This is a genomic window from Pseudorhodoferax soli, from assembly GCF_003337555.1.
In the GTDB taxonomy this organism is placed as follows: domain Bacteria; phylum Pseudomonadota; class Gammaproteobacteria; order Burkholderiales; family Burkholderiaceae_C; genus Pseudorhodoferax; species Pseudorhodoferax soli.
The window spans coordinates 1,235,143-1,449,740 of record NZ_QPJK01000001.1 but is presented as its reverse complement, the minus strand read 5'-3'; the positions used below and the strand labels follow the sequence as shown (position 1 = coordinate 1,449,740).

Here is a 214,598-nt window from a genome sequence, read left to right as displayed (position 1 = left end):
GCAGCAACAAGTTATGCCTGATGACCATAGCAAGTTGGTACCACTCCTTCCCATCCCGAACAGGACAGTGAAACGACTTTGCGCCGATGATAGTGTGGGTTCCCGTGTGAAAGTAGGTCATCGTCAGGCTCCTACAGCCGAAAACGCCCCAACCTCCAAGAGGTTGGGGCGTTTTTACTTGGACCTTCGATTCGTGAGTGTTGTCAGGCATTCTTGAATTGACGCGCCACCAGACTGCAGGTGGTCACCAATTGCTGGGCGCATGAGAGCACGCTGTCCTGCATGCGGTGTTTGGGGCCTGCCAAGCCAATGGCGAGGGTTTCTCGGCCAGCGGTGAAGAATGCGGCGACGGCCCAGACATCCTCTACGTTCTCGCCGCGTGTTTGAAAAAACCCGGCTTGCCGGCTTTGCAGCACGTCGGCCACCAGGCGGTCGGGATCGCAGATCGTGGCGGCCGTCACGCGATGCAGGCTCTGGTCTGCAGCCCACCTGCGCAGGGCCGCTTCCTTTTGTGCGCCCAGCAAGGCTTTGCCGATCGCACTGGAATGCAGCGGCTTGAGGTCGCCTGGGTTGGCCGAGTAGCGGATGGGGTGCAGTCCCTCCAGCACCTGCAAATACACCACGCGTCCACCTTGGCGTTTGCCGAGGATGACCGTCTCCGTCGAAGCATCCCGCAGCTCCTCCAGCCGTGGCAGCACATGCTCGAGGAACGGGTCACCGGCCACGATGTCGTGTGCCACGTCCAGCAAGCGCTGCGTCGGATAGAGCGCACGCGGATGTTCCAGCGTGTAGAGATAACCGCGGGCGATCAGTGTGCCGACGATGGCGTGGCAACTGCTCTTGGGCATGCGTGCGGCGGCAGCGAGTTCGGTCAGCGATAGTGGCCGTTGGCCCTGCCGGAATACCTCGAAGATGTCGATGACGCGATCGACCGCACCCCTGCCTTCTGCCATGCACGCTCCTGGGAAGATCGAAAAATGATCGCACGATCTTCCATGCTGGATGCTCTCAGACAGGCTTGTCGCCCTGCAGCGTGATGCGGTGCATTACGCGGCGGTGCCCGTGGTAGTCGTTGACGGGGTTGTGCTGCACGCAGCGGTTGTCCCAGAACGCAATGGCGTTGGCCTCCCAGTTGAAGCGACAGGTGAATTCGGGTCGGATCTGGTGCTCGAACAAAAAGCGGAGTAGCGGTGCACTCTCCTCCTCCGTCATGCCCACGATGCCCGCCGTGTGCGCGACGTTCACGAACAAGGCCTTGCGCCCGGTTTCCGGGTGCGTGCGCACGACGGGATGCTCGGCGCGGTATTCCTTGGGCGCTTCTTGCCTGCCGTCGGTCTTGATCCGGTCTTCGCGCGTCTTGCTCACGTCAGCCTTGGCTGAGCTGCTGATGCCCACCAGCGGCGCCAGCAGTTTCTGCATGGTCGGCGACAGTGCCTCGTAGGCCGCGTACTGGCTTGCAAACAAGGTGTCGCCGCCGTAGGGCGGCACCTGGCGCGACAGCAACATGGAGCCCATCGGCGGCTCTTCGAGATAGGTGGTGTCCGAATGCCAGACGCCGCCGAAGTTGTGCTTCTCGTGCTCGAGCTTCTTGACCTCGATGATGGTCGGGAAGCCCTCCAGGCCCTTGACGAACGGGTACTCCACGGGCTGGCCCATGGCTTGCGCAAACCTCAAGAACTGGGCCGGCGTCAGCTCCTGGTTCTTGATGAAGATGACCTGGTGTGCCAGCAGCGCCTGGCGGACTTCGGACGCCACTGCCGGCGTGAGGTCGGCGGCCAGGTTCAGGCCCTGGAGTTCTGCGCCCAGGGCGCCGGCGGTTCTCTTGATCTGCATGGTGGTCTCGGGCGGTTTGCGGTGCCTCCGCACTCTAGCGGCAGCGGCGGCCCGGATGTTCGACCGGCGGAACACTGGCGCCTGCGTGGCACCGCGGTTCACGCGATATCTGCGGGTTGTTCGGCCGGCTGAACAGGGCGGGCCAGGATTTCCCGCTTGAAGGGCCACCGGCGCCCTGTTGTACTGCGTCGCTTGTCGACTGCGGAGTGCGCATGCACAAGAAGATGTTCCTGAAATCGCTGGCCGCCGTTGCGCTGCTGGCCCTGTTCACCCAGCCCGCGCCCACGCTGGCCCAGACCTACCCCGCGCGGCCCGTGAAGATCGTGGTACCGCAAACGCCCGGCGGTGCGTCGGATGCGCTGGCGCGCATCGTGGGCCAGAAGCTGTCGGAGAAGTGGGGCCAGCCCGTGGTGGTCGAGAACCGGGCCGGCGCTGGCGGCAATGTGGGCATGGAAGCCGTACTGGCCGCGCCCGCCGACGGCTACACGCTGCTCATGACCTATGTGGGCACACAGGCCATCAACGGCGCGCTGTACAAAAACCTGCCGTTCGATCCCGGGCGCGACTTCGTGCCGGTGGCCACGCTGGCCACGGTGCCCTTCGTGGTCGTGGCCAAGGCGGGCACGCCCTTCAAGACGGCCGGTGCGCTGGCCGACGCCGCCCGCGCCGGCCGCGTGACCTACGGTTCAGCCGGCAATGGCTCGGTCAACCACCTGTTGGGTGAGATGTTCGCGCGCGCCGCCAAGGTCGAACTTGTCCACGTGCCCTACCGCGGCGCGGCGCCGGCGCTGCAGGACCTGCTGGGCGGCCAGATCGACGTGGTCTTCACGAGCCTGCCCTCGGTGGCGGGCCAGATCAAGACCGCGGCCCTGCAACCCATTGCGGTCACCAGCGCCAAGCGCGCCCCGGCGTTCGCCAGCATTCCCACGGTGGCCGAGAGCGGCCTGCCGGGCTTCGACGTGAACCCCTGGTTTGGCCTGATGGCTCACAGGAACATGCCGCGCGAGCTCGTGGAGCGCATCAACAGCGACGTCAATGCGCTGCTGCGCCAGCCCGAGATGGCGGAGCGCTTTGCAGCCCAGGGTGCCGAGCCCTACGCGACCTCGCAGGCCGAGTTCACTGCCATCCTCGCGGCCGATATCGAGAAGTGGGGTGCCGTGGTGCGCGCCTCTGGTGCCAAGGTCGATTGACACTGCCCAAAGAACAGGCAGCGCAGCGCGGGCCCGCATGGGCGCTCGCGATGGCGCAGCCGTTCAGCGGCTGTCCCCAGGGATGTCCACAGATGGCAGGGACAAGCCGGGCCGCCTCAGGCCGCCGCGAGCCAGGCGTCGACCGGCTGGGCGTTCTGGATCGCCAGACGCCAGGTCTTGCCGTCCTGCGGCGCGGGCAGCTCCAGCCGCAGGCGCAGCAGGCGCCTGTCGCGTGCCACCAGCGCCGTGACGTTGCGCGTGCGGCCTGTGTAGAGCGCCAGGTCGTCCAGGCGGCTCAGGCGCCAGCCTTCGTTCTCGGTCTCCACGCCCAGCCACTCGTCGTCGGCCGCCAGGCCCGCCTGTTCGGCAGCGCCACCGCGCAGCACCACCTTGACCTGCACGCCGTTCTGCTCGCTCACGCGCAGGCCCAGGCGCTGGGCCAGCTGCGCCGGGTCGTCGTGCACGGCCACGCCGTGGCGTTCCAGCAGCTCGCGCAAAGGAAGGTCGTCGCGACCATGGACCCAGGCCGCAATCTCCGCGTCGAAAGGGCGGCCCCCGACTTCGGCCAGCGCCGCGGCGAAGTCCGCCTCCGACATGGGGCCGGCCGCGCAGTGCGTCCACAGGCGTTGCATCACATCGTCCAGCGTGCCGTGGCCCTCGGCGCGCAGTGTGAGGTCGAAGCACAGTGCCACCAGGGCGCCCTTGGCGTAGTAGCTCACGGTGGCGTTGGGCGTGTTGGCGTCGGTGCGGTAGTACTTGACCCAGGCGTCCATGCTGGCCTCGGCCACCGATTGCACCAGCCGGCCCGGCGTCTGCATGACCTGGTTGATGGTCTTGTTGAGCAGCTTCACGTAGCCGGCGTTGTCCAGCAGGCCGCAGCGGCGCAGCATCAGGTCGTCGTAGTAGCTCGTGAAGCCCTCGAAGAACCACAGCAGCTGCGTGTACTGCTCGGCGTCATAGTGGTACTGCGCAAACTCCGCGGGGCGCAGCCGCTTGACGTTCCAGGTGTGGAAGTACTCGTGGCTGATCAGCCCCAGGAGCGTGGTGTAGCCCTCGGCCTGGCGTGCGGACTCGCCACCCGCCTCGTCGCGGCGCGGCAGGTCGCGGCGGCTGCAGACCAGCGCTGTGGAATTGCGGTGCTCCAGCCCGCCATAGCTGTCGTCCATGGCATTGAGCAGGAACACATAGCGCTTGTGCGGTGGCTTGCTGGCGCCTTGCGCATGCCAGAAGCGGATCTGCTCCTCGCAGATCTTCTGTGCGTCCTGCAGCAAGCGGTTGCCATCGAAGGAGGGCGGGGCGCCGGCCACGACGAAGCGGTGGGCGATGCCGCCGGCCTTGAAGTCGCCATGCCAGAAGGCGCCGAGCTCGAACGGGCAGTCGGCCAGTTCGTCGTAGTCCGCCGCCAGGTAGTGGCCGAAGCCGGCCGCGTCGACCTGGCTGGGCGTGAGGCCCGTGGCCACGGACCAGCCTGCGGCCTGGCGCGAAGCCACCAGTTCCAGGCCGTGCGGCTGGGCCTCCTGGCTATGCACGCGCAGGCACAGGCTGGTGGCATTGAAGAAGCCCCGCGCGGCGTCCAGGAAGGCCGTGCGCACCGAGGTGTCGTGCGCGTGCACCAGGTAGCGCAGCACCAGCGGCTTGCCCGGCTCGGCCGTGAGGTCCCAGCTGTTCTTGTCGAGCTGCCGGCAATCCACCACGCGGCGGCCCTGGTGGGCCTCGAGCTGCTGCAAGTGCTTGGAGAACTCGCGCACCATGTAGCTGCCCGGAATCCACACCGGCAGCGAGACGCGCTGCTGCGCCAGTGGCGCCTGCACCGTCAGCGTGACGCGGTACAGGTGGGCATGCAGGTCGGCCAGTTCGACCCGGTAGGCGATCGCCGGCGTGTCGTGGTGGAGGTCTGCGGAGGCGGCTTTGCGCGCCGGCGCAGGAGAGGGGGAAGTCGTCGGCATAAGCCGAGAATACAGGACGCCCGAGGCGCCCTGCGGCTTCAGGACTTGCGCGAAGACGCCGCGGCCAGCAGCTTCTCGACTTCGTCCAGCGGCATCGCGCCCGGCACGCGCGTGCCATCGGTGAACAACAGCGTGGGCGTGCCCGTGATCTTGTGCTTGCGGCCCAGCGCCACGTTGCGCGCCACCGGCGCGGCATCGCACTCGGCCGACGGAATCGCCTGGTTGCGCACCATCCAGTCCGACCAGGTCTTGGCCTGGTCCTTGGCGCACCAGATGTGCTGCGCCTTGGCGACCGAGTCCGCGCCCAGGATGGGGTAGAGATACAGGTAGATCGTCACGTTGTCGATCTTTTCCATGTCCCGCTCGAAGCGCTTGCAGTAGCCGCAGTTCGGGTCCACGAACACCGCCATCTTGCGCTTGCCGTCGCCGCGCACCAGCTTGAACGCGTCCTTGAGCGGCAGCTCCTTGAAGTCCAGCGCCGTGAGCTTGTTGATGCGGTCTTCGGTCAGGTTGCGGCGCTGCTGCGTGTCGAAAATCTGGCCTTGCAGCAGGAAGTTGCCCTGCGCATCGGCATAGACGATCTCGGCACCGGCCAGCCGCACTTCGTACAGGCCAGGCAGCGGGCTGGCCGTGACTTCCTCGATGGCAGGCAGCTGCGGCAGCCGTTGCGCCAGCACCTGGCGGATGTTGGCCTCCGCGTTGGCCGGCGCTGCGGGGGCGGCCGCCGCCGCCACGACCGGTGCAGCTTGCGTCGCGGCAGCGGCCGGGGCGTCGCTCTTGCCGCAAGCCGGCAGCAGCACGGCCATGGCCAGGGCGGCGAGGGCGGCCTGGGGCCGCAGGAATCGGTTTGTCACGTGGAAGTCCTTCTGCAATGTCGGCGTGTTCAGCCGTTCACACCCATAGCCTGGCGCGCGATCCAGCGCTTGAGCGGGCCGCTGCGTTCGAAGCCGTTCATGCCCCAGTTGCGCAGGCCCTGCCAGGCCGGTGCATTGTGCGCGAACAGCTGCTGCAGCCCGTCGGTGGCCAGGCGCATGCTGGCCAGCGCCGTCTTGCGCGCGCGCTCGTAGCGGCGCAGCACGCGCAGATCGCCCACGCTGCGCCAGCCCTCGCGTGCGCGCAGCTGGGCCACCAGTTCGGCTGCGTCGCCCAGGCCCAGGTTCAGGCCCTGGCCGGCCAAGGGGTGCACGGTGTGCGCGGCGTCGCCGGCCAGCACCCAGGCGCCGGCCAGGCCCTCGGCCGCGCCCTGCGTACCGACGAAATGCCGGGCCTGCGCCAACTGCAGCGGCCACGCTGCGCGCTCGCCGGCCACCTGCAGTGCGCCCAGCGCGCCGTTGCTGATCTGTTCCAAGGCCTGCGCGAAGGCCGCGTCGTCCAGCGCCAGCGTGGCGGCGGCGCGTTCCTGCGGCACCGACCAGACCACGGCCACTTGGTGGCCCTCGGCGCCGGCCATGGGCAGCAGGGCCATCACCTCGCCCTGCAGCAGCCACTGCCGCGCCACCTGGCCGTGCGGGCGCTCGCACTGCAGCCGCGTGGCGATGGCGGTCTGGCCGTAGACATGGGTGTCGTAGGCCACGCCGAGCTCGGCGCGCGTGCTGCTCGCCCGGCCTTCGCAGACCACGGTCAGCGCGGCCGATGCCGGCGGGTGCTCCAGCACCTCGATCTGCGGCTGGTAGCGCACCGCCTCGGCCAGCCTCGTCTCCAGCGCGGCCACGTCGACGATCCAGGCCAGCGGCATGCCGCGGCCCTGGCGTGCGGCGTCGAAGTTCACCTCACCGCCGTCGTCGCCGAAGACCTGCATGGCCTGCACGGCCGTGGCCTGCGCCGGATCGGGCCAGCAGCGCAGGCCTTCGAGCAGCTGGCGCGAAGCCGCGTTGAGCGCATAGGCCCGCACGTCGGACGATTCGCCCTGGCGGGGCGTGGCCGGCTGCACCAGCGCCACGTGCAGCCGCTCGCGGGCCAGCAGCAGGGCCAGCGTGCGGCCGACGATGCCGCCGCCGCGCACGCAGATGTCGAAAGCTTGAGGGGAGGGCATCGCGGGATTGTAGGAGTCGCCCTTGGGCACAATGCGCGCTCCACCGCTCAGCCCTCTCCCTGCCATGTCTTCCGCCATGTCTTCCGATTTCGCTGCCGACCTGTCTGCCCGCGACGTGCAAGCCCGCGTCGCGCGGCTGTTCGTCTACCCGGTGAAATCCTGCGCCGGCGTCGAAGTGGACGAGGTGCTGCTGACCGAGACCGGCCTCGAATTCGACCGCGCCTGGATGGTCGTCGACGCCGAGGGCCGCTTCCTCACGCAGCGCGAGCTGCCGCGCATGGCGCTGATCCAGCCTAGGCTCAAGCACTCGGAGATGGTGCTGCGCGCCCCGGGCATGCTGGCCCTGCACATTGCGCTCGGTGCCGTGGAGGAGCCCTGCGAGGTCACCGTCTGGAAAGACCGCGTGAAGGCCTACGACATGGGCGATGTGGCGGCCCAGTGGTTCAGCGATTTCCTGAACAGCGAGCGTCCGGCCGGCGCGCCCGCCCAAAAGCTGCGCCTGGTGCGGTTCGACCCCGAGCACCAGCGCCTGTCCAACAAGCGCTGGACCGGCGAGGTCGATGCGCAGAACCAGTTCTCCGACGGATTTCCCGTGCTGGTGCTGAGCCAGTCCGCGCTGGACGGCCTCAACGCACGCCTGGGGGCTGCTGGCCACGCGGCCGTGGGCATCGAGCGCTTCCGCCCCAACATCGTGCTGGACGGCGTGGACGCGCACGACGAGGACAACTTCGGCGAGCTGCTGATCGCCACGAGCGAAGGCGCGGCGCGGCTGCGCCTGGTCAAGCCCTGCCCGCGCTGCCCGATCCCCAACATCGACCCGGCCACGGCCCTTTCCAGCCCCGAGGTCGGCGACACCATGCAGGCCTACCGCGCCCACCCCGCCGTGGACGGTGCCATCGCCTTCGGCATGAACGCCATCCTGCTGGACGGCATCGACTTCGCGCTGCGCCCGGGCCAGCCGGCCGCGGCCGACTACCGCTTCGACTGAGCCCACCAGGCTGCGGCCCATGCAGCTGCGCACCAAGATCGTCACGCTGGCCGCCTTGCCGCTGCTGGTGGCCCTGGTGCTGGTCACGCTCGCGGTGCGCTACCAGGAGCGCGACCTCGCGCTGCGCGAGCGCACGCTGATCGAGCAAAGCCACATGGCGCAGCGCCGCAGCGAGTTGCGCAGCTACGTGGCGCTGGCGCTCAGCACCGTGCAGCCGCTCTACGACAGCAGCCGCCAGGACGAGGCCACCCGCGCCGAAGCGCTGCGCCGCCTGGCGGCGCTGGACTACGGCAGCGACGGCTACTTCTTCGTCTACGACCTGGAGGGGCGCTCGCTCATGCATTCGCGCCAGCCCGAACTGGTCGGCCGCTCGCTCTGGGATCTGCGCGACTCCGCGGGCCGCTACACCATCCAGGATCTGCTGCGTGGCGCGCAGCAGCCCGGCGGCGGCCTAGTCGAGTACGAATGGCGCAAGCCTTCCAGCGAGCAGCTCGCGCCCAAGCTCGGCTACGTGACGCTGCTGCCGCGCTGGGGCTGGATGGTCGGCACCGGCCTGTACCTGGACGACATCCAGGCCACCCTGTCGGCCATGGACCGGCAGATGAACGCCAACGTGGCCGCTACGCTGCTGTGGATCGCGGGCATCGCCGCGCTGTGCCTGGCTGCCGTCAGCGCAGCCGGCCTGCTGCTCAACCTCAGCGAGCACCGCACGGCCGAGGCCAAGCTGCGCCTGCTCGCGCGCCGCGTCGTGCAGTCGCAGGAGGACGAGCGCGGCCACCTCGCGCGCGAACTGCACGACGGCACCGGCCAGGCGCTCGTCGCCGTCAAGCTGCAGATCGAGTCCTATGTCGACGCGCTCGCTGCGCCCGTGCCGCCGCCCGCCCTGGCCAAGGCCTTGCAGCGCCTGAACGCCGCACTGCACGAGGTGCGCGGCCTGTCGCACCGGCTGCGGCCTGCGTTGCTGGACCAACTGGGCCTGCCGGCCGCACTGGAGCGGCTGGCGCAGGAGTTCGACGACCAGGGCGGCATCCAGGCCGAGGCGCTGGTCGAAGGCACGCCGCGCGAGCTGCCGGCCGAGGCCAAGACGGCCCTGTTCCGCGTCGCGCAGGAGGCGCTGACCAATGTGCACAAGCATGCGGCCGGCGCGCACCGTGTGACGCTGGCGCTGCGCTTCGACGCCGCCAGCGTGCGCCTGCAAGTGCACGACGACGGGCAGGGCTTCGATGTGCTGGCCGTGCAGGACGACGCGCGCCGCGGCATCGGCCTGCGCAACATGCGCGAGCGCATGGCCGCCGTGGGCGGCCGGCTGCACCTGCATTCCGAACCCGGCGCGACCACCATCGACGCCGAACTGCCAACGTCCGTATGAGCGCAGCGCCGGGCCGCCCCAAGCAAGCGCGCTCCCGCTCGGCGGGACAGGCCGCAGGCCGAAGGGTGTCGTAGTGCACCAGCCTGTGCGCCTGTTCCTCGTCGACGACCACCCTTTGGTGCGCGACGGCCTGCGTGCGCGGCTCGCGTCCGTGCCCTGGATCACGGTGGTCGGAGAGGCCGGCAGCGCGGCCGAGGCGCTGGCGCAGCTCGACGCCGCCGCGCCCGACCTCTTGCTCATGGACGTGGGCATGAAGGACATGAACGGCCTGGAGCTGGCCGCGCGCGTGCTGCAGCGCGCACAGCCGCCCCACATCGTCATGCTGAGCATGTACGACAACCCCGAGTACGTGCAGCAGGCGCTGCAACTGGGCGCACGCGGCTATGTGCTCAAGGACGCGCCGGCGGCCGAGATCGTGGCCGCCATCGAGGCCGCGGCCGCCGGCGGCACCTTCCTCTCGCCGGCCGTCTCGCGCAAGCTGTTCCGGCGTGCCGAGCCGCGCCCGCTGCTGACGCCGCGCGAGTCCGAGATCCTGGCCGCGCTGGGCCGTGGCGAGCCGAGCAAGCAGATCGCCCGCACGCTGGGCCTCAGCGTGCGCACGGTCGAGGCGCACCGCCAGAGCATCAAGCGGCGCCTGGGCATCGACAGCCTGGCCGAGCTGATCCGCTACGCCGTGGAGCACACTGGCCCGAAATAAGGGTTTGTGCTTAGGTGGCCGCGCGTAGGCCACCTCCGCGCTGCGACGGATGCGGCGTACGTGTCCCTGCGGAACACTGCGGGCCTTCATCTTCGAGGAGACATCCGCATGGACACCATCCGTCGCCACCTGGTGTGGCTGGCCGTGGCCGTGGTCGGCGCATTCGCGCTTGGCACCGTGGCCCTTTCGCGCGGCGAGAGCATCAACGCACTGTGGATCGTCACTGCGGCGATCTGCACCTACCTGATCGCCTACCGCTACTACAGCCTGTTCATCGCCGACAAGGTGCTGGGCCTGGACGGCAACCGCAAGACCCCCGCGCACCGCCACAACGACGGCCTGGACTACGTGCCGACCGACAAGAACGTGCTATTCGGCCACCACTTCGCCGCCATCGCCGGCGCCGGCCCGCTGGTCGGCCCCGTGCTGGCCGCGCAGATGGGCTACCTGCCTGGGATGCTGTGGATCCTGGCCGGCGTGGTCTTCGCCGGCGCCGTGCAGGACTTCATCATCCTGTTCATCTCCACGCGCCGCGACGGCCGCTCGCTGGGCGATCTGGTCAAGCAGGAGATGGGCACGGTGCCCGGCATGATCGCGCTGTTCGGCACCTTCATGATCATGGTCATCATCCTCGCGGTGCTGGCGCTGATCGTGGTCAAGGCACTGGCCGAATCGCCGTGGGGCACCTTCACGGTGGCGGCCACGATTCCGGTGGCGCTGTTCATGGGCGTGTACCTGCGCTACATCCGGCCCGGCCGCATCGGCGAGGTCTCCGTCATCGGCTTCGTGCTGCTGATGGCCGCCATCTTCGGCGGCCAGGCCGTCAGCGCCGACCCGGTCTGGGGCCCGCTGTTCACCTTCGACGGCAAGGCGCTCACCTGGATGCTGATCGGCTACGGCTTCGTCGCCGCCAGCCTGCCCGTGTGGCTGCTGCTGGCGCCGCGCGACTACCTCTCCACCTTCCTCAAGATCGGCACCATCATCGCGCTGGCCATCGGCATCGTGTGGGTCAGCCCGCAGCTGCAGATGCCCGCGCTCACGCAGTTCGCGCAGGGCAACGGCCCGGTCTGGTCGGGCAACATGTTCCCGTTCCTGTTCATCACCATCGCCTGCGGCGCGGTGTCGGGCTTCCACGCGCTGATCTCCTCGGGCACCACGCCCAAGATGCTGGACAACGAACGCCATGCGCGCTACATCGGCTATGGCGGCATGCTGGCCGAATCCTTCGTCGCCATCATGGCGCTGGTGGCGGCCTCGTGCATCGAGCCCGGCATCTACTTCGCGATGAACAGCCCGGCCGCGCTGGTCGGCAGCACGCCCGAGGCCGTGGCCCAGGTGATCTCCAGCTGGGGCTTCGCCGTCACGCCCGAGATGCTGGTGCAGACCGCCAAGGACGTGGGCGAGACCACCATCCTCGGCCGTGCCGGCGGCGCGCCCACGCTGGCCGTGGGCATGGCGCACATCCTGCACCAGGTCATCGGCGGCCAGGCCATGATGGCCTTCTGGTACCACTTCGCCATCCTGTTCGAGGCGCTGTTCATCCTGACGGCCGTGGACGCCGGCACCCGCGCCGGCCGCTTCATGCTGCAAGACCTCCTGGGCAGCTTCGTGCCTGCTCTCAAGCGCACCGATTCATTGCCGGCCAACCTCTTGGCCACGGCGCTGTGCGTGGCGGCCTGGGGCTACTTCCTCTACCAGGGCGTGGTCGATCCGCTGGGCGGCATCAACACGCTGTGGCCGCTGTTCGGCATCTCCAACCAGATGCTCGCGGCGGTGGCGCTGATGCTGGGCGTGGTCGTGCTGTTCCGCATGAAGCGCGAGCGCTACGCCTGGGTCGCCATCGCGCCGGCCGCCTGGCTGCTGGCCTGCACGCTGACCGCCGGCTGGCAGAAGATCTTCTCGGCCGACCCCAAGATCGGCTTCCTGGCGCACGCGGCCAAGTACTCCGAAGGCCTGGCCAACGGCGTGCTGGTGGCACCCGCCAAGACGCCCGAGGCCATGGCCCGCATCGTCTTCAACGACCGGCTGGACGCCGCGCTCTGCGCGCTGTTCATCTTCGTGGTGCTGAGCGTGCTGGTCTACAGCGTGAAGGCCTGCCTGGCGGCGCGCGCGAACAACCGGCCGACGACACACGAGACGCCGTACGAAGCGCTGGCGGCGCGATGAGCGCCGCGCCGGGCCGCCCCAAGCAAGCTCGCTCCCCCACGGGGGGACGGGCCGCAGGCCGAAGGGGGAACCAATGAACCTGCAAGAGACGCTGCCGCAGGCCGGGCGCTACCTCGCGCGCTCGGCCCGCGCGGTGGGGCAATCGCTGCGGCTCATGGTCGGCCTGCCCGACTACGACACCTATCTCACGCACATGGCAGCGACCCACCCGGACCGGGCGCCCATGGACTACGAGGCCTTCTTCCGGGAGCGCCTGGAGGCGCGCTACGGCGCGGGTAAGGGCCGTTGCTGCTGACCGCCTAAAATCGCGGGTTCTCCCGAATCCAGCTGAAAGCCCTGCCATGAGCCTCCAATGCGGCATCGTGGGCCTGCCCAACGTGGGCAAGTCCACCCTCTTCAACGCGCTGACCAAGGCCGGCATCGCGGCTGAGAACTACCCGTTCTGCACCATCGAGCCCAACACCGGCGTGGTCGAGGTGCCCGATCCGCGCCTGGCGCAGCTGGCCGAGATCGTCCAGCCCGAGCGCATCGTGCCGGCCATCGTCGAGTTCGTCGACATCGCCGGCCTGGTGGCCGGTGCCAGCACGGGCGAAGGCCTGGGCAACAAGTTCCTGGCCCACATCCGCGAGACGGACGCCACCGTCAACGTGGTGCGCTGCTTCGAAGACCCGAACGTGATCCACGTGGCCGGCAAGGTCGACCCGATCTCCGACATCGAGGTCATCCAGACCGAGCTGTGCCTGGCCGACCTCGCCACGGTCGAGAAGGCACTGCACCGCCACACCAAGGTGGCCCGCTCGGGCGACAAGGACGCGCAGAAGCTGGTGGCCCTGCTGGAACGCTGCCAGGCCGCGCTGAACGAGAACACGCCCGTGCGCGCACTCGACTTCAGCAAGGAAGAGCGCCCGCTGGTCAAGACCTTCAGCCTGATCACGGCCAAGCCCGCCATGTTCGTGGCCAACGTGGCCGAGGACGGTTTCGAGAACAACCCCTTCCTCGACCGCCTGACCGAGTACGCCAACAAGCAGGGCGCGCCGGTCGTCGCCATCTGCGCCAAGATCGAGGCCGAGTTGTCCGAGATGGACGACGAGGACAAGAAGATGTTCCTGGCCGAGATCGGCCAGGACGAGCCCGGCCTGAACCGCCTCATCCGCGCCGCCTACAAGCTCCTGGGCCTGCAGACCTACTTCACGGCCGGCGTGAAGGAAGTGCGCGCCTGGACCATCCACATCGGCGACACCGGCCCGCAGGCTGCCGGCGTGATCCACGGCGATTTCGAGAAGGGCTACATCCGCGCCCAGACCATCGCCTTCGACGACTACATCGCCTTCAAGGGCGAGCAGGGCGCGAAGGACGCGGGCAAGATGCGCGCCGAAGGCAAGGAGTACGTCGTGAAGGATGGCGACGTGATGAACTTCCTGTTCAGCAGCTGAGCCCTGGGTGGCAGTCGCCACCGGGACTGCGCACCTGCCTGGACCGTGGACGGCCGTTGTACGCTCTTGAACGCAAGGGATTCTCAACACCGACGTCCACACCAGGAGCTGGAGACATGCGCGACTATCTGAAGTTCTACATCGGCGGTCAGTGGGTCGACCCCGCGACGCCCAAGAGCATCGACGTGATCGACCCGGCCACGGAGCGCCCGGCGGGCCGCATCTCCATGGGCAGCGCGGCCGACGTGGACCGCGCCGTCCAGGCCGCGCGCACGGCCTTCGCCAGCTATTCCCGCAGCAGCGTCGACGAGCGCGTCGCGCTGCTCGAGCGTGTGGTCGGCGAGTACAAGAAGCGCTATGACGACGTCGCCGCAGCCATCACCGAGGAGATGGGCGCCCCCGTGGCACTGGCGCGCGATGCCCAGGCCGCCATGGGCCTCGCGCACCTGAAGACCGCACTGCAGGTGCTCAAGGGCTACGCGTTCAAGGAGCAGCGTGGCAGCACGCTGCTGGTCAAGGAGCCCATCGGCGTGTGCGGCTTCATCACGCCCTGGAACTGGCCCGTCAACCAGATCGCCTGCAAGGTCGCGCCCGCGCTGGCCGTGGGCTGCACCATGGTGCTCAAGCCCTCGGAGATCGCACCGTTCTCGGGGCAGATCTGGACCGAGGTCATGGACGCTGCCGGCGTACCGGCCGGGGTGTTCAACCTCGTCAACGGCGACGGGCCCACGGTGGGCGCGGCGCTGTCCTCGCACCCGGAGGTGGACATGGTCTCGTTCACGGGCTCCACGCGCGCCGGTGTCGAGGTGGCCCGCAATGCGGCGCCCACCGTCAAGCGCGTGCACCAGGAGCTTGGCGGCAAGTCGCCCAACGTGATCCTGCCGGATGCAGACTTCAAGCGCGCCATCACGTCTGGCGTGCGCAGCGTGATGAACAACTCCGGCCAGTCCTGCAACGCGCCCACCCGCATGCTGGTGCCGAACGCGCGCATGGCCGAGGCGCTGGCCATCGCCAGGCAGGTCGCCGAGGCCACCACGGTGGGCGCGCCCGACAGCGGCGCACACCTCGGCCCGGTGATCTCGGCCACGCAATGGGACAAGATCCAGACGCTGATCCACCAGGGCATCGCCGAAGGCGCGACCGTGGTCGCCGGCGGCCCGGGCAAGCCGGCGGGACTGGAGGTGGGGTACTACGTCAAGCCCACGGTACTGGCTGGCGTCAACAACCAGATGACGGTGGCGCGCGAGGAGATCTTCGGCCCGGTGCTGACCATCCTGGGCTACGACACGGTGGACGAGGCCGTGGAGATCGGCAACGACACGCCCTATGGCCTGGCGGCCTACGTGTCGGGAACCGATCCCGAGGCCACGCGCGATGTCGCATCGCGCCTGCGCGCCGGCCAGGTCAACATCAACAGCGCCGCGATCGACCTGACGGCGCCGTTCGGCGGCTTCAAGCAGTCCGGCAACGGGCGCGAGTGGGGCGACCACGCCCTCGGCGAGTTCCTGGAGGTCAAGGCCATGCTGGGGTTCGCGCCCAAGGCGCCCGCTTGAACAAGGATGGAGAAGCCATGCTGAGTTACCAGATCGACACCTTCGGCAAGCCGCTGGCCCAGGTCATCCGCGAGACGCCGCAGCCCCAGGGCAGCGAGGTGCTGCTGCGGGTCGGTAGCTGCGGCGTGTGCCACAGCGACGTGCACCTGCAGGACGGCTACTTCGACATGGGCGGCGGCAATCGGCTGGACATGGCGCGTGCCATGCAACCGCCGCGCACGCTGGGCCACGAGATCGCCGGCACCGTGGTGGCCGTGGGCCCCGAAGCCCGTGGCGTGGCCGTGGGCGACCGGCGCGTGGTCTACCCCTGGATCGGCTGCGGCCGCTGCACGCTGTGCACCACGGGCGACGAGCAGCTGTGCAATGCCCCGCAGGCGCTGGGCGTGCACCGCGACGGCGGCTTCGCCGACCACGTCATGGTGCCGCACCCGCGCGTGCTGCTCGACTACGACCCGCTGCCCGAGGACCAGGCCGCCACGCTGGCCTGCTCGGGCCTCACGGCCTACGGCGCTTTGAAGAAGATCGACGCACCGGGCGCCGGCGACGCCGTGATGATCATCGGCGCGGGCGGCGTCGGCCTGTCCGGCATCCGGCTCGCGCGCGAAATGTTCCAGCGCCCGCCCATCGTGGTCGAGCTCGACCGCAGCAAATGGGATGTTGCGCGCGAGGCGGGGGCCGGCGAACTGATCGACCCGAGCGCCGATGGCGCGCTCAAGGCACTCGTCAAGGCCACGGGTGGCGGTGTCGCGGCCGCGGTGGACTTCGTCGGCGCGCCGGCCTCGTTCGATTTCGGCTTCGGCGCGCTGCGCAAGGGCGGCAAGCTGGTCTGCGTGGGCCTGTTCGGCGGCGCCACCAGCATCGTGCCGGCCATGGTCACGATGAAGGCCGTCAGCGTGGTCGGCTCCTACGTCGGCAGCCTGGCCGAGATGCAGGAGCTGCTGGCCATCGCGCGCGCCGGGCGCCTGCCGGCCATGCCGCTCACGGCCCAGCCGCTGGCGCAGGCCTCCCAGGCGCTGGACGACCTGCGCGCGGGCCGCATCCGCGGCCGGACCATCCTGCATCCCTAGGCACGGCCGCGCCGAGAGCAGCGGCATGGCCGCTGCCGCTTCTGCCGTGGCGCGAAGTTGCGAGCGCCACGGGGGCCGGCTTCACCTCTTGAGGCTGAAGACCCAGTCGCGTGCGGCGGCATCGGCATAGCCTGCGATCCACACGAAGTGGGCGGTCGGCGAGAAGAAGGTGCCGGTGGGGTACAGCTTGTTCTGGAAGCCGATGCCGTGGTCCGTGAGCTGCTTCACCAGGTTCAGATAGGCAGGATGCCTGACATCGGGATCGTCCTCGGCAGCGACGATGCGAATGCGTCCGTCAAGGTGCTGCTTGATGCCCGCCCAGTCGTAGTCTGCGCCGGTCACGGTGGCGCTGTTGGGTTGTCCTGCCCACGCGGCATGGAGAAACACCGCGGCGAAGGTGGCGGGGTAGCTCTCGGCCATCAGGAGCGCCCCGTTGCCGCCCATCGACAGTCCGGTGAGGTAGATGCGCGATGCATCGGCTTTTTCCGTCGCGATGACGCTCTGCAGCAGCTCGTAGGCAGCCTGCCCATCGGCCGACAAGCCCCCCGCGGGATCGCTCGAGGCCCAGGCGGTATTCGCCTGCGGGGCGATGACGATCGCCTCCTTGGCCGGGTTGGCCTCGGAGTCCTGCGCCCAGATGGTGGCCTGCTTGGTGCGCTTGAGCACCATGTCGGCGGGCTGGCCGCCGGCGGCCCGTTGGCCGACACCGTGCATCGCAAGCACCACTGGGTAGGTCTTGCTGCTGGCGGCGTAGTTCGGCGGGTAGTAGATGTGGTACTTGATGGCGGTGCCGTCTGCGCCGGTGAACACCTTCTCGGCCCCGAACCTGGCGCGGACGGCCGTGTCGTTGTCGCGCACGATCCTGACCGTGTAGTTGACGGCTTCCCCCGACGCCGGGTCGGCCACCGTCACCGTCGCGGTCTGCACATACTCCACGTCGAAGGCCGCGTAGCTCTGCGACAGCTTGACCATGTAGCCGGTGTTGCCCAGGGTCTGCGCCAGGGGAACGGCCTCGGGTGCGGCGACATCGGTGTTGGCGTTGGTGGTGCTGTATGCGCCGGCGGTGGTGGCTGCGGTCACCGAAGTCTGCACCGCCGCTCCATTGGCCACAGGCTGCAGCAGCACGCCGAAGATGTCGCTTTGCACCCGCAGCGTGTAGTTCCGCACCGACGGGTCGAATGCCGGTTCCAGCTGTTCACCGCTGTGCGCGCTGGTTGTCACTGCGAGGTCGGTCAGGCGCGGACCACCGTCGTCGTCGTCACCACCGCCACACGCAGTCAGCGCCGCCAGGGCCAGCATGCACAAGGCATGAGAAGGTTTCATCGTTGTCTCCCATCGGCTCGGTGTTGAAGGCGTCGCCGGTGAGCCACGCCAGCAACACGCTTGCCCTTCGCGAGGGCGCGTCGATCCCGGACCATGCGCGGCACGGCCCAGGTGTCTGCACGACGGAAAGGGGTGCGCGCCTGGCGCGCGCACCGGGTCCGCGTCCTCAGCCGAGCCAGGAGCGCACGCGCGCTCCCAGCACTTCACGGCTGATGCCGTAGCGGTCGTGCAGCGTCGGCAAGGCGCCGGCATCCAGGAAGGCGTCTGGCAAGCCTGCCAGCTGGAAGCCGGCCGGGTGTGCCCCATGCCGCAGCAGCGCGCTGGCCACCGCCTCGCCCAGGCCGCCGATGACCGAATGGTTCTCGGCCACCACCACCAGGCGCGGCCTGGCACGCACGGCCGCCACGATGGTGGCCTCGTCCAGCGGCTTGATCGTGGGGCAGTGCAGCACGGCCACGCCCACGTTGTCCGCCTGCAGGTCCTGCGCGACTTCCAGCGCGCGCATGGTCAAGAGGCCGCTGGAGATGACCAGCACATCGTTGCCTTCGCGCAGCATCTTGGCCTTGCCGAGCTCGAAGCGGTAGCCGTAGTCGTCCAGCACCAGCGGCACGTTGCCGCGCAGCAGCCGCATGTAGACCGGGCCGGGGTGCGCGGCGATCTGCGGCACGGCCTGCTCGATGTCCAGCGCGTCGCAGGGGTCGACGATGGTGAGGTTGGGGATGCCGCGCATCATCGCGACGTCCTCGGTCGCCTGGTGGCTGGGGCCGTAGCCGGTCGTGAGGCCTGGCAGCGCACAGCAGATCTTCACGTTCAGGTTCTCTTCGGCGATCACCTGGTGGATGAAGTCGTAGGCCCGGCGCGTGCCGAACACGGCGTAGGTGGTGGCGAAGGGCACCAGGCCCTCCTTGGCCATGCCACCGGCCGCACCCATCAGGAGTTGCTCGGCCATGCCCATCTGGTGGAAGCGCTCGGGGTAGGCCTGGGCGAACAGGTGCAGGTCGGTGTACTTGGCCAGGTCCGCCGTGAGGCCCACGACCTCGGGCCGCGTGGCGGCGTATTCCACCAGCGCCTTGCCGAAGGGCGCGGCCTTCACGCGCTGCCCCTCGCTGGCGATCGAGGCGATCATGGCCGAGGTGGTGAGCCTGGGTTTCTTCTCTGCAACGGCGGTGTTCATGCGGCGGCTCCTTCGGGCTGCGATTGGTCGAGGACGGCGAGGGCCTGCTGCCACTCCGGTGGGTCGACGCGGATGAAGTGGTTCTTCTCGCGCTGCTCCAGGAAGGGCACGCCCTTGCCCATCAGCGTGTCGAACAGGATCACGCGCGGCTTGGCCTCCTGCAGTGCGCGGGCAGCGTCGAACGCGGCCAGCACGGCCGGCAGGTCGTTGCCGTTCACGCGCTGCACATGCCAGCCGAAGGCGGCCCACTTGTCGGCCAGCGGCTCGAAGCCCAGCACCTTGCCCGAGGGGCCGTCCGCCTGCTGGTTGTTGATGTCGATGAGGCAGACCAGGTTGTCCAGCCGGTGGTGCGCGGCGGACATGGCGGCTTCCCAGGTGGAGCCTTCGTCCAGTTCGCCGTCGCTCATGGAGTTGTAGACGAAGGCCGGGTTCTTCTTGTGCTTGAGCCCCAGCGCCATGCCCACGCCGATGACCAGGCCCTGGCCCAGAGAGCCGCCGGAGATCTCCATGCCGGGCGTGTAGCTGGCCATGCCCGACATGGGCAGGCGGCTGTCGTCGCTGCCGTAGCTGTCCAGCTCGGCCTCGGCGATGACGCCGGCCTCGATCAGCGCCGCGTAGTGCGCGATGGCGTAGTGGCCGTGCGACAGCAGGAAGCGGTCGCGGCCTTCCCAGTGCGGGTCCTCGGGTTTCAGGTTCAGCGCATGGCCGTAGGCCACGGCCAGCACGTCGGCCCAGCCCAGGGCCTGGCCGATGTAGCCCTGGCCCTGGACTTGGCCCATGCGCAGCGCATAGCGGCGGATGCGCCAGGCTGCCTGCGCCAGGCGGGCGCGGGTGTCGGTGGATGCGTTCACGAAGGCATTCCTTGGAAAAAGTGGAGAGGGGGATTCAGCGCAGGATGAAGGCCGGCGTGTAGGAGACGAGGCCCAGCACACCGAATGCGACGACATAGAAGGGCGCCAGTTCGCGCACGGTCTGGCCCACCTTGACCTTGGCCAGCGCACTGGTGATGAACAGCGTGGTGCCCACCGGCGGCGTGTACAGGCCGATGGCCAGGTTCACGACCATCATGATGCCCAGCTGGGTCATGTCCATGCCGATGCTGTCGGCCAGCGGCACGAACACCGGCGTCAGCAGCAGCACGGCGGCCGGCAGGTCGATGAACATGCCGATGAACAGCATCAGCAGGTTCATCAGCAGGATGACCATCCACTTCGCCTCGACGTTGCCCTTGACCCAGTCGACGACGCCGTTGGGCATCTGGTCGAAGGTCAGCAGCCAGCCGATGGCGGCCGACGCCATGATCACCAGCAGCACCACGCCCGTCGCCAGCCCGGAGTGCACGACGGCCGCGTGCAGTCGCCGCCAGCCCAGGTCGCGGTACACCAGGGCCGACACGGCGCCCGCGTACAGCGTGGACAGCACCGCCACCTCGGTCGGGGTCGCGATGCCGAAGCGCAGGAACACGATGATCAGCACCGGCAGCACCAGCGCCGGCGAAGCGTAGAACAGGTGGCGGCGGAAGGCGCGCCCGTCGAAGCGGCCGGTCTCGCGCGGGAAGTTGCGCCGTTTGCCCACCCACCAGCACACGGCCATGAAGCCGCCGCACATGAGCAGGCCGGGCAGCACACCGGCCACGAACAGCGAGGCGATCGACGCGTTGGCACTCAGCGCGAACAGGATCATCGGGATCGACGGCGGGATCAGGATGTCGATGGTTGCGGCCGATGCCAGCGTGGCCGCGGAGAACGCCGCCGGATAGCCCAGCCGCTTGTGCCAGGGAATCATCAGCGAGCCGATGGCCGAGGCGTCGGCCACCGCCGAGCCGGACACCCCGCCGAACAGCGTGGACGACAGCACGCCCACCTGGGCCGGGCCGCCGTGGAAGCGGCCGATCAGCGCCGAGAGCACGCCCACCAGCGCTTCGCCCAGCTTGCCGCCCATCATGAGCGAGCCCGTCAGCATGAAGAACGGAATGGCGATCAGCGGGAAGCTCTGCACCTGCGCCACCATCTGCTGCACCAGCAGGTCCAGCGGGATGCGATCGGAGGTGGCGGCCGCGGCCATGGCGCCGACCAGCAGCGCGTGCGCGATCGGCATGGCGATCACCGCGCTGCCCAGGAACGTGAGAAGGATCAATGCGGACATGGAGGTTCTCCTGCCTTCACCAGTGCGCCGCGGGAACGCGCGGCTCGGCCGCGGCGGCATCGCTCGCCGGCGATGGGTCGGTGGGGCGGCACGCCTGCTGCAGCGCGTTCCACATCGACTGCAGCGCCAGGGCCGCCAGCATCGCCATGCCCGCCATCACGCAGGCGTAGGTGATCGAGCCCGGCACCTGCAGGATCTGGCTGCGCTCGTCGTGCACGATCTCCAGCATCTGCAGCGTGGACCAGGCCAGCATGGCGTACAGCGCCGTCACCGTGGCCCAGCTGAACACGGCCAGCCAGCGCTGCCAGCGTGGCGGCAGGGCCTCGACCAGGAAGGTGGTGGCGATGTGGGCGCCCTGCGCGGCGGCCAGCACCACCCCCGACATCACGAGCCAGGGGAACAGCAGCTCGGGCACCTCGTTGGCCCACTGCAGGCTCTTGCCGCTGGCGTAGCGCAGCACCGTGTTGCCGACGAGGATCAGGAAGATGATGGTGGTGCTGACCCACAGCATCAGCTTGCAGGTGCTCACCACGGCGCGTTCGACGATGTTCATCGCGTGGCTTCCACGACCTTCTTGACGTACGGGCCGATCGGGCCCGCCAGCCACTTCTCCTGCACCTTCACGGTGGCCCGGGCGAACTCGACCTTGTCGACATTGCTGACCTGCACGCCCTTGGCCTTCAGGTCGTCGAGCAGGCGCGCATCGGCCTCGCTGGAGAGCTTGCGCTGCAGCGCCGTGGCCTCGGCCGCGGCCTCGGTCAGGGCCTTGCGGTCGGCCTCGCCCAGCCGGTCCCAGCTGCGCTTGCTGATGAGCAGCGGCGTCATCTGGAACATGTGGCTGGTCAGCGTCAGGTGCTTCTGCACCTCGTACAGCTTGCTCGCGTGGAAGTTGACCAGCGGGTTCTCCTGGCCGTCCACCACTCCTTGCTGCAGGGCGACGTAGAGCTCGGCGAACTTGATCTGCTGGGCCTCGGCACCCAGCGCCTGCATGATGTCGACCAGCACCGCGTCGGGCGGCGTGCGCATCTTCAGGCCCTTCATGTCGGCCACCTTGGCGATCGCGTGCTTGCTGTTGGTCATGTGGCGGATGCCGTTGTCCCAGTAGCCCAGCACCACCATGCCCTTGGCCGCCGATTTGTCGGCCAGCTCCTTGCCCAGCGGGCCGTCGAGCAGCTGGAAGGCCTGCTCGGGCGTGGAGAACAGGAAGGGCATGCCGTAGGCCGCGTACTCCGGCACGGCCGAGGACACCGCGCCCTGCGAGTTGGCCGACATGTCCAGTGCGCCGGTGCGCAGTGCCGTGACCATGGCCGCGTCGTCGCCCAGCTGGGCCGATGGCGCCACCTGCACGTCGATGCGCCCGCCGCTCCTGGCCTTGGCCACTTCGGCGAACTTCAGCGCTGCCACGTGCCGTGGGTTGTCGGGTGCCGAGCCGTGGCCCAGCGTCAGCTTGACGGCCTGGGCCTGCACGAGCAGGGGCGCCATCAGCGTGGCGGCGACGAGGGCCAGGGTGCTCCGGATGAAGGTCTTGCGTTGCATGGTGTGGGTGTCTCCTGATGTGAAAAGGGGGGGGCGGTCGGCGCGGGTGCCTCAATGGATCAACATGCCGCCGTTCACGTCCAGCGTGATGCCGGTGCAGTAGCCCGAGAGGTCGCTGGCCAGGAACACGCAGGCGCCCGCCACGTCCTGGGCGCGGCCCAGGCGCGCCAGCGGGATCGTGTCTTCGATCTCCTTCTTGCGCTCCGGGCTCAGCTTGCCCTGCGTGATGTCGGTCTCGATCAGGCCCGGCGTGATGCAGTTGACGCGGATGCCCTGGCCGCCGAACTCGCGTGCCATGGCACGGGCCAGGCCCAGCACGCCGGCCTTGGCCGCCGAGTAGTGCGGCCCGCCGAAGATGCCGCCGCCACGCTGGGCGGACACCGAGGAGATGCAGACGATGGAGCCCGACTGCTGCGACTGCATGCCGGGCAGCACGGCCTGCGACATGTACAGCGTGCCGCGCAGGCTGACGTCCAGGACGCGGTCGTAGTCGGCGCCCGTGATCTCCAGTGTCTTGACCGGCTGGGTGATGCCTGCGTTGTTGACCAGCGTGTCGATGCGCCCGAAGCGTTCCAGCACGGCCCGGGCTGCGGCCTCGCAGGAGGACTTGTCGGTCACATCGGCAACGAGGCCGAGGTGCCCGCTGCCCAGTTGCGCGGCGGCGGCCGCGGGGCTGGCCCGCTCCAGGTCGAGCAGCGCGACGCGCGCCCCCAGGCTGGCCATCAGCCTGGCCGTTGCGAATCCCAGGCCGTTGAGGCCGGCGCCGCCGGTGATGACGGCGACCTTGTCTTTGAGCAGCATGTGCTTCGTTCCTTGTCGTGGTGCGGAGTGGATGGGCCGTATGTTCGGAAAATGGTCGGGTGACGACAAGCGATGAATCGTCAGCCTATGATGACGATCCATCATCTGAAGGCAGGGTTCACCCGATGTCTCTTCCACCCACTGCGCAGCTGCTGGCCTTCGATGCCGTGGCCCGGCGCAGCAGCTTTGCGCTGGCCGCCACGGAGCTGCACCTCACGCCCTCGGCCGTCAGCCACCAGGTGGCCAAGCTGGAGACGCATCTGGGCATGCGGCTGTTCGAGCGCAACGCGCACGGGGTGTGGCTCAGCGCGGCCGGCGAGAACTACCTGGCGCGTGTCTCTGGCGCGCTGGCGGCCATCGTCGCGGCGACGCAGGACCTGCGGCATGGCGTGGGCAACAGCCTGTACGTGCACTCGGCGCCGAGCATTGCGAGCCTGTGGCTGATGCCGCGGTTGCGGGGATTCGCCCAGGCCCATCCGGAGATCGCGCTGAACCTCTCCGCCGCGCACACGCCCAGCGATTTCGCGCTGGGCCAGGCCGACATCGACATCCGCTACGGCATCCCGCAGTGGCCGTCCGACCTGGAGGTGGAACCCTTGTTCGAAGAGCGGATCGTGCCGCTGGCCAGCCCCGGTTTCGTGCAGGAGCATGGCCTCAAGCGCATCGCGCAGTTGCTGGAGTTGCCGCTCATCCAGAGCAATGTCAGCGTGATCCAGTGGGCCGACTGGTTCCGCGAGTTCTCCAGAACGCGCGCGCCGGACCGCTTCGCGGTGCGCTTCGACCGCGCGCAGATGTCACTGGACGCGGCCACGCAAGGCCTGGGTGTGGCCCTGGAAAGCGCGGTCAACGCCGGCGGGCACCTGGCCGAAGGCAGGCTGGTGGCGCCCTTCGGCATGGCCAAGGCCGTGAAGGTGAAGGCGCATTTCGCGGTCTACCCGTCGCGCAATGCGCGCCGCGCGCCGCTGCAGGCGTTCCTGACCTGGCTGCACCGCGAGGCGGCGCGCACCAAGCAGTAGGTGCCGGGCAGCTGGGGCGCGGGCGACCGCGCCGTCACGGCACCAGTGCGTCCCGGATCGTCTGGGACGTGGCCGGTTCCACGCGCGCGGCAAAGCCGCGCGGCAGACCGTCGCCGGCCGGCACCCAGCGCACGCTGTAGCGGCCCAGTTCGAGTACGCCCAGCACCACGCCGCCCTCGTGCAGCAGCGCGATCCGCGCCAGCACCGGATCGTCCGCCGGCACGGCGGTGGCGCCCGAGCGCAGCAGGCCGTCGATGGCCTGCTGCACGTCGGCGGGCAGGCTGCTGCGCGCGCGGGCCGCGGCGCCGGCGGGCTGCAAGCGCAGCGCGCTCCAGGCGTGGGCATCGGGGGGCGCGGCGGGCGCTGCCATCGGCGCCGGGGCCGCTGCGGCGCCGGGCCGCGGCGCCTCGGCGGCGAGCGGCCGGGCAGCCCTGTGCACGGTGAGGCCTGCGGGGTCGTGCGCGGGCGGCGCGGCCGGTGCCGGCGCGGGCTGTGCGGCGTCGGACTCGGCGCGGAGCGGGGGCACTTGCGACGGGGTCTGCGACTGCGACTGCGACTGCGACTGCGACTGCGACTGCGACTGTGCCCGCTCCTGCCCCTCCGACCGCGCCCGCGACGGGGCAGAGAGCTTTGCCGACGGTGCGGGGCTCGGCGGCGCGGCGCCGGCATCGGCACCAGGTTCCCGCGCTGGCGCCGTGCTGTCCGTCCGTTCCGGCGCTTCCCGCAGGACAGGCGCAGGCGCCGGCATGGCCGGGGCGGGGCTGGGTGCGTCCGGCGCGGGCCCCGGCACATCGCGCTCCCACCACAGTCCGGCGACCGCGCAGGCCAGCAGCACGGTGGCGAAGCCGGCGTTCCAGGGCCGGCCTGCGCCGGCCAGCGCCCGTGCGAGCCGCACCCACCAGGGCACGCCTGCGGCAGCGGCGGGCGGTGCCGCCACTGCCACCGCCGCGTGGGCATGGCGCAGGATGGCCGCGCGGGTGGCCTCGGCGGGCGCTGCCTGCGCATCGGGCGCATGCTCCAGCGCATGGCGCAGGCGCGCATCGCGCAGGTGGGTGGGTGGGGGCCGGTTCACCGGGCCGCTCCGTTCGGCGTCAGGTAGTGCTGCATGCAGCCACGCAGCTTGGCAAGGGCGTAGCGCAGGCGGCTCTTGGCGGTCTCGAAGCCCAGGCCCAGGCGCGCGGCCAGGTCTTCCACGCTGGCGCCGTCTTCGTGGTGGAGCAGGAAGGCGGCGCGCTGGGCATCCGGCAGCGCGTCCAGGCAATGCAGCAACTGGCGGCCGGCGGCGCGCCAGTGGGCCAGGTCGTCGGCTGGCGGATGGGCCAGGTCGAGCGCCTCCTGCAGCCAGTCCAGGGGATCGTCGCCCTCGGGCGCTGCCTGGTCCAGGCTTTGCTCGCGCCCGCTCGTGCGCAGCCTGTCCATGGCCAGGTTGTGGGCGATCGTGAAGGCCCAGGTGCGCCAGCCGGCGCGCCCGGCGTCGAAGCTGGCGCGGGCCCCGATGATGCGCATCCAGGTGTCCTGGAACACCTCGTCCGCCTGCGCGGCGAGCCGCGTGCCGAGCAGGCGGCGGACGAAGCGCAGCAAGGCGGCCTCGTGGCGCGCGTAGAGCAGGTCGAAGGCGGCGCTGTCGCCCGCTGCGTAGGCCTGCATCAGCGCCTCGTCGGGCATGTCGTGGTGGCTGCGCTGAAGCATCGGTGGATTCTCACACCACGTTCTACGGCGCAGCCGCGCGCATGGGGTTAGCGCGGGGGCGCCAACGCAACCCCGCCGCGCCCGGCCGGCCGTACACAGGGCATCGCAACCACCGGAGCCACCGATGCCCGCACCATTCGTCCCCCGCCCGCAACGCCTGCTCGCGGCACTGCTGAGCGTCCACCTGGCCCTGTCGGCCTGCGCTGCCCAGGCGCCCGGCAGCGCGCTGTGGCCGCAGCCGGCGGAGTTGCCGCCCGACCGCGCCGCAGGCACCGCGCCGGTCCCGCCGCAAGACTTCGCGCCCCTGCAGGTGCGCCCGAACTTCCGCGCGCCGAGCGCCGCCCATTGCGCGCGGCCGCCGCAGATGCGCGAGGTGCTGGGCCGCGGCGACGGCCAGGAAGTGGCCGCGCACCGCGCACCGTCGCGGCCCAGGCTGGCGGCGGCCCCGGCGCCTGCTGCGGCGCTGTCCAAGACCGCGCCGGCCGCTGCAGCCGAGTCCGCTCTGGCCGACGCGGTGGAGGCCGCGCCCGCCGCGCCGCCGCAAGGCGCGGGTGCCACGGAAGCGGCGGCGCTGCCAGCCCGGCGCGCTGCGGGCCCGGTGACAGCCGGCGTCGTCGACGACAACGCCGACTTCGCCGAGTACCTGGCCTTTCGCGCGCGCACCCAGGTGGCGCACCGCGCCCTGGACATCCGCGAGCGCTACCTGCTACAGGTGCGCGACGGACAGGGCCGCGCGGTGGCCGATGCCGAGGTGCTGGTGCGCTCGCCGCAAGGCCAGGCGGCCTGGGCGCGCACCGACACCGCCGGCAAGCTCTGGCTGCACCCGGACGCCTTCGACGCCCGGCACGCGCACGTCTACGAGGTGACGGCCCGCCGCAGCGGCGTCGAGAGCCGGGGCTACCTGCAGCGCGGCCAGAAGAGCGCGCTGGAGTTGCGGCTGGACGCCGGCGCGCCGCAAGCCCGTGCGCGGCTGGACCTGGTCTTCCTCGTCGATGCCACGGGCTCCATGGACGACGAGATCGGCAAGCTCAAGGCCAGCCTGCGCAGCATCGCCGACGAGGTGGCGGGCCTGCCGAGCCGGCCCGACCTGTGCTTCGCGCTGGTGGCCTACCGCGACAAGGGCGACGCCTTCGTGCTGCGCAGCCACGACTTCACGAACGACCTGGGCGCGTTCCAACGCGTGCTCGACCAGTTGCGGGCCGCCGGTGGCGGCGACTACCCCGAGGCCATGAACGAGGCGCTGCACGAGACCGTGCACAGCCTCGCCTGGCGCGGCGACGGCGCCACGCGCATGGTGCTGCTGCTGGCCGACGCGCCGCCGCACCTGGACCAGGGCGGCCCGCAGTACGACGAAGACCTGAAGGCGGCCCTGGGCAAGGGCATCAAGATCTTCAGCGTGGGCGCCAGCGGCCTGGACCGGCAGGGCGAGTACATCCAGCGCCAGATCGCGCAGTACACCGGCGGCCGCTTCGTGTTCCTGACCTATGCCGATGCGCAGCGGCCCGCCAGCGGCCCGGGCCGCGAGACCGTGCACGACGTGCGCAACTACTCGGTGCAGACACTGGACCGCCTGATCGTGCGGCTGGTGCGCGAGGAGCTGGGGGCGCTGTAGGCGGCCGCGCGTGCACCAGGGTCTGCGCGCTCAGTCCGTGGAAGGCCGGGCCAGGATCCATTCGGCCAGCGCCCTGGCCTCGGCCGCGCTGACCTGTGGCTGGCGGGGCATGATGACATTGCCCCAGGTCCCCACGCTGCCCTGCACGATCTTCGCGCTGAGCCGCGCGGCGGCCGTGGCATCGCCGCGGTAGCGGTCGGCCACCTGCTGGAAGCCCGGCCCGACGAACTTCGTCACCATGCCATGGCAGCGCATGCAGCCGCGGTCCTGGGCCAGTTGCGCCGCGCCGCCGGCCTCGTTGCCGCAACCGCCCAGCACGAGCGCGGCGGCGCCAAGGAAAAGCGCCGAAGCGCGGCGGAGGGTCGGCATCTGGAGGCCTCAACGGGGTGGCGGACGGTGTGCGGCGCCCGTCGCGGCGCGCGCGACCGGATTCTCGCCCGGGGCCAGGTGGCGCGTGCCAGGCGCGCCACCACGGGCCGTGCGCGCCGCACGGCCGCGGTTCAGCCCGGGGCTGCGGCGCCCTGGCCTGCTGCGGGTGCGATGCCGAACTCCGCCAGCACCGCCTGTGTGTGCTGGCCCAGCAGCGGCGCATCGCCATGCGGCGCACGCCCGGCCTGGCCCGGCATGTTGGGCCAGTCCAGCGTGCCCAGCCCCGGCACCTCGAGCGGCGCGAACACGCCGGCATGGCGCGCCTGCGGGCTCTGCGGCAGGTCTTGCGGGCGCGCGGCGCGTGCGTGCAGCACGTCGTGGCGGCGCAGCAGGGCCTCCCAATCGGCCACCGTCTGCGTGGCGAGCTGGTTGGCCAGTGCCCCGTTGAGCTCCAACGCGCGCGGGATGCGGCCCGCGCTCGTGGCCAGGGCCGGATCGGCCAGCCAGTCGTGGCGGTCCAGCGCCTCGGCCAGGCGGCGGAACATGGCGTCGTCGAGCATGCTCACGTAGAGGTGGCCGTCGCTGGCGCGGAACAGCCCGGTCGGCACGTTGAAGGCCGCGGCCTCGGCCTGCGGGAACATCGCGGCGTCCAGCACCACGTAGCTCTGCAGCGCGGCGGCCGTCTCCAGCATCGAGACCTGCACATGGCGGCCCTGGCCGGTGCGCGCAGCGCGCACGAGCGCGGCCATGGCGTTCTGCGCGGCCTGCAGCCCGGTCGCGATGTCGACCAGGAACAGGCCGATGCGGCGCGGCGTGCCCGTGGCGTCGCGGTTCAGGTGCATGAGGCCGGTGGCGGCCTGCATGGTGGTGTCCAGGGCCGGCAGCTGCGCGTCGGGGCCGGTCGCGCCATGGCCGGAGATCGACACGTAGACCAGGCCCGGCCGCAGCGCCGCCAATTCGGCATGGCCCACGCCCATGCGCTCGACCACGCCGGGGCGGTAGTTCTGCACCACCACGTCGGCCTGCGTGGCGAGGCGGCGCAACGCGGCGCGGCCGGGCTCGGTGCGCGTGTCCAGCACCACGCTTTCCTTGCCGAGGTTGTAGGCGACCGAGATGGCCGTGTGGCCGGCGCGCGCGCGGCCCATCTGGCGGCTCCAGTCGCCGTGCGGCGGCTCCACCTTGATCACGCGCGCGCCCTGCTGGCGCAGCAGCAGGCCGCAGTGCGGGCCGGCGATGCCCTGGGAGAGATCGAGCACGGTCAGGCCGTGCAGCGGCAGGTCTTCGTCGTTGTGGTGCATCAGATGTCGAGGATGACCTTGCCGATGGCGCGGCGCGACAGCGTGGTGTCCAGCGCCGCATGCCAGTCGGCCAGTGGGAAATGCTGGGTCTGCGGCAGCGCCATGCGGCCCTCGGCCACGGCCGCCAGCAGGTCTGCGACCAGCGGCTGCACCTTGGGCGCGTAGCGGCGGCGCTCGTCGGTCAGGCCCCAGCCGATGTAGTAGCCGTAGTTGAAGCCGATCACGCTCAAGTTCTTGACCAGCAGCAGGTTGGCCGGTGCGCTCGGAATGGTGCCGCTGGCGTAGCCGATGCTGAGGATGCGCGCCTCGGGCGCGGTGCAGCGCAGCGAGGCGTCGAACAGCGCGCCGCCCACGGGGTCGAACACCACGTCGGCGCCACGCGGGCAGACCGCCTTGACGGCGGCCGCCAGGGTCTCGGCATCGCCGGCCAGCGCATGGTGCGCGCCCAGCGCCAGCGCGGCCGCGCGCTTGGCGGGCGTGCTGGCCGTCGCGATGACCTGCGCACCCATCAGGCGGCCGATCTGCACGGCCGCCATGCCCAGCGCGCCGGCGGCGCCGTGCACGAGCAGGGTCTCGCCCGGTTGCAGCGCGGCGCGCCATTGCAGTGCTGCCCAGGTCGTGCCGTAGGTGATCGGCAGCGCCGCGGCTTTGGCCAGCGGCACGGCGTCGGGCAACGGGTAGACCGTGTCGGCCGCGATCACCACCTCTTCGGCGAACGCGCCCCAGTCCAGCGCCGCGATCACGCGCTGGCCGGGCTGCAGCCGGGCCACGTCGGGCGCCACCTCCAGCACCTCGCCCGCGGCCTCGGTGCCGGGCGTGAACGGCAGCGGCGGCTTGCGCTGGTACTTGCCCGCCACGAACAGGCTGACGGCAAAGCCCACGCCAGCATGGCGCACGCGCAGCCGCACCTGGCCCGCGGCCAACGGCGGGCGCGGCAGCTGGGTGAGGGCGAGTTCGCTCCATTGGCCGAAGCGCGTGCAGAGCAGGCCCGTGTAGGTCGAGGAGGTCGAGGAGGTCGAGGAGGTCATTCGATCTTGATGTCGAGCTCGCGCACGAAGCGCGACCATTTGTCCAAGTCGCCGCGCAGCACGGCGTCGAACTCCTGCGGCGTGTTGCCGATGGGCACCAGGTTCAGCTCGCGCATGCGCTTGTCGATCTCGGGCAGCCGCACGATGCGCGCCACCTCCTTCGACAGCGCGGCCGCGCGCTCCGGCGGCACACCGGCCGGCATCAAGAGGCCCATCCAGGCGTCGGGTTCGAAGCCCTTGTAGCCGCTTTCCAGGAAGGTCGGCACGTCCGGCAGCAGTGCCGAGCGCTGCGCCCCGGCCATGGCCACCGGGATCAGCTTGCCGCTTTGCAGCAGCGGCTTGGCCGTGCCCACGGCGATCAGGCCGATCTTCACATGGCCGGCGGCCAGGTCGGTGGCCAGCGGCGCGCCGCCCTTGTAGGGCACGTGCTGCATCTCCAGCCCGGCCTCGCGCTTGAAGAGTTCGCCCAGGATGTGGCCGGTCGTGCCCATGCCGTAGGAGCCGTACGGGTACTTGCCCGGGTTGGCCTTCACGAGTTTGACGAGTTCGGGCAGCGTGCGCGCCGGGAAGTCGGGCGACACCGCCAGGATGGTCGACGAGGCCGCCACTTCGCTGACGGCCGTGAAGTCCTTCACCGGGTCGTAGCCGATGTTGGGGAACAGCGGCGGGTTCTGCACATGGGCCGTGAAGGTCAGCAGCGCGGTGTAGCCGTCCTTGGGCGCCTGGGCCACGAAGCGGGTGCCCGTGGTGGTGCCGGCACCGGGTTTGTTGTCGACGATGACGGGCTGGCCCCAGGCGCGGGTCAGCTCCTGCCCCAGCAGCCGGGCCACGGCGTCGTTGACGTTGCCGGCCACCGAGGGCACGACGATGGTCAGCGGCTTGCTGGGGTAGCGCTCGGCTTCCTGCGCGTGCGCGGCCGGCAGCGCCAGCAGCACGGTGGCGTGCATCGCGCAAAGCAAGAAACAGGTGCGGCGGCGCCGCAGGGCGATGGTTGGCATGTCGTTGTCTCCTTGGTGTCTGTGCGGCGGCCGTTGCCCGGGCTGCGCGCTTGCGGGGCAGTTTAGGATCGCGCCCCGGTCCGGCGGGATTCCTGCCGGGCCCATTCCGATGCCCGCCGGGAATCTGCGGCTGGCCCCACGCGCGAAGGATGCGGATGCGGCTGGAAGACCTGCAGGCGTTCCTGACGCTGGCCGCGCACGGCAACCTGCACCGTGCGGCGGATGCCTGCGGTGTCACGCAGTCGGCGCTGTCCAAGACGCTGGCGCGGCTCGAAGCCGCATCCGGCCTGCGCCTGGTGGAGCGCAGCGGCCACGGCGTGGCGCTGACGCAGGCCGGCATCAGTTTGCAGTCGCATGCGCAGCGCGTGCTGCTGGCCATGGGCGATTTGCAAGGCGACCTGGCCGAGCAGCGCCAGGCGCGTGCCGGCGCGGTGCGCGTGGGCGTGCTGCCCTACCTGATGTCCACGCTGCTGTCGCCGCTGCTGGCGCGCTTCGTCGCGCAGCGGCCGCTGGCGCACTTCAGCATCGAGACGCACCTGAGCGCGCGGCTGCTGGCGCTGCTGCAGCGCGCCGAGGTCGACCTGGTGCTGGCCGCGCGGCCCGACCGCGTGCCGCGCGACCTGGCGTGGCACCCGCTCGGCCCGCTGGACCTGCGCGTCACGCTGCGTGCCAAGCACCCGCGCCGCGCCAGCCTGCACACGCTGGAAGACCTGACCGCCGAACGCTGGGCGCTGCCGGCCAGTTCGCTCTACCTGCGCCAGTGGCTGGACGAGCGCTTCACCGAGGCCGGCCTGCCGCCACCGCGCGTGGCCGTGGAGAGCACGGCCTCGCCTTCGGCCTTCGCCGATCTACTGCGCCAGTCGGATCTGCTGGGCATCATGCCGGCGCAGCTGCTGCTGCAGCCCGAAGGCCACGGCCTGGTGGCGCTGCCGGGCGACGCGCTGCTGTGGCGGCGTGAACTGGGCGTGTTCTGGCGCGCGGCAGGCTACCTGTCGCCGGTGTGCACCGACTTCCGCGACGCGGTGGTGCAGGGCAGCTGAGCCCGCCTCGGGCCCGCGCGATGGCAGGGCCGCGGCCTGGCCGTCGCGCGCAGCCGCGGGGCGGCCTCAGCCGCGGGGCGGCCTCAGCCACGCAGGCTGGCGACGAGGGCGCGCGTGGCGTCCAGCCCCTGCGGCGTCCAGTGCGCGCCCGGCGCCAACAGGGTTGGCGCTGCGTCCTGCGGCTGCGGAACGTCCGCACCGGCCTTGGCGCGCAGGCGTTGCGCCGCGCGGAAGCTCGGTGCGCGTGCCGGGCCGTGCGCCGGCGTGTCATAGCGCCGGCCGTCCGCGGCGGCGGGCCCGCGCATCCAGTCGAACAGGGCCTGCAATTCATAGTCGCTGAACACGCCGAACATCTCGGCACGTTCGCCCACCAGCAGCTGCCAGAAGCGGCTTTGCGCCGGGTCTGCACCCGGCACGATCCAGCCCTTGCGCACCAGGGCCTGCAGGAACTCGCCGACCTGCTCTGGATCGCTGAGCCAGGCGTTGACGGTGCGGCCCTCGATCCGGCAGTAGTCCGAATGCGCGCCGGCCCCCGCCACGCTCTTGGCCATGAAGATGCGCAGCACCTCGGCATCGAGGTCGAAGCCGGAGATGACGCTGGCCGTGCCCAGGCCCAGGTCGTTGAGCCGGTAGCCCTGGCGCACGCGTTCCCAGTAGCGCGGGGCGTCCGCGAAGCGCGCGGCGTTCAGCGCCACCGCGTCGATGGCCTTGCGCGCGTGGCCGCTGTCGGCGTTGTCCACCGTGACATGCAGCGTGAAATAGTAAGGGTCCAGCCCGAGTTCGTTGAGCTCATAGGCGGTGACCAGCAGATGCAACGGCAGCTGCTCGTAGCCCAGGTTGAAGCCGATCACCTCGGGCAGCAGCTGCTCGGTCGTGTGTCCCAGTGCCAGCTGGATGGTGCCTTGCTCGAAGTGCTCGTCGCCAAGGTGCGTGCCTTCGTTCAGCCCGTGCGCGCGCAGCAGTTCGCGGTACAGCAGCACGTGGTTTTTGCCCGGGTCCCCGTTGCCGAGCTCTTCGAGGTAGGTCTGCGCGAGGCCCGCCATGCGCGGGTCCCGCGCATGGCGCATGCAGCCGAACAGCCAGGAGCCGTCGACCAGCTTGGTCGGGGCCACGGCCTGCAGGAAGTACAGCGCGTGCGTGCGGCTGGAGAAAAAGCGGCGCGGTGCGCCGGCGCGCCGTTGGTCCAGGTAGTCCTGGTAGGCATCGGTGGCCTTCCTGGCCGAAGCCGTCATCCAGTCGACCAGGCCCTCGGGCGAGGCCGGCAGGTCGTCCGCCTGGCTTGCCACGGCGTCCAGCGCGTCGCGCAGCAGCGCCAGAGAGCGACGCTGTGCCACCAGCCGCTCGGTGGCCGGGTTGACGAGCTCCTCGTAGAGCGCCCGGTACGAGCTGGCACGCGGCGGTGCCATGGCAAGGCCGATGCTGGCGGGGTAGCGGTCGTCCGAGCACGGGTAGGCCTGGCGTGGCGTTGCGGCTGGAGTGGTTGCAGTGGCTGCGCTGGCGCTGGTCGGCGCGGGCAGGGCGGATGTAGGGGTGGAATGCATGGCTCCACCTTGCCCAATGCCGCAAGCGATAGACCGCAGGCGTTGCCACGTGTGGACGTGGGACGGCATCCGGTGCGCCGGCGTCTCGTGTCCGACGCAGGCTTGATGGCGGTTGCCGCGTGCCGGCCATGCACGCAGGCCGGGACGGCATGTTCTCCGACGGCTCGACGGCCGCCTGGCGGCCTGTTGGCGCGCGTGCGGGCGCCCACAGTGGTGGCCAACCGGGAGACCACCACATGCCAGACACGTTCGACCACGCCACCGGCTCGGCCACGGGCTTGAAGCAGCACGTCCGCGACATCATCGATTACGACGACGCACGCGAGAGCGCGCCGCAGGAGCACGCGGCCACGCTGCTCGGCGCAGGCGCCTTCGCGCTGTGCGCCTTGCGCGCGCAGACGCGGGTGGGTGCCGTGCTGCACGCCATGGTGGCCGGTGCCTTGCTGTTCCGTGCTGCATCGGGCCGCGATGGCCTGCGCCGCTGGGCGGGGGCGCCGTCGGCCCGCCCGGCAGAGCCGGCCCACCGGGACGCCGCGGCGCAGGCAAGCGACTGGCGCACATCCGCACCCTTGTCGTCCGACCCAGACCCCGCGGGCATCGGCGCGCCTTGATGCAGCGCCTGCGGCCTGCCGGGCGCAGAACCGCGTTGACGCGGCTGTACGGCTGCGGCTGACGCGCATGCCGGCCGGCCGTGCTTAGCATGCCTGCATGGTTGCTCCTGCCGCTCTCGATTTCCAGGGCTCGTCCGTCGATCTGGCCCGCGCCTTGATCGGTGCGGTGCTGCTCGTCGACGGTGTCGGCGGCCGCATCGTGGAGACCGAGGCCTACGACGCAGAGGATCCGGCCTCGCACAGCCACCGCGGGCCCGATGCACGCAACGCCAGCATGTTCGGCCCGCCCGGCCATGCCTATGTGTACCGCTCCTACGGCATCCACTGGTGCCTGAACCTGGTCTGCCGCGAGGCGGGCCACGGCGCCGGCGTGCTGATCCGCGCGCTGGAACCCACCGAAGGCCTGGACCGCATGCGCACGCGCCGCGGGCCGGTCGTCGACCTGCTGCTGTGCGCCGGTCCGGGCCGCGTGGGCCAGGCACTGGGCATCACGCCGGCGCACGACGGCCTGCCGCTGGACCGGGCGCCGTTCGAACTGCGGCCGGCGGCCCTGCGCGCGGACGTGGTGGTGGGCCCGCGCATCGGCATCTCCAAGGCGCAGGAGATGCCCTGGCGCTTCGGGCTGCGGGGTTCGCGCTTCGTCAGCCGGCGGTTTCCATGAGCCGCCCGGCGCTGCGCGTCGGCACGGCGGGCTGGAGCATCCCGCGCGCGGTGGCCGAACGCTTTGCCGGGGAGGGCAGCCACCTGGCGCGCTATGCCCGGGTGCTGCACTGTGCGGAGATCAACACCTCGTTCTACCGCAGCCACCGGCCCGAGGTCTACGCGCGCTGGGCCGCGCAGACGCCGCCGGGCTTTCGCTTCGCGGTGAAGCTGCCGCGCAGCATCACGCACGAACTGCGCCTGCGCGCCGCACGGGCGCCGCTGGAACGCTTCATCGACGAGGTGGCGGGTTTGGGGGACCGCCTCGGCGTGCTGCTGGTCCAGCTGCCGCCCTCGCTGGCCTTCGAAGCCCGGCCGGTGGGCACGTTCTTTCGGCTGCTGGCGGGGCTGTTCGACGGTGCGGTCGTCTGCGAGCCGCGCCATGCGAGCTGGTTCGAGGCCGCGGCCGACCGCTCGCTGGTGCGCTGGCGCGTCGGCCGTGTCGCGGCCGATCCGGCACGCTGGCCGGCGGCGGCGGTCCCTGGCGGCTGGCTGGGGCCGGCCGGGGATGGTGCCGGTGCCGTGGTCTACCACCGCTGGCACGGCTCGCCGCGCACCTACTGGTCAGCCTATGGCGACGACTGGCTGCAGGCGCGGGCGGCCGAACTCGCGCGCTGGCCGGCCGGTGCCGAGCCCTGGTGCATCTTCGACAACACCGCATCGGGCGCCGCGGCACCCGATGCACTGCGGCTGCAGGCGCTGGCAGGCGGGGCATGACAGACGCCGCCATCGAAGGCTGCATCGCCGCGCTGCTGGGCGCGCGCCGGCCCGGCGCCACCGTCTGCCCGTCCGAAGTGGCACGCACGCTGCTGCCCGAAGGCGGGCGCTGGCGCAGCCTGATGCCGCAGGTGCGCCAGGTGGCGCAGCACCTGGCCCAGGCCGGGCGGCTGCGGGTGACGCGCGGCGGTGTGCCGGTGGACGCCACGGCGCCGGGCGGGCCGATCCGCCTGGGCCTGCCATCTGGACTCGGCATGGCCGCTGACGGCAAGCGGCGGTGATGCCCCGCTGCCGCCAGCCCGGCCCCGGCCTCCAATGGGCCGGGTGCGGTGGCGGCCCGCCGGGCCGGACTGCACCACCACGGAGAACCCCATGGATCCCCATGCCGATACCCACACCGCAGCGCCTGCCGGTGCGCCGCCACAACCGGAAAAGATGGTGGCCGTGCGGCTGGAACTCTCGCAGGCCGAAGCGGAACAGTTGCGTGCGCTGGGCGGCAGCGCCTGGGTGCGTGCGCGGCTGGCGCAGGCCGACGGGAAGCCGGCCGATGCCAGCGAACAGTCGGACCGGGATTACCTGGTCGGCCTGGCCAGGGCGCTGTTTCCCTTGCCGGTGTCCGGCAGCGCCGTGCGCCTCGTCGATGTGCTGCGCAGGCAGGGCATGGTGGAGGCGGCGGTGACCTACGACGACCGGGAGGACGGCGATGGCGACCGCGCCATCGTCATCGACATCACCTCGCTGGGCCGCGCCGAGATCGAGCGGCTGCGCCGCATCGCGCTGGGCGCGTGAGCCGCGGGCTCAGCTGCCTGCGATGCCCTTGTCCTTGATGAGCTTGCCCCACTGCTGGTCGTCGCTGCGGATGCGGGCGGCCGTGTCGGCTGGCGACTGCCAGGCGGCGAAGGTGCCGGCGTTCTTCAGCTTGTCCTGTACCGTGGCATCGGCCAGGGCTTGCTTGAGTGCGTCGTTGAGTGTCTTGACCACCGCTGCCGGCGTGCCGGCCGGTGCCAGCAGGCCGCCCCAGGAGACGGCCGAGAAGCCCGGGAAGCCCTGCTCGGCCACCGTCTTCACGTCGGGCAGGAAGGGCAGGCGCTGCGGCGAGCCGACCGCGATGGCGCGCAGCTTGCCGGCCTGGATGTGCGGCAGCGCGGCGACCATGTCGGCGTACATCACGGGCACCTGGCCGCCCAGCAGGTCGGTGATGGCCGGCACGCCGCCCTTGTAGGGCACGTGCGTCATGTCGAAGCCGCCCTGGATCTTGAGCAGCTCCATGGTGAGGTGGCCGAAGCTGCCCTGGCCCGAGCTGGTGTAGTTCAGCGGCGTCTTGCTGGCCTTGGCCTTGGCGATCAGTTCGGGCAGCGTGCGCACGTCGGGCAGCTGCGTGGGGTTGACCACCACCACGATGGGCAGGTCGTAGGTCGTGCCCACGGCCGTGAAGTCCTTGTTGATGTCGAACTTGACGGCCGGGTACAGGTGCGGCGCCAGCAGCGTGGGCGTGGCCAGCATCATGAGGCTGTGGCCGTCGGCCGGCATGCGCGCCAGGGCGGCGGCCGCGATGGAGCCCGAGGCGCCGGGCCGGTTTTCCACGATGACGGTCTGCTTCAGGATCTCGCCCATCTTCTGGCCCACGATGCGCGAGGCCGTGTCGGTCGGCCCGCCGGGCGGGAAGGGCACGTAGAGCGTGATGAGCTTGCTCGGAAAGCCCTGGGCCCAGCCGGCCAGCGGCGCCAGTGCGGTGCCGAGGGCCAGCGCCGTGAGGCTGCGGCGGGTGAGGGTGGAAGCGGGACGGTGCAAATCGGTCATGCGGAAAAACGGGTCGTGAAAAGAAGGGTGGCTCAGCCGAGCCAGTCGCGCAGCACGGTGTCGCGGTCGGCGCCGAGTTGCGGCGGCGGCAGGCGCACCGGCAGGCGCTCGCCGTCCATGCGGTAGGGGGGCGCCAGCACCTGGGTGGTGCCGGCCACGGGATGGGGCTGCTCGGTGACCAGGCCGCCTTCCACCGTGCGCTGCGAGGTCAGCGCCTCGTGCAGGCCCAGCACTTCGCCGCAGGGAATGCCGGCCTTGGTCATGGCGGCGATGAGCTGGTCGCGTGGGCGGCTGCCGATCTCCTTGTAGAGCTCGGGCAGCAGCGCGGCGCGGTTCTGGCCGCGCCCCAGGTTGGTCTTGAAGCGCTCGTCGGCGGCCAGGTCGGGGCGCTGCAGCGCGTCGATGCACAGGCGCTCGAACTGCGCGTTGTTGCCCACGCTGATGATGACCGGGCCGTCGGCCGCGTCGAACACGCCGTAGGGCACGATGGACGGGTGCGCGTTGCCGTACTTGGGCGGGTCTTCGCCCAGGTGCAGCGCCTCCAGGCCGCTGTAGGCGGTGATCATGAGCCCGCAGTCGTACAGCGCCATTTCCACATGGCGGCCGGTGCCGGTCTTCTCGCGCTGGTAGAGCGCGGCCAGGACGGCCTGGGCACTGGCCATGCCGGTCATGAGGTCGACCGCGGCGATGCCGAACTTGAGCGGGCCCTGGCCCTCCTCGCCGTTCATGGCCATGATGCCGGCCTGGCCCTGGATCACCAGGTCGTAGCCCGGGCGCTTGGCCTCGGGGCCACCGCGGTTGTAGCCCGTCACCGAGACATAGACCAGGCGCGGGTTGATGGCGCGCAACTGCTCGTAGCCCAGGCCCATCTTCTCCATGCCGCCGGTCTTGAAGTTCTGCACCAGCACGTCGGCCTTGGCCACCAGCTGGCGGGCCAGCTGCTGGCCTTCTTCGGTCGCCAGGTCGAGCGCGATGGACCGCTTGTTGCGGTTCATGCTGTTGAAGTAGGTGGTCTCGGTCTTGCCGACGCGGATGCCCCAGTCGCGCGTGTCGTCGCCGCGCTGGGGGTGCTCGATCTTGACGACATCGGCGCCGAAATCGCCGAGCACCTGGGCGCACAGCGGCCCGGCCAGCACGCGCGAAAAATCGAGCACGCGCACGCCGGCCAGCGGCAGTCCAGGGGAAGTTGCGGTCATGGAAACGGTCTCCGTTCGTTGTGAATGCGCGATTGTCAACGCCGGCGCAGTGCCGCGAAGTCCGCTTTGCGCTTGCCAAGGAAGGCGCCGATGCCCTCTTGCGCCTCGTCGTCACCCTGGCTTTCGACCATGGACGCGGCTTCCAGTTCCAGCTGCTCGTCCAGCGAGCGTGCGTGCGCGCCGCGGCACAATGCCTTGATGCGCGCGCTGGCGCGGGCCGGGCCCTCGGCCAATTGCGCTCCGAGCGCGATGGCCGCGGCCTCGGCCTGGCCGGCATCGACCAGGCGGTTGACCGCGCCCAGCGCATGCAGGCGCTCGGCCGTGACGCGCTCGCCCGTCAGGCACAGCTCGGTCAGCAGCTGGCGCGAGACGAACTCCGCGAGGAAGGAGGTCAGCCCGCCGTCGGGCGTGAGGCCGACCTTGATGTAGGTGGCACTGAAGAAGGCTTCGCGCGAGGACACCAACAGGTCGCAGGCCAGCGCCACCGACAGGCCGGCACCAGCGGCGCCGCCCTCCACGGCTGCGATCACAGGCTTGCTGCTGTCGCGCAGCCGGCGCACGAAGCCGTGCAGCAGCTCCAGCCGCTCGCGGCGGTCGGCCGGGGCCATGGCGCGCCGCGTGATCAGCTGGTTCAGGTTGCCGCCGGCGCAGAAGAAGTTGCCCGCGCCGGTCAGCACCACGGCGCCGATGGTGGGGTCGGCTTCCGCATCCGCCAGGGCCTGGGTGGCGGCCGTGTAGAACTCGGCCGACAGCGCGTTGCGCGCGGCGGGGTTGTTGTTGACGAGGACCAGCACGGCGCCCTCGCGGCGCGTGAGCAGGGCGTCGGTCGTCATGCGGCCTCCCTGCCCAGATCGATGTAGCGCTGCAAGTGGAAGTCCTCGTCCCCCAGCTGGTGGTCGACCATCACGAGCCGCTTGGCGTAGTGCGCCAGCGGCAGTTCCCAGGTCATGCCGATGCCGCCGTGCAGCTGGATGGCTTCCTCGGCCACGCGGGCGCCGATCTTGCCCACGCTGAACTTGGCGGCCGACAGCGCACGCTCGCGCGCGATGCGGTCGTCGCCGTCGATGGCCGCGGCCGCGTTGATCACGGCCGAGCGTGCCTGCTCGACCTCGATCAGCAGGTCGGCCATGCGGTGCTGCAGCGCCTGGAAGCTGCCGATCGGCACGCCGAACTGCTTGCGCGTGCGCAGGTACTCCAGCGTGTCGCGCTTGGCCACTTCCATCGCGCCGAGCGACTCGGCCGCCAGCGCCAAGAGGCCCCAGCCGGTGGCGTGTTCCAGCACGTCGGCGCCGGCGCCCTCGCTGCCCAGCAGCGCGTCGGCGCCGACCTGCACACCTTCCAGCGTGAGTTCGGCCGCGCGGCCACCGTCGATCTTGGAATAGCCGCGCCAGCCGATGCCCTTGGCATCGCCGGGCACCAGGAACAGCGAGATGCCTTGCGCGTCCCCCACCGCACCCGCGGTGCGCGCGGAGACCAGCAGCAGCCCGGCGCGCTGGCCCTGCTGCACCACGGCTTTGGCGCCGTTCAGCACCCAGCCGCTGCCATGCTTCTCGGCGCGCGTGGCGACCTGCGTAGGCTCGTAGTGGCTGCCGGGTTCGTCGTGCGCCAGCGCTGCCACGGTGCTGCCGTCCACGAGGCCGGCGATGCGTTCCTGCTGTGCGGCGTTGCCGGCCTGCGCGATGGCCCGGCCCACCACCAGCGCGCCCAGGAAGGGCTCGACCACGAGGGCCTTGCCCAGGCTTTCGAAGACCACGGCCACGTCGAAGCCGGCGCCGCCGAAGCCGCCCACGGATTCGGGGAACAGCGCGCCCAGCGCGCCGATCTCGGCCAGCTGGTTCCAGTGCTTGTCGCTCGTGCCTTGCTCGCTCCAGGCGATGTGGTCGCGCTCGACGAAGCCGTACTGCTCGGCCAGGTAGCGGTCCAGCGAGTCCGCCAGCATGCGGCGGTCTTCGGTGTGTGTGAAGTTCATGGTGTCGCTCTCCTGCTCACAGGCCCAGGATCATCTTGGAGATGATGTTCTTCTGGATCTCGTTGGAGCCGCCGAAGATCGACAGCTTGCGGTAATTGAAGTAGCTGGCCGCGGCCGTGGCGGCGGCGTCCGGGCCGAGCGGTTCGCCGTTGTAGCCCTCGTACTGCGCGGCCTCGATGTAGGGCGCGGCATACGGGCCCATGGCGCGGCGGATCAGCGAGAGCATCTCCTGGCGCAGCTCGGTGCCGCGGATCTTGAGCATGGAGCTTTCCGCGCCCGGCACGCCGCCGTGGGCCACCGATGACAGCACGCGCAGGTTGGTGGTCTTCATGTTCTCCAGGTCGATCTCGACCCGGGCCATGCGCGCGGCGAACAGCGGGTCCTGGTCCAGCGGCTTGCCGTTCTTGAGCACCTTGGCGGCGATGACCTTGAGCTTCTCCATCGTGGCCACGCAATAGCCCACGCCGGCGATGCCGGTGCGCTCGTAGGTCAGCAGGTACTTGGCGTAGGTCCAGCCCTTGTTCTCTTCGCCGACCAGGTTCTCCACGGGCACCTTCACGTCGGTGAAGAACACCTCGTTGACCTCGCGGTCGCCGTCCAGCGTGCGGATGGGGCGCAGCTCCACGCCGGGCGCCTTCATGTCCATGAGCAGGAAGCTGATGCCCGACTGGGCCTTGGCCTCGCGGTCGGTGCGCACCAGGCTGAAGATCATGTCGGCGTGCTGGCCCTGGGTCGTCCAGGTCTTCTGGCCGTTCACGATGTAGTGGTCACCCTGGCGCACAGCCGTGGTCTTGACCGAGGCCAGGTCCGAACCCGCGCCGGGCTCGCTGTAGCCCTGGCACCACCAGTCCTCACCGGAGAGGATGCGCGGCAGGTAGTGGTCCTTGTGCGCCTGGCTGCCGTACTTGATGAGCACGGGGCCCAGCATGCTCACGCCGAAGGGCACGATGCGCGGGCCGCCGGCCAGGCAGCACTCGGTGTCGAAGATGAACTTCTCGACGGCAGTGAAGCCCGGGCCGCCATACTGCTTGGGCCAGTGGTAGGCCAGCCAGCCGCGCGATTGCAGGATGGCGTGCCACTCCTCCTGGTCCTGCTTGGTCAGGCGCTGGCCGGCCTTGACCTTGTCGGCGATGCGCTCGGGCAGCTTGTCTTTCAGGAAGCTGCGCACATCGTCGCGGAACGCGAGTTCCTCGGGCGTGAAGTTCAGGTCCATCGCGGACTCCTCAATAGATTTCGAACAGACCGGCGGCGCCCATGCCACCGGCGATGCACATGGAGACCACGGCGTACTTGGCCTTGCGGCGGCGGCCTTCCAGCAGCACATGGCCGGCCAGGCGCGCGCCCGTCATGCCGAAGGGGTGGCCGATGGAGATCGCGCCGCCGTTCACGTTGAGCTTCTCGTGCGGGATGCCGAGCTGCTGCTGGCAGTACAGGGCCTGCGAGGCGAAGGCTTCGTTGAGTTCCCACAGGTCGATGTCGTTGACCGTGAGGCCATGGCGCTTCAGGAGCTTGGGGATGGCGTAGACCGGGCCGATGCCCATCTCGTCGGGCTCGCAGCCGGCCACCGCGAAGCCGCGGAAGGCGCCCAGGGGCTTCAAGCCCAGGCGCTCGGCTTCCTTGGCCTCGACCATCACGCAGGCCGATGCGCCGTCGGACAGCTGCGACGCGTTGCCGGCGGTGACAAACTGGTCGGGCGCGCGCACGGGCTGCAGCTTGGCCAGGGCCTCGTAGGTGGTGCCGGGGCGGTTGCAGTTGTCCACGGTGGCCGTCACCTCGCGGTGCGTCACGGCCTTGGTTTCCTTGTCGGTCACTGCCATGGTGGTGGTGCAGGGCACGATCTCGTCGGCGTAGACGCCGGTCTTCTGCGCCACCTCGGTGCGGCGCTGGCTTTCGGCCGAGAAGCGGTCTTGCGCCTCGCGGCTGATGTTGTAGCGCGCAGCCACGATGTCGGCGGTCTCGATCATGGCCATGTACAGCGCGGGCTTGTGTTCCACCAGCCACGGGTCCATGCCCGAATCGCCGGCATCGGTGGCGCTGCGCGTGCGGATCTGCGAGATGCTTTCCACGCCGCCCGCCACCATGGCCGGGGCGCCGGCCACGATGGCGCCGGCTGCGCTGGCGATGGCCTGCAGGCCCGAGGCGCAAAAGCGGCTGACCGTGAGGCCGGCCACTTCGAGCGGCAGGCCGGCGCGCAGCGCGACCTGGCGGCCGATGTTGCGGCCGGTGGTGCCCTCGGGGTAGCCCGTGCCCATGATCAGGTCCTCGATCAGCGCCGGGTCGAGCCCGGAGCGCTCGACGGCGGCCTTGACGGCGAAGGCCGCCAGCGTGGGGCCGGGCGTGATGTTGAATTCGCCGCGGTGCGACTTGGTCAGTGGCGTGCGGGCGGTAGAAACGATGACGGCTTCGCGCATGGGAGAGTCTCCGGTTGTGGTGTCGGTTGTCGGTACGGGATCAGGACTTGTTGAGGCTGGCGAAATTCTTGCCTTCTTCGACTAGCTGCACCAGCAGCGGCGCGGGCTGCCAGAAAAGCGGGTCTTCCTTGGCGAATGCCCGGATGTCGTCCAGGATCTTCGGCAGGCCCACGGTGTCGGCATAGTGCATCGGGCCACCGCGGAAGCGCGGGAAGCCGTAGCCGTAGAGGAAGGTCACGTCCACGTCGAGCGGGCGCAGCGCGATGCCCTCGGCCACGACCTTGGCGCCCTCGTTGACCATGGCGGCCATGTAGCGGCGCATGATGTCTTCTTCGGTGAAGGCGCGCGGCGTGATGCCGGCGCGCTGGCGTTCGGCATCCACGATGGCCAGCACTTCCGGGTCTTCCACGCCGGTGCGTGCGCCCTGAGGGTACTGGTACCAGCCGCGGCTGGTCTTCTGGCCGAACCAGCCGCGTTCGCAGATGCGGTCGGCCACCTGCACGTAGCGGGCCTGGGGGTCGCGCGTGGCCGATTTGCGCTTGCGCGTGGCCCAGCCGATGTCGCCGCCGGCCAGGTCGGACACCTGGAACGGGCCCATCGGGTAGCCGAAGTTGCGCACCGCCGCGTCGATGGCGTAGGGGCTGGCGCCGTCTTCCATCATGTGGTCGGCGGCCTGGCGGTACACGGCCAGGATGCGGTTGCCGATGAAGCCGTCGCACACGCCGGCGCGCACCGGCACCTTCTTGAGCTTCTTGGCCAGCGCGAAGGCCGTGGCCACCACGTCGGCGCTGACCTTGGCCGGCACCACGATCTCCAGCAGCTTCATGATGTTGGCCGGCGAGAAGAAGTGCAGGCCGATCACGTCCTGCGGCCGGGCGATGCTGGCGGCGATGGCGTCGATGTCCAGGTACGAGGTGTTGGTGGCCAGCACGGCACCGGCCTTGCAGACGCGGTCGAGTTCCTTGAACACGGCCTTCTTGACCTCGATGTCTTCGAACACGGCCTCGATCACCATGTCCACCTCGGCGAAGGCCGCGTAGTCGGTCGAGCCCGTGAAGCGCGCCATGACCTTGGCCTTGGCTTCGGCGGTCATGCGGCCCTTGGCGACGAGCCCGTCGTAGACCTTCTCGACATTGGCGCGGCCACGGGCGATGGAGGCCTCGTCGCGCTCCACCATGGTCACGGGCAGGCCGGCATCGAGCGCGGACACGGCGATGCCGGCGCCCATCGTGCCGCCGCCGACCACGCCGATGCTCTTCAGCACACGCGGCTCGGCGGCTGCGGCCTCGGGCACCTTGGCCACGTCGCGTTCGGAGAAGAAGGCGTGGATCAGGCCGGCGCGCTGCGGGCTTTCCAGGCACTGCATGAACAGCGTGCGCTCGAACTTGAGGGCCTCGTCGAAGGGCTTGTCGAGCGCGGCTTCCACCGCGTCGACGATGCGGTGGGGCGAGAACAGGTTCTTCGCCTTCTTGCCTTGTTCTGCGCGCGCGGCGGCGATGGCGGCACGGCTGGCCTCCACGTCGGCCAGGCCCGTGGCATCGCGCGAGCGGCGCGGGCCGGCGTTGGCGGCCAGCAATTCCTGCGCGTAGGCCAGGCCCTCGGCCAGCGTGTCGTCGCTCTGGGCCAGCCGGTCGATGAGGCCGAGCTTGAGCGCCTCGGCGGCGCCGACGTGGCGGCCGCTCAGCATGATGTCGAGCGCGGCGGCAGCGCCCACCAGGCGCGGCGCGCGCTGCGTGCCGCCGGCGCCGGGCAGCAGGCCCAGCAGCACTTCGGGCAGGCCGAGCTTGGCGTTGGCGACGGCGATGCGGTAGTGCGCGGCGATGGCCACTTCCAGCCCGCCGCCCAGCGCGGCGCCGTGGATGGCGGCGACCACGGGCTTCTTCGAGGCCTCGATGCGCTTGCAGACATCGGTCAGCAGCGGTGGCTGCGGCGGCAGGCCGAATTCGCGGATGTCGGCCCCGGCGATGAAACTCTTGCCGGCGCCCACGATCAGCACGGCGGCGACGGCCGCGTCGGTCTCGGCGCGCTCCATGGCGTCGGCCAGGCCGCGGCGCACGGCAGCGCCCAGGGCGTTCACGGGAGGGTTGTCCACGGTGACCAGCAGCACCTTGCCGTGCAGTTGGGTGCGCACCACTTGTTCGTCCGGCGTGTTTGCCATGGCGTTGTCTCTTCGTGTTGGGGAGCGGGCATTGTTCGTTCGCGATTCCGGTTTGACAATGGCATAGACTTCAAACACACCGTCAAGCCGATTTGAACAATGAGCCTGGATGTCCAATCTCTGACGCTGCTCGTCCAGATCCTGGATGCCGGCAACCTGGCCGAAGCCGCGCGCCGCATGAAGATGAGCCGCGCCAACGTGAGCTACCACCTGAACCAGGTGGAGCGCGCCATCGGCCAGCAGCTGATCCGCCGCACCACGCGCCGGCTGGAGGCCACCGAGATCGGGCTCAAGCTCTACGAACACGGCCGCGTGATCCAGAACGAGCTGCTGGCTGCGCGCGAGTCCATCGCCACGCTGGGGCAGGAGCTGAGCGGCCGCGTGCGCCTGTCGGTGCCCAGCGGTTATGGGCAGTTGGCCATGTCGCCCTGGCTGCTGGAGTTCAAGCGCCTGCACCCGGCCATCGTGCTCGACGTGCTGTTCGAGAACCGCGTGGAAGACCTGATGCGCGACGAGGTCGACGTGGCCGTGCGCGTGCTCTCCGAACCGCCGCAGAACCTCGTGGCGCGCGACCTGGGGCCGGTGCGCTTCGTGGCCTGCGCCTCACGCGCCTATGCCGAGCAGGCCGGCCTGCCGCAGCGGCTGGAAGACCTGCAGCACACACCGCTGCTGACGGCCGCCGTGATCGGCAAGCAGCTGCGCTTGGCCGCCTACCAGGACGAGGAGCGGCACGAGGTGCTGATCGAGCCCACGCTGATCTCGGAGAACTTCATGTTCCTGCGCGAGGCCGTGCTCGCCGGCCTGGGCGTGGGCCTGGTGCCCGACTACACGGTGCGCGACCTGCTGGAGGCCGGCACGGTGGTGACCGCGCTGGACGCCTGGCGGCTGTCGATCTTCGGCACGCGCATGCACCTGCTGTACATGCCGAACCGCCACCACACGCGGGCGATGGCGACGTTCATCGAGTACGTGCTGCGGCGCGCGCAGGCGCGCGCCTGAGCGATCAGAACGAGACCGTGGCCGACAACCTCGCCGTGCGCGGTGCGCCGGCCATCACGAAGCCGTCGCCGAACATCCCGATCCAGTAGTTCTTGTCGGTCACGTTCTCCACGCTGGCGTTGAAGCGCACGGGCGTGCTGCCGAAGCGGGTGGCGTAGCTGGCGTTGAGGTCGAGCCGGTTCCAGGAGGGCACCTTCAGCCGGTTGCCTGAGTCGGCCCATTGCGAGCCGGTGTAGACGATGCGGCCGCCGACCTTGAGGTCGGCGACCGGGGTCTGCCAGTCCGCGCCGATGCGGGCACGCCATTCGGGCACGCCGTAGGTGTCGCGGCCGGTGTTGCGCTGCTCGGACTTGATGTGGGTGACGCCGCCCAGCAGCGAGACGGTTTGCAGCACCTGGCCGTACATGCTCCATTCGAGACCGCGCAGGCGCTGCTCGCCGCCTTCGACCAGGGCGGCAGGCGCGGTGCCGGTGAAGGACGGGCGCTTGATCTGGAAGGCACTGACGGTGTGGGTCATGGCGCCGGCCTGCAGCTTGGCGCCCAGTTCCATCTGTTTGGTCTGCTTGGGAGGCAGGGACGCGCCCACGTTGGCATAGCCCACACCCACGACCTGGCCAGGCTCCAGCCCTTCGGTGTAGTTGCCGAACAGCGAGAGCCAATCGCCCCACGGACGCACCACGGCCGCGACCATGGGCGAGAAGCGGCTTTCGCTGTAGTCGGTGCGCGGTGCGTTTGCAGTGGCGGCGTTGGTCTGCTTCACGGTCTGGTAGCGCCCGCCCACGGTGAGCAGCAGCTTCTCGCCGGCGAAGCCCATGGTGTCTGCGATGGCCAGCGAGCGGAAATCGTTCTCGACGGTGTAGCCGCCCCAGACCGGTGCCGCCGGGAAGGCGGGAGCCACCGGGTCGTACATGTTGGTCGTGTAGCAGTAGGCGCAGGCGGTGTTGACCGTGCCCTCCTTGTGCTTGAGCACATTGGCCGACAGCTGCAGCCGGTGCTGCACGCTGCCCGTGGCGAACTTGCCGATCACGCCGGTCTCGGCCGTGCGGCGCTCGGACTCGGTGTGCACGTTGTAGATGGCGCCGCGCGTGGTGCCGTCCGCTCCCGTGACGATGGCACGGGTGCCGAACAGCAGGCCCGTGCCCTTGGCTTCGGAGCCGCCCAGCGCGAGGTAACCCTGCCAGTCGGCGTTGAAGTCGACCTCGGCGCGCGCCAGCAGGCCGCTGTTGTCGTAGCGGCCGTGCGTGCCGCGGAACATGTTGGTGTCGCCATCGGGCGGAGACAGCAGGTAGCCCACGCCGGGGATCACCGTCGCGGAGTTCACCCTGACGCTCTGAAAGTTGAACATGCCCGGGCTGCCGTTCTCGATCTTGTTCACGCTGTCGTACAGGTCCAGCGAGAAGCGCGCGCGGTCGCCCTGGTAGTCCAGCGCCAGCGCGCCGACGCGGCGGGTCTGGCTTTCGTCCTTGGCGCCCATCTCGCCGTCGCCGTAGACGCCGTTGAAGCGCAGGCCCAGCCGCTTCTCGTCGCCAAAGCGCTTGCCCACGTCGGCATGGGCCTGGAAGTACGCATGCGTGCCGTAGGTCAGCGTGAGGTCGGCGATGGGCTGCGCCAGCGCGCGCTTGGTGACCATGTTCACGGTGCCGGCCACGCTGGAGCCCGGGGGCATGCCGGAGAGCAGCACGTTGGGGCCGCGCAGCACCTCGATGCGCTCGAACATCTCGATCGGCACGGCGTTGGCCGGCGCGATGCCGTACAGGCCGTTGGTGGCGATGTCCATGGCGCCCATGTCCAGGCCGCGCAGGTTGAAGTTCTGCAGCAGATGGTTCTTGTTGGTGGTGAAGACGACGGCGGGGTCGTTCTCCAGCACGTCCTGCAGCGTCAGCGCCGACCAGTCTTCGGCCAGTTCGCGCGTGTAGGCGTTGACGTGGACGGGCGCGTCCATGATGGACGTGGCGCCCAGGATGCCCAGGCGCGCGCCCGAGGCAGCCTTGTTGCCCGCGGCGCGGACGGGCAGGTCCTCGCGCTCATACTTGCTGCGCACGTTGACCTGGTCCAGCGTGCCTGCCGCGGTGGCCGCAGTGGCGGCCGTCTGCGCTGCCGCACAGGTGCTGAAGGCGAGCAGTGCGAGGGCGATGGGGGTTGGTCGGAGAAGGTGGCGTGCGTGCATCGGTCTGGCCTCGGGTGGCGTTATCAAATGAAAAGCGTTCTCATTTGAATGGTAGCAAACCGAGGCTGCCCAGCGCGTGCGCGGCTACCATGCGCCGCAAAGGAGACCCCCGCATGCCCATGTTCGTCGACCACTCGCCGCCCGGCCAGTGCATCTTCTGCCGCCTCGTGGCCGGCGAGATCCCGTCCGCCAAGGTCTACGAGGATGCGCTGACCATCGCCTTCATGGACATCGGCCAGGTCAACCCCGGCCATGTGCTGGTGGCGACCAAGCGCCATGCCGTCACGCTGCTGGACATCACGCCCGAAGAGGCGGGCGCCGTGCTGCAGACCGCGCAGCGCATGGCGCGCGCTGTGCAGGCCGCGTTCGATCCGCCCGGCATGACGCTGTTCCAGGCGAATGGCCCGGTCGGCGGGCAGACGGTGTTCCACTTCCACCTGCACGTGCTGCCGCGCCACGAGGACGACGGCATGGCGCTGGCCTGGCCGCGCAAGGAGCCTGGCGCGGCGGTGTTGCAGGACCACGCGGCGCGGCTGCGGGCTGCGCTGCCGGCGGATTGAGCCGTGCCCACGTTTGCACGCCTGGCCCTCGCCTTGCTGGCCTGCATGGCCATCGGCCGGCAACTGGTGTTGCACGTGCAGGGCGCGTACAGCGTGTTGAACTTCTTCAGTTACTTCACGAACCTGTCCAACATCGCCGCCGTCCTCGTGCTGCTGTTGAGCGTGCTGGCGCGTGGGGGCGGCTGGCTCGACCGGGCGCGCTACCTTTCCGCCGTCAACATGGCGGTCGTCGGCCTGGTCTTCGCCGTGCTGCTGCGCAACACCGACCTGGGCGGGCTGCTGCCCTGGGTCAATGTCGTCCTGCACTACGTGATGCCGGTGGCGATCGTGCTCGACTGGGTGTTGCGTCCGCCGTCAACTCCGTTGGGGCCGAGGCTGGTGGGGGTGGCCCTGGTGTTTCCCACGGTCTACCTCGTCTACTGTGTCGTGCGCGGTGCCAGCATCGGTTGGTACCCGTATCCGTTTCTCGATCCCGCCAGGGCCGGTGGCCAGGGCGCGGTGGCGGCGTATGCCGTGGGCATTGCAGCGACGTTCCTGGCCGTGGGCTGGGCGTTGCACAGGGCGGGCCAGCGCGTTGCGAGGCCGGGTGCGTGACGGCCCAACTGCGCAACCGCGCTGCCGACCACCTGCGTGGCCGGGCGCGGGGGAACGGTCCTGGACGAAGCTGCTTGTGCAAAGGCACTCAGCGGTGTGTGAGGCGCTGCGCGTGGCGGTGCGCAGCACCTGCGCGCAGGCGGAGCCGACGCCGCTGAGCGGCGCGCACCATCCGTTAGACTTTCCGCCGCATTGGCGAACTGGCCGCCACGCACCGGCGTGTTGCCGGCGCAGCGCAGGGCGTCTGGCAACGTGTTTCCCATGATTGGTTGGCCTGCCGGGCTTGGCACGGTGGGCTGGAAGGCAAACAGACCGAAAGCTGAAGATGGCCAAGGAAGACCTGATCGAAATGAGCGGCGTGGTCGAGGAAGTGCTGCCCGACTCGCGCTACCGCGTCGTACTCGAAAACGGCCACAGCCTGGTGGCGTACAGCGCCGGCAAGATGCGCAAACACCACATCCGCATCCTGGCAGGCGACCGCGTGACGCTGGAACTCTCGCCCTACGACCTGAGCAAGGGCCGCATCAAGTTCCGCCACCTGGAGACGCGCGGCCCGCGCTGAGCTTCAGGCCGGCCTGCTGCGCAGCGTGCGGCTCAGCAGCACCACGGGCAGCAGGCCCACCACCACCAGCGCCAGCGAGGGCAGGGCGGCTTCGCCCAGGCGCTCGTCGCGCGCCAGCTGGTAGGCCACCACGGCCAGCGTGTCGGTGTTGAACGGCCGCAGCACCATGGTGGCGGGCAACTCCTTCATCACGTCCACGAACACCAGCAGCGCGGCCGCAGCTGCCGAGCGGTGCAACAGCGGCCAGTGCACGCGCGCCATCAGGCCGAAGCTGCCCGTGCCCATGGTGCGTGCCGAATCGTCGAAGCTCTGCGGAATGCGCGCATAGCCGCTCTGCATAGACTGCAGCGCCACGGCACAGAAGCGCACCAGGTAGGCCCACACGATGCCCAGCGCGGTGGCCGTGACCCAGTAGGCCGCGCCCAGCTGCGGCATGGTCTGCTGCAGCCAGCCCACCGGCAGCAGCAGCCCCACCACGATGACCGCGCCCGGCACCGCATAGCCCAGCCCCACGAGCTGCACGGCAGCGCGCTGCAGCGTGCGTGGCGTGTGCCGCACGCAGAACGCTAGGAAGAGCGCCAGCGCCACGGCGATGGCCGAGGTCAGCGCGCCCAGCCAGATGCTGTTGGTGGCCCACTGCACGAAACGGTCCCAGGGCAGCACCGACCAGTCGGCCGCCAGCGGCCGCAGCATGAAGGCCACGGGCAGCACGAAGCCCATCAGCACGGGGAACACGCACAGCGCCTGCGCCAGCAGCTGGCGCCAGCCGCGCAGCGCCAGGGGCCGGCCGTCGTGGCTGCCGGCGCGCCCGCGCGTGCTGGCAAAGCGCATGCGCGCCTGTGCGCGTTGCTCGAGCGCGAGCAGCACGACCACGAACACCAGCAGCATGGTTGCCAGCTGGGCCGCGGCGATGCGGTTGTCCATCGCCAGCCAGGCCTTGTAGATGCCGGCCGTGAAGGTCTGGATGCCGAAGTAGCTGGACACGCCGAAGTCCGCCAGCGTCTCCATCAATGCCAGCGCCGTGCCGGCCGCGATGGCCGGCCGCGCCATCGGCAGCGCAACCTGGCGGATGCGCCGGGCCAGCGGCGCGCCGAGCAGGCGGGCGGCTTCCATCAGGTGGGCAGCGCGCTCGGCCAGCGCGGTGCGGGCCAGCAGGTAGACATAGGGGTACAGCGCGAACGTGAACACGATGGCCGCGCCGCCCAGGCTGCGCACCTCGGGCAGCACGCGCCCGCGCAGCCCGAAGCTCTCGCGCAGCCAGGTCTGGGCCGGGCCGCCGAACTGCAGGAAGTCGGTGTAGGCGTAGGCCACCACATAGGCGGGCATGGCCAGTGGCAGCAGCAGCGCCCATTCGAGCGTGCGCCGGCCGCGGAAGTCGAACAGCGTCACGCAGGCCGCCGCGCCCGTGCCGATCAGCACCACACCCACGCCAACCATGGCGGCCAGGCCCAAGGTGGTGGCGATGTAGCCCGGCAGCACGGTCTGGCCCAGCTCCCGCAGGATCTGCGCTGTCTGCGCATCCCACTGCGCCCAGGACGCCAGCACCGCTAGCACGGGCAGCGTGAGCAAGGTCGCGACCAGCAGCATGCAGGGCAGAGACAGCCAGCGACGGGGCATCCGGGAGGGGGTGGAGAGAGACGGAGAGAGGGGCGGCAGGCGCCCCGGAGAGATGAGAATTGTACGCATCGCGCTGCCTACAATCGCGGCCATGTTCCTGGATGTCTCCCACCTGGTCGTGCAATACGCCGGCCGCGCGCGCCCGGCCGTGGCCGATGTGAGCTTCGGCCTTGCCGCAGGCGAGATCGGCGTGCTCATCGGCCCTTCGGGTTGCGGCAAGACCACCTTGCTGCGCACCGTGGCCGGGCTGGAGCCGGCCCAGGGCGGCGAGATCCGGCTGTCGGGCCAGCCGGTCAGCGCGCCGGGCCTGCAGTTGCCGGCCGAGCAGCGCCGCATCGGCATGGTGTTCCAGGACTACGCGCTGTTTCCCCACCTGGACGTGGGCCGCAACGTGGGCTTTGGCCTGTCGGCCCTGCCCAAGGCCGAACGCGCCGCGCGCGTGGCCGAGGTGCTGGAGCTCGTGGGCCTGGGCGGCGCCGAGCGGCGTGCACCGCACGAGCTCTCGGGCGGGCAGCAGCAGCGCGTGGCGCTGGCCCGTGCGCTGGCGCCGCGGCCGCAGCTCATGCTGCTGGACGAACCCTTCTCCAACCTCGATGTGGAGCTGCGCGAGCGGCTGGCGCACGAGGTGCGCGCCATCCTCAAGGCGGCCAAGACCACGGCCCTGTTCGTCACCCACGACCAGCTGGAGGCCTTCGCCATCGGCGACGCCATCGGCGTCATGCACGAAGGCCAGTTGCACCAGTGGGCCGATGCGTACACGCTGTACCACCGGCCGGCCACGCGCTTCGTGGCCGACTTCATCGGCCATGGCGTGTTTGCGCCGGCCACCGTCTCCACGGTGGATGGCCATGTGGTGCTGCAGACGCCGCTGGGCCCGGTCAACGGCGCGGCCGCGGCGCAGGCCGCTGCCAGCCTCGCCCAAGGCGGCCCGCAAGACCTGCTGCTGCGCGCCGACGACGTGGTGCACGACGACGAGGCGCCCGTCAAGGCCGAGGTGATGCGCAAGGCCTTCCGCGGCTCGGAGTTTCTCTACACGCTCAGGCTGGCCTCGGGCGAGACCGTCCTGGCCCATGTGCCCAGCCACCACGACCACCGCATCGGCGAGTGGATCGGGGTGCGGGCGGATTTGGACCATGTGGTGATGTTTCCGCGGGGTGGGTAGGCCTGCGCCAGGTGGTGGGCGTTCCCTACGATGTGCGGACGGTCTCGATTGCCAGCATGACCCTGCGCACCGTTGGACTCAAACAGGAGCGCAGTACTTGCCCGACCGGGCCTCGCGCGCACATGCCGGCGAGCCCAGCCTGTGGACGCGCTACGGCAAACCTTACCCCGCCATCGTGCCGCCCGAGATGCTGGCGCAGGCGCGGCCGCGTGCGCGCTTCCTCGCGCTGCGCGGCACGGGGCGGGGTTTGTGGGGCGCTTCGCCGGCGGAGGCTGTGGCGGAACTGTGCCACTAGGGGACCTGATGACGGTTGCGCGCACGCCAGTCCACAAAAAACACTTGTGGCAGCGGCGGGACATCTGGGGCGGCTTCCCGCAGGAGACCTCGTCACGGTGGATGCGCCGCATCCGCCCTACCTGCGGGCGGTCATCCGGCATTCGCCCCTCGAAAGTTCGTTCGAGGCTCAGGAGCGTGGTGCCGCACGGCTCGCTCTGTCCATCTCTGACGTGGCCGAGGTACTGGCCTGCCTTTTCAAGCACTGATGGGAAGCGCTGGCCAAGTACTCCGATAGGTGCTCGCGGACTGCTTGCTCGTGCCACTGTCGCAGGACATCGCAGTGATCCCACACGCCTGCGTGCCGCACACATATTGGTCCGTGCCTCACGTCCTGCTGGCGTCCACCGCGCCTGAGATCGGTTCGGTTGCCTCGGTCAAACACGACGTGATTTCCCGGCTCACGGGACTGCCCGTGACCGTTAGGACCGTCGCTTAGTTGTGGTATTCAGCCACGCGCGCTGCGCCCGCATTGCGCTCGCCATAGTCGTGAGCATCTCCAGATTTGCTGGCGACCCAGCTCGATCAGCCATGGAGCGTTAAGGAAGGTCTGCACAAAGCGCGCCGCGATGTGCTGAGCCGCAGCCGAGTTGCGCAGAAAATCTGAGTCATGAAGCAAGCCGACCTGGGCCTGAACCTGACGACCAAGCGCACGCGCAAGCGCGAGTTCCTCGCGGAGGTGGAACGCGTGGTGCCTTGGGCGGCGCTCGTTGCCTTCACGCCGTACGCCCCTGAAGGCAAACGCGGTCGGCCGCCCTTTGCCGTTGAGACGATGATGCGCATCGACTTCATGCAGCAATGGTTCACGCTGAGCGATCCGGCCATGGAAGAGGCGCTGCACGACGTGCCGCTGTTCCGCGAATTCGCTGGCCTGAACTAGGACACAGCGCTGCCCGACGAGACGACGATCCTGCGCTTTCGCCGGCTGCTGGAAGAACACAAGCTGGCCCCGCAGATCCTGCGCTCATCAACGAACTGCTCAGCGCCAAGGGGTTGCTGCTGCGCGCCGGCACGGTGGTGGATGCCACGCTGATCGCCGCCCCGAGTTCGACCAAGAACGCCTCGGGCGAGCGCGACCCACAGATGAAGCAGAGTAAGAAGGGCAACCAGTGGTACTTCGGCATGAAGGCCCACATCGGCGTGGATGCCGACTTCGGTCTGGTGCACACCGTGCGCGGCACCGCCGCCAGCGTGGGCGATGTGGTCGAAGCCAATACCTTGCTGCACGGCGAGGAAACCGAAGCCTGGGGAGATGCCGGCTACCAGGGCGCCAACAAGCGCCCCGACGCCAAGGAAGGCGTGCGCTGGAACATCGCGATGCGGTCAGGCAAACGCAAGCTGCTGGACAAGAACAAGCCGGTCGAGGATCTGAGCGACCGCCTCGAACGCATCAAGGCCAGCATTCGGGCCAAGGTCGAGCATCCGTTCCGGGTGATCAAGCGCCAGTTCGGCCACGTCAAGGTGCGCTACCGCGGGCTGAAGAAGAACACCGCGCAGTTGCACACGCTGTTTGCGCTGTCCAACCTGTGGAGGGCGCGGCGAACTTTGATGGGAGCGCAGGCATGAGTGCGCCTGTGATTGGCCAAAAGGCCTGTCAGGGCGCCGAAAGCGGCCTAGAGGCGGCCGCGGAGCAGTGCGAAATTCCGAATCGACGTGAGTGGGTGCCATCAGCACATCGCAAAGCAGTTAAAGCAGAGCTTCCTTAACGCCGGCCATCGTGGCGCGGGTAGGCGGGCGCACCTACTTAGGATCGGCCCGCATTTCGATTGATCAACCTTTTGGCGTGGGGCGCCCCGTGGAAATGTTTCCTTGTCGATCTACAAACAACGGCCAATTTCCGATGAGCGATTTCGAAAAATCACCGGATTTTAGGAAGTCGAGAGACTGGTATGGAAAATACCATCCATTTGGTGTTTCTCGAATTTTCTCTTCAATGAGAACATATGGGACTCCGTTTGCATTGGATTCCATGGTTTTGAGGTGCTCGATAGCCTTACTCTTTGCTTCTGAAAAATCAATTGTCATGGCAAGATTCCAAACCGGAAGTAATTAAAGTCTGTGAAATTTACGAGCCCGCTTCCTTGTAGTTGTCCATCAATATAGTTTACTCTTCCTTTTTGAACAACTGCGTTCCATACATGGCCTGTTACTCCGTCGGTTCCATAAACCACGGCGCGAGAACCTTCTCCTTTTGCTAGCAAGCTGCTTTCGATTGCACGGCGAGTTGCCCAGCCGCTCATCCGTATATTGTAAATTGATTCTAGTGCCTCATACGGTAGCGGGTTCTCAAGGGGCAGCGCACTTGCGGGATTGCCAGTTCTAAGGAGGTTGTCCACGACTGCAACACAGTTTGTACAATTTTGGGTCGAGCCTGTGGGATTTATTTGCTTCACTGAACCGGCATCAGCTATATCGACGAGTTGCGGTGTCTGCCCTAGTCTGCTTTGTGTGCCTAATTTCTCAAGGATTTGTGCTTCTGAAATGTTCGGATACAGGCGTGGTGCGAATGCGGTGATTAGCGGTTTAACCGCCCCGATCGCCTTGGTCAGACCTATTAAATCTGCCGCTATAAGCGCTAGCTCTGCTGCATCAGCGAGAACTGGCGACTTTTCAATGGAGGAGACTATAGTGTTTAGTTCACGAATGCTTGTCTGCGTTTGCTGGCGAGTTTCACTATCAACAGATGCACTTTCAAGCGACCGTTCAAGCGCTGTGCGAATAACTTCAAGCGAGGACTTGGTGAGAACAGAATTTCGGTCAATCAAGGCGGAGTTAACGGCGCTCTTAAGTTCGTACTCACGCAGCGCCTGCACCTCACACATGGAGTCACCGGCATCCTGACAAGCTTTGAGGCGCTGATGGCGGTTGCGCAGGTCGGCTGAAGTCAAATAGTTATTCGCCGTTTCGTTCATTCCCGCCGTTGCGCCCACGGTACCGCCAGCGAGTGCGCCAACGGCAGTGCCAACCGCGAGGACTACCACCTCCTTGAGCGGCGCCGGAAGCTCCAGGTTGGCAATGTTCTCTCCGAGGCGAGGCACTAAGGACGCACTGGCTGCTGCTCCAATCGCGCCCCCTGTACCCGTGGCCAACCCAGCAACCGCCGCATGCGCAGCCACGCGATAGACGCCACCCTCGGCCCACTTCGCCGCTTCGGCGGGATCGGAGTTCACAAGTTCGGTGTGCTTCTGCTGTGCATAGTCACCCACAGCTCTGCTGGCGTGCTGCCCAAATTCTTGCGTGATCCGAGCCTGGGCTTGCACATCCTGGAGCAGCGCCTGTGCATTCCAGTCCTTGACCAGTGCGCCGGTGCTGCTGGCGTCCCCGGTCCGCACCTTGGTGTCCCCAGCAATGCCACTGATGCCTGATGCGGTCGTGCTGGCTTCGCTGACGTTGATCCGACCAGCCCCAGCGCTGCCACCCGGTGTTGTCTTGGCTGCACTTGCGGCCGCACGCTGCTGCTCCTCCGTCTTGGCTGACTCCTTCTTGCCCATTCCCGCCGAGAGGCTGGCGCTCACCGCATAGCTGCTGGCCTTGTAGACGTTGTGGTTCTGGATGTCGCTGCTGGTCAGGCTCGCTGTGTTGAACTCGTTCAACTTCGCATCGATCGCCGCCTGCGTGCTGCTGACCACGCCGCCCTTCAGATCGGTGCTGCCTTGTACTTGCACCTGGAACCCACCATCACCGGCCTTGATGCCGCTTTTCTCCACCACGCTGGCATAGCTGCCATTCGCTTTGGCGGCCGCGGCGCTGCCGCTCACGGTCGAGGTGCCATAGCAGATCGGCGGGATACACAAGCTCAGGTTCAGGCCCGAACTGCTTTGCCGCGCGATCTGCTCGCTTGTGTCCTGCAGGCTCTCGATGCGCAGGTCGCCACCGACATCGGCCCTGATTTGTGGAGCGTCGACCACCGCGCCTTTGAGCGTCAGGTTGCTGCCGCTGACGATGTGAACGGCCTCGCCGCCTGTGACGTGCGTGTTGGTGTGCAGCACTTCGCTGCCGTTCTGGATTCCCTTGCCTTTGCTGACGCCCAACTCGATGGTGAAGCCGTTCTGCGCGCCGGCGCCAAAGCTGACACCTACGCTGGCACCACTGCTGCGGTTGCTGCCTTGTTGCTCCGAGCTGCTCTGGCTGGCTTCCAAGCCAATGGTGTTGTCGGCCTGCAGATGGGCTGTGCTGCCCGCGCCGATGGTGGAGCCGACCACCCGGATGTTGGAGTCGGCTGCGCCGCCGGTGGCTACGATGCTGACCCGGTCGGCCCCCACGATGCTGGAACCGACTGCTGCGCGGCTGCTTGCGGTGCTTTGACTTTCGCTCTTGCTGTGACTGATGCTGGCGCTGACCTTGTAGCCCACCGCGCCCTTGGCAATCGACATGGCCGCGTCGTAGGCCTGCTTTCCCTGCAGAGCCAGGTTGACCGCGCCCAACGCCTGCATGCGGCCATCGCTGGTGTTGCTCATGGCCTCCAAGGTGCCGCCCGCGTTTCGCAGCGTGTCGATGCTGATGCCGGCCACGCTGGCACTGCCGCCCAACACCGTGCTGCTGGACCGGCTATGGCTGCTGGACTCGCTGGTGTTGAAGGCTTCGCCGATGACCACGTCTCGGGCCTGGATGTGCACGTCGCCACCCACAAGGGTGCCACCCTGGCCGGCCGCCAGCACGCTGCTCGCGGTTTGCGCATAGCGCCCCCCCGCAATCAGAGTCACATCGCCCTGCAGGCTGGCGACGCTGCTGGCAGACTGGGTGACACCGCTGCCTTGGCTGCTCTGGCTTTGTTTGATGTTTCCCAAAGCCGGATTGGTGAACGTGCCGACCGAGCCGCTCCGGCTGGTCGCGACACGGCTGCCGGTGCGATAGCTGTTCTGTGCGCTTTCGATGGTGAGGTTGCGCCCCGCCACGGCAGTGATGTCGTGATCAGCCACCATGGTGGCGCCTTGCACGGTGATGTCACGGCCGCTCGCCATCTGCAGGCTGCCGGCCGAGACGGTGGTGCCGATGGCAGCTGTGCGCGTCTCGGTGGCGTCGTTCAGCGCCGCGTTGCTGCTGATGAATTTGCCGCCGACGATGGCCGTCTGCCCCAGCGAGCCGCCGCCCAAAGCCAGGCCGGTGATCTTGCCCAGGGCGGTAGCGCTCTTGCGCACGTCCTTGAAGTGGGTTTCGGTGACCGTCTGGTCCGCTGTGGTCAGGGCAATGTCGCGTGTGGCAGCCAGGTGCATGGCGCCTTCGGACTGCAAGAGCGCTGCTTGCGCCACGATGTCGCGGCTTGCGTTGATTGCCACAGTGTTGCCGCTGACGCTGCTGCCCTTCACGCCCGAGACGCTGACGACATCCCGTTCCGTGGTGGAGCTCTTGGAGAACAGGCCGCTGCTTTTGCTGTGCGTGTAGTGGTCCGTGAGGCTGCTGGTCTGTGCGGAGGCCAACACCACGTCACGGCTGGCACCCAGTTGCACGTCGCCTTTGGCGCTCACCGTGCTGCCGGTGACCTTGAGGTCACCCGACTCCAAGGCGCCCGCACGCATGGACAGATCATGGCCGGCCTGCACGCTGGCGCCTTGCACCGTGGTCTGGCTGTGGGTCTGGCGGTAGCGCGAGCCGGCAGGATCGTTGCGCAGGTCGCTGCTGGAGGTGCTGGCGACGGCCTGCAGGTTCAGCTCCCGTCCGGCGATGACCAGCGCGTCGCCGCCGGCGCGGGCCTGGGTGCCGTTCAGTTGCAGGTCGCGCCCGGCGGACAACACCAGGTCGTCGCCGGCTCCGATCTGGGCCGCATGGGCTTGGCGGCTGTTGCTGGCGGCGCTGGCGAGCCCCATCTGCATGCGGTAGTCGTGTCCGATGTCCACCGTGCCGAACGCAATGTCGCGGCCGGCTTGCACGTTGGCCGTGCCACCGGCAGCGATGTGCCCGGCGGTGTCCTGCACGTCCTGTCCCGCCTGGATCTGCAATGTGCGGCCGGCCTCGATGCGCGCGGTGTTCGACAAGCTGGTGTGGCTGCCGGTGACGCTGGCCCGCGCGTTCGACGCGCTCCAGTCCTGCGTGATCGCCAGGCTCTCGTTGCGCACGTCCCGCGCGGCCACCAGGGCCACGTCGCGCCCTTGCACGGTGCCGCCCTGGTTGATGATGTCGCGGCTGGCCACGAGCACCGTACGGCCCGTGGACGCCTGCCCGATGACGCCGCCGCGGTTCAGGATGTCCTGGCCTTGCAATCGCACGTCGTCGCCGGTCACCAGTGCGCCATGCGGGCGCACCGTGGCTTCTCCCAGATGGGCGAGGTACAGACGCGGGGCCAACACCTCCTGCGTACTGCCGTCCGGCAGGGTGACGCGTTGGCGCTCGAGCCACACGATGTCGCTGGTGAGCTGGGCCATCTGCGCGGCGGTCAGCGCCACGCCCACACGCAGATCCAGGGCTTGCGCCGACGATGCGCCTGCGTTCAGCAGGGCGGCGTATTGGGCGTCGTCGTCGCTGTAGCCGGCCAGATGGTGCCGGCCGGTCTGCGCGGTGATCTGCTCGCGGATGCGCTGTTGCTCCATGAAGCCGTCGCCCAGGCGCTTCAGCACCAGTGCCGGGTCCAGTCCAAGGGTCTGCAGCATGCTGTCGCTGGAGACCCAGGGCTTGGCATTGGCAAAGCGCGGGTGCGTGGCGTAAAGGGTCCGGCCTTCCGCCGCGGGCTGCTGCTGAAACAGGCCGCTGCCGCCCGTGCTGGCCTGCGCACGTATGGCGATGTCGGTGCCGTTTGTCGCGGTGGCGCTGGCGCCCTGTGCAGCCCCTCCGTGCCCCGCGCCTTCCGCGCTGCCCAGCGCAATGTCTGCTGCGGGTCGGTCTGCCGCCTGTGCATGTACGCTGACGCCGCCGCCGGCCTGCGCGGCCAACATGCCGTTCTGAATGCGCCGCGTGGTGCCGGCCTGCGGCGTGACACCGGAACTCAAGCGCAGATCCGCGGTGAGGTTGGCATGGCTGCCGGCGGAGGTGTCGACGTTGCGGATGCTGCCGGCCTGGATGTCGACCTGCTGGCCCGACACAGCTGCGCCGATGCTGCCGATGATCTCCGTCTTGTCCGGCTGACGGTAGGCAGCCGACGTGCCGTTGGCATAGTGGCGCGTGCCGTCGAAGCGCCAGGTGCGCAGCAGCGTCGTGGCCCGGTTCTCGAAGGCCGCGCCGTCGGCGCCGTGCAGGGCGAGTGCACCACCCGCCACGATGTCACTGTGGTCGTTGAGCATCCAGTCGGAGAAGTTGACGCGGATGTCGCCGCCGGCGGCGATGCGTCCAGCGGTGCCGGCACCGGGAGCGAGGCGATCCTCGGTGGCGATGACATGGGCATCGCGTTGCAACTCAGACAGGGAGGTGTTGGGCCCCAGCACGCTCTGTGTGTCGCGGATGATGGTCGTGTTCGGGTCCGTGTAGTCCAGCGGCGCGACGAAGCGCACGCAGTTGGTGGTGCAACTGCCATAGGCGGGACTGAACGCCACGCGTGAGGAGTCCATCGTGTGCACCTGTGCGTTTTCCCAGACGCCGCTGGTCACGCCGGGAACCTGGTCCGGGTTGGGCACGCCGTCCTGGCGCGCCGTGTAGTACAGCACGCGCGTTCCGTCCGCGCCGGTCATGCGTTCGGCCTGGCCCCAGTGCTTGCCGTCGGCCGATGCGCGACCGGCGCGCCCGCTGAAAAACACGCTGTCGTTGGCATGGGTGCGGACCACCACGCGGCCGATCGCATAGCCGTCGGGGGTGTAGACGGTGCTTTGCTCCAGGATGTCCGCAGGGTTGATGTAGGACACCTGGTAGGCGGAGTAGTTGGTTCCTTCCGGTGTGTAGCCATTGCCGTTCCGGTCGCGGTTCTGCCACCATGACGGCATGCGCATCGTGTGGTTCTCTTCCAGCGTGACGACACGCGCCACGGCGACGCCAGGCCGTTCGTTCAACACCGTGGCCGCGTCGATGGCGATGTGGCGCCCGGCCTCGATGGTGGCGCTGCGGTTCAGCAGCGCGCCTGTGGTGATGCGGATGTCGCGGCCCGCATAGACGCTGGCGCCATCCGTGTTCGACAGGGCCTGTGTGGCCTGCAGCTCCAGGTCGTCGGTGGCACCGAGCAGGGCCTGCGGCCCGATGTTGTCAAGCGTGCGCGCCGTGATGGACAGTGCACCCGCTGTGATTGCGCCGTGGTTGGTCAGCGCGTCGGCATGCAGCGCTGCGCTGCTCCCTCCAATCTCGCCGCCGTTGTGCAATGCGCCAGCGGCGCGCAGGACCACGTGCCCCGCCTCGATGCTGGCGCCCGCCATGTTGTTCATGTCCTGTGCGTCGGCGGTGAGGGTGCCGCTGGCGCGCAAGACGCCGTCGTTGCGCAGCGCGCCGCCAGCTTTCAATGCGAGGTCGCGCGCTGCATGGGCCAGGCCGGCATGGGTGTGATCGCCCTCGACCTGGACGCTCAGATCGCGGTCGCTGGACAAGATGCCCTCCCCGTTGGACAGGCTGCCCGCCACCAGCACCAGGTCGGCCTGGGATCCTGTCGCCGTGGCAATGCGGCCGCCATCGTTCTGCAGCTGCGCGACAGCGATGCGGCTCGATCCCGCCGCAACGATGCTGCCGCCGCTGTTGTCCAACCGGGCGCTCGCCTGTTCCAGGTTGACGCCGCCACCGCTGGCGATGCTGCTGCGGTTGCGCACCTGTTCCGTGACGGCCAGATCCAGCGTCTGGCCGGACGAGAGCTCTGCACCGGCCAGGTTGTCCAATGTGGCGGCTGACAGTTGCAGCGCACCGTTGGTGCCAATCAGGCCGGCAGCGCCGGCATTGACAATGCTGGCGGCCGCGATGCGGCTGGCGCCGGTGCCGGTGTTGACGATGCGCCCGTCCTGGTTGTCGATGGCAGCAGCCTGCAGTGCCAGGGACGCACCGGGGCCGGTCGCCTCCAGCGCGCCGCCGGCATTGCGCAGTTGTCCACCCAACTCGACGTCCAGCGCGTTGCCGCCGCGCAGCAGACCACCGGTGTTGTGCAGGTCGATGCCAGCGCGCAGGGCGAGCGTCCCGTCGGCCTGCAGCCGCCCGTTCTGGTTCAGCACCTGCCCGGCGGACAGTGCCAGGTCGGCGTTGCTGCCGGCCGCCGTGCCAATCAGCCCTGCGCGGTTGTCCAGCGTCGCGCCAACCGACACGCGCGCCTGGCCTGCTCCTGTCTGCAGGATCTCTCCGCTGTTGGCGAGGTCGGTGGCGTCGATGGCGATGCGGGCCGCGTGCAGGCGACCTGCGTTGCGCACCTCCACGGCCTGCAATGCCAACGTGCCGTTGCCGATGACCTCGCCGTCGCCGCCGTCGAACCGTACGGCCGTCAGCGAGAGCTGGCCGCTGCCCGCGTGCGCGATGTGGCCACCAGCGTTGGCCACCTGCTCGGCCTGTAGCGCCATGTCATGGCCGTTGCCGGCGATGCGCCCACCGCGGTTGTCCAGCATGCCGCTTGTGCGCACCTGCATGGCGGTCTCGCCGGTCTGGGCGATCAGTCCCGTATTGGCAAGGGTGCCTGCGTCGATCACGATGCGGTCGGCCTGCATGGTGCCGCTGTGGGACAGGCTATGTGCCTGCACGCGCAGTTCGCCGTTGCCCAGGATGCGGCCATTGCCAGCGTCGAGCTGCTCCGCGGCGATGGCGAGGCGACCGGTGCCGGCATGCGCGATCTCGCCGCCGGCGTTGGCCAGCGTGGCCGCGGTGATGTCCATGTCGCGTGCGTTGCCGGCAAGGCGGCCGCCGCGGTTGTCGAGCTGTGCCGCGACGGCGATGCGCATGTCCGCCGTCCCGGTCTGCACGATGTGGCCGCCGCGGTTGTCCAGCGCGGCCGCCTGGATGTCGATCCGGTCCGCCTGCATGCGGCCTGCGTGCGTGATCTGCCCGGCGTGCAGCACGAGAGCGGCGTTGCTGACGAGGCTGCCATCGCCGCCGTGCAGTGTTTCGGCGTGGATCGCAAGCTGGCCGTTGCCGGCGTGTTCGATGTGGCCTGCGCCGTTCGTGATCGACGCAGACCGCAGTTCCATGTCCTGGGCATTGCTGGCGATGCTGCCGCCCGTGTTGTTCAGCGCTTCGGTGGCGACCAGCCGCATGGCCTGGTTGCCCGTCTGCGTGATCTGGCCGCCGCGGTTGTCGAGGACCCGGGTGGCCATGCCGATCTGCGCCGCCTGCAGGCCGCCATGGTTGGCGACGGTGTCGGCCAGCACCGCCAGCATGCCGTTGCTGGTGATGTGGCCATCGCCGCCCTCCATCCGGCCCGCATCGATGGCCAGCCTGCCGATGCCGGCGTGGACCATCTGGCCACCGTCGTTGGCGATGGTTGCGGACTGCAGTGCCATGTCGATCGCATTGCTGGCGATGCGGCCGCCGCGGTTGTCCAAGGCCTCGCTGGCTGTGATGGCCATGGCCTGCGTGCCGCGTTGAACGATCTCGCCGGCCTGGTTGTCCAGACGCGCGGCGACCACGGCAATTTGTTCTGCGGCCATGCGGGCGCCACGACCATGGGCGATCTGTTCCGCCTCGATCTGCAGCAGGCCGTTGCCGACGATGCTGCCGCCGTTGCCGTCCAGGCGGCCGGCCTGGATCTGCAACCGGCCTGCGCCAGCATGCTCGATCGTGCCGTCGGTGTTGTCCAAGGTGCCGGCGTGGATCCGGAGTTCCTGTGCATTGGCAGCGATCCGGCCACCCTGGTTGCTGAGCCTGCCACTGGCGGACAGCCGCATGCTGGCGTCGCCTGTCTGTACGATCTCGCCGCGGTTGTCTAACGTGGCGGCGGAAATGGCGATCTGCTGGGCTTGCACGCTGCCTGCCAGCGTCAGTTGCATGCCTTGCAGCAGCAAGCTGCCGCCGCCAAGGATGCGGCCGTCGCCGCCATCGAGCTGGCCCGATGTGATGCTCAGCGCGCCGCGACCGGCGTGTGCGATGCTGCCGCCGGCGTTGGCGAGACGGCCTGCTTGGAGCTCCATGTCATTGGCATTGCCCGCGACGCGGCCGCCTCTGTTGTCGAGGTCTTCGCGCACCATGATGCGCATGCTCTGGCTGCCGCTACCGCGCTGAACGATCTCGCCCGCGGCGTTGACCAGGCGGGTCGCCTCCAGTGTGATCTGCTCGGCCGACATCGTGGCGCCACCGCCATGCGCGATCTCGGTGGCCTGCAGATGCAGGGCGCCATTGCTGACAACCCGTCCGCCATCGCCTTCGACACGGTCCGCGCGAAGCTCCAGGAGTCCGGCGCCAGCGTGCTCGATGCTGCCCGCGCGGTTGTCCAGTGTTGCGCTCTCGATGCGCAGATCGGCGGCGTTTGTGGCGATGCGCCCGCCGCTGTTGTCCAGCGCCTTGGCCGCGATCCGCATGGCGGCTTCGCCGGTCTGTACGATGTCGCCGCCGCGGTTGTCCAGGCGCGTGGCCGCGATTTCGATCCCGGCCGCCTGCATGTGCCCGCCTTGCTGCAGCTCGCCCGCTTGCACGGAAAGGCGGCCACTGCTTGCGATGGTGCCGTTGCCGCCGTCCAGCCGCTCCGTCTGGATGCTCAGCTGCCCGGCGCCTGTGTGCGCGATCTGGCCGCCGTGGTTGGACAGATGGGCCGTCTGCACGGCCATGTCGACGCCATGGCTCGTGATGCTGCCGCCTCGGTTGTCGAGCCCCTCATCTGCCACGAGGCGCATCGGGCCTGCGCCGGTCTGGACGATCTGGCCGCTGTTGTGCAGGCGCGTGGTCTCGATCGCCACCTGTCCGGCCTGCAAGTGGCCGGCGTGCGTCGCTTCACGGGCGCGCAACGCCAGCGCACCACCGGTCTGCAGGGTACCGTTGCCGCCGTCGAGTTGTTCGGTATTGATCGACAGGCGGCCGTCGCCAGCAACCTCGACACGGCCACCGGCGTTGGCCAGCATGCTGGCCTGCAGCACCAGATCGCCCCCCGTGGTGGTGATCTGGCCGCCACGGTTGTCCAGGTCGCTGCGGCTCACGATGGCGATGCGGCCGGCTTGCAACTGGCCGCCGGCGTTGTCGAAGCGCTCTGCGCTGGCGCTGAAGTCGCCACGCACGCTGAGCTGGCCAGCCGCATTGCCGAAGTGGCGCCCGTCGAACGACAGGCGCTCGATGTGCATAGCCCCGCCTGTGTTGTCGATGTCGTGCGCCTGCAGCGTGAGGGTGCCGGCGGCATCGATGCGTCCGCCTTCGTTGTGCAGCGTACCCTGCGCAGTGACGCTGCCGGGCGTGCCAGCGGGAGAAGGCGCCTGCGGCGTTGGATCGGCAACGGCGGACACACCCGGTGCCGTGGTGGGCGCGCTTGCCGCGAGGGTTGCGGCTTCGGTGTTCGCTGTGTTGGCTGCCGCTCGCGTTGGCATGCCGATCTGGCCGCCCGCGCTGTTGCGCACCGTGCTGCCGGCCAGTTGCAGGACCATGCTGCCGGCCTGGTGGATGCGGCCGCCGCGGTTGTGGATGTCCTCACCGCTGGCAAGCTCGACGCGCCCGCCTTCCAGCGTGCCGGCATTCTCCAGCCGGCCGGAAGCAGTGACGACCAGCCCGCCGACGCCGGCGCCGATGTGGCCCGCATTGCGCACGCCGACGCCGGCCCCAGTGCCGACCAGCGTGATCTTGCCGGCGTACATGCCGCCAAGTGCCGACACGTCCAGCGCGAACACCGGTGTGGCACCACTGACCGGTTTCGGTGCCACGCCGGTGGCGCCATCCGTGCCGACCACTGCCGTCAGGTCGCTGGCCCAGATGCCGGCGTTGACCCGCAATGCCCGCGACAGGATGGCCACGTAGTCGGTGCTGGCTGCATCCAGCCCCGCGCCGTCGATGACGATGGTGCCGCCGCGCACCAGGAAGCCATCCAGTGCACCGGCCGCGCCGAACTGGGGCGATCCGGTGGTGAGCGTGGCGCGGTTGGTGTTGATGAAGCCAGCGCCATCGACCTGGATGCCGGATGGATTGGCGATCACGACCTCCGCGCGTTGGCCCGCCACCTCGACATAGCCGCGCAAGCGGCTGGGGTCTGCGCTGTTGACCTCATTCAGGATGATGCGCGCGGGCCCCCGTGCCAGCCATGGGTTGCCTGCCACCTGCCCAGCCAAGCGCGTCTGCGCGGCGGTGCGGCTGTTGTTGAGTACCGCGCCCTGCGGGCCGACGTCGAACTGGCGGTACACGTTGCGCGAGACGCCGGCTGCGCTGGGCGTCTGGATGTTGACCAGCGCCGCACCGCCAGGGGCGGCCAGCACGGTGGGGCGCAGGGAACCGGAGGCATTCGGATCGGCGGCGATCTGGCCCATGGCTGGCACTGCAGCAAGCGTGATCAGAGAAGCAGCCACGAGCACCGTTGTGCCACTCGCCGCCTTGCCGGCGCTGCGCGCCGTTTCCTGGACGGCCATGCGCTGGCCGCGCGCAGCGTTGAAGACGATGCGATGCAAATTCTTGTTCATGGTGGACTCTCTTTCTCGAACCGTATGAATGTCAGAAGCTCAGCTGCAGGCTGAAGCCGAGGCTTGGGGAACTGCTGTGCATGGCTTGCGGCTTGCGCAAGGGAGTGCCGGCGAACACGTCCCAGCTGAACGCACCGTGCTGGCCACGCAGCCCCAGCACCGCGCCTGCCAGGCTGCGGCCGGGCAACTGGCGCGCGGAGGGCCCACCGACACGGCCGAAGTCCAGACCGGCGTACAGCGCGGTGCCGCTGGTGCCGAGCGTCCAGGCGAGTTCGTTGCGCAGCAGCCAGCCGCGGTCGGCCAGCAGGCTGCTTTCACCGTCGAAACCACGCACGGTGTAGCGGCTGCCGATGCCGAAGCGCTCAGGTGCTGCCAGGGGTGTGCGGTTCCATTGCGCGCGGGCCTGGCCGGTGTAGGCCAGGCGCTGCGTGCCCCACTGCAGCGGCCATTGCAGCGAGGCCTCTGCGGTGGCGAGCGCGAAGCGGGCGGTGCCTTCGCCGAATGCCTGCTCGGGCGCCGGCTGTGCGCCGAAGGCCCCGGTGCCCCGACGCCAGCCCAGGCTGGCGTCCAGCGTTGCCGTGTTGCCATCTTCGAGCGCGATGAATGCACGGTGCGCCAGTTCGAGCGACCAGCCGCCGACCACACGGCGCTGAACCTCGATTTCCGTGTCGTCGATGAAGCTGCTGTTGCTGCGGCGAAACGCACCCAGGGTCAGGCTGGTTTTGTGGCGTTGGCCGCGGTGCAACAGCCGGGTGACCTGCACCTGGAAATTGCGCGATGCGCCCGCGTAGACATAGTCCTGTTGCAGGCCGGCGACGCGCTGGTGGTAGCGGCTGCGGCTGGCCGTGGCACCGAGCAACCAGTCGCCGAACGGAACGGAATAGTGGACCGTGGCGCCGCCGGTGCCGCGCCCCTGTGGATTGAACATGCCGTGCTGCAGGTTCAGGTAGGCCAGATCGTTGAGGCCCAGCGGCCCGTCCCACGCCAGCGTGGCGTTGGCCTGCAGCCGGCCGGTCGCGCGCGTGCCGCTGTCGTCCAGGCCCATGGACAGGCGCAGCGGCCCCAGGGCGCGGGGGGCGCGGCGGACATCGATCACCAGGTCGCTGTCGCCAGGCTCCGCGCCCTCGCCCTGGGCCGGCTCGATGCGGATATCGGCCTCTACCGTAGGCAGTCGCTTGTAGTTCTCCAGCCCCTGCTCGATGTCGCGCAGGTTCAGCAGGTCGCCAGGGGCGGCCGGTACGGCGCTGCGCAGGCCGAGCGAGGTCGCGCCGGCGGCGCTGCGGATGGCGGCGATGCGACCCGGAACGACGTTCAGCCGCAGCTCTCCCGTGGCCAGATCCTGTGGTGCGGCCAGCACGAGCGAGGTGATCCAGCCGCGCGCCACGAGGGCTTGCTGCAGGCGTGCCAGTACCGCGTTGATGCCCCGCGTCCCCAGGCAGCGGCCGACCGGGCTGTCGTCGCCATCAGGTCCGGCGGCAGCGGCGGCGAGCCAGGGGAAGGGCTCAGCACCCTGCAGCGCCAGCGCGTCGATGCGAAAGCACGGTTGCTCGTCGCTGGGCAGGCGGCTGGTGGCCGGGACTTCCGGCACCGGCACCCGCACATCGGCGCCGCGTTCGAACTGCTCGCGCAGCAGGCGTTGGCGTTCCTGCCTGCGCAGTTCTTCCACCGCTGCATCAGCTGGCGGAGGCACCTGGGCCAGGCTGGCACTGCTGGCGGTGAGCAGCCAGCAAACTAGGGCGGTGCAGCGGCCAGAACGGCGCGATGCGGAGATGGTGGACGGCATGGAAGGCGCTCCTGTACGGCAGGGGTGCCGTGCCTTCGTATCGTCTTGTTACTTTTGTATTCAGCGCGTGACGAAATTCTCCCTGGAAAAACTCCGAACGAAGTGCATACGAAAACCGTGAAATTGTCTTCGTGCACCGTGGCTTGCTTGCGGCCGAGTGCACGCAGACCGCACGCGCCGTCCACCGTCGTCAGTACCTGCAGGGTCCTGGCCTGTGCAGACGGCCTGCGCCCGCGCCGTGCTGAAGTGCGCCAGGGCGATGTGCGTGCACCCTCGCGCTGCCAGGGCCTTCGCTTTTGGCGACGAGGCGAGCTCGGGGCCATTGACCATGGCCGGCAGAGTGGTGCCGGTGGTCGTCCCCACGCTCTTGCCCTGTAGATCGGCGATGCTGCGCAGGCGTGCTCGGCCTTGAACAGCGTGCGCACGTTGTGGCGGATGAAATCCGGCGGGCTGAGCCGGCTCTACGCTGTGTTCAGAAGGTTTGGCGGTGCAGCCACTCGACCTCGGCGTGCAGTGCCTGCGCCCAAGCACGCCGGTCGCGGCCTTCGTGGTATTGCGGCACCCCATACCGCACCTGCGCCACCAGCCCCTCGGCCGCTAGCGTGCGCCACACCGACCCCACCAGCGTCTCATCGCCCACGAAGCTCGGCGCGAAACTGGTCGCGCCCGTCTTGGCGTCCGCAAAGCGCAGCGCCAGCGGCTGCACCGGCACGTCGGCGCTGATCGCGGCCTGCACCAGATTGGCATGAAAGGGCAGCAGCGCACGCCCGTCGCCGGTCGTGCCCTCGGGGAAGATGGCCACCACGTCGCCCGCCGCGAGCCGGTCGCGCATGTGGTGCACCACGCGCATGGCGTCGCGGCGCGAGGCACGCTCGATGTACAGCGTGCCCGCCCCCGTGGCCAGGCTGCCGATCAACGGCCAGTGCGCCACGTCGGCCTTGGAGACGAAGCGGCAGTAGCCCGCTGCGTGCATCACCACGATGTCCAGCCAGGAGATGTGGTTGGCCACCAGCAGCACGGGGCCGGCGGCCATGGGCTCGCCGCTGACCTGCAGGCCGATGCCGGAGAGTTCCAGCACGCGCGCGGCCCAGGCCTGCACGGCCTGCTCGCGCTGGCGTGGCGCCCAGCCTGCAAAGCGCGTGCGGATGGTCCACAGGCCGGCGGCGCCATGGCCGATCAGGCGCAGCAGGCGCCACAGCGCGCGCGCGTGGCGCATTGGGCTCAGCTGGCGTCGTGGGCCAGGTGGCCGCCGACCAGGGTGAAGCGCACGCGGCCCGGCAGCTCGTAGCCCGTGAAGGCCGTGTGCTTGCCCTGGCTCTGCAGGGCTTCGTCGGTCACCGTCCAGCGCGCGGCCGGATCGAACACGCAGATGTCGGCCACGCCGCCTTCGACGAGCTGGCCCAGGCTGGCCTGCAGCGTGCCGAGCGCGCTGCCCAGCAGGGCGGCCGGCTGGTTCGTGACGGTGGCCAGCGCCTGCGGCAGCGGCACGCCTTGTTCCTCGGCCCATTTCAAGGCCAGGCTCAGCAGCAGCTCCACGCCGGTGGCACCGGGCTCGGCCTCGGCGAAGGGCAGGGTCTTGGCGTCGGCGTCCACCGGGGTGTGGTCGGACACCAGGGCCTGCACCGTGCCGTCGGCCAGCGCGGCGCGCAGTGCATCGCGGTCGCGCTGCTGGCGCAGCGGCGGGCTCACGCGGGCGCGGCTGTCGAAGTAGCCGATGTCCTGGTCGGTCAGGTGCAGCGAGTTGATGCTCACGTCGCAGCTGATCGGCAGGCCGTCGGCAAGCGCCTGGCGCACGAGTTCGATGCCGGCGGCGCTCGAGATGCGCGACAGGTGCACGCGCGCGCCGGTCACCTTCACGAGTTCGAAGATGGTCAGCAGCGCGATGGTCTCGGCGATCACGGGCACGCCCGACAGGCCCATGCGCGTGGCCAGCGGGCCGCTGGCGGCCACGCCCTTGCCCAGGTCGCGGTCCTGCGGCCGCAGGAACACGGTGAGGCCGAAGGTCGCCGCGTACTGCAGCGCGCGCTGCAGCACCTGGGTGTTGGCCAGCGGCACTTCGGCCTGGCCGAAGCCGATGCAGCCGGCTTCCGTCAGCTCGACCATCTCGGTCAGCACCTCGCCAGCCAGGCCGCGCGTGAGCGCGCCCTGCGGGAACACGCGCGACTGGTGCAGCTTCTCGGCGCGGAACTTGAGCATCTCCACCAGGCCGGGCTCGTCGAGCACGGGGTCGGTGTCGGGCGGGCAGACCAGGCTGGTCACACCGCCGGCCACGGCAGCGGCCATCTCGCTTTCCAGCATGCCTTCGTGTTCGTGGCCGGGTTCGCGCAGGCGCATGGACAGGTCCACCAGGCCGGGCATGACCACGAGGCCGCTGGCGTCGATGGTGCGGTCGGGCTTGAACTCGGCCGAGACGTTGCCGATGGACACGATGCGGCCCGAGGCAATGGCGATGTCGGCGGCGGTGTCGCGGCCCGATGCCGGGTCGATCACGCGGCCGTTTTGAATCAGCGTCTTCATGCTCATGCCTCGTTGCCTGCGACGATGCCCATCACCGCCATGCGCACGGCGATGCCGAAGGTGACCTGCGGCAGGATCACGGCCTGCTTGCCGTCGACCACCGCCGAATCGATCTCCACGCCGCGGTTGATCGGGCCAGGGTGCATGACGATGGCGTCGGGCTTGGCCAGGGCGAGCTTCTCGGGCGTGAGGCCGAAGCTCTTGAAGTACTCCTGGCTCGACGGCAGCAGCGCGCCGCTCATGCGTTCGTTCTGCAGCCGCAGCATGATGACCACGTCGCAGTCCTTGATGCCTTCTTCCAGCGTGTGGCACACCCGCACGCCCATCTGCGCCATGTCGCCGGGCACCAGCGTCTTGGGGCCGACCACGCGCACCTCGGCGCAGCCCAGCGTGGTCAGGCCGTGGATGTCCGAGCGCGCCACGCGCGAGTGCAGCACGTCGCCGACGATGGCCACCGTGAGGTTGCTGAAATCCTTCTTGTAGTGGCGGATGGTGTACATGTCGAGCAGCCCCTGCGTGGGGTGCGCGTGCCGGCCGTCGCCAGCGTTGATGACATGCACATGCGGCGCCACATGCTGGGCGATCAGGTAGGGCGCGCCCGATTCGCTGTGCCGCACCACGAACAGGTCGGCCGCCATGGCCGACAGGTTGGCGATGGTGTCCAGCAGCGATTCGCCCTTGGCGGCCGAGGAGCGCGCGATGTCCAGGTTGATCACGTCGGCCGAGAGCCGCTTGGCCGCGATCTCGAAGGTGGTGCGCGTGCGCGTGCTGTTCTCGAAGAACAGGTTGAACACGCTCTTGCCGCGCAGCAGCGGCACCTTCTTGACCTCGCGGTCGCCCACGCTGACGAAGTTGGCGGCGGTGTCCAGGATCTGCGTGAGGATGTCCCTGGGCAGGCCCTCGATGGACAGCAGGTGGATCAGTTCGCCGTTCTTGTTGAGTTGGGGGTTGCCTCTGGCCAGCATGCTCACCCCTTGATCTCGAAACTGAAGGCGCCGGCATCGCTGCGGGCCAGGGCCAGCGACTGGCCGGCCGGCAGCGCCACGCGCGCGGCGGCAAAGTCGGCCTGGATCGGCAGTTCGCGCCCGCCGCGGTCCACCAGCACCGCCAGGCGCACACTGGCCGGGCGGCCGTAGTCGAACAGTTCGTTGAGGGCGGCGCGGATGGTGCGGCCGGTGTAGAGCACATCGTCCAGCAGCACGATGTGCGCGCCGGTCACATCGAAGTCCAGCGCCGTGGCGCTGGCGCCGGCCACCATGCCGCGCTGGCCGTAGTCGTCGCGGTGCATGGCCGACGAGATCACACCTGGCTTGCCGGCGCGCTGCAGGTCGGCCTGCAGGCGCTCGGCCAGCCAGGCACCGCCGGAAGCGATGCCCACCAGTTGGATGTCTTGCGTGCACAGCGGCCGCACGCCGCGCAGCAGCTCGGCGTACAAGGCCTCGGCGTCGAGGGTCAGGGTACTCATGGCAGGTTTCTCAGGAACTGTTCGAGGATGATGCAGGCCGCGGCCGCATCGGCGTCGCGCGCGCCCAGGCTGTGGGCTTCGGTGGTGGTGTAGCGCTCGTCCACCTCGTAGACGGGCAGCTTGCAGCGCCCGCGCAGCTGGCGCGCAAAGCGCAGTGCGCGCGCCGTGTTCTCGTGCGAAGCGCCGTCCGGGTGGAAGGGCACGCCGACGACCAGCGCGTCGGGCTGCCATTCGCGCACGCGGGCGTCGATCTGGGTGAAGCGCGCATCGCCCTCGGCGCGGATCGTGCTCTGAGGGGTGGCCGTGCGCGTGAAGCGGTTGCCGACGGCGACTCCGGTGCGCTTGGTACCGTAGTCGAAGGCCAGAAAGGATTGGAAGTGCGCGGGAACGGCGTCGGACGTGGCTGGCGCTGAACTCACGCGTGCCCCGCATCCGGCGACAACATCCAGGACTGCAGGCCCAGCAGCAGCAGGGCCCGGTCGTAGCGCTGTTCGATCGGCGTGTCGAAGATCACCGCCGCGTCGGCTTCCACGGTCAGCCAGCTGTTCTCGGCCAGTTCGGATTCGAGCTGCCCTTCGCCCCAGGCCGAGTAGCCCAGCGAGACCAGCACCTTCTTCGGGCCGGCGCCGGTGGACAGCGCTTCCAGCACGTCCTTGGAGGTGGTCATCTCCAGCCCGCCCGGGATCGTCATGGTGGAGGCGTAGATGCTTTCGCTGTCGTGCGGGGGCGCCGCCATCACGGCCTCGTGCAGCACGAAGCCGCGTTCGGTCTGCACCGGGCCGCCCTGGAACACCGGGCTGTCGGTCAGGTCGTCGCGCCGCAGGGGCAGGTCGACCTTGTCGAACAGCTTCTTCAGGTTGATGTCGCTGGGCTTGTTGATGACCAGGCCCAGCGCGCCGCGTTCGCTGTGCTCGCACAGGTACACCACACTGCGCGCGAAGTTTTCGTCTTCCAAACCCGGCATCGCGATCAGGAAATGATGCGTGAGGTTCATCGGCGCAGAATCTGAACTCATAAACCGTGATTTTAGCGACGCCCCCGTTCCGGATTTGCCGCATGGAAAAGAAGTTCGCCACTGGATTGATGTGGTTTCGGCGCGATTTGCGCGCTTTTGACAACGCTGCGCTCTACCACGCACTGCGCGCATGCCGGCAATTGCACTGCGTCTTCATCCTGGACACCGACATCCTGGACGCCCTGCCGCGGGCCGACCGCCGCGTGGAGTTCATCCTGGCGGCGCTGGACGAACTCGATGCCGCGCTGCGCCGGCTGGCACCGCAGGCGGGGCTGATCTGGCGCCTGGGTTCGGCACGCCAGCAGATTCCCGAGCTGGCCCACGCGCTGCACGCCCAGGCCGTGTTCGCCAACCACGACGACGAGCCGCCCGCCATGGCGCGCGATGCCCAGGTGCGCGGTGCGCTGGCCGGCATGGGCGCGGCGCTGCTCACCAGCAAGGACCAGGCGATCTTCGAGCGCGGCGAGGTCATGACCCAGGCCGGCACGCCCTACAGCGTGTTCACGCCCTACAAGGCCGCCTGGCTCAAGAAGGTGGATGCGTTCTACCTGTCGTCCTACCCCGTGGCGCGCCATGCCGAGGCGCTGGCGCCGCGGCCCGAGGGCGAGCGCCGGCCGGTGCCCAGCCTGGCGGACATCGGCTTCGAGCCGACCAACCTTGCGGAACTCAAGATCCCGCTGGGCGCCAGCGGCGGCCAACAGCTGTTCGAGGAGTTCTTCGACCGCATGGACCAGTACCACCTGGCGCGCGACTACCCGGCCGTGAAGGGGCCGAGCTACCTGGGCGTGCACCTGCGCTTCGGCACGGTGTCGATCCGCCAGCTGGCCTCGAGTGCGCAGCAACTGACGGTGCAGGGCATGCAGGGGCCGGCGGTGTGGCTGTCCGAGCTGATCTGGCGCGACTTCTACATGCAGATCCTGGCGCACTTTCCGCACGCGGCGGAGTCGGCCTTCAAGCCCGAATACGACGCCATCAAGTGGGAGCGCGGCAAGCATGCGGAGGCGCTGTTCGCGGCCTGGTGCGAGGGCCGCACGGGCTATCCGCTGGTGGATGCCGCCATGGCGCAAATCAACCAGAGCGGCTACATGCACAACCGGCTGCGCATGGTGGCGGCCAGCTTTTTGACCAAGCACCTGGGGCTGGACTGGCGCTGGGGGGAGGCCTACTTCGCCGAGAAGCTCAACGATTTCGACCTGTCGGCCAACAACGGCGGCTGGCAGTGGGCTGCTTCCACAGGCTGCGATGCGCAACCCTACTTCCGCATCTTCAACCCGGTCACGCAAAGCGAGCGCTTCGACGCCGAGGGCAAGTTCATCCGGCGCTACCTGCCGCAGCTGGAGAACCTGCCGCCCCCGCTGGTGCACGCGCCCTGGCGTGCCAGCGCCATCGAGTTGGCCGCGGCGGGCGTGGAACTGGGGCGCGACTATCCGCGCCCGGTGGTCGACCACGCCGAGGCGCGCGAGCGCACGCTGGCGCGCTATGCCGTGGTCAAGAAGCCGCTGGCCGGCAAGAAGCCGGCCAAGCGGCGCTGATCACCAGGTGACGCCGTAGTGCTCGTACACGCGGCGGCCGTAGTCGTCGCTGTAGTCGGGTTGCTCTTCGCGCGTGTAGCGCGGCGCGTTGTCCAGCGTGTTGGCGTCCAGCGGCACCACGTAGCCGTCCAGCGCGGTGTCGTACTTCAGCATGGGCCAGGGGATCGGATAGCGGTCGGTGCCGATGCCCAGGAAGCCGCCGAACTCCAGTGCGGCGTAGCGCACCAGGCCCGAGCGCTTGTCGATGACGAGGTTGTCGATGCTGCCGAGCTTGCCGCCCTTGGCGTCGTAGACGGTCGTGCCTTCGACCTTGTCGGAGGTGATGGTGGGACTGGACATGGAGTTCTCCTTGCAGGTTGCGAGGCCGGCGGCCCCGATGTCCATGGTTGTCGCACGCGCAGGCCGGGGCGGCTGTCGGTGCTGGCCCACGTCCTGCGTAGGCTGGGCGATGGAGGCGGGCACGGGCCAAGGGCCGCCGCTTTTCGCTGCATTGCCCGCCAGACTCCACCGGGCGGCCGGATGTGTTGCCGTCGCCCTGGCGCTGGGGGCGGCGCCGCCCCGCACTGGCGTTCAGGGCGGTGCGTCAGCGGCATGGTGCCGCACCAGGGCCAGCAGCTCCTCTTCGGCATACGGCTTGCCCAGGTAGTGGTCCACGCCGAGCGCCAGCGCATGCTCGCGGTGCCTGTCGGCTGTGCGTGAGCTGATCACCACGATGGGCAGGTCGGCCAGCTGTTCGTCGGCGCGGATGGCCTGGGTCAGCGCATAGCCGTCCATCTGCGGCATCTCGATGTCGGTCACCACCAGCACCGGCCGCTCGGCCCGCAGCTGTTCGAGCGCCTGCACGCCGTCGGCGGCCAGTGCCACGCGCCAGCCGGCGCGCTGCAGCAGGCGTTGTGTCACGTGCCGCACCGTCACGGAATCGTCCACCACCAGCACCAGCGGGGCCGGCGCGACCGTCGGGTCCGGCGCCGGGCTGCCATCGCCGTTGCGCAACGCGTGTTCGTGCTGGGCCTGGCGTGCCATCACGCCATAGACGGCGGCCAGCGCGACGGGGTTGTACAGCAGCAGCACGGCGCCGGAAGCCAGCACCGACATGCCGGCCAGGCCGGGCAGGCGCGCCAGCTGCGGCCCCAGGTTCTTGACCACCACCTCCTGGTGGCCCAAAACCTCGTCCACGTGCAGGGCCAGGCGCTGCTGCGCGCTGTGCAGCAGCAGCACGCTGGCATGGCGTTCGCGCGCGGCGGGCCGGGCGATGGCGCATTGCAGCAGCGCGCCGGCCCAGTAGAAGGCCAGCGGCTCGCCGTCCTCGACCCACTGCTCGCGCGCATAGCACTGCGCCAGTTCTGCCGGCGCCAGGCGGCGCACGGCCTCGACCAGGTGCGTCGGAATGCCGAAGGTCTGCTGGCCCACGCGCACCAGCACCACCTGGGTGGCGGCCGTGGTCAGCGGCAGCACGAGCTTGAACTGCGTGCCCGCGCCGGGTGTGCTCGTCGTTTCGATGCGGCCGCCCAGCGCGTGGACCTCGGTGCGCACCACATCCATGCCGATGCCGCGGCCGGCCATGGCCGTCACCGCGGTCGCGGTCGTGAAGCCGGGCAGGAACACCAGTGCGGCGGCCTGGTCGGGCGTCAGCGGCGCATCGCCCGTCAGCAGGCCCAGCGTGGCGGCGCGCGCCTGGATGCGCGGCACGTCCAGGCCGCGGCCGTCGTCGGTGATGGTGAAGGCGATGTCGTTGCCCCCGTGCGCCACGCTGATGGCGATGGCGCCGCTGGCCGGCTTGCCGGCCGCGCTGCGCGCGGCTTCGTCCTCGATGCCGTGCGTGACGGCGTTGCGCAGCAGGTGCTCGAACACCGGCGCCAGGCGGTCGAGCACGCCGCGGTCCAGTTCGATGCCGCCACCGGCGAGGTCCAGCCGCACCGTGCGGCCGGTCTCCTTGGCGCTCTGGCGCACGGCGCCGTACAGCCGCTCGGCGATGGCCTCGAACGGAACCGTGCGCGTGCGCAGCAGTTCACGCTGCAGCGCGCGGGCCTGCCGGCCCTGGGCGGCGAGGTCGTCCTGCGTGCCCTGCAGACCGCGATGCAGCTGGCGCTGCGCGGCGGCCAGCTCGGCCACGGCCTCGGCCATGCCGCGCGCCAGTTCCTGCGTGCGCGTAAAGCGGTCGAACTCCAGCGGATCGAAGGCGTCCAGGCCGTCGCCGGCCTGCGCCAGCCTGGCCTGGATCTGCGATTCGGTCTGCGTCTCCAGTTCGCGCAGTTGCTGGCGCAGCTGCTCGAGCCCGCTGTCCATCGCGCCGAGCGCACCGCCGAGTTCGCCGAGGCGTGCCTCCATGCGCGCACGCGTGATCAGCACCTCGCCGGCACCGCTGACGAGCTGGTCCAGCAGCTGCGCGCGCACCCGCACCGACTGCCCGGACACGGGGCGGGGGGCGTGCACCACCGCGGCCTCGTCCAGCGGCGCGGCCAGGCCCCGCACCTGGCTGCGCAGCTGGTCGAACGCCTGCTGCAACCGGTCGGCATGGGCCAGCAGCGGATCGAGCTGGCGCGGCGGCGCGTCGTCGGGCACCTGCTCTGCGGCGCTCTCGAGCCGGTGCGCAAGCGCGCCCAACCGCAATGCACCGGCCAGCCGCGCACTGCCCTTGAGCGTGTGCAGCGCGCGCAGCACGGCCTGGCGCGCCGATGCGTCGGCCGGCGTGGGCTGCGCGGCCTGCCAGCGGCGCAGCGCGGCCGACAGCTGTGGCAGCAGTTCGGCGGCCTCGTCCTCGAAGACAGGGAAGAGGTCGGCGTCAAGGGCGTCCTGGTTGTCGATCTCTTCCTCGAATGCGGCGCCCTCCGGCGCGGTTTCCTGCAAGGCCTTGAGTGCCTGCACGACACCGTCGCGCGCGGGCTTGAGAAAGCCGGCTGCGAACTGGTGCAGCAGGCGCCGGATCTCTTCGGCGGCGTCCAGCACGGGCTGGGTGGCGCGGGGTGGGGCGCCGCCCAGCACCCGGGCGAGCAGGTCGGCGAGCTGGGCCAGGCCGTCGAAGCCCACCCCAGCGGCACTGTCGGCCAGCGCACGGGCCAGCGCGGGGCTGCTGGCTGCGGGCGGCAGCGGTTGCTGCAGTGCCCATTCGCCGAGTTCGGTCTGCAACTGGCGCGACCACTCGTCGGCGTCGTTGAGGAAGGCGTTGTAGAGCGGCAGCGCGATGCGCAGCGGGCCGACCTGGCGGAAATGGTCGTCGTCGTCGTCGCCTGCATCGGGGCGCGGCGCTTGCAGTGCTTCGGCGGACGGGGCGGACTCCGCGGCGAGCGGTGGCGCGCGCAAGGCGGCGGCCGCCGCCTGCAAGGCCGCCAGACGGTGCGCGCCGTCGCGTCCGGCGGCGATGTCGGCAATCCAGCCGGCCAGATCCTGCAGCGCCTGCTGGGTGGCCTGCAGCAGCGCGGCATCGGCCGCGTGGCCCTGGTCCAGCCGGGCGTTCAGCAGTTCCTCGAAGGACCAGGCGGCGGCACCGAAACCCTCCTGCTGGACCATGCGGGCACTGCCCTTGAGCGTGTGGAAGGCGCGGCGCAGCTGCTCCAGCGGCGCGCGCGCGTCGGGCGCGGCCTGCAGCGCCTGCACCGCGGCCTGGCCGCTCTGCACGACGGACTGGGCCTCGTCGGTGAAGATCTGCAGCAGGTCGGCATGCGTGTCGGCATGGGCCTCGGTTTCGACGTCGGTGGCGCTCTCGACTTCAGTGTCGGTGTCGAATTCGGTGCCGGTGTCGAGCTCAGCGTCGGTATCGGTATCGGTGTCGGTGTCGGACGGTGGCTCGGCTGCCGGCGCCGCGCCGTCCGCCGCGCTGCCCCCGCGCAGGCGGAACAGGCCTTGCGCCTCGTCGTAGACGAACAGCTGCTGCGCCAGGTGGCGCTGGTAGCCCAGCATGCCGACCAGGAAACCGAGTGCGCCCAGGCTGCTGCCCAGGCGCTCGAAGCTGGTGTTGCGCGCGGCTGTGTCGTCCACCTGGTCGGCCATGTAGCCGTCCACGGTCTCGCGCATGCGCAGCACGGCATGGGCGGCCTGCTCCAGGTCCAGCACCGAGAGCACGCCGCGCAGCTGCGTGAGCTGGGCGACCACCTTGCCGAGCACGCCCTTCTCGCGCGGCGCGCGGAAGAACTGGTCCAGTGCCTGCTCGATCTCGGCCAGCGTGCGGCCCAGTTCGGCCACCACGCTGCCCATGGTCTGGCGCTCGCTGACGCCGTGGTAGAGCGCCTCCATCCAGCCTTCCATGGGCTCGGGCGCCTGGCCCTGGCGCACCAGCGCGAGCCGTTCGGCCAGCTGGGCCGCACGCGCACGCAGGTCGGCGCCGCTGCGGTCCAGGTCGGCATAGGCGGTGTCCAGATACAGCAGCGCCGTGGCCACTTCGAGCGCCAGCGCAGGCGAGGGCGGCACGGGCGGCGTGCCGCCCACGCGCCAGGCGGCTTCGACGGCCTGCAGCAGGGCCTGTGCGAGCGGGGCGCTGTCGTCGTGCAGCCGGGCCAGCGCATCGGCAAGTGGCAGCAGCTGCTCGTGTGCGGTGCGCAGCTGGTGGGCGTCGCCGCCGGCCACGGCCGCCCAGGTTTCGCTGGCCGCGGCGATGCGTTTGCGCGCCTGTGCCAGCAGGGCCGGGGGGAACCGGCCGAAACGGCGCTGCGCGTAGTCGGCCGTGCCGCTGGCGCCCAGGCCATGGGCGGCGCGCACGGCGGCCAGCGTGCCGGCCTGGCCGGTGTCCGCCGGCGGCACGGCGCCGGCGCAGTAGAACAGCAGTTCCTGCAGCAGCGCGGCGGCCGGCTCGGCCTCGCCGCGCGCCAGGGCGGCGTACTGCGTCAGCACGCCCGAGGCGATGCGCTTGGTGTACAGGTCGGCCGGCACCAGGCCCAGCGCCAGCGCCTGGAAGTAGCCAGCCGCCAGTTGCCAGAAGCTGCGCCGTGCCGGCGCGTCGCTGCCAGCGGCCAGGCCCAGGGCCAGGTCGTGCAGCGCCAGCGCAGCGGCGGGGTCGGCGGTCTTCACGACCTTGAGCACGGCCTGGTCCAGGCGGCTGCGCAGGGCGGGCCCGGGCTGCAGCGCTTCGATCCCGGCCGGCAACTGCACTGGCGGCGCGGGCGGCGCGGCATCGGCAGGCGGCGGCGTCCACAGGTCGACAGGGCGACTGCGCTCGGCACCGGCCAGCGCCTGCACCTCGCGGTACTGCGGGAACAGTTCGACCGGTGCCACGGGCTTGCCCGACAGCAGGGCCTGCAGGTATTCGACGATGGCCAGGCCCGCCTGCTCGACCTGTGCGACGGCTTCGTCGGTGCAGGGCGTGCGCTGCTCAGCGAAACGCTGCACGGCGGCTTCCATGGCGTCGGCCAGCGCGGCGCAGGCCGGCTGCTCGACCAGATGCAGCGCGCCTGCGCACTGGTGCAGCAGCTGTCCGGCCTGGAGCAGGTGCTGCAGGCCGGGCACGTGGAAGGCGGTGCCCGCGGCATCGGCCTCGCGCCGGTAGCGGTGCAGGCATTTGGCGGCAGCGTCCAGCGTGCGGCGCAGTTCTTCGAGCACCCAGGCCACGGGGCCGAGGTCGTGGGGCGAAAGCGGCGGGGCGGTGGTCTCGTTCACGTCGGTTCTGTCGGGCTGGGCACGGGGGAAGGCACGGCCATGCCGTCGAGCAGCCGCGCACCGGCCACCACGCCTTGCGTGGCGCGCTCCATGGCCGCCGCGGCATCGTGCGTGTCGGACTGCAGGGCCTGCACGAGCCCGGCGACCAGCCTGGCGGCGTCGGCCGAGCGCGCCGCCAGGCGCTGTGCCTCGCCCGCCACGGTTGCCAGGCCCTGGCCGGACGCGTTGGCCGGCGCGGCCTGGATGGCGGCGTTCAGCGCCAGCACCTGGGCCTGCTCGGCGAGATCGGCGGCCAGTGCCGCGATCTCGCCCATCTGCTGGGACGATTCGCCCAGGCGCTTGATGCGCTTGGCCGCGTCCTGGATCTGCACGCGCAGCGTGTTCATGGCGCCGATGGCGCCGTGCAGGCCGGCGGCAGCGCGCTCAGGCATCGATGGCCAGGAAGGCGGGCGCCTGCGCCAGCGCCTGCAGGTCCAGGGTCTGCCAGGAATGGCCCTCGGCATCTGTGAGCAGCGGGCCGAGCCAGGCCTGTGCTGGCGGCACACCGGCCGCCGAGGGGGCGAAGGCCTCGGCCGCGCGCAGGCCCAGCAGCCGGTCGATGCGCAGCGCGCAGTTCAGGCCGATGGCGGGATGAAAGCCCAGCAGCTTGGGGTCGGCCGCCGCGGCCTCCTGATCGCGGTGCAGGAAGCGCCCCAGATCGACCACGCCGCAGAGTTCGCCGCGCAGGTTGGCCACGCCCAGGAACCAGGTGCGCGTGTAGGGCGTGGGCTGCACGGCGGTCCACGGAAAGATCTCGCCGGCCTGGGCCAGCGGCACGAGGCAGCGCTGGTCGCCGGCCTGCACGGCGAGCCAGTGCGCGGGCGGCAGGGGGAGGGAGGCGTCGGGCTCAGCCATCGCGCTGCCGGTGGCGGGCGGGCTCACGCGTCAGCGCGCCCGTACTGCAGCACGGCCTGCAGCAGCTGGTCCTTGGTGAAGGGCTTGGTCAGGTGGTCGAGCGAACCGACCATGCGGCCGCGCGCCTTGTCGAACACGCTGTCCTTGGACGACAGCATGACCACCGGGATGTCGGCGAAGCGCGCGTTGCGCTTGATGATTGCGCAGGTCTGGTAGCCATCGAGCTTGGGCATCAGGATGTCGCAGAAGATCAGCTGCGGCGCGTGGTCGTTGACCTTGGCCAGCGCGTCGAAGCCGTCTTCGGCCAGCAATACCTCGTGGCCGCCCTGCTTGAGGAAGATCTCGGCGCTGCGGCGGATGGTGTTGCTGTCGTCGACCACCATCACGCGCAGGCTGGGGGTGGCGGTCGTCATGGTGCTGCGGTTCCTGGGCTGGCGCTCAGATCTGGACCATCTCGAAGTCTTCCTTGCGCGCGCCGCACTCGGGGCAGGTCCAGTTCATCGGGACATCGGCCCACAGGGTGCCGGGCGCAATGCCGTCGTCCGGCGCGCCTGCCGCTTCGTCGTAAATCCAGCCGCAGATCAGGCACATCCAGGTTTTAGGGTCGGTCACAGTGTTCGGGGGCGTTCCAATAGAATGCCGGCGATTGTATAGAGGCGTCCCGGGCGCAATGCCCGGTGGCAAGGCTCCAGCGCCCGCCGCTCCAACCCCCCCTTTCCAAGGCCCGCCGCCCGCATGAACGACTCCGCCGCATCCCCTGGTTCCGAACCCGACGCGGCCGACACGGACGAGGACGCCGGCCCGGCCTGCGTGCTGGTCTTCAACGCCAATGACCCCAGCGGCGCAGGCGGCCTGTCGGCCGATGCGGTGGCCATCGCATCGGTGGGCGCGCATGCGCTGCCCGTGGTGACGGGCAGCTATGCGCGCGACAGCGCCGAGATCTTCGAGCATTTCCCCTTCGACGAGGAAGCCGTGACCGAGCAGGCCCGTGCCGTGCTCGAGGACATGGCGGTGCAGGTCATCAAGGTCGGCTTCGTCGGCAGCCCCGAGAACCTCTCGGCCATCGCCGAACTGACCGCCGACTACGCCGACGTGCCCGTGGTGGCCTACATGCCCAACCTGTCCTGGTGGGAAGAGGATCAGATCGACGCCTACCTGGACGCCTTCCAGGAACTGATGCTGCCCCAGACCACCGTGCTGGTGGGCAACCACAGCACGCTGTGGCGCTGGTTGTTGCCGGACTGGAGCAGCCAGCGCAGCCCCTCGCCGCGCGACATCGCCAAGGCCGCTGCCGACAAGGGCGCGCCCTACACGCTGGTGACGGGCATCCTGCTGCCGGACCAGCATGTGGACAACGTGCTGGCCACGCCGCAGACCGTGCTCGCGAATGCGCGCTTCGAACTCTTCGAGGCGCAGTTCACGGGGGCCGGCGACACGCTGTCGGCGGCACTTGCCGCGCTGCTGGCCAGCGGCGCCGAACTCAACGAGGCCGTGGGCGAGGCGCTGACCTACCTGGACCAGAGCCTGGACGGGGGCTTTCGCCCCGGCATGGGCCATGTGCTGCCCGATCGCATGTTCTGGGCCCAGCCCGAAGAGGACGAGGACGAGGACAAGGACAAGGACGGTGCCGAAGGCGAGGAGCCACCCGAGGCCGACAACGACGAAGGCGCCGTGCGCCACTGACCACCATGAGCACCAACGAAGAACTGTTCGCACGCGCGCAGCGCGTGATCCCCGGCGGCGTCAACTCGCCCGTGCGCGCCTTCCGCGCCGTGGGCGGTGTGCCACGCTTCGTGCAGCGCGCCCAGGGCGCTTACTTCTGGGATGCCGAAGACAAGCGCTACATCGACTACATCGGCTCCTGGGGGCCGATGATCCTGGGCCATGGCCATCCCGCCGTGCTGTCGGCCGTGCAGGAGGCTGCCGTGCAGGGCTTCTCGTTCGGCGCGCCGACCGAGCGCGAGATCGAACTCGCCGAGGCCATCCTCGCGCACCTGCCGTCCATGGACATGGTGCGCCTGGTCAGCTCGGGCACCGAGGCCGCGATGAGCGCGATCCGGCTGGCGCGCGGCGCCACCGGCCGCAAGAAGATCATCAAGTTCGAGGGCTGCTACCACGGCCACGCCGACGCGCTGCTGGTCAAGGCCGGCTCGGGCCTGGCGACCTTCGGCAACCCGACCAGCGCCGGCGTGCCGCCCGAGGTGGTGCAGGACACGCTGGTGCTCGAGTACAACGACCTCGCCGGCCTGGAGCAGGCCTTCGCCGAGCATGGGGCGGCGCTGGCCTGCCTCATGATCGAGCCGATCGCCGGCAACATGAACTTCGTGCGCGCCAGCGTGCCCTTCATCCGGCGCTGCCGCGAACTGTGCACGCAGCACGGCGCGCTGTTCGTCTTCGACGAGGTGATGACGGGCTTCCGCGTGGCGCTGGGCGGTGCCCAGAGCGTCTATGCCCGCGAGATCCCGGGTTTCGTGCCCGACATCACGGTGCTGGGCAAGGTCATTGGCGGCGGCATGCCGCTGGCCGCCTTCGGCGGGCGCCGCGCCGTCATGGAACAGCTGGCGCCGCTGGGCCCGGTCTACCAGGCGGGCACCCTGTCGGGCAACCCGGTGGCCACGGCCTGCGGCCTGGCCACGCTGCACGAGATCGGCAAGCCGGGCTTCTACGAGGCGCTGGCCCGGCGCACGCAGGCCCTGGTGGCCGGTTTGCGCCAGGCCGCCGCCGATGAAGGCGTGCCTTTCAGTGGCGACAGCGAAGGCGGCATGTTCGGTTTCTTCCTGCTGGACGCGCTGCCGCAGAATTACCGCACCGTCATGACCACCGACGGCGCGCGCTTCAACCAGCTGTTCCACGGCCTGCTGGAGCGCGGTGTGTACATCGCGCCGGCGCTGTACGAGGCCGGCTTCGTCAGCGCGGCCCACAGCGACGAGGACATCGCGCAGACGGTGGATGCGGCCCGCGCCGTGTTCCGCCTGCTGGCCCGCGGCTGACCCCTGCCGTCAACGCCGGGCGCCGCCCGGGCGTTGAAAAGCCTGTGTAAAGGCCTAAACTTTCAGCAGGCTCACAGGTCGTAAGGATCACCATGAAAAAGCTTTTGCTTCTTGCTGGCGCCAGCCTGCTGAGCGCCTCGGTACTGGCCCAGGAATACGGCACGGTGATCTCGGCCACGCCTGTCATGCAGCAGGTGGCCGTGCCGCGCCTGGTCTGCAACAACCAGCAGGTCGTCACGGCGTCGCAGCCCTCGGGAGCCGGAGCCGTTGTCGGCGCCATCGCCGGTGGCCTGCTCGGCAGCGCCTTCGGTGGCGGCAGCGGCCAGGTCGCCGCAACGGCTTTCGGCGCACTGGGCGGTGCGGTGCTCGGCAACCAGGTGGAGGGCCAGCAGCCCGACCAGGTCCGCAACGTGCAGAACTGCAGCACGCAGACCTTCTACCAGAACCAGACGTCGTACTACGACGTGGTCTACGAGTACGCCGGCCGCCGCTACCAGGTGCAGATGGCCAACGACCCCGGCCCGACGGTTCCGCTGCAGGTGACGCCGGTGGGCAGCATGCCGCCGCAGCAGGCTCCGGTGCGGGCGCCGGCCCGCATCATTTCCAGCACGACCTACGTGCAGCCGGCCACGGTCTACCAGACCGAGCCCGTGACCACGGTCTACGAATCGGCGCCGGTCTACAGCACGGCGCCTTCGTCCTACGTGGCCCCGCTGGCCATCGGCATCGGCCTGGGCGTGATCGGTGCCAACCTGTCGCACCGCCACTACGGCCCGCCACCGCGCTACTACGGTCCGCCGCCACGCTACTACGGCCCGCGCCCGCACTGGCGCTGAATGGCCGCCCACAAAAAAGCCCGCTGCCAGAGCGGGCTTTTTGTTGGGCGGAATGCCCGGGTTCAGTGGCGGAGTCAGTGGCGGAAGTGCCGGACGCCCGAGAACACCATGGCCACGCCGCGCTCGTCGGCGGCATCGATGACCTCCTGGTCGCGCATGGAGCCCCCGGGCTGGATCACGCAGGTCGCGCCCGCGTCGACCACCACGTCCAGGCCGTCGCGGAACGGGAAGAAGGCGTCGCTTGCCACGGCCGTGCCGGCCAACGAAAGCTTGGCGTGCTCTGCCTTGATGCTGGCGATGCGGGCCGAATCCAGGCGGCTCATCTGGCCCGCGCCCACGCCCATGGTCATGCCGTCCTTGCAGAACACGATGGCATTGCTCTTGACGTACTTGGCCACCTTCCAGGCGAACAGCAGGTCTTGCAGCTCCGCCGGCGTGGGCTGCTTCTTCGTGACGACCTTGAGGTCGGACAGCTGCAGCTCGTGGTTGTCGGCCGTCTGGATCAAGAGGCCCGAGCCGACGCGCTTGACGTCCATGGCGTTGCGGCCGTTGTCCCAGTCGGTCGCGCCACCGGCGGGCAAGGCGATCTGCAGCACGCGCACGTTCTGCTTGGCCTTGGTGGACTGGAACAGCGCCAGCGCCTCGTCGCTGTAGCCCGGGGCCATCAGCACCTCGACGAACTGCTTGTGCACCTGCTGCGCCGTCGCTAGGTCGACCGGTCGGTTGAAGGCGATGATGCCGCCGAAGGCCGAGGTCGGGTCGGTCTGGAAAGCCTTGCTGTAGGCCTCCAGCGCGTCAGCGCCGACGGCCACGCCGCAGGGGTTGGCGTGCTTGACGATCACGCACGCGGGCACGTCGAAGCTCTTGACGCATTCCCAGGCCGCATCGGCGTCGGCGATGTTGTTGTAGGAGAGTTCCTTGCCTTGCAATTGGTTGGCCGACACCAGCGAGCCCGGCGCCGGGTACAGGTCGCGGTAGAACGCGGCCTGCTGGTGCGGGTTCTCGCCGTAGCGCAGGTCCTGCAGCTTGACGAAGCGGCCGTTGCTCTGTGCCGGGAACAGGGCACGCACGGGCGCGGGCTGGCCGGCGCTGGCCTCGAAGTCCACGGCGGAGAGGAAGTCGCTGATGGCGCCGTCGTAGTCGGCGATGCGGTTGAACGCGGCCACCGACAGCGCGAAGCGCGTCTTGTCCGAGAGCTTGCCGTTGCCGGCCTGGAGTTCGGCCAGCACGGCGTCGTACTGGGATGCGTCGGTCAGCACGGCCACGTCCTGCCAGTTCTTGGCGGCACTGCGCACCATGGCGGGGCCACCGATGTCGATGTTCTCGATCGCGTCTTCCAGCGTGCAGCCGGCCTTGGCCACGGTGGCCTCGAACGGGTACAGGTTGACCACCAGCAGGTCGATGGTCTCGATGCCGTGCTCGGCCAGCGCGGCCACGTGGGCCGGCAGTGCGCGGCGCGCCAGCAGGCCTCCGTGGATCTTGGGGTGCAGCGTCTTGACGCGGCCGTCCAGCATCTCGGGGAAGCCGGTGTGGTCGGCGACCTCGGTCACCGGCAGGCCGGCATCGGCCAGCAGCTTGGCGGTGCCGCCGGTGGACAGCAGCTTGACGCCCAGCGCGTGCAGGCCCTGGGCCAGCGCCAGCACGCCGGTCTTGTCGGAAACGGAGATCAGTGCATTCATCGGATGAAGGGGAAAAGACGGGACAAAGGGGGCAGGCTCACTTGATGAGCTTGTGGTCGACCAGCTTCTTGCGCAGCGTGTTGCGGTTCAGGCCCAGCCACTCGGCCGCGCGCGACTGGTTGTGCTCGGCATGCTGCATGACGACCTCGAGCATGGGTTTCTCGACGGCGCGGATCATCATGTCGTAGACCCCGCCCGGCTCGATGCCGTGCAGGTCCTTCAGGTAGGTTTCCAGGCTGCTGCGCACGCACTCTTCGATACTCTTCTTGCTCACGCTGCGCTCTCCTCCAGAAGTTCGTCGCTGCTCACGGTGGCGGGCATGCGCTCGTGGCAGCTGCCCATCTCATCCATGAATTCGGCCACGGCGGCCAGTTGTTCGGTCGGCTGTTCGAGCCGGTTCATGCGCTGGCGGAACGCCTCGCCCCCGGGCAGCTGGCGCACGTACCAGCCGATGTGCTTGCGCGCCGAGCGCACGCCGGTGTATTCGCCGTACAGCGCGTAGTGCTCGGCCAGGTGGTCCAGCAGCAGGCGCCGGACCTCGGCGACCAGCGGCGGCGCCAGGTGCTCGCCCGTCGCCAGGAAATGCACGACCTCGCGGAAGATCCAGGGCCGGCCCTGGGCCGCGCGGCCGATCATGACGGCGTCCGCGCCGGTTGCGGCCAGCACCTCGCGCGCGCGCTCGGGCGTGGCGATGTCGCCATTGGCCACCACCGGCACGCGCACGGCGGCCTTCACGGCGGCGATGGTGTCGTACTCGGCGTGGCCGCTGTAGCCTTGCTCGCGCGTGCGGCCGTGCACGGTCAGCATCTGGATGCCCACGCCTTCGAAGGCGCGCGCCAGCACCACGGCGTTGCGCTGCTCGGCGCACCAGCCGGTGCGCATCTTGAGCGTGACCGGCACGTTCATCGGTGCGCAAACGGCCACCACGGCCTCCGCGATGGACACGGCCAGCGCCTCGTTCTGCATCAATGCAGAACCGGCCCACTTGTTGCAGACCTTCTTGGCCGGGCAGCCCATGTTGATGTCGATGATCTGGGCGCCGCGGTCCAGGTTGTAGGCGGCCGCCTCGGCCATCATCTCGGGATCGGTGCCGGCGATCTGCACAGCGATCGGTGCGGCTTCGCCGGTGTGGTCGGCGCGGCGCGAGGTCTTCAGCGAAGTCCACAGGTCGCGCCGCGAGGTCACCATCTCGCTGACCGCGTAGCCCGCCCCCAGCTGCTTGCACAGCTGGCGGAACGGGCGGTCCGTCACCCCGGCCATGGGGGCGGCAAACACGTTGTTCGCCAAAGTGAACTGGCCGATCTGCATGCTGGGATGAGGGGGAGGGCGGAGGCGGGGGACGGATTCTAGCTGCCTCATATTTCAGCAATTGAAACGGTTGGTTGCCTACATGACGGGCCAGGGCCGACCCCTATACTGATTCGCTCATGGAAGCCTGGCTGAACCAATTGCTGAGCGCGCTGGCACTGCCCGAGTTCGGCCTGAGCACGGTGTTCGTCGTGTCCTTCATCTCGGCGACGCTGCTGCCGCTGGGCTCCGAACCCGTGGTGTTCGGCTTGGTCAAGCTCAACCCCGAGATGTTCTGGCCGGCCATCGCGGTGGCTACGGTGGGCAACACGCTGGGCGGGGCGCTCGATTGGTGGCTGGGCTACGGGGCGCACAAGGTGGCCGACCGTTACAGCCATTCGTCCCACCATGTGCGCGTGCTGGGCTGGCTGCAGCGGCTCGGGCCCAAGGCCTGCCTGCTGGCCTGGTTGCCCGCGGTGGGCGACCCGCTCTGCGCGGTGGCGGGCTGGCTGCGGTTGCCGTTCTGGCCCTGCCTGTTCTACATGGCCATCGGCAAGTTCCTGCGCTATTTGGTCATGACGGGGTCGCTGGTCTGGGCGTTCCCCGGGGTCTGGCACTGAGCTGCGTCAGACCAGCGACTTGGCGTTGTCCAGCACGTAGCCGCAGGCCTTGTCCTTGAGCTGGTCCTGGATCTTGCCCATGTCGAAGGACTTGCCGTCGCTGCCATTCAGGATGCCGGACAGGCCGCTCTGGTAGCCCTTGTCCTGCGTTTCCATGCCGCCGCCCAGGCCGATCTTGCCGAGCAGCTTGTCCTTGATGCCGGCAGCGCCGCCGGCCAGGTACTTGCGTTCGATGCAGTACTGCAGCACGCCGGCCGCGTTGCTGGCCGTGCCGCTGCCGATGCTGGGGAGCCCCAGGCCGCCCAGCATGCCGGCTGCACCGCTGCTGCTGCCACCGCCCAGTTGTTCGCTGGCGGCGCTCTTGAGCTGGTCCAGCGGGCTGGCCGCCTGCGCCGACAGGGCGGTCAGCACGACGAAGGCAACAGTGCAAGTGCGGTGGAGGTGGCGGGCCATGGTGACATCCTGGTTGGTTCGGGCGCGGAGCTGCGCCGAATTCTAGGCCGCGCATTCTTCCCTTGCGTCATCTGCGATCCCTACGCCGCCCGCCAGAAAAAACCCCGCCGAGGCGGGGTTTGCTGGCACAGCCGAGCGCTCAGCGCTTGTTCTGTTGGCGACGGCGCAGGCCCGCCATGCCCAGCAGGCCGGCGCCGAGCAGCGCGAGGGTGGCGGGCTCGGGGACTTCCGTTGCGACCAGGCGGAACGCGAAGTCCACGGTGTAGTCCTGGCCTTCAGGCGTTGCGAAGCCGAAGCAGCCAGCCTGGTAGCCGGCGGCGACGCACTGGGCTTCGCTCAGCTCGGTGAATGCCGGGTCGGAGATGAACTGGAAGCTGTACTCGTAGCCGTCGTAGGTGAACGATTCGCCGAAGCCGCCCACCAGCACGAAGATGTCGCTGCAGGGGTTGGCTTCCGGTGCGGACGGGCAGCCGGTGTTGCGGTTCGGCGTCTCCGTGAAGTACACGCTGTAGGACGTTTCGAACAGCTTGTCCACGCCCGGGGCAGACAGGCTCAGCGTCGAGTCGATCTTGGTCGTGCTCAGTGTCCAGCTGTTGGCGCCCAGCGCGGCGTTGTTGTAGTGGGTGTAGCTGTTGGCCGGGACGAAAGCGCCATTGGTGGCGACTCCGCCATTGGAAGGCGAGTTCGTGATTTCCAGGCCGCTGCGGGTGCCGCCAGCGATGCTGCCATCGTTCTGGCCCCACTGCAGCAGGTTCGAGCTGGTCCAGTAGCCGGTGGACGGATTGATGGGGCCCGGATTCGTGCCCGAGTTCACGAAGGTCGTGGCAGCGGGGTCCGTGTCGAACGCGCTCGTCACCTCGTAGGTCCAGTTGGCGACGGGGGCGGCACTTGCTGCCGAGGTTGCCAGGGCAACAGCGGCTGCCAGGGCGACATGGCTTGGTTTCAAAGAACGCATTGCATTTCCTTTGCGGAGGGGGAAGAACAGGTCTGCGACCCAGCGAGTACGGAAAAGCGCAAATGCCGTGCCTGTCCGCTTTTTGCGCCTAGTGGCAGGCACTTAGCGCACCAATACGTGACAGATGAGGGCTGGATGTCAAAAAAATCGACGCTTTGTAACGTTTGCTCTCTTGTAACGATTGCAAACTCGATGTAGGAAACTTCCGACAATGGAGAACAGTATTCCTACACAAACAGACGCGAAGGCTGACCTCCGTCGGTGCCGGACCCAGTTTTTCGCTGCCGAGCCGCATGCAGCGGAGCAGGATCGGCGAGATGGCGAGGCCAGAGCCCATGGTGACGGGCTTGGCATGGTGTCAGGCAGGCCGTCATCGGACATGTCCTACAGCGCGTGACGACTTCGGGAACGCACCGTGCGAGCCAATGCTCCCTTGGTTGCCGACGCGGCAACGCGGTGCACGGCGAGCGGCTCTGCGGTCGTGAGCTGCATGGCGCGCCCTGGCGGGCAGCCCCGCCTGCGCTTCTTGCGGCTCGCATGGTTCAGTGCAAACAGCGACGCCTACCGCGGAACGCCCGTCACGGTCGATGGCAGCGGCGCGCGCACGGCCCGCCGGAAGATCGAGGGCGACACGCCGGTGTGCTCCTTGAAAAAGCGCGAGAAGTTGCCGGGTGCCGAGAAACCGAGATCGAGCGCGACGTCGGTGAGCGGCGCACCGTCTCCGACACGCCGCATCGCCTCTTCCACCCGCACCGCGCTCCAAAACACCTGGGGCGTCGTGTTCAGTTGCTCGCGGAACAGTGCGAACAGGTGCCCGCGCGACAGGCCGACGCGGCCGGCGATCTCATCGATCGTGGCCTTGTCGGAGACGTGTTCGCGCATGTGCGCGATGGCCGCGCGCAGACGCTGGTCCAGCGATGCGCCCAGCGCGATGTGCGGCCGCGGCACCACCTCGTTGGCGGCATCGGTGGCGGCCTCCAGCAGGCGCTCCACCTGGTCGTCGACCGCGGCGCGTGGCGATTGCGCCGAAAGGATCAGGTCCAGCACCTGCCAGCAGGCACGGCGCAGCGCTGCGTCGATGTGGACCCTGGGGGTCGCGAAGCGGAACCCGCGCCGCGCGGCGTCGGCCCGCTCCTTGAGCCACTCGTGCCGCACCATGAAGACGAGGAACACCGCGACCCCGCCGTCCTCGCGCAAGGCGAAGTCGTGCGACTCAAAGGCGTTGACACCGAGCGCCAGGTCTTCGCTGTAGTCGACGCGTTCATCGCCGACACGGGCGGTGCCGCGCGCCCCGCCCAGCCAGAAGGCGATTTGCGCTTCCGAGTGCGCGTGCGGTACGAGGTTGCCCCGCAACTCCAGCACGATGGCCGTGCCGAAGGCTCCTTCGTGAAGTGCGTACGCCTCTGCCATGCCCAAGCTCCCACAACGTGGCGCGGATTCTGGTGCCCTGGTTGGCGTCGACGTCAGGCCACTCGGGTAAGCCCTGAGGAATGCACCTGACTCTTTGATACGCCGGGCGACTCGGCGATAAGCGCGCCGGGCGGGCGGCCCCTAAAGTTTTGCCAACGTTCTGTGCTGTCCCGCAAGGCAGGCAGGCCGTCCCGCAACCTTCTGGAGCACCCATGCGTCTTGCTGCATTCACTGCCGACGGGCATTCCCATGTCGGCCTGGTCGACCCTACCGGACACACCATCACCGCGCTCGACGTGCCGGGCGCGCAGGCCGCATATGGCGTGCTGCCCATCATCCAGGCACTGGCCGAGGGCAAGCCGCTGCCCGCTGCAACAGAGCGCCGCTTCCATGTCGAGGATGTGCAGCTGAACGCGCCGCTGCCCAGACCACGCCGCAACATCTGGTGCGTGGGGCGCAACTACCACGCACATGCGAAGGAGCTCTCGGCATCGGTCTTCAAGGACAACGACGCCAACCCCGAAGCCTGGCCGATCGTGTTCACCAAGGTGCCAGAGTGCGTGGTGGGGCCGCACGATGCGGTCCATGTGCCGAGCGAAGTCTCCGAACAGATCGACTACGAGGCCGAACTGGCCGTCGTCATCGGCAAGGGCGGCAAGAACATCGCCAAGACGGCAGCGCTGGCGCATGTGTTCGGCTACACGATCGTCAACGACGTGACCGCGCGCGATGTGCAGATGCGGCACCAGCAGTGGGACATGGGCAAGTCGTTCGACACCTTCTGCCCCATGGGCCCGTGGATCGTCACGGCCGACGAGTTGGACGGCACCAGGACGCGCGTGCGCTGCTGGGTCAACGGCGAGCTGCGCCAGGACGGCCCGACCGAGAACATGATCTTCGACATCCCGACGCTCATCGAAACCATCTCGCGCGGCATCACGTTGTACCCGGGCGACGTCATCGCCACCGGCACGCCGGCCGGCGTGGGCATGGGCCTGAAGCCCCCGCGCTACCTGCGCGCTGGCGACACCGTGCGCATCGAGGTCGACCGCCTCGGCGCCATCGAGAACAAATTCATCTGAGCGCCATGGCCACCCAGTTCATCCACGGCATGGCCGTCGACATCGCAGGGGAGGGCGACGCCGTCTTGTGCATCCACGGCCTCGGCGGCTCGTCCAACGTGTGGACGCCCATCGCGGGCGCGCTGCAGTCCTTCCAGCGCATCGCCCCCGATCTGCCCGGCAGCGCGCGCTCGGCACTGCCCGCCGGCGCGCTGTCCGTCGAGGGCCTTGCCGACTCCATGGCCGCCCTGGCGCGCGCGCTGGGCCTGAAGTCCGTGCACATCGTTGCGCATTCGCTGGGCACCATCGTGGCCCAGCATCTTGCTGTTGCCCAGCCGGAGCTGGTGCGCTCGCTGGCGCTGTTCGGCCCGCTGGTCGCGCCCCCAGACGCGGCGCGCCCCAACATCCGGGCGCGCGCTGCGCTGGCCCGCCAGGGTGCGGCCGCCATGCAGGACATCGCCGACGCCATCGTGCAGGGTGCCACGGGCAAGGAGACCCGGGCCGAGCGCCCGGTCGTCCTCGCCGCGGTGCGTGAACTAATCATGCGGCAGCCGCCCGAGGGCTATGCCCAGAGCTGCGGGGCCTTGGCCGCGGCGCAGTCCGCCGCCCTGGAGGCGATCGATGTGCCGGTGCTGCTGGTGACCGGCGACCAGGATGGCGTGGCACCGGCACCGAGCGTCCAGGCGATGGCGCAGCGGCTCGCCCGTGCCAGCGTGGTCGTGCTGCCCGGCTGCGGCCACTGGACCACGCTGGAGCAGCCCGAGCGGTGTGCCCACGAACTGCAAGCTTTCCACGCGCGCCTGCGCTGAGTCGCCCCTCGTTCGCAAACCCTCCCGGGCCCCCGCCGGGAACCCCACGTGACCACAGGTCAAGGAGACAGACATGACGCGGTATGCATTCACGAACGTTCGCATCTTCGACGGCACCGGCGAAGACCCGTACCTGGGCGACGTGCTGGTCGAGGACAAGAAGATCGTCCAGGTCGCCCGGGCACCGGAGAAAGTCGGCACCGAAGGGGCGCGCGTGTTCGAAGGCCGTGGCCGCTTCCTGATGCCCGGCATGACGGAAGCCCACACCCATTTCTCCTGGAACGACCAGCCCTCGCTGGCGGCCATCCAGTTCATGCCGCCGGAGGAGCACATGCTCTGGTGCGTGCGCGTGGCCAGGCGCTACCTGGACATGGGCTGGACGTCGGCCATCGGCGCGGCCGCCGCCAAGCCCCGGCTGGACGTGGTGCTGCGCAATGCCATCGACGCTGGCGAGTTCCCGGGCCCGCGCTACCTGGCCGGCTCGCAGGAGATCACGACCATCGGCGCGCTGGGTGACAACACGCTGCCGCACATGCCCTTCGAGGAGCTGAGCTTCGGCAGCGTCTGCAGCGGCCCCGAGGAAATCCGCCGCTCGGCGCGCACCTTCATCAAGTACGGCGTCGACCATCTGAAGATCAACCTGTCGGGCGAGTACATCGCCGGCCTGCCGGCCGAGATGTCGCCGTTCTCCGAAGAGGAAGTGGCCATGCTGTCGCGCGAGGCCAAGCGCTACGGCAAGCGCGTCGCGGCGCACGCCCGCTCCAGCGAGTCGGTCAAGCTGTGCGTGCGCCATGGCATCGAGATGGTCTACCACGCCAGCTTCGCCGACGAGGAAGCGCTGGACATGCTCGAGGCCGCCAAGGACAGGCATTTCGTCGCGCCCGGCATCGGCTGGCTGGTGCGCACCACCTACAACGCGGCGGAGTACGGCATCACCGAAGCCGTGGCAACGCAGATGGGCTACAAGCGCGAGTTGGAGGTGGCGGCGCAGAGCCTGCGCAAGATGCACAAGCGCGGCATCCGCATCCTGCCCGGCGGCGACTACGGTTTCGCGTGGATGCCGCACGGCACCAATGCCAACGACCTGCAGTACTTTGTCGACTACATCGGCATGACGCCCAAGGAAGCGCTGCTGTCGGCGACCGCGCTGGGCGGCGAGATCATGATGCAGCCCGATGCGCTGGGCAAGCTGAAGGCCGGCTACACCGCCGACATCGTGCTGGTCGACGGCGACCCGCTGCAGGACCTGTCCCTCCTCACCGATCCGGCGAAGATCCAGCTGGTCATGAAGGACGGGGTCATCTACAAGGAGTGCTCGACGCCGACGCCCGGGGATGCGGCGCTGCATCTGGAGGGCGCGGACTTTCCGCTGCGCGAAGAGGGCGTCAAGGAGGCGCTGGCGGAAATGAGCTGAGCCCGCTGCACGGTTCAGGCATGCACGGCGGCCGTGGCACTGGGGCTTCGCGTCCAGCAAACCCTCGCGCGTCAGTGGCCGTTGTCCGCCATGGCACGGGTGGCCCAGGCCACCCACCCCTGCGCGAGGACCAGTGCCAGGTAACCCACGAGTTCAACCAGCTCCTCCATCACCTGCGCCTGGGCGCCCAGGAAGTCGGCGTCAAGACCCAGGTGCCCTTCCGCAAGCGAGGAGGCCAGGGCGACCAGCAGAACCACCAGCGTCTCCGCCCACGGAAACGTGCCGGCGCGGAGCATGCGGCCGATGACCCGGTCGAGCCGAGCGACGGCAAGCAACAAGGCACATGCCGCGAGGACAACCCCGGCGATGCCGTACACGTAGTGCTTGAACCAAAGCGTGTTGGATGAGAACTGCGGGCCGTCGGCCGTGAAGGCGATCGGGTCTGCGAACACCGCGCCCCAGCTGAGCTCCCGGGCGGCGATCAACAACCAGATCGGCGCGATGCCGAGCCACAGGGCACGGTCCGATCTTCCGCTTGCGCGGCGCATGGAAGCAACGCAGGCGGCGAACCCACCGACCAGCACGAACACCTGCGCGTTCTCGATCCAGCTGTTCTCCCAGCCCCAACGGGCCGGCATCGCGAAGGCGACCGGGAGGCTGGCGACCAGCGCAACCAAGAGCGCCATGCGAGCCCGGCCGAGGCGCCGTGCCTGCATGCCCATGGCCTCTTCGGGCTGCAGGCAGGTGGGAGCGGACTTGTGCATCCAGGCGATGCTGCACGCCAGGCGCATGCAAGAAATGCGGCGAAAGCATGACAGTGCTGTAGGAGCAGATGTCGCCCGGTGGACGGATGCTTCTCGCCCGCAGGTGGGCTTGCGGCAGGCAAAGAAAAAAGGCCGGGGGCAAGGTGCTGCCGCGGCCTTCGATCTGGTCCCCTCGACAGGAATCGAACCTGTATCTAGCGCTTAGGAGGCACTCGTTCTATCCATTGAACTACGAGGAGGCGCGGGCGCGCATTGTAGGGGGCCGCACCGGGCCGGCTGGTCAGTCGTAGCTGAGCGTGTAGATCAGGTCCACACCGCTCTTGAGACCGGCCTGGCCGCGCAGCGCGAGGTTGCGTGTGAGGTCGTAGAAGATGTACAGCGTTCCCAGGCTGCCGGCCAGGCTGGCCTCGTAGGTCACGTAGATCTGGTCGGTCAGGCGCTTGCCCAGCGTCAGGGCCGAGCCGCTGGCGTCTTCACCTGTTGACGGGCCTTTGAAGCCGATCTCGTCCAGCCCGAAGCGGCTGGCGAAGTTGCCGCCGCCTCCCTTGGGGCCGAAGCCACCGAGCAAGGCCAGCGCGGCCTGCTGCATCACGGCTGCCTCGGCGCCGCCGCCGGCCGTGGAACGGCCCAGTAGCATCCAGGACAGGGTTTCGGCATCGGTCAGCTGCGGCGACGAGTACAGCGCCACGCGCGGGGCTTGGGCCGTGCCGGTGATGCGCACGCCGGCTTTCTGCTCCAGGTTCGGCCGCACGGCCAGGATCTCCAGCGAGGGGTTGTCGTAGGGGCCGTTGAAGCGCGCCAGGCCCGATTCCACGTCCAGCTGCTGGCCATAGGCCCGGTAGCGGCCCTGCACGGTCTGGATCTCGCCCGTCACGCGCGGCTGGCCACCGCTGTTGGCGTTGGCGGTGATGTCGATCCTGCCGCCCAGGCGCGTGGTCAGGCCGTGGCCCTGGACCGCGAAGTCGCGGCCCATGTCCAGGCTCACGGCGATGTCGGGCGGCTTGGCGGGCTGGGCCTTGGCCTGCTTGGCGGCGGCGGCGTCGGCGCTGGCCTTCTCGCGCGCCTGGCGGGCGCGGGCCTCGGCGTCGATGGCGGCCGAGCGGATGCTGACGTCGCTGCCCAGCGTGGGTGCGGTCTCGTCGGGCAGGATGATCACGCCGCGGTCGGTCGTCAGTGCGCCGCGCACGCGGATCTGGCCCTGCGCCATGCCGGCCTGCAGCTGGCCCGAGACCGTGACCTGGCGATCGCTGCGCACCAGCACGCGCAGGCTGCGCAGCTGGGCGTTCAGGTCCATGGCGATGCCGGACTGGTCGGCGGCCGCGGCGTCCCATTGCACGTTGCCCGACAGGCGCAACTCGCCGCCGTCGCGGGCGGCCTCGCTGCTGACGGTGCTGAGGTTGCCGGCCGGGCCTGCGATGCGCACGCGGCTGGCGCTGCCGCCCTTCAGCGTCAACTCGTCCAGTGTCAGGCGGTTGCCCTGCAGCCGCGCGCGCATGCGGCCGTCCTGGAGTTCCACACCCTCGACGGCCGCGCGCACGGCCAGGCCATCGGCCGACAGGGTGCCGTTCCACTGCGGCGCGCTGCGCGTGCCGGTCAGTGCTGCGTCGGCTGCCAGCGTGCCGTCGATGCGCCAGGCCGGCGGGGCGAACATGGACCACACGCCCACGTTGGGCACGCGTGCCGTGAGCCGGCCCGTCAGCGGCGCGTTCTCGGGCCACGCGAAGCTGCCGCCGGCCGTGGCGATGCGCGTGCGCACGTCGGCCTGCGCCTCGCCGGCGCGCGTGCTGTTCCAGAACAGCTGGGCGCGCACGTCGTCACCCTGTGCATTGAGCACGAGTTCGGCGCGCTGGATGCCGGCCGGCGTGGCCGGCGCATCGGCCGGGCGGCCGTTGTCGATGGTGGTTTCGCGTGCCGTGCCCGTGCCCTCGGTGTGGATGCGCCGGACGAGCGCGCCTTCGCCTGCGCGCACGAGCAGGTCGCCGCTGCGCCGGGCCAGCCTGGCCGAAGCGCGTAGCGGGCCGGTGGTGTCGATGTTCCAGTCGCCATCGAACACCAGGTCGCCGCTGATGCCGCTCTGCGCCATCTGGGGCGCGAGCGCCTCGGCCCAGGCCATGGACAGGCCCAGCACGCGGCCGCTGCCGCGCACCTGCCAGGCCGGTGTGGGGCCGCCGGCCGTCTGCGCCAGCAGCAGCGGCTGCCATTGCAGCTGCAGCGCATCCGGGCCAGGGCCTTGCAGCGTGGCGCTGCTGGCCGAGGCATCGAGCTGCCACAGCGGGGAAGTGCCCCGGCGCAACATGGCCGACAGCGGCTGCTGCAGCGCCAACTGCCAGGGCTGCTTCTCGGTGCCCCCTGCCACGCCGCTGGCCGAGGCCTGCAGTTCGCTGATGGCCAGGCGCCATTGGTCGCGGCCTGCGATGCCGCCGCTGGCGCGCGTGCGCAGGCGGAACTGCTGGGGGCCCATGGCGGCGCGGCCGTCCACCGCGAGCTGCGCATCGGCGGGGCTGCCCGACAGCCGCGCGGCGATGCCGCGCAGCGCGATGGACTGGGGCGTGGCCGGGTCGGAGCCGGGCAGTTGCAGATCCAGCCGCGGGGCATCCAGCGCCAGTTCGACGGCCAGGCCGCGCTGCACGGTGGAAGGCTGGGCCAGCTGCTGCTGCAGCTGGGCCCAGCCGCCCTGCCAGCGCAGATCCATTTGCGCATTGCCGGCGACCGAAGTGCCGGCGAAGGCCTTCTCCAGGCCGGGCAGGCTCGACAGCCAGCGCTGCAGGCTCGCGGCGTCGCGGAGGTTCACGCGGGCCTGGGCCTGGCCGCGCGTGGCGGCGATGTCGCCTTCCAGCTGGGCCTGCAAGCCGGGGGCCTGCACCTCGAGCTTGCCGGCGCCGGCCCGCGTGTCGAGTTGCGCGCGCAGTTGGCCTGCAACGCGCGCCGGTCCGGCGTCGATGCGCAAGGCGTCGAGTTCCAGCTGCTGGGTGGCGGTGCGGTACAGGCCGCGGGCCTGCAACAGGTCCAGTCGCGGCGCGGCCGGCGCCCCGGTGCGTGCGGCGGCGGCGGCCTGCAGGCCCGCATCGAAGCGGACCACGGCGTCTTGCTGGTCGGCCTTGGCGGTGCCGGACACGGGCGTGCCATCCAGCGTGGAGTACAGCAGCGCAGGCTGGACGCGTTCGATGCGCGCCTCGGCCTGCCAGCGCATGGGCTGGGGGGTGTAGCTGGCCTGCAACGCGATGCGACCCTTGCCTAGTTCGAGTTCGGCCTGCGGCACGGTCCAGTCCTGGCCGTCCAGGCGGGCGGTGGCCTGCACGCCGGCCAGCGGCAGGCGTTTCTGGTCCCAGGGGCCGGGCAGGGCGTTGCGCGCCTGCAGTTCGGCCTGCCAGGCCGTGGCGGCACCCGGCGTGGCGGACGGCACGGGACCGGCGCGCAGCGTGCCGGACAGGTCGGTGCGCGGTGCACCGGGGACGAAGCGCGCGGCATCGATGCGCTGGAAATCTGCCAGCGCGCGCAGCACGGGCTGCGTCTGCCAGGGCGCGATGTCGGCGTCCAGCGTGGCGCGCATGCCATCGTCGCCGCCGACCGGGGCCACCTGGCCGGTGACCTTGAGTTGCCCGTCCGGCTGCGCCAGCTGCCCGCGCACCGCGGCCTCGGCCAGCACCGTGAGCGGCGCACTGCCTTCCACCATGGGCGCGCGCACCTCGCCGCGCAGCTGCGCATCGATGGCCATGGGCGCGGCCCCCTGCAGTTCGACTTGGCCCTGGTAGCGGCCGTCGGCCACCTGCACGCCGTCGAGCCGCAGCTGGTGGCTGCCGGCGTCGTAGCGGTAGTGGCCGGCCAGCGCCTGCACCGTGAGCGTGGGCGCGGCCGGGTCGGCGCCGTAGACGATCTCGCGCACGTCGAACGGCAGTTCGATCTCGACTGGCAGCGTCAGCTGCCGCAGCGGCTCGGCGGGCGCGGTCTCGGGCTGCGGCGTGCCGGGCACCAGCTGCAGCTTGCCGATCTGGAACTGGTCGATCTGCACACGCCGCGACAGCAGTGGCCGCAGCTGCCAGCGCAGTTGCAGGTCGTTGACCTCCACGGCCATGGCCGGGCTCTCCCAGCGCAGCCAGGCGATGCTGGCGCCATGGCGCAGCGCGCCCTGCACATCGCGGGTCTGCAGCGTCTGACCGGCCGGCAGGTAGCGGCTGGCGAACGACAGCACGGTCGGCAGCGACTGGGGCTGGCCGCTCCACCACCAGCCATAGGCGCCCAGCGCCACGATGGCGGTGCCCAGGCCCGCCGCGCTCCAGCCCAAGGCGCGCAGCAGGCGCCGGCGCGGCTGGGGCGGCGTGGCGGAGGCCGGCGGCGTGGCGGACGCCATCAGAACGTGAACCCCAGGCGCAGGTGGATGCTGATGCCCCCCTCGCCGAAGCCATGGGCGATGTCGGCCTGCACCAGCCCGACCGGGCTGTACCAGCGCATGCCGCCGCCGGCGCCGACCTTGTACTGGAAGTCTGCGGGGCGGTCGGCCACCGAGCCGGTGTCGACGAAGGCCACGGCCTCGAATTCCGTCAGCGCGCCGTTCCAGACGATGGGGTGCTGCAGCTCCACGCTGCCGACCGCCATGTAGCGGCCGGCCACCGTGGTGTCGTTGACATAGCTCGCGCCGATCTTGCGGTAGCCAAAGCCGCGCACCGTGGTGTCGCCCCCGGTCAGGAACAGCTGGGTGGAGGGGATCTGCGCCGCATCGGCCGCGACCACCGCGCCGGCTTCGGCGCGCAGCTGCAGGCGGGCGCGGCGTGCGCGCGTCTCGGTTTCCGTGGCGCCGCCCGCGCGCACCTGGTACAGCGGCACGTAGCCCAGCCAGCGCGCCACCGTGCGCGTGTAGGGGTACTGGCCGCCCAGCAGCGTGGTGCCGACACCGGCCTCCACCTGCAGGCCCTGGCCGCGGCGTGGCCTGCTGTTGTTGTCGAAGTAGCGGCCGGTCCAGCCCCAGTTCAGGCTCACCGTGGAGGCAGGCGGCGGTGCGTCCGCGCCCGAACTGCGCGCGTAGTCGTACTGCGCGAAGTAGCTGCGGTCGATGTGGTCGGTGGACTTGCTGCGGCCATAGCGCAGGCTGCCCGAGAGCACGTCGAAGCTGCCCGAGCGCTCGCGCTGCACGAGGCCGCTGCCGAACCAGCGCCACAGCCGCGCGTCGAGCAGGCCGAAGAGCGAGGTGCCCAGCGACTTGTTCTCGTTGTCCAGCGACAGGCGCGACACGGCACGCCAATCCAGGAGCGGGATCTTGTTGTGGATGTGGTCCACCGACAGGCGCGGCCCGCTGTCGGTGGTGTAGCCCACGCCGAACACGAGCTTTTGCAACGGTGCCTCGCGCACCTGGGCGATCACGGGCACGTTCTGGGGATCGGTGCCATCGGTGTCCAGTGTCAGGAACACCGATTCGTAGAAGCCGCTGGAGGCCAGGCGCGACTGCGTGTCCAGCAGCTTTTGCTGGTCGTACTCCTGGCCCGTGGGCAGCTGTGCGATGCGCACCGCATTGAGCGGGCTGTAGCGTTCGCTGCCGCGGATCTGCAGGTCGCCGAAGCGGTAGGCCGGACCCGAGTCGAACTGCACGCCGAGGTCGGCCAGTTGCCGGTCGGCATCGACCTGGGCACGGCTGTCGGCAATGCGGCCCAGCGGGTAGCGCCGGGCCGTGAGCTGGCGTTGCGCCGCGCTCTTGGCGCCGTCCCAGCCGGACTGGGTGAACGCCGCGCCACTGCGCAGCGACCAGCTGCGTTCGATGGCGTTGCGCCGGCGTTCGGCCTGCTGGTTCTCTGCGGCGATGGCGCCGCTGAAGTCCAGCTTGACCTCGCCCACCTGGGTGATGGGACCGGGGTCGACGGTGATGCGCACGGCATGGTCCGCGCGCTCGCCGCCGGGGGTGTCCTGCAGCTCCAGCGTGAGCGTTGGCGTGAAGTAGCCCAGGGTGCCCAGCAGCTGGCGCGCGTTGGGCTCGGCCGCGGCCATCAGGCGCGAGATCTCGGCCACGGAAAGCGCGTCCAGCCGGCGGTAGCGCTGCAGATCCAGGTGGGTGTCGAGCAGCTCGCGCGCCGGATCGGGGCCGCGCACTTCGACCGTGAAGTTGTCGCGCTTGCCGTCGGGCTGGTCCGATTGCTTGGCGGCCGCCTCGCTGGGCATGACCTGGGTGCCGTCGGCCCCGCTGGCGTTGGCCGGCGCCGGTTCCGGGGCAGGGCGCAGCAGGCCGCATCCCGGAAGCACGAGAACCACCACCAACAAAAACGCCGGCCACAAGGCCGGCGCACGCTTCACAACCACCGGGGACATCAAATCATTTTGACAGCAGGCGCATGGCTTCCTCGAGCCCTTTGAGAGTCAGGGGAAACATCCTGTTGCCCATGAGCTGCTGCACCACGCTGATGCTTTGGCGGTATTGCCACACGCCTTGCGGCTCCGGATTGATCCACGCGAACTTGGGAAACGCGTGCGTGAGGCGCTGCAGCCACTCGGCACCGGGCTCCTCGTTGTTGTATTCCACGCTGCCGCCAGGTTGTAGGATTTCGTAAGGACTCATGGTCGCGTCGCCGACGAAGATGAGTTTGTAGTCCTTGTTGTACTTGCGGATGATGTCCCAGGTCGGGAACTTCTCGGAGAAGCGCCGGCGGTTGTTCTTCCACATGAAGTCGTAGACGCAGTTGTGGAAGTAGTAGAACTCCAGGTGCTTGAACTCGGTCTTGGTGGCCGAAAACAGCTCTTCCACGCGTGCGATGTGCTCGTCCATGGTGCCGCCCACGTCCATGAGCAGCAGCACCTTCACGTTGTTGTGGCGCTCGGGCACCATCTTGATGTCCAGCCAGCCGGCGTTGGCGGCCGTGGAGCGGATGGTGTCGTCCAGGTCGAGTTCTTCTTGCAGGCCTTCGCGCGCGAACTTGCGCAGCCGGCGCAGCGCCACCTTGATGTTGCGCGTGCCCAGTTCCTGGCTGTCGTCGTAATCCTTGTAGGCGCGCTGGTCCCAGACCTTCACGGCGCTCTTGTTGCGGCCCTTCTCCTGGCCGATCCGGATGCCTTGCGGGTTGAAGCCGTTGGCGCCGAAGGGCGATGTGCCGCCCGTGCCGATCCACTTGCTGCCGCCCTCGTGGCGCTCTTTCTGTTCCTCGAAGCGCTTCTTGAGCGTCTCCATGAGCTCGTCCCAGCCCATCTTCTCGATCTTGGCCTTCTCCTCGGGGCTCAGTTCGAGTTCGAGGTTCTTGCGCAGCCACTCGAGCGGGATGTCCTTGGTGAAGTCGGCCACCATCTCCACGCCCTTGAAGTAGGCGGCGAAGGCGCGGTCGAACTTGTCGTAGTGCTTCTCGTCCTTCACCAGCGCGGTGCGCGACAGGTAATAGAAGTCGTCGATCGCGTAGGCGCCGTCGGGGCTGGCCGGCCCGACCACGCCCTGCTTGACCGCGTCGAGCAGCATCAGGTATTCCTTGACCGAGACCGGCAGCTTGGCCGAGCGCAGGGTGTAGAAGAAGTCGATCAGCACGGCAGGTCTCCTCGCGCGGTGTCGGTGGCGTTCAGCGGTTGTTCCGCTGCATGAACACCAGCTTCTCGAACAGCGTCACGTCCTGCTCGTTCTTGAGCAGCGCGCCCACCAGCGGCGGCACCGCGACCTTGTCGTCCTTGCTCTGCAGTGCCTCGGCCGGGATGTCCTCGGCCACCAGCAGCTTGAGCCAGTCCAGCAGCTCGGAGGTGGAGGGCTTCTTCTTCAGGCCGGGCAGGTTGCGCACGTCGTAGAAGGTCTTCATGGCCGCGGTGAGCAGCTCCTTCTTGAGGCCCGGGAAATGCACGTCCACGATCTGCTGCATGGTCGCCGCGTCGGGGAACTTGATGTAGTGGAAAAAGCAGCGGCGCAAAAACGCGTCGGGCAATTCCTTTTCATTGTTGGAGGTGATGAATACCAGCGGACGGTGCTTGGCGCGGATCAGTTCGCGGGTTTCATAGCAATAGAACTCCATGCGGTCAATTTCGCGCAGCAGGTCGTTCGGGAATTCGATGTCGGCCTTGTCGATTTCATCGATCAGCAATGCCACCGGCTGCTCGGCCGTGAAGGCCTGCCACAGCACGCCCTTGACGATGTAGTTGTGGATGTCCTTCACGCGCTCGTCGCCAAGTTGCGAATCGCGCAGACGGCTCACCGCGTCGTACTCGTAGAGCCCCTGTTGCGCCTTGGTGGTGGACTTGATGTGCCACTGCAGCAGCGGCAGGTTCAGGGCGCTGGCCACTTCCTCGGCCAGCATGGTCTTGCCCGTGCCGGGCTCGCCCTTGACCAGCAGCGGGCGCTTGAGCGTGGCAGCCGCATTCACCGCCAGCATCAGATCTTGCGTGGCGACGTAGTTGTTCGAGCCTTGGAATTTCATGGAGTCTGGAGGAGGGAGATTGGGAGACGTGCCGGCTATACTCAAACGCTGCTTCCGGCCTGATTTCAATAGAGATTGTGCGCGCAAAATGAATAAATTGAAGACCACGGTGTTTGCATTGGCTGTCGCATCGGTGACGGCATTGGGCCTCCCTGCGATGGCCCAGCAAATCAAAGGAGACCCCAAAGCTGGCTTGGGCAAAGCCGACATGTGCATCGGTTGCCACGGCATCGTCGGGTACCAGACGGCCTTTCCCGAGGTCTACAAGGTGCCCAAGATTTCGGGCCAGGGCGCGCCCTACATCGCTGCTGCGCTGAATGCCTACAAGACCGGCGACCGTCGCCACCCGACGATGCGCGGCATCGCCGAGTCGCTGAACGACCAGGACATCGCCGATCTCGCGGCGTTCTACAGCACGCATGTCGAAGACGCGCCCACCCCGCCCGAGCAGGCCAAGGAGCCCAATGCCCAGGTTGCGGCGCTGCTGCAAAAGGGCGCCTGCGTGTCCTGCCACGGCGCCAACTTCGCCAAGCCCATCGACGGCAGCTATCCCAAGATCGCAGGCCAGCACGCCGACTACCTGTTCGTCGCGCTGAAGGCCTACAAGACCGGCGCCAGCCCTGGCCTGGTTGGCCGTTCCAATGGCGTGATGGCGCCGCTGGCCAAGCAGTTCTCCAACGCCGAACTCAAGGCCATCTCGAACTACCTGGCCGGCCTGGAAGGTGGCCTGCAGGTCGTGCCCGAGTCGCGCTTCCGTACCTCGCAGAAGTAAGCGCGCGCGCCAGGCCGCGGCCTGCTACACCAAGCCCGCCCCGTGCGGGCTTTTTCATGCGTGCTCAGTCCTGCGTCGCGCGGCGCTGCACGCAGTCGATGTAGGCTTGGCCATCGGGCGGTCGCCCGGCGCGCTGGGCCTCCCACATCATGCGGCCCAGGCATTCCATGACCTCGTGGTGGGCGTCGTGGAGCGACTGGCGCCGGCGCTCCAGCAGCTCCACGGCCTGGCGGATGCCGCGCGGCTGGTCGATCGAGCACTGCTCGCTGATCGACAGGTGCATCGAGAGGTGCAGGAAGGGGTTCTGCTGCCCGTCGGCACCGTCGTAGATGCGGGCCACGGCCGCGTCGGCGTCCAGCAGGTCGGCGTGGTACTCGGGGTGCTCTGCGATCCACTGGCTGGCCAAGGTTTCGATGGCCTCCATGGGCTGGCCGGCGAGCGCCTTGGCATGCGCGCCGCAGAAGAAGCGGCGCACGTCCGCTTGCGAAGGATTGAACATGCGGGCAAGCCTAGCATGCGGGTCTTCCCGCAGGAGGAGCGTGCCTAGAATGACCCGCAACCCCCCTTTGCCGAGGAGACCACTGTGAGCACCCAGGCCTTCATCTGCGATGCCATCCGCACCCCCTTCGGCCGCTACGGCGGTGCCCTGTCCAGCGTGCGCGCCGACGACCTCGGCGCGGTGCCGATCAAGGCGCTCATGGTGCGCAACCGCAAGGTCGACTGGCAGGCGCTGGCCGACGTGCTGTATGGCTGTGCGAACCAGGCCGGCGAGGACAACCGCAACGTGGCCCGGATGTCCGCACTGCTGGCCGGCCTGCCCATCGACGTGCCGGGCGCCACCATCAACCGGCTCTGCGGGTCCGGCCTGGATGCGGTGGGCAGTGCAGCCCGCGCGATCCGCGCCGGCGAGGCCGGCCTCATGCTCGCGGGCGGTGTCGAAAGCATGAGCCGCGCCCCCTTCGTGATGCCCAAGGCCGAAAGCGCCTTCTCGCGCAGCAACGCGGTTTACGACACCACCATAGGCTGGCGCTTCGTCAACAAGCGCATGAAGGAACTCTACGGCGTGGATTCCATGCCCGAGACCGCCGAGAACGTGGCTGTTGAGCACAAGATCGGCCGCGAGGCCCAGGACCGCATGGCGCTGGCCAGCCAGCAGAAGGCCGTGGCGGCGCAGAAATCCGGCTTCTTCGACGCCGAACTCACGCCCGTGCTGATCCCGCAGAAGAAGGGCGACGCGATCGCCGTCACCCGGGACGAGCACCCGCGCGAGACCAGCCTCGAATCGCTGGCCAAGCTCAAGGGCGTGGTGCGGCCCGACGGCTCGGTGACGGCCGGCAATGCCAGCGGCGTCAACGATGGCGCCTGCGCGCTGCTGCTGGCCGACGAGAAGAGCGCCGCCTTTCACGGTCTCACGCCCAAGGCCCGCGTGGTCGGCATGGCCACGGCCGGCGTGGCGCCGCGCGTGATGGGCATCGGTCCGGCGCCGGCCACGCAGAAGGTGCTGGCGCTGACCGGCATCTCGCTCGCGCAGCTGGACGTGATCGAACTCAACGAGGCCTTCGCGGCCCAGGGCCTGGCGGTGCTGCGCGCGCTGGGCATCGCCGACGACGACCCGCGCGTGAACCCCAACGGCGGCGCCATCGCGCTGGGCCATCCGCTGGGCGCCAGCGGCGCGCGCCTGGCCACCACGGCCGTGAACCAGTTGCACCGCAGCGGTGGCCGCTACGCCTTGTGCACCATGTGCATCGGCGTGGGCCAGGGCATCGCAATCGTGCTTGAACGTGTCTGACCACCGAAGAAGGAAAAAACAGATGTCCCAACCCTCCCTCCGTTTGAGCGTGCTGGCCGGCCTTCTGGGCCTGGCTGCCACCTGCGCGTCGGCGCAGACGCAGCAGCAGGTCGCGCCGCTCGTGAACGGCATGTATGGCGCGTTGGAGGCGCTCTACAAGGACCTGCATGCGCATCCCGAGCTCGCTTTCCAGGAGGTGCGCACGGCCGCGAAGATGGCCGAGGAGATGCGCAAGCTCGGCTTCGAGGTGACCGAGAAGGTCGGCGGCACCGGCGTGGTGGCGCTGCTGCGCAACGGCGCCGGCCCCACGGTGCTGGTGCGCACCGAGCTGGACGCCCTTCCCATGGAGGAGAAGACCGGCCTGCCCTATGCCAGCAAGGTCAAGGCCCAGTACGCGGGCCGCGAGACCTTCGTCGCGCACAGCTGCGCGCACGACCTGCACATGGCCAGCTGGGTGGGCGCGGCGCGCACGCTGGTCGCGCTCAAGAGCCAGTGGAAGGGCACGCTGATGTTCGTCGCCCAGCCGGCCGAGGAGACCGTCTCGGGCGCCAAGGCCATGCTGGCCGACGGCTTGTTCACGCGCTTTCCAAAGCCTGACTTCGCGTTCGCGCTGCACAGCTCGCCTTCGCCCTACGGCTTCGTGGGCTACCGGGCCGGGCCGACCAGCTCGAACTCCGATGGGCTGGAGATCACCTTCAAGGGCCGCGGCGGCCATGGCTCGGCGCCCGACAAGACCATCGACCCGATCACCATTGCGGCGCGCTTCATCACGGACGTGCAGACCGTGGTCAGCCGCGAGAAAGACCCGGCCGAGTTCGGCGTGGTGACCATCGGCGCCATCCAGGGCGGCACGGTGGGCAACATCATTCCCGACACCGTGGTGCTGCGCGGCACCATCCGCTCCTACCAGCCGGAGGTGCGCGAGAAGCTGCTGGCCGGCATCCGCCGCACGGCGCTGGCGGCCGCGGCCATGGGTGGCGCGGCCGAGCCGCAGGTGGACCTGGTGCCAGGCGGCGCCGCCATCGTCAACAACGCGGCGGTGGTCGACCGCACCACGGCCGCGCTGAAGGCTGCGCTGCCGGGCGTGCAGATCGCGCAGGTGCCGCCCATCACCGCGAGCGAGGACTTCTCGGAGTTCCTCAACGCAGGCGTGCCCGGCATGATGTTCTTCGTCGGCGTGTCGGCGCCCGACGACGTGGCGGCCGCCATGAAGCCGGGCGGCAAGCCGCTGCCGTTCAACCACTCACCCTTCTTCGCGCCCGTGCCCGAGCCGTCCATCAAGACCAGTGTGCAGGCCATGAGCGTGGCCGTGCTGACGGCCCTGGGGGCGCCTTAGGGCTCAGCGCGCGGGGCCGGCTCCAGCGGCGTGTAGACGGGCTGGGGCTGCGCCTGCGGTGCGGGCGCCGTGACCGTCGGCTCTGCCGGCGGCGCTGGCGCCGGCACTGCTGCCGGCGCCGCGGCCAGCTGCTCTTCCTTGCGGAGGTAGGCGCAGGCCGCGCGCTGCATGGCCTCTTCCGGCTCGCCCGGGACGATGGCCACGAAGTGGCGCGCTTCGCGCTCGCTGACCAGAACGCGGCCCTGGCCCATGGGGCCTTCGTAGTACAGCCGCGCCAGCACCCGCATGCTGGAGTCCTTGCAGTCGAACTCCAGCCACTGCTTGAACGAGCGCACCTCGTAGAGCCCCCAGCGGTGTGGCACCGCATAGTCGACCAGGAACCAGGACTGCCGCGGATTGCCCAGCAAGCTGCCGACGAACTTGCCGTGGCGCGAGCGCTCGGTCCCGGGCTCCTGGTAGACCGCCATGCCGGCACTGGCCGGCAGCGGCAACTCGGTCCATTCCGCCGCGGCCAGGGGCACGCAGGCACAGGCAAGGAGCAGGGGAATCGGCAGAAAGCGCATGGTCCCCGGGCTTATCGGCGCGCGCGGCGCAGTCTTGAGTCAGGCAGCGTCGCCTAGTTCCTTGAGCAGCGCCGCCGCGCGGTCCACGCGCACATCGCCCTCGGCCACCATGCGCGCGGCCACCGCGTCGACCTGCGTGCGCGTGGCACCGGCCACGAGCGCGATGTTGCGCGCGTGCAGCGCCATGTGGCCGCGCTGGATACCCTCGGTGGCCAGCGCGCGCAGCGCCCCCAGGTTCTGCGCCAGGCCCACGGCCACGGTGATCTCGGCCAGTTCCTGGGCCGATTGCACGCCCATGATCTTGAGCGCGAGCCGGGCCAGCGGGTGCGTTTTGGTGGCGCCGCCCACCAGGCCCAGCGGCATCGGCATCTCGATGCTGCCGACCAGGCGGCCGGCCGCATCCTTCTCCCAGCAGGTCAGCGAGGTGTAGCGGCCGCTGCGGGCGGCATAGGCATGGGCACCGGCTTCCACCGCGCGCCAGTCGTTGCCGGTGGCCACGACCACCGGGTCGATGCCGTTCATGATGCCCTTGTTGTGCGTGGCCGCGCGGTAGGGGTCGACGGCCGCGAACACGTAGGCGTCGAGCACGCCTTCGATGATGTCCTCGCCGCGTCGCTCGGGCGTGGCCAGCGTCTCGGGCGTCAGCACCACGCGGGCGCGCGCCAGCCGCAGGTCGGCCAGGTTGGACAGAATGCGCAGCCGCACCCGCCCGCTCGTGACCTGCTCGACCAGCGGGGCCACGGCCTCCGCCATGGTGTTGACGGTGTTGGCGCCCATGGCGTCGCGCACGTCCACGATGAGGTGCAGCACCAGCATGGGGCCGCGCGGTGTGTCGGGGAAGACCTGGACCTCGATGTCGCGGCAGCCGCCGCCCAGGCCGATCAGCACCTTGTCGCGTGCGTTGGCCGTGGCCAGGATCTCGTCGCGCCGGCGCAGCAAGGCCTGGCGCGCGCCCTGCGGGTCGCCGATGCCCAGCACCTGCACCTGGGCGCGCATGAGCGGCAGGCTGCTCGAGGTCTCGAAGCCCCCGCCCTCGCGCGCCAGCTTGGCCATGTACGAGGCGGCTGCCACGACCGAAGGCTCTTCCACGACCATGGGCACCAGCACATCGCGCCCGTTGACCTGGAAGTTGCCTGCCACGGCCAGCGGCAGCTCGAAGCGGCCGATCACGTTCTCGATCATGCCGTCGGCCAGCTCCAGCCGCAGCGCACCGGGCTGCTCCAGCAGCGCACGCTCCTCGGCACTGAGGCCCGCGGCCTGGGCGATGTGGTCCAGCCGCTGCGCCGGGCTCAGCGCGCGGAAGTTCGGAAGGCGCGAATCGCTGCCCATGGTGTCGTCTCCGTCGGTGTTGGTGTGGCGGCATTCTGGGTCGGCTGTACCCGCGCGCACAGGTACAGTTCGGCGGAACAGCTGACGCCCATGCCATCCACCGAATCCATCTTCGTCCAGCTGGCCGACACGCTGGAGCACCAGATCCTGCAAGGTGCTTTCCGCGCCGGCGACAAGCTGCCTTCACTGCGCGCACTGGCGGGCCAGCGCGGGCTCGGCAAGAACACCGTGGTGGCCGCCTTCGAGCTGCTGGTCGCGCGCGGACTGGTCGAGCCGCGCCGCGGTGCGGGCTTCTTCGTCAAGGCGCCGGCGCGCGCAGCGGCCGCGGCGGCCGAGGACGATGCCGGCTCGCTGGGCCGGGCCATGGGCATCGTCTGGCTCATGCGCAACCAGCTGCGCGAGGAGCCGGGCCAGCTCAACGTGGGCGATGGCTTTCCGCCCGTCGAATGGCTGGCCGGCGCGCGGCTGGACCGGCACCACCACAAGGTGGCGCGCGGCGGGCTGGGCACCTTGTTCCGCTATGGCAACCGCTTCGGCTACGAGCCGCTGCGCCAGCGCCTGGTGCGCCGGCTGGCGGATTTCGGCATCGCCGCCGGCACGCGCCAGATGGTGCTCACGCATGGCGCCAACGAGGCGATGGACATCATCGTGCGTTACTTCGTGCCGCCCGGTGCCGTGGTGCTGGCGGACGACCCGGGCTACTACCCGCTGTTCGGCAAGCTGCACCTGGCCGGCGCGCGCACAGTGGGTGTGCCGCGCACGCCGCAGGGGCCCGATACGCGGGCGCTCGAGCAACTGCTGCTGCGCCACCGGCCGCGCGTGTTCTTCACGCAGTCGCTGGCGCACAACCCCACGGGCTCGGACCTGGCACCCGCCGTGGCCCAGCGCGTGCTCGCGCTCGCACGCCAGCACAACCTGCTGATCGTCGAGAACGATCCGCTGGCGGACTTCAAGCCGCCGCAGTCCACGCGGCTCGCGGCGCTGGACGCGCTGGAGCGCACCCTCTATGTGGGCAGTTTTTCCAAGTCGCTGTCGGCCGCGCTGCGCGTGGGCTTCATCGCGTGCAGCGTGGACCTGGCCAGCGACCTGGCGGACCTCAAGGCGCTGGTGCACGTCAGCAGCTCGGAGTACTGCGAGCGCACGGTCGAGACGCTGCTGGGCGAGCGCCAGTACCTCGCCCATCTGGCGCACCTGCGCCGGCGTGTTGCCGAGGCCACGCTGCGCGCGCAGGAACTGCTCCATGGCCTGGGCGCCGAGCTGTTCACGCAGACCCCGGCCTCCTTGTTCCTGTGGGCGCGGCTGCCCGGCGCACCGGATGCGTTGACGCTGGCTCAGGCGATGCTCGAACGCCAGGTGATGATGGCCCCGGGCCGCATCTTCAGCGTCGATCCCGAGGCCGTGTCGCCCTGGTCGCGCTTCAACGTGGGGACGGTGCTCGACCCGCGCTTCGCATCCGCCCTGCAGGCCGTCCTGCGCCAGGGCGCGCGCCCGGTCAGCGCCGCTTCTTGAGCCCGCGCAGATCCAGAATGCCCGGCAGCGTGCGCGGGTCGGTGCCGGCCGGGAACAGGCTGTGCTTCTGGATCTTCTGCGTGGCCGTGGTCGGGATCGCGTCGGCGAACCAGACCCAGCCGGGCGCCTTGTAGTAGGCCAGCTGCGCATTGCAGTGCGCGAACAGCGCGCGCGCCGTGGCTTCGGAGCGTTCCTCGCCGGGCTTGAGCACCACGCAGGCCAGCACCTCCTCTTCGCGCACCTCGTCGGGCAGGGCCATCACGGCGGCCTGTTCGACCCAGGGGTGGGTCAGCAGCATGGCCTCGACCTCGGCCGCGGCGATGTTCTCGCCCGAGCGGCGCACGATGTTCTTGCGCCGGTCGACGAAGTGCAGCATGCCCGTGGCGTCGCGCCACACGATGTCGCCGGTGTGGAACCAGCCGCCGCGCCAGGCGGCCTCAGTCGCCGCAGGGTCGTCGAGGTAGCCCGAGAAGAAGTCCTGCCGCGGCGTGGCCGCGCTGTGGCGGATCACCATCTCGCCGGGCGTCTCGCCGTCCACATCGCGGTCGGCATCGTCGACCACCCGCACCTCGATGTCGGGCTGCGCACGGCCGAAGGCACGCGTGCCGACCTGGCGCGGCGCGTGGTTGTCGGTCAGGATGCGCACCATCTCGGTCATGCCCCAGAGCTCGATCAGCGGGAAGCCGAAGCGCTCTTCGAAGGCCGCGTGCAAGGGTGGCTCCACGCCGGCGCCGTAGGCGAAGCGCACGGCGTGGTCGCGGTCCTGCGGGCCGGGCGGCTGGCCCCACAGCATCTGCACGATGACGCCCAGGTAGTGCACGACGGTGGCGCGGCTCTCGCGCACCTCGGTCCACCAGCGCGATGGCTGGAAGCGGTCGGTCTGCACCTGGCAGTTGCCGGTCAGCAGTGCGCCGGGGAATGAGACGACCGAGGCGTTGACGTGGAACAGCGGCAAGGGGTTGTAGATGCGGTCCGTGCCCTCGCCGAAGGTGGCCAGGCCACCGCGCGTGGCATAGGCGTGGCCGGACGCCAGCTCGTAGCGGTGCGACAGGATGCAGCCCTTGGGCCGGCCCGTCGTGCCCGAGGTGTAGAGGATGCTGGCCGGTGTGTCGCCGTGCACGCTGCCAGGCAGCGGGTCGCGCGGGGCCGGCGGCAGCGTGGCGGCGAAGCCTTCGAGCGTGGCGAACGCGGGCTGGTGGCCAGACTCGGCGAGCGCCGCGCGCAACGCGTCGACGCGGCTGTCCAGCACCACGACCAGGTCCACGCGCGCGTGCTCGACCAGGTAGGCCAGTTCACGCGGCCGGTAGTCGGGGTTCACGGGCACGCAGCAGGCGCCCAGGCTGTTGAGCGCGAGCTTGTGCAGCAGGTGCTCGGGCCGGTTCTCCAGGAACAGCGCCACGCGGTGGCCGTGGCCGTAGCCGGCGGCGGCGTAGCGCATGGCCAGTGCGCTCACGCCCTGGTGCATCTGGGCGAAGCTCAGTTCCTGGCCGTCCGGCAGGTAGCTGCGTTGCGGATTGGCGGGAATGGCCAGCAGCGGGTTGGCGCCGTAGGCCTGGGCGGCGGCCGCCAGGGCCTGGTGCAGCGTGGGGTGCTGGGCGATGTCGATCATGGTCGTGCAGGTTGGGCGCGCACGAGATCTGCGGCCTTCTCGCCGATCATCATGGACGCAGCGCAGGTGTTGGCCGAAGGAATGTCGGGCATGACGGACGCGTCGGCCACGCGCAGGCCAGCGATGCCGTGCACGCGCAGCTGCGCATCGACCACGGCCGTCGCGTCGCTGGCCGGCCCCATGCGCGCCGTCCCGTTCAGGTGGTAGGACGAGACACCGTAGCGCCGCACGTAGTCCAGCAGTTCGTCGTCGGCCTGCACGTCCGGGCCGGGCATGGTTTCGGCTGCCACGTAGGGTGCCAGCGCGCGCGTCTGCAACAGCTTGCGGGCCAGCCGCACGCCGTACAGCAGCACGCGGCGGTCGTCCTCGTGGGCCAGGTAGTTGGGCTGCACCAGCGGGTCGGCGAACGGGTCGCCGGAGGCCAGCCGCACCCAGCCGCTGCTCTGCGGCCGGTGCTGCCAGACGCCGCAGGTCATGCCGGGGTAGTCGTCCAGCATGCCCACGTAGCCCGCGCGGTAGCTGGCCGGCGCGAACACGCCCTGCAGGTCGGGCCGCGCGAGCCCGGGCCGCGACTGCCAGAAGAAGTGGGCGAGCGAGGGGCTCAGCGCCAGGACGCTGGGCTGGCCGGCGAGCCAGCGCGCGGCCTGGTTCCACAGCCGCGGCGCGCGCGCGAGTTCGTTGATGGTCACCGCGTTCTTGGCGCGGGCCACCAACCGCACCGAGAAGTGGTCCTTGAGGTGCTGGCCCACGCCGGGCAGCGCATGCCGCACGGGGATGCCGGCGCGCTGCAGCCATTCGGCCGGGCCGATGCCCGACAGCTGCAGCAGCTTGGGCGTGTTGACGGCGCCGGCGCAGACGATGACCTCGCACCGCGCACGCACGACCTCGGTTTGGCCGTTGGCGCCGCCGCGCCGATACCGCACGCCGGTGGCGCGCAGCCCGTCGAACACGATGCCGGTGGCGTGCGCGTTGCTGCGCAGCGCCACGTTGCCGCGCTTCAGGGCTGGCGTCAGGAAGGTCGGCGCCGTGCCCTGGCGCAGCCCGTGGTGGATGGTGCGCTGGAAGTAGCCCACGCCGGCCTGCGTCGCGCCGTTGTAGTCAGGATTGCGTGGCAGGCCCAGTTCCCCGGCGCCTTCGAGGAAGGCTTCGCACACCGGGTGCTGCCAGTCGATGTCGGTCACGGGCACGGGGCCGCTGCGCCCGCGCAGCGCATCGTCACCGGGGCCGATGCGGCGTTCGCTGCGCTTGAAGCAGGGCAGCAGTTCTTCGTAACTCCAGCCGGGGTTGCCCTGGGCGGCCCAGCCGTCGTAGTCCTCGGCCTGGCCGCGGTTGTAGACCAGGCCGTTGATGGCGGTGGAGCCACCGGCCGTGCGGCCCTGCGGCAGCGGCACGCGGCGCCCGCCGGTCCACTCTGTCGGCTCGGAGCTGAACTGCCAGGTGAAGTCGGGGTTGAACAGCACCTTGATGAAGCCGGCCGGCAGGTGCAGGTACGGATGCCAGTCGCGCGGGCCGGCTTCCAGTACGCAGATGCTGAGTGTGGAGTCTTCGCCCAGGCGGGCCGCGAGGATGGCGCCGGCTGCGCCGCTGCCGACGATCACGTAGTCGAAGGTGTCGGTGGTCATGTCAGTGGCGCCTGGGTGTCGACGGGCACGGGTGTGGCGCGTCGGCCGAGGCCACCGGGTGGCCCCTTCCGCGAATGTCCCCCGCCTGGGCCGCAGGCGGCCCAGGCTCCTCCTTTATTTCGCTGCAGGGGCCACCCAGTACCCCCGACCTTGGAAACGTCGCGCCGTGCTGGACCGTGCGACGCGACGCTGGTAGACCGCGTCGATGGTGTGTTCTGTGCAGCGAAGTAAAGGAGGAGGCGAAGCCGGGGGACATGAGCGGAACAAAGCACACCGTCGGCGTGGTCCCGCCCCCACGGTGGTTGAACCTCGAAAGAGGAGACAGCCGCGCAGGGCGCCATCTCAATGCTTCCCCAGGTAAGCCGCCCGCACCTGCGGGTCGCGCCGCAACGCCCGTCCTTCACCTTGCAAGGTGATGCGCCCCGTCTCCAGCACGTACCCGCGCTCGGCCACGGCCAGCGCCTGGTTGGCCATCTGCTCGACCAGCAGAATGGTCACGCCCTTCGTCTTGAGGCCGCGGATGATGCCGAAGATCTCTTTCACGATCAGCGGCGCCAGGCCCAGCGAAGGCTCGTCCAACAGCAGCAGTTGGGGCTTGGCCATCAGCGCGCGGGCGATGGCCAGCATCTGCTGCTCGCCGCCCGACATGGTGCCGGCCATCTGGTCCTGCCGTTCGCGCAGCCGTGGGAAGGCGACGAACTGGGCGTCGATGTCGGCTTCGATCTCGGCCTTGGACGCCTTGCGGTGGTAGGCGCCCAGCATGAGGTTGTCGCGCACGCTCTGGTCGGAGAACACCTGCCGGCCCTCGGGCGACTGCGCGATGCCCAGTGCCACGCGCTGGTGGCCCGGCACGCGCGTGATGTCCTGGCCGGCGAAGCGGATGGTTCCGGCATGTGCGGGTTCCAGTCCCGAGACGGCCTTCATCAGCGTGCTCTTGCCGGCGCCGTTGCCGCCGATGATGGTGACCACCTCACCGGCATGCACTTGCAGCGAAATGCCTTTCAAAGCCTCGATGGCGCCGTAGCGCACTTCGAGCGCGTCGATCTGCAGCAGCGGCTCAGCCATGGCTGGCCTCCAGTTCCAGGTCGTCCTCGTCCGGCTCGTCCGTGCCCAGGTAGGCCGCGATCACACGCGGGTTGTTCTGCACTTGCCCGGGCTTGCCCTCGGCGATTTTCTCGCCGTAGTCGAGCACGATCACGTGGTCCGAGATGGCCATGACCAGGTCCATGTGGTGTTCGATCAGCAGCACGGTGATGCCCAGGTCGCGGATCTTGGCGATCACGCCGATGAGGTCCTGCGTCTCCTGCGGGTTCAGGCCGGCGGCGGGCTCGTCGAGAAGCAGCAGGCGTGGGTGCGTGGCCAGCGCGCGGGCCAGTTCCAGCCGGCGCTGCAGTCCGTAGGGCAGGCTGCCGGCGACTTCATCGGCCTTGTCCAGCAGGCCCAGGAAATCGAGGATCTGCAGCGCCTCGTCGCGTGCCGCCCGCTCTTCGCGCTGTGCGTTGGGCAGGCCCAGCAGGCAGGACCAGAAGCCGGCACGCATGTGGCGATGCAGCCCGACCTTGACGTTGTCCAGCACCGACATGTCGCTGAACAGCTTCAGGTTCTGGAAGGTGCGGCCCAGGCCGATGGCACAGATGCGGTTGGGCACCATGTGCACGATGCTCTGCCCGGCGAACTCGATGCTGCCGCGGTCGGGCGGCACGATCCCGGACAGGATGTTGAGCAGCGTGGTCTTGCCCGCGCCGTTCGGCCCGATCAGCGAATGGATGTGGCCGGTCGTGAGCTCCATGTCGATGTTGTTCGTGGGCACCACACCGCCGTAAGCCTTGTAGACGGCGCGGGTCTGCAACAGCGGTTTGTCCGCGGCCAGCCGCTCGGCGGCGCGCAGCTTCCAGCCCGTGGTGGGCGCGGGCAGCACGGGCTTGCGCGCCAGTGCCGGCACCAGCTTCTTGGCCAGCCGGCCGAGCGCGCCCGACAACCCGTCGGGCATGGCGTACAGCGCGAACAGCAGCAGCGCGCCGTAGGTGAAGTGCTGGGCCGTGGGCCAGCGCGCGAGGAAGGCGTCCAGCAGCGTCAGCACCACCGCGCCCACCAGCGGGCCGTAGACCGAGCTGCCGCCGAACAGCACGATCAAGAGGAAGAAGATCGACAGGCTGAAGTTGATGAAGTCGGAGTTGATGTACTGGTTCTGCTGCGCGATGAGCGCGCCGGCCAGCCCGCAGGTGACGGCGCTGATCACGAAGGCCAGCACCTTGAACGTGTAGACCGACACGCCCACGCTCTCGGCCGCCACCTCGGCGGTGTTGACGGCCATGAAGGCGCGGCCGTACTTGCCGCGCAGCAGGGCGCGGATCGTCAGGTGCGCCACGATGGCCAGCGCGCCGACGAACCAGACCCACTGGCTGTCGTTGAGCGCGCTGCCGCCGATGGAGGGCGGCACCACGCCATAGATGCCGGCCTGGCCGCCGAACACGTCCTGCCATTCCGACACCACCTTCTCGACCACGATGCCGAAGCCGATCGTGACCATGGCCAGCGCCGGCCCGCGCACGCGCAGCGCCGGCAGCGCGATCAGCACGCCGAACAACCCGGCCATGGCGCCGGCCGCGACGAAGGCCAGCCAGGGGTTCCAGCCCAGGCGCGCCGTCAGCAACGCGGCGGTGTAGGCGCCCACCGCGAACAGCCCGGCGTGGCCGAGCGATTTCTGGCCGGTGTGGCCGACCAGCACGTTGAGACCCGCTGCGGCCAGGTAGTTGACCCCGATCAGGAACAGCACCTTGAGGTAGAAGCCGTTGGTGACGAGCACCGGTGCCAACGCGATGGCGGCGATGGCCAGCGCCACGCCGATGGCATGTCCTTTGCCGAACTGCATCAGACCTTCTCCACCAGGCGGCGGCCCAGCAGGCCTTCGGGTTTGAGCACCAGCACCAGGATGATCAGCAGGAAGATGCTGATCTCGCGCAGTTCGGCCTGCCACAGCCCGACCAGGGCCTCGATCAGCCCGAGCAGGAAGCCGCCCAGCATGCAGCCGCGTGCGTTGTTGAGGCCGCCCACGATGGCGGCGGAGAAAGCCTTGAGCGCCAGCGTGAGGCCCATGAAGACCGAGGCCGTGGTGATCGGCGCGATCAGCAGCCCCGCCAGCCCGGCCAGCGCCGAGCTGATGACGAAGGCCAGCACCACGATGGCCGAGACGTTGATGCCCATCAGCGTGGCGGCGGGGCCGCTGTGTGCGACGGCGCGCACGGCCTTGCCGATCTTGGTCTTGCGCATCACGAAGTCCAGGCAGACCATGACCAGGATGCTGCACACCAGCACCAGGATCTCCTGCGGCAGCACGCCGGCGCCGCCGATGCGGATCACCTCGTTGCCCAGCGGGGAGGGCATCACCAGCGGTGCCGGGCCCCAGATCGCCAGCGCGGTGTTCTGGATGATGATGCCGAAGCCGATGGTGCTCATCACCCAGGCCAGCCCGCCCTGGCCCACGAAGGGCTTGACGGCCGCGTGGTACAGCAGCACGCCCAGGGCGCCCAGCACCACGATGGAGATGGCCAGCGCCGCGAGGTAGCGGCCGGGCGTGACCTCGATGGCGGAGAGCGAGCCGCTGATCGGCTTGCCGGCCAGCAGCAGCACGGCAGAGACCGCCACGTAGGCGCCGGCCACCAGGAACTCGCCCTGGCCGAAGTTGAAGGTCTTGGTCGTGTTGTGGGTGATGTTGAAGCCCAGCGCGACCAGCGCATAGATGCTGCCCAGCGCCAGGCCGCTGAAAACCGCCTGCAGGAGTGACGCGCCCATGTCTTCCCTTTGAGAACCACGCGAGAAAGAAGGCCCACGCCGCGTGGCGTGGGCGCTGCCGCCCAGACGGGCTTACTTCTTGAGGTCGGCCGGCGTCAACGCCTTGGTGAACTGGTCTTCATAGCGCACCGGGGCGCCGTTCTTCCAGCGGGCCAGGTAGAAGTCGGCCACCGAGAGGCCTTCGTGCGCGGTCTTGGTGAAGGGCTTGTTGTAGGTCTTGATCACGCCCTCCACGCCGGTCACGTTCTCCAACGCGGCGGCGACCTTCTCGCCGTCGGTGCTGTTGGCCAGCTTCATCGCCGCGGCCAGCAGCATGACCGAGTCGTACGCCTGGGCCGAGCACGGGAAGGTGGTCAGCGTGGGGAAGTTCTTGCGCACGCGCTCGCCGAGCGCCTTGGTCTTGGCGTTGGTGTCCTCCGTGGTTGAGGCGGCCAGGATCAGGTGCTCGGAGAGCTTTTCGCCGGCCATCTTGGGCAGCAGCGAGGACAGGTTGCCCCAGGTGCCCAGCGTCACCGGCATGTAGTTGATCTTCTCCATGCTGCGCAGCACCTGGGCCGTGCCGTCGGCGATGCCGTAGATGATCACGGTGTCGGCGCCGGCGGCCTTGATCTTGGACAGCTGCGAGGTGATGTCGGTGTCCTTGGGGCCGTACTTCTCGGTCGCCACGGGTGTAACGCCGTGCAGCGCCAGGATGTCGGTCGCGTCCTTGATGCCGCCCTGGCCGTAGCCGGTGGAGTCGGCCAGGATGGCGATCTTCTTGTCCTTGGACGCCTTGACGGCGTAGGCGCCCAGCAGCGCCACCTGCTCGCGGTCGACCATGGACACGCGGAACAGGTAGTTCTGCGGTTCCTTGGCGTAGCGGTTGGTGATCTCGGTGGCGGTGCCGATGGGCACGACGACGGGGATCTTCTTTTGCTGCGGCAGGTGCAGCCAGGCCAGCGCGTTGCCCGAGTTGGCCGGGCCGACGACGGCGTGCACCTTCTCGGCGTCGATCAGCTCGGTCATGTTCTGGATCGCCTTGGGCGGCGTGCCCTGGTCGTCACGGACCACACCGACCACCTTGCGGCCCATGATGCCGCCGGCCTTGTTGATGTCCTCGATGGCGGCCTCGAAGCCCCAGCGGCCCGCGATGCCGAGTTCGGCCACGCCGCTGGCGGACTGGTCGGCGGTGTAGCCGATCTTGATGTCCTGGGCGTAGGCGGCGGCGCCGGCCCACAGGGACCCGGCGATGGCGCCGGCGACGGCGAGCTTGGCGAAACGGTGGACCGATGGCATGGGTTTGTCTCCTTGGGAATGGACTCGGGGATGGGCGGCACGCCGCTTCTGTTGGCGGCGGTGCTGCAGCCCGACTGTAGGGCAGCTGTATCCCTCGAAGCAGGTACAGTTTGCCGGGACAGCGCTCAGGCGGCCGGCCGCAGGGGGAACCCCGATGCCGCAGCCGTTGGCGCGGGCCGCTTCCGCCGGTTGCCCGGGCCATGCGAGCACGGGGCCCGCCTACACTGCGCCGGCTTTTTTTTCACACGATCGCACACCACCGCGCATGGACCTGCCTCTGATCACCGGCTGGGCGTTCTACGCCACGGCCATCCCGGCCGTGCTGTTGCTGGGCCTGTCCAAGAGCGGTTTCGGCGCCGGCCTCGGCTCGCTGGCCGTGCCGCTGATGGCGCTGGCCATCCCGGTGCCGCAGGCCGCGGCCTTGCTGATGCCCGTGCTGCTGCTGTGCGATGTGTTGAGCGTGGCCGCGTTCCGGCGCGACCTCGACAAAGGTCTGCTGTGGCTGCTGATCCCGTTCGGGCTGCTTGGCACCGTGGTCGGCACGGCACTGTTCCGCGTGCTCGACGGGCACACCGTTTCCACGCTGGTGGGCGTGTTCACGCTGCTGTTCCTGGCGCAGCGCTGGCTCTTTCCGCCGCACGCCGGCAGCGCGCCGCCGCCGCGCTGGGCCGGCCGCGTGCTGGCCACGGTGTCGGGCTTCACGAGCTTTGTCTCGCACACGGGCGGGCCGCCGATCAACGCCTACGTGATTCCGCTCAAGCTGGCGCCCGTGCAGTTCGCGGCCACGATGGCCGTGTTCTTCTTCTGCATCAACCTGTCCAAGTGGATTCCGTACACCTGGCTCGGCCTGTTCGATGCGCAGAACATCGCCACGTCGCTGGTGCTGCTGCCGTTCGCGCCGCTCGGCGTGTGGGCGGGGGTGCGCTTCGCGCGGCGCGTGTCGCCCGCGCTGTTCTACCGGCTCATCAACATCGGCATGCTGCTGACGGGGCTCAAGCTGCTGTGGGATGGGCTGCGCTGATCAGGCGCCAGCGCCGCGCCGCAAGGCGCTCTCTGCGTTGCGCTGCGTGCTGCGGATGTGTTCGGCCAGCAGTGCGCAGGCCGTGTCGGCATCGCGCTTGAGCGTGGCATCCATGAGGCGCCGGTGCTCGGCCGACTTGCGCTTGGCCACCTGGCGGTGGCGCGCGGAGAAGCGCCGGTAGCGCTCGGCCTGGTCGAACAGGCTGGCGCTGAAGCGCAACTGGCGCTCGGACGGGCAGGCCGCCAGCAGCGCCAGGTGGAAGGTACGGTGCACGTCGCTCCACTCGTCGTCGAGCACCTGCGGCCCATCCGTCAGCCGTGACTCCACCTTGTCCAGCCGGTGGAAGGCCGAGACGATGGCCGCCTCCCAGGCGTCGTCACCGGCCGCGATGGCGCCCCGCAGCGCCTGCACATCCAGCATCAGCCGCATGTGGGTGATGTCGTCCAGGTCTTCCTCGGACAGCGCCGCCACGCGGAAGCCGCGGCGTTCGTCCGCACGCACCAGTCCCTCCTGCGCGAGCCGGCTCAGCGCCTCGCGCAGCGGGCTGCTGGAGTAGCCGTAGTGGCGTTGCAGTTCGTCGAGCTTGAGCTTGCCGCCAGGCACGAAGGTGCCGACCAGCACGTCGTGGCGCAGGCTGCGAAAGGCCTGCTCGGTCAAGGGGGCGCCAGCTTCGGTCGCGGGGGCGGCGGTGTTCACGGCCTGGATTCTATGCATGCAGCCTCGTTTTCGTGCCGGACATGCAGACCGCGCACGCTCAGGGTAAACGAGCACAAAACAATTACTATGCCCAAAACATGTTTTATGCATAAAATTTGCCGCATGCCACGGAGCCTCGGACCTGCGGCATCTCCCTCCATCCACGTCGAAGGTTCCCTCTCATGAAACTCCTGTCCTACCACCTCGCCGGCCGCGACACCTGGGGCGTCGTGCTCGGCGACGGCGTCGCCGAACTGGCACAGCGCACCGGCCACGCCACCCTGGCCGACTTCATCGCCAGTGCCGACTTCGCGCGCCGCGATGCGCTGGTCGTGGGCCTGAAGGCCGATGCGCAACTGGGCGACATCCGCTTCCTGCCGGTGATCCCGCAGCCCGAGAAGATCGTCTGCGCAGTACGCAACTACATGGACCACCACCAGGAGGTGCTGGCCGCCGGCATGCAGCGCGAGCTGTCGGAGGAGCCGCCGATCTTCCTGCGCGTGTGGCGCTCGCAGACGCCGCACAACGGCCCCATCGTGCGCCCGCGCGTGTCCGAGACGCTGGACTGGGAGGGCGAACTGGCCGTCGTCATCGGCCAGGGCGGGCGCGACATCGCCGAAGCCGACGCGTTCAACCACGTGGCCGGCTACAGCGTCTACAACGACGCCAGCGTGCGCGAATGGCAGTTCCACGCCAAGCAGATCGCCTCGGGCAAGAACTTCGAATCCACCGGCGGCTTTGGCCCCTGGATGGTCACGGCCGACGAGATCGAGCCGGGCCGCCAACTGAAGCTGGTGACGCGCCTGAACGGCGAGACCGTGCAGTCCAGCCACACCGGCCACATGATCTTCAGCATCCCCAAGCTGATCGCCTACGCCTCGACCATCTTCACGCTGGTGCCGGGCGACGTGATCGCCACCGGCACGCCGGCCGGCGTGGGCTGGAGCCGCAAGCCGCAGTGGTTCATGAAGCCGGGCGACGTGGTCGAGGTGGAGATCGAGGCCATCGGCACGCTGCGCAACCCAGTCGTCGCGCAGGACTGAATTCGACCTTCCACCACAGGACGGCCCGCACGACGGGCCGCCGCGGAGACACGCATGCAACGACGCGACCTTCTCGCCCTGGGCGCCGCCTGGGGTGCCAGCACAGCCCTGCCGGCCCTGGCGCAGGCCTGGCCCGAACGGGCGCTCAAGATCTACCAGGGCTTCGCGCCTGGCGGCAACGCCGATGCCATCGCCCGCGCCGTTGGCGTGGAACTCGGCAAGACGCTGGGCCAGCCCGTCGTGGTGGAGTCGCAGACGGGCGCCGGCGGAACCATCGCCGCCGGCAGCGTGGCCCGCGCCAAGCCGGATGGCTACACGCTGCTGCTGGCCACGGGTGGCCACGCAGTGGCCGGCGCGCTGTACCAGCACCTGCCCTACAGGACGGTGGCCGATTTCGAGGCCATCTCCACCGTTACCTTCTTTCCGTTCCTGGTGGTGGTGCGCGCCGACGCCCGCCTGCGCGGCTTCGGCGACGTGCTGGACGCTGCGCGGGCCAAGGCCGACGCGGTGTCGTACGGCTCGGCCGGCATCGGCTCCACCCACCACCTGGCCGGCGAACTGCTGGCCAAGATGGCCAAGGTGCCGATGCTGCACGTGCCTTACCGTGGTGACGCCGCGGCCGTCACCGCGCTGCTGTCGGGCGACGTGCCCTTCATCATCGCGCCGCCCACGGCCGTGATGTCCAACATCCAGGCCGGCAAGCTGCGCGCGCTGGCCACCACCGGCCCGCAGCGCTGGCCCGGCCTGCCGAACGTGCCCACCGTGGCCGAGCAGGGTGTGCCGGGTTATGACGTGCGCTCCTGGGCCGGCCTGCTGGCGCCCGCCGGCACACCGCGCCCCATCGTCGACCGGCTGAACGCCGACACGCACAAGGCGCTGCAGGCGCCAGCGGTGCGCCAGCGGCTGGAAGACATGGGCGGCGAGGCGCGCGGCAGCACGCCCGACGAGATGAAGGCCATGGTCACCCGCGAGCTCGAAAAATGGACCATGGTGGTGGCCGAATCGCAGATTCCACGCCAATGACGCAGTTGCCACGCCAGTGATCCGAATCCCCAAGCAATGACGCCGACGAAAGCCCGTTCATGTCCCTGATCGCCATCCGCAAACGCAGCCTGACCGTCGAGACGGTCTTCCACGAGGGCGGCCCGCCGCCTGCCGTGCCCCTGAAGCTGGCGGCCGCCTGCGCCGTCATCCGCAACCCATATGCGGGCCGCTACGAGCCGGACCTGCTGCCTTTCATGGCCGCGCTGCGCAGCCTGGGCACGCTGCTGGCGCAAGAGCTGGTCGACACCTTGGGCCGCGAGCAGGTCGAGGTCTACAGCAAGGCCGCCATCGTCGGCGTGAACGGCGAGATGGAGCATGGCGCCGTCTGGCACGAGGCCGGCGGTTGGGCCATGCGCGCGGTGCTGGGCGAGCCCAAGGCCATCGTGCCGGCCGCCAAGGCCGTGGCCGCCACGGGCTACCGGCTCATGGTGCCGCTGCATCACATCCACGCCTCGTATGTGCGCAGCCACTACAACAGCATGGAGATCGGCATCCAGGACGCGCCGCGTCCCGACGAGATCCTGTTCGCGCTGGTGATGGGCACGGGCGGGCGCGTGCATGCGCGCCTGGGCGGCCTGGCGAAAGACCAGGTCGCCGTGCACGACGGGCAACGCTGATGCGCGCGGTCCAACTGCAGGCCCCGGGTGGCCCGGAGGTGCTGGAACTGGTCACGCTGGCCCTGCCGGAGCCGAGCCCGGGCCAGGTGCGCGTGCGCGCCGTGGCCATCGGCGCGGGCGGCCCCGACGTGCTGATCCGCAACGGCAGCTACAAGTGGATGCCGCCGATGCCGGCCATTCCTGGCAACGAGATGGCAGGCACGGTCGATGCCGTCGGCGCCGGTGTGGACGCAGCACGCGTCGGCCAGCGCGTTCTGGTCAGCGCGCGGGAACTGCCACAGCGCGGCGGCTGCTATGCCGAGGCGATCTGCGTGCCGGCCGAGGCGCCGTTCGTGCTGCCCGATGCGATCGCTTTCGACGACGCCGTGAGCCTTGGAAACTTCCAGCTCGCCATCGCGCTGTTGGCCAGCAACGGCAATGCGCCGGCGCAGGCGATCCTGGTTCCGGGCGCGGCCGGCGGCGTGGCCACGGCCCTGGCCCAGGTGGCGCGTGAGCGTGGCTTGCGGGTGATCGGCACGGCTTCGACGCCGGAGAAGCAGGCGTTCGCGCTGGCCCACGGCGTGGATGTGCTGGTGGACGGCGATCCCGCGCGCATTGCCGAGCAGGTGATGGCGCAGACCGGTGGCCGCGGCGTGGACCTGGCCTTCGACCACCTGGGCGGCGCGCTGTTCACGGCCTGCCTGCATGCGCTGGCGCCCTCGGGCATGCTCGTCTCCTACAACATCGTGCAGGGCCCGCCCAGTGCCGACGTGTTCGACACCCTGCGCCAGCTGCTGGGCCGCAGCCTCGCGGTGCGCACCTTCTCGATCCACGCGGTGGACGCGGACCGCACGCTGCGCCGCGGCCTCATGGAGCAGGCCATCGCGCTGATGGCCGCAGGCCGTGTGCGCGCGCCCCGCGCGAGCCGCTTTCCGCTGGCCGAGGCGCGCCAGGTGCACCAGCTGCTGGACCAAGGCGGCACGCTCGGCAAGATCGTGCTGCACCCCTGAACGCCGGAGACACCATGGACACCTCCTACCAACCCAACCTGTCGCACTGCGGCATCTTCTGCCGTGACGTCGAGACCATGCAGCGCTTTTACTGCGGCGTGTTCGACATGCAGGAGACCGACCGCGGCGTGGGCTTCACCTTCCCGTTCACCATCGTGTTCCTGAGTGGGCGCAACGACCAGCACCACCAGCTGGCGCTGGCGTCGAGCCGCGGGCCGGACAGCCCCAGCACCGTGATGCAGCTGTCGTTCAAGGTGCAGACCATTGCGCACCTGCGCGAAGCGCGCCAACGGGCTTTGGCCCTCGGCGCCACGAAGATGCGCGGCCTCAACCATGGCAACGCGCTGTCCATCTATTGCCTGGACCCGGAAGACAACACGGTGGAGGTGTACCTGGACACGCCCTGGTACGTGAGCCAGCCGCATGGCGACCCGCTGGACATCGACCTGGACGACGCGGCCATCTGGGCCGACACCGAGCGCATCGTGCGCAGCGACCCGAGCTTCATGCCCGTGGCGGAATGGGGCCTGCGCTTTGCTGCGCGCAATGCCGCGGCCCAGGCGGCACTGCGCGGCTGAATCCTTGGAAACCATGACGCACACACCGATGTCGCCCGAGCAGATCTTCCGCGAGGCCCGCACCGCCAACGGTTTCACCGACCGGCCCGTGCCGCTGCCACTGTTGCAACAGGTCTACGAACTGGCCCGCATGGGGCCCACCTCGATGAACACGCAGCCCGCACGCTATGTGTTTCTGACGACGCCGCACGCGCGCGAGCGGCTGCGCCCGGCGTTGTCTGCGGGCAATCTGGACAAGACCATGTCGGCCCCGGTCACCGTGATCGTGGCCACCGACACGCGCTTCTTCGAGTTCATGCCCGAGGTCTGGCACCGCGAGGGTGCGCGCGAGAGCTTCGAAGGCAACCCGGCGTTGGCTGAAGCCACGGCAACGCGCAACGGCACGCTGGGCGGCGCGTATTTCATGCTCGCTGCGCGCGCACTGGGCCTGGACTGCGGCCCTATGAGCGGCTTCGACATCGCCAAGGTCAACGCCGCGTTCTTTCCGGACGGACGCTGGCAGGCGAACTTTCTGGTGAACCTGGGCTACGGCGACGACCGCCTGCTGTTCCCGCGCAACGCGCGGCTGGCGTTCGCGCAGGCCTGCACGCTGCTGTAGCTCAGTCCCGCCAACCGGGCGGGCGGCGCTGAGAACGCTCCTCGCGTTCGCGCGCCAGCTGGTCTTCGAGCTCGCGCCGGCCTTCGCGTGCCACCGCGATGCTGCGGGCGCGGTCCTGGTGGTGCGGGTGCATGCGCTCGAACAGCGCCAGGTTGTGCTCGCGGAAGCGCATCACGCCATGGCGCGCCTCGTGCGGCGGCGCGCCCAGCACCTCGAGCACATTGCGCGCGCTGCGCAGGCTGGACTCGAACAGCTCGCGCTCCACGCGCTGCACGCCAAGGTCGCGCAGTGCGTTCCAGTGCGGCACATCGCGCGCCCGCGCGACGATCTCCAGGTGCGGGAAATGTTCGCGCACGAGGGCCGCGACGCGCAGGCTCTGCGCCACATCGTCCACGGCCAGCACCAGCACGCGGGCCTGTTCTGCGCCGGCCACGCGCAGCACGTCGAGCCGCGTGGCGTCGCCATAGAAGACGCGGAAGCCGAACGGGCGGATGGCCTCGATCATGTCGGCGTCGTGCTCGAGCACCGTGCATTGCAGGCCCTGGGCGAACAATGCGCGGCCGACGATCTGGCCGTAGCGGCCGAAGCCCGCGATGATGACGGGCGCCTGCTGCGGCTCTGCCATGGCCTCGGCCGGCGCGGCGCTTGTGCGATTGAAGCGCGGCAGCCAATAGCGGTCGGCCAGCACCAGCAGCAGCGGGCTCAGCAGCATGGACAGTGCCACAGCGCCGGTCAGCAGCGAGGCGATGTCAGGCGCCAGCACGCGGGCCCCCACGGCGGCCTGGAACACCACGAACGCGAATTCCCCGCCCTGGGCCAGCAGCAGCGTGAACACCGGCCGCTCGGGCGCGGGCAAACGCATGACGGCGCCCAGTGCATGGATCACGGCGAGCTTGATGCCGAGGAAGCCCAGCACGATCAGCGCCATGGTGCCCGGTGCGCGCCAGAGCACGCCGAAGTCGATGCTCATGCCCACGGCGATGAAGAACAGGCCGAGCAGCAGGCCCTTGAAGGGCTCGATGTCGGCCTCGAGCTCGCGCCGGTATTCGCTCTCGGCCAGCAGCACGCCGGCGAGAAAGGCACCCAGCGCCATCGACAGGCCGACGCTGTGCATGAGGTAGGCGATGCCCACGACGAGCAGCAGCGCGGCGGCGGTGAAGATTTCGGCCGTGCGGCTGCGCGCGATCCAGCGCAGCACGGGGCGCAGCAGCAGCCGGCCGCCCAGCACGATGCCGGCGATGACGGCCACGGTGCGCAGCGCCTGGAGTGCGGCCGAGCCGTCGTCGGCGCCCTGGTCGGCCACGCCCAGCAGCGGCAGCAGCGCAAGGATGGGGATCGCGGCCACGTCCTGGAACAGCAGGATCGAGAAGCCGGCCTGGCCGCTGCGCGTGCCGAGCAGGTTGCGCTCTCCCAGCACCTGCAGCGCGATGGCCGTGGACGACAGCGCCAGGCCCAGCGCGGCCACGAGCGCGGTCTTCCAGGCGATGCCGCAGGCCAGCGCCACCGCGTAGATGGCCAGCGCACAGACGGCGACCTGTGCCGTGCCGCCACCGAAGATGGGCCGGCGCAGGCTCCAGAGCCGGCGCGGTTCCAGTTCCAGGCCGACCAGGAACAGCATGAGCACCACGCCGAATTCGGCGAAGTGCAGCACGTCCTGCACATTGGGCACGAGCGCCAGGCCCCAGGGGCCGATGGCCATGCCAGCGGCCAGGTAGCCGAGGATGGCGCCCAGGCCCAGCGCGCGCGAGATCGGCACGGCCAGGACAGCCGCGGCCAGGTAGATGAAGCTGTTGGACAGCCAGGCGGGTGCGTGTTCCATGGCGGTCTCAGCGGCCGGCGCCGGCCCATTGCGGGTAGCTGCGCAAGCGTTCGGCGAAGGCCTCGGCGTGCGCGGCGATGTCCTGCCCGCTCGCGCCGTGGGCGCCGTGCAGCACCAGCGGCGGCAGGAAGCGCATGCCGCACAGCGCGGCGGTCTGGCGGTAAGGCGGCAGGTAGGCCTCGAACGGGTGGCCGTTGTAGCTCTCGGCGCTGTACGACTCGGCCGGGCCGCCGGTGGTGGCGACAAGCCAGCAGTCCTTGCCGCGCAGCGCGGTGCCGGGCGTGCCGCTGGGCGCCTGCTCGTGCGAGCCGGGCTCGGCCGTGGCCGCGCCGAAGGCCCAGCCATAGGTCAGCACCTCGTCGAACCACAGCTTCTGCAGGGCCGGCATGCTGTACCACTGGATCGGGTGCAGCAGCACCAGCAGCCGGGCGCGGTCCACGCGGGCCTGCTCGGCCGCGACGTCGATGTGGTAGTCGGGGTAGCTGCCGTAGAGGTCCTGGATGTCCAGTGGCAGGTCGCCAGCCAGGGCTTGCGCGGCCTGGAGCAGGCGGCGGTTCACGCGGGACTCGCGCCAGGCCGGGTGGGCGGCGATCAGGTAGATGCCTTGCATGTTGTCGAAGGAATGCGCAAGTAGGGGTGGGTAACATACCCGAGCGGAGCCGAGTCCGCGGACACACAGAGGAGAGCGCATGCCGGTCGTGGTCGTTGCCAACCCCAAGGGCGGTGTCGGAAAGTCGACGCTGGCCACCAACATCGCCGGCTATTTCGCATCGCAGGGCCATGCCGTGATGCTGGGCGATGCGGACCGCCAGCAGTCCTCGCGCCTGTGGCTGTGCCTGCGGCCACAGGAGGCGCGGCCCATCAGCACCTGGGAGATGACATCGGACATGATCGTGCGCCCGCCCAAGGGCACGACGCATGTGGTGCTGGACACACCGGGCGGGCTGCACGGCTGGCGTTTCAACGATGTGATGAAGATGGCCGACAAGCTGGTCGTGCCCTTGCAACCCAGTGTGTTCGACATCTTTGCCACGCGCGATTTCCTGGACAAGGTGGCCGAGAACCGCCACGCCGACAAGCTGGCCATCGGCCTCGTGGGCATGCGCGTGGACGCGCGCACCCTGGCGGCCGACAAGTTGCGCACCTACATCGCCAGCCTGAACCTGCCGGTGCTGGGCGAGTTGCGCAACACGCAGAATTACGTGCACCTGGCGGCACGCGGGCTCACGTTGTTCGACGTGGCGCCGCAGCGTGTCGAGAAGGACCTGGAGCAGTGGCAGGACCTGTGCCGCTGGCTGGACACCCCCTGAATTTCAACAACGAGGAAGACGAGACAGCATGAAGACCTTCAGCACCCTGGACGAACTGACGGCCCTGGTGGGCCAGGACATCGCCACCAGCGAATGGACCACGGTCACGCAGAAGCAGATCGACCTGTTCGCCGAGGCCACCGGCGACCGCCAGTGGATCCACGTCGATCCAGAGCGCGCGAAGTCCGGCCCGTTCGGCGCGCCGATCGCGCATGGCTACCTGACGCTGTCGCTGCTGCCGCTGCTGTTCGCGAGTGCCGTGAAGGTCGAGGGCACGCGCATGGGCGTGAACTACGGGCTCAACAAGGTGCGCTTCATCACGCCCGTGCCCGCCGGCAGCCGCGTGCGCGGGCATCTGAAGCTGCTGAGCAGCGAGCCGGTGTCGGGCGGCGGCGTACAGCAGGTCTGGGAAGTGACGGTGGAACTCGAGGGCGCCGCCAAGCCGGCCTGCGTGGCCGAGTCCATCGTGCGCCGCTATATCTGATCGGCGGCGCCTGGGAAGCCGCACTGGCGCCAGGCCTCGAACACCGTGACCGCCACGGCGTTCGACAGGTTCAGGCTGCGCTGACCGGCCCGCATCGGCAGGCGCAGGCGCTGGTCCAGGGGAAAGCTGTCGCGCAGTGCCGGCGGCAGCCCGCTGGTCTCCGAACCGAAGACGAACCAATCGCCGGCCTGGAACGCGAGGCCGTGGGCGCTGCGCGAGCCGCGCGTGGTCATTGCGAACATGCGCGCAAGGGGCGGCTGCTCGCGGGCAAGCAGGGCGGCCCAGTCCGCGTGCACGCGCAGTTCGGCGTACTCGTGGTAGTCCAGCCCGGCGCGGCGCATGTGCTTGTCGTCCATCGAGAAACCCAGCGGCTCCACCAGGTGCAGCGTGCAGCCGGTGTTGGCCGCGAGCCGGATGACGTTGCCCGTGTTGGGTGGGATTTCGGGGGCGACCAGGACGATGTGGAACATGGGGCGATTGTCCGCGGTGTCACTGCTCCACAGGCGCGGGCGTGCGTGCCAGCACCAGCGCGGTGAGACGCCCCGCGCCGGCCTCGCGCAACACCTCTGCCGCCGCGAACAGCGAGGCGCCGCTGGTCATCACATCGTCCACGAGCACGGCATCGGCGCCGCGCACGTGGCCTGCGCGCAGCGGTTCCAGGGCGAAGGCGCCGCGCACGTTGCGCCGGCGTTCTGCTGCGCTCAGGTCCAGCTGCGGCGCCGTGTCGCGGATGCGCAGCAGCAGGCGGGCGTCGGTCTTGTCGGGCGCGAGGCGGCGGGCCAGTTCCAGGGCCTGGTTGAAGCCGCGCTGGCGCAATCGCCCGGCCGACAGCGGCATGGGCAGCACGAGGGTGCAGCGTTCCAGCGCCGGCTCGACCCAGGGCGTGTGGCGCAGCAACTCGGCCAGGGTGCCGGCCCAGCCCGGCTGCGCGCGGAACTTGAACCGGGCAATGCAATCGACCCATGGGTAGGCGTAGTCCACAGCGCAGATGCAGGCATCCAGCGGTGGTGGATGGCGCACGCAGGCGCCGCATTGTGTGGCGCCGCCAGTGAGCGGCAGGGCGCAGGTGCGGCAGCGCGGCTGTGGCTGGGCGAAGCGCTGGATGCAGGCTTCGCACAGCGGCTGGTCTTGCCAGCTGCGGCACACCGCGCACTGACTCGGCAGGCGCGACAGCAGGGAGGCGAGCCCGCGGCGCAGCATGGTGCGGCTCAATATACTCGTCGCGCACCGCCATGAGCCAGCACCGTCCCCCCACCATCGCCCCAGTGGCTGCCGCCCGTTGGGCGCAGCAGCCGGTCCAGACCGCGCCCTGGTTGCACGACGAGGTGGCGCGCCGCATGGCCGAGCGCCTGCAATGGATCAAGCGCAGCCCGACGTCGTGGGCGAACTGGCATGCGCTGCGCGGCGGCATGGGCGTCCATGCCGAGCTGCGCAAGCGCTACCCCGGCGCCGAGACCTGGGTGGTCGAGTCCTCGCCCGCCCTGGCACAGCAGGTGCTCGATGCGGGCACCGAGGCCTGGTGGAAGCCAGGCCGCTGGAGTGCCGCAGCCCAGCACGCGGGCATGCCCCCGGCCGGCGGCGTGCAGATGGTCTGGTCCAACATGCTGTTGCACCAGGTGGCCGATCCGCAGGCGCTGATCGCCGACTGGCACCGTGCGCTGGCGGTCGACGGCTTTTTGATGTTCTCCTGCCTCGGGCCCGATTCGCTGCTGGAGCTGCGCCGTGTCTACGCCGCGCTGGGCTGGCCGCCGCCTGGCCACGCCTTCACCGACATGCACGACTGGGGCGACATGCTGGTGCAGGCCGGCTTTGCCGAGCCGATCATGGACATGGAGCGCATCCGCCTGACCTACGCCACGCCCGACAAGCTGCTCGAAGACCTGCGTGCGCTGGGCCGCAACCTGCATCCCGAGCGCTTCGGCGCGTTGCGGGGCCGGCACTGGCATGCGCAGCTGCGCGCCGAACTCACGCGCCAGCTGGCGGATCCGGCCGAGCAAGGGCGCCTGACGCTGACCTTCGAGATCGTCTACGGACATGCATTCCGGCCCGCGGCGCGCGTGCCGGTGGCGGCGCAGAGCGCGGTTTCGCTGGAGGACATGCGCGGGCTGTTGCGCCATGGCAAAGGCGAGGGCCAGTGAAGGTCTTTCGGGTGTCCGGCAGCGGACATTCGTGCAATATTCACGGGCTACAATGAAGGGTTTTTAAACGCATTTCGGGCTTCCCCACGAATGAACCAGGCGTTGTTCCGGCGGGTGCAATCACCCGCGGGGTGCGCCGCATTGATGTTTGAACGTTGTCTGTGTCGAAACTGGTCTATCGCTTCGCCACCGTCTCGGGCCAAGGCATCCATTGGCTGCTGAAGCGCAACTGTTCCATCACGCCGGGCCAGTTGGGCGGCCTGTATGCGTCGATCTGTGTGGTGTCGCTCGGGATCGGGACATTCTTCTGGTTGCAGGGTGCCAAGCTGATCCTGCCGTTCGCATGGCTGGAAGTGGTTCTGGTGGGCGTGGCCTTTCTGGCCTATTCCCGGCACGCGACCGATGGCGAGCGCATCTCGTTGCAGGACGGCCATCTGGTCGTCGAACTCGAGAACGCAGGGCGCCTGGAGCGGGCCGAGTTCCGCAGGGAATGGGTCCGTGTCGAACCCAAGACCAGCGACCATTCGCTGATCGAGGTGTCGGGGCAGGGGCGATGCGTCGAAGTGGGGCGTTACGTGCGCCCGGATCTGCGGCCGGTGCTGGCGCGCGAGATCCGGATGGCGTTGCGCGGGGCCTGAGCAGGGTGGTTCATAAAAGGTTGAAGAAGTAGAGACGACGATGAAAATGATCTGGAACAAGCTGACTTCCCTGCTATCTCGCACCGCGCTCGTATCGGGGGCCTGGCTCGCGACAGCGGCCCACGCGGTCAACGACCTTCCAGGCGGCCCGGCTGTGCGCCAGCTCAACCTGCATCCTCCCGTCACCAAGATCGCCGAAGAGCAGCAGTGGCTGCACTGGTTCATGCTGATCCTGTGCACGGTGATCTTCCTCGCCGTGTTCGCGGTGATGTTCTATTCCATCTGGAAGCACCGCAAGTCGGTCGGCCACAAGGCTGCCAACTTCCACGAGTCGGTGGTGGTCGAGGTGATCTGGACCATCGTGCCGTTCGTCATCGTGATCCTGATGGCGCTGCCGGCCACCAAGGTGGTGGTCGCACTCAAGGACACCAGCAATGCCGACCTGACCATCAAGGCCACCGGCATGCAATGGAAGTGGGGCTACGACTACATCAAGGGCGAGGGTGAAGGCATCTCCTTCGTCTCCACGCTGGACAGCTCGCACCGTGCGATGTCCAACGCCGGCGGCCCGCCCAAGGGCCAGTCCGTCGACGACTACCTGCTCAAGGTGGACAACGCGCTGGTGGTGCCGGTCAACAAGAAGGTCCGCATCATCACCACGGCCAACGACGTGATCCATGCCTTCATGGTCCCGGCCTTCGGCATCAAGCAGGATGCGATTCCCGGCTTCGTGCGCGACACCTGGTTCCGTGCCGAGAAGACCGGTGACTTCTACGGCCAGTGTGCCGAGCTGTGTGGCAAGGAACACGCCTACATGCCCATCCACGTGAAGGTGGTGACGGCAGAGCAGTACGCGGTCTGGGTCGATGGCGAGCGCAAGAAGGCTGCGGCCAAGCTCGACGATCCCACCAAGGTCTGGACGCTGGAAGACATCGTCAAGCGCGGTGAGCGGGTCTACGCCGCCAACTGCGCCGCGTGCCACCAGGCCAACGGCAAGGGCGCCGGCCCGATCAAGCCGCTGGACGGTTCGCCCATCGTGCTCGACACCGACCACGCCAAGCAGCTGACCATCCTGCTCAACGGTGCGGGCAACGGTGCCATGCCGTCGTGGAAGCAGCTGAGCGACACCGACCTTGCGGCGGTGGCCAGCTACACCAAGAACAACTGGTCCAACAAGACCGGCCAGTTGGTGCAGCCCTCCGAAGTCGTCGCGCTGCGCGCGAAGTAAACCGAACACCGGCGCATTCCCGCACAGAAGGAAACAGAGATGAGCGCAGTCCTCCATCCCCACGACGACCACGGCCACGCCCACGACGAACACCACCATGCGCCGCATGGCTGGCGCCGCTGGCTGTTCGCCACCAACCACAAGGACATCGGCACGCTGTACCTGCTGTTCAGCTTCACGATGCTGATGGTGGGCGGCGTGCTCGCGCTGTTGATCCGCGCCGAGCTGTTCCAGCCCGGCCTGCAGCTGGTCAACCCCGAGCTGTTCAACTCGCTGACCACCATGCACGGGCTGATCATGGTGTTCGGCGCCATCATGCCGGGCTTCGTGGGCTTCGCGAACTGGATGATCCCGCTGCAGATCGGTGCGTCCGACATGGCATTCGCGCGCATGAACAACTTCAGCTTCTGGCTGATGATCCCTGCGGCAGGCATGCTGGTCGGTTCGTTCTTCATGCCGGGCGGCGCACCCGCTGCCGGCTGGACGCTCTACGCGCCGCTGACGCTGCAGATGGGCCCCTCCATGGACGCCGGCATCTTCGCGATGCACATCCTGGGCGCCTCGTCCATCATGGGCTCGATCAACATCATCGTGACCATCCTGAACATGCGCGCCCCCGGCATGACGCTCATGAAGATGCCGATGTTCTGCTGGACCTGGCTGATCACGGCCTACCTGCTGATCGCCGTGATGCCTGTGCTGGCCGGCGCCATCACCATGACGCTGACCGACCGCCACTTCGGCACCAGCTTCTTCAACCCCGCTGGCGGCGGTGACCCGGTGATGTACCAGCACATCTTCTGGTTCTTCGGCCACCCCGAGGTCTACATCATGATCTTGCCGGCCTTCGGCATCGTGAGCCAGATCGTGCCGGCCTTCGCGCGCAAGAAGCTGTTCGGCTACGCCTCCATGGTGTACGCCACCTCGTCGATCGCGATCCTGTCGTTCATCGTCTGGGCGCACCACATGTTCACGACCGGCATGCCGGTCACGGGCCAGCTGTTCTTCATGTACGCGACCATGCTGATCGCCGTGCCCACGGCCGTGAAGATCTTCAACTGGATCGCCACGATGTGGCAGGGCTCGATGACCTTCGAGACGCCCATGCTGTTCGCCGTCGGCTTCATCTTCGTGTTCACGATGGGCGGCTTCACGGGCCTGATTCTGGCCATGGCGCCGATCGACATCCAGCTGCAGGACACCTACTACGTCGTGGCCCACTTCCACTACGTGCTGGTGGCTGGCTCGCTGTACGCCATGTTCGCCGGCGTCTACTACTGGCTGCCCAAGTGGACGGGCGTCATGTACAACGAAACGCGCGGCAAGGTGCACTTCTGGTGGTCGCTGATCGCCTTCAACGTGACCTTCTTCCCGATGCACTTCCTGGGCCTGGCCGGCATGCCGCGCCGCTACGCCGACTACCCGATGCAGTTCGCCGACTTCAACGCGATCGCCACCGTGGGCGCGTTCTTCTTCGGCATCGCCCAGGTGTACTTCTTCCTGTTCGTCGTGCTGCCCTGCATGCTGGGCAAGGGCCAGAAGGCTCCGCAAAAGCCCTGGGAAGCGGCCGAAGGCCTGGAGTGGGAAGTTCCGTCGCCGGCCCCGTTCCACACCTTCGAGAACCCGCCCAAGCTGGATGCCACGGCTACCCGCGTGGTTGGCTGAGGACACAGGCCGATGACGCCCGACAAGAAGAAGCAGAACCTGCGGACCGGCCTGATCCTGCTGTCCGTGGCACTGGCGTTCTTCATCGGCTTCATGGTCAAGATGGTCTACCTGGGCCGCTCATGAGCATCCGGCGCGCCAACATCCGCATGGTGGGCAAGCTGGCCGTGGTGACGGCCGGCATGTTCGCCTTCGGCTATGCGCTGGTGCCGCTGTACAACGCCATCTGCGAGATGACGGGCATCAACATCCTGTCGCTGTCCGAGCGCCAGGTGCCCGGCGTGGTGTCCAAGGTCACGCCCGAGAACACCCAGGTCGACCTCACCCGCACGATCACGGTGGAGTTCGACGCAAATTCGCGCGGTCCCTGGGAGTTCAAGCCGGCGGTGCGTTCGATGCAAGTGCATCCGGGCGAACTGGCCACCGTGATGTACGAGTTCCAGAACGTGCAGAACCGGCGCATGGCGGCGCAGGCCATCCCGAGCTATGCGCCGCGACAGGCTGCAGCGCACTTCAACAAGCTGGAGTGCTTCTGCTTCACGCAGTACACGCTGGACGCGGGCGAGAAGAAGGAATGGCCGGTGGCCTTCATCATCGACCCCAAGCTGTCCAAGGACGTGACCACGATCACGCTGTCGTACACCTTCTTCGAGGTGGGCGGCAAGACGCCGCCGGCACCCGCCAGTGCCGACGCGGCGGCGCAAACCAATAAAGAAACCAGGAGCTGAGATGAGTGCCACGACCCACGGATCCACGCCGTACTACTTCGTTCCAGGGCCTTCGCGGCATCCGATCATGGCCGCCATCGGCCTGTTCTTCGTGATCCTCGGCGCGGCGCAATGGATCAACGGGCACGACTGGGGCAAGTGGTCGCTGGCCTTCGGCCTGTTGTTCTGGTGGGTGGTGCTGTACCAGTGGTTCCGCGACGCCGTGACGGAGAGCGAGGGCGGCCTGTATGGGCGCAAGATCGACCTGTCCTTCCGCTGGAGCATGAGCTGGTTCATCTTCTCGGAGGTGATGTTCTTCGGCGCGTTCTTCACGGCCCTGTGGTGGATGCGCGTGCATTCGATGCCGGTGCTCGGCAGCCTGGACAACGCATTGCTGTGGCCTGATTTCAAGGCCGTGTGGCCCAGCATGGCCGCCGGTGTCACCGGCTCGCCCGCCAACATCGTCGAGCCGTTCCAGGCCATGACACCGTTCTGGCTGCCCACCATCAACACCGCGCTGTTGCTGACCTCGGGCGTGACGCTGACCATCGCCCACCATGCCCTGCAGCACGGCGAGCGCAGCAAGACCATCAAGTGGATGTGGGCCACCGTGCTGCTGGGCATCGTGTTCCTGTTCGTGCAGGGCTACGAGTACGTGCATGCCTACCGCGACTTGAACCTCAAGCTGAACTCCGGCCCCTATGGCTCCACCTTCTTCATGCTGACGGGCTTCCACGGCTTCCACGTGCTGGTGGGCATGCTGATGCTGTTGTTCATCACGCTGCGCTTGATGAAGGGCCACTTCACCAAGGAGCGCCATTTCGGTTTCGAAGGCGCGGCCTGGTATTGGCACTTCGTGGACGTGGTCTGGCTCGGCCTGTACATCCTGGTGTACTGGCTTTGAGGCTGCAAGGCCTCGCATCGAAAGGGCCGCGCAGCGGCCCTTTTTATTTTTCTTGTTCTCTTACTTGCCGGCGGGGATGCCGGTCGGGTGCAGATAGCCCAATTTCCAGCCGATGAGGATGCACAAGAACAGCAGGATGGACAGCCCTACGCGCACTGCGAGCGCGCGCGCCATGTGGTTGGGTCGGGTCTTGCCCTCGGCATCCTGGCCACCGCGCAGCATGAAGTACAGGGCGGCACCCAGGCTTGCGATGATGGCGATGAAGGCAACCAGTGCGAAGTAGCTCATGGGTGGATTATCCGGCGCGGCGCTTCGGCCTGCGCTTCTGGCTGGTGACCCTGGCGGCGCTGGTGGGCATCGCCGTCACGGCGTCGCTGGGGCGCTGGCAGCTGTCGCGCGCGGCCGAGAAGGAGGCCCTGCAGGCGGCCATCGACTCGCAAGGCCAACTGCCCGCGCTCGATGCGCCGGCCATGTTGGGCGCGGCCGACCCACAGGCGCTGCTGCACCGGCCGGTGCGGCTGCGTGGTCTGTGGCTCGCCGAGCGCACCGTCTTCCTGGACAACCGGCAGATGCGTGGCCAGCCGGGCTTCTACGTGCTCACCCCACTGGCACTCGAGAACAGCTCTACCGTGGTGATGGTGCAGCGCGGCTGGGTGCAGCGCAATTTCGTCGACCGCACGGCGCTGCCCAAGATCCCGACGCCGGCGGGGCTGGTCGACATCGCCGGCCTCGTCGTCCCTGCGCCGTCCAGGCTTTACGAGTTCGCGGGCGAGGACAAGGGCACGATCCGGCAGAATCTGGACCTCGGCGCATTCGCCCAGGAGACCGGCCTGCCCCTGTGGCAGCAGTCGGTGCAGCAGACGGGCGAGGATGGAGCAGGGCTGTTGCGTGAATGGCCAGTGCCCAAGACCGGCGTCGAGAAGCACTACGGTTACGCCTTCCAGTGGTTCGGGCTCTGCGCCTTGCTGACGGGTCTTTATGTCTGGTTCCAATTTGTCCGACGTCCCGCCGTTCGGCGCTTCGCGCGCCATGGCTGAGGTCGACCAGCCGCTGGGCCTGACGGTCCATTCGTTGCCGTCGCCGGCCGAAGCCGAGGCTGCTGGCGTGCAAGCGCAGCGCACGCGCAGTGGGCGGCTGAAGATGCTGCTGGTGGTGCTGATCTGCGCCGCGCCCGTGGTCGCTTCGTACTTCACGTATTACGTGGTCCGGCCCGAGGGGCGCAGCGTGTTCGGCGAACTCATCGATCCGCAACGGCCGCTGCCGGATCTCGAAGCCGTGGGCCTGGATGGCCAGACGCTGCGGCTTCCCAGCCTCAAGGGCCAGTGGCTGCTGGTCAGCGTGGCTGGTGGCGATTGCGACGCGTCCTGTGAACGCAACCTGTACCTGCAACGCCAGCTGCGCGAGAGCCTGGGCAAGGAAAAGGAACGCGTGGATTGGGTCTGGCTCGTCAACGACGAGGCGCCCGTGCGCGAGAGCCTGCGCCCGGCGCTGCAGAGCGCCACGGTGTTGCGCGTCGACCGCGCGGCCCTGGCGCAGTGGCTGGCCCCGGCCGCGGGCCAGGCCTTGCCCGCCCATCTGTACATCGTCGACCCCATGGGCAACTGGATGATGCGGCTACCCCCCGCGCTGGACGCCGCGAGCGCCGCCAAGGCCAAGCGCGACATCGAGCGCCTGCTGCGCGCCTCGGGCTCCTGGGACAACGCGGGCCGATGACGATGGACGTGGCGTCTTACGACTGGAGCCCGATCGCCCGCATGATGCTGATGGGTGTCGTGCTCGCGCTGGGCCCGCTGGCATGGGTGGCCTTGCGCAACCGTGGTGCCTCGCCCGCCAGGCGGCGGCGCGCGCTGACGCTGCTGACCTTGTTCCTCACCTTCGACCTGGTGCTGTTCGGCGCCTTCACGCGGCTGACGGATTCCGGCCTCGGCTGCCCGGACTGGCCGGGCTGCTATGGCAAGGCCAGCCCGATCGGCGCGCATGCGGAGATCTCCGCTGCCCAGACGGCCATGCCCACGGGCCCGGTGACCCACACCAAGGCCTGGATCGAGATGGTGCACCGCTACCTCGCCACCGCGGTCGGCGTGCTGATCCTGGCCCTGGCCGCCGTGAGCTGGGCGGCCTGGCGCCAGCGCCCGCGCGACCCGCACGCCATCCACCCGGGCTGGCCGACGTTGACGCTGCTCTGGGTCTGCCTCCAGGGCGCCTTCGGCGCCTGGACCGTCACGCTCAAGCTGTTCCCGGCGATCGTCGTGTTGCACCTGTTGGGCGGCCTCGCATTGCTGGCCCTGCTGTGCGCCCAGGTCGTGCGCGATGCGCGCCGCACCGGAGCGCTGCAGGCCGTGGGGCTGTCGCCAGGCCTGCGCGGCCTGCTGTGGGGCACGGCCGCGCTGGTGCTGCTGCAGATCGCGCTGGGCGGCTGGGTCAGCACCAACTATGCGGTGCTGGCCTGCAGCGATTTCCCGACCTGCCAGGGCAGCTGGTGGCCGGCCATGGACTTCGAGCAGGCCTTCCAGGTCTGGCGCCCGCTGGGCCGCCTGGCCGATGGCAGCCATATCGCGTTCCCGGCGTTGACGGCCATCCACTATGTCCACCGCCTCGCGGCCTACGCGGTGCTTGCGGCCATGGCCTTGCTGGCCTGGCGGCTGTGGCGCGTGCCCGGACTGCAGCGCCCGGTGCGCTGGCTGGCCGCACTGGCGGCCTGGCAGTTCGGCACCGGCCTGTCGAACGTGGTGCTGGACTGGCCGCTGGTGGCCGCCGTCTCGCACACGGGCGGTGCGGCTGGCCTGGTCGTGGTCCTCACCTGGTTGCTGTGCGCGACGGACGCGGTGCGTTCGCCGGCGCCGTCCCGGTTGCAGTCCCGACTGGAGGCCGCCCGATGAGCACAGGCTTTCCACAAGCTCCCACCGCACCGCCCAGCATGTCGCGCTTCCAGCAGTTCTATGTCTTGACCAAGCCGCGCGTGGTGCAGCTCATCGTGTTCTGCGCCCTGATCGGCATGGTGCTGGCCGTGCCGGGGCTGCCGTCCTGGATGGAGTTGCGGCAGATGGTCTTGGCCTGCCTGGGCATCTGGCTCGTGGCCGGCGCGGCCGCGGCCTTCAACTGCCTGGTCGAGAAGGGCATCGACGCGCGCATGAAGCGCACCGCCTGGCGCCCGACCGCCAAGAACGAACTCGGCGATGGCCAGACGCTGCTGTTTTCCGCGGTGCTGTGCATCGGCGGCTCGGTGCTGCTGTATTTCAGCGTCAACGCGTTGACCATGTGGCTGACCCTGGCGACCTTCATCGGCTACGCCGTGGTCTACACCGTCATCCTCAAGCCGCTGACGCCCCAGAACATCGTGATCGGCGGCGCCTCGGGTGCCATGCCGCCGGTTCTGGGCTGGGCCGCGATGACGGGCGATGTGGGCCCTGAGGCCATGATCCTGTTCCTGATCATCTTTCTCTGGACCCCGCCGCATTTCTGGGCGCTGGCGCTGTACCGGGTGGAGGACTACCGCAAGTCCGGCCTGCCGATGCTGCCCGTGACGCATGGCAACGAATTCACGCGGCTGCAGGTGTGGCTCTACACACTGATCCTGTTCGCGGCCTGCCTGTTGCCCTTCATCTACGGCATGAGCTCGTGGCTCTACCTGGCCACGGCCGTGGCGCTCAGCATCGGTTTTTGCGCCTATGGCTTTCGGCTGTGGCGCAACTACTCCGACGCGCTGGCGCGCAAGACCTTCCGCTTCTCGCTGGTCCACCTGGCCGCCTTGTTCGCGGCACTGCTGCTGGACCACTACCTGCTGTGAACATGCTCGACCGACGCACCCTGATCGCGCTGGCCGCCGCCACTTGCCTGGCCGCCTGCACCGACACCAAGCCCAGCTTCACGGCGGTGGACATCACCGGGGCGGACTACGCCCGGGACTTCCACCTGACCGACCACAACGGCAAGGAACGCAGCCTGCAGGACTTCCGCGGCAAGGTGGTCGTGGTGTTCTTCGGCTTCGCGCAGTGTCCTGACGTCTGCCCGACCTCCATGGCCGAGCTGGCCCAGGTCAAGCAGTCGCTGGGCGCGGACGGCGACAAGCTGCAGGGTCTCTTCGTGACGGTGGACCCGGAGCGCGACACGCCCTACGTGCTGAAGGCCTACATGGCCAACTTCGACCCGAGCTTCCTTGCCCTGCGCACGTCGCCCGAAGGCCTGGCGGCACTGGCCAAGGACTTCAAGGTGTACTACAAGAAGGTCGAAGGCAAGACACCCACCAGCTACACGATGGACCACTCTGCCGGCAGCTACGTGTACGACCCGCAGGGCCGCCTGCGCCTGTACGTGCGTTACGGCTCGGGGGCCGATGCGCTGCTGGCCGATGTGCGGCAGCTGTTGAAGCAGGCCGGTTGAGCGGCCGGCCATGCGCGCACCGTCTCGCCGCAAGGGAAAGTCGAAAGGGCTTTGGCTGCGTTGGCTCGCCGCGCTGGTCCTCTGCGCCGGCCTCGTCGCGCTGGCCATGGGCTGGTGGGCGTACCAGCGCATTGGCCGCACGCCCGGCGAATTGATGGACTACGCAGAGCGCCGGTTGCAGGGCCACACCAAGCTTGAGACCGTGGCGCTGCCCGCCATGGGCCTGTTGCGCGACTGGCTGGATGCACCATCCCCCGCCGAGCGGCGACGCACCGTGTTCGTCGTTCCACCGGTACCGGAGCTGGCCGCGCCCCCGGTCGCGGAGCCACCGGTGCTGGAAGGCAAGGTCTGGCGCGTCGGGCCGCAAGAGGCACTGCTGTCGATCGCCGCCGCGGCGAAGCTGGCGCGCAGCGGAGACACTGTGGAGGTGCAGGCAGGCACCTACCGGGGCGACGTGGCGGTCTGGGGCCAGAAACAATTGACGATCCGGGCGGTCGGAGGACGGGTCCGGCTGGTCGCCGACGGCCGCAGCGCGCAGGGCAAGGCGATCTGGGTCATCCGCAACGGCGACTTCGACATCTCGGGCTTCGATTTCGTCGGTGCGAAAGTCGCGGACAAGAACGGCGCCGGCATCCGCTTCGAAGGCGGGCGCCTGCGGGTTGCGCACTGCCTGTTCTGGGGCAACCAGAACGGCATCCTGACCATCGGCAACCAGCCCGACAGCCAGCTGGAGGTGGTCTCCAGCGAGTTCGGCTACAACGGCGACGGCGACGGCCAGAGCCACAACATCTACGTCGGTCGCATCGGCCGCTTCAGCATCACGGGCAGCTACCTGCACCACGCCGACACGGGCCACCTGCTCAAGAGCCGGGCGGCGGTGAACGAGGTGTTCTACAACCGGCTGTCCGACGAAGACCGTGGCCGGGCCAGCTACGAGATGGATTTTCCCAATGGAGGGGTGGTCCATCTGGTGGGCAATGTGGTGCAGCAGGGGCGCAGGACGGAGAACTCCGTCATGGTGAGTTTCGGCGCCGAGGGCCTAGCCCACCGGCGCAACACGCTGCAACTCGCCAACAACACCCTCGTCAACGACCAACCGTATGGCGGCACCTTCGTGCGTGCGGCGCCTGGAACCGAACGGGTGCAGCTGACCAACAACCTCCTGGTAGGGCCAGGCGGTTTGCAGCTTCCGATGGAACACACCGACTTCAACACCCGCAAGGTCGATTGGAGCGCCTTCGTGCAGCCTGCGCGCTACGACTACCGGCTCAATGACAGCGGCATGTCCCTGGCATACCAAGGCGGACAAGCCGAGGCCGCCGTGCCTTCGGCCCAGTATGTCCACCCCTTGCAGGTTCAGCGCCTGAACGGTCCGCCCGTGGTCGTGGGTGCGCTCCAGCCGGAGTCACTGCTCACTCGGCCTTGATCCCCTGCGACTGGATCACCCCGCCCAGCAGGGCGGTATCCGAGCGCATGCGGTTGGCCAGGCCCTCGGGCGCGGTGCCTGCCACCTGCCAGCCTTGCTGGAACAGGCGCTCGCGCATCTCCGGCGCGCGCACGATGTCGCTCAGCAGTGCCGACAGCCGCGCGACGATGGGCTGCGGCATCGAGGCCGGGGCCGCCACGGCATTCCAGATCTCCAGCTGAAAGCCGGGCACGCCGGCTTCGGCAAGGCTGGGCAGTTCCGGCACCAGCGGACTGCGGCCGGTGGAAGTGACGCCGACGGCCTGCAGTTTGCCCGCGCGCACCTGGGCCATGGCCAGCGCGGGCGGCAGCAATGCCATCTGCAACTGGCCACTGACCATGGCCGTGATGACCTGCGGGTTGCCTGGGTAGGGCACATGCACGGGCGCGATGCCGCTCCTGGCCTTCAGTAATTCCGTGCCGATGTGCGCCACCGTGCCCACACCCGGCGTGCCGTAATTCCATTGGCCGCCAGCTGCCCGTGCCGCCGCGAAAAACTCCTGCGCGGAGCGGGCTGGGACGCCCGGTGCGGCGGCCAGCACCAGCGGTGCCGTGCCGAGCAAGCTGACCGGCGCCAGGTCGCGTGCGGGGTCGTAGGGCGTCTTCGGGTTCAGCAGCCTGGCGATCGTCAGGTTGCCGTTGATCATGAGGCCGATGGTGTGCGCGTCCGTGGCCTTGGCCACCAGGTCGGCAGCAATGTTGCCGCCCGCCCCGGCGCGGTTGTCCACGATGACGGGTTGACCCAAGGCGCGCGAGAGCGGTTCGGCCAGTGCCCGGGCGGTGAGGTCCGGCGAAGAGCCGCCCGGAAAGCCCACCAGGATGCGCACGGGCTTGGTGGGCCAGTTGCCGCCGCCCTGGGCGCCGGCCCAGGTCGGCATCAGGCCGGTGACCGCGCTGGCGAGCACGGCGCGGCGGGGCAGGTGATGGGACATGTCTTCCTCTTCCCTTCTCGGTGGGGTGGCTGGGCCCCACACAGCAAAACGCCAGCGCGGGCGCTGGCGTTCTGCGGAGAAGGGCGGGGTCAGGCGTAGTATGCCAGCGCCTTTTTCATCTTCTTCATGGCCGCCGATTCGATCTGGCGAATGCGCTCGGCACTCACACCGTAGTCGGCTGCCAGTTCGTGCAGCGTCATGCCGCCCGAGCCGTCGTCGTTGACCTTGAGCCAACGCTCCTCCACGATGCGCCGGCTGCGCGGGTCCAGTTCGGCCAGGGCCGTGCTGATGCCATCGCTGGCCAGCCGGTCGCGCTGACGCGACTCGATCAATGCCGTCGGCTCCTGCTTGGCGTCGGCCAGGTAGGCGATGGGGCCGTAGCTGTCCTCGCCGTCGTCGGACGGGCCAGGATCAAGCATCACGTCACCGCCTGAGAGCCGGGCTTCCATCTCGACCACGTCCTCGCGCTTCACGTTGAGCTGCTCGGCCATGGACGCGATCTCGCCTTCGCTGAGCGTGTCGCGGTGCGTCTCGCCTTCTGCGGCATCGGCCTTGAAGCCCTGCTTCATCGAGCGCAGGTTGAAGAACAGCTTGCGCTGGGCCTTGGTGGTCGCCACCTTGACCATGCGCCAGTTCTTCAGGATGTACTCGTGCATCTCGGCCTTGATCCAGTGCAGCGCGTAGCTCACCAAGCGCACGCCCTGGTCCGGGTCGAAACGCTTGACGGCCTTCATGAGGCCCACATTGCCTTCCTGGATCAGGTCGCCGTGGGGCAGGCCGTAGCCCAGGTATTGGCGCGCCACGGAGACCACCAAGCGCAGGTGCGACAGCACCAGCTTACCGGCGGCTTCCAGATCGTTCTCGTTCTTGAGCTTGCGCGCGTACTCCTGCTCCTGCTCGACGGTGAGCATGGGCATGCGGTTGACCGCAGAGATGTACGCATCCAGGTTGCCGAGCGGCGGGACCAGCGACCAGGGGTTCGCCGTGGCAAGCGCAACGGACGTGGTTCCAGTTTGAAAACTCATACCAGATTCCTTTCCTTCAGGGGAAATACTAGCACTCTCCGGTTGTGAGTGCTAAAGGCGCTGGCTGCACCCTTGATGGGGGTGTGGGCAAGCTTTTCCCGACCGAGGTTGGATGCTGGCGGACGCCTTTGGGTTCCGCAGGCTTAAGCCAGGCCTAAGTGATGGCAAACCGGTAGATCCCATCTTCGCCCCGCTGGCGCCGCAAGTGGCCATCGAACCAGAGCTTGTGCAGGTGGGCCACGGCCTCGCCCATGGCGAAGGTGGTCTGGTGCAGGTCCAGCTTGCGTGTGAACAGCACCGGCAGCAGGTCGGCCCCCGTACGTGGACCGCGTTCGCGGCAGGCCTCCATGACGCGCTCCAGGTGCTGCCGATGGTGGTCATGCAACTGGTCGATGCGGGTGTGCAGGCCCCGAAAGGGCTTGCCGTGGGCCGGCAGCGTCAAGGTTTCGGGCGGCAGCGGCCGGAACTTGTCGATGGAGTCCAGGAACAGTTGCAGCGCGTTGGCCTCGGGCTCGTTGTCGTAGACGCTGACGTTGGTCGAGATGCGCGGCAGCATCATGTCGCCGCCGACCAGCACGGCCGCCTCTTCGCAGTACAGCGCAATGTGTTCGGGCGCATGGCCGTAGCCGCTGATGCAGCGCCAGTCGCGCCCGCCGATGCGCAGGTGCATGCCGTCCAGCAGGCGGATGTACTGGCGCGGCAGGTCCGGCACCATGTCGGCGTAGTAATTCGTGCGGCCGCGGACTTGCTCCAGCGCGGCGGGGTCCGCCATCCCATGGCTGCGGAAGAAGTCAGCGGCCGCTTCGCCGCCGTTGCCGCTGGTGCCCTGGGTGTTGAGCCGGGCCACGTGGTAGTCGGTGGCGCTGATCCACAGCGGCGCATTCCAGCGGGTGCAAAGCCAGTGGGCCAGGCCGATGTGGTCCGGATGCATGTGCGTGACGATCACGCGCAGGATGGGCAGGCCCTGCAGCTGGGTGGCGAACACCTCTTCCCATTGCGCCTTGGCCTCCTTGCGCGAGATGCAGCAGTCCACCACGGTCCAGCCGGCGCGGCCCTCGATCTCGTCCTGCAGGAGCCAGAGGTTGATGTGGTCCAGCGCGAACGGCAGCGCCATGCGGATCCAGCGCATGCCGGGCGCCACCTCCAGCGTCTTGCCCGGTTCCGGCATCTGATCACCGAATGGGTAGTTCAGCTGGCTTTCGAGTGCATTCATGGGGTGTTTGCCGGTTGGGTTGACGTTGACGTAAACGTCATCTGTAATCCGGCGTCATTCTAGGAATGCGCCCATCCTTTCACCTGTCACCTCCGTATGGCCTGCCGATGACCAACGCTGCCTCCTGCCCCCAGCCATCCGACGAGACCGCCGCCGACGACGGCACCTACAGCATCGGCGACCTGGCCCGCGAATTCGACCTGACCACCCGCGCCATCCGCTTTTACGAGGACATGGGCCTGCTGCAGCCGCAACGCAGCGGCCCGGGCGGCCGCGTCCGCGTCTATGCCGCGCGCGACCGCACGCGGCTCAAGCTCACGCTGCGCGCCAAGCGCCTGGGCCTGTCGCTGAACGAGGCGCGCGAGATCCTGGACATGTACGACAGCCCGCGCGACACCGGGCCCCAGCTGCGCAAGTTCCTGGATGTGCTGGGCGCGCACCGCCAGGCGCTGGAGGCGCAGCTGACTGAGCTGCATGCCAACCTCGAGGAGGTCAAGGCGCACGAGCGCGAGGCGCGCGCCCTGCTGGCGCGTTCCAGCTGAGCTGGCTATGATTGACGTTTACGTAAACGTCAATTGAAAACTGTCTGGAGCGCCGTGATGAGCACCCCCGTCTTCCAACCCCAGGTGGCCGACTGGTCCGCGCGCGTGCACGACAGCTTCGGCCGGCAGGGCGCGATGCAGACGCTGGGAGCGCGACTGGCACAGGTCGATCCCGGCCTGGTGGCGATCGAGCTGGACTGGGCTCCCGGGCTCACGCAACAACACGGCTTCCTGCACGCCGGCATGGTCGCCACGGCGCTCGATTCGGCCTGCGGCTATGCCGGTTTCACGCTGATGGCGGCCGATGCGGCGGTACTGACGATCGAGTTCAAGATCAATCTGCTGGCGCCGGCCAAGGGCCAGCGCTTTCGGATGCTCGGGCAGGTGCTCAAGCCTGGGCGCACCATCACCGTGGTCGAGGGCCGGGCGTTGGCCTTGGACGACGGGTGCGAGAAGCTGGTGGCCACGATGAACTGCACGCTGATGGCGGTGGTCGGCCGCGAGGGCATTCGGCACTGAGTTGCAGCGCGCGTCCGCTGAGCGCGGAAAATGCGGGGTTTGCTGCGGCGCAGCGATCCATTCCAGATTCCACAGCTTTGCAAAGGGAACGACCAGATGAGCACCTCTCTCGAACACCTCCTCGCCAACAACCGCGCCTGGGCTGCGCGGGTCGAGCAGGAGCGTCCCGGCTTCTTCACCGGCCTCATGGCGCAGCAAAAGCCGCGCTACATGTGGATCGGCTGCGCCGACAGCCGCGTGCCGGCCAACGAAATCACCGGTTTGGACCCCGGCGAGGTGTTCGTGCACCGCAATGTCGCCAACGTGGTCGTGCATTCGGACCTCAACGCGCTCTCGACCATCCAGTTCGCCGTGGACCACCTGCGCGTGGAGCACATCATGGTCACGGGCCACTACGGATGTGCCGGCGTGCGCGCCGCGCTGCTGGGCCAGCGCGTGGGTCTGGCCGACAACTGGCTGGCCCACATTGCGGACCTGCGGTTGCGCCACCGCAAGCGCATCGACCACCTGCCGACCGAGCAGGACCGGCACGACACGCTGTGCGAGATCAACGTGATCGAGCAGGTCGGCAACGTGGCCTTGTCCACCGTCGTGCAGGACGCCTGGGCGCGCGGCCAGCAGCTGACCATCCACGGCTGGTGCTATGGCCTGAAGGATGGCCTGGTCAACGACCTCAAGGTCAGCATCAGCCATCCCGACACCGTGCTCGACATCTTCCGCGCCGCCATCAAGCGCTATCCCCGGCATGACGGCGGCCAGCCGCTGCAGCCCGAGGAAGACGACGAGTAAATCGCCCGCTTTCCAACCCCCATCCACCTTCGAAGGAGACCTCCATGAGCAACGCACAACAAGATTCCATCGTCATCCTCGGCGCCGCGCGCACGCCCATGGGCGGCTTCCAGGGCGACTTCGTGTCGCTGGCGGCGCACGACCTCGGCGGCGTGGCGATCAAGGCCGCCGTCGAGCGCGCCGGCATCTCGCCCGATGTCGTCGGCGAAGTGCTGTTCGGCAACTGCCTCATGGCCGGGCAGGGCCAGGCGCCCGCACGCCAGGCCGCCTTCAAGGGTGGCCTGCCCAAGGGCGCGGGCGCCGTCACGCTGTCCAAGATGTGCGGCTCGGGCATGAAGGCCGCGATGATGGCGCACGACATGCTGCTGGCCGGAACGCACGAGGTGATGGTCGCGGGCGGCATGGAGAGCATGACCAACGCGCCGCATCTGCTGCTGAAGGGCCGCAGCGGCATCCGCATCGGCCACGACCGGGTGATGGACCACATGATGCTGGACGGCCTGGAAGACGCCTACGAGGCCGGCCGCTCCATGGGCACCTTCGGCGAGGACTGTGCTGCCAAGTACGGCTTCACGCGCGAGGAGCAAGACCAGTTCGCCGTCGCCAGCGTGCGCCGCGCCCAGGAGGCCACGGCCTCTGGCGCTTTCCAAACCGAGATCGCACCCGTCACCGTCAAGACCCGCGCCGGCGAGACGGTGGTCAGCGTGGACGAAGGCCCGGGCAAGATCAAGCTCGACAAGATCCCCACGCTCAAGCCCGCGTTCAAGAAGGACGGCACCATCACCGCCGCCTCCAGCTCCTCGATCAACGACGGCGCCGCCGCGTTGGTGCTGGCGCGTGAATCCACGGCCAAGCGCCTGGGCAGCAAGCCCATCGCCCGCATCGTGGCCCACACCACGCACGCGCAGGAACCCAACTGGTTCGCCACCGCGCCGGTCGGTGCCGTGCAGAAGCTGCTGGCCAAGACCGGCTGGAGCGTGGCCGATGTCGGCCTCTGGGAGATCAACGAGGCCTTCGCCGTCGTGCCGATGGCGCTGATGACCGAGCTCGGCCTGTCGCACGACATCGTCAACGTCAACGGCGGCGCCTGCGCACTGGGCCACCCGATCGGCGCCAGCGGCGCGCGCATCATGGTCACGCTGATCCATGCGTTGCAGGCGCGCGGCAAGAAGCGCGGCATCGCCACGCTGTGCATCGGCGGCGGCGAGGCCACGGCCCTGGCGCTCGAACTGGCCTGATGGCCACGGTCCTCGTCATCGGTGCCTCGCGCGGCATCGGCCTGGAATTCGTGCGCCAGTACCGCGAAGCCGGCGCCCGCGTGATCGCCACGGCGCGCGACGATGAGGGCCTGGCCCGCCTGAAGGCCCTGGGCGCCACGCCGCTGCGCATCGACGTGGCGAATCCGGCCAGCGTGAGCGGCCTGGCCTGGCAATTGGATGGCGAGAAGATCGACATCGCGCTCTACGTGGCCGGCGCCTGGGCCACGGCCGATGCGCGCACGCCGCCCACGCGCGAGGACTTCGATCGGCTCATGCACACCAATGTGCTGGGCGCCATGCAGGCGATTCCGCAGGTGGCGCCACTGGTCGAGGCGCAGCCGCGCGGGCGCTTCGCCTTCATCACGAGCGAGATGGGCCGCATCGCGGGCGTGGACTCCAGCTACGCCTGGATCTACCGCGCCAGCAAGGCCGCGCTGAACATGGCAGTTGCCTCGGCCCAGCACGACCATCCGCAGGCCATCCTCGTCGCGCTGTCGCCCGGCTGGGTGCAGACCGACATGGGTGGCGCCGCCGCCCCGCTGACGGTAGACCAGAGCGTAGCCGGCATGCGCGCGGCGTTCGAGAGCCTCGGCCCGCAGCACAAGGGCGCATTCCTGGATTACGACGGCAGACCTTTCGAAGGGTGGTGATGATTCAGAACCTGGAACAACTGCGCGGCCTGTACGCCGCCCCCGGCGAGCGCGCGCTGCGCAAGCAGCTCGACCACATCGATGTGCACGCGGAGCGCTTCATCGCGCTGTCGCCGTTCTGCGTGGTTGCCACGGGCGGCGTGCATGGCGGCCTGCTCGACGCCTCGCCACGCGGTGGCGCCCCCGGCTTCGTCAAGTCGGCCGGCGCGCGCACACTGTTGCTGCCCGACTCGGGTGGCAACAACCGGCTCGACACGCTGGAGAACCTGCTCGTCGATTCGCGCCTGGCGCTGCTGTTCCTGATCCCCCATGTCGACGAGACGCTGCGCGTGAACGGCCGCGCGCGCCTGCGCGACGAGGCCGAGTTCATCGACCGCTTCGCCGAAGAGCGCCAGCGCCCCAAGCTCGTCATCGAGTTGCAGGTCGAGGAGGTCTACCTGCACTGCGCCAAGGCCTTCATGCGCTCGCAGCTCTGGAAGCCGGAGACCTGGCCCGAGCGCGCCGCGCTGCCCAGCATGAACCAGATGATCCACGACCAGATCGGCGCTGGCGCGCCCACCGAGACGCAAGAGCAGATGCTGGCGCGCTACCGCACCCAGCTGGACGAGGAGCGCGCCCCGTCCACCTGAGGCCGCCGCTCAGCCGCGCGCCGGGAAGATGCTCTTCTTCACCACGGCGTGCACGCCCCAGTTGCCGTCCACCACCTGGGTGATGCCGAAGTCCACCGCGATCGACATCAGCGAGATGGCCTCGTCCTCGCCCAGTCCTTGGGTGGTCATCAGGAAGTGGCGCATCTTGTGGTACGCGTCGCGCAGCGCCTTGTCCACCGACGACTTGGTGTAGATGTCGTCCTGCGCCTTGGGGCCCAGCTCGGCCAGGTAGTTGGCGTAGCTGAAGCCGTGCAGCAGCCATTCGTCCTGCGTCTCCAGCAGCGGGTAGCGCAGTTCGGCCAGCGGCGTGCCGGGCAGGTCGGCCTTCTTGTGCAGGATCAGCTGGAAGGTGCCGGTCAGCGAGCACTCGATGGCCGTGCCGCACAGTTCCGAGTCGCCCTGCGAGGCATGCGGGTCGCCGACCGAGAACATCGCGCCGTCCACCGCCACCGGGTAGTACACGGTGGCGCCCTTGCCGATGCGCCAGTTGTCGATGTTGCCGCCCGTGTGGTTGGGCGGGATCGAGGTGACCATCTCGGCCTCGGCCGGCGCCACGCCCATGGTGCCGAAGTGCGGGCGCACCGGCACGCGGATGTTGGTCAGGATCTTCTCGTTCTTGCTGACGGTGGCGTGGTTCACCGGCACGCCGGGGTAGTCGATGGTGGCGTGCACGATGCCGAAGGGGTCGGTCTGCGGCGTCCAGCGGTAGTTGTAGACCGCGCGTGCCCAGTTGCGCTCGCCGGTGGCGTCCATCTCGTAGATCGTCACCACCTCGCGCTTCTTCGGCTCGGTCAGCGTGTCGCCGTAGTGGAAGCCCCAGTTCGCCGCCGCATTGCTGCCGAAGGCGCGGCCCTTGAAGGCTGGGTTGGCGCTGGGGCGCAGCGCCACGTCGACGATGCGCACCTCCAGGATGTCGCCCGGCTCGGCGCCCTGCACGCGGACCGGGCCAGTGCAGATGTGCACACCCTGGCCGCCGCCTGCGCCAACCTTGGCGTCCATCGGGCCTGCGCCGCGCCGGTCCACGCCCTTGCGCTGCTTGTCCCAGAAGAACACGCTCTCGGCGCCCTTGTCGCCCTTGACCATGCGCTCGGCATCGTCGTTGGCGTGGTGGGTCAGCGTCTCGATGGTCAGGAAGTCGCCCGACTGCACCTCCACCACCGGCTTGGCCGACTTGCTGAAGTAGCCCCACAGCACGGTGTTGGCCGCCGCCGGGATGTAGTAGTGGCTGGCCATGCCGTTGCCGGCGCGCGCACTCTGCGCGAAGGCACTCGGCGCCATCGTGCTGGTCAGCGCGCCGACCGACACGGCGCTGCTGCCGGCGACCATGGCATCGCGCAGGAACGAGCGGCGCGCGACCTGGAACTCCTCCTTGACGAGTGCCTCCTCGGCCGGCGTCTTGCTGTGGGTGCAGCTGGCGTTGCAGATGTGTTGCATGGGAACTCCCTGTGCTTGTGGTTGGTGCGAACCAGTGTCCGGCGCGCCCCGGCTCGGACAGTTGTCGCAGCGCGCACGAAAACTTGTCGCCGCGCCGTCGGTGGCCCGGTTGGCCGTGCGGCGGGCAAGGTGCGCCGTATGCTCGGCCCGCCATGCACGACGACCTGCGCCGCTTCTCCATCGACGCCTTTCCCGAGGCGCTGCGCCAGGCCGCCTGGGATGAGGCGCTGGCGCCCCTGCTGCTGCGCAGCCGGCCGGCGCGGCCGGCGCTGGCCGGCTACGTGTCCTCGCGCGCGTCGCCGCTGGGCTCGGTGTTCGCCAGCCTCTCGGGCTCGCCGCAGCAGCTGTCCACCGGCATGGCCGGCGCTGGCACGCCGGTGCTGCTGTTCGCGCTGTTGGCCGGTGCCGGCCACACGCAAGAGCTGGCGGGTCGCCACGCGCTGAAGGCCGGCACGCTGCTGGTGCTGGACCCGGCCCGCGCGGCGCAGATCGTGCTGGACACCGATTTCCGCGCGCTCGTGGTGCGGCTGGAGTCGGCCAGCTTCCTGTTGCGGCTGCTGCGCACGGGCGGGCAGGACATGGGCCGCGTCGACGGCCAGGGCGTCGGCGCGGTCTGCATGGGCGTGGTGCAGGGCATCGCCGGGCAGCTCGACCAGCTGGCGCCGCACGACCTGCTGCCGATCGAAGCCACGCTGGCCGATGTGCTGCTGACCTGCCTGCCGCACGCCGCCGCCGCACCGCAGGAAGACACGACCTCGGTCCAGCTGGGCCACCTGCGCCGGGTCTGCCGCACGCTGGAGGCGCGGCTCGGCGACGCCGAACTCTCGCTGGAGGAACTCGGCCGCCTCGAAGGCCTGTCCACGCGCTACCTGCAAAAGCTGTTCAAGGTCGGCGGCACCAGCTTCGGCGAATACCTGCGCGAACGCCGGCTCGAGCGCTGCCGGCTCGACCTGGCCAACCGCGCGCTCGACCACTTCACCATCGCCGAGCTGTGCTTCCGCTGGGGCTTCGGCGATGCGGCCAACTTCAGCCGCGCCTTCGCGGCGCGCTTCGGCCTGTCGCCACGCGCCTACCGTGCGCAGCCCGAGGCGCAGTCCCAGGCGCCGCACGACCAGCGCGGCCGGCCGCGCCACGGCAGTGGCTTCCAGGCCGCCGGCGCGCCGGCCGGGGCGGCCGCGCACAGCCCGTTCCAGGCCCTGCTGCGCGACCACGCGCGCTACGCCACCGCCCTGGCCCTGATCCCGAAGCGCGCCGCGCCCGTGGCCACGGCCCAGCCGGTCGGCGACCACTACTACCTGCCGGTCTCCGACAAGACCGTGCACTGGGGCTACCTGAACCGCGCGCTGACGCCGGTCATGTATGTGAAGTCTGGCGACGTCGTGACCATCGAGACGCTGACGCAGCATGCCAGCGACGACCGCGAGCGCATGGTCGATGGCGACCCGGGTGCCGAGAGCGTGTTCCTGTGGACACCCACGCACAAGGCCGTGGACCGGCGCGGCGCCGGCCCCATGGACGCGTCGGTCTTCGGCCGCGGGGCCGGCGAAGGCTTCGGCGTGCACATCTGCACCGGCCCCGTCCATGTGCGCGAGGCCGAGCCCGGCGACGTGCTGGAGGTGCGCATCCTGGACATCCAGCCGCGCCGCAGCTGTTCGCCTGCCCACCATGGCCGCGTGTTCGGCAGCAACGCCGCGGCCTGGTGGGGCTTCCACTACCGCGACCAGCTGACCGAGCCGCGCACGCGCGAGGTCGTGACGATCTACGAGATCGACGCCGACGCACCCGAGCCCGTGGCCCAGGCCGTCTACAACTTCCGCTGGACGCCGCAGACCGACCCCTTCGGCGTGCTGCACCCGACCATCGACTACCCCGGCGTGCCGGTGGACCCGGCCACGGTCACGCGGCGCTATGGCGTGCTGGCCAAGGCGCGCGTGCCGGTGCGGCCGCACTTCGGCCTGCTGGCCGTGGCGCCGCGCGAGAGCGGCTACGTCGACTCGATCCCGCCGGGCTACTTCGGCGGCAACCTGGACAACTGGCGTGCCGGCAAGGGCGCCAGCCTGTTCCTGCCGGTGTCGGTGCCGGGCGCGCTGTTCTCGGCCGGCGACCCGCATGCCTCGCAGGGCGACTCCGAACTGTGCGGCACGGCCATCGAGTGCTCGCTGACCGGCGTGTTCCAACTCGTCGTGCACAAGCGTGCCGACATCGCTGGCAGCTTCCTCGGCGAACTCGACCACCCGTTCCTGGAGACGCCCGGCGAGTGGGTGCTGCAGGGCTTCAGCCTGCCCAACCACCTGGCCGAACTCGGGCAGGACGCGCAAGCCGAGATCTACAAGAAGTCCTCGCTCGAAGGCGCGATGCGCGACGCCTTCCACAAGGTGCGCCGCTACCTGATGCTGGCCCATGGCCTGGACGAGGACGAGGCCGTCTCGCTGATCTCGGTGGCCGTGGACTTCGGCGTGACCCAGGTGGTGGACGGCAACTGGGGCGTGCACGCTGTCATTCGCAAGACCGTGTTCCCGGAGCACGGCAGATAACATCGAATGCTTGGCGCCAACCAGGCCGCCTCCGTTTGGAGACACCGCATGCTGCTGACACCCGACCAGGAAGCGATCCGCGACGCCGTGCGCGATTTCGCCCAGGCCGAACTCTGGCCCTACGCCGCGCAATGGGACCGCGAGCACCTCTTTCCCAAGGCCGCCCACCAGGGCCTGGCCGCGCTCGGCGCCTACGGCATCTGCGTGCCCGAGGAGCACGGCGGTGCCGGCCTCGACTACCTGACGCTGGCGCTGGTGCTGGAAGAGATTGCCGCTGGCGACGGCGGCACCAGCACCGCCATCAGCGTGACCAACTGCCCCGTCAACGCCATCCTCATGCGCTACGGCAACGCGGCGCAGAAGAAGCGCTGGCTCGAACCCCTGGCGCAGGGCCAGATGCTGGGCGCCTTCTGCCTGACCGAGCCGCATGTGGGCAGCGATGCCTCGGCCCTGCGCACCACGGCGCGCAAGGATGGCGACGGCTACGTGATCGACGGCGTCAAGCAGTTCATCACCAGCGGCAAGAACGGCCATGTGGCCATCGTCATCGCGGTGACCGACAAGGGCGCCGGCAAGAAGGGCATGAGCGCCTTCATCGTGCCGACCGACGCGCCCGGCTACCAGGTCGCGCGGCTGGAGGACAAGCTGGGCCAGCACAGCAGCGACACGGCGCAGATCAACTTCGAGGGCTGCCGCATCCCGGCCGACCACCTGATCGGCGCCGAAGGCGAGGGCTACAAGATCGCGCTGGGCGCGCTCGAAGGTGGACGCATCGGCATCGCCGCACAGAGCGTGGGCATGGCGCGCAGCGCGTTCGAAGCCGCGCTGGCCTATGCCAAGGAGCGCGAGAGCTTTGGCCAGCCGATCTTCCAGCACCAGGCCGTGGGCTTCCGGCTGGCCGACTGCGCCACGCAGATCGAAGCGGCGCGCCAGCTGATCTGGCATGCCGCCAGCCTGCGCGATGCCGGCCGGCCCTGCCTCAAGGAGGCCGCCATGGCCAAGCTGTTCGCCAGCGAGATGGCCGAGCGCGTCTGCAGCGCGGCGATCCAGACGCTGGGCGGCTACGGCATCGTGAGCGACTTCCCGGTGGAACGCATCTACCGCGATGTGCGCGTGTGCCAGATCTACGAGGGCACGAGCGACGTGCAGAAGATTTTGATCACGCGCGCGCTGGCGTGACGGCCTGCCCCTGCGGCCGGCTCGACGTGCGCAAGCGCGCGCTGGACTACTCCGCTTGCTGCGGCCGCTACCTCGACGACTTCGGCGCCACGCCCGCGCCCGATGCCGAGTCGCTCATGCGCTCGCGCTACACCGCCTTCGTGCGTGAGCGCGCCGACTACCTGCTGGCGACCTGGCATGCCAGCCACCGGCCCGCGCAGCTGAACTTCGACGCCGGCACGCGCTGGCTGGGCCTCGAGGTCAAGGAGCACCGGCCCGTCGACGCCGACCATGCCGAGGTCGAGTTCGTTGCACGCCAGCGCGACGCCGCCGGCCGCGCCCACCGCCTGCACGAGCGCAGCCGCTTCGTGCGCGAAGGCGGCCGCTGGCACTACCTCGACGGCAGGCTGCGCTGAACGGTTGCGCCTGCGTGGTCCAATGGCGGCCATGCGATTCGAAGCCATCCTTTTCGACTGCGACGGCGTGCTCGTCGATTCAGAGCCCATCACCCACCGTGTGCTGGTCCAGGTCCTGGGCGAGCGCGGCTGGCAGCTGACCCAGCAGGAATGCATGCGCATCTTCATCGGCAAGGCCGTCAAGGACGAGGCCGCGTTGATCGAGCAGCGCACCGGCCAGCCCGTCACGCAAGAATGGCTGCAGGCCTTCTGGGCCCGGCGCAACGAGGCGCTGGAGCGCGACCTGGTGCCCATCGCCGGTGCCCTGGAGGCCGTGCCCGCGCTGCATGCAGCCCTGGGCGGCCGCATCGCCTGCGCCTCGGGCGCCGACCGCGGCAAGGTGGAGATGCAGCTGCGCAAGGTGGGCCTGTATCCGCTGTTCGAGGGCCGCATCTTCAGCGGCCACGAGATGCCCCGCTCCAAGCCCTTCCCCGATGTGTACCTCGCGGCGGCCGAGGCGCTGGGCGTGGACCCGCGCCATTGCGCGGTAGTGGAAGACACGGTCACCGGTGTCACGGCGGGTGCCGCGGCCGGTGCCACGGTGTTCGGCTACAGCCCGGGTGGCCCTGGCCACAGCCCGGCCGAGGCCCTGCGCGCCGCCGGTGCCGTGCACGTGTTCGAGGACATGGCCGCGCTGCCGGCCCTGCTGTCCTTCTGGGAGTGAAAGGGCAGCCTGGCCCGGGGTTTGCATCGCATTGCCCGCCATGCGCCGTTTCCTCGTCCTGACCAGCCGGCACCGCGCGCCATCGACCAACCTGGCCCTGGGCATGCTCCTGGCCTTCAATGCCGGCGCCATCAATGCCGGCGGCTTCCTGGTGCTGCACCAGTACACCTCGCACATGACGGGCTTCACATCGCAGCTGGCGGACGGGCTGGCGTTGGGCCAGGGCCGGCTGGTGCTCACGGCGCTGGGTGCGCTGCTGGCCTTCGTCGCCGGGGCCGCAGCCACGGCCATGCTGGTCAACTGGGGGCGCCAGCGCCGGCTGGACAGCATCTACGCGCTACCGCTGCTGTGCGAGGCGCTGCTGATGTTCCCGTTCGGTCTTATGGGGGCGATCACGCTGGGCTGGCAGACGCCGTTCACGGTGCCGCTCACCGTGCTCCTGCTGTCCTTCATCATGGGCCTGCAGAACGCCGTGAGTTCCAAGACCTCGGGTGGCCGCGTGCGGACCACGCACATGACGGGCAACGTGACCGACCTGGGCATGGAACTGGGCAAGCTGCTGTACTTCAACCGGGCGGCCTCCCAGCAGGGCCCGGTGCGCCACGACCGCGCCAAGCTGCGGCTCACGGGCGGGCTGCTAACGGCCTTCGTGCTAGGCGGCATTGCCGGCGCGCTGGGCTTCACGCACCTGGGCTTCGTCTGTGTGGTGCCGCTGGCCGCCTTGCTGCTGGCCATCTCGCTGCCACCGCTGTGGCGCGACCTGCACAAGCTGCGGCCGCTGCTGGCGCGGCCGCGCAGGCTCTAAGGGCTCAGAAGAGCACGCGGGTGCGGATGGTGCCCGCCACCTGGGCCAGCTTCTCGAGCGCGCGTTCGGAGGAGCCGGCGTCCAGGTCGATCACCACGTAGCCGATCTTCTCGTTGGTCTGCAGGTACTGGGCCGAGATGTTGATCTGGTTGTCCGAGAAGATGCGGTTGATCTCCGACAGCACGCCCGGCACGTTGTGGTGCACGTGCAGCAGGCGGTGCTTGCCCGGGTGTGAGGGCAGCGAGACCTCGGGAAAATTCACCGACGAGGTGGTCGCACCCGTATCGCTGTAGCGCACCAGCTTCTCGGCCACTTCCAGGCCGATGTTGGCCTGGGCCTCCATGGTCGAGCCGCCGATGTGTGGCGTCAGGATGACGTTGTCCAGGCCCCGCAGCGGCGACTGGAATTCGTCCTTGTTGCCGCGTGGCTCCACGGGGAACACGTCGATGGCCGCACCCAGCAGCCTGCCGGCCTTGACCGCTTCGGCCAGCGGGTCGATCTCGACCACGGTGCCGCGCGAGGCGTTGATCAGGATGGCGCCCGGCTTCATGGCCGCGATCTGCTCGGCGCCCACCATCCACTGCGTGGAGGGGGTCTCGGGCACGTGCAGCGTGACGATGTCGCTGGTGGCCAGCAGCTCGGCCAGGCCCACCTGGCGCGCATTGCCCAGCGGCAGCTTGGAGACGATGTCATGGAACTGCACATGCATGCCCAGGGCCTCGGCCAGCACCGACAGCTGCGTGCCGATGGCACCGTAACCCACCACGCCCAGCGTCTTGCCGCGGATCTCGTAGGCGTTTTCGGCCGTTTTCAGCCAGCCACCGCGGTGCGCGGCAGCGTTCTTGGCCGGGATGCCGCGCAGCAGCAGGATGGCCTCGGCGATCACGAGTTCGGCCACCGAGCGCGTGTTGGAGTAAGGCGCGTTGAACACCGCGATGCCGCGTTCGCGTGCGGCAGCCAGGTCGACCTGGTTGGTGCCGATGCAAAAGCACCCTGCGGCCACCAGCTTGTGCGCGTGCGCGAACACCTCGGCGGTGAGCTGCGTGCGCGAGCGGATGCCGATGAAGTGCACGTCGGCGATCTTGCGCTTGAGCTCTTCGTCGGGCAAAGCCGAGGGCAGGGACTCGATCTGGCTGTAGCCGGCGGCGCGCAGCACCTCCACGGCAGAGGGGTGGATGCCCTCGAGCAACAGGAACTTGATCTTGGCCTTGTCCAGGGAGGTCGTCGGAAGGGTCATGGATGCAGATGTGCCGTGTGGAGATGTGCCGTGTGGCTGGGACCGAAAAAGGGGAAAGGGATGCTACCCCGTGGCCCGATGGCAACGTCGCGAACGGGGGCAAACCCAGCCCCGCGGCGCTGGCTCCTAGAGCCGCTTCTGGATCTTGACGCGGATGGCCGTCACCGCCAGGCCGCGGTTGCCCAGCGCCTGCTGCAGCAGCGGCGCCAGGTGCCGCAGCTTGGCGGCCACGGCACTGTTGTCCACCAGCAGGCACCAGCCGTTCTCGTCGATCGGGCCGGGCCGGATGGCGGTCCGCATGGTGGGGGGGATCAGCTGCTGCACCGCGGCCAGGCGCTCGGCCGACTCGCGCACCAGGGCCGACAGCCGCGCCAGCGGCTGGGAATCGGCAAAGGCCTGTTGCAGGGTGAACGAGCGGCGGGGGGCATGCATGGGCTGGGGATTATCGGGCGCACCAGCGCCGCAGGGCGCCCGGCATAAAATCGCCGGTTTGGCACGCGCCGGGCCTTGGCCATTTGCGCACTTGCCGCCATTTCCGGATTCCACCGACACCAAGGGATTTCGGTCGCCATGCCACCGCGCCATGCCGGGCGGAGGCGGGCGATCTCGTATTCATGAACATCAATTTCCTGACCAAGATTTTCGGCAGCCGCAACGAACGGCTGCTGAAGCAATACCGCAAGTCGGTGCAGGCGATCAATGCGCTGGAATCCCAGTTGGAGACGCTCTCCGACGACGAACTCCGCGCCAAGACCCAGGAGTTCAAGGCCCGCGTGGCCGCCGGCACGGAGCTGGACGACCTGCTGGTGGAGGCGTTCGCCGTGGTGCGCGAAGGCTCCAAGCGCGTCATGAAGATGCGCCACTTCGACGTGCAGTTGCTGGGCGGCATGGCCCTGCACTTCGGCAAGATTTCCGAAATGCGCACGGGCGAGGGCAAGACGCTGACGGCCACGCTGCCGGTCTACCTGAACGCGCTGTCGGGCAAGGGCGTGCACGTGGTCACCGTCAACGACTACCTGGCCAACCGCGACGCGCAGTGGATGGGCCGCCTGTACAACTTCCTGGGCCTGACCGTCGGCATCAACCTGCCGCAGATGTCGCGCGAGGAAAAGCAGGCCGCCTACGCCGCCGACATCACCTACGGCACCAACAACGAGTACGGTTTCGACTACCTGCGCGACAACATGGTCTACGAGGTGCGCGACCGCGTGCAGCGTGGCCTGAACTACGCCATCGTCGACGAGGTGGACTCCATCCTGATCGACGAGGCGCGCACGCCGCTGATCATCAGCGGCCAGGCCGAGGACCACACCCAGCTGTACCTGGCGATCCACAAGGCGGTGCCGACGCTGACGCGCCAGGAGGGCGAGGCCGACCCGCGCACCGGCGAGGGCGTGACCAAGCCGGGCGACTTCACGGTGGACGAGAAGTCGCACCAGGTGTTCCTGACCGAGCAGGGCCACGAGAATGCCGAGCGCATCCTGTCCGCGCTGGGCCTGATCCCGGAGGGTGCGTCGCTGTACGACCCGGCCAACATCACGCTGATGCACCACCTGAATGCGGCGCTCCGGGCGCAGCACATCTACCACCGCGACCAGCATTACGTGGTGCAGGACGGTGAAGTGGTGATCGTGGACGAGTTCACCGGCCGCCTGATGAGCGGACGGCGCTGGAGCGACGGCCTGCACCAAGCCGTGGAGGCCAAGGAAGGTGTGGCGATCCAGCCCGAGAACCAGACCATGGCCTCGATCACCTTCCAGAACTACTTCCGGCTGTACGCCAAGCTGGCCGGCATGACTGGTACGGCCGACACGGAAGCCTTCGAGTTCCAGTCGATCTACGGCCTGGAGACCACGCTGATCCCGCCCAACCGCGTGAACCGGCGCGAGGACCAGCTCGACCGCGTCTACAAGACCACCAAGGAAAAGTACGACGCGGCGATCGCCGACATCCGCGAGTGCTACGAGCGGGGCCAGCCGGTGCTGGTGGGCACGACCTCGATCGAGAACTCCGAGATCATCGACCAGCTGCTGATCAAGGCCAACCTGCCGCACCAGGTGCTGAACGCCAAGCAGCACGCACGCGAGGCCGACATCGTGGCCCAGGCCGGCCGGGCCAAGATGATCACGATCGCCACCAACATGGCGGGCCGCGGCACCGACATCGTGCTGGGCGGCAACCTGGAGAAGGCCATCGAGGCGGTGCACGCCGCCAACCCGGACATGGACGCCGCGGCTCTGCAGGCCGAGGAAGCCAAGGTGCGCGCGCAGTGGGAGAAGGACCACGAGCACGTCAAGTCCCTTGGCGGGCTGCGCATCATCGCCACCGAGCGCCACGAGTCGCGCCGCATCGACAACCAGCTGCGCGGCCGTTCGGGCCGCCAGGGCGACCCGGGCTCCTCGCGCTTCTACCTGAGCCTGGACGACCCCCTGATGCGCATCTTCGCGGGCGACCGCGTCAAGGCCATCATGGACCGGCTCAAGATGCCGGAGGGCGAGGCCATCGAGGCCGGCATCGTCACCCGCAGCATCGAGAGCGCGCAGCGCAAGGTCGAGGCGCGCAACTTCGACATGCGCAAGCAGCTGCTGGAGTACGACGATGTCTCCAACGACCAGCGCAAGGTGATCTACACCCAGCGCAACGAGATCCTGGACGCGGCCGACCTGACCGAGCAGATCAAGGGCCTGCGCCATGGCTGCTTCACCGACCTGGTGCGCCAGTTCGTGCCGGCCGAGTCGGTCGAGGAGCAGTGGGACCTGCCGGCGCTGGAGAAGACGCTGGCGGACGACTGGCAGCTGCAGGTGCCGCTGCAGGCGGCTGTCGAGGCGGCCAGCGACATCACCGACGAAGACATCGTCGAGAAGGTCATCGCCGCGGCCGACGAAGCCTTCGCCGCGAAGGTGGCGCTGGTCGGCGGCGAGCAGTTCACGCAGTTCGAACGCATGGTGCTGCTGCAGAGCATGGACCAGCACTGGCGCGAGCATCTGTCGGCGCTGGACTACCTGCGCCAGGGCATCCACCTGCGCGGCTATGCGCAGAAGCAGCCCAAGCAGGAGTACAAGCGCGAAGCCTTCGAGCTGTTCGGCCAGATGCTGGACGCGGTCAAGAACAATGTCACCAAGCTGCTCATGACGGTGCGCATCCAGTCCAGCGAGGAGGCCGGCCAGGCCGCCCAGGACCTGGAACAACGCAGCGAGAACCTGGCGAACGTGACCTACACGGCACCCACCGAGACCGGCGAGGTCGAGACGCGCACCGAAGCCCAGCCTGCTGGCGGCAATGCGCTCGCCTTCGATGGCCAGCGCGTGGGCCGCAACGATCCCTGCCCCTGCGGCAGCGGCAAGAAGTTCAAGCAGTGTCACGGGAAGCTGGCATAAGACGCCGACAGAAGGAATCCCATGCCCGTTCATCTTTCCCCTCCGAATCCCGCTGACCTGCACGCCGTCGCCGGCGTGCGCATCGGTGTCGCCGAAGCCGGCGTGCGCAAGGCCAACCGCAAGGACCTGACGGTCGTGCTGCTCGACGACGGCGCGGCCGTGGCCGGCGTGTTCACGCAGAACCGCTTCTGTGCCGCACCCGTGCAGATCTGCCGCAAGCACCTGCAAGCCGGCCATGGCATCCGCGCGATCCTGGTGAACACGGGCAACGCCAACGCCGGCACCGGCGACGACGGCCTGGCGCGTGCGCAGGCCACCTGCGTGGCGCTGGCCCAGCACCTGGACATCGCCCCCGAGCAGATCCTGCCGTTCTCGACCGGCGTGATCATGGAGCCACTGCCCAGCGACCGCATCATCGCGGGCCTGCCGGCCGCGCTGGCCGACGCCAAGGCCGACCATTGGGCGCGCGCGGCCGAAGGCATCATGACCACGGACACGGTGCCCAAGGCGTTCAGCACGCAGGTCACCCTGTCCGGCGTGCCGGTGGCCATCACGGGCATCAGCAAGGGCGCAGGCATGATCCGGCCGAACATGGCGACCATGCTGGGCTACCTGGCGACCGACGCGAAGATCGCGCCGGCGCTCATGCAGCAGCTGGCCCGTGACCTCGCCGATGCGTCGTTCAACCGCGTGACCATCGACGGCGACACCTCCACCAACGACTCGTTTGTCGTGATCGCGACGCAGAAGGCGGCGCATCCGGTCGTCGAATCCTGGGACACGGCCGACGGCCGTGCACTCAAGGCGGGCCTGCTGGAGGTGGCGCAGAAGCTGGCCCAGGCCATCGTGCGCGACGGCGAGGGTGCGACCAAGTTCATCACCATCCGCGTCGAAGGCGGCAGATCAGCCGAGGAATGCCGGCTGGCGGCCTACGCCATTGCCCATTCGCCGCTGGTCAAGACGGCCTTTTTCGCGAGCGACCCGAATCTGGGCCGCATCCTGGCGGCCGTGGGCTATGCCGGCATCCATGACCTTGACCAGACGCTGATCGAACTGCATCTGGACGACGTGCACGTGGTCACGCGCGGCGGCCGCCGGCCCGAGTACCGCGAGGAAGACGGCCAGCGCGTCATGAAGCAAAGCGAGATCACGATCCGCGTGGGCCTGGGCCGCGGCGACGCCGTCGACACGGTCTGGACTTGCGACCTCAGCCACGACTACGTGAGCATCAACGCCGACTACCGTTCCTGATCCGATGAACGAGCACTTCGAACGCATGCTCGCGCGGGCCGAGCAGCTCATGGCGCGCATCGAGCGTGTGCTGCCGGCGCCGCTCTCCGAACCGGACTGGTCGGCCTCCATCGCCTACCGCTACCGCAAGCGCAGCTCCGGCCACGCGCTGCTGGAGCCGGTGCGCCACGTGGGCGTGATGCGCCTGGCCGACTTGCAGGAGATCGACGGCCAGAAGGAGAAGATCCAGCGCAACACGCTGCAATTCGTCGAAGGCAAACCGGCCAACAACGTGCTGTTGACGGGCGCGCGCGGCACGGGCAAGTCCTCGCTGATCCGCGCCTGCCTCAACGAGTACGCACCACGCGGCCTGCGCCTGATCGAGGTCGACAAGGCCGATCTGGTGGATCTGCCCGACATCGTCGAGGTGGTGGCCCAGCGGCCCGAGAAGTTCATCATCTTCTGCGACGACCTCAGCTTCGAGGACGGCGAGCCCGGCTACAAGGCGCTGAAGTCCATCCTGGACGGTTCGGTGGCGGCGTCCACGCCCAACGTGCTGATCTATTCGACCAGCAACCGCCGCCACCTGCTGCCCGAGTACATGAAGGAAAACCTCACGTACAAGCACACGGACGACGGCGAACTGCACCCGGGCGAGGTGGTGGAGGAGAAGATTTCCCTGTCCGAACGTTTCGGGCTGTGGGTCAGCTTCTACCCGTTCACCCAGGACGAGTACCTCGTCATCGTGGCCCAGTGGCTGCGTTCCTTCGGCGTGCCGGATGCGGCCATCGAGGCGGCTCGGCCGGAGGCTCTGGTCTGGGCGCTCGAGCGTGCATCGCGCAGCGGCCGCGTGGCCTACCAGTTCGCGCGCGACTACGCGGGCCGGCACGCCGCGCAATGAGCGGCGCGACGCTGGTGGCCGACGGAGACCGGCCGCGCGAAGGGGGGCCCGACCGCAAGGCCATCGACGTGGCCGTCGGCGTGCTGCTCGCCACCAACGGCGACTTCCTGCTGACCTCGCGCCCCGAGGGCAAGGTCTACGCCGGCTACTGGGAATTCCCGGGCGGCAAGCTCGAAGCGGGCGAGACCGTGGAGCAGGCGCTGCGCCGCGAACTGCACGAGGAGATCGGCATCGTGATCGCCGCCGCAGAGCCCTGGCGCGTGGAGCTCGTGGACTACCCGCACGCACTGGTGCGGCTCAGCTTCTGCAAGGTCCGTGCATGGACCGGCCAGCTGGAGATGCGCGAAGGCCAGCGCTTCGCCTGGGCCACATTGCCGGTGGCACAGTCGCCCGTGCTGCCTGGCGCTCTGCCGGTGCTCGATTGGCTGGCCGCGGAGCGCGGCTTCCCGGGCGCCACCTGCGCCTGAGGCGCTACTGAAGCCGGGGATCGCCGAAGGGCTGGTCGTCCGGCGGCGTGGGGTCTGGCACGGCGAAGCTCTCGCTGGCCCAGGCGCCGAAGTCCAGGTTCTTGCAGCGCTCGCTGCAGAACGGGCGGAACGCATTGCCGGGCCCGTACAGGCTCTTCCCCTTGCAGGTCGGGCACGTCACCCAGCGTGCCGAGGGATCGCTGGCCATGTCAGGCGCAGAGTGCCACTTCGAAAGCGGCATCGTCGCTGGCCTGGTGCAGCTTGGCATCCTCGCCCAGGCGCATGAGCCGCACCGAGACCATGAGCCGGTTGCCGCTGATCTCGGGCACCAGGCCGAGCGTTGGGTCGATGCGCAGGCGCATGAGGTTGTAGGTCCGGCCTTGCGGCAGGTTCTGCTGGAACTGGCCCGCCAGCGCCATCACCTTCTGCGGTGCGCCGGAGTCGCGCAGCATCTTGAGCAGGTGCTGGATGGATTCGGCCAGCGGCGCCAGCGTGGTGCTCCACCCGGCGATGGCCTGGCGGCGCACGTCCGCAGGCTCGTGCTGCCAGGCGTAGTAGGCCGGCAGGTCGAAGCCGCAGGTGCCGCCCGGAATGCTCACACGGCTGCGCAGGCTCATGAGCCAGTCGTTCTCGGTCAACGGTTGGCCGGCCTTGCCAGGCTGCTCGTGCAGCGCCGTGAAGCACTGCTCCAGCTGCCCGATCACGTCTTCGAGCACGCGCTGGTCGATGGCTGGGTTCTCGCGGTAGCCGGCGAGCTGGCTCTTGTGGCGCTCCAGGTCCTTGAGGACGTCGGACTTGAGGTCGGCGCGGGCCGCCACGTCCATGATCTCGAACAGCGTGACGAGTGCGAAGTGGTGGTCGACCGCATGCTCGCGCGGCATCAGTTCGACCAGGCGGCGAAACAAGTGCTCCAGGCGCAGGTACGTGCGGACGCGTTCGTTGAAGGGGTACTCGTAAAGGATCACGCTCTGGACTTCCGTTCGCGGCCGATCATAGCCCGAAGGCATGGGCGAACCGATGGACGGCATTCCGTAGCGCGTCCAAGGAAATGCCGTCGTTGTAAATCACTGTGTCGGCCGCGGCAAGCCGCTGCGCGCGCGAAGCCTGCGCCGCCATGATGGCGCGCACGGCCTCCTCGGTGAGGCCGCTGCGGGCCATCACGCGCGCGACCTGCGTCTCGGGCCGGCAATCGACCACGAGCACGGCATCGAGCAGCGCGCGCCAGCGGCCCGATTCGACCAGCAGTGGGATGTCGTAGACGACGCAGCCATGGCCAGCGGCGCGCGCCGCCTCCAGTTGCTGGCGGCCCAATTCGCCCACGAGCGGGTGGACGATGGCTTCGAGTCGGCGCTTGGCAGCAGGGTGGCGGAACGCGAGCTCGCGCATGCGGGCACGGTCGAGCGCGCCGTCGGCCGCGATCAGTGCGTCGCCGAACTGCGCGCGGAGGGGGGCGATGGCGGCACCGCCCGGCGCCGTGACGCTGCGTGCGTTGGCGTCGGCATCGATCAAGGCCGCGCCAAGTTCGACCAGCATGCCCGAGACCGTGCTCTTGCCGCTGCCGATCCCGCCTGTCAATCCGAGGGTCTTCATGTCAGCCCCAGGGAAAGGCGAACGGCGCGAGGTGCCGGACCCGGTCCGGCCCCAGCACCAGGCACAGCAGGCCGGCGCCGGCCAGGAAGGGGCCGAACGCGATGGGCACGTCTTTGTGCGCGAGCCGGCCACGTAGCAGCAGGACGCCGCCGAGCAGCGCGCCGACGATGGACGACAGCAGCAGGATGGCCAGCAGATGGTCGGCGCCGAGCCAGGCGCCCAGGGCCGCGAGCAGCTTGAAATCCCCGTAGCCCATGCCTTCCTTGCCGGTGAGCAAGCGGTAGGCGTGGAAGAAGCCCCACAACACGAGGTAGCCGGATGCGGCTCCCCAGACAGAGGCCGCCAGCGGCACGGTCCAGCCCAGCGCACTGGCCAGCAGGCCCGCCCACAGCAACAGGTAGTTCAACTGGTCGGGCAGCAGCTGCGTGTCCAGGTCGATCAGGAACTGGCACAGCAGCAGGGCGGCGAACAGGGCCCAGGCCGCCGCCACCGGGCCCAGGCCCCAGCGCCAGGCGCACAGCGCGAAGAGGGCGCCGGTCGCCAGTTCGACCAGCGGGTAGCGCCAGCCGATGCGCACGCCGCACGCCGAGCAGGCGCCGCGCAGAGCCAGCCAGCTCAGCACGGGAAGGTTCCCGTACCAGCGGACAGAGTGGCCGCAGGCGCGGCAGCGCGAGCGCGGGCGCATGAGGTCCAGCGGCGCCAATGCGTCGAGTGCCTTGCCGGTTGCCTCTGCGCTGGCGTACAGATGAGGGGGTGGCGTTGCCCTGCCGCCGAAGACCAGGTCCCACAGCGAGGTGGCCACGCCCATCTGCGGGTCGGCGGCCATCAGGTTGTCGGAAGACTCGCGCAGCCAACCCCGGTACATCATGGCCGGAATGCGGTAGACCACCACGTTCAGGAAACTCCCGATGAGCAATCCCAGGACGCCGCCGAGTGCGGCGTCCAGCCAGGCGGTACTGGGCATCAGACGACTTGGCCGAGCTTGAAGATCGGCAGGTACATCGCGATCACGATGCCGCCGATCAAGCCGCCCAGGAACACGATGATGATGGGCTCCATGAGGCTGGACAGGCCGGCCACCATGTCGTCCACCTCTTCCTCGTAGAAGTCGGCGGCCTTGCCGAGCATGTGGTCGATGGAACCCGATTCCTCACCGATGGCGCACATCTGCAGCACCATGCTGGGGAAGACCTTGGCGTTGGTCATGGCCGCGGTCAGGCTGGTGCCGACGGAGACTTCCTGTTGGATCTTCTCGGTGGCCAAGGCATAGACCGAGTTGCCGGATGCGCCGCCGACGGAATCCAGCGCTTCCACCAGCGGCACGCCGGCCGCGAACATGGTGGCCAGCGTGCGCGTCCAGCGCGCGATGCAGGACTTCTCGATCAGCACGCCGAACACGGGGGCCTTGAGCAGCAGGCGGTCCATCACCTGCTGCACGCGCTCGTTGCGCCTCCAGGCCTGCATGAAGAAATACAGGCCGCCGCCGATCCCGCCGAAGATCAGCCACCAGTACGAGACGAAGAACTCGCTGATCGCGATCACGAGCAGCGTGGGCGCCGGCAGGTCGGCACCGAAGGAGGAAAACACTTCCTTGAACGCCGGGATCACGAAGATCATGATGACGGAGACCACGATGAAGGCCACCACGACCACCGAGATCGGGTACATCAGCGCCGACTTGATCTTGGACTTGATCGCCTCGGTCTTCTCCATGTAGGTGGCAAGCCGGTCCAGCAGCGCCTCCAGGATGCCGGCGGCTTCGCCGGCTTCGACGAGGTTGCAGTACAGGCTGTCGAAGTACAACGGGAACTTGCGGAAGGCCGCGCTCAGCGAGCTGCCGGTCTCCACGTCCAGGCGCACGTCGTTGAGCAGCCTGGTCACGCTGGCGTTGGCGTTGCCGCGGCCGACGATGTCGAAGGCCTGCAACAGAGGCACGCCGGCCTTCATCATGGTGGCCAGCTGGCGCGTGAAGATCGCGATGTCCTTTGGCTTGATGGACTTGCCGCCGCGCATGCGGCGCTTCTTGATCTTGGTGGGAAAGACGCCCTGGCGGCGCAGCGAGGCCTGGACCTGGTTCTCGCCGGCCGCGCGGGTCTCGCCGCGCACCTGCTTGCCATTGCGGTCCTTGCCTTCCCACTCGAAGACGAACTCCTTGACGTCCCTGGAAACTGCGGTGGCCATAGATCCTCTCGGCGGTGGGCGTGCTTATTCGTTGCTCACGGCGAGCACTTCCTCGAGCGAGGTGATGCCCTGCCGGACTTTCTGCAGCCCCGATTGCCGCAAGGAGCGCACGCCCTCGCGCTTGGCTTGCCGGTCGATGTCCAGCGCGCTGCCGTCGGCCAGGATGATCTGCTGGATTTCCTCGCTGATGGGCATGACCTGGTAGATGCCGACGCGGCCTTTGTAGCCGTTGTTGCACTGGTTGCAGCCCACCGGGTGGTAGGGCGTCCAGCTGCCGTCCAGGTCGCTTTCGGCGTAGCCCGACTGCAGCAGCGTCTCGCGCGGGATGTCGAGGGGCTGCTTGCAGTTGTTGCACAGCCGGCGCGCCAGCCGCTGCGCCGTGATCAAAATCACGCTGGAGGCGATGTTGAACGGCGCAATGCCCATGTTGCGCATCCGCGTGAGCGTGGTGGGCGCGTCGTTGGTGTGCAACGTGGACAGGACCAGGTGACCGGTTTGCGCAGCCTTGATGGCGATGTCGGCGGTTTCCAGATCGCGGATTTCACCGACCATGATGATGTCCGGGTCCTGCCGCAGGAAAGATTTCAGCGCAGCGGCGAAGGTCAGGCCCGCCTTTTCATTGACGTTGACCTGGTTGACGCCCGGCAGGTTGATTTCCGAGGGGTCTTCGGCCGTGGCGATGTTGACGCCAGGCTTGTTGAGCAGGTTCAGGCAGGTGTACAGCGAGACGGTCTTGCCCGAACCGGTCGGACCGGTGACCAGGATCATCCCGTAGGGACGACCGATGGCGTGCATCAGCCGCGCCTTCTCCACGGGGTCGTAGCCCAGGGCATCGATGCCCAGCTTGGCGCTACTCGGGTCCAGGATCCGGATCACGATCTTCTCGCCGAACAGCGTGGGCAGCGTGCTGACGCGGAAGTCGATCACACGGTCCGGGCCGATCTTGAGCTTCATGCGGCCGTCCTGCGGCACGCGCTTCTCCGAGATGTCCAGCCGCGAGATGACCTTGATGCGCGAGGCCAGCTTGTCCTTGATGGCCACCGGCGGCGCGGCGATCTCCCGCAACTCGCCGTCGATGCGAAAACGCACGCGGTAATTGTGTTCGTACGGCTCGAAGTGCAGGTCGGACGCGCGCATGCCAAAGGCATCGAGCAGCATCTTGTGCAGGAACTTGACGACCGGGGCGTCCTCCACCTCGGACTGCGCCGCTGTGTCGGTGGTCTCGGTTGCCGCGGCCACGCTCGCTTCGTCGAACTCGAAGTCCCCGCCGACCAGGTTCTGCATCGTCGTGTCGACGCGGCCGACGCCGGACTCCAGCATGCGCGAGAGCTTGTCGTACTCGGCGATGACCCAGTCCACCACCAGTTGGGTGGCGAACTTGATCTTCTCGGCCGCTTCCTGGTCGGAGGGGTCGGCCGTCGCCACGGCCAGGCGGTTGCCGCGCTTGGACAGCGGCACCACGCGGTATGCGTGGCAGATCTTCGCGTCCAGCAGATCCTTGGGCAGGCGCTGCGGATCCAGCGCATCCAGGTCGAGCACGGGAGCACCGAAGGCCGACGACATGGTGTGGGCCAGGTCGAACGGCGACACGGCACCTGAGCCGGTCAACTCGGCGATGAAGCTGGTGCGGCCGCTTTGCGACTTGCGATACAGGTCTTCGGCCGCCTTCTGGCCCAATTTCCCTGCGGCGATCAAGGCCCTGCCAAGTCCGGGCAGGGCCACACCGGGAGGGTTCTTTGCCGTGTCGACTGCAGCCATATCCTCAAAATGTAGCAAAGCCCGGGGTTCAGACGCATCTTCGCCGTTAGGATTTGTGCTGTAAACGAGCACTGTTGTCAGCGAACCTCACCATTTTTGCGAGCGAGTCCACAGTTTTGGCGGTGGTCACGGCGCTTGTGTACCGGGTGGTCGCTATGCTCGGCATCTGCCGACGCCAGCACCCGGAGCCTCCGATGTCCAGACTCAACCTTGCCGAAAACTTCAACCGCTTCTTTTCCGTCGCACCGGCGCTGACGGAAAAAGAGCAGAACGACGTCTTTTTCATTCGCCATGACGTCTATGCGCGCGAACTGGGTTTCGAGCCGGTGCGGCCGGACCAGCGCGAGACGGACGCCTACGACGTGCGTTCCTTGCATTGCCTGATGCGAACGGCAGAGACCGCGCCGCGGCTGGTGGGTTCCGCACGCGTGATCCTGACCGACCCGGCGGCGCCGGACTCCCTGCTGCCTTTCGAGAAATCGTGCCGCGATTCCCTGTTCCGGGACCAGATCGATCCGTCGCGCCTGCCACGCGACCGGATCGCCGAGGTGTCCCGGCTGGCCGTGCTGTCGGATTTTCGGCGCCGTCGTGGCGAAGACCACAAAGAGGTGGCGCTGGACGTGAGCGACTTCGGCGATGCGCAGCAGCCCCGCTTCCCATACATCCCGGTCGGTCTGTACATGGCGTCGGTGCTCATCGCCCGCCGCCACAACATTGAATATCTCTTCACATTGACGGAGCCGCGACTGGCGGAGCACTTCGCCAAGCTGGGCGTGGAAATCGTGCCGATCGGGTCGCCGGTGGAGCACCGTGGGACGCGTGTGCCTTCCTTGATCCGTGCGGCGACCGTGGAAGCGGGGCTGCGCCTGATGATCCGGCCGCTGTGGAAGGCGATCGAGGCACAACTGGACAGTGCCTATGCGCAAGGAAGCAAGGCGTGAAGGTTCTGGTGACGGGAGCGGCAGGCTTCATTGGCATGCATGTGGCACAGCGTCTGCTGGCGCGCGGTGACGAGGTCGTGGGCCTGGACAACCTGAACGACTACTACGACGTGTCGCTCAAGGAAGGCCGCCTCGGGTTGCTGGAGGGGCAACCCGGTTTCAGCTTCGTGCGTTTGGATGTGGCCGACCGCGACGGCATGGCGTTGTTGTTTGCGCAGCATGCGTTCGATGGCGTGGTCCATCTCGCGGCGCAGGCCGGCGTGCGCTATTCGCTGCGCAATCCGCATGCGTATGTAGACAGCAACCTGGTCGGCTTCGTGAACGTGCTGGAGGGCTGCCGCCACCATAAGGTGCGCCATCTGGTCTATGCATCCAGCTCCAGCGTCTATGGCGGCAACACGAAGATGCCGTTCGCCGAAGCCGATACGGTGGACCATCCGGTCAGCCTGTATGCCGCCACCAAGAAAGCCAACGAGTTGATGGCCCACACCTACAGCCATCTCTATGGGCTGCCGACGACGGGTTTGCGCTTCTTCACCGTGTACGGGCCGTGGGGGCGCCCCGACATGGCGCTCTTCCTGTTCACCAAGGCCATCCTGGAGCAGCGGCCCATCGAGGTTTACAACTTCGGGCAAATGCAGCGCGACTTCACCTATGTGGACGACGTGGCGGACGGCGTGGTCCGGGTACTCGACCGGCCTGCTAGCCCGGACGCCGCGTTCGATGCCGCCCACCCGAATCCAGCCACCAGCGCAGCGCCCTACCGCGTGTTCAACATTGGCAACCGCAATCCCGTGCCCTTGCTGGATTTCATCAGCTCCATCGAGCAGGCGCTGGGGCGGACGGCGGAGAAGCGCCTGCTGCCATTGCAAGATGGCGATGTTCTAGCCACCTATGCCGATGTGCAGGCCCTGGGCGACTGGGTGGGGACGGTGCCAGCGACGCCGCTGGAGCAGGGCATCGCTCGCTTCGTTGCCTGGTACCGAAGCTACTACCGCGTGTGAACCGGTGCGCGGCGCACCGTGCAACCGCGCAACATACCGGGCACTTATGTGCATTTGTCGCGCGAATCACACGCGCAGCGCGTAGAGAATCGAAGGCTTCGCCGCTGGTCACAGCCCTTGGGCCGCTGGCCGGAACGTCGCAATCGTGCGGGGGAAGTGCGCTATAGTGCCCCGCTCGAAGAACTGTTGCCGAATACTGTAGGGGATTTGCCTTGAAAATTCATCACGCTGCGATTCGAGGCTTGATCAGCAAGCTTGGACTTTTCCTCACGGTTATCTTTCTCGTGGGATGTGCTTCGAGCAAATACCCGGCCGCGCCAGCGCTGGCGGCATCGGGCGACTATAACTACATTATCGGACCGGGCGATTCGCTCAATATCATCGTCTGGCGTAATCCCGAATTGTCGATGACCGTTCCGGTGCGACCAGATGGCAAGATTTCCACGCCGTTGGTCGATGAGCTGATTGCCCAGGGCAAGAACTCCACCGAGATTGCACGCGAAATCGAGCAATTGCTGGGGAAATTCGTGCGCGATCCGGTTGTCACGGTGATCGTTACTACATTTGTGGGCCCTTACAGCGAGCAGATTCGCGTGGTTGGCGAGGCGGCCCGGCCTCAGTTCCTGCCGTACAAGCAGAAGATGACGCTCCTGGACGTCATGATCGCCGTGGGAGGGCTGACGGATTTTGCTGACGGCAACGCCGCTTCGATTCTGCGCACTGCGGAAGGTGGAAAGCAGTATTCCGTGCGTTTGCGTGATCTGGTCAAGCGCGGAGATATTTCGAACAACGTCGAGATGAAGCCCGGCGATATTTTGGTGATCCCGCAAAGCTGGTTTTGATCGATGGACGAATTAGTCAACCAGATTTCCACGTTCGCCAAGGGCGCGTGGAAGCATCGGTGGTGGGGGTTGCTGGCGGCGTGGATTGTTGCCATTGTCGGTTCTGCTGTCGTGCTGCGAATTCCCGATAAATATGAGGCCTCGGCGCGGATATTCGTCGATACCCAGTCGATTCTGAAACCGCTCATGTCGGGTTTGGCTGTGCAGCCCAATGTGAACCAGCAGGTCGTCATGTTGAGCCGCACGTTGATCAACCGACCCAACGTCGAGAAGTTGGTGCGCATGGCCGACCTGGACCTCAACGTCGAATCGCCGGCTGCGCGAGAGCGCCTGATCGATACCTTGATGGGTACCTTGGAGATCAAGGGCGCGGGACGCGACAACCTGTACACCATCACCTATCGGGACTCCGTGCCGCCGCGCGCGCAGAAGGTCGTCCAGTCGCTGGTGTCGATCTTCGTCGAGTCCAGTCTGGGCGATTCCCGCAAGGACACGGCCGCTGCACAGAAGTTCATCTCCGAGCAGATCCGCATGTATGAGACGCGGCTGGAAGAGGCCGAAACGCGCCTGAAGGACTTCCGGCTGCGCAATATCGAGTTGCAGTCCACTGCGGGCCCGGATGTCGCCTCCCGCATCGGTGAGTTGGGCTCCCAATACAACAGCGCCAAGCTTGAATTGCTGGAAGCCGAACGCGCACGCGATTCCGCCAAGCGCCAACTGGACGCGGAGCGCGCCCAACTGTCTAAAGCGGCGAAGAGCGGGGATGCCGAACGTCTCTTCCCGACGCCGGAAATCGATACCCGGCTGACCGAGCAGAAGCGCAATCTCGACAACCTGTTGCAGCGCTACACGGAGCAACATCCTGACGTCGCGGCCACGCGTCGCTCGATCAAAGAGATCGAAGAGCAGAAAAGCAAGGAAGTCGAGGCGCTGCGCAAGGCCGCGGTGTCCGGCCCGATCACCGGAGCGAGCAGCAGCCTGGCGGTTCAAGAGCTCGGGCGCTTGCTTGCCACGGCAGAGGTGCGGGTCGCGTCGCTGAGTGCGCGGGTGGCCGAGTTCGGTGCACGCTACGCGAGGGCGCAGGAACAGGCGAAGACGGCGCCACAGATCGAGGCGGAGTACGCACAGCTGAACCGCGATTACGCGGTCAACAAGAAGAACTACGAAGATCTGGTGTCACGGCGCGAGTCCGCCTCCATGACGGGAAATCTGGATTCCGTGGCCGGCGTGGCGGATTTCCGCTTGATCGATCCACCGCGCGTGTCGCAGCGCCCGGTCGCACCCAACCGTTCCTTGTTGCTGGTCGGGGCGCTGGTCGCCTCCTTGGCAGTTGGTGTGGCAACGGCCCTGGGCCTGAGCCAGCTGCGTCCCGTGTTCCATAACGCACATGCGCTGCGCAATGCGGTCGCCTTGCCGCTCCTTGGGGTTGTGACCCTGGTCATCAGCGACGAAGCCAAACGCGGTGAACGCAGGAACCTGTGGAAGTTTGCGGCGGCTTCGGGCAGCTTGGTTGTCTGTTTCGCCCTGGGCATCGGCCTGATGGCCTTCATGGCCAGCAGGGCCGCTTGAGGATGGCATGAGTAGTCTGATCGAACAAGCATCGCGGCGCCTGGAGCAGTTGCGGCAGGCGGGCGTGGCTGTGCCAGACATCGTCGCCGCCGCTGTTGCCCCTGTGGTGCCCGAACCCGTGGCGCCTGCCCCTCCGCCCGCTCGTCCCTCCGTGGTTTCACGCCAGGTCGATCTGGATCTGGATGCGCTGACGGCCGCCGGCTTCGTGAGCCCCAATGCGCCGCGGTCCCAGATCGCTGACCAGTACCGCGTGATCAAGCGGCCGCTCATTGCCAACGCGATGGGCAAAGGCGCAACGCCGATCGTGAACGGCAACTTGATCATGGTCACGAGCGCAGTGGCGGGGGAAGGCAAGAGCTTCAACGCGCTGAATCTGGCACTGAGCATTGCAACCGAGTTGAACAACACGGTGATGCTGGTGGACGCGGACGTGGCACGTCCGTCGATCCTGCGCATGCTGGGGTTGCCCGCCAGCCGCGGCCTGCTCGACCTGCTGGTCGACGACAAGGCTGACCTGTCCCAGGTGCTTCTGCGGACCAACATCGACAAGCTGACCCTGCTGCCCAGTGGCACGCCGCATCCGCGCGCCACCGAGTTGTTGGCCAGCGATGCCATGAACACGCTGATCGCCGACATCGCGCGGCGTTACTCGGACCGCATCGTCATCTTCGACTCGCCGCCGCTGCTATTGACGACGGAGTCACGCGTGCTGGCCACACACATGGGGCAGATCGTGGTGGTGGTCCATGCAGAGAAGACCTTGCGCAACGACGTGCAGCATGCCTTGGCGACCATCGAGTCCTGCCCGGTCAAGATGATGGTGTTGAATCAAGCCAAGGCGGGTGCTGGCGAGGGCTACGGCTACGGCGGTTACGGCCAGGGCTACGGCTATGGCTATGGCAGCTGAGGTTAGTCGTCTATGCTGCAAGGCCCTCCCCTGATGCAGTTTTTTTGTCCGTCTTTCGCACGGGAAACTGGGCTGGTGAAGGCCTTGGTCGTGGCGGGGCTGTTTGGTGCCGCTTCGGTCGCGCACGGCCAGACCGCCTCCAATGGACTTTCATCGGCAGCACCGGAGCCTTTGTCGGCGCGGGAGACTCCAGCGGCCGAAGGCACTGGCCAAAACGATCGCAGGCAGATGTCCCTGGTTCCCCGTGTTGCGGTGGAGAGCACCTGGACCGACAACGTGCACGCGCGTGGGGGCGTGGAAAAGGTCGCTGACTTTGTGACCTCGGTGAGCCCCGGCCTGCGTTTCACGGCCGAGGGTGATCGCTTGAAAGCCAATGTCGACTACTCGCTCACCCGGCTGTTGCACGCGCGGGAGCGCTCGCTGGACCGCAACCAGAATGCGCTGCGGGCGCTCGGTAGCCTCGAGGTAGCGGACAACTTCGCCTTCGTCGATTTCACGGGCAACATCTCGCAGCAGACGGTTTCGGCCTTCGGTACACGCTCGGGCAGCGATGTCACCGACAACCAGAACCGGACGGAAGCGGCGCTGTACCGCGTGTCGCCTTACGTGCGGGGCCGGTTCGGCGACTGGTCGCAGTATGAGATGCGCTACGGGCGCACTGCGTCGCGGACCAAGTCAAACCTGGTGAACGCCGACTACGACCTCGACGACCTGTCCTTGCGCCTGGCGAGCACCAACCAGCAACGCGTGATCGGCTGGTCGCTCGATGCCAGCCACCAGCAGCAGGACTATGCCTCGGGCCGCTCGTATGAATCCGACCGGGTGCGCGCGTTCCTGACCCATCCGTTCTCGCCGCAGCTTTCGGTGTCGGTGATCCCGGGTTGGGAATCGAACAACTACGCTTCGCAAGAGAAGGAAAGCCATGCCACATTCGGCGGGCAGGTCCAATGGGCATTGTCAGAGCGCACGCGCTTTTCGGCGTTGCTGGAGAAGCGCTTCTTTGGCCGCGCCTACAACGTCAACTTCGAGCACCGCACGCCGCGCTCGGCCTGGCGCTTCTCCGATTCACGCGATGCGAGTTCGACACCGAGCCAGGCCGGCTCCTTCAGTGTCGGCACGCTGTACGACCTGTATTTCTTCCAGTTCACCTCGATCGAGCCCGATCCTGCGCGCCGTGCGCAGCTTGTCAATTCCTTCTTGCTGGCCAATGGTCTGGATGGCAACACCAGCGTGGACCTGGGCTTCCTGAGTTCTTCCGTGACGCTGACGCGGCGTCAGGATGCTTCCTTCACATTGATCGGCTTGCGCGACACCTTGAGTTTCTCGGTGTCGCAGTCCGAAACCAGCCGCCTCCAACAGGTGACAGCGGACACCGGTGAAGACTTGGGCAACTCGAACTACGTGCGCCAGCATGGCTTGAGCATCGTCTATTCGCGCCGCCTGAGCCCGCAATCCTCGCTCAGCGTCCTCGGATCGATGAGCCGGGCTGCCGGTCAGCAGAGCGGCGCGCAGAGCAGCGATCTGCGCTCGCTCAACTTCAGCCTTTCGACCAAGCTCGGGCCGCACACCACCGGAACGCTGGGGCTGCGCCGCACGCTCTCTAGCGGCAGCCTCTCCTCCTACTCCGAAACCGCGCTGCGTGGCGGGCTCAGCTTGCAGTTCTGACTGATGTATGAAGCCTATTACGGCTTGAGCGGCAAACCGTTCCAGCTCAACCCCGACCCCACCTTCTACTTCGCCAGCAAGCAGCACCGGCGGGCCAAGGCCTACCTGGACTACGGCGTGCTGCGCAACGAGGGCTTCATCGTCATCACCGGCGAGATCGGTGCCGGCAAGACCACCATCGTGCGTGGCCTGCTGGACAGCCTCGACCCGAGCAAGGTCGTCGCCGGCAACGTGGTCAGCACCCAGCTGGAGGCCGAAGACACCTTGCGCATGGTGGCCGCGGCGTTCGGCGTGCGCACCAAGGATGCGAGCAAGGCCGACCTGCTGATGGCTCTGGAGGCCTTCCTGGTGGGCCAGACCGTGCAGGGCAAGCGCTGCCTGCTGATCGTGGACGAGGCGCAGAACCTGACGCAGTCCGCGGTGGAGGAGTTGCGCATGCTGTCCAACTTCCAGTTCGGCAACCAGGCGCTGCTACAGAGTTTCCTGGTCGGCCAGCCGGAGTTCCGCGACATCCTGCAGCATCCGCAGATGCAGCAGCTGCGCCAGCGCGTGATTGCTGCTTGCCACATCGGCCCGCTCGACCAGGAAGAGACGCAGGGCTACGTCGAGCACCGGCTCAAATGCGCCGGCGGCACGGGGCGGCCGCAGTTCGAGCCAGAGGCCTTCGTCGAAATCTTCGGCGCCAGCGGCGGCATTCCCCGGCGCATCAATGCGATCTGTGACCGGCTGCTCCTGCTGGGCTTCCTGAACGAAAAAGACACATTGACCGCCGAAGATGTGACTTCTGTTGCGCAAGAGATTCGCGAGGAGTCGGGGCTGACCCAGTTGGGCGTCGCACCAGCGCAGCGGAGTTGGTCGACCGCCCCGGCCGGCGATGAGATCGTTGGTGGCCTGCAGTTCGATCCGGAGGCCCTGGACGGCATGGAGGCGCATATTTCCGGCCTGGACAAGGAGCAGCAGGGCGATCGCCTGCAGCGCCTGGAACGCAGCTTGCTCCGCCTGGAGCGGATCAACCTGGAGGTGCTTGCGATGCTGAAAAAACTCGTCGTTGCTGCGCGCCGCGGGGCAGAGGACAAGACACCATGACCGCCGCAACATCGATCACCAATGCACTGACCATCGACGTGGAGGACTATTTCCAGGTCTCCGCGTTCGCTCCCTACATCCGCCGCGACGAGTGGGAGACGCGCGAGTGCCGCGTCGAGCGCAACGTCAACCGCATCCTGGACATGCTGTCCGGCCATGGCGCCAAGGCGACCTTCTTCACGCTGGGCTGGATCGCGGAGCGCTATCCACAGCTGGTGCGCCGCATCGTCGCCGAAGGCCATGAGTTGGCAAGCCACGGTTACGGCCATGAGCGCGCCAGCGACCAGAGCGAGCCGGACTTCCTGGCCGACATCCAGCGCGCCAAGCAGATCCTGGAAGACCTGGGCGGTGTGGCGGTGCAGGGCTACCGTGCGCCGAGCTTCTCGATCGGTACGCGCAACCTGTGGGCCTTCGATTGCTTGCAGGCCGCCGGGTACCAGTACAGCTCCAGCATCTACCCGATCCAGCACGACCACTACGGCATGCCCGACGCTCCGCGCTTTGCCCATCCCGTGCGTGATGGCCTGCTGGAGATCCCGGTCACCACGCTGCGCATGCTGCAACGCAACCTGCCATCCAGCGGCGGCGGCTATTTCCGCCTGCTGCCCTACGGGCTGTCGCGCTGGATGTTGCGCCGCGTGAACGCGCAGGACCGCGAGGCCGCGATCTTTTACTTCCACCCTTGGGAGATCGACCCGGAGCAGCCGCGCGTGGCCGGCATCGATGCCAAAGCGCGCTTTCGCCACTATGTGAACATCGACCGCATGGAAGCGCGGCTGGACCGGCTGATGGGTGACTTCAAGTGGGGCCGCATGGACGAGATATTCCTGCGTCCTGCGGCCACGCCAGCCTGACCGTTCCCATGCTGACCATCAAACGATTGCAGCCCGGCGATGCCGAGGCGTCTCGCCGCTGGGATGCCTTCGTGCACCAGTGCCCCGAAGCCAGCTTTTTCCACCGTGCCGGCTGGCAGACGCTGCTGCGCGAGGTCTTTCGGCACGACAGCCATTTCCTGTACGCCGAAGACGGCGGCGCGATCCTGGGCGTGCTACCGCTCGGCCACGTCAAAAGCCGCCTGTTTGGCAACGCGTTGGTCAGTCTGCCTTTTGGCGTCTACGGCGGCGTGGCGACCAGCGATCCTGCCGCCGCGCAGTTGCTGGAGCAAGAGGCGCAGGGCCTGGCGCGCCGGCTCGATGTCGACCATCTGGAGATGCGCAACGTGCAGCGCCGGCATGCCGACTGGCCGCTGCAGGACCTGTACGTCACATTCCGCAAGAGCATCGTCGCCGACGACGAGGCCAACATGCTGGCCATCCCCCGCAAGCAGCGCGCCATGGTGCGCAAGGGCATCAAGAACGGCCTGCAGAGCAGCATCGATCCCACTGTGGACCGCTTCTTTGCGCTCTACGCCGACAACGTGCACCGCCATGGCACGCCGGCCATGTCCAAGCGCTACTTCCAGGCGCTGCTGACGACCTTTGGCAAGGACTGCGAGGTGCTGACCGTCACCTCGCCCGAAGGCCGGCCACTGAGCAGCGTGCTGAGCTTCTACTTCCGCGACGAGGTGCTGCCTTATTACGCCGGCGACGACGAGGCCGCGCGCGACCTGGCTGGCAACGACTTCAAGTACTGGGAGCTGATGCGCCATGCCGCGGCACGCGGTGCGCGCGTGTTCGACTACGGCCGCAGCAAGCAAGGCACGGGCTCCTTTGCGTTCAAGAAAAACTGGGGCTTCGAACCGCTGCCGCTGCACTACGAATACCAGCTCTACAAGCGCGATGCGGTGCCGCAAAACAACCCGTCCAACGCCAAATACCAGTTCGTGATCCGCACCTGGCGCCGCCTGCCGCGCGCGCTGGTCAACTTCGTCGGCCCGCACATCGTGCGCAACCTGGGCTGAGACCCCCGATGGCCACGCTGCTGTACCTGGTGCACCGCATGCCCTACCCGCCCAACAAGGGCGACAAGGTGCGTTCGTACCATTTGCTGCGGCATCTGCAGCGCACGCACCGTGTGCTGCTGGGCACCTTCATCGACGATCCGCAGGACGAAGTCCACCTGCCCGCGCTGCGCGCGATCTGTCCCGAGCTGCATGTGGTGCCGCTGCGGCCCAGGCGGGCCAAGCTCCGCAGCCTGTCCGGGCTGCTGCGCGGCGAGGCGCTCACGCTGGCCTACTACCGCGATGCGGCCCTGGCGCGCTGGGTGCGCGAAACGCTGGCGACCGAGACTGTCGACGCCACCGTGGTGTTCTCCTCCGCGATGGCGCAGTACGCTCCGGCCGATCTGCCGATGCTGGTGGATTTCGTCGACCTGGATTCAGCCAAGTGGACCCAGTACGCCGCGGCACGCCCCTGGCCGCTGTCCTGGCTGTACAGGCGCGAGGGCGAACGCCTGCTGGCATTCGAGCGTGCCGTGGCGCAGCGCGCGCGGCGCTCCTTCTTCGTCACCCCGCAGGAGACCGAGCTGTTCCGCAGCCAGGCGCAGGGCAGCGGCGAGAACGTCGAGCCGCTGTGCAACGGTGTGGACGCGCAGTTTTTCTCCCCCGACCCGCAGCGCGCCTCGCCCTATGCGGTCGATGAACTGCCGCTGGTGTTCACCGGTGCCATGGACTACTGGCCCAACATCGACGCGGTCAACTGGTTCTGCGCCGACATGCTGCCCGCACTGCGCCAGCGCTGGCCGCGCCTGCGCTTCTACATCGTCGGCCGCAATCCCGCGCCGGCGGTGACCGCGCTGGCCTCCGAGGCCGTGACCGTGACCGGCACCGTGGACGACGTGCGCCCCTACCTGCAGCACGCAGCGCTGGTGGTGGCGCCGCTGCGCGTGGCGCGCGGCATCCAGAACAAGATCCTCGAGGCCATGGCGATGGCCAAGGCCGTGGTGGCGAGCGCTGAGTGCGCCCAGGCCATCGGCGCGCGCGATGGCGTCGAGATGTTCCCGGTCGCCGACGCCGACGCCTTCGTTGCGCAGGTCGAGACCCTGTTGGCCGACGCGCAGCAGGCCGCTTCGGCAGGCGTGGCGGCACGCGCCAAAGTGTTGGCCAGCTTCAGCTGGGACGCGCACCTTTCCGGCATCGACCGGCACCTTCCCATCGCATCGGCCCCGACGGCCGCACCGGCACTGATACCGACATGAGCGCCAGCATGGCCCCTTCTTCTTCCGCGCCGGGTCTGCCTGCGCATTGGCGCCGGCCCCTGGCGCTGCTGGTCTTGACGCTGGTGGCCTTGTTGCTGCTGTACCGCGAGACGGCCACTGCCATGGTCGCCATCTGGCTGCGATCGGACACCTATGCCCACGGCCTGCTCGTGCCCCCGATCGTGCTGTGGCTGGTGTGGCGGCAACGGCACCGACTGGCCGGCCTCGTGCCCGAGCCCAGTCCCATGGCCGTCGTGTTGATGCTGGGCGCGGCATTGCTGTGGTTGCTGGGCGACCTGGTGGCCGTCAATGCTGCGACACAGCTGGCACTGACCATGCTCGTGGTGCTGGCCGTGCCCGCGGTGCTGGGTTGGCAAGTGGCCCTGGCCTTGCTGTTCCCCCTGGGCTTCATGTTCTTCGCCGTGCCCATCGGCGACTTCATGATGCCGCGGCTGATGGAGTGGACGGCCGATTTCACCGTGCTGGCTCTGCGCGTGAGCGGCATCCCGGTGTACCGCGAAGGCCAGCAGTTCGTCATCCCCTCGGGCCACTGGTCCGTGGTCGAGGCCTGCAGCGGCATCCGCTACCTGATCGCGTCGGTCACCGTCGGCGCGCTGTTCGCCTACCTGAACTACCGCTCGGCGCGCCGGCGTGCGCTGTTCGTGCTGGTGTCCATCCTGGTGCCCATCGTGGCGAACTGGCTGCGCGCCTACATCATCGTGATGCTTGGCCACTACTCGGGCAACACCATCGCCACGGGCGTCGATCACCTGATCTACGGCTGGATGTTCTTCGGCATCGTCATCATGCTGATGTTCGCGATCGGCGCACGCTGGTCCGAACCGTCGCCCGACATGACGCTGCCGCTGACAGCCACCGGCGGCGCGTCCGGCCGTTTCCGTCCGGCCGTGCTGCTGGCATTGGCGCTGGTGGTCTTGGCGCCCCACGGTGTCGTCTGGGGGCTGGCGCACGCGCAGAACCAAACGCCGCCGCAGTTGGCCCTGCAGGGCAGCCTGCAAGACGGTTGGCAGATGGCCGAGCGGCCGTCGCCCGACTGGAAGCCCGCCTTCCAGAATCCTTCGGCCGAGCTGTTCCAGGGGGCTGTGAAGGGCGACCAGCCGGTCGGCTTGTACATCGGCTACTACCGCAGCCAGAATGCCGAGCGCAAGCTGGTGTCGTCCTCGAACCAACTGGTCACCTACTCGGACAAGGACTGGGCGGAGGTCGGCGCTGGCACCGCCAGTGCGCCCTGGCCCGGTGGCGCCGTGCCGGTGCGGCAGGCCGAGCTGCGGGCCTCGCTCGTCGGCAGCGCGGGCGCGGTGCGCCTGCTGGCCTGGCAGGTCTATTGGGTCAACGGCCGCCTGGTCACCAGCGATGTGTTGGCCAAGGTCCATGGCGCACTCTCGCGGCTGCTCGGGCGCGGCGACGATTCCGCCGTGGTCGTGGTGTACACGCCGATCGGGGAGTCTGCCGCCCGGGCGCAGCAAACCCTGGCGGCATTCGTCCAGGCCAACGGGCAGGCCATCGAAGCCAGCCTGCAGCAGACGCGGCAGCGCTGAGGCAAGGAGCAGCAGCATGTGCGGAATCTCGGGCCTGTTCGACCTGCGCGGCAAACGTGCGTTTTCCCCCGCATTGATGTCGGCCATCAACGACATCCAGGCCCACCGGGGCCCGGACGAGGCTGACCTGCATTTGGAGCCGGGGCTGGCCATGGGCCACCGCCGGCTCTCGGTGATCGATCTGGCGACCGGCATCCAGCCGCAGTTCAACGAAGACGGTTCGGTCGTCATCGTCTTCAATGGCGAGATCTACAACTACCGCGAGCTGACCACCGAGCTCAAGGCGCTGGGCCATGTCTTCAAGACACGCAGCGACACCGAGGTCATCGTGCACGCTTGGGAGGCCTGGGGCGAGGACTGCCTGCACCGGCTGCGCGGCATGTTCGCTTTCGGACTGTGGGACCGCAACCAGCAGGTGCTATTCCTCGCGCGCGACCGCATGGGCGTCAAGCCCATGCACTACGCGCTGCTGCCCGACGGCAGCTTCGTGTTCGGCTCCGAACTGAAGGTGATCACCGCCCATCCAGCGTTCGCCCGCAAAATCGATCCGCTCGCCGTCGAAGAGTACTTTGCGGTGGGCTACGTGGCCGATCCGCGCTGCATCTACGAGGGGGCGTTCAAGCTGCCGCCCGGCCACAAGCTGCTGCTGCGCCGCGGCATGGAGCGCATTCCCGCGCCGCAGGCCTACTGGGACGTGCGCTTCACGCTGGACAACCCGATCAGCCTGCAGGACGCACAGGCCGAGCTGCTGCAGCGCATCGACGAGTCGGTTCGGCTGCGCCTGGTGTCGGACGTGCCCCTGGGCGCCTTCCTGTCCGGCGGCGTGGATTCCAGCGCCGTGGTGGCGTCCATGGCCCAGGTGGACGGCAGCCGAATCAAGACCTGCGCCATCGGGTTCGACGATCCGCGCTTCAACGAATCGCAGTTCGCCCAGATGGTGGCCGACCGCTACCGGACGGACCACAGCCTGGACATCGTCGGCAGCGACGACTTCGACCTGATCGACACGTTGGCCTGGCTTTACGACGAGCCTTTCGCAGACAGTTCTGCCGTGCCAACCTACCGGGTGTGCCAGATGGCGCGCAAGCACGTCACGGTGGCGCTGTCCGGCGATGGCGGTGACGAAAGCTTCGGTGGCTACCGGCGTTACCGCCTGCACCTGGCCGAAGAAAAGGCCCGGCGCGCACTGCCGCTGGGCCTGCGCCGGCCCGTGTTCGGCGCGTTGGGGAAGATCTATCCCAAGGCCGACTGGGCCCCGCGCGTGCTGCGTGCCAAGACCACCTTCCAGGCGCTGGCCTTCGATTCGGCCCAGGCCTACCTGCACAGCGTGTCGGTGCTGCGTGCGGACGAGCGCGAGCGCCTGTACTCGGCCGGCTTCAAGCGCCAGCTGGGCGGTTACAGCGCGCTGGACATGTTCCGCACGCACGCCGAACGTGCCGGCACCGACGACCCGCTGGCCCTGGTCCAGTACCTGGACTACAAGACCTGGCTGGTCGGTGACATCAACACCAAGGTCGACCGCGCCGGCATGGCACATTCGCTGGAGGTGCGCGAGCCGCTCATGGACCACCAGCTGATCGAGTGGCTGGCGACGCTGCCCAGCGCGCTGAAGATCCAGGGGCAGGAAGGCAAGTACCTGCTCAAGAAGGCGTTCGAGCCGCGCCTGCCGGCCGATGTGCTCTACCGGCCCAAGATGGGCTTCTCGGTGCCGCTGGCGAGCTGGCTGCGCGGCCCATTGGCCGAGCGCACGCGCGAGGCGCTGCTGGGTCCGCGCATGGCGGACGCGGGCTATTTCGACCCCGACCAGCTGCGCAGCATGGTGCGCCAGCACCAGAGCGGCCAGCGCGACTTCTCGGCACCGCTGTGGACGCTGCTGATGTTCGAGGCCTTTCTGCGGCAACAAGAGCGGCCTCCTATGGCCGAGCAGGCCGCTGCGATCGGGGTGGCAGCTTGAGCACTCCCCCGTCCGCGGTCGCCGAGCAGGCGCCGCTGCGCATCCTGCTGTTTTCCAGCCTATTTCCCAGCACGGCACGCCCGATCCATGGAATCTTCGTCGAGACGCGCCTGCGCGAACTGCTCAAGACCGGTGCGGTAGAGGCCCGTGTGGTCGCGCCCGTTCCCTGGTTTCCGTTGCAGGGCCAGCGCTTCGGCGAGTACGCGAAGTTCGCGGCGACGCCACGCATTGAGCAGCGCAACGGGCTGGAAGTACACCACCCGCGCTATGTGCTGCTTCCCAAGGTCGGCATGAGCACTGCGCCGTTCGCCATGGCGCTGGGCGCGTTGAAGACCATCCGCCGCCTGCAGCGCGAAGGCTTCGGCTTCGACCTGATCGACGCGCACTACTACTACCCCGACGGCGTCGCGGCCAGCCTGCTGGCGCGCTGGCTGGGCAAGCCCTTCGTCGTCACGGCCCGCGGAACCGACCTGAACCTCATCCCTGACTACGCCGTGCCGCGCCGCCTGATCCAGTCGACGGAGCGGGCAGCCAGCGCGTCTATCGGCGTTTGCCAGGCCTTGATGGACCGTCTGCAGGAACTCGGCGGTGATGCACGCAAGTTGCACACCCTGCGCAACGGCGTGGACCTGCAGCGTTTCGTACCCGAGCCGCGCGCCGCCGCGCGCGCGCGCCTGCAACTGCCGGCCGAGGGGCGCATGCTGCTGTGCGTCGGCCACCTGATCGAACGCAAGGGGCAGTACCTGGCCATCGACGCCCTGCCGGCGCTGCCGGCCGATGTGCGTCTGGTGCTGGCCGGCGAGGGCCCGGACCGGGCGGCGCTGCTGCGGCAGGCCGAGCGCCTGGGCGTGCGTGAGCGCGTGCACTTTGCCGGTGTGGTGCCGCAGACCGAACTCAAGTGGTGGTACAGCGCCGCGGACGCCTTGGCCCTGTGCTCCAGCCGCGAAGGCTGGGCCAACGTGCTGCTGGAGGCCATGGCCTGCGGCACGCCCGTGATTGCCACCGACATCTGGGGCACGCCCGAGGTCGTCAGCCAACCAGCCGCTGGCGTGTTGATGCCCGAGCGCAGTGGCGCTGGCCTGGTCGCAGCCTGGAACCGCCTGTTCACCCAGCTGCCGGACCGTGCCGACACGCGCCGCCATGCGGAGACCTTCTCCTGGGACGCGACCACCCAGGGACAACTGCAGTTGTTTCGGCAAATTCTGGCCGCGCAAAGGGTGGAGGCCCATGCCGGCTGAACGCGCACCGCTGCACATCGTGCATTTCGTCTACCGCTTCGGTATCGGGGGGCTGGAGAACGTGATCGTGCAGTTGATCAACCGCCTGCCCGCAGAGCGCTACCGCCATACCGTGGTGTCGCTGACCACCATCGATGACTTCCGCCAGCGCGTGGAGCGGCCGGACGTGGAGTTCATCGCGCTGGATAAGCCGGTCGGTCATGCGATCCCGCTCTACCGGCGCATCCACTCGCTGCTGCGCCAACTGCGGCCGCAGGTGCTGCACACATGCAATCTGGCGGCGCTGGAGATCGTGCCGCTGGGCTGGCTGGCGCGCGTGCCCTTGCGTGTGCATGCCGAGCATGGCTGGGACGCATACGACCCCAACGGCCGGAGCGTTCGCTACCAGCGGCTGCGGCGTGGTTACCGCCCGTTCGTGTCCCACTACGTCAGCGTGTCGCGGGACCTGGACGATTACTTGGCGCTCGCCATTGGCGTGCCGGAAAGGCGCCGCTCACTGATCGCCAACGGCGTGGACACGGAGCGTTTCGCGCCGGCGGGGGCCCCGGCGCCGGCTGTAGCAGGCTGTCCGTTCGAACCTGGGAGGCATTGGCTGATCGGCACTGTCGGCCGGCTCCAAACCGTCAAGAATCAGCCGGCCCTGGCCCGTGCTTTCGTGGCATTGCTGCAGGCGCGTCCGGACCTTGCCGACCGTGCCCGCCTGGTGTTTGTCGGTGACGGGCCGCTGGCTGCCGAGATCAATGCGATCCTGTCCCGTGCCGGCCTGAGTGAACTGGCTTGGCTGGCCGGCGCCCGCAGCGACGTGCCCGACGTCCTGCGCATGCTGGATTGCTTCGTGCTGCCTTCGCTCATCGAAGGCACGTCGTGCACGCTTCAGGAAGCCATGGCGTGTGGCCTGCCCATCGTCGCCACCGCAGTCGGTGGCAACCCCGATGTCGTGGCGGATGGTCAAACCGGCACCCTGGTGCCCTCCGAGGACGATGCGGCCATGGCCGAGGCCCTGGCCGCCTATGCCGACGATGCCGAACGGGCGCAGCGCCACGGGCAGGCGGCGCGCAACCAGGCGCGGGCGTGCTACGGCCTGTTGGCCATGGTGCAGCGTTACGACACCTTGTTCTCGGGCGCTGCTGCCTGAGTTTTCTCCATGCGCATCCTGCACATCTTCGACCACTCACTGCCGCTGCACAGCGGCTACACCTTCCGCTCGGCAGCGCTGCTGCGCGAGCAACGCGCGCTGGGCTGGGACACTTTCCACCTGACGTCGCCCAAGCAGGAGGGTGATGTGCACGCCGTGGAGGAGTCCGAGGGCTTTTCGTTCTTTCGCACGCCGCCGCAGCCTTCGGTCCTGGACCGCTTCCCGGTGGCCCGCGAATGGGCGCTGATGCACCAACTCGAGACGCGCATCGACGAGGTGGCCCAGGAAGTCCGGCCCGACCTGATCCATGCCCATTCGCCCGTGCTCAACGTGCTGCCGGCGCTCAGGGTGGGGCGGCGGCGCGGCATACCGGTCACCTACGAGATCCGCGCCTTCTGGGAAGATGCTTCCGTCGACCACGGCACCACGCGCGAGGGCAGCCTGCGCTACCGGCTCACGCGTGCGCTGGAAACCCGCGCCGTGCGCCAGGCCGACCATGTTTTCACGATTTGCGAAGGGCTGCGCGCCGACATCGTGGCGCGTGGCATTCCCAGCGCCAAGGTCGGCGTGGTACCCAATGCCGTGGACGTGGAGTCGTTCCAGCTCTCCAGCCCGCCGGACGCGGCGCTGCAGCAACGCCTGGGCCTTGTGCCGGGGGCGCCGGTGGTCGGCTTCATCGGATCGTTCTATGCCTACGAGGGGCTGGACCTGCTGGTCGCTGCCATGCCGCGGCTGCTCGACAAGGAGCCCGCGCTGCGCATGCTGCTCGTGGGAGGCGGACCGCAAGACGATAATTTGCGCGCCCAGGCCGCGCAGCTGGGTCTGGCAGACCGCATCCTGTTCACGGGGCGGGTTCCGCACAAGGACGTCAGCCGCTACTACGACCTCATCGATGTGCTGGCGTATCCGCGGCATTCCATGCGCTTGACCGAACTCGTGACGCCGCTCAAGCCGCTAGAGGCCATGGCGCAGGGGCGACTGTTCGTCGCCTCCGACGTCGGCGGGCACAAGGAGTTGGTGGAGCATGGCCGCACCGGCATGCTGTTCAAGGCCGATGATGCGCAGGCGCTGGCGGCGGCCGTGTTGGGCCTGCTGCAACAGCGCGAGCGCTGGCCCGCGTTCAGGGCGGAGGGGCGCCGCCATGTCGAACAGGTGCGCAACTGGCGCAACAGCGTTGCCAACTACAGAGAGCCGTTCGAGCGGCTCACACGGAAGGGTGGTCGATGAAGGTCTTGATCGTGTTCGGAACCCGCCCGGAGGCCATCAAGATGGCACCCGTGGTCAAGGGCTTCCAAGCTGCTGCCGACCGGCTGGAGACCGTCGTCTGCGTGACCGCCCAGCACCGAGAGATGCTCGATCAGGTGCTGCGGCTGTTCGAAATCGTGCCGCAGCACGACCTGAACGTCATGAAGCCCAACCAGGACCTATACGACGTGACAGGCAACATCCTGGCCGGTCTGAAGAGCGTGCTGGCGGCCGAGAAGCCCGACCTCGTGCTCGTGCACGGGGACACCACCACCACGCTGGCGACGAGCCTGGCCGCCTACTACGCCCGTGCTGCGGTCGGCCATGTGGAGGCGGGCTTGCGCACAGGCAACAAGTACGCGCCCTTCCCGGAGGAGGTCAACCGCAAGGTGACGGGGGCGGTGGCCGACCTGCACTTCGCCCCGACCGCCATGTCGCGCGACAACCTGCTGCGCGAGGGCGTGGCGCCCGCGAACATCGTCGTGACAGGCAACACGGTCGTGGACGCATTGCTGACCGTGGTGGACAAGCTGCGCACCGACGCGCCTCTCAAGCAGCAGATGCATGAACGCTTCAGCTTCCTCGACCCCTCGCGCCGGCTGATCCTGGTGACCGGCCACCGCCGCGAGAACTTTGGCGAAGGCTTCGAGAACATCTGCCACGCGCTGGCCGACATCGCGGCCGGCCAACCAGACGTGGAAGTCCTCTACCCGGTGCACATGAACCCCAATGTGCGCAAGCCGGTCCAGGAGATCCTGGCCACGCGTGGCCTGTCCAACGTGCACCTGATCGAGCCGGTCGACTACCTGCCCTTCGTGCACCTGATGGACCGTGCCTACCTCATCATCACCGACTCCGGTGGGGTGCAGGAGGAAGCGCCTTCGCTGGGCAAGCCGGTCCTCGTCATGCGCGACATCACCGAGCGACCGGAAGCCGTGCAGGCCGGAACTGTGCGACTGGTGGGCACCTCGCGCGAGGCCATCGTGCGCGAGACCCTGCACCTTTTGAACGATGCCGAGGCCTACACACGCATGTCGCGGGCCCACAATCCCTACGGCGACGGCCAGGCCGTCGGCCGCATCCTTGAAGCTGTCCTGTCCTGGAAAGAGAGCCGCTGATGGCCCACGTACTGCAAAAGATCATCGTCATGGGCCTGGGTTACATCGGCCTGCCCACCGCCTCCATGCTGGCCACCAAGGGCCACAGCGTACTGGGCGTGGACGTCAACAAGGGCGCCGTAGATACCATCAACTCCGGCCGCATCCACATCATCGAACCCGACCTGGACGTGCTGGTGCGTTCGGCCGTCAACAGCGGCAACCTCAAGGCCTCGCTGACGCCGGAAGAGGGCGACACCTTCATCATCGCCGTCCCCACGCCGTTCAAGGAGGAAGGCGGCAATCCCAAGGCGCCGGACCTCTCGTACGTGGAAGCCGCGACCAAGGCCATCACGCCCTTCCTGCGCGAAGGCAACCTCGTGATCCTCGAGTCCACCTCGCCGGTGGGCACGACCGAGTTCATCGAGAAGACCATTGTCGAGGCGCGTCCCGAACTGCAGGGCAAGGTGCACGCCGCGCACTGCCCCGAGCGCGTGCTGCCGGGCCACATCCTGCGCGAGCTGGTCGACAACGACCGCATCATCGGTGGCACCAGCAAGGCGGCCGTGGCCAAGGCCCGCGAGCTCTACAAGACGTTCTGCAACGGTGCCATTCTAGAAACCGACAGCCGCACGGCCGAGTTGTCCAAGCTCGTCGAGAACTCGTTCCGTGACGTGAACATCGCTTTCGCCAATGAACTCTCGCTGGTGTGCGATCACCTGGGCGTGAACGTCTGGGAGACCATCGCGCTGGCCAATCGCCACCCGCGCGTGAACATCCTGCAGCCGGGCCCCGGTGTAGGCGGCCATTGCATCGCAGTCGACCCCTGGTTCATCGTGTCCAGCGCGCCTGTGCAGTCGCGCCTGATCAAGACCGCGCGCGAGGTCAACGACGCCAAGCCGCAGTGGGTCATCGAACGCGTGAAGGCCAAGGCCGAGCGTTTCAAGTCGCCCGTGATCGGCTGCCTGGGATTGACCTTCAAGGCCAACATCGACGACCTGCGCGAGTCGCCCTCGCTGGACATCGTGCGCGACCTGATCGCAGAGAACGTGGGCCAGGTGCTGGCGTGCGACCCGAATGTCGCGGCCGACAAGATCGACATTCCGCTGCACGACCTCAAGCACGTGATGAAGAACGCTGACATCCTGCTGCTGCTGGTCGATCACGAGGAGTTCAAGGCCATCGACAGGGAGGCGATCAAGGACAAGATCGTGATCGATACACGCGGGATCTGGCGCTGAGGGACGGAGAGTACCCACATGGAAGCCGCGCTGTTCACCCTGGATGTGACCTTCCTGGTGCTCCTGATATTGGCCATTCGCCGCGCGGACCGAAGGCCCGCAGAAGCGCGTGATCTGGGTGTGCTGTCCTACTTGAACGCCAAGACGGACGACGTTCAGCGCGGTCTGCGAGCGCGCGGGGGCGCCAGCGATGCGTGACCTCATGATGTTGGGGATGATGATGGTCATCGTCCCCATCGCGTTGTCCAATGCCTTCGCGGCTTACCTCGTTTGGGGCTGGACCTCTGTGATTGCCGTTCCCTACTACATGTGGGGTTTCATGGGGTCGCTCCGATACAACCTGTTTTTTGCGCTGGTCACTCTGCTGTTGCTCGTGGTGGGCAAGAGCGTCGACAAGAGCCCGTTTCGGCTCAACAGGACTTCCGCGCTGATCCTGTTGTTCGTCGCCCATGTCACGGTCAGCGCCGTGTTGGCGGACGCCAGCGCCCGCAACAATTTCTCGATTTACACAGATCTGCTGAAGTCGATCACATATTGCCTTGTGATGTTCTTCTTTGTGAACTCGCGTCTGCGCTTGCACGCGATGCTCATTGCCATCGCGCTGGGGCTGGGTTTCCACGGCTTGGCGGAGGGCCTGAAAACACTGGTCACCGCGGGCGGTCACAAAATCATCGGCTTGCCGGGTACCAAGATGAGCGACAACAACCATTTTGGTGTTGCCCTCGTGATGGCCTTGCCCATTCTGCTTTATCTGTACCAGTACTCGAAAGTCCGGTTGGTACGGCTGGGATTCCTCGGGGTTCTGCTGGCCACCGTGCTTGCGGTCATTGGCTCGAGGTCTCGCGGGGCTTTTCTGGCCATGGCAATGCTGGCATTCATGCTGATGCTGACCTCGCGGCGTAAAGGCATGGCCGCCTTGTTTGTGATGCTGGGCGTGGCCCTGGTGCTCGTACTCAGTCCAGAGTCGTGGTTCCAGCGCATCGAGACCATCGGTAGCGCGGACCAGGATGCGTCATTCATGGGGCGTGTCGAAGCCTGGAACGTCGCGACAGCGCTTGCATTGCAGAATCCAGTTTTTGGCACGGGCTTCCATGCCATGCAGTCTGCCGAACTGTGGTTCGGCGTGCGCCCGTCCGATGGCTTGCTGGGGGGACTGCTTGGATCAGCCATGCCGTCGACGCACGCGCGCGCTGCGCATAGCATCTATTTCGAGATACTGGGAGATCACGGATTCGTGGGGCTGTTGCTGTTTCTGGCCATCATGGGCAATGCCTTTGTCACGGCCTTGCAGATTCGGCGGATCACAGCCCACAGGAGAGATCTTCTGTGGGCCCGGGACATGTCCGACGCCCTGGCCCTGTCCTGCTTTGCGTTCACCATAGGCGGCGCTGGAGTGAGCTTGGCCTATTTTGAGACGTACTACGTTGTTGTTTGCCTGCTCGAGGCGCTGCGCCAGTACGTGCTCGGGCAATTGCGTCCGGTGCCAGGGCATCTGCTCCAGCAGGGGGGCGCTAGACCAGGGACACCTGAGGCAGGCAAGCGCCTTCAGGCGCCGTAGCGCCATCGAGGGCGCCACTCACCGGGCGTCGAGAAGATGCTGGTGGACCCATGAGGTGCTTCGCGCGCAGCGTGCCCCCGAGAACTGGCGATCGATCAGATCACGTCCATCTTGCTGCGCCCCCGCACGCGGTGAGGCTGCCCGTTCGATGGCCAGTTCCAGTTTGGCTGCAAGAGAAGCGGCCGACCCGGGCTTGAACAGAAAACCGGTCGTCCCGTCTTCGGTCACTTCGCAGGCGGCACCGAACGCCGGTCCGACGAACAGGCAGCCGTGCGCGAGTGCTTCCAGCATCACCAGGCCAAGCGGTTCGGGCGAGGTTGACGCCGAGACAGAGATGTTGATCTGCGGCAACAGGGACTGCAAGTCGTTGCGACGCCCCAGAAACCGGACCCGATCGCTCAGTCCCAACTCTTCTGCTCGCGCGTGCAGCCCGCGTGCATAGCTGGCGTCGCCGCGCTCCGGCGTGTCTCCCACGACCAGTGCGATGACCCGGGCCTTGGCGGAGGGCTGGAGGGCAGCCAGAGCGTCGAGGAACAGGTCCTGTCCCTTCCACGCCACCAGCATGCCCACCATTGCAATGAGGATGGTGTCTTCGGGAAGGTCGAGTTCGGTGCGCAGATCCGGCGTTGTCTCCGATGCTTGCGCCGCGAGATCGATCCCATCGTAGATCTGCCGTATCCGTTCGGCTGGAACTCCGCTGCGCAGCAACTCTCCAGTCAGCCACCTCGACACCGGAATGAAGGTGGCCGGCCCGTTGCGCATCATCGGCAATGCGAGGCTGTCGCTCACCGATCCGCGCACATGCTGGATGTAGGGAATGCCAAGCAGCCGTGCGGCCATCATGGCCTCTCGATTGGCACTGGGATCGTTGTTGCCGTGAACGATCGCAGGTCGCACCTTCAGCAGGTGCGCCACCAGCCGCAGGAAGTACGGAAGTCGGTTGGTGAGGTCGTCGGCCCGTCCGAGCGCGAACAACACGCCTCTGGCAAGCAAGCCTGCGCCCAGACGAGCGCGGACCCGGCGTGCCATGGCACGGTAATCGACCGCACGGTCCGGGATCACCACCGATTCCTCGGCTGTCTGCGTGAAATCGCCGACCGGCATGTTGGTCACGACGTGGTAGCGGTACCCGGTTGCATGGGAGTTGCTCAGCAGCGTCTGGAGTGCAACCACGGCGCCGCCGAATCCCGCCCCGTTTTCCACGAAGGCAACCAGCGGCCGCTGGTCGCGGCCGTCCGTCGCTTTTTTGTCCGGAGCGGGTGTGCCGCTCGACGCCACCATCACGCGGCGAGACTTCGCCATCAGATTGCGCGCCATCTGGACGCCCATCTGCACGTCCGAAGGGCCCCAGGGTGTGAACCTGGGAATCTCGAACACGGAAGTTTGCCGGTTGGCCGCACCGCCTTCGGTGGTCACCGCGTGGGTATAACCGGCTGCCTGAACCATGCGCACATGTTCGGACCGGAAATCCACGCCGGGACGGCCGTTGGGATAGGCGAACGCCTTGACCGGCGCGCGCAGGAGATGCTCTAGCACTTCGCGCGCCCCGCCGATCTCGTGCATCGCGTCGTCGTCGTCGCAAAGGGAAAGAATGGGGTGTCGCACCGTGTGGGCACCCACGCCAAAGCCCTGGGCATGCAGATCACGCAACTGCTCGACGGTCATGCGGCAAAGCTGGTCCTGCCGTGTTCCGGCGGAGGCCTCCAGCGCATGCAGAAGCTTGTCGCGCACATGGAGCGGCTGGTATTTGAGCAACTGCTCAACCATGCTCAATGCACGACGCCTTTCCTGAAGTTGTCCCAGTGGCACCTGCGGCAGGCCGAAGCCAGGCAGATCGAGCACGGGCCCTGCGTGGTTGGCCAAGGCGTGGGCGACGCGCTCATGCCACATGCGCTCATTGTCGAATTGGCCAGTCGTGATGAAGAACGTCGCGTGGAGGTTGCGCTGGCGCAGCAGCGGCACGGCACCGCTCAGCCAACTGTCATAGCCGTCGTCGAACGTGATGCAGGCGGCTCTGCGAGGCAGGCGCCCCGTCTTCAAGGCCGCGGCGGCCTCGTCCAACGGCACCACGGTAAAGTGCTCGCTGACGTAGTCGATCACCCGTTCGAAAGACGCAAGCGTCAGGTCATTGACCAGCTCCGTGGTCGTGCTCGGTACCGCGTGAAACAGCAGGACCGACAGTTTTTCCTGTGCAAGAATCTTGAGCGCCAAGTCACCGAAATGCATTTTCTTCCCTTTGCGCGGGCGAGGATAGCATGCGCAGCTGAGGCTGCATGTCGATGTTCGTTATGACCATTTGCGAGGAATAATTGCTGAAGCTGTTTTACTATCGGGATGGGCGAGGTAATTTTGGAGACGATCTAAATCCCTGGATCTGGTACTCCTTGTATCCCGAGATATTCGCTGATCAAGCACCGGACCATTTGCTTGGCATCGGAACGCTGATCAATGACCGAGCACCCCGCAACGGCAGGATTTGGGTGTGCGGCTCGGGGGCTGGATACCACGGTGCTGCGCCCCTTAACGATAGTTGGAATTTCGTGTTCGTGCGCGGCCCCAGAACGGCGGCCCGAATGAATCTGCCCATCGACAAGGCCATCACAGATCCGGCGATTTTGGTTGCCGATTTGCTTGACCGGCGGCCTCAGCAGGCATCGTCCATTTGCTACATGCCTCACCATGACAGCATTTGGCGAGCCGACTGGCGTGGGATATGCAAAAAGCTCGGGTTGGTTTATCTCGATCCGGCAGATGATATCCATGAGACCATGTTCAAGATGTGCCGCAGCAAGTTTGTCATTGCGGAGGCTATGCATGGCGCCATCGTTGCCGATGCGCTGCGGATACCTTGGGTTCCCGTCAAGGCATATTCTCACATTCTGGATTTCAAGTGGCAGGATTGGGCGGAATCTCTGGCTTTGAATTACCAACCAGAAATATTGCCGGAAGTCTGGGACGTCGAGCAGTTTCGAAGTCGCAATGAGGTTTTCAAGAGTGACTTGAAGAAGAAACTCATTCGGATGGGCATGAACGCGTCGAACTGGACACCGCCGCTGCCCGACAACAATGCGAACAGTTCAATGGGCCCTTTGCTCGAGCGTTTGGCGGATTGTCGCGACAGGGCTGCGGTCGTACTGAGTCCGGACCACGCCCATCACGAAGCCAGACGGCGCATTCTTGCGACGATGGATGAGTTTGCGGCGAGCAGATATGTCGCCTGACAGTTGCTGTCGGTGCGGACGGCGGTGATACGGCCTTCGGCCGAACCTGCGCGGACCGGGCCGCCGACAGATGGGCCGCGGATGGAGATCCTGGCCGATTTCGCCCAGATGCGCGAATTCCTGCTGCCTTTTGCCACTGAGCAAGCCTCGACTGCAGAGGTTTTCCAGACTGTCGAGTGGCTACAGCATCTGGCGCAGCACGGTTTCGAGGCGGAGCCTCGCTGCTGGCTTGTCGGAATGGCGTCCGGCTCGCAGGGACCCCCCTTCGCGCTGGCGCTGTCCGTGTCGAAAGGCGGGGTTCGCGGCCTGAGCAACTACTACAGCAGCTTGTTCGGGCCAGTCGGCGAGGTCACTGCTTCTGCGGCTTGGCTATCGCTGGGCCAGGCACTGCGCCGTCATTCCTCTGGTGCCGTCATCGATCTTCAGCCGCTCGATGCCGAAGCGCCTTGGGTGGCATTCATGGCGGAAGCCCTGTGCGCTGCGGGTTACCGGGTGGATCGCTACTTCTGCTTTGGGAACTGGTACCTGCCGGTGGCGCATGCCTGTTTCTCCGACTATCTGCGAGAGCGGCCGTCCCCGCTGCGCCACAGCATCGAGCGTGGCCGTCGACGGCTTCAGCGGGCGGGCCATGTGCTCCGCATACAGGCCGATGCTGGCCCGGGGCTGGAGGGCGAGATCGCGGCCTTCGAGAGCGTCTACCAGCGCAGTTGGAAGGCCCCGGAGCCGCGCCCCACGTTCATGCCAGGATTGATTCGGATGGCGGCAGCACAGGGCTGGCTGCGCCTGGGTGTGCTGCGTGTGCAGGGTGAGCCTGTCGCCGCCCAGGCCTGGCTGGTCCATGGTGGAAAGGCCAACATCTACAAGCTGGCCTACGTCGGAGGATTCGAGCGCTTCTCGCCAGGGTCAGTGTTGACGGCAGCGTTGATGGCACATGTCATGGACGTGGACGGCGTGCGCGAAGTGGATTATTTGACCGGCGACGACGCATACAAGAAGGACTGGATGAGCCATCGGCGCGAGCGCATCGGTCTGATCGCCTTCCATCCAACGCGCCTGCCCGGATTGCTGGCAGCGGCGCGCCATTTCGGTGGCAAGGCATTGCGTCGTTTGCGGTTCCCGCCGCGGCGTTAGCGGGTACCCATCAGACCAGGTGGCGCAGCCACGCGAGCGTCGCTTCCTCGGCCGCCATGCGGGCCGGTGCCTGCGACAAGGTGTGGTCAGCGTCGGTGATGTGGCGCCAGACCGCGCCGTGTCGCCCGCGCGCCTTGGCCCATGCCTCATCGTTGCGGTATTGCTCTTCGAATTCGCGGGCAGTCCAGTCGGTGTCGCTCAGAAGGACCAGCATGCCGCCGCCAAAGCCTTGCCACCCACAGGCCATGCGCTGTTGGAAACTGCGCTGCGTCGCCTGTGGCTGTCGGCGCTGGCGGCTCAGGTTGCGCATGAGATCCCGCATGGCCCGCAGGCCGACCCCCCCGCGCAGCAGCTTGCTCCAGAAGCCGCGCTGGAACAGGCGCTGACGGTAGTAGTGCTTGACGCGCGTTTGCGCCAAGCTCTGCTCCGAACGGACCCAGGGGTTCAACAGCGCCAACCCTGCGACGCGGGCGTCGGGTGCCGCATCGACATACAGCAGGCAGGCCGACGCGCCGTCGCAAAGGCCCCATAGGACAACACGATCGACGCCAGGCGTCGCCAGCAGGGCCTCGATGCCCGCGCCGATGTCGTCGTGCAGGTCCTCAAAGCTGCGTGGCATGCCCGTGCTGTCGCCCATGCCACGTACGTCGAAGCGCAGCGTGGCATGGCCCTGCGTTGCCAGCCGACGCCCCAGCGCCACGAATTGCCGGTGGCTGCCGGCGCGCACCTGCGGCCCCCCGACCACGATGAGCACCCCCAGACCGTGGACAGGCGCATCGGCGGGCGTGGCAAGGACGCCTTGCAGCGTCTCGCCAGCACAGCTGAACGACAGGGCCGATTCCCGAAACGGGAGCGCGGGGATCATGGGATGGGCACTGCCGACAACGCAGTGGTCGTCGCGCTCAACAACAAGGGCGCTTCCTCCATCTCTGCGGACTGCCAGAACGCAGGACCATGCACCGCCTCGCCATACGTTTGCCAGCCGGCTTGCCTCCAGAGTTCGAGCGTCCTGGTGCCCAAAGGGCTCAGCGATGGCGGGGTCGCTGTCGTCGTCTCCAGCCAGACCAGCCGGCGATCGTTCTCACGCAGCGGGGGCGGGAAGAGCCGGCTTGCCTTGAGGCCTGCAGCCAGTGCCGGGTGGAGCGCGTAGCCTGCAATCTGCAGTGTCTTTCCCTGCGCCAACTGCTGACGCAATGCCTCCATTGCGCCGTTGCTTCGGCCCGCAGCGTCCGGCGCCGCCAGCATGTCGGCTGCCAGCCGCAACCGCAGGAATTGCTGCAACTGCGCTGCGCCGTCGGCAAAGGCCGGTTGCCACAGCAGCAGATGGCAGGGGCGGTCCAGCGCACGGACGGCATCTGCAGCAAGCAAGCTGCCAGCGCGCACGCCCCAAAGCCACAAGGGGAGCGCAGCATGCCTCGGGTCGGCGTCGGTGAGCCAGCCACAGGCTTGCAGCAGGTCCTGGATCCACGTGTCCCAGCGGGCATCGCAGAAGTCGCCCGCACTGTCGCCACAGCCCAGCAAGTCGATCTGCAGCACTGCAAACCCAGCGCCTGCAATGGCGCGCGCCTGCAGCGCCGCCATGCGCCGCGTCTTGTTCAGCTCCTCTGCGAAGGGATGCACATGCAGGACAAGCCCGCGAGGCACGCCGTGCGCAGGGTGGAAGAGGCAATAGCGTGGGCCGTGGAGGCCCGGCAGAAAGAAGGCCTCGGGACCGCGCAGCGTCATGCGTCGCGCTGCAGCACGTCGTCGACGAACGCAGCCAGCGAGCCGACCGACGCAAACACGCTGCCGTCGAGTTCGTCGTCGGGCAGCATCACGCCGAAATGCTGCTCCAGTGCGGCAATCAGCGACACGACCGCCATCGAGTCGAGTTCGGGCAGGGCGCCGAGCAAAGGCGTAGTGGCATCGAAGTCCGCGCTGCGGCCTGCAAGGCCCAGGGCTTCGTCCAGCACATGCAGCACGTCGGGCAATACAGACATCGTGACAGCGGGAAGAAGAGGGAGGGCCATTCTAGGTGGGGGCATGCGATACTTTTTCGATGCCCACCCCCACGCTGCTGCCGGACCTGTTGGCGCAGTCCGCCGAGCGCTGGCCCCATGCCGATGCGCTGCGCAGCGATGGCTGCGCCATCGCCTATGAGGCCTTGCAGGCAGCCGTGACGGCCCACCGGGACGGACTGCTGGGGCTGGGCGTCGACCGCGCCGACCGCGTCGCTGTCTGGCTCGAGAAGTCGCCCGAAATGGTCGTCACGTGCTTTGGGGCCGCCGCAGCGGGCGGGGTGTTTGTCCCGCTGAACCCTGTGCTCAAGCCGAGGCAGGTTGTGCATGTCCTGGCCGACAGTGGCGCGAAGGTGCTTGTGACGTCATGCCAGCGCCTGGCGCTGATCGCCCCGTTGCTGCATGGCTGTGGAACATTGAAGCACGTGGTATTGACGGACCCCTCAGATGCCATACCGGATCTGCGCCACGAGGGTGTGGCGCTGCACACCTGGCGTGCCCTTGCGGGGGCTCCGGCGGGGCGAGCGCACCGTGTGATCGACACCGACATGGCCGCCATCCTGTACACATCCGGCAGCACCGGCTTGCCCAAGGGTGTGGTGCTGTCGCACCGCAATCTCGTGGCCGGTGCGACCAGCGTGTCGTCCTATCTCGAGAACCATCCCGGCGATACCCTGCTGGCTGCGCTGCCGCTGTCCTTCGACGCAGGCTTCAGCCAACTGACGACGGGCTTCCATAGCGGTGCCTGCGTGGTGTTGCTCAACTACCTGCTGCCCCGCGATGTGCTGCGCAGCATGGAGCGAGAGCGCGTGACCGGCCTCACGGCGGTTCCTCCGCTGTACATCCAGTTGGCGTCGCTCGAGTGGCCGCCGGCCATCGGTCAGCACTTGCGCTACTTCGCCAACACCGGCGGCCATCTGCCACGCGAGACCCTCGCCGCGCTGCGCAGGCGGGTACCGCAAGCCCGCCCATTTCTGATGTATGGATTGACGGAGGCTTTTCGATCGACCTATCTGCCACCGCACGAGGTGGACCGGCGGCCCGATTCCATCGGCAAGGCCATCCCGAATGCGGAGGTCCTGGTGCTGCGAGAGGACGGGACACGCTGCGCTCCGGACGAACCCGGCGAACTGGTGCACCGCGGCGCACTCGTCAGCATGGGTTACTGGAACGATCCGGAGCGAACGGCCGAGCGTTTCCGGATGCTGCCTGCCATGGCATCGGGCCTGCCGCTGCCCGAAACCGCTGTGTTCTCCGGCGACACCGTGCGCATGGACAGTGAAGGCTTCTTGTACTTCATCGGTCGGCGCGACGAGATGATCAAGTCGTCGGGTTACCGCATCAGTCCGACGGAAGTCGAGGAACTGCTGTACGAGACCGGGCTCGTGGGCGAATGCGCTGCGTTCGGCATCGCGCACCCTGCGCTGGGACAGGTGGTCCATGTCGTTGTCACGCCCGCCTCCGACGGCGTGCTCGACGCGGAGAAGCTATTGGCCATCTGCCGCGCGCGCATGCCAGCCTACATGGTGCCTGCGCACCTCAACGTCAGGGAGGGGCCATTGCCGCGGAATCCCAATGGGAAGATCGACCGCAAGCTGCTTGCGGCCTCGTCGGAGCAGCACCATGACCGCTGAACGCCATGCGCCGGTGCGGCCGCTGCTCCAGCATGCGGAGATGTCGCAGTTTGCAGTCCGCTCAGGCGAACTGGTCGTGGGTGGCATGCCACTCACGCGCTTGGCCGCCAGGGTGGGGCAGACGCCGTTCTATGCATACGACCGCGGGCTCCTTCGCTCTCGCGTGGCCGAGCTGCGGTCGGCCCTGCCTGCGGCGGTGAAGTTGCACTACGCGATGAAGGCCAACCCCATGCCGGCGCTGGTCTGCTTCATGGCGACCCTTGTCGATGGGATCGACGTTGCCTCTGCAGGCGAGTTGCAGGTGGCGCTTGATGCGGGCGCTAACCCCCAGGAGATCAGCTTTGCGGGACCCGGCAAGCGCGACGCGGAACTTCGGCAGGCCGTGGCGGCTGGCATCTTGGTGAACCTGGAATCGGCACGCGAACTCCGGCCATTGGCTGCGGCCTCGGAAGAACTCGGTCTTCCCGCGCGGGTGGCAGTGCGCGTGAATCCCGACTTCGAGCTCAAGGGCTCCGGCATGAAGATGGGGGGCGGCCCGAAGCCCTTCGGCGTCGACGCCGAGGCCGTTCCCGCGCTGATGCGCGACATCGCTGCGGCAGGCCTGCGGTTCGAAGGCTTCCATCTGTTCGCGGGCTCGCAGAACCTCAGGGCCGAAGCGATCTGTGAGGCGCAACGGCTGTCGTACGCGCTGGCCGTGCGCTTGGCCGCCGAGGCACCGACGCCCATCCTGACGGTGAACCTGGGGGGGGGATTCGGAATACCTTATTTTCCAGGCGAGAGGCGATTGGATCTGGCACCGATTGGCGACAACTTGGCCGCGCTGGTAGAGCGAGCGGCGCGAGAGTTGCCTGAGGCAGCACTGGTCTTGGAGCTTGGACGTTTTCTGGTGGGGGAAGCGGGTATTTATGTCTGTCGTGTCATTGACAGCAAGACCTCGCGAGGTGAAAGGTTCGTTGTCACTGACGGCGGTATGCACCACCATCTGGCGGCTAGCGGCAACTTTGGCCAAGTTGTGCGAAGAAATTATCCAGTGGGGCTCGGGTGTCAGATGACCGCGGCCCCAAATGGTCTGACCACTGTGACCGGCCCTTTATGCACGCCCCTTGATAAATTGGCGGAGCAAGCGCCTCTTGCTGACGTGTCTGTAGGCGAGCTGGTCGTCGTCTTCCAGTCCGGAGCATATGGGATTACGGCGAGTCCCCAGCAATTTCTGAGCCATCCACCTTCCGCCGAAGTGCTGGTCTAGATCCGCTTCGGCAACGCGGCCTCGATAATGTCGAGCCGATATCAATCGTGCTCCGATCATCCTCATCAAATTTATGGGTAGCTTCCGCAAAGCGCTGTTGATTAACTTTGCCTCGTCGTCTGGTGCGACCGTGGTCCAGTTCGCCGTTTCCATCGTTCTCGCGCGATTACTGACGCCTGAGGAAGTAGGCGTTTACTCAATCACGATCGTACTCGTCAACATCGCCCATGTATTTCGAGAGTTCGGAGTCAGCGCATATTTGCAGCGAGAAAAGGACCTGACGCGTGAAAAAATCAGATCTGCAATGGGGGTGGCATACACCACAACATGGTTCATCGCGGCACTGATTTTCTGTTCGAGTGGATACGTAGCAGACTACTACGGCTATCCAACTGTTCAACCAGTCATGCAGGTCCTTGCACTAAGTTTTCTTTTTATTCCTTTCAGTTCGATCGTGCTCGCGTTGCTGGTTCGAAACTACGATGCTACCAAGATTGCATGGGCTACGGGCTGTGGAACATTGGCCTATGCCACGACATGTCTCGGACTTGCATACTCCGGCTTTGGGACAATGAGCTTGGCGTGGGCGAATCTGGCCAATATTTTGGCAACAGGACTGGCGTATCTGCCGATGCGTCCGCGCGATCTGCCTTGGAGGCCTAGCCTAAAAAACTCGCGCGAAGTCGCAAAATTCGGCGGCGGCGCCTTGCTGGCAAATTTGATTAAGAATTTCAATTTGGCCTTACCTGATCTGTTGCTCGGAAAGCTGGGCGGCGCTCAGCAAGTGGGATTGGTCAGTCGGGCAAACTCCACGGTGAACATATTCCTGTATGTTGCTGGCTCCGCAATAAACTTCGGATCTCAAGCGTATCTGGCTAAAGCGTATCACGAGAAGCAACCGTTGGCTCCAATGCTAAATCGTTCCGCATCTTTAATTACAGGAATCGGTTGGCCCATTCTTACGGCAACAGCTATTTTGGGTTCGGAAATTGTGACGACTTTGTATGGGTCCGCGTGGATTGATGCGGTTCCTGCAATTGCGCCTTTGTCTATTGCCGCAGCAATTGGTCTCATATTTCACTACAATTCTGCCGCGTTCAATGCGATCGGTCGTCCCTACTTGTCCGCGGTTCCTTTGCTTATAACCGCTGCGGCACGTATTGGGTTGGCCTTGGTTTTCTACACGGGTGATCTTGTATCGTTTGCGTGGGTGCTTATGTGGGCGAGCGTTGTCACTTTGCCCGTGTGGGTTCTTATGCAGAAGCGATATTTTGGTTGCGGGCTTGTAGACTACGTACGCACATTGATGCCTAGTGCTGTGGCTGCAGTGGTCTGCGGGGTGTCTTGCATATTGATGTTGTACGTGGCTGATCGGATGGCGGTAACTCAACCATTGTTAAGAATATTGATGGCTGGGCCACTGTGTCTGATTGTTTGGTTGGTCTGTTTGAAAATTCTTTCGCATCCGCTGGCTGGCGAGATTGGACTGATCCTCAAGCGGATCGTGCCGTGGAAATAATAAGGACGCTTAACGGAATGGCTGATTCATCAAGCCCAGCAATATTGTTTTGTATGCGATACCCTGACGATCAAGGGTTTGTTTGGAAAACAATAGCGCTGACGCGTGACCTTGTCGCATCCCATCTTAAGCAGTTCAACTGTTTTATCGCATTTCCGGTGCTTACGGGTCGCTCTGCACATGTCTTTAGGAACATGACACCTGTTGAGCTTGACTGCTATGGCTCGGGAGATCTGCACAAACAGAAGCTAGCGCGCTTCATCAAGGAAAGGGGCGTCGTTGCTATCGTTTATATGAGTGCGTTGCCAAGTACGCTCGATATGGCGTTTCTCCGGGCCGTTGGGGTCATGACAGTCAATACGGAGAACGACAGTTTTGATCGCTCCAAGACGGATTCGCTTCTGGTGCAGGGCGTAAAATTTCTGGTGCGTACTGTCGCAAAGCGCGGAATACATGACCTCCATATCGCAAATGCGGAGTCTCAGGGGGAATGGCTGCGACGACATGCGAAGATTCCGTCAAGCCACCTAGCTGTCGTACCCAACGGTGTTGATTGCAACTATTACAAGCCATCTCTGCAAAATATCAGCAAAGCTCCGGGCCGCCAGATCATTTGTGTTGGGCAGGCACGCGCGGAGAAGCGTATCGAGTGGGTCATTCGTGCCGCAGCGGCTGTTTTCTTGCAGCCTGAGTTCGCCGACGTTTCGTTTGTTTATGTCGGTGATGGCCCTATGCTGGCTACGTGGGTTGGGCTAGCAAACGATTTGCAACTCAAAGAGAGGTTTGTCTTCGCCGGTCGGAAGTCTGACCTTCTTGAGTATTACCAGTCCGCGTTCCTCATGGTGCACGCTGCTGAACGCGAGAGCTTTGGGTTGGCGGTTGTCGAGGCGATGGCATGCGCACTTCCGGTAGTTGCTTGTCGCGCGGCTGGACCGAGCGAGACAATCTGTGATGGAGAAACCGGGGCGCTTGTCGGCATCGAGGATGAAGAAGGTTTTCGCTTGGCCATCGCAGCATATTTGCGAAATCCCGAAATGGCAAGGCGGCATGGAGACGCGGGCAGACAGCGAGCCAATGAGAGGTTCTCGATTTCTCGGCAGGCGGAAGATATTGCAAAGGTGATTGAAGACAGGCTGCGGCAGAGTCGCTATATGCGGGGGAGGTCTTTCCTTTGAACTACCGTCCTGAAATAGACGGTTTGCGCGCTGTCGCCGTTTTGCCAGTCATACTGTTTCACGCGGGCTTCGATTTTATGGCCGGCGGGTTCGTGGGTGTCGACATTTTCTTTGTCATTAGCGGCTACCTCATCACGAGCATAATCATGACGGAGCTGGCGGAAGGGCGCTTCAATCTGATCGCCTTCTATGAGCGACGTGCACGCCGTATATTGCCAGCCCTTTTTCTTGTCCTTGCGGCATCGGCGCCGCTCGCTTGGTGGCTACTTTCTCCGCGAGATCTAAAAGACTTTTCCCAAGGATTGGTGGCAATCGTCTTTTCGGTGTCCAATGTGCTTTTCTGGCTTAAGAGTGACTATTTTTCGAGGGCGGCGGAGTACAACGCATTGCTCCATACGTGGAGCTTGGGAGTGGAGGAGCAGTTTTATATTTTTTTTCCGTTGATTCTGGCGTTCTTCTGGTCGGTAAGCCGTCGGTCTCTTGTTTATTGTCTTGCAGCAGCGGCATTGGGGAGCCTTTTGTTGGCGCAGTACTGGCTTCTTCGTGATCCGATGGGGGCTTTTTTCTTATTGCCGTTTCGCGCATGGGAGCTTTTGGGCGGGGCGCTTGCCGCACTGACTGCGCATAAATGGCGCGAAGCCTTCTCGTCTCGTTGGGGCCGGGAGGTGCTGACGATGGTCGGAATGTTATTACTACTTGGGGCGGTTACGCTATTTCGACGAACCACGCCGTTTCCGGGGGGGTGGGCGCTAGTGCCCGTGTGCGGGACTCTTCTGATTATTTTATTTGCCGACCGCCACACGCTGGTTGGTTCAGTGTTGTGTGCTAAGCCAGTTGTCTGGGTAGGGCTCGTTAGCTACAGTGCGTATCTTTGGCATGTGCCGATTTTTTCGCTCACCCGCTATGCCGGTACTGGAGAACCACATGTCACTGTGATGCTTTTTCTGTGCTTTGCGACGATTTTGCTGGCTTGGGCAACCTGGCGATTTGTTGAAGTGCCGTTCCGAAGCAAAAGCTTTGTACAGAGTTCTGGCATCTTCAAGTTTGCTGGGGCGGGGTTCGTCCTGTTTTTCGTTTTCGGTTTTGCCGGGCATTTGTCGGGAGGGTTTGAGCGTCTCAAGCTCACTGATGAGCACCGGAAAGTATTGGCAACGGCGGCGTCAAGCCCGATGCGTAAGAAATGCCATGCGGAGGGCGCGGACTTCGGCCCGGTGGGAGATGCATGCAAGTACCACGGGGGCTTGGCTCAGACGGCGGTTTTTGGAGACAGCCACGCTGTTGAGCTAGCGTATGCACTGGCGGACGCGTTGAGAGCGAAGGACTTGGCGATTGCCCATTTCTCATTTAGCGGCTGCGTCCCTGCGCTCGGACGTTCACTGACTGGCGAATTGGTGCACTGCAGCGTCTGGACAAAACAGGCTGTTGACTACATTGCATCTCAGCAGGAGATAACGAATGTGGTTGTGAGTTATCGGATTCACGCCGCACTATTTGGGGATCACGAGGGCATCTATCCTGCGATTCCTGATGCCGTGGGTGAGTCGGAGCGCGCACTCCGGTGGAAGTCGTATGTCGCGGCTCTTCAGGTGTTCCTGGACCACGGGAAGAATGTGGTGCTGGTGTTACAGGCGCCTGAACTTCCCAAGAGAATCGATGAAATGATTATGCGGTCGAGGGAGCCGTTGGCTGTTGTTTCAGGTATCTCTCGTGAATGGTGGGATTTGCGAACCCGCTATGTTCGGGAGCATCTCTCTGATATACCTGCGGCTGTCAAAATAGTTGATCCGACTGCGCTATTTTGCGACGCTCTGAGGTGCGTTGCCGCAGATGACGGACAAGCTTTTTATTTCGACGATGACCATCCATCCGTTGCCGGGGCGCGAGTGATAGCGACGGAAGTAGTGCGGTTTGATTTGCCGGGTTTTTGAAAAGCTCACGAGATTCGAGAATCTTTTGTCAGATATTTGGGGCGATTGAAGAATTTCACGTGCTGCTCGCGAACGATCTTGTGAAGGCTTTGGTAGGCGATTTCAACGTCGTCTCCACATGCCTTGTGATATGCAACTGCGCCTCGTAGATTGGCTGAATAGCCTGATGGGCTATTCGGTGCATCAAACGCAAGGTTTGGGGCGAAGCTTCGAAGTCGAGCAAAGAAGTCGGTTACCGTTAGGTCCTTGGGAAATGCAAGAGGTTTTCCCGATGGCGTGGTTGCGAGTTGAAAGGTTTGTTGTTGGCAATTGACGGCATAGAAACGCCCTTCCGATCGGCCGTTCAGAAGAGGGGCGATTTCCGGGCTCCTCTTTTCTGTAAAGCCGAACACGTCGCCATTTTGAGCTCTCCAGTCGCCATTGGTTTTTTGTTTGCCTTCTGAAATCGATACGCGGGATGTCTTTGCATCGAACGTGAGCTGACATCTAAGGCTGCCGAGTAGCTGGGAAGAACTCTGTATCAGCATGTCGTCAGCGTCTTTGTATGTGCATACGTAAGCCGCCAAGCAAGCCATATCGGCGATCTTGGAAAAGGAAGACCAAAAGCGGCTCAGATGCTCGCGAACATGCTTTGAGTTCGCTGTGGGGAGAATGTCTGCTTGGTGGCAGACAGACCAGGACATGTAGGCAATCTGCCACGGAGCCCCGTTGCCTTTCCCTTGAATGAAGAGCCCGGAGTCGCGATAGCTTGCAGGAACTTTGGACATGTAGTCCCGGAATGCTGCATAGGAGGAATCCATGACGTCGCGCAGATACAAACGTACTGCCGCACCATCAGGCGGGCTGTCTGGAGCCAGCGCTGCCGCCTGCGCTACGTCTCGCGACCGCCAAGCAGCCATGCGCGTGCCCCCAATGCCGTAAAGCAGCACGCCGCTCCCCTTGTGCAGAGTTCCATTCACGCCAACGCGTATGCCACGCTCTCCGCCCCATTTGCCTTCAAGTACCTCGGGGCGAGGAAAGGTCGTCCCCCACACAGTCTCATTGCCTTGGTTGAGTTCCAAGATGTGTGCGAATGCGTGCTCCGTCAACAAATCAAGGTACTGCGGTTCGCCGGTGAACAGATATGGCCAATAGGTGCAACCTGGGCGGTGAGCGGTGTCTTCGCGCCACAGGGATTCATTGGGCGACGGAACAGTCATGCCGCTCATGTAGATGTAGCCGCGCCAACTGGGCTCGATTCGTCCCAGGCCTTCGTACCTGGTCCGGATGTCAACACAGGGCACGGGTTGCAACGTTTCGCGTTTGCGGAAGGTCAGGCGCAGACCGGCCACTGTCAAGCCGTTTACGCGGGCGATACGTTCGTGAGCATCCGATTGGGTAATGAGGTGGCGCACATTCCACTCGGGCAATAGTCCAATGTCGGCGCGTTCGCCTGTAGTTCCCATAGCACGGGTGACAGTACCCCGCCCCATTGGCACGTAGTCGGTGACCTCCCCCTCGGCAATTTCGGCTGAGAGATCGTATGGCGGCACCAGTCCGCTCGCAATGTAGTAGGCGGCATCGAGCGAAGTGCGAAGCCGTTGTTCCGTCTCCGGATTGCCGTTAGCGTGTAACGTATCCCAACGTGCGTCAGGTCCGGCCGTAAAGAATGAGGCGTAGTGCGGCAGTCGGATTGCATCGCCCGGCATTTCTACCGCAACATGCCCGCGCAAGCGGCGTAATACCCGCGTGCCGGTGCGTAGCTCAGCGCTGAACTCACGATGCTGCGCCTTGGGTTGTGCAACGTCGGTCCAAGGCTGGGCGACGCGGCCCAGGTAGCGTAGTCCCAACAATTCGTTCTCCGCTCCATTCAGCGCAGCCACGTAGTGCCAACAGTAAAGTTGGCCGTGGGGGCTACCGGCTTGGTTGCGAAACTCCGAGCCGACCCGCCAGATAGCGCCTGCCGGTCCATTGGCAATCGGAACCACGTCCCGGCGCGCGCGCGCTCCGTCGTTCAGTGATGCACGCCATGTTCCGTCCAGTGCGGTGATGCCGTCCAGCACGACCGACAGGTCGGCCGGCGCGAAGTCCTCCAGCGTGCGGGGGCTCGGCTTAGCGACAGAGCCGCCAGCGCGGACGTCAATCTCCAGCACGCTGCCCGCCGGTATGGAGTGGGGAATCCGCACCATGACTGCGCAAAACTTCATAGAGCCGTCGGGCCAACTGGTGATACCCCAAAGCGTGGCCGGGCACTCCGTACCATCAGCCAGTGTGAAATGTGGGCGCTCGCCTGCGGGCATGTCGCCCTGTCTGAAGGCCTGTCCGAACATGGGTGTCACGAAGTGCGCGCCCTGCCGTCGGTCGGTATGCTTGTTGTGGACCCGCACCACGCACAGACGCTTGCCGATTGGCGTCGCGGCCTTCGTCGAGTCGGAGGCGGCTACGGCGCGGCCGAGCCAGCCTGGCACGAGCAGCCACAGCATCAAACCGCGCCGGCCGCCCGCCGGCCTTGAGGGGGGCGGACGGCGCGACCTTGCAATAGCCAGCAGGAGGCCAATGCCGACGGCCGCGCAGCAAACCAGTGCCAGAACCAGGGAATCGATCACCATTTCACACCTCCAGAAAGGGCAGAGCGCCCGCGGACCGCTGGGAGCGCTCCAGCTGGGAAACACGATGCTTGGTGTGCGGCACGCTGCCGCGGTTCACCCCCGCTAGTTTCAGCCTATCGCTACGCTGCGCAGGAATGCGGCGGTCTCACGCTCGTAGCGGCGGTTGCGAAAGCGCACTGAGCCGATGAAGTGGAAGAACACGGAATCGGCATCTGTCTGATGGGCCGAAGCGTATTTCGGAAACGGCAGCACGCGCGCATCCGCTTGGTTCGCCACCACGAAGTTGGAGGTGACTTGCTCCGTGCCCCAGTCACGCCAGCGGTCACCCAGCTTGCTGCGCATTCTTTCGGAAAAGTCGAGAAGGCAGCCGCGCATGTCTGCACCGGTACGGAACCCGGTGAAACCGGAGCAACCTCGGACATACAGCGTCTCAGGCGGCAGGCCGATGCCGTCCAGCGACGCCTCTGCCAAGGCTTGCACGTGGCCGCTGGTCCAGGTGCGCGCCGTGGCCGCAAACCCTGCCAACGGATCGATGCGTTGTGCCAGCACCTCGCCGATCACGAAAGGGCGATTGGCCAAAATGCTGTCGCAGACTTCCGGCAGCGGCCCGGTGGCCAGTGTGTCGGCGTCCAGTTGTACGGTGAACTGCTGCGTGGCGTACTCGGAGATGGCGAACAAGCGTTCCCAGGTGCCGCCCCGCGGAATGGATTGGTGTGTGAACTCCGCGGCGTCGCGCAGTTCCAGGTGGGGGATGTGCGCAAGCAGTGTGGCCCGATCGGACGCCGTGATGCTGGGGTCGCACACCACGACGGCGCGCTGCCCGGCGGCCTGACGGTGGAACGACTTGAACGCGACAAGGTAAGGGAGGACGTCACGCGTATGGACCATCGACAGCGTTGTCAGCGGTAAGCTGCCAGGCAGCACTGGCGCTGTGCGCAACACGGCCTTGGCCTGCTGCATGTAGAGCGCTTTGTAGTAGGTTCTGGCACAGCGCTCGCGAATGGCTTTGAGTGTCGGCATGCGTATCTTGGTTGATGTGTGCGTGGCGCAGTGTTCAAGGCATCGGCTTGCACGCCAAAGCTGCATCGTAACGGCTCGCCAAGGCTGCCATCAGCGCGCCAGAGACTGCGCAGCGGCTGCCATAGCCAAGTGCAGTCCCATGGGGTTGAGGTGGCCGTCGTATGGGCCAACCGAGAGGGAACGCTGCGACCTGGCCGCGTGCGCTGCATAGAGCGGCTCTAGGTCATGCACGGTCGCGCCCTGTTCGCGCAGGCGCAGGATCAGATGCGCGCGCTCGAGCTCTGCCAGTGGCCGGGGTGCTGCTTGACTCGTGCGGCGGCCGTCGACAAGAAAGACGAGCTGGCGGATCTGCGCCCGCGGTACGGCGGCAAAGAATTGCTGGACGACGGCATCGACCATGGCTTGCGTCTGTGCAAGCTGCTCTGGGTCAGGTGAGGGCGGGGTGGCCTTGCCGGCCGCGGCGTTGGATTCTTCCGGCGGTTTGCGGGTAAACATCGCCTTGACCACCGCCGCTGGCTTGAAACGCAACTGGCTCATGAGGTACTGCGCAAGCGCCGAATGCCGGGCCAGGTCGGTCCAGGCGGAAGAGCTCGGGTGCCGCGCTATCCGCGGCTCGAGCGTCGACGGGTCGAGGCATCGGCTCACGACGTTGCCGCTACCGCACAGCGACTGGCGGGCGTCCGCACCTTCCATCAGCACGACGAAATCACGGATCTGGAAGCGTTCGCTGGCAAAGCGGATGCGCTGTGCGTAGTCGAGCATCGCGGTTCCGGGCGTCCCCATGGCGTAGACCTTGCGGTGCCCCTCGAGCAAGGCTTCCAACTGAGTGGCCGGGCGGTCACGCGGCGCAAGCATGGAGGCCTCGACATAGCTGTCGCCGATCAGTGCGACTGCATGGGGATCGGGAGAAAACTCATGCCCTGCCGCGAAGCCCCAGTTGTTTGCCCGCAGCGTGTGCGGGTTGCGCAGATCCCAGCCCGTGGCCATGGTCCACGTGTGGTATGCCGGATAGGCCAGGATGTCGGGATCGTGGTAGTAGCCCGTCATCGTGGCCGTGGACACGGGCAGCCCGCGCAGCACGATCTCCGCGCAGACTGCGGCGGCGGCAATGCCACCGAGGAACATGAGCGGTGCGCGGCGCATCAGAAATTGAAATAGATAAATGCGCTGGACGAACTGCGCGTGGTGTTCACGACGATGAGGGCCACGGCGCTGGCCAGTGCAGCACCCGCCAAGGGCGCACGCCAGGTCGGCCGCGCTTGCATGCTGACGAGCAGTCGTTCCCCGATCTGGTTGCTGTTGCTCAGGAAAACGGCTGCCGCACCCAGTACCGCGCACCAGCCGATGGCCACCCATGGCTGGAGACCCGCGTTCCACCACAGCAGGCCGGGATCGGTGCCCTGGGGAATCCATCCTGCCATGGACTGCAGCATGCGCGACGCGCCTTGCAGCGTCTCGGCCCGGAACAGTACCCAGGCCGCCACCACGGACAGGAAGGTGAGCAACCACGCCAACAACCGGAACGCCACGCTGGCGTCCAATGCGGCTCGCCATCCGAGCTTCTCGGTCAGCGCGCGGAACGCGTGGTTGAGCATGAGGTAGACGCCATGCATGGCTCCCCACAGCACGAAGGACCAACTGGCCCCGTGCCAGAGGCCGCCCAGCACCATGGTGACACCCAGGTTCAGGTAACGCCGCACACGGCCCTTACGGTTGCCGCCCAACGGAACGTAAAGGTAATCCCGGAGAAAGGTTGAAAGCGAAATGTGCCAGCGGCGCCAAAAGTCGCTGATGTTCAGTGCCTTGTAGGGCGAATCGAAATTGAAGGGCAGTCGGATGTTGAACATCCAAGACAGGCCGATGGCCATATCGGAATAACCAGAGAAGTCGAAGTACAGCTGGAACGTGTACGCGAGGGCGCCGATCCAAGCTTCAACCATGTCCGGGTGCGCACCGGCGTCGACCGGAGCGAAGACTGCATCGGCATAAGGAGCAATGCCGTCCGCCAGCACGATCTTCTTGAATAGGCCAATACAGAAGATCGCTAGGCCAGCAGTACAGTGGGCGGCGTTGAAGCGGTAGACGGCTGGATTGGTGAATTGCGGCATCATCTGCGCGTGGTGCAGCACCGGGCCCGCGATCAGGTGGGGGAAGAAGGTGACGAAGAGGCCATAGTGCACGGGCCGCGCTTCCCGGACCTTGCCTTGCCATGTATCCACTAGGTAGGCGATTTGGGTAAAGGTATAGAACGAGATGCCGATCGGCAGGATGATGCGCGCTACCTGAAAGTCCGCGCCCAGCAGTGCTTCAAGGTTGTCGATGAAGAAGTTGGCGTATTTGAAGTACGCCAGGGTAGCCAGGTTCAGAACGATGCCCACGACCAGCCAGGTGCTCCGCGCAGGCCCTTGGCGGGTCGCGATGCGCTGGCCAGTGAAGAAATTGACGCCGATCGAACCCAGCAACAGCAGCGTGAACTCCGGCATCCAGTAGCCGTAGAAGAACACGGACGCAATGAACAGCCAGAGCGCCGCGAGCGCGGGCGTGTGCCTGCCCAACGCAAAAAAGCCGATCAGAACGATCGGCAGGTACAGGAAACTGAACGTCGCGGTGGTGAATAGCATGGCAGGCCAGGCAGCACGCGGAGTACTGCCTGCTGATTGTCGCGATGCCCTTCAGCGCCCGATCGGCAGATACGTGAGCCCGGCCGCGCGCACGAACTTGGGGTCGTACAGGTTGCGCCCGTCGAAGATCACCGGAGCCCTGAGCTTGGCCTTGATGACGTCGAAGTCGGGGCTGCGGAATTCCTTCCACTCCGTCACGATCACCAGCGCATCGGCGCCCTCCAGGCAGGCCGCGGGGCTGTCGCCATAGCGCAGGCCATCCTTGTCGCCAAAGATGCGCTTGGCCTCGTGGATGGCCACCGGGTCGTAAGCCGTCACGGTGGCGCCGGCGGCCAGCAGATCGGCGATCAGCGTGCGGCTGGGGGCATCGCGCATGTCGTCGGTGTTGGGCTTGAAGGCCAGGCCCCAGACCCCGAAGTGCTTGCCGCTCAGGTCGCCGAAGTACGTCTTGATCTTGCCGGTCAGCACGTGCTTCTGCAGGTCGTTGGCCTCCTCCACGGCGCTGAGCACCTTGAGGTCGATGCCCGCCTTGTCCGCGGCGGTCTTGATCAGCGCCTTGACGTCCTTGGGGAAACAGGAGCCGCCATAGCCACACCCCGGATACAGGAAGTGGTAGCCGATGCGCGGGTCCGAACCGATGCCCTGGCGCACCATCTCGATGTCGGCACCCAGCTTCTCTGCCAGGTTCGCCAACTCGTTCATGAAGCTGATGCGCGTGGCCAGCATGGCGTTGGCGGCGTACTTGGTCAGCTCGGCGCTCTTCACGTCGGTGACGATCAGGCGCTCGTGGTTGCGCTGGAACGGGGCGTACAAGGCCTTCATGAGCAGGATGGCCTGCTCGTCCTCGGCGCCCACGACGATGCGGTCCGGCCGCATGAAGTCCTCGACCGCCGCGCCTTCCTTGAGGAACTCGGGGTTGGAGACCACGCTGAAGGGCACCTGGGCACCGCGCTTTTGCAGTTCCTCCTGCACGGTGGCGCGCACCAGGTCGGCCGTGCCCACCGGCACGGTGCTCTTGTCGACGACGATCTTGTAGTCTGTCATCAGCCGTCCGATGTTGCGTGCGGCAGCCAGCACGTACTTCATGTCGGCCGAGCCATCCTCATCGGGCGGCGTGCCGACGGCGATGAACTGGATGGTGCCGTGGTCCACGGCCTTCTCGATGCTGGTGGTGAAGTGCAGGCGGCCGGCCGCCACATTGCGGCGCACCATCTCTTGCAGGCCCGGCTCGTAGATTGGAATGCCGCCTTCTTCCAGGATGCGGATTTTCTCCGGGTCCACGTCCAGGCAGAGCACGTCGTTGCCGACTTCGGCCAGGCAGGTTCCACTCACGAGGCCGACATAGCCAGTTCCAACGACGGTGATTTTCATGGTGTGCAGAGATTGGGCGAGGACAATGCCGCCCCCATGGCGGCAAAGTCGCGATCTTAACGAGCAGACGCTGCAATGTTGCGGCGCAGCAACCACTCTTTCCATTCCGGGCCCAATTTGTCCGCAAAGTTTGATGCAGTTCCTGCTGCGGCCGCGGACCGGCGTGGCGATGTGCGGTGGATGGCCCGGCGCGGGGCGAATGCCCTGGCGGCGCTGGCCTGTGGTGCGCTGGCCCTGTGGCTGGCCGGTCGGCATCCGCTGGCGCCGGTCCTGGCGTGCGCCTTGTGCCTGCTCTGGCTCGGCGCGGCCTGGCAGTGGCCGCGGCTGTGGCTCGTCGTCGTGCCCGCAGGCATGCCGTGGCTGAGCCTGGCCCCCTGGACGGGTTGGATCGCCGCCGACGAGACCGATCTGCTGATCCTCGCGGCGCTCGCCGCCGGCCACGCACGCCTG

Annotated in this window: 187 protein-coding genes, 1 tRNA gene, 1 rRNA gene and 4 pseudogenes (1 of these 193 running past the window's edge); 101 read left to right on the top strand and 92 right to left on the bottom strand. The window is 68.0% G+C overall.

What is annotated here, in order from left to right:
* Window positions 1–16: 16 nt before the first annotated feature.
* A 5S ribosomal RNA gene (gene rrf / locus DES41_RS06605) occupies window positions 17–129 on the top strand.
* Window positions 130–203: 74 nt separating this feature from the next.
* Here rrf and DES41_RS06600 read toward each other — a convergent pair.
* Window positions 204–953 (bottom strand): IclR family transcriptional regulator, encoded by a 750-nt coding sequence (locus DES41_RS06600; RefSeq protein ID WP_114466750.1) that lies wholly within the window; start codon window positions 951–953, stop codon window positions 204–206.
* Between the two features lie 55 nt (window positions 954–1,008).
* Entirely contained in the window at window positions 1,009–1,833 is an 825-nt protein-coding gene (locus DES41_RS06595) for a TauD/TfdA dioxygenase family protein (RefSeq protein ID WP_114466749.1), read from the bottom strand.
* Between the two features lie 212 nt (window positions 1,834–2,045).
* Here DES41_RS06595 and DES41_RS06590 point away from each other — a divergent pair, with 212 nt between their 5' ends.
* On the top strand, window positions 2,046–3,023 hold the full coding sequence (locus tag DES41_RS06590; protein WP_245965581.1) for a Bug family tripartite tricarboxylate transporter substrate binding protein: 978 nt from the start codon (window positions 2,046–2,048) through the stop codon (window positions 3,021–3,023).
* Between the two features lie 116 nt (window positions 3,024–3,139).
* Here DES41_RS06590 and DES41_RS06585 read toward each other — a convergent pair whose 3' ends face one another.
* The 3 genes from DES41_RS06585 to DES41_RS06575 are packed head-to-tail and all read right to left on the bottom strand — an operon-like array spanning window position 3,140 to window position 7,001.
* Window positions 3,140–4,969 carry a M61 family metallopeptidase gene (locus DES41_RS06585; RefSeq protein ID WP_114466748.1) on the bottom strand — a complete coding sequence of 610 codons (1,830 nt, stop codon included), beginning with the start codon at window positions 4,967–4,969 and terminating at the stop codon, window positions 3,140–3,142.
* A 38-nt stretch (window positions 4,970–5,007) separates the two neighbouring features.
* Window positions 5,008–5,823, bottom strand: a complete 816-nt coding sequence (locus tag DES41_RS06580; protein ID WP_245965580.1) for a DsbC family protein — start codon at window positions 5,821–5,823, stop codon at window positions 5,008–5,010.
* A gap of 29 nt (window positions 5,824–5,852) precedes the next feature.
* On the bottom strand, window positions 5,853–7,001 hold the full coding sequence (locus DES41_RS06575; protein ID WP_114466869.1) for an FAD-dependent monooxygenase: 1,149 nt from the start codon (window positions 6,999–7,001) through the stop codon (window positions 5,853–5,855).
* Between the two features lie 76 nt (window positions 7,002–7,077).
* On the opposite strand from DES41_RS06575, the gene DES41_RS06570 reads away from it, so the two are divergent.
* From DES41_RS06570 to DES41_RS06535, 8 genes are all read left to right on the top strand, one after another.
* On the top strand, window positions 7,078–7,989 hold the full coding sequence (locus DES41_RS06570) for an MOSC domain-containing protein (protein WP_245965579.1): 912 nt from the start codon (window positions 7,078–7,080) through the stop codon (window positions 7,987–7,989).
* Window positions 7,990–8,008: 19 nt separating this feature from the next.
* Window positions 8,009–9,358: a cache domain-containing protein gene (locus DES41_RS06565; protein WP_114466746.1), complete on the top strand. Its 1,350-nt coding sequence runs from the start codon at window positions 8,009–8,011 to the stop codon at window positions 9,356–9,358.
* 73 nt (window positions 9,359–9,431) lie between these two features.
* Window positions 9,432–10,055, top strand: a complete 624-nt coding sequence (locus DES41_RS06560; protein WP_114466745.1) for a response regulator transcription factor — start codon at window positions 9,432–9,434, stop codon at window positions 10,053–10,055.
* 108 nt (window positions 10,056–10,163) lie between these two features.
* Window positions 10,164–12,221, top strand: coding sequence for a carbon starvation CstA family protein (locus DES41_RS06555; RefSeq protein ID WP_114466744.1), 2,058 nt, complete (start codon window positions 10,164–10,166; stop codon window positions 12,219–12,221).
* Between the two features lie 73 nt (window positions 12,222–12,294).
* Window positions 12,295–12,516, top strand: coding sequence for a YbdD/YjiX family protein (locus DES41_RS06550; RefSeq protein WP_170168104.1), 222 nt, complete (start codon window positions 12,295–12,297; stop codon window positions 12,514–12,516).
* Between the two features lie 46 nt (window positions 12,517–12,562).
* Window positions 12,563–13,654 carry a redox-regulated ATPase YchF gene (ychF, locus tag DES41_RS06545; RefSeq protein WP_114466743.1) on the top strand — a complete coding sequence of 364 codons (1,092 nt, stop codon included), beginning with the start codon at window positions 12,563–12,565 and terminating at the stop codon, window positions 13,652–13,654.
* A 116-nt stretch (window positions 13,655–13,770) separates the two neighbouring features.
* A complete protein-coding gene (locus tag DES41_RS06540) occupies window positions 13,771–15,207 on the top strand; it encodes an aldehyde dehydrogenase family protein (protein WP_114466742.1) in 1,437 nt (478 codons plus the stop codon).
* A gap of 17 nt (window positions 15,208–15,224) precedes the next feature.
* Complete coding sequence (locus DES41_RS06535) at window positions 15,225–16,274, top strand: alcohol dehydrogenase (RefSeq protein WP_114466741.1); 1,050 nt, start codon at window positions 15,225–15,227, stop codon at window positions 16,272–16,274.
* Window positions 16,275–16,355: 81 nt separating this feature from the next.
* On the opposite strand, the gene DES41_RS06530 is transcribed toward DES41_RS06535, so the two are convergent.
* From DES41_RS06530 to DES41_RS06500, 7 genes are all read right to left on the bottom strand, one after another.
* Window positions 16,356–17,573: a carboxylesterase family protein gene (locus tag DES41_RS06530; RefSeq protein WP_114466740.1), complete on the bottom strand. Its 1,218-nt coding sequence runs from the start codon at window positions 17,571–17,573 to the stop codon at window positions 16,356–16,358.
* 190 nt (window positions 17,574–17,763) lie between these two features.
* On the bottom strand, window positions 17,764–18,771 hold the full coding sequence (locus DES41_RS06525) for a transketolase family protein (protein WP_114466739.1): 1,008 nt from the start codon (window positions 18,769–18,771) through the stop codon (window positions 17,764–17,766).
* A complete protein-coding gene (locus DES41_RS06520; protein WP_281277168.1) occupies window positions 18,768–19,622 on the bottom strand; it encodes a transketolase in 855 nt (284 codons plus the stop codon). Before DES41_RS06520 ends, DES41_RS06525 begins: the two co-directional genes overlap by 4 nt.
* Window positions 19,623–19,656: 34 nt before the next feature.
* Complete coding sequence (locus DES41_RS06515) at window positions 19,657–20,916, bottom strand: TRAP transporter large permease (RefSeq protein WP_114466737.1); 1,260 nt, start codon at window positions 20,914–20,916, stop codon at window positions 19,657–19,659.
* A 16-nt stretch (window positions 20,917–20,932) separates the two neighbouring features.
* Window positions 20,933–21,469 (bottom strand): TRAP transporter small permease, encoded by a 537-nt coding sequence (locus DES41_RS06510; protein ID WP_114466736.1) that lies wholly within the window; start codon window positions 21,467–21,469, stop codon window positions 20,933–20,935.
* On the bottom strand, window positions 21,466–22,452 hold the full coding sequence (locus DES41_RS06505) for a TRAP transporter substrate-binding protein (RefSeq protein WP_114466735.1): 987 nt from the start codon (window positions 22,450–22,452) through the stop codon (window positions 21,466–21,468). Before DES41_RS06505 ends, DES41_RS06510 begins: the two co-directional genes overlap by 4 nt.
* Before the next feature lie 51 nt (window positions 22,453–22,503).
* Window positions 22,504–23,253 (bottom strand): SDR family NAD(P)-dependent oxidoreductase, encoded by a 750-nt coding sequence (locus tag DES41_RS06500; protein ID WP_114466734.1) that lies wholly within the window; start codon window positions 23,251–23,253, stop codon window positions 22,504–22,506.
* Window positions 23,254–23,378: 125 nt separating this feature from the next.
* Between DES41_RS06500 and DES41_RS06495 the strand changes: the two genes are divergently transcribed.
* Window positions 23,379–24,269 carry a LysR substrate-binding domain-containing protein gene (locus tag DES41_RS06495; protein ID WP_114466733.1) on the top strand — a complete coding sequence of 297 codons (891 nt, stop codon included), beginning with the start codon at window positions 23,379–23,381 and terminating at the stop codon, window positions 24,267–24,269.
* A 34-nt stretch (window positions 24,270–24,303) separates the two neighbouring features.
* Here DES41_RS06495 and DES41_RS06490 read toward each other — a convergent pair whose 3' ends face one another.
* Window positions 24,304–25,341: a hypothetical protein gene (locus DES41_RS06490; protein ID WP_114466732.1), complete on the bottom strand. Its 1,038-nt coding sequence runs from the start codon at window positions 25,339–25,341 to the stop codon at window positions 24,304–24,306.
* Window positions 25,338–25,958: a sigma-70 family RNA polymerase sigma factor gene (locus DES41_RS06485; protein ID WP_245965578.1), complete on the bottom strand. Its 621-nt coding sequence runs from the start codon at window positions 25,956–25,958 to the stop codon at window positions 25,338–25,340. The genes DES41_RS06490 and DES41_RS06485 overlap by 4 nt, the downstream gene beginning before the upstream one ends.
* Before the next feature lie 124 nt (window positions 25,959–26,082).
* Here DES41_RS06485 and DES41_RS06480 point away from each other — a divergent pair, with 124 nt between their 5' ends.
* Window positions 26,083–27,570: a vWA domain-containing protein gene (locus DES41_RS06480; RefSeq protein WP_114466731.1), complete on the top strand. Its 1,488-nt coding sequence runs from the start codon at window positions 26,083–26,085 to the stop codon at window positions 27,568–27,570.
* A 30-nt stretch (window positions 27,571–27,600) separates the two neighbouring features.
* Here the strand turns inward: DES41_RS06480 and DES41_RS06475 are convergent, their stop codons facing one another.
* From DES41_RS06475 to DES41_RS06460, 4 genes are all read right to left on the bottom strand, one after another.
* Window positions 27,601–27,939, bottom strand: coding sequence for a c-type cytochrome (locus DES41_RS06475; protein WP_114466730.1), 339 nt, complete (start codon window positions 27,937–27,939; stop codon window positions 27,601–27,603).
* A gap of 131 nt (window positions 27,940–28,070) precedes the next feature.
* Window positions 28,071–29,237: a CaiB/BaiF CoA transferase family protein gene (locus DES41_RS06470; RefSeq protein WP_114466729.1), complete on the bottom strand. Its 1,167-nt coding sequence runs from the start codon at window positions 29,235–29,237 to the stop codon at window positions 28,071–28,073.
* Window positions 29,237–30,265: an NADPH:quinone oxidoreductase family protein gene (locus DES41_RS06465; protein ID WP_114466728.1), complete on the bottom strand. Its 1,029-nt coding sequence runs from the start codon at window positions 30,263–30,265 to the stop codon at window positions 29,237–29,239. Before DES41_RS06465 ends, DES41_RS06470 begins: the two co-directional genes overlap by 1 nt.
* Window positions 30,262–31,263 (bottom strand): tripartite tricarboxylate transporter substrate binding protein, encoded by a 1,002-nt coding sequence (locus tag DES41_RS06460; protein WP_114466727.1) that lies wholly within the window; start codon window positions 31,261–31,263, stop codon window positions 30,262–30,264. The genes DES41_RS06465 and DES41_RS06460 overlap by 4 nt, the downstream gene beginning before the upstream one ends.
* A 155-nt stretch (window positions 31,264–31,418) precedes the next feature.
* Between DES41_RS06460 and DES41_RS06455 the strand changes: the two genes are divergently transcribed.
* Window positions 31,419–32,303 (top strand): LysR family transcriptional regulator, encoded by an 885-nt coding sequence (locus DES41_RS06455; RefSeq protein ID WP_114466726.1) that lies wholly within the window; start codon window positions 31,419–31,421, stop codon window positions 32,301–32,303.
* A gap of 83 nt (window positions 32,304–32,386) precedes the next feature.
* On the opposite strand, the gene DES41_RS06450 is transcribed toward DES41_RS06455, so the two are convergent.
* Window positions 32,387–33,844 carry an iron-containing redox enzyme family protein gene (locus DES41_RS06450; protein WP_114466725.1) on the bottom strand — a complete coding sequence of 486 codons (1,458 nt, stop codon included), beginning with the start codon at window positions 33,842–33,844 and terminating at the stop codon, window positions 32,387–32,389.
* Window positions 33,845–34,080: 236 nt separating this feature from the next.
* Here DES41_RS06450 and DES41_RS06445 point away from each other — a divergent pair, with 236 nt between their 5' ends.
* The 5 genes from DES41_RS06445 to DES41_RS06425 all read left to right on the top strand — a co-directional run bounded on the left by DES41_RS06445 (window position 34,081) and on the right by DES41_RS06425 (window position 36,660).
* Window positions 34,081–34,455, top strand: a complete 375-nt coding sequence (locus tag DES41_RS06445) for a hypothetical protein (RefSeq protein WP_211332902.1) — start codon at window positions 34,081–34,083, stop codon at window positions 34,453–34,455.
* Window positions 34,456–34,552: 97 nt separating this feature from the next.
* The gene (locus DES41_RS06440; protein ID WP_114466724.1) at window positions 34,553–35,116 is read left to right on the top strand and encodes a DNA-3-methyladenine glycosylase; all 564 of its coding nucleotides are present in this window, start codon (window positions 34,553–34,555) and stop codon (window positions 35,114–35,116) included.
* The gene (locus DES41_RS06435) at window positions 35,113–35,871 is read left to right on the top strand and encodes a DUF72 domain-containing protein (RefSeq protein WP_114466723.1); all 759 of its coding nucleotides are present in this window, start codon (window positions 35,113–35,115) and stop codon (window positions 35,869–35,871) included. The genes DES41_RS06440 and DES41_RS06435 overlap by 4 nt, the downstream gene beginning before the upstream one ends.
* Window positions 35,868–36,152, top strand: a complete 285-nt coding sequence (locus DES41_RS06430; RefSeq protein WP_114466722.1) for a DUF3253 domain-containing protein — start codon at window positions 35,868–35,870, stop codon at window positions 36,150–36,152. Before DES41_RS06435 ends, DES41_RS06430 begins: the two co-directional genes overlap by 4 nt.
* A 91-nt stretch (window positions 36,153–36,243) precedes the next feature.
* Entirely contained in the window at window positions 36,244–36,660 is a 417-nt protein-coding gene (locus tag DES41_RS06425) for a hypothetical protein (protein WP_147282803.1), read from the top strand.
* Between the two features lie 9 nt (window positions 36,661–36,669).
* Here DES41_RS06425 and DES41_RS06420 read toward each other — a convergent pair whose 3' ends face one another.
* The 7 genes from DES41_RS06420 to DES41_RS06390 are packed head-to-tail and all read right to left on the bottom strand — an operon-like array spanning window position 36,670 to window position 45,405.
* On the bottom strand, window positions 36,670–37,671 hold the full coding sequence (locus DES41_RS06420; protein WP_114466720.1) for a Bug family tripartite tricarboxylate transporter substrate binding protein: 1,002 nt from the start codon (window positions 37,669–37,671) through the stop codon (window positions 36,670–36,672).
* Window positions 37,672–37,703: 32 nt separating this feature from the next.
* A complete protein-coding gene (locus DES41_RS06415) occupies window positions 37,704–38,867 on the bottom strand; it encodes a CaiB/BaiF CoA transferase family protein (RefSeq protein WP_114466719.1) in 1,164 nt (387 codons plus the stop codon).
* 35 nt (window positions 38,868–38,902) lie between these two features.
* Window positions 38,903–39,700, bottom strand: a complete 798-nt coding sequence (locus DES41_RS06410; RefSeq protein WP_114466718.1) for an oxepin-CoA hydrolase, alternative type — start codon at window positions 39,698–39,700, stop codon at window positions 38,903–38,905.
* Entirely contained in the window at window positions 39,697–40,836 is a 1,140-nt protein-coding gene (locus tag DES41_RS06405; RefSeq protein WP_114466717.1) for an acyl-CoA dehydrogenase family protein, read from the bottom strand. The genes DES41_RS06410 and DES41_RS06405 overlap by 4 nt, the downstream gene beginning before the upstream one ends.
* Before the next feature lie 16 nt (window positions 40,837–40,852).
* Window positions 40,853–42,049: an acyl-CoA dehydrogenase family protein gene (locus DES41_RS06400; RefSeq protein ID WP_114466716.1), complete on the bottom strand. Its 1,197-nt coding sequence runs from the start codon at window positions 42,047–42,049 to the stop codon at window positions 40,853–40,855.
* Between the two features lie 10 nt (window positions 42,050–42,059).
* Window positions 42,060–43,247, bottom strand: coding sequence for an acetyl-CoA C-acyltransferase (locus tag DES41_RS06395; protein WP_114466715.1), 1,188 nt, complete (start codon window positions 43,245–43,247; stop codon window positions 42,060–42,062).
* Window positions 43,248–43,287: 40 nt separating this feature from the next.
* A complete protein-coding gene (locus tag DES41_RS06390; RefSeq protein ID WP_114466714.1) occupies window positions 43,288–45,405 on the bottom strand; it encodes a 3-hydroxyacyl-CoA dehydrogenase NAD-binding domain-containing protein in 2,118 nt (705 codons plus the stop codon).
* A gap of 105 nt (window positions 45,406–45,510) precedes the next feature.
* Between DES41_RS06390 and DES41_RS06385 the strand changes: the two genes are divergently transcribed.
* Entirely contained in the window at window positions 45,511–46,404 is an 894-nt protein-coding gene (locus tag DES41_RS06385; RefSeq protein ID WP_114466866.1) for a LysR family transcriptional regulator, read from the top strand.
* 4 nt (window positions 46,405–46,408) lie between these two features.
* On the opposite strand, the gene DES41_RS06380 is transcribed toward DES41_RS06385, so the two are convergent.
* Entirely contained in the window at window positions 46,409–48,571 is a 2,163-nt protein-coding gene (locus DES41_RS06380) for a TonB-dependent receptor (protein ID WP_114466713.1), read from the bottom strand.
* 113 nt (window positions 48,572–48,684) lie between these two features.
* On the opposite strand from DES41_RS06380, the gene DES41_RS06375 reads away from it, so the two are divergent.
* From DES41_RS06375 to infA, 3 genes are all read left to right on the top strand, one after another.
* Complete coding sequence (locus tag DES41_RS06375) at window positions 48,685–49,131, top strand: HIT family protein (protein WP_114466712.1); 447 nt, start codon at window positions 48,685–48,687, stop codon at window positions 49,129–49,131.
* Between the two features lie 3 nt (window positions 49,132–49,134).
* Window positions 49,135–49,725: a Pr6Pr family membrane protein gene (locus tag DES41_RS06370; RefSeq protein ID WP_211332901.1), complete on the top strand. Its 591-nt coding sequence runs from the start codon at window positions 49,135–49,137 to the stop codon at window positions 49,723–49,725.
* 325 nt (window positions 49,726–50,050) lie between these two features.
* Window positions 50,051–50,287, top strand: coding sequence for a translation initiation factor IF-1 (infA, locus tag DES41_RS06365; protein WP_114466711.1), 237 nt, complete (start codon window positions 50,051–50,053; stop codon window positions 50,285–50,287).
* Between the two features lie 3 nt (window positions 50,288–50,290).
* Here the strand turns inward: infA and DES41_RS06360 are convergent, their stop codons facing one another.
* Window positions 50,291–51,904: an ABC transporter permease gene (locus DES41_RS06360; protein ID WP_114466710.1), complete on the bottom strand. Its 1,614-nt coding sequence runs from the start codon at window positions 51,902–51,904 to the stop codon at window positions 50,291–50,293.
* A gap of 91 nt (window positions 51,905–51,995) precedes the next feature.
* Between DES41_RS06360 and DES41_RS06355 the strand changes: the two genes are divergently transcribed.
* The 3 genes and pseudogenes from DES41_RS06355 to DES41_RS06345 all read left to right on the top strand — a co-directional run bounded on the left by DES41_RS06355 (window position 51,996) and on the right by DES41_RS06345 (window position 54,965).
* Window positions 51,996–53,066: an ABC transporter ATP-binding protein gene (locus DES41_RS06355; protein ID WP_114466709.1), complete on the top strand. Its 1,071-nt coding sequence runs from the start codon at window positions 51,996–51,998 to the stop codon at window positions 53,064–53,066.
* A gap of 97 nt (window positions 53,067–53,163) precedes the next feature.
* Entirely contained in the window at window positions 53,164–53,361 is a 198-nt protein-coding gene (locus DES41_RS06350; protein WP_114466708.1) for a Prevent-host-death protein, read from the top strand.
* Window positions 53,362–54,009: 648 nt separating this feature from the next.
* Window positions 54,010–54,965, top strand: a pseudogene (locus DES41_RS06345) (IS5 family transposase).
* Between the two features lie 204 nt (window positions 54,966–55,169).
* Here the strand turns inward: DES41_RS06345 and DES41_RS06340 are convergent.
* The 10 genes and pseudogenes from DES41_RS06340 to DES41_RS06300 all read right to left on the bottom strand — a co-directional run bounded on the left by DES41_RS06340 (window position 55,170) and on the right by DES41_RS06300 (window position 73,579).
* Window positions 55,170–55,424: a YrhB domain-containing protein gene (locus DES41_RS06340; protein ID WP_114466707.1), complete on the bottom strand. Its 255-nt coding sequence runs from the start codon at window positions 55,422–55,424 to the stop codon at window positions 55,170–55,172.
* Window positions 55,421–65,752: a hemagglutinin repeat-containing protein gene (locus DES41_RS06335; RefSeq protein ID WP_245965577.1), complete on the bottom strand. Its 10,332-nt coding sequence runs from the start codon at window positions 65,750–65,752 to the stop codon at window positions 55,421–55,423. The genes DES41_RS06340 and DES41_RS06335 overlap by 4 nt, the downstream gene beginning before the upstream one ends.
* A 180-nt stretch (window positions 65,753–65,932) precedes the next feature.
* Window positions 65,933–66,748 (bottom strand): annotated as a pseudogene (locus DES41_RS39795) (filamentous hemagglutinin N-terminal domain-containing protein); the annotation flags it as partial.
* A gap of 82 nt (window positions 66,749–66,830) precedes the next feature.
* On the bottom strand, window positions 66,831–68,582 hold the full coding sequence (locus DES41_RS06330; protein WP_114466705.1) for a ShlB/FhaC/HecB family hemolysin secretion/activation protein: 1,752 nt from the start codon (window positions 68,580–68,582) through the stop codon (window positions 66,831–66,833).
* Window positions 68,583–69,054: 472 nt separating this feature from the next.
* The gene (locus tag DES41_RS06325) at window positions 69,055–69,798 is read right to left on the bottom strand and encodes a lysophospholipid acyltransferase family protein (protein ID WP_114466704.1); all 744 of its coding nucleotides are present in this window, start codon (window positions 69,796–69,798) and stop codon (window positions 69,055–69,057) included.
* A 5-nt stretch (window positions 69,799–69,803) separates the two neighbouring features.
* A complete protein-coding gene (locus tag DES41_RS06320) occupies window positions 69,804–71,099 on the bottom strand; it encodes a dihydroorotase (RefSeq protein WP_114466864.1) in 1,296 nt (431 codons plus the stop codon).
* Between the two features lie 2 nt (window positions 71,100–71,101).
* Window positions 71,102–72,064 carry an aspartate carbamoyltransferase catalytic subunit gene (locus DES41_RS06315; RefSeq protein WP_114466703.1) on the bottom strand — a complete coding sequence of 321 codons (963 nt, stop codon included), beginning with the start codon at window positions 72,062–72,064 and terminating at the stop codon, window positions 71,102–71,104.
* 2 nt (window positions 72,065–72,066) lie between these two features.
* The gene (gene pyrR / locus DES41_RS06310) at window positions 72,067–72,564 is read right to left on the bottom strand and encodes a bifunctional pyr operon transcriptional regulator/uracil phosphoribosyltransferase PyrR (protein ID WP_114466702.1); all 498 of its coding nucleotides are present in this window, start codon (window positions 72,562–72,564) and stop codon (window positions 72,067–72,069) included.
* Window positions 72,561–72,983: a Holliday junction resolvase RuvX gene (gene ruvX, locus DES41_RS06305; protein WP_114466701.1), complete on the bottom strand. Its 423-nt coding sequence runs from the start codon at window positions 72,981–72,983 to the stop codon at window positions 72,561–72,563. Before ruvX ends, pyrR begins: the two co-directional genes overlap by 4 nt.
* On the bottom strand, window positions 72,980–73,579 hold the full coding sequence (locus tag DES41_RS06300) for a YqgE/AlgH family protein (RefSeq protein WP_114466700.1): 600 nt from the start codon (window positions 73,577–73,579) through the stop codon (window positions 72,980–72,982). The genes ruvX and DES41_RS06300 overlap by 4 nt, the downstream gene beginning before the upstream one ends.
* Window positions 73,580–73,620: 41 nt before the next feature.
* On the opposite strand from DES41_RS06300, the gene DES41_RS06295 reads away from it, so the two are divergent.
* A complete protein-coding gene (locus DES41_RS06295; RefSeq protein ID WP_114466699.1) occupies window positions 73,621–75,111 on the top strand; it encodes a cryptochrome/photolyase family protein in 1,491 nt (496 codons plus the stop codon).
* Here DES41_RS06295 and DES41_RS06290 read toward each other — a convergent pair whose 3' ends face one another.
* The 6 genes and pseudogenes from DES41_RS06290 to DES41_RS06265 all read right to left on the bottom strand — a co-directional run bounded on the left by DES41_RS06290 (window position 75,112) and on the right by DES41_RS06265 (window position 82,182).
* Complete coding sequence (locus tag DES41_RS06290; protein ID WP_114466863.1) at window positions 75,112–75,450, bottom strand: PRC-barrel domain-containing protein; 339 nt, start codon at window positions 75,448–75,450, stop codon at window positions 75,112–75,114.
* Between the two features lie 231 nt (window positions 75,451–75,681).
* Entirely contained in the window at window positions 75,682–80,697 is a 5,016-nt protein-coding gene (locus tag DES41_RS06285) for a hybrid sensor histidine kinase/response regulator (RefSeq protein ID WP_245965575.1), read from the bottom strand.
* Window positions 80,698–80,741: 44 nt separating this feature from the next.
* A pseudogene (locus tag DES41_RS06280) lies at window positions 80,742–81,104 on the bottom strand (methyl-accepting chemotaxis protein); the annotation flags it as partial.
* 16 nt (window positions 81,105–81,120) lie between these two features.
* Window positions 81,121–81,618 (bottom strand): chemotaxis protein CheW, encoded by a 498-nt coding sequence (locus DES41_RS06275; RefSeq protein WP_114466697.1) that lies wholly within the window; start codon window positions 81,616–81,618, stop codon window positions 81,121–81,123.
* Entirely contained in the window at window positions 81,615–82,004 is a 390-nt protein-coding gene (locus tag DES41_RS06270) for a response regulator (protein WP_114466696.1), read from the bottom strand. The genes DES41_RS06275 and DES41_RS06270 overlap by 4 nt, the downstream gene beginning before the upstream one ends.
* Window positions 82,005–82,029: 25 nt before the next feature.
* Complete coding sequence (locus tag DES41_RS06265; RefSeq protein ID WP_056664812.1) at window positions 82,030–82,182, bottom strand: rubredoxin; 153 nt, start codon at window positions 82,180–82,182, stop codon at window positions 82,030–82,032.
* Window positions 82,183–82,326: 144 nt separating this feature from the next.
* Between DES41_RS06265 and thiD the strand changes: the two genes are divergently transcribed.
* From thiD to DES41_RS06250, 3 genes are all read left to right on the top strand, one after another.
* The gene (thiD, locus tag DES41_RS06260; protein WP_114466695.1) at window positions 82,327–83,274 is read left to right on the top strand and encodes a bifunctional hydroxymethylpyrimidine kinase/phosphomethylpyrimidine kinase; all 948 of its coding nucleotides are present in this window, start codon (window positions 82,327–82,329) and stop codon (window positions 83,272–83,274) included.
* Between the two features lie 5 nt (window positions 83,275–83,279).
* Window positions 83,280–84,581 (top strand): glutamate-1-semialdehyde 2,1-aminomutase, encoded by a 1,302-nt coding sequence (hemL, locus tag DES41_RS06255; protein WP_114466694.1) that lies wholly within the window; start codon window positions 83,280–83,282, stop codon window positions 84,579–84,581.
* 92 nt (window positions 84,582–84,673) lie between these two features.
* Window positions 84,674–85,417 carry a glycine zipper 2TM domain-containing protein gene (locus DES41_RS06250; protein ID WP_114466693.1) on the top strand — a complete coding sequence of 248 codons (744 nt, stop codon included), beginning with the start codon at window positions 84,674–84,676 and terminating at the stop codon, window positions 85,415–85,417.
* Between the two features lie 74 nt (window positions 85,418–85,491).
* Here DES41_RS06250 and purH read toward each other — a convergent pair whose 3' ends face one another.
* The 3 genes from purH to dusB are packed head-to-tail and all read right to left on the bottom strand — an operon-like array spanning window position 85,492 to window position 88,404.
* Window positions 85,492–87,096, bottom strand: a complete 1,605-nt coding sequence (gene purH, locus DES41_RS06245; protein ID WP_114466692.1) for a bifunctional phosphoribosylaminoimidazolecarboxamide formyltransferase/IMP cyclohydrolase — start codon at window positions 87,094–87,096, stop codon at window positions 85,492–85,494.
* A gap of 37 nt (window positions 87,097–87,133) precedes the next feature.
* Complete coding sequence (locus DES41_RS06240) at window positions 87,134–87,370, bottom strand: Fis family transcriptional regulator (protein WP_114466691.1); 237 nt, start codon at window positions 87,368–87,370, stop codon at window positions 87,134–87,136.
* On the bottom strand, window positions 87,367–88,404 hold the full coding sequence (dusB, locus tag DES41_RS06235) for a tRNA dihydrouridine synthase DusB (RefSeq protein WP_114466690.1): 1,038 nt from the start codon (window positions 88,402–88,404) through the stop codon (window positions 87,367–87,369). The genes DES41_RS06240 and dusB overlap by 4 nt, the downstream gene beginning before the upstream one ends.
* 119 nt (window positions 88,405–88,523) lie before the next feature.
* Between dusB and DES41_RS06230 the strand changes: the two genes are divergently transcribed.
* Entirely contained in the window at window positions 88,524–89,003 is a 480-nt protein-coding gene (locus tag DES41_RS06230) for a YqaA family protein (protein ID WP_114466689.1), read from the top strand.
* 6 nt (window positions 89,004–89,009) lie between these two features.
* On the opposite strand, the gene DES41_RS06225 is transcribed toward DES41_RS06230, so the two are convergent.
* The 3 genes from DES41_RS06225 to DES41_RS06215 all read right to left on the bottom strand — a co-directional run bounded on the left by DES41_RS06225 (window position 89,010) and on the right by DES41_RS06215 (window position 91,821).
* Window positions 89,010–89,456 (bottom strand): DUF2501 domain-containing protein, encoded by a 447-nt coding sequence (locus DES41_RS06225; RefSeq protein WP_114466688.1) that lies wholly within the window; start codon window positions 89,454–89,456, stop codon window positions 89,010–89,012.
* A gap of 139 nt (window positions 89,457–89,595) precedes the next feature.
* The gene (locus DES41_RS06220) at window positions 89,596–90,411 is read right to left on the bottom strand and encodes a THxN family PEP-CTERM protein (protein ID WP_114466687.1); all 816 of its coding nucleotides are present in this window, start codon (window positions 90,409–90,411) and stop codon (window positions 89,596–89,598) included.
* A gap of 561 nt (window positions 90,412–90,972) precedes the next feature.
* On the bottom strand, window positions 90,973–91,821 hold the full coding sequence (locus DES41_RS06215; protein ID WP_114466686.1) for an AraC family transcriptional regulator: 849 nt from the start codon (window positions 91,819–91,821) through the stop codon (window positions 90,973–90,975).
* Between the two features lie 212 nt (window positions 91,822–92,033).
* Here DES41_RS06215 and DES41_RS06210 point away from each other — a divergent pair, with 212 nt between their 5' ends.
* The 3 genes from DES41_RS06210 to DES41_RS06200 all read left to right on the top strand — a co-directional run bounded on the left by DES41_RS06210 (window position 92,034) and on the right by DES41_RS06200 (window position 95,105).
* A complete protein-coding gene (locus tag DES41_RS06210; protein WP_114466685.1) occupies window positions 92,034–92,903 on the top strand; it encodes a fumarylacetoacetate hydrolase family protein in 870 nt (289 codons plus the stop codon).
* Between the two features lie 5 nt (window positions 92,904–92,908).
* The gene (locus DES41_RS06205; RefSeq protein WP_114466684.1) at window positions 92,909–93,691 is read left to right on the top strand and encodes an alpha/beta fold hydrolase; all 783 of its coding nucleotides are present in this window, start codon (window positions 92,909–92,911) and stop codon (window positions 93,689–93,691) included.
* 73 nt (window positions 93,692–93,764) lie between these two features.
* Window positions 93,765–95,105 (top strand): metal-dependent hydrolase family protein, encoded by a 1,341-nt coding sequence (locus tag DES41_RS06200; protein WP_114466683.1) that lies wholly within the window; start codon window positions 93,765–93,767, stop codon window positions 95,103–95,105.
* A gap of 71 nt (window positions 95,106–95,176) precedes the next feature.
* On the opposite strand, the gene DES41_RS06195 is transcribed toward DES41_RS06200, so the two are convergent.
* From DES41_RS06195 to DES41_RS06170, 6 genes are all read right to left on the bottom strand, one after another.
* On the bottom strand, window positions 95,177–95,869 hold the full coding sequence (locus tag DES41_RS06195; RefSeq protein ID WP_147282801.1) for a hypothetical protein: 693 nt from the start codon (window positions 95,867–95,869) through the stop codon (window positions 95,177–95,179).
* A 164-nt stretch (window positions 95,870–96,033) separates the two neighbouring features.
* A tRNA-Arg gene (locus DES41_RS06190) sits at window positions 96,034–96,108 on the bottom strand.
* Between the two features lie 41 nt (window positions 96,109–96,149).
* Window positions 96,150–100,217 (bottom strand): translocation/assembly module TamB domain-containing protein, encoded by a 4,068-nt coding sequence (locus DES41_RS06185; protein WP_114466681.1) that lies wholly within the window; start codon window positions 100,215–100,217, stop codon window positions 96,150–96,152.
* The gene (locus DES41_RS06180) at window positions 100,217–102,160 is read right to left on the bottom strand and encodes an autotransporter assembly complex protein TamA (RefSeq protein ID WP_114466861.1); all 1,944 of its coding nucleotides are present in this window, start codon (window positions 102,158–102,160) and stop codon (window positions 100,217–100,219) included. Before DES41_RS06180 ends, DES41_RS06185 begins: the two co-directional genes overlap by 1 nt.
* 4 nt (window positions 102,161–102,164) lie before the next feature.
* Window positions 102,165–103,358, bottom strand: a complete 1,194-nt coding sequence (locus tag DES41_RS06175; protein ID WP_114466680.1) for a vWA domain-containing protein — start codon at window positions 103,356–103,358, stop codon at window positions 102,165–102,167.
* 31 nt (window positions 103,359–103,389) lie between these two features.
* Complete coding sequence (locus tag DES41_RS06170; protein ID WP_114466679.1) at window positions 103,390–104,232, bottom strand: AAA family ATPase; 843 nt, start codon at window positions 104,230–104,232, stop codon at window positions 103,390–103,392.
* Between the two features lie 88 nt (window positions 104,233–104,320).
* Between DES41_RS06170 and DES41_RS06165 the strand changes: the two genes are divergently transcribed.
* Entirely contained in the window at window positions 104,321–105,004 is a 684-nt protein-coding gene (locus DES41_RS06165) for a c-type cytochrome (RefSeq protein ID WP_114466678.1), read from the top strand.
* A gap of 64 nt (window positions 105,005–105,068) precedes the next feature.
* On the opposite strand, the gene DES41_RS06160 is transcribed toward DES41_RS06165, so the two are convergent.
* Entirely contained in the window at window positions 105,069–105,503 is a 435-nt protein-coding gene (locus tag DES41_RS06160; protein ID WP_114466677.1) for a DUF1841 family protein, read from the bottom strand.
* Between the two features lie 84 nt (window positions 105,504–105,587).
* Between DES41_RS06160 and pcaF the strand changes: the two genes are divergently transcribed.
* Window positions 105,588–106,793, top strand: coding sequence for a 3-oxoadipyl-CoA thiolase (gene pcaF / locus DES41_RS06155; RefSeq protein WP_114466676.1), 1,206 nt, complete (start codon window positions 105,588–105,590; stop codon window positions 106,791–106,793).
* Window positions 106,794–106,815: 22 nt separating this feature from the next.
* Window positions 106,816–108,129 (top strand): amidohydrolase, encoded by a 1,314-nt coding sequence (locus DES41_RS06150; protein ID WP_114466675.1) that lies wholly within the window; start codon window positions 106,816–106,818, stop codon window positions 108,127–108,129.
* Here the strand turns inward: DES41_RS06150 and DES41_RS06145 are convergent.
* Together DES41_RS06145 and DES41_RS06140 are read right to left on the bottom strand one after the other, a co-directional pair.
* Complete coding sequence (locus tag DES41_RS06145; protein ID WP_114466674.1) at window positions 108,126–108,692, bottom strand: surface-adhesin E family protein; 567 nt, start codon at window positions 108,690–108,692, stop codon at window positions 108,126–108,128. The genes DES41_RS06150 and DES41_RS06145 overlap by 4 nt on opposite strands.
* 39 nt (window positions 108,693–108,731) lie before the next feature.
* Window positions 108,732–110,081 carry a hydroxymethylglutaryl-CoA reductase, degradative gene (locus tag DES41_RS06140; RefSeq protein WP_281277167.1) on the bottom strand — a complete coding sequence of 450 codons (1,350 nt, stop codon included), beginning with the start codon at window positions 110,079–110,081 and terminating at the stop codon, window positions 108,732–108,734.
* A 30-nt stretch (window positions 110,082–110,111) separates the two neighbouring features.
* Here DES41_RS06140 and DES41_RS06135 point away from each other — a divergent pair, with 30 nt between their 5' ends.
* Window positions 110,112–111,530, top strand: coding sequence for an aminotransferase-like domain-containing protein (locus DES41_RS06135; protein WP_114466672.1), 1,419 nt, complete (start codon window positions 110,112–110,114; stop codon window positions 111,528–111,530).
* Here the strand turns inward: DES41_RS06135 and DES41_RS06130 are convergent.
* The 6 genes from DES41_RS06130 to DES41_RS06105 all read right to left on the bottom strand — a co-directional run bounded on the left by DES41_RS06130 (window position 111,514) and on the right by DES41_RS06105 (window position 119,828).
* On the bottom strand, window positions 111,514–113,139 hold the full coding sequence (locus tag DES41_RS06130) for an AMP-binding protein (RefSeq protein ID WP_114466671.1): 1,626 nt from the start codon (window positions 113,137–113,139) through the stop codon (window positions 111,514–111,516). The genes DES41_RS06135 and DES41_RS06130 overlap by 17 nt on opposite strands.
* Window positions 113,136–114,761: a GMC family oxidoreductase gene (locus DES41_RS06125; RefSeq protein WP_114466670.1), complete on the bottom strand. Its 1,626-nt coding sequence runs from the start codon at window positions 114,759–114,761 to the stop codon at window positions 113,136–113,138. The genes DES41_RS06130 and DES41_RS06125 overlap by 4 nt, the downstream gene beginning before the upstream one ends.
* A 342-nt stretch (window positions 114,762–115,103) precedes the next feature.
* A complete protein-coding gene (locus DES41_RS06120) occupies window positions 115,104–115,826 on the bottom strand; it encodes an ABC transporter ATP-binding protein (RefSeq protein ID WP_114466669.1) in 723 nt (240 codons plus the stop codon).
* Window positions 115,819–117,633: a branched-chain amino acid ABC transporter ATP-binding protein/permease gene (locus DES41_RS06115; RefSeq protein ID WP_114466668.1), complete on the bottom strand. Its 1,815-nt coding sequence runs from the start codon at window positions 117,631–117,633 to the stop codon at window positions 115,819–115,821. Before DES41_RS06115 ends, DES41_RS06120 begins: the two co-directional genes overlap by 8 nt.
* A complete protein-coding gene (locus DES41_RS06110) occupies window positions 117,633–118,553 on the bottom strand; it encodes a branched-chain amino acid ABC transporter permease (RefSeq protein ID WP_114466667.1) in 921 nt (306 codons plus the stop codon). Before DES41_RS06110 ends, DES41_RS06115 begins: the two co-directional genes overlap by 1 nt.
* A gap of 72 nt (window positions 118,554–118,625) precedes the next feature.
* Entirely contained in the window at window positions 118,626–119,828 is a 1,203-nt protein-coding gene (locus DES41_RS06105; RefSeq protein ID WP_114466666.1) for an ABC transporter substrate-binding protein, read from the bottom strand.
* Between the two features lie 265 nt (window positions 119,829–120,093).
* Between DES41_RS06105 and DES41_RS06100 the strand changes: the two genes are divergently transcribed.
* Window positions 120,094–120,849, top strand: coding sequence for a sulfite exporter TauE/SafE family protein (locus DES41_RS06100; protein ID WP_114466665.1), 756 nt, complete (start codon window positions 120,094–120,096; stop codon window positions 120,847–120,849).
* Here DES41_RS06100 and DES41_RS06095 read toward each other — a convergent pair whose 3' ends face one another.
* Window positions 120,850–121,563: an FCD domain-containing protein gene (locus tag DES41_RS06095; RefSeq protein WP_114466664.1), complete on the bottom strand. Its 714-nt coding sequence runs from the start codon at window positions 121,561–121,563 to the stop codon at window positions 120,850–120,852.
* 164 nt (window positions 121,564–121,727) lie between these two features.
* Between DES41_RS06095 and DES41_RS06090 the strand changes: the two genes are divergently transcribed.
* Genes DES41_RS06090 through DES41_RS06065 form a run of 6 tightly spaced genes read left to right on the top strand, consistent with a single transcriptional unit; the run spans window position 121,728 to window position 126,414 of the window.
* Window positions 121,728–122,588, top strand: coding sequence for a fumarylacetoacetate hydrolase family protein (locus tag DES41_RS06090; RefSeq protein WP_056665285.1), 861 nt, complete (start codon window positions 121,728–121,730; stop codon window positions 122,586–122,588).
* Between the two features lie 54 nt (window positions 122,589–122,642).
* Complete coding sequence (locus DES41_RS06085) at window positions 122,643–123,611, top strand: tripartite tricarboxylate transporter substrate binding protein (RefSeq protein WP_056665286.1); 969 nt, start codon at window positions 122,643–122,645, stop codon at window positions 123,609–123,611.
* Between the two features lie 59 nt (window positions 123,612–123,670).
* On the top strand, window positions 123,671–124,249 hold the full coding sequence (locus tag DES41_RS06080; RefSeq protein ID WP_114466663.1) for an amino acid synthesis family protein: 579 nt from the start codon (window positions 123,671–123,673) through the stop codon (window positions 124,247–124,249).
* The gene (locus DES41_RS06075) at window positions 124,249–125,238 is read left to right on the top strand and encodes a zinc-dependent alcohol dehydrogenase family protein (RefSeq protein ID WP_114466662.1); all 990 of its coding nucleotides are present in this window, start codon (window positions 124,249–124,251) and stop codon (window positions 125,236–125,238) included. Before DES41_RS06080 ends, DES41_RS06075 begins: the two co-directional genes overlap by 1 nt.
* 14 nt (window positions 125,239–125,252) lie before the next feature.
* Window positions 125,253–125,816 carry a VOC family protein gene (locus DES41_RS06070; protein ID WP_114466661.1) on the top strand — a complete coding sequence of 188 codons (564 nt, stop codon included), beginning with the start codon at window positions 125,253–125,255 and terminating at the stop codon, window positions 125,814–125,816.
* 13 nt (window positions 125,817–125,829) lie between these two features.
* Entirely contained in the window at window positions 125,830–126,414 is a 585-nt protein-coding gene (locus DES41_RS06065; protein WP_114466660.1) for a malonic semialdehyde reductase, read from the top strand.
* Between the two features lies 1 nt (window position 126,415).
* Here DES41_RS06065 and kefC read toward each other — a convergent pair whose 3' ends face one another.
* Entirely contained in the window at window positions 126,416–128,233 is a 1,818-nt protein-coding gene (kefC, locus tag DES41_RS06060; protein ID WP_114466659.1) for a glutathione-regulated potassium-efflux system protein KefC, read from the bottom strand.
* Between the two features lie 7 nt (window positions 128,234–128,240).
* A complete protein-coding gene (gene kefF / locus DES41_RS06055) occupies window positions 128,241–128,843 on the bottom strand; it encodes a glutathione-regulated potassium-efflux system oxidoreductase KefF (protein ID WP_114466658.1) in 603 nt (200 codons plus the stop codon).
* 79 nt (window positions 128,844–128,922) lie between these two features.
* On the opposite strand from kefF, the gene DES41_RS06050 reads away from it, so the two are divergent.
* Both DES41_RS06050 and DES41_RS06045 read left to right on the top strand, forming a co-directional pair.
* Window positions 128,923–129,543, top strand: a complete 621-nt coding sequence (locus DES41_RS06050) for a ParA family protein (RefSeq protein WP_114466657.1) — start codon at window positions 128,923–128,925, stop codon at window positions 129,541–129,543.
* Window positions 129,544–129,571: 28 nt separating this feature from the next.
* Window positions 129,572–130,027, top strand: a complete 456-nt coding sequence (locus DES41_RS06045; RefSeq protein ID WP_114466656.1) for a MaoC family dehydratase — start codon at window positions 129,572–129,574, stop codon at window positions 130,025–130,027.
* Here DES41_RS06045 and DES41_RS06040 read toward each other — a convergent pair.
* The gene (locus tag DES41_RS06040; protein WP_114466655.1) at window positions 130,018–130,497 is read right to left on the bottom strand and encodes a tRNA (cytidine(34)-2'-O)-methyltransferase; all 480 of its coding nucleotides are present in this window, start codon (window positions 130,495–130,497) and stop codon (window positions 130,018–130,020) included. The genes DES41_RS06045 and DES41_RS06040 overlap by 10 nt on opposite strands.
* Window positions 130,498–130,516: 19 nt before the next feature.
* A complete protein-coding gene (locus DES41_RS06035; protein WP_114466654.1) occupies window positions 130,517–131,227 on the bottom strand; it encodes a ComF family protein in 711 nt (236 codons plus the stop codon).
* Between the two features lie 32 nt (window positions 131,228–131,259).
* On the opposite strand from DES41_RS06035, the gene DES41_RS06030 reads away from it, so the two are divergent.
* The 7 genes from DES41_RS06030 (at window position 131,260) to DES41_RS06005 (ending at window position 137,307) form a co-directional block, all read left to right on the top strand.
* A complete protein-coding gene (locus tag DES41_RS06030; protein ID WP_114466653.1) occupies window positions 131,260–132,165 on the top strand; it encodes a class I SAM-dependent methyltransferase in 906 nt (301 codons plus the stop codon).
* Window positions 132,166–132,326: 161 nt separating this feature from the next.
* Window positions 132,327–132,803: a DUF2244 domain-containing protein gene (locus tag DES41_RS06025; protein WP_114466652.1), complete on the top strand. Its 477-nt coding sequence runs from the start codon at window positions 132,327–132,329 to the stop codon at window positions 132,801–132,803.
* A gap of 40 nt (window positions 132,804–132,843) precedes the next feature.
* Window positions 132,844–134,031, top strand: coding sequence for a cytochrome c oxidase subunit II (coxB, locus tag DES41_RS06020; RefSeq protein ID WP_114466651.1), 1,188 nt, complete (start codon window positions 132,844–132,846; stop codon window positions 134,029–134,031).
* A 39-nt stretch (window positions 134,032–134,070) separates the two neighbouring features.
* Window positions 134,071–135,696 carry a cytochrome c oxidase subunit I gene (gene ctaD / locus DES41_RS06015; protein ID WP_114466650.1) on the top strand — a complete coding sequence of 542 codons (1,626 nt, stop codon included), beginning with the start codon at window positions 134,071–134,073 and terminating at the stop codon, window positions 135,694–135,696.
* 12 nt (window positions 135,697–135,708) lie between these two features.
* On the top strand, window positions 135,709–135,822 hold the full coding sequence (locus DES41_RS38715; RefSeq protein WP_211332900.1) for a cytochrome oxidase small assembly protein: 114 nt from the start codon (window positions 135,709–135,711) through the stop codon (window positions 135,820–135,822).
* Complete coding sequence (locus DES41_RS06010; RefSeq protein WP_114466649.1) at window positions 135,819–136,424, top strand: cytochrome c oxidase assembly protein; 606 nt, start codon at window positions 135,819–135,821, stop codon at window positions 136,422–136,424. The genes DES41_RS38715 and DES41_RS06010 overlap by 4 nt, the downstream gene beginning before the upstream one ends.
* Before the next feature lies 1 nt (window position 136,425).
* A complete protein-coding gene (locus DES41_RS06005; RefSeq protein ID WP_114466648.1) occupies window positions 136,426–137,307 on the top strand; it encodes a cytochrome c oxidase subunit 3 in 882 nt (293 codons plus the stop codon).
* A 60-nt stretch (window positions 137,308–137,367) separates the two neighbouring features.
* On the opposite strand, the gene DES41_RS06000 is transcribed toward DES41_RS06005, so the two are convergent.
* Window positions 137,368–137,595, bottom strand: a complete 228-nt coding sequence (locus tag DES41_RS06000; RefSeq protein WP_114466647.1) for a twin transmembrane helix small protein — start codon at window positions 137,593–137,595, stop codon at window positions 137,368–137,370.
* A gap of 2 nt (window positions 137,596–137,597) precedes the next feature.
* Here DES41_RS06000 and DES41_RS05995 point away from each other — a divergent pair, with 2 nt between their 5' ends.
* The 6 genes from DES41_RS05995 (at window position 137,598) to DES41_RS05970 (ending at window position 143,113) form a co-directional block, all read left to right on the top strand.
* Complete coding sequence (locus tag DES41_RS05995; protein WP_114466646.1) at window positions 137,598–138,344, top strand: SURF1 family protein; 747 nt, start codon at window positions 137,598–137,600, stop codon at window positions 138,342–138,344.
* Window positions 138,286–139,020, top strand: coding sequence for a hypothetical protein (locus DES41_RS05990; RefSeq protein WP_114466645.1), 735 nt, complete (start codon window positions 138,286–138,288; stop codon window positions 139,018–139,020). Before DES41_RS05995 ends, DES41_RS05990 begins: the two co-directional genes overlap by 59 nt.
* The gene (locus DES41_RS05985; RefSeq protein ID WP_114466644.1) at window positions 139,017–140,186 is read left to right on the top strand and encodes a COX15/CtaA family protein; all 1,170 of its coding nucleotides are present in this window, start codon (window positions 139,017–139,019) and stop codon (window positions 140,184–140,186) included. The genes DES41_RS05990 and DES41_RS05985 overlap by 4 nt, the downstream gene beginning before the upstream one ends.
* Window positions 140,183–141,094, top strand: a complete 912-nt coding sequence (gene cyoE, locus DES41_RS05980; protein WP_114466643.1) for a heme o synthase — start codon at window positions 140,183–140,185, stop codon at window positions 141,092–141,094. Before DES41_RS05985 ends, cyoE begins: the two co-directional genes overlap by 4 nt.
* A 2-nt stretch (window positions 141,095–141,096) precedes the next feature.
* Window positions 141,097–141,687, top strand: coding sequence for an SCO family protein (locus DES41_RS05975; RefSeq protein ID WP_114466642.1), 591 nt, complete (start codon window positions 141,097–141,099; stop codon window positions 141,685–141,687).
* Between the two features lie 202 nt (window positions 141,688–141,889).
* Window positions 141,890–143,113 (top strand): right-handed parallel beta-helix repeat-containing protein, encoded by a 1,224-nt coding sequence (locus DES41_RS05970; RefSeq protein ID WP_147282800.1) that lies wholly within the window; start codon window positions 141,890–141,892, stop codon window positions 143,111–143,113.
* Here the strand turns inward: DES41_RS05970 and DES41_RS05965 are convergent.
* From DES41_RS05965 to DES41_RS05955, 3 genes are all read right to left on the bottom strand, one after another.
* A complete protein-coding gene (locus DES41_RS05965) occupies window positions 143,100–144,083 on the bottom strand; it encodes a Bug family tripartite tricarboxylate transporter substrate binding protein (RefSeq protein WP_114466640.1) in 984 nt (327 codons plus the stop codon). The two genes, DES41_RS05970 and DES41_RS05965, sit on opposite strands and share 14 nt — an antisense overlap.
* A gap of 89 nt (window positions 144,084–144,172) precedes the next feature.
* The gene (gene rpoH / locus DES41_RS05960) at window positions 144,173–145,108 is read right to left on the bottom strand and encodes an RNA polymerase sigma factor RpoH (protein ID WP_114466639.1); all 936 of its coding nucleotides are present in this window, start codon (window positions 145,106–145,108) and stop codon (window positions 144,173–144,175) included.
* A 154-nt stretch (window positions 145,109–145,262) separates the two neighbouring features.
* Window positions 145,263–146,321 (bottom strand): MBL fold metallo-hydrolase, encoded by a 1,059-nt coding sequence (locus DES41_RS05955; RefSeq protein WP_114466638.1) that lies wholly within the window; start codon window positions 146,319–146,321, stop codon window positions 145,263–145,265.
* A 107-nt stretch (window positions 146,322–146,428) separates the two neighbouring features.
* Between DES41_RS05955 and DES41_RS05950 the strand changes: the two genes are divergently transcribed.
* From DES41_RS05950 to DES41_RS05925, 6 genes are all read left to right on the top strand, one after another.
* Window positions 146,429–146,863: a MerR family transcriptional regulator gene (locus DES41_RS05950; RefSeq protein ID WP_114466637.1), complete on the top strand. Its 435-nt coding sequence runs from the start codon at window positions 146,429–146,431 to the stop codon at window positions 146,861–146,863.
* A gap of 57 nt (window positions 146,864–146,920) precedes the next feature.
* Entirely contained in the window at window positions 146,921–147,382 is a 462-nt protein-coding gene (locus DES41_RS05945) for a PaaI family thioesterase (RefSeq protein WP_114466636.1), read from the top strand.
* A 96-nt stretch (window positions 147,383–147,478) separates the two neighbouring features.
* Window positions 147,479–148,171: a carbonate dehydratase gene (gene can, locus DES41_RS05940; RefSeq protein WP_114466635.1), complete on the top strand. Its 693-nt coding sequence runs from the start codon at window positions 147,479–147,481 to the stop codon at window positions 148,169–148,171.
* 44 nt (window positions 148,172–148,215) lie between these two features.
* Window positions 148,216–149,409 carry an acetyl-CoA C-acyltransferase gene (locus DES41_RS05935; protein ID WP_114466634.1) on the top strand — a complete coding sequence of 398 codons (1,194 nt, stop codon included), beginning with the start codon at window positions 148,216–148,218 and terminating at the stop codon, window positions 149,407–149,409.
* A complete protein-coding gene (locus DES41_RS05930; RefSeq protein ID WP_114466633.1) occupies window positions 149,409–150,080 on the top strand; it encodes an SDR family oxidoreductase in 672 nt (223 codons plus the stop codon). The genes DES41_RS05935 and DES41_RS05930 overlap by 1 nt, the downstream gene beginning before the upstream one ends.
* Window positions 150,080–150,709 carry a pyridoxamine 5'-phosphate oxidase family protein gene (locus DES41_RS05925; protein WP_114466632.1) on the top strand — a complete coding sequence of 210 codons (630 nt, stop codon included), beginning with the start codon at window positions 150,080–150,082 and terminating at the stop codon, window positions 150,707–150,709. The genes DES41_RS05930 and DES41_RS05925 overlap by 1 nt, the downstream gene beginning before the upstream one ends.
* 9 nt (window positions 150,710–150,718) lie before the next feature.
* Here the strand turns inward: DES41_RS05925 and DES41_RS05920 are convergent.
* Window positions 150,719–151,987 (bottom strand): annotated as a pseudogene (locus tag DES41_RS05920) (acetamidase/formamidase family protein); the annotation flags it as partial.
* Window positions 151,988–152,316: 329 nt separating this feature from the next.
* Here DES41_RS05920 and DES41_RS05915 point away from each other — a divergent pair.
* From DES41_RS05915 to DES41_RS05895, 5 genes are read left to right on the top strand one after another with little or no spacing between them, the layout of a single operon-like run.
* Window positions 152,317–154,698, top strand: coding sequence for an acetamidase/formamidase family protein (locus tag DES41_RS05915; protein WP_114466630.1), 2,382 nt, complete (start codon window positions 152,317–152,319; stop codon window positions 154,696–154,698).
* 48 nt (window positions 154,699–154,746) lie between these two features.
* On the top strand, window positions 154,747–155,877 hold the full coding sequence (locus DES41_RS05910; protein WP_114466629.1) for an acyl-CoA dehydrogenase family protein: 1,131 nt from the start codon (window positions 154,747–154,749) through the stop codon (window positions 155,875–155,877).
* A complete protein-coding gene (locus DES41_RS05905; RefSeq protein WP_114466628.1) occupies window positions 155,874–156,272 on the top strand; it encodes a YchJ family protein in 399 nt (132 codons plus the stop codon). The genes DES41_RS05910 and DES41_RS05905 overlap by 4 nt, the downstream gene beginning before the upstream one ends.
* A 22-nt stretch (window positions 156,273–156,294) precedes the next feature.
* On the top strand, window positions 156,295–156,975 hold the full coding sequence (locus DES41_RS05900; RefSeq protein ID WP_114466627.1) for an HAD family hydrolase: 681 nt from the start codon (window positions 156,295–156,297) through the stop codon (window positions 156,973–156,975).
* Between the two features lie 40 nt (window positions 156,976–157,015).
* A complete protein-coding gene (locus DES41_RS05895; RefSeq protein ID WP_114466860.1) occupies window positions 157,016–157,780 on the top strand; it encodes a YoaK family protein in 765 nt (254 codons plus the stop codon).
* 4 nt (window positions 157,781–157,784) lie between these two features.
* Here DES41_RS05895 and serA read toward each other — a convergent pair whose 3' ends face one another.
* Together serA and DES41_RS05885 are read right to left on the bottom strand one after the other, a co-directional pair.
* Window positions 157,785–159,017 (bottom strand): phosphoglycerate dehydrogenase, encoded by a 1,233-nt coding sequence (serA, locus tag DES41_RS05890; protein ID WP_114466626.1) that lies wholly within the window; start codon window positions 159,015–159,017, stop codon window positions 157,785–157,787.
* 126 nt (window positions 159,018–159,143) lie between these two features.
* On the bottom strand, window positions 159,144–159,449 hold the full coding sequence (locus DES41_RS05885) for a DciA family protein (protein ID WP_114466625.1): 306 nt from the start codon (window positions 159,447–159,449) through the stop codon (window positions 159,144–159,146).
* A 182-nt stretch (window positions 159,450–159,631) separates the two neighbouring features.
* On the opposite strand from DES41_RS05885, the gene secA reads away from it, so the two are divergent.
* Genes secA through DES41_RS05865 form a run of 4 tightly spaced genes read left to right on the top strand, consistent with a single transcriptional unit; the run spans window position 159,632 to window position 164,992 of the window.
* Entirely contained in the window at window positions 159,632–162,394 is a 2,763-nt protein-coding gene (gene secA, locus DES41_RS05880) for a preprotein translocase subunit SecA (RefSeq protein ID WP_114466624.1), read from the top strand.
* 21 nt (window positions 162,395–162,415) lie between these two features.
* Window positions 162,416–163,645, top strand: a complete 1,230-nt coding sequence (argJ, locus tag DES41_RS05875; RefSeq protein WP_114466623.1) for a bifunctional glutamate N-acetyltransferase/amino-acid acetyltransferase ArgJ — start codon at window positions 162,416–162,418, stop codon at window positions 163,643–163,645.
* A gap of 4 nt (window positions 163,646–163,649) precedes the next feature.
* A complete protein-coding gene (locus DES41_RS05870) occupies window positions 163,650–164,525 on the top strand; it encodes an ATP-binding protein (protein WP_114466622.1) in 876 nt (291 codons plus the stop codon).
* A complete protein-coding gene (locus DES41_RS05865; protein WP_114466621.1) occupies window positions 164,522–164,992 on the top strand; it encodes an NUDIX domain-containing protein in 471 nt (156 codons plus the stop codon). The genes DES41_RS05870 and DES41_RS05865 overlap by 4 nt, the downstream gene beginning before the upstream one ends.
* Before the next feature lie 4 nt (window positions 164,993–164,996).
* Here the strand turns inward: DES41_RS05865 and DES41_RS05860 are convergent, their stop codons facing one another.
* From DES41_RS05860 to pilB, 6 genes are read right to left on the bottom strand one after another with little or no spacing between them, the layout of a single operon-like run.
* Window positions 164,997–165,200, bottom strand: a complete 204-nt coding sequence (locus DES41_RS05860) for a DNA gyrase inhibitor YacG (protein WP_114466620.1) — start codon at window positions 165,198–165,200, stop codon at window positions 164,997–164,999.
* 1 nt (window position 165,201) lies between these two features.
* Entirely contained in the window at window positions 165,202–165,957 is a 756-nt protein-coding gene (gene zapD, locus DES41_RS05855; protein WP_114466619.1) for a cell division protein ZapD, read from the bottom strand.
* Between the two features lie 25 nt (window positions 165,958–165,982).
* Window positions 165,983–166,582, bottom strand: coding sequence for a dephospho-CoA kinase (gene coaE / locus DES41_RS05850; protein WP_114466618.1), 600 nt, complete (start codon window positions 166,580–166,582; stop codon window positions 165,983–165,985).
* Window position 166,583: 1 nt separating this feature from the next.
* On the bottom strand, window positions 166,584–167,546 hold the full coding sequence (locus DES41_RS05845; RefSeq protein ID WP_114466617.1) for a prepilin peptidase: 963 nt from the start codon (window positions 167,544–167,546) through the stop codon (window positions 166,584–166,586).
* A complete protein-coding gene (locus tag DES41_RS05840) occupies window positions 167,546–168,763 on the bottom strand; it encodes a type II secretion system F family protein (RefSeq protein ID WP_114466616.1) in 1,218 nt (405 codons plus the stop codon). Before DES41_RS05840 ends, DES41_RS05845 begins: the two co-directional genes overlap by 1 nt.
* Before the next feature lie 24 nt (window positions 168,764–168,787).
* Complete coding sequence (gene pilB, locus DES41_RS05835) at window positions 168,788–170,521, bottom strand: type IV-A pilus assembly ATPase PilB (protein WP_114466615.1); 1,734 nt, start codon at window positions 170,519–170,521, stop codon at window positions 168,788–168,790.
* Between the two features lie 194 nt (window positions 170,522–170,715).
* Between pilB and DES41_RS05830 the strand changes: the two genes are divergently transcribed.
* The 19 genes from DES41_RS05830 (at window position 170,716) to DES41_RS05740 (ending at window position 192,697) form a co-directional block, all read left to right on the top strand.
* On the top strand, window positions 170,716–171,462 hold the full coding sequence (locus tag DES41_RS05830; protein WP_114466614.1) for a PEP-CTERM/exosortase system-associated acyltransferase: 747 nt from the start codon (window positions 170,716–170,718) through the stop codon (window positions 171,460–171,462).
* Window positions 171,459–172,466 carry an NAD-dependent epimerase gene (locus DES41_RS05825; RefSeq protein WP_114466613.1) on the top strand — a complete coding sequence of 336 codons (1,008 nt, stop codon included), beginning with the start codon at window positions 171,459–171,461 and terminating at the stop codon, window positions 172,464–172,466. The genes DES41_RS05830 and DES41_RS05825 overlap by 4 nt, the downstream gene beginning before the upstream one ends.
* 245 nt (window positions 172,467–172,711) lie before the next feature.
* The gene (locus DES41_RS05820; RefSeq protein ID WP_114466859.1) at window positions 172,712–173,308 is read left to right on the top strand and encodes an XrtA/PEP-CTERM system exopolysaccharide export protein; all 597 of its coding nucleotides are present in this window, start codon (window positions 172,712–172,714) and stop codon (window positions 173,306–173,308) included.
* A 3-nt stretch (window positions 173,309–173,311) separates the two neighbouring features.
* Complete coding sequence (locus DES41_RS05815) at window positions 173,312–174,877, top strand: XrtA system polysaccharide chain length determinant (RefSeq protein ID WP_114466612.1); 1,566 nt, start codon at window positions 173,312–173,314, stop codon at window positions 174,875–174,877.
* A 7-nt stretch (window positions 174,878–174,884) separates the two neighbouring features.
* Window positions 174,885–175,784, top strand: a complete 900-nt coding sequence (locus tag DES41_RS05810; RefSeq protein WP_114466611.1) for an XrtA-associated tyrosine autokinase — start codon at window positions 174,885–174,887, stop codon at window positions 175,782–175,784.
* 75 nt (window positions 175,785–175,859) lie between these two features.
* Window positions 175,860–177,449: a TIGR03016 family PEP-CTERM system-associated outer membrane protein gene (locus DES41_RS05805; RefSeq protein ID WP_170168102.1), complete on the top strand. Its 1,590-nt coding sequence runs from the start codon at window positions 175,860–175,862 to the stop codon at window positions 177,447–177,449.
* A gap of 3 nt (window positions 177,450–177,452) precedes the next feature.
* Window positions 177,453–178,535, top strand: a complete 1,083-nt coding sequence (locus DES41_RS05800; protein ID WP_114466609.1) for an XrtA/PEP-CTERM system-associated ATPase — start codon at window positions 177,453–177,455, stop codon at window positions 178,533–178,535.
* The gene (locus DES41_RS05795) at window positions 178,532–179,389 is read left to right on the top strand and encodes an XrtA system polysaccharide deacetylase (RefSeq protein WP_114466608.1); all 858 of its coding nucleotides are present in this window, start codon (window positions 178,532–178,534) and stop codon (window positions 179,387–179,389) included. Before DES41_RS05800 ends, DES41_RS05795 begins: the two co-directional genes overlap by 4 nt.
* A gap of 8 nt (window positions 179,390–179,397) precedes the next feature.
* Window positions 179,398–180,435 carry a FemAB family XrtA/PEP-CTERM system-associated protein gene (locus tag DES41_RS05790; protein ID WP_114466607.1) on the top strand — a complete coding sequence of 346 codons (1,038 nt, stop codon included), beginning with the start codon at window positions 179,398–179,400 and terminating at the stop codon, window positions 180,433–180,435.
* A gap of 8 nt (window positions 180,436–180,443) precedes the next feature.
* Window positions 180,444–181,670, top strand: a complete 1,227-nt coding sequence (locus tag DES41_RS05785) for a TIGR03087 family PEP-CTERM/XrtA system glycosyltransferase (protein WP_114466606.1) — start codon at window positions 180,444–180,446, stop codon at window positions 181,668–181,670.
* A gap of 8 nt (window positions 181,671–181,678) precedes the next feature.
* A complete protein-coding gene (gene xrtA, locus DES41_RS05780; protein WP_245965573.1) occupies window positions 181,679–183,229 on the top strand; it encodes an exosortase A in 1,551 nt (516 codons plus the stop codon).
* A gap of 16 nt (window positions 183,230–183,245) precedes the next feature.
* Window positions 183,246–185,183: an XrtA/PEP-CTERM system amidotransferase gene (locus DES41_RS05775; protein WP_114466604.1), complete on the top strand. Its 1,938-nt coding sequence runs from the start codon at window positions 183,246–183,248 to the stop codon at window positions 185,181–185,183.
* 35 nt (window positions 185,184–185,218) lie between these two features.
* Window positions 185,219–186,421 carry a glycosyltransferase family 4 protein gene (locus DES41_RS05770; RefSeq protein WP_114466858.1) on the top strand — a complete coding sequence of 401 codons (1,203 nt, stop codon included), beginning with the start codon at window positions 185,219–185,221 and terminating at the stop codon, window positions 186,419–186,421.
* Entirely contained in the window at window positions 186,411–187,556 is a 1,146-nt protein-coding gene (locus DES41_RS05765; RefSeq protein ID WP_114466603.1) for a TIGR03088 family PEP-CTERM/XrtA system glycosyltransferase, read from the top strand. Before DES41_RS05770 ends, DES41_RS05765 begins: the two co-directional genes overlap by 11 nt.
* 9 nt (window positions 187,557–187,565) lie before the next feature.
* Entirely contained in the window at window positions 187,566–188,783 is a 1,218-nt protein-coding gene (locus tag DES41_RS05760) for a TIGR04063 family PEP-CTERM/XrtA system glycosyltransferase (RefSeq protein ID WP_114466602.1), read from the top strand.
* A complete protein-coding gene (wecB, locus tag DES41_RS05755) occupies window positions 188,780–189,919 on the top strand; it encodes a non-hydrolyzing UDP-N-acetylglucosamine 2-epimerase (protein WP_114466601.1) in 1,140 nt (379 codons plus the stop codon). Before DES41_RS05760 ends, wecB begins: the two co-directional genes overlap by 4 nt.
* On the top strand, window positions 189,919–191,139 hold the full coding sequence (gene wecC / locus DES41_RS05750; RefSeq protein ID WP_114466600.1) for a UDP-N-acetyl-D-mannosamine dehydrogenase: 1,221 nt from the start codon (window positions 189,919–189,921) through the stop codon (window positions 191,137–191,139). The genes wecB and wecC overlap by 1 nt, the downstream gene beginning before the upstream one ends.
* Window positions 191,140–191,157: 18 nt before the next feature.
* A complete protein-coding gene (locus tag DES41_RS05745) occupies window positions 191,158–191,337 on the top strand; it encodes a hypothetical protein (RefSeq protein WP_114466599.1) in 180 nt (59 codons plus the stop codon).
* Entirely contained in the window at window positions 191,330–192,697 is a 1,368-nt protein-coding gene (locus DES41_RS05740) for a putative O-glycosylation ligase, exosortase A system-associated (protein ID WP_114466598.1), read from the top strand. The genes DES41_RS05745 and DES41_RS05740 overlap by 8 nt, the downstream gene beginning before the upstream one ends.
* Window positions 192,698–192,715: 18 nt before the next feature.
* Here the strand turns inward: DES41_RS05740 and DES41_RS05735 are convergent, their stop codons facing one another.
* The gene (locus tag DES41_RS05735; RefSeq protein WP_114466597.1) at window positions 192,716–194,923 is read right to left on the bottom strand and encodes a glycosyltransferase; all 2,208 of its coding nucleotides are present in this window, start codon (window positions 194,921–194,923) and stop codon (window positions 192,716–192,718) included.
* Between the two features lie 83 nt (window positions 194,924–195,006).
* Between DES41_RS05735 and DES41_RS05730 the strand changes: the two genes are divergently transcribed.
* Window positions 195,007–195,918 (top strand): polysaccharide pyruvyl transferase family protein, encoded by a 912-nt coding sequence (locus tag DES41_RS05730; RefSeq protein ID WP_114466596.1) that lies wholly within the window; start codon window positions 195,007–195,009, stop codon window positions 195,916–195,918.
* Window positions 195,919–195,999: 81 nt separating this feature from the next.
* On the top strand, window positions 196,000–197,049 hold the full coding sequence (locus DES41_RS05725) for a GNAT family N-acetyltransferase (protein WP_245965572.1): 1,050 nt from the start codon (window positions 196,000–196,002) through the stop codon (window positions 197,047–197,049).
* A gap of 10 nt (window positions 197,050–197,059) precedes the next feature.
* Here DES41_RS05725 and DES41_RS05720 read toward each other — a convergent pair whose 3' ends face one another.
* Genes DES41_RS05720 through DES41_RS05710 form a run of 3 tightly spaced genes read right to left on the bottom strand, consistent with a single transcriptional unit; the run spans window position 197,060 to window position 199,028 of the window.
* A complete protein-coding gene (locus DES41_RS05720; RefSeq protein ID WP_114466595.1) occupies window positions 197,060–197,914 on the bottom strand; it encodes a hydrolase 1, exosortase A system-associated in 855 nt (284 codons plus the stop codon).
* Window positions 197,911–198,774: a hydrolase 2, exosortase A system-associated gene (locus tag DES41_RS05715; protein ID WP_114466594.1), complete on the bottom strand. Its 864-nt coding sequence runs from the start codon at window positions 198,772–198,774 to the stop codon at window positions 197,911–197,913. The genes DES41_RS05720 and DES41_RS05715 overlap by 4 nt, the downstream gene beginning before the upstream one ends.
* Window positions 198,771–199,028 carry an acyl carrier protein gene (locus DES41_RS05710; RefSeq protein WP_114466593.1) on the bottom strand — a complete coding sequence of 86 codons (258 nt, stop codon included), beginning with the start codon at window positions 199,026–199,028 and terminating at the stop codon, window positions 198,771–198,773. The genes DES41_RS05715 and DES41_RS05710 overlap by 4 nt, the downstream gene beginning before the upstream one ends.
* Before the next feature lie 59 nt (window positions 199,029–199,087).
* On the opposite strand from DES41_RS05710, the gene DES41_RS05705 reads away from it, so the two are divergent.
* The 5 genes from DES41_RS05705 (at window position 199,088) to DES41_RS05685 (ending at window position 206,548) form a co-directional block, all read left to right on the top strand.
* The gene (locus tag DES41_RS05705) at window positions 199,088–200,680 is read left to right on the top strand and encodes an acyl-CoA ligase (AMP-forming), exosortase A system-associated (protein WP_114466592.1); all 1,593 of its coding nucleotides are present in this window, start codon (window positions 199,088–199,090) and stop codon (window positions 200,678–200,680) included.
* Window positions 200,670–201,926 carry a pyridoxal-dependent decarboxylase, exosortase A system-associated gene (locus DES41_RS05700; RefSeq protein WP_211332899.1) on the top strand — a complete coding sequence of 419 codons (1,257 nt, stop codon included), beginning with the start codon at window positions 200,670–200,672 and terminating at the stop codon, window positions 201,924–201,926. The genes DES41_RS05705 and DES41_RS05700 overlap by 11 nt, the downstream gene beginning before the upstream one ends.
* A 73-nt stretch (window positions 201,927–201,999) precedes the next feature.
* On the top strand, window positions 202,000–203,445 hold the full coding sequence (locus DES41_RS05695) for an oligosaccharide flippase family protein (RefSeq protein ID WP_114466591.1): 1,446 nt from the start codon (window positions 202,000–202,002) through the stop codon (window positions 203,443–203,445).
* A gap of 53 nt (window positions 203,446–203,498) precedes the next feature.
* Window positions 203,499–204,620, top strand: a complete 1,122-nt coding sequence (locus DES41_RS05690; protein WP_170168101.1) for a glycosyltransferase — start codon at window positions 203,499–203,501, stop codon at window positions 204,618–204,620.
* Window positions 204,617–206,548, top strand: coding sequence for an acyltransferase family protein (locus DES41_RS05685; RefSeq protein WP_114466589.1), 1,932 nt, complete (start codon window positions 204,617–204,619; stop codon window positions 206,546–206,548). The genes DES41_RS05690 and DES41_RS05685 overlap by 4 nt, the downstream gene beginning before the upstream one ends.
* 5 nt (window positions 206,549–206,553) lie before the next feature.
* Here the strand turns inward: DES41_RS05685 and DES41_RS37695 are convergent, their stop codons facing one another.
* The 5 genes from DES41_RS37695 to DES41_RS05665 form a co-directional block, all read right to left on the bottom strand.
* On the bottom strand, window positions 206,554–209,136 hold the full coding sequence (locus tag DES41_RS37695; RefSeq protein WP_147282799.1) for an RIFT barrel domain-containing protein: 2,583 nt from the start codon (window positions 209,134–209,136) through the stop codon (window positions 206,554–206,556).
* A 108-nt stretch (window positions 209,137–209,244) separates the two neighbouring features.
* The gene (locus tag DES41_RS05680) at window positions 209,245–210,156 is read right to left on the bottom strand and encodes a hypothetical protein (protein ID WP_114466588.1); all 912 of its coding nucleotides are present in this window, start codon (window positions 210,154–210,156) and stop codon (window positions 209,245–209,247) included.
* Window positions 210,157–210,246: 90 nt separating this feature from the next.
* Complete coding sequence (locus DES41_RS05675) at window positions 210,247–211,299, bottom strand: hypothetical protein (RefSeq protein WP_114466587.1); 1,053 nt, start codon at window positions 211,297–211,299, stop codon at window positions 210,247–210,249.
* On the bottom strand, window positions 211,299–212,777 hold the full coding sequence (locus tag DES41_RS05670; RefSeq protein ID WP_114466586.1) for an MBOAT family O-acyltransferase: 1,479 nt from the start codon (window positions 212,775–212,777) through the stop codon (window positions 211,299–211,301). Before DES41_RS05670 ends, DES41_RS05675 begins: the two co-directional genes overlap by 1 nt.
* A gap of 51 nt (window positions 212,778–212,828) precedes the next feature.
* Complete coding sequence (locus DES41_RS05665) at window positions 212,829–214,148, bottom strand: UDP-glucose dehydrogenase family protein (RefSeq protein ID WP_114466585.1); 1,320 nt, start codon at window positions 214,146–214,148, stop codon at window positions 212,829–212,831.
* Window positions 214,149–214,328: 180 nt separating this feature from the next.
* Between DES41_RS05665 and DES41_RS05660 the strand changes: the two genes are divergently transcribed.
* On the top strand, window positions 214,329–214,598 hold the start of the coding sequence (locus DES41_RS05660; protein WP_114466584.1) for a hypothetical protein. The gene runs 1,656 nt beyond the window's last position; only the first 270 of its 1,926 coding nucleotides appear in the window; its start codon is at window positions 214,329–214,331; the stop codon falls past the right edge of the window.

What these genes read in the sequence shown, in the direction of transcription:
- DES41_RS06600 (WP_114466750.1), bottom strand. Translation starts at nt 953, where the DNA reads ATGGCAGAAGGCAGGGGTGCGGTCGATCGCGTCATCGACATCTTCGAG.
- DES41_RS06595 (WP_114466749.1), bottom strand. Translation starts at nt 1,833, where the DNA reads ATGCAGATCAAGAGAACCGCCGGCGCCCTGGGCGCAGAACTCCAGGGC.
- DES41_RS06590 (WP_245965581.1), top strand. Translation starts at nt 2,046, where the DNA reads ATGCACAAGAAGATGTTCCTGAAATCGCTGGCCGCCGTTGCGCTGCTG.
- DES41_RS06585 (WP_114466748.1), bottom strand. Translation starts at nt 4,969, where the DNA reads ATGCCGACGACTTCCCCCTCTCCTGCGCCGGCGCGCAAAGCCGCCTCC.
- DES41_RS06575 (WP_114466869.1), bottom strand. Translation starts at nt 7,001, where the DNA reads ATGCCCTCCCCTCAAGCTTTCGACATCTGCGTGCGCGGCGGCGGCATC.
- DES41_RS06570 (WP_245965579.1), top strand. Translation starts at nt 7,078, where the DNA reads ATGTCTTCCGATTTCGCTGCCGACCTGTCTGCCCGCGACGTGCAAGCC.
- DES41_RS06565 (WP_114466746.1), top strand. Translation starts at nt 8,009, where the DNA reads ATGCAGCTGCGCACCAAGATCGTCACGCTGGCCGCCTTGCCGCTGCTG.
- DES41_RS06555 (WP_114466744.1), top strand. Translation starts at nt 10,164, where the DNA reads ATGGACACCATCCGTCGCCACCTGGTGTGGCTGGCCGTGGCCGTGGTC.
- DES41_RS06550 (WP_170168104.1), top strand. Translation starts at nt 12,295, where the DNA reads ATGAACCTGCAAGAGACGCTGCCGCAGGCCGGGCGCTACCTCGCGCGC.
- ychF (WP_114466743.1), top strand. Translation starts at nt 12,563, where the DNA reads ATGAGCCTCCAATGCGGCATCGTGGGCCTGCCCAACGTGGGCAAGTCC.
- DES41_RS06540 (WP_114466742.1), top strand. Translation starts at nt 13,771, where the DNA reads ATGCGCGACTATCTGAAGTTCTACATCGGCGGTCAGTGGGTCGACCCC.
- DES41_RS06535 (WP_114466741.1), top strand. Translation starts at nt 15,225, where the DNA reads ATGCTGAGTTACCAGATCGACACCTTCGGCAAGCCGCTGGCCCAGGTC.
- DES41_RS06530 (WP_114466740.1), bottom strand. Translation starts at nt 17,573, where the DNA reads ATGCTGGCCCTGGCGGCGCTGACTGCGTGTGGCGGTGGTGACGACGAC.
- DES41_RS06525 (WP_114466739.1), bottom strand. Translation starts at nt 18,771, where the DNA reads ATGAACACCGCCGTTGCAGAGAAGAAACCCAGGCTCACCACCTCGGCC.
- DES41_RS06515 (WP_114466737.1), bottom strand. Translation starts at nt 20,916, where the DNA reads ATGTCCGCATTGATCCTTCTCACGTTCCTGGGCAGCGCGGTGATCGCC.
- DES41_RS06510 (WP_114466736.1), bottom strand. Translation starts at nt 21,469, where the DNA reads ATGAACATCGTCGAACGCGCCGTGGTGAGCACCTGCAAGCTGATGCTG.
- DES41_RS06505 (WP_114466735.1), bottom strand. Translation starts at nt 22,452, where the DNA reads ATGCAACGCAAGACCTTCATCCGGAGCACCCTGGCCCTCGTCGCCGCC.
- DES41_RS06500 (WP_114466734.1), bottom strand. Translation starts at nt 23,253, where the DNA reads ATGCTGCTCAAAGACAAGGTCGCCGTCATCACCGGCGGCGCCGGCCTC.
- DES41_RS06495 (WP_114466733.1), top strand. Translation starts at nt 23,379, where the DNA reads ATGTCTCTTCCACCCACTGCGCAGCTGCTGGCCTTCGATGCCGTGGCC.
- DES41_RS06485 (WP_245965578.1), bottom strand. Translation starts at nt 25,958, where the DNA reads ATGCTTCAGCGCAGCCACCACGACATGCCCGACGAGGCGCTGATGCAG.
- DES41_RS06480 (WP_114466731.1), top strand. Translation starts at nt 26,083, where the DNA reads ATGCCCGCACCATTCGTCCCCCGCCCGCAACGCCTGCTCGCGGCACTG.
- DES41_RS06475 (WP_114466730.1), bottom strand. Translation starts at nt 27,939, where the DNA reads ATGCCGACCCTCCGCCGCGCTTCGGCGCTTTTCCTTGGCGCCGCCGCG.
- DES41_RS06470 (WP_114466729.1), bottom strand. Translation starts at nt 29,237, where the DNA reads ATGCACCACAACGACGAAGACCTGCCGCTGCACGGCCTGACCGTGCTC.
- DES41_RS06465 (WP_114466728.1), bottom strand. Translation starts at nt 30,265, where the DNA reads ATGACCTCCTCGACCTCCTCGACCTCCTCGACCTACACGGGCCTGCTC.
- DES41_RS06460 (WP_114466727.1), bottom strand. Translation starts at nt 31,263, where the DNA reads ATGCCAACCATCGCCCTGCGGCGCCGCCGCACCTGTTTCTTGCTTTGC.
- DES41_RS06455 (WP_114466726.1), top strand. Translation starts at nt 31,419, where the DNA reads ATGCGGCTGGAAGACCTGCAGGCGTTCCTGACGCTGGCCGCGCACGGC.
- DES41_RS06450 (WP_114466725.1), bottom strand. Translation starts at nt 33,844, where the DNA reads ATGCATTCCACCCCTACATCCGCCCTGCCCGCGCCGACCAGCGCCAGC.
- DES41_RS06445 (WP_211332902.1), top strand. Translation starts at nt 34,081, where the DNA reads ATGCCAGACACGTTCGACCACGCCACCGGCTCGGCCACGGGCTTGAAG.
- DES41_RS06440 (WP_114466724.1), top strand. Translation starts at nt 34,553, where the DNA reads ATGGTTGCTCCTGCCGCTCTCGATTTCCAGGGCTCGTCCGTCGATCTG.
- DES41_RS06435 (WP_114466723.1), top strand. Translation starts at nt 35,113, where the DNA reads ATGAGCCGCCCGGCGCTGCGCGTCGGCACGGCGGGCTGGAGCATCCCG.
- DES41_RS06430 (WP_114466722.1), top strand. Translation starts at nt 35,868, where the DNA reads ATGACAGACGCCGCCATCGAAGGCTGCATCGCCGCGCTGCTGGGCGCG.
- DES41_RS06425 (WP_147282803.1), top strand. Translation starts at nt 36,244, where the DNA reads ATGGATCCCCATGCCGATACCCACACCGCAGCGCCTGCCGGTGCGCCG.
- DES41_RS06420 (WP_114466720.1), bottom strand. Translation starts at nt 37,671, where the DNA reads ATGACCGATTTGCACCGTCCCGCTTCCACCCTCACCCGCCGCAGCCTC.
- DES41_RS06415 (WP_114466719.1), bottom strand. Translation starts at nt 38,867, where the DNA reads ATGACCGCAACTTCCCCTGGACTGCCGCTGGCCGGCGTGCGCGTGCTC.
- DES41_RS06410 (WP_114466718.1), bottom strand. Translation starts at nt 39,700, where the DNA reads ATGACGACCGACGCCCTGCTCACGCGCCGCGAGGGCGCCGTGCTGGTC.
- DES41_RS06405 (WP_114466717.1), bottom strand. Translation starts at nt 40,836, where the DNA reads ATGAACTTCACACACACCGAAGACCGCCGCATGCTGGCGGACTCGCTG.
- DES41_RS06400 (WP_114466716.1), bottom strand. Translation starts at nt 42,049, where the DNA reads ATGGACCTGAACTTCACGCCCGAGGAACTCGCGTTCCGCGACGATGTG.
- DES41_RS06395 (WP_114466715.1), bottom strand. Translation starts at nt 43,247, where the DNA reads ATGCGCGAAGCCGTCATCGTTTCTACCGCCCGCACGCCACTGACCAAG.
- DES41_RS06390 (WP_114466714.1), bottom strand. Translation starts at nt 45,405, where the DNA reads ATGGCAAACACGCCGGACGAACAAGTGGTGCGCACCCAACTGCACGGC.
- DES41_RS06380 (WP_114466713.1), bottom strand. Translation starts at nt 48,571, where the DNA reads ATGCACGCACGCCACCTTCTCCGACCAACCCCCATCGCCCTCGCACTG.
- DES41_RS06375 (WP_114466712.1), top strand. Translation starts at nt 48,685, where the DNA reads ATGCCCATGTTCGTCGACCACTCGCCGCCCGGCCAGTGCATCTTCTGC.
- infA (WP_114466711.1), top strand. Translation starts at nt 50,051, where the DNA reads ATGGCCAAGGAAGACCTGATCGAAATGAGCGGCGTGGTCGAGGAAGTG.
- DES41_RS06360 (WP_114466710.1), bottom strand. Translation starts at nt 51,904, where the DNA reads ATGCCCCGTCGCTGGCTGTCTCTGCCCTGCATGCTGCTGGTCGCGACC.
- DES41_RS06355 (WP_114466709.1), top strand. Translation starts at nt 51,996, where the DNA reads ATGTTCCTGGATGTCTCCCACCTGGTCGTGCAATACGCCGGCCGCGCG.
- DES41_RS06340 (WP_114466707.1), bottom strand. Translation starts at nt 55,424, where the DNA reads ATGACAATTGATTTTTCAGAAGCAAAGAGTAAGGCTATCGAGCACCTC.
- DES41_RS06330 (WP_114466705.1), bottom strand. Translation starts at nt 68,582, where the DNA reads ATGCCGTCCACCATCTCCGCATCGCGCCGTTCTGGCCGCTGCACCGCC.
- DES41_RS06325 (WP_114466704.1), bottom strand. Translation starts at nt 69,798, where the DNA reads ATGCGCCACGCGCGCGCGCTGTGGCGCCTGCTGCGCCTGATCGGCCAT.
- DES41_RS06320 (WP_114466864.1), bottom strand. Translation starts at nt 71,099, where the DNA reads ATGAAGACGCTGATTCAAAACGGCCGCGTGATCGACCCGGCATCGGGC.
- DES41_RS06315 (WP_114466703.1), bottom strand. Translation starts at nt 72,064, where the DNA reads ATGCTGGCCAGAGGCAACCCCCAACTCAACAAGAACGGCGAACTGATC.
- pyrR (WP_114466702.1), bottom strand. Translation starts at nt 72,564, where the DNA reads ATGAGTACCCTGACCCTCGACGCCGAGGCCTTGTACGCCGAGCTGCTG.
- DES41_RS06300 (WP_114466700.1), bottom strand. Translation starts at nt 73,579, where the DNA reads ATGAGTTCAGATTCTGCGCCGATGAACCTCACGCATCATTTCCTGATC.
- DES41_RS06295 (WP_114466699.1), top strand. Translation starts at nt 73,621, where the DNA reads ATGGAAAAGAAGTTCGCCACTGGATTGATGTGGTTTCGGCGCGATTTG.
- DES41_RS06290 (WP_114466863.1), bottom strand. Translation starts at nt 75,450, where the DNA reads ATGTCCAGTCCCACCATCACCTCCGACAAGGTCGAAGGCACGACCGTC.
- DES41_RS06270 (WP_114466696.1), bottom strand. Translation starts at nt 82,004, where the DNA reads ATGACGACCGCCACCCCCAGCCTGCGCGTGATGGTGGTCGACGACAGC.
- DES41_RS06265 (WP_056664812.1), bottom strand. Translation starts at nt 82,182, where the DNA reads ATGTGCCTGATCTGCGGCTGGATTTACGACGAAGCGGCAGGCGCGCCG.
- thiD (WP_114466695.1), top strand. Translation starts at nt 82,327, where the DNA reads ATGAACGACTCCGCCGCATCCCCTGGTTCCGAACCCGACGCGGCCGAC.
- hemL (WP_114466694.1), top strand. Translation starts at nt 83,280, where the DNA reads ATGAGCACCAACGAAGAACTGTTCGCACGCGCGCAGCGCGTGATCCCC.
- DES41_RS06250 (WP_114466693.1), top strand. Translation starts at nt 84,674, where the DNA reads ATGAAAAAGCTTTTGCTTCTTGCTGGCGCCAGCCTGCTGAGCGCCTCG.
- purH (WP_114466692.1), bottom strand. Translation starts at nt 87,096, where the DNA reads ATGAATGCACTGATCTCCGTTTCCGACAAGACCGGCGTGCTGGCGCTG.
- dusB (WP_114466690.1), bottom strand. Translation starts at nt 88,404, where the DNA reads ATGCAGATCGGCCAGTTCACTTTGGCGAACAACGTGTTTGCCGCCCCC.
- DES41_RS06230 (WP_114466689.1), top strand. Translation starts at nt 88,524, where the DNA reads ATGGAAGCCTGGCTGAACCAATTGCTGAGCGCGCTGGCACTGCCCGAG.
- DES41_RS06225 (WP_114466688.1), bottom strand. Translation starts at nt 89,456, where the DNA reads ATGGCCCGCCACCTCCACCGCACTTGCACTGTTGCCTTCGTCGTGCTG.
- DES41_RS06220 (WP_114466687.1), bottom strand. Translation starts at nt 90,411, where the DNA reads ATGCGTTCTTTGAAACCAAGCCATGTCGCCCTGGCAGCCGCTGTTGCC.
- DES41_RS06215 (WP_114466686.1), bottom strand. Translation starts at nt 91,821, where the DNA reads ATGGCAGAGGCGTACGCACTTCACGAAGGAGCCTTCGGCACGGCCATC.
- DES41_RS06210 (WP_114466685.1), top strand. Translation starts at nt 92,034, where the DNA reads ATGCGTCTTGCTGCATTCACTGCCGACGGGCATTCCCATGTCGGCCTG.
- DES41_RS06205 (WP_114466684.1), top strand. Translation starts at nt 92,909, where the DNA reads ATGGCCACCCAGTTCATCCACGGCATGGCCGTCGACATCGCAGGGGAG.
- DES41_RS06200 (WP_114466683.1), top strand. Translation starts at nt 93,765, where the DNA reads ATGACGCGGTATGCATTCACGAACGTTCGCATCTTCGACGGCACCGGC.
- DES41_RS06195 (WP_147282801.1), bottom strand. Translation starts at nt 95,869, where the DNA reads ATGCACAAGTCCGCTCCCACCTGCCTGCAGCCCGAAGAGGCCATGGGC.
- DES41_RS06185 (WP_114466681.1), bottom strand. Translation starts at nt 100,217, where the DNA reads ATGGCGTCCGCCACGCCGCCGGCCTCCGCCACGCCGCCCCAGCCGCGC.
- DES41_RS06180 (WP_114466861.1), bottom strand. Translation starts at nt 102,160, where the DNA reads ATGTCCCCGGTGGTTGTGAAGCGTGCGCCGGCCTTGTGGCCGGCGTTT.
- DES41_RS06170 (WP_114466679.1), bottom strand. Translation starts at nt 104,232, where the DNA reads ATGAAATTCCAAGGCTCGAACAACTACGTCGCCACGCAAGATCTGATG.
- DES41_RS06165 (WP_114466678.1), top strand. Translation starts at nt 104,321, where the DNA reads ATGAATAAATTGAAGACCACGGTGTTTGCATTGGCTGTCGCATCGGTG.
- DES41_RS06160 (WP_114466677.1), bottom strand. Translation starts at nt 105,503, where the DNA reads ATGTTCAATCCTTCGCAAGCGGACGTGCGCCGCTTCTTCTGCGGCGCG.
- DES41_RS06150 (WP_114466675.1), top strand. Translation starts at nt 106,816, where the DNA reads ATGTCCCAACCCTCCCTCCGTTTGAGCGTGCTGGCCGGCCTTCTGGGC.
- DES41_RS06145 (WP_114466674.1), bottom strand. Translation starts at nt 108,692, where the DNA reads ATGCGCTTTCTGCCGATTCCCCTGCTCCTTGCCTGTGCCTGCGTGCCC.
- DES41_RS06135 (WP_114466672.1), top strand. Translation starts at nt 110,112, where the DNA reads ATGCCATCCACCGAATCCATCTTCGTCCAGCTGGCCGACACGCTGGAG.
- DES41_RS06130 (WP_114466671.1), bottom strand. Translation starts at nt 113,139, where the DNA reads ATGATCGACATCGCCCAGCACCCCACGCTGCACCAGGCCCTGGCGGCC.
- DES41_RS06125 (WP_114466670.1), bottom strand. Translation starts at nt 114,761, where the DNA reads ATGACCACCGACACCTTCGACTACGTGATCGTCGGCAGCGGCGCAGCC.
- DES41_RS06120 (WP_114466669.1), bottom strand. Translation starts at nt 115,826, where the DNA reads ATGGCTGAGCCGCTGCTGCAGATCGACGCGCTCGAAGTGCGCTACGGC.
- DES41_RS06115 (WP_114466668.1), bottom strand. Translation starts at nt 117,633, where the DNA reads ATGCAGTTCGGCAAAGGACATGCCATCGGCGTGGCGCTGGCCATCGCC.
- DES41_RS06110 (WP_114466667.1), bottom strand. Translation starts at nt 118,553, where the DNA reads ATGGGCGCGTCACTCCTGCAGGCGGTTTTCAGCGGCCTGGCGCTGGGC.
- DES41_RS06105 (WP_114466666.1), bottom strand. Translation starts at nt 119,828, where the DNA reads ATGCCATCGGTCCACCGTTTCGCCAAGCTCGCCGTCGCCGGCGCCATC.
- DES41_RS06100 (WP_114466665.1), top strand. Translation starts at nt 120,094, where the DNA reads ATGGACCTGCCTCTGATCACCGGCTGGGCGTTCTACGCCACGGCCATC.
- DES41_RS06095 (WP_114466664.1), bottom strand. Translation starts at nt 121,563, where the DNA reads ATGCATAGAATCCAGGCCGTGAACACCGCCGCCCCCGCGACCGAAGCT.
- DES41_RS06090 (WP_056665285.1), top strand. Translation starts at nt 121,728, where the DNA reads ATGAAACTCCTGTCCTACCACCTCGCCGGCCGCGACACCTGGGGCGTC.
- DES41_RS06085 (WP_056665286.1), top strand. Translation starts at nt 122,643, where the DNA reads ATGCAACGACGCGACCTTCTCGCCCTGGGCGCCGCCTGGGGTGCCAGC.
- DES41_RS06080 (WP_114466663.1), top strand. Translation starts at nt 123,671, where the DNA reads ATGTCCCTGATCGCCATCCGCAAACGCAGCCTGACCGTCGAGACGGTC.
- DES41_RS06075 (WP_114466662.1), top strand. Translation starts at nt 124,249, where the DNA reads ATGCGCGCGGTCCAACTGCAGGCCCCGGGTGGCCCGGAGGTGCTGGAA.
- DES41_RS06070 (WP_114466661.1), top strand. Translation starts at nt 125,253, where the DNA reads ATGGACACCTCCTACCAACCCAACCTGTCGCACTGCGGCATCTTCTGC.
- DES41_RS06065 (WP_114466660.1), top strand. Translation starts at nt 125,830, where the DNA reads ATGACGCACACACCGATGTCGCCCGAGCAGATCTTCCGCGAGGCCCGC.
- kefC (WP_114466659.1), bottom strand. Translation starts at nt 128,233, where the DNA reads ATGGAACACGCACCCGCCTGGCTGTCCAACAGCTTCATCTACCTGGCC.
- kefF (WP_114466658.1), bottom strand. Translation starts at nt 128,843, where the DNA reads ATGCAAGGCATCTACCTGATCGCCGCCCACCCGGCCTGGCGCGAGTCC.
- DES41_RS06050 (WP_114466657.1), top strand. Translation starts at nt 128,923, where the DNA reads ATGCCGGTCGTGGTCGTTGCCAACCCCAAGGGCGGTGTCGGAAAGTCG.
- DES41_RS06045 (WP_114466656.1), top strand. Translation starts at nt 129,572, where the DNA reads ATGAAGACCTTCAGCACCCTGGACGAACTGACGGCCCTGGTGGGCCAG.
- DES41_RS06040 (WP_114466655.1), bottom strand. Translation starts at nt 130,497, where the DNA reads ATGTTCCACATCGTCCTGGTCGCCCCCGAAATCCCACCCAACACGGGC.
- DES41_RS06035 (WP_114466654.1), bottom strand. Translation starts at nt 131,227, where the DNA reads ATGCTGCGCCGCGGGCTCGCCTCCCTGCTGTCGCGCCTGCCGAGTCAG.
- DES41_RS06030 (WP_114466653.1), top strand. Translation starts at nt 131,260, where the DNA reads ATGAGCCAGCACCGTCCCCCCACCATCGCCCCAGTGGCTGCCGCCCGT.
- coxB (WP_114466651.1), top strand. Translation starts at nt 132,844, where the DNA reads ATGAAAATGATCTGGAACAAGCTGACTTCCCTGCTATCTCGCACCGCG.
- ctaD (WP_114466650.1), top strand. Translation starts at nt 134,071, where the DNA reads ATGAGCGCAGTCCTCCATCCCCACGACGACCACGGCCACGCCCACGAC.
- DES41_RS38715 (WP_211332900.1), top strand. Translation starts at nt 135,709, where the DNA reads ATGACGCCCGACAAGAAGAAGCAGAACCTGCGGACCGGCCTGATCCTG.
- DES41_RS06010 (WP_114466649.1), top strand. Translation starts at nt 135,819, where the DNA reads ATGAGCATCCGGCGCGCCAACATCCGCATGGTGGGCAAGCTGGCCGTG.
- DES41_RS06005 (WP_114466648.1), top strand. Translation starts at nt 136,426, where the DNA reads ATGAGTGCCACGACCCACGGATCCACGCCGTACTACTTCGTTCCAGGG.
- DES41_RS06000 (WP_114466647.1), bottom strand. Translation starts at nt 137,595, where the DNA reads ATGAGCTACTTCGCACTGGTTGCCTTCATCGCCATCATCGCAAGCCTG.
- DES41_RS05990 (WP_114466645.1), top strand. Translation starts at nt 138,286, where the DNA reads ATGTCTGGTTCCAATTTGTCCGACGTCCCGCCGTTCGGCGCTTCGCGC.
- DES41_RS05985 (WP_114466644.1), top strand. Translation starts at nt 139,017, where the DNA reads ATGACGATGGACGTGGCGTCTTACGACTGGAGCCCGATCGCCCGCATG.
- cyoE (WP_114466643.1), top strand. Translation starts at nt 140,183, where the DNA reads ATGAGCACAGGCTTTCCACAAGCTCCCACCGCACCGCCCAGCATGTCG.
- DES41_RS05975 (WP_114466642.1), top strand. Translation starts at nt 141,097, where the DNA reads ATGCTCGACCGACGCACCCTGATCGCGCTGGCCGCCGCCACTTGCCTG.
- DES41_RS05965 (WP_114466640.1), bottom strand. Translation starts at nt 144,083, where the DNA reads ATGTCCCATCACCTGCCCCGCCGCGCCGTGCTCGCCAGCGCGGTCACC.
- rpoH (WP_114466639.1), bottom strand. Translation starts at nt 145,108, where the DNA reads ATGAGTTTTCAAACTGGAACCACGTCCGTTGCGCTTGCCACGGCGAAC.
- DES41_RS05955 (WP_114466638.1), bottom strand. Translation starts at nt 146,321, where the DNA reads ATGAATGCACTCGAAAGCCAGCTGAACTACCCATTCGGTGATCAGATG.
- DES41_RS05950 (WP_114466637.1), top strand. Translation starts at nt 146,429, where the DNA reads ATGACCAACGCTGCCTCCTGCCCCCAGCCATCCGACGAGACCGCCGCC.
- DES41_RS05945 (WP_114466636.1), top strand. Translation starts at nt 146,921, where the DNA reads ATGAGCACCCCCGTCTTCCAACCCCAGGTGGCCGACTGGTCCGCGCGC.
- can (WP_114466635.1), top strand. Translation starts at nt 147,479, where the DNA reads ATGAGCACCTCTCTCGAACACCTCCTCGCCAACAACCGCGCCTGGGCT.
- DES41_RS05935 (WP_114466634.1), top strand. Translation starts at nt 148,216, where the DNA reads ATGAGCAACGCACAACAAGATTCCATCGTCATCCTCGGCGCCGCGCGC.
- DES41_RS05930 (WP_114466633.1), top strand. Translation starts at nt 149,409, where the DNA reads ATGGCCACGGTCCTCGTCATCGGTGCCTCGCGCGGCATCGGCCTGGAA.
- DES41_RS05925 (WP_114466632.1), top strand. Translation starts at nt 150,080, where the DNA reads ATGATTCAGAACCTGGAACAACTGCGCGGCCTGTACGCCGCCCCCGGC.
- DES41_RS05915 (WP_114466630.1), top strand. Translation starts at nt 152,317, where the DNA reads ATGCACGACGACCTGCGCCGCTTCTCCATCGACGCCTTTCCCGAGGCG.
- DES41_RS05910 (WP_114466629.1), top strand. Translation starts at nt 154,747, where the DNA reads ATGCTGCTGACACCCGACCAGGAAGCGATCCGCGACGCCGTGCGCGAT.
- DES41_RS05900 (WP_114466627.1), top strand. Translation starts at nt 156,295, where the DNA reads ATGGCGGCCATGCGATTCGAAGCCATCCTTTTCGACTGCGACGGCGTG.
- DES41_RS05895 (WP_114466860.1), top strand. Translation starts at nt 157,016, where the DNA reads ATGCGCCGTTTCCTCGTCCTGACCAGCCGGCACCGCGCGCCATCGACC.
- serA (WP_114466626.1), bottom strand. Translation starts at nt 159,017, where the DNA reads ATGACCCTTCCGACGACCTCCCTGGACAAGGCCAAGATCAAGTTCCTG.
- DES41_RS05885 (WP_114466625.1), bottom strand. Translation starts at nt 159,449, where the DNA reads ATGCATGCCCCCCGCCGCTCGTTCACCCTGCAACAGGCCTTTGCCGAT.
- secA (WP_114466624.1), top strand. Translation starts at nt 159,632, where the DNA reads ATGAACATCAATTTCCTGACCAAGATTTTCGGCAGCCGCAACGAACGG.
- argJ (WP_114466623.1), top strand. Translation starts at nt 162,416, where the DNA reads ATGCCCGTTCATCTTTCCCCTCCGAATCCCGCTGACCTGCACGCCGTC.
- DES41_RS05870 (WP_114466622.1), top strand. Translation starts at nt 163,650, where the DNA reads ATGAACGAGCACTTCGAACGCATGCTCGCGCGGGCCGAGCAGCTCATG.
- DES41_RS05865 (WP_114466621.1), top strand. Translation starts at nt 164,522, where the DNA reads ATGAGCGGCGCGACGCTGGTGGCCGACGGAGACCGGCCGCGCGAAGGG.
- DES41_RS05860 (WP_114466620.1), bottom strand. Translation starts at nt 165,200, where the DNA reads ATGGCCAGCGATCCCTCGGCACGCTGGGTGACGTGCCCGACCTGCAAG.
- coaE (WP_114466618.1), bottom strand. Translation starts at nt 166,582, where the DNA reads ATGAAGACCCTCGGATTGACAGGCGGGATCGGCAGCGGCAAGAGCACG.
- DES41_RS05845 (WP_114466617.1), bottom strand. Translation starts at nt 167,546, where the DNA reads ATGCCCAGTACCGCCTGGCTGGACGCCGCACTCGGCGGCGTCCTGGGA.
- DES41_RS05840 (WP_114466616.1), bottom strand. Translation starts at nt 168,763, where the DNA reads ATGGCCACCGCAGTTTCCAGGGACGTCAAGGAGTTCGTCTTCGAGTGG.
- pilB (WP_114466615.1), bottom strand. Translation starts at nt 170,521, where the DNA reads ATGGCTGCAGTCGACACGGCAAAGAACCCTCCCGGTGTGGCCCTGCCC.
- DES41_RS05830 (WP_114466614.1), top strand. Translation starts at nt 170,716, where the DNA reads ATGTCCAGACTCAACCTTGCCGAAAACTTCAACCGCTTCTTTTCCGTC.
- DES41_RS05815 (WP_114466612.1), top strand. Translation starts at nt 173,312, where the DNA reads ATGGACGAATTAGTCAACCAGATTTCCACGTTCGCCAAGGGCGCGTGG.
- DES41_RS05810 (WP_114466611.1), top strand. Translation starts at nt 174,885, where the DNA reads ATGAGTAGTCTGATCGAACAAGCATCGCGGCGCCTGGAGCAGTTGCGG.
- DES41_RS05800 (WP_114466609.1), top strand. Translation starts at nt 177,453, where the DNA reads ATGTATGAAGCCTATTACGGCTTGAGCGGCAAACCGTTCCAGCTCAAC.
- DES41_RS05795 (WP_114466608.1), top strand. Translation starts at nt 178,532, where the DNA reads ATGACCGCCGCAACATCGATCACCAATGCACTGACCATCGACGTGGAG.
- DES41_RS05790 (WP_114466607.1), top strand. Translation starts at nt 179,398, where the DNA reads ATGCTGACCATCAAACGATTGCAGCCCGGCGATGCCGAGGCGTCTCGC.
- DES41_RS05785 (WP_114466606.1), top strand. Translation starts at nt 180,444, where the DNA reads ATGGCCACGCTGCTGTACCTGGTGCACCGCATGCCCTACCCGCCCAAC.
- xrtA (WP_245965573.1), top strand. Translation starts at nt 181,679, where the DNA reads ATGGCCCCTTCTTCTTCCGCGCCGGGTCTGCCTGCGCATTGGCGCCGG.
- DES41_RS05775 (WP_114466604.1), top strand. Translation starts at nt 183,246, where the DNA reads ATGTGCGGAATCTCGGGCCTGTTCGACCTGCGCGGCAAACGTGCGTTT.
- DES41_RS05765 (WP_114466603.1), top strand. Translation starts at nt 186,411, where the DNA reads ATGCCGGCTGAACGCGCACCGCTGCACATCGTGCATTTCGTCTACCGC.
- DES41_RS05760 (WP_114466602.1), top strand. Translation starts at nt 187,566, where the DNA reads ATGCGCATCCTGCACATCTTCGACCACTCACTGCCGCTGCACAGCGGC.
- wecB (WP_114466601.1), top strand. Translation starts at nt 188,780, where the DNA reads ATGAAGGTCTTGATCGTGTTCGGAACCCGCCCGGAGGCCATCAAGATG.
- wecC (WP_114466600.1), top strand. Translation starts at nt 189,919, where the DNA reads ATGGCCCACGTACTGCAAAAGATCATCGTCATGGGCCTGGGTTACATC.
- DES41_RS05745 (WP_114466599.1), top strand. Translation starts at nt 191,158, where the DNA reads ATGGAAGCCGCGCTGTTCACCCTGGATGTGACCTTCCTGGTGCTCCTG.
- DES41_RS05740 (WP_114466598.1), top strand. Translation starts at nt 191,330, where the DNA reads ATGCGTGACCTCATGATGTTGGGGATGATGATGGTCATCGTCCCCATC.
- DES41_RS05735 (WP_114466597.1), bottom strand. Translation starts at nt 194,923, where the DNA reads ATGCATTTCGGTGACTTGGCGCTCAAGATTCTTGCACAGGAAAAACTG.
- DES41_RS05725 (WP_245965572.1), top strand. Translation starts at nt 196,000, where the DNA reads ATGGAGATCCTGGCCGATTTCGCCCAGATGCGCGAATTCCTGCTGCCT.
- DES41_RS05720 (WP_114466595.1), bottom strand. Translation starts at nt 197,914, where the DNA reads ATGATCCCCGCGCTCCCGTTTCGGGAATCGGCCCTGTCGTTCAGCTGT.
- DES41_RS05715 (WP_114466594.1), bottom strand. Translation starts at nt 198,774, where the DNA reads ATGACGCTGCGCGGTCCCGAGGCCTTCTTTCTGCCGGGCCTCCACGGC.
- DES41_RS05710 (WP_114466593.1), bottom strand. Translation starts at nt 199,028, where the DNA reads ATGTCTGTATTGCCCGACGTGCTGCATGTGCTGGACGAAGCCCTGGGC.
- DES41_RS05705 (WP_114466592.1), top strand. Translation starts at nt 199,088, where the DNA reads ATGCCCACCCCCACGCTGCTGCCGGACCTGTTGGCGCAGTCCGCCGAG.
- DES41_RS05700 (WP_211332899.1), top strand. Translation starts at nt 200,670, where the DNA reads ATGACCGCTGAACGCCATGCGCCGGTGCGGCCGCTGCTCCAGCATGCG.
- DES41_RS05695 (WP_114466591.1), top strand. Translation starts at nt 202,000, where the DNA reads ATGGGTAGCTTCCGCAAAGCGCTGTTGATTAACTTTGCCTCGTCGTCT.
- DES41_RS05690 (WP_170168101.1), top strand. Translation starts at nt 203,499, where the DNA reads ATGCGATACCCTGACGATCAAGGGTTTGTTTGGAAAACAATAGCGCTG.
- DES41_RS37695 (WP_147282799.1), bottom strand. Translation starts at nt 209,136, where the DNA reads ATGGTGATCGATTCCCTGGTTCTGGCACTGGTTTGCTGCGCGGCCGTC.
- DES41_RS05680 (WP_114466588.1), bottom strand. Translation starts at nt 210,156, where the DNA reads ATGCCGACACTCAAAGCCATTCGCGAGCGCTGTGCCAGAACCTACTAC.
- DES41_RS05675 (WP_114466587.1), bottom strand. Translation starts at nt 211,299, where the DNA reads ATGCGCCGCGCACCGCTCATGTTCCTCGGTGGCATTGCCGCCGCCGCA.
- DES41_RS05670 (WP_114466586.1), bottom strand. Translation starts at nt 212,777, where the DNA reads ATGCTATTCACCACCGCGACGTTCAGTTTCCTGTACCTGCCGATCGTT.
- DES41_RS05665 (WP_114466585.1), bottom strand. Translation starts at nt 214,148, where the DNA reads ATGAAAATCACCGTCGTTGGAACTGGCTATGTCGGCCTCGTGAGTGGA.